The organism is Hyphomonas sp., from assembly GCF_022844445.1.
Classification (GTDB): domain Bacteria; phylum Pseudomonadota; class Alphaproteobacteria; order Caulobacterales; family Hyphomonadaceae; genus Hyphomonas.
In genome coordinates, this window is record NZ_JALHLS010000004.1 from 1 (window position 1) to 228593 (window position 228593).

The 228593-nt window shown below is 63.1% G+C and carries 209 protein-coding genes, 4 tRNA genes, 2 pseudogenes and 1 riboswitch (1 of these 216 running past the window's edge); of the genes and pseudogenes, 108 read left to right on the forward strand and 107 right to left on the reverse strand.

What is annotated here, in order from left to right; all coding sequences use genetic code 11:
- A partial coding sequence (locus Q0C17_RS05890; protein ID WP_291202791.1) for a heavy metal translocating P-type ATPase occupies positions 1-1536 on the forward strand: 1536 nt, incomplete at its 5' end.
- A gap of 327 nt (positions 1537-1863) precedes the next feature.
- A complete protein-coding gene (locus Q0C17_RS05895; RefSeq protein WP_291202794.1) occupies positions 1864-2277 on the forward strand; it encodes a DUF3703 domain-containing protein in 414 nt (137 codons plus the stop codon).
- Between the two features lie 379 nt (positions 2278-2656).
- Here Q0C17_RS05895 and Q0C17_RS05900 read toward each other — a convergent pair whose 3' ends face one another.
- Positions 2657-2932 carry a metal-sensitive transcriptional regulator gene (locus Q0C17_RS05900; protein WP_291202797.1) on the reverse strand — a complete coding sequence of 92 codons (276 nt, stop codon included), beginning with the start codon at positions 2930-2932 and terminating at the stop codon, positions 2657-2659.
- Positions 2933-3526: 594 nt separating this feature from the next.
- On the opposite strand from Q0C17_RS05900, the gene Q0C17_RS05905 reads away from it, so the two are divergent.
- The 9 genes from Q0C17_RS05905 to Q0C17_RS05945 all read left to right on the forward strand — a co-directional run bounded on the left by Q0C17_RS05905 (position 3527) and on the right by Q0C17_RS05945 (position 12828).
- Positions 3527-4177 carry a copper-binding protein gene (locus Q0C17_RS05905; RefSeq protein WP_291202800.1) on the forward strand — a complete coding sequence of 217 codons (651 nt, stop codon included), beginning with the start codon at positions 3527-3529 and terminating at the stop codon, positions 4175-4177.
- A 68-nt stretch (positions 4178-4245) separates the two neighbouring features.
- Positions 4246-6138, forward strand: coding sequence for a copper resistance system multicopper oxidase (locus Q0C17_RS05910; RefSeq protein ID WP_291202802.1), 1893 nt, complete (start codon positions 4246-4248; stop codon positions 6136-6138).
- Complete coding sequence (locus tag Q0C17_RS05915; RefSeq protein ID WP_291202804.1) at positions 6138-6935, forward strand: copper resistance protein B; 798 nt, start codon at positions 6138-6140, stop codon at positions 6933-6935. The genes Q0C17_RS05910 and Q0C17_RS05915 overlap by 1 nt, the downstream gene beginning before the upstream one ends.
- Positions 6936-6976: 41 nt before the next feature.
- Positions 6977-7330 carry a copper resistance CopC family protein gene (locus Q0C17_RS05920; protein ID WP_291202805.1) on the forward strand — a complete coding sequence of 118 codons (354 nt, stop codon included), beginning with the start codon at positions 6977-6979 and terminating at the stop codon, positions 7328-7330.
- 11 nt (positions 7331-7341) lie between these two features.
- A complete protein-coding gene (locus Q0C17_RS05925; protein ID WP_291202807.1) occupies positions 7342-8172 on the forward strand; it encodes a CopD family protein in 831 nt (276 codons plus the stop codon).
- 10 nt (positions 8173-8182) lie between these two features.
- Positions 8183-8662 carry a nuclear transport factor 2 family protein gene (locus Q0C17_RS05930; RefSeq protein WP_291202809.1) on the forward strand — a complete coding sequence of 160 codons (480 nt, stop codon included), beginning with the start codon at positions 8183-8185 and terminating at the stop codon, positions 8660-8662.
- Positions 8662-9399, forward strand: coding sequence for an AraC family transcriptional regulator (locus tag Q0C17_RS05935; protein ID WP_291202811.1), 738 nt, complete (start codon positions 8662-8664; stop codon positions 9397-9399). Before Q0C17_RS05930 ends, Q0C17_RS05935 begins: the two co-directional genes overlap by 1 nt.
- Positions 9400-9483: 84 nt before the next feature.
- Entirely contained in the window at positions 9484-10338 is an 855-nt protein-coding gene (locus Q0C17_RS05940) for a sterol desaturase family protein (protein ID WP_291202813.1), read from the forward strand.
- A gap of 99 nt (positions 10339-10437) precedes the next feature.
- Complete coding sequence (locus Q0C17_RS05945) at positions 10438-12828, forward strand: heavy metal translocating P-type ATPase (protein ID WP_291202815.1); 2391 nt, start codon at positions 10438-10440, stop codon at positions 12826-12828.
- 76 nt (positions 12829-12904) lie between these two features.
- On the opposite strand, the gene Q0C17_RS05950 is transcribed toward Q0C17_RS05945, so the two are convergent.
- The 10 genes from Q0C17_RS05950 to Q0C17_RS05995 form a co-directional block, all read right to left on the reverse strand.
- The gene (locus tag Q0C17_RS05950) at positions 12905-13324 is read right to left on the reverse strand and encodes a copper-binding protein (RefSeq protein ID WP_291202817.1); all 420 of its coding nucleotides are present in this window, start codon (positions 13322-13324) and stop codon (positions 12905-12907) included.
- Positions 13325-13372: 48 nt separating this feature from the next.
- Positions 13373-16528: a CusA/CzcA family heavy metal efflux RND transporter gene (locus tag Q0C17_RS05955; protein WP_291202819.1), complete on the reverse strand. Its 3156-nt coding sequence runs from the start codon at positions 16526-16528 to the stop codon at positions 13373-13375.
- Positions 16525-18324, reverse strand: coding sequence for an efflux RND transporter periplasmic adaptor subunit (locus Q0C17_RS05960; protein ID WP_291202821.1), 1800 nt, complete (start codon positions 18322-18324; stop codon positions 16525-16527). Before Q0C17_RS05960 ends, Q0C17_RS05955 begins: the two co-directional genes overlap by 4 nt.
- Complete coding sequence (locus tag Q0C17_RS05965; protein ID WP_291202823.1) at positions 18321-19550, reverse strand: TolC family protein; 1230 nt, start codon at positions 19548-19550, stop codon at positions 18321-18323. The genes Q0C17_RS05960 and Q0C17_RS05965 overlap by 4 nt, the downstream gene beginning before the upstream one ends.
- A 562-nt stretch (positions 19551-20112) precedes the next feature.
- Positions 20113-20748: a DUF1109 domain-containing protein gene (locus Q0C17_RS05970; RefSeq protein ID WP_291202825.1), complete on the reverse strand. Its 636-nt coding sequence runs from the start codon at positions 20746-20748 to the stop codon at positions 20113-20115.
- Positions 20745-21296 carry a sigma-70 family RNA polymerase sigma factor gene (locus tag Q0C17_RS05975; protein WP_291202827.1) on the reverse strand — a complete coding sequence of 184 codons (552 nt, stop codon included), beginning with the start codon at positions 21294-21296 and terminating at the stop codon, positions 20745-20747. The genes Q0C17_RS05970 and Q0C17_RS05975 overlap by 4 nt, the downstream gene beginning before the upstream one ends.
- Positions 21297-22586: 1290 nt before the next feature.
- Complete coding sequence (locus tag Q0C17_RS05980; protein WP_291202829.1) at positions 22587-22880, reverse strand: helix-turn-helix domain-containing protein; 294 nt, start codon at positions 22878-22880, stop codon at positions 22587-22589.
- A 537-nt stretch (positions 22881-23417) separates the two neighbouring features.
- Complete coding sequence (locus Q0C17_RS05985; RefSeq protein ID WP_291202831.1) at positions 23418-24461, reverse strand: NADP-dependent oxidoreductase; 1044 nt, start codon at positions 24459-24461, stop codon at positions 23418-23420.
- A gap of 137 nt (positions 24462-24598) precedes the next feature.
- Positions 24599-24674 (reverse strand) — tRNA-Asn (locus tag Q0C17_RS05990).
- Positions 24675-24987: 313 nt separating this feature from the next.
- Positions 24988-25061, reverse strand: a tRNA-Cys gene (locus tag Q0C17_RS05995).
- 151 nt (positions 25062-25212) lie between these two features.
- Here Q0C17_RS05995 and Q0C17_RS06000 point away from each other — a divergent pair.
- The 9 genes from Q0C17_RS06000 to Q0C17_RS06040 all read left to right on the forward strand — a co-directional run bounded on the left by Q0C17_RS06000 (position 25213) and on the right by Q0C17_RS06040 (position 36600).
- On the forward strand, positions 25213-25866 hold the full coding sequence (locus Q0C17_RS06000; protein WP_291202834.1) for a protein-L-isoaspartate O-methyltransferase: 654 nt from the start codon (positions 25213-25215) through the stop codon (positions 25864-25866).
- Positions 25867-25968: 102 nt separating this feature from the next.
- On the forward strand, positions 25969-27249 hold the full coding sequence (locus tag Q0C17_RS06005; RefSeq protein WP_291202837.1) for a TolC family outer membrane protein: 1281 nt from the start codon (positions 25969-25971) through the stop codon (positions 27247-27249).
- 112 nt (positions 27250-27361) lie between these two features.
- Positions 27362-27985 (forward strand): DUF2497 domain-containing protein, encoded by a 624-nt coding sequence (locus Q0C17_RS06010; RefSeq protein WP_291202840.1) that lies wholly within the window; start codon positions 27362-27364, stop codon positions 27983-27985.
- Between the two features lie 88 nt (positions 27986-28073).
- Positions 28074-30941 (forward strand): valine--tRNA ligase, encoded by a 2868-nt coding sequence (locus Q0C17_RS06015; protein WP_291202843.1) that lies wholly within the window; start codon positions 28074-28076, stop codon positions 30939-30941.
- A complete protein-coding gene (locus tag Q0C17_RS06020) occupies positions 30941-31945 on the forward strand; it encodes an isoaspartyl peptidase/L-asparaginase family protein (RefSeq protein WP_291202846.1) in 1005 nt (334 codons plus the stop codon). The genes Q0C17_RS06015 and Q0C17_RS06020 overlap by 1 nt, the downstream gene beginning before the upstream one ends.
- Before the next feature lie 74 nt (positions 31946-32019).
- Positions 32020-33252, forward strand: a complete 1233-nt coding sequence (locus Q0C17_RS06025) for an FAD-dependent oxidoreductase (protein ID WP_291202850.1) — start codon at positions 32020-32022, stop codon at positions 33250-33252.
- An 81-nt stretch (positions 33253-33333) separates the two neighbouring features.
- Complete coding sequence (gene ilvD, locus Q0C17_RS06030) at positions 33334-35061, forward strand: dihydroxy-acid dehydratase (protein ID WP_291202853.1); 1728 nt, start codon at positions 33334-33336, stop codon at positions 35059-35061.
- Between the two features lie 81 nt (positions 35062-35142).
- Positions 35143-36159 (forward strand): DUF3137 domain-containing protein, encoded by a 1017-nt coding sequence (locus Q0C17_RS06035; RefSeq protein ID WP_291202856.1) that lies wholly within the window; start codon positions 35143-35145, stop codon positions 36157-36159.
- A 63-nt stretch (positions 36160-36222) separates the two neighbouring features.
- Positions 36223-36600, forward strand: a complete 378-nt coding sequence (locus Q0C17_RS06040; RefSeq protein WP_291202859.1) for a hypothetical protein — start codon at positions 36223-36225, stop codon at positions 36598-36600.
- A 4-nt stretch (positions 36601-36604) separates the two neighbouring features.
- Here the strand turns inward: Q0C17_RS06040 and Q0C17_RS06045 are convergent, their stop codons facing one another.
- Positions 36605-38572 carry an alkyl sulfatase dimerization domain-containing protein gene (locus Q0C17_RS06045; protein ID WP_291202862.1) on the reverse strand — a complete coding sequence of 656 codons (1968 nt, stop codon included), beginning with the start codon at positions 38570-38572 and terminating at the stop codon, positions 36605-36607.
- A 165-nt stretch (positions 38573-38737) separates the two neighbouring features.
- Between Q0C17_RS06045 and Q0C17_RS06050 the strand changes: the two genes are divergently transcribed.
- Positions 38738-39604 carry an alpha/beta hydrolase gene (locus tag Q0C17_RS06050; RefSeq protein WP_366914772.1) on the forward strand — a complete coding sequence of 289 codons (867 nt, stop codon included), beginning with the start codon at positions 38738-38740 and terminating at the stop codon, positions 39602-39604.
- Between the two features lie 12 nt (positions 39605-39616).
- On the opposite strand, the gene Q0C17_RS06055 is transcribed toward Q0C17_RS06050, so the two are convergent.
- From Q0C17_RS06055 to Q0C17_RS06080, 6 genes are all read right to left on the reverse strand, one after another.
- The gene (locus tag Q0C17_RS06055; protein ID WP_291202868.1) at positions 39617-40837 is read right to left on the reverse strand and encodes an alpha/beta fold hydrolase; all 1221 of its coding nucleotides are present in this window, start codon (positions 40835-40837) and stop codon (positions 39617-39619) included.
- Between the two features lie 147 nt (positions 40838-40984).
- Positions 40985-41935: a C1 family peptidase gene (locus tag Q0C17_RS06060; protein ID WP_291202871.1), complete on the reverse strand. Its 951-nt coding sequence runs from the start codon at positions 41933-41935 to the stop codon at positions 40985-40987.
- Between the two features lie 94 nt (positions 41936-42029).
- Positions 42030-43487 (reverse strand): serine/threonine-protein kinase, encoded by a 1458-nt coding sequence (locus Q0C17_RS06065; protein ID WP_291202875.1) that lies wholly within the window; start codon positions 43485-43487, stop codon positions 42030-42032.
- A gap of 9 nt (positions 43488-43496) precedes the next feature.
- Positions 43497-44642, reverse strand: coding sequence for an FHA domain-containing protein (locus Q0C17_RS06070; protein WP_291202878.1), 1146 nt, complete (start codon positions 44640-44642; stop codon positions 43497-43499).
- 6 nt (positions 44643-44648) lie between these two features.
- Positions 44649-46304, reverse strand: a complete 1656-nt coding sequence (locus tag Q0C17_RS06075) for a hypothetical protein (RefSeq protein ID WP_291202883.1) — start codon at positions 46302-46304, stop codon at positions 44649-44651.
- 3 nt (positions 46305-46307) lie between these two features.
- Positions 46308-46847, reverse strand: coding sequence for a hypothetical protein (locus Q0C17_RS06080; protein ID WP_291202886.1), 540 nt, complete (start codon positions 46845-46847; stop codon positions 46308-46310).
- Between the two features lie 145 nt (positions 46848-46992).
- Here Q0C17_RS06080 and Q0C17_RS06085 point away from each other — a divergent pair, with 145 nt between their 5' ends.
- A complete protein-coding gene (locus tag Q0C17_RS06085) occupies positions 46993-47577 on the forward strand; it encodes a sigma-70 family RNA polymerase sigma factor (protein WP_291202889.1) in 585 nt (194 codons plus the stop codon).
- Positions 47558-49927, forward strand: coding sequence for a serine/threonine-protein kinase (locus Q0C17_RS06090; protein WP_291202892.1), 2370 nt, complete (start codon positions 47558-47560; stop codon positions 49925-49927). The genes Q0C17_RS06085 and Q0C17_RS06090 overlap by 20 nt, the downstream gene beginning before the upstream one ends.
- On the opposite strand, the gene Q0C17_RS06095 is transcribed toward Q0C17_RS06090, so the two are convergent.
- From Q0C17_RS06095 to Q0C17_RS06115, 5 genes are all read right to left on the reverse strand, one after another.
- Complete coding sequence (locus tag Q0C17_RS06095) at positions 49924-50346, reverse strand: hypothetical protein (protein WP_291202895.1); 423 nt, start codon at positions 50344-50346, stop codon at positions 49924-49926. The genes Q0C17_RS06090 and Q0C17_RS06095 overlap by 4 nt on opposite strands.
- Before the next feature lie 75 nt (positions 50347-50421).
- Positions 50422-50811, reverse strand: coding sequence for a response regulator (locus Q0C17_RS06100; RefSeq protein ID WP_291202898.1), 390 nt, complete (start codon positions 50809-50811; stop codon positions 50422-50424).
- Between the two features lie 70 nt (positions 50812-50881).
- Positions 50882-51508, reverse strand: a complete 627-nt coding sequence (locus Q0C17_RS06105) for a response regulator (RefSeq protein ID WP_291202901.1) — start codon at positions 51506-51508, stop codon at positions 50882-50884.
- Between the two features lie 5 nt (positions 51509-51513).
- On the reverse strand, positions 51514-52671 hold the full coding sequence (locus Q0C17_RS06110) for a PAS domain-containing sensor histidine kinase (RefSeq protein ID WP_291202904.1): 1158 nt from the start codon (positions 52669-52671) through the stop codon (positions 51514-51516).
- 84 nt (positions 52672-52755) lie between these two features.
- Positions 52756-53031, reverse strand: coding sequence for a hypothetical protein (locus tag Q0C17_RS06115; RefSeq protein WP_291202907.1), 276 nt, complete (start codon positions 53029-53031; stop codon positions 52756-52758).
- Positions 53032-53300: 269 nt separating this feature from the next.
- On the opposite strand from Q0C17_RS06115, the gene ccoN reads away from it, so the two are divergent.
- Genes ccoN through ccoS form a run of 8 tightly spaced genes read left to right on the forward strand, consistent with a single transcriptional unit; the run spans position 53301 to position 61047 of the window.
- Positions 53301-54851 (forward strand): cytochrome-c oxidase, cbb3-type subunit I, encoded by a 1551-nt coding sequence (gene ccoN / locus Q0C17_RS06120; protein ID WP_291202910.1) that lies wholly within the window; start codon positions 53301-53303, stop codon positions 54849-54851.
- A gap of 12 nt (positions 54852-54863) precedes the next feature.
- On the forward strand, positions 54864-55631 hold the full coding sequence (ccoO, locus tag Q0C17_RS06125) for a cytochrome-c oxidase, cbb3-type subunit II (protein WP_291202913.1): 768 nt from the start codon (positions 54864-54866) through the stop codon (positions 55629-55631).
- Positions 55632-55641: 10 nt separating this feature from the next.
- The gene (locus Q0C17_RS06130) at positions 55642-55803 is read left to right on the forward strand and encodes a cbb3-type cytochrome c oxidase subunit 3 (RefSeq protein ID WP_291202916.1); all 162 of its coding nucleotides are present in this window, start codon (positions 55642-55644) and stop codon (positions 55801-55803) included.
- Positions 55796-56686 (forward strand): cytochrome-c oxidase, cbb3-type subunit III, encoded by an 891-nt coding sequence (ccoP, locus tag Q0C17_RS06135; protein ID WP_291202919.1) that lies wholly within the window; start codon positions 55796-55798, stop codon positions 56684-56686. Before Q0C17_RS06130 ends, ccoP begins: the two co-directional genes overlap by 8 nt.
- A gap of 14 nt (positions 56687-56700) precedes the next feature.
- Positions 56701-58149, forward strand: coding sequence for a cytochrome c oxidase accessory protein CcoG (gene ccoG / locus Q0C17_RS06140; protein ID WP_366914773.1), 1449 nt, complete (start codon positions 56701-56703; stop codon positions 58147-58149).
- The gene (locus Q0C17_RS06145) at positions 58149-58673 is read left to right on the forward strand and encodes a FixH family protein (protein ID WP_291202925.1); all 525 of its coding nucleotides are present in this window, start codon (positions 58149-58151) and stop codon (positions 58671-58673) included. The genes ccoG and Q0C17_RS06145 overlap by 1 nt, the downstream gene beginning before the upstream one ends.
- Positions 58670-60886, forward strand: a complete 2217-nt coding sequence (locus Q0C17_RS06150; RefSeq protein WP_291202928.1) for a heavy metal translocating P-type ATPase — start codon at positions 58670-58672, stop codon at positions 60884-60886. Before Q0C17_RS06145 ends, Q0C17_RS06150 begins: the two co-directional genes overlap by 4 nt.
- Positions 60883-61047 (forward strand): cbb3-type cytochrome oxidase assembly protein CcoS, encoded by a 165-nt coding sequence (gene ccoS / locus Q0C17_RS06155; protein ID WP_291202931.1) that lies wholly within the window; start codon positions 60883-60885, stop codon positions 61045-61047. Before Q0C17_RS06150 ends, ccoS begins: the two co-directional genes overlap by 4 nt.
- A gap of 2 nt (positions 61048-61049) precedes the next feature.
- On the opposite strand, the gene Q0C17_RS06160 is transcribed toward ccoS, so the two are convergent.
- The 5 genes from Q0C17_RS06160 to katG form a co-directional block, all read right to left on the reverse strand.
- Positions 61050-62123 carry a sensor domain-containing diguanylate cyclase gene (locus Q0C17_RS06160; protein WP_291202933.1) on the reverse strand — a complete coding sequence of 358 codons (1074 nt, stop codon included), beginning with the start codon at positions 62121-62123 and terminating at the stop codon, positions 61050-61052.
- 131 nt (positions 62124-62254) lie between these two features.
- Positions 62255-63988: an AMP-binding protein gene (locus Q0C17_RS06165; protein ID WP_291202936.1), complete on the reverse strand. Its 1734-nt coding sequence runs from the start codon at positions 63986-63988 to the stop codon at positions 62255-62257.
- A gap of 342 nt (positions 63989-64330) precedes the next feature.
- Positions 64331-65116 (reverse strand): glutathione S-transferase family protein, encoded by a 786-nt coding sequence (locus Q0C17_RS06170; RefSeq protein WP_291202939.1) that lies wholly within the window; start codon positions 65114-65116, stop codon positions 64331-64333.
- Positions 65117-65658: 542 nt separating this feature from the next.
- Positions 65659-66384, reverse strand: a complete 726-nt coding sequence (locus Q0C17_RS06175) for an HAD family acid phosphatase (RefSeq protein WP_291202942.1) — start codon at positions 66382-66384, stop codon at positions 65659-65661.
- Positions 66385-66546: 162 nt separating this feature from the next.
- Positions 66547-68739: a catalase/peroxidase HPI gene (gene katG, locus Q0C17_RS06180; RefSeq protein ID WP_291202945.1), complete on the reverse strand. Its 2193-nt coding sequence runs from the start codon at positions 68737-68739 to the stop codon at positions 66547-66549.
- A 261-nt stretch (positions 68740-69000) separates the two neighbouring features.
- Between katG and Q0C17_RS06185 the strand changes: the two genes are divergently transcribed.
- The 5 genes from Q0C17_RS06185 to Q0C17_RS06205 all read left to right on the forward strand — a co-directional run bounded on the left by Q0C17_RS06185 (position 69001) and on the right by Q0C17_RS06205 (position 74723).
- Positions 69001-70314 (forward strand): lipopolysaccharide biosynthesis protein, encoded by a 1314-nt coding sequence (locus tag Q0C17_RS06185; RefSeq protein ID WP_291202948.1) that lies wholly within the window; start codon positions 69001-69003, stop codon positions 70312-70314.
- Positions 70315-70562: 248 nt separating this feature from the next.
- Positions 70563-72302, forward strand: a complete 1740-nt coding sequence (locus Q0C17_RS06190) for a fatty acyl-AMP ligase (RefSeq protein ID WP_291202951.1) — start codon at positions 70563-70565, stop codon at positions 72300-72302.
- Between the two features lie 18 nt (positions 72303-72320).
- Positions 72321-73289, forward strand: a complete 969-nt coding sequence (locus Q0C17_RS06195) for an NAD(P)-dependent oxidoreductase (RefSeq protein WP_291202954.1) — start codon at positions 72321-72323, stop codon at positions 73287-73289.
- On the forward strand, positions 73286-73534 hold the full coding sequence (locus Q0C17_RS06200; RefSeq protein WP_291202957.1) for an acyl carrier protein: 249 nt from the start codon (positions 73286-73288) through the stop codon (positions 73532-73534). The genes Q0C17_RS06195 and Q0C17_RS06200 overlap by 4 nt, the downstream gene beginning before the upstream one ends.
- On the forward strand, positions 73527-74723 hold the full coding sequence (locus tag Q0C17_RS06205; protein WP_291202960.1) for a pyridoxal phosphate-dependent aminotransferase family protein: 1197 nt from the start codon (positions 73527-73529) through the stop codon (positions 74721-74723). The genes Q0C17_RS06200 and Q0C17_RS06205 overlap by 8 nt, the downstream gene beginning before the upstream one ends.
- A gap of 12 nt (positions 74724-74735) precedes the next feature.
- Here Q0C17_RS06205 and Q0C17_RS06210 read toward each other — a convergent pair whose 3' ends face one another.
- The 4 genes from Q0C17_RS06210 to Q0C17_RS06225 are packed head-to-tail and all read right to left on the reverse strand — an operon-like array spanning position 74736 to position 78842.
- Positions 74736-75653: a hypothetical protein gene (locus Q0C17_RS06210; RefSeq protein WP_291202963.1), complete on the reverse strand. Its 918-nt coding sequence runs from the start codon at positions 75651-75653 to the stop codon at positions 74736-74738.
- Entirely contained in the window at positions 75650-76615 is a 966-nt protein-coding gene (locus Q0C17_RS06215) for a diacylglycerol kinase family protein (protein WP_291202966.1), read from the reverse strand. Before Q0C17_RS06215 ends, Q0C17_RS06210 begins: the two co-directional genes overlap by 4 nt.
- Positions 76612-77664 carry an LptF/LptG family permease gene (locus Q0C17_RS06220; protein WP_291202969.1) on the reverse strand — a complete coding sequence of 351 codons (1053 nt, stop codon included), beginning with the start codon at positions 77662-77664 and terminating at the stop codon, positions 76612-76614. The genes Q0C17_RS06215 and Q0C17_RS06220 overlap by 4 nt, the downstream gene beginning before the upstream one ends.
- Positions 77661-78842, reverse strand: coding sequence for an LptF/LptG family permease (locus tag Q0C17_RS06225; protein ID WP_291202972.1), 1182 nt, complete (start codon positions 78840-78842; stop codon positions 77661-77663). Before Q0C17_RS06225 ends, Q0C17_RS06220 begins: the two co-directional genes overlap by 4 nt.
- Before the next feature lie 180 nt (positions 78843-79022).
- On the opposite strand from Q0C17_RS06225, the gene Q0C17_RS06230 reads away from it, so the two are divergent.
- Genes Q0C17_RS06230 through Q0C17_RS06240 form a run of 3 tightly spaced genes read left to right on the forward strand, consistent with a single transcriptional unit; the run spans position 79023 to position 81441 of the window.
- Positions 79023-79475 carry a DUF2141 domain-containing protein gene (locus tag Q0C17_RS06230; protein ID WP_291202975.1) on the forward strand — a complete coding sequence of 151 codons (453 nt, stop codon included), beginning with the start codon at positions 79023-79025 and terminating at the stop codon, positions 79473-79475.
- The gene (locus tag Q0C17_RS06235; protein WP_291202977.1) at positions 79472-80650 is read left to right on the forward strand and encodes a hypothetical protein; all 1179 of its coding nucleotides are present in this window, start codon (positions 79472-79474) and stop codon (positions 80648-80650) included. The genes Q0C17_RS06230 and Q0C17_RS06235 overlap by 4 nt, the downstream gene beginning before the upstream one ends.
- A complete protein-coding gene (locus Q0C17_RS06240; RefSeq protein WP_291202980.1) occupies positions 80647-81441 on the forward strand; it encodes a nucleotidyltransferase family protein in 795 nt (264 codons plus the stop codon). Before Q0C17_RS06235 ends, Q0C17_RS06240 begins: the two co-directional genes overlap by 4 nt.
- A 17-nt stretch (positions 81442-81458) precedes the next feature.
- On the opposite strand, the gene Q0C17_RS06245 is transcribed toward Q0C17_RS06240, so the two are convergent.
- Positions 81459-81899 (reverse strand): HIT domain-containing protein, encoded by a 441-nt coding sequence (locus Q0C17_RS06245; RefSeq protein ID WP_291202983.1) that lies wholly within the window; start codon positions 81897-81899, stop codon positions 81459-81461.
- 62 nt (positions 81900-81961) lie between these two features.
- Between Q0C17_RS06245 and Q0C17_RS06250 the strand changes: the two genes are divergently transcribed.
- The 10 genes from Q0C17_RS06250 to Q0C17_RS06295 all read left to right on the forward strand — a co-directional run bounded on the left by Q0C17_RS06250 (position 81962) and on the right by Q0C17_RS06295 (position 91154).
- Positions 81962-83101 (forward strand): CDP-alcohol phosphatidyltransferase family protein, encoded by a 1140-nt coding sequence (locus Q0C17_RS06250; RefSeq protein WP_291202986.1) that lies wholly within the window; start codon positions 81962-81964, stop codon positions 83099-83101.
- Between the two features lie 5 nt (positions 83102-83106).
- Positions 83107-83796, forward strand: coding sequence for an HAD-IB family hydrolase (locus tag Q0C17_RS06255; RefSeq protein WP_291202989.1), 690 nt, complete (start codon positions 83107-83109; stop codon positions 83794-83796).
- Positions 83793-84512 carry a phosphocholine cytidylyltransferase family protein gene (locus tag Q0C17_RS06260; protein ID WP_291202992.1) on the forward strand — a complete coding sequence of 240 codons (720 nt, stop codon included), beginning with the start codon at positions 83793-83795 and terminating at the stop codon, positions 84510-84512. Before Q0C17_RS06255 ends, Q0C17_RS06260 begins: the two co-directional genes overlap by 4 nt.
- An 8-nt stretch (positions 84513-84520) precedes the next feature.
- Positions 84521-85618: a hypothetical protein gene (locus tag Q0C17_RS06265; RefSeq protein WP_291202995.1), complete on the forward strand. Its 1098-nt coding sequence runs from the start codon at positions 84521-84523 to the stop codon at positions 85616-85618.
- 145 nt (positions 85619-85763) lie between these two features.
- A complete protein-coding gene (locus Q0C17_RS06270) occupies positions 85764-86000 on the forward strand; it encodes a hypothetical protein (RefSeq protein ID WP_291202998.1) in 237 nt (78 codons plus the stop codon).
- A gap of 2 nt (positions 86001-86002) precedes the next feature.
- Positions 86003-86242: a hypothetical protein gene (locus Q0C17_RS06275; protein ID WP_291203000.1), complete on the forward strand. Its 240-nt coding sequence runs from the start codon at positions 86003-86005 to the stop codon at positions 86240-86242.
- Between the two features lie 29 nt (positions 86243-86271).
- A complete protein-coding gene (locus tag Q0C17_RS06280; protein ID WP_291203003.1) occupies positions 86272-87969 on the forward strand; it encodes an amidohydrolase family protein in 1698 nt (565 codons plus the stop codon).
- Entirely contained in the window at positions 87966-88925 is a 960-nt protein-coding gene (locus Q0C17_RS06285) for an alpha/beta hydrolase (RefSeq protein ID WP_291203006.1), read from the forward strand. The genes Q0C17_RS06280 and Q0C17_RS06285 overlap by 4 nt, the downstream gene beginning before the upstream one ends.
- 13 nt (positions 88926-88938) lie before the next feature.
- Positions 88939-90468, forward strand: coding sequence for an FAD-dependent oxidoreductase (locus tag Q0C17_RS06290; RefSeq protein ID WP_291203008.1), 1530 nt, complete (start codon positions 88939-88941; stop codon positions 90466-90468).
- 8 nt (positions 90469-90476) lie between these two features.
- Complete coding sequence (locus Q0C17_RS06295; RefSeq protein ID WP_291203011.1) at positions 90477-91154, forward strand: helix-turn-helix domain-containing protein; 678 nt, start codon at positions 90477-90479, stop codon at positions 91152-91154.
- A 202-nt stretch (positions 91155-91356) separates the two neighbouring features.
- Here the strand turns inward: Q0C17_RS06295 and Q0C17_RS06300 are convergent, their stop codons facing one another.
- From Q0C17_RS06300 to Q0C17_RS06310, 3 genes are read right to left on the reverse strand one after another with little or no spacing between them, the layout of a single operon-like run.
- Positions 91357-92670 (reverse strand): sensor histidine kinase, encoded by a 1314-nt coding sequence (locus Q0C17_RS06300; RefSeq protein WP_291203015.1) that lies wholly within the window; start codon positions 92668-92670, stop codon positions 91357-91359.
- A 6-nt stretch (positions 92671-92676) separates the two neighbouring features.
- On the reverse strand, positions 92677-93339 hold the full coding sequence (locus Q0C17_RS06305; RefSeq protein ID WP_291203018.1) for a response regulator transcription factor: 663 nt from the start codon (positions 93337-93339) through the stop codon (positions 92677-92679).
- On the reverse strand, positions 93339-93674 hold the full coding sequence (locus Q0C17_RS06310; RefSeq protein ID WP_291203021.1) for a PepSY domain-containing protein: 336 nt from the start codon (positions 93672-93674) through the stop codon (positions 93339-93341). The genes Q0C17_RS06305 and Q0C17_RS06310 overlap by 1 nt, the downstream gene beginning before the upstream one ends.
- Before the next feature lie 308 nt (positions 93675-93982).
- Here Q0C17_RS06310 and Q0C17_RS06315 point away from each other — a divergent pair, with 308 nt between their 5' ends.
- Together Q0C17_RS06315 and Q0C17_RS06320 are read left to right on the forward strand one after the other, a co-directional pair.
- Positions 93983-94348 (forward strand): c-type cytochrome, encoded by a 366-nt coding sequence (locus tag Q0C17_RS06315; protein ID WP_291203024.1) that lies wholly within the window; start codon positions 93983-93985, stop codon positions 94346-94348.
- 494 nt (positions 94349-94842) lie between these two features.
- Positions 94843-94995 carry an entericidin A/B family lipoprotein gene (locus Q0C17_RS06320; RefSeq protein WP_291203027.1) on the forward strand — a complete coding sequence of 51 codons (153 nt, stop codon included), beginning with the start codon at positions 94843-94845 and terminating at the stop codon, positions 94993-94995.
- A gap of 75 nt (positions 94996-95070) precedes the next feature.
- On the opposite strand, the gene Q0C17_RS06325 is transcribed toward Q0C17_RS06320, so the two are convergent.
- The 3 genes from Q0C17_RS06325 to Q0C17_RS06335 are packed head-to-tail and all read right to left on the reverse strand — an operon-like array spanning position 95071 to position 97558.
- Positions 95071-96756, reverse strand: a complete 1686-nt coding sequence (locus Q0C17_RS06325; protein WP_291203029.1) for a sensor histidine kinase — start codon at positions 96754-96756, stop codon at positions 95071-95073.
- Positions 96756-97358 carry a sigma-70 family RNA polymerase sigma factor gene (locus Q0C17_RS06330; protein WP_291203032.1) on the reverse strand — a complete coding sequence of 201 codons (603 nt, stop codon included), beginning with the start codon at positions 97356-97358 and terminating at the stop codon, positions 96756-96758. The genes Q0C17_RS06325 and Q0C17_RS06330 overlap by 1 nt, the downstream gene beginning before the upstream one ends.
- A complete protein-coding gene (locus tag Q0C17_RS06335) occupies positions 97355-97558 on the reverse strand; it encodes a NepR family anti-sigma factor (RefSeq protein ID WP_291203035.1) in 204 nt (67 codons plus the stop codon). Before Q0C17_RS06335 ends, Q0C17_RS06330 begins: the two co-directional genes overlap by 4 nt.
- Before the next feature lie 190 nt (positions 97559-97748).
- Between Q0C17_RS06335 and Q0C17_RS06340 the strand changes: the two genes are divergently transcribed.
- From Q0C17_RS06340 to Q0C17_RS06350, 3 genes are all read left to right on the forward strand, one after another.
- Positions 97749-98540 (forward strand): response regulator, encoded by a 792-nt coding sequence (locus Q0C17_RS06340; protein WP_291203038.1) that lies wholly within the window; start codon positions 97749-97751, stop codon positions 98538-98540.
- 66 nt (positions 98541-98606) lie between these two features.
- The gene (locus tag Q0C17_RS06345) at positions 98607-98927 is read left to right on the forward strand and encodes a hypothetical protein (protein WP_291203041.1); all 321 of its coding nucleotides are present in this window, start codon (positions 98607-98609) and stop codon (positions 98925-98927) included.
- A gap of 226 nt (positions 98928-99153) precedes the next feature.
- Positions 99154-99327 carry a DUF1328 domain-containing protein gene (locus Q0C17_RS06350; protein WP_291203044.1) on the forward strand — a complete coding sequence of 58 codons (174 nt, stop codon included), beginning with the start codon at positions 99154-99156 and terminating at the stop codon, positions 99325-99327.
- A gap of 706 nt (positions 99328-100033) precedes the next feature.
- Here Q0C17_RS06350 and Q0C17_RS06355 read toward each other — a convergent pair.
- The 3 genes from Q0C17_RS06355 to Q0C17_RS06365 all read right to left on the reverse strand — a co-directional run bounded on the left by Q0C17_RS06355 (position 100034) and on the right by Q0C17_RS06365 (position 103913).
- Positions 100034-101293, reverse strand: a complete 1260-nt coding sequence (locus tag Q0C17_RS06355) for an acyl-CoA dehydrogenase (protein ID WP_291203047.1) — start codon at positions 101291-101293, stop codon at positions 100034-100036.
- 14 nt (positions 101294-101307) lie between these two features.
- Positions 101308-102432, reverse strand: a complete 1125-nt coding sequence (locus tag Q0C17_RS06360; protein ID WP_291203050.1) for an acyl-CoA dehydrogenase family protein — start codon at positions 102430-102432, stop codon at positions 101308-101310.
- Positions 102433-102557: 125 nt separating this feature from the next.
- Positions 102558-103913: an amino acid permease gene (locus Q0C17_RS06365; protein ID WP_291203053.1), complete on the reverse strand. Its 1356-nt coding sequence runs from the start codon at positions 103911-103913 to the stop codon at positions 102558-102560.
- A 154-nt stretch (positions 103914-104067) separates the two neighbouring features.
- On the opposite strand from Q0C17_RS06365, the gene Q0C17_RS06370 reads away from it, so the two are divergent.
- Entirely contained in the window at positions 104068-105765 is a 1698-nt protein-coding gene (locus Q0C17_RS06370; protein ID WP_291203056.1) for a class I adenylate-forming enzyme family protein, read from the forward strand.
- A gap of 33 nt (positions 105766-105798) precedes the next feature.
- On the opposite strand, the gene Q0C17_RS06375 is transcribed toward Q0C17_RS06370, so the two are convergent.
- The 4 genes from Q0C17_RS06375 to Q0C17_RS06390 all read right to left on the reverse strand — a co-directional run bounded on the left by Q0C17_RS06375 (position 105799) and on the right by Q0C17_RS06390 (position 113779).
- Positions 105799-106872, reverse strand: a complete 1074-nt coding sequence (locus Q0C17_RS06375; RefSeq protein WP_291203059.1) for a GGDEF domain-containing protein — start codon at positions 106870-106872, stop codon at positions 105799-105801.
- Between the two features lie 268 nt (positions 106873-107140).
- The gene (locus tag Q0C17_RS06380) at positions 107141-108040 is read right to left on the reverse strand and encodes a transglutaminase family protein (protein WP_291203062.1); all 900 of its coding nucleotides are present in this window, start codon (positions 108038-108040) and stop codon (positions 107141-107143) included.
- 6 nt (positions 108041-108046) lie between these two features.
- Entirely contained in the window at positions 108047-110437 is a 2391-nt protein-coding gene (locus tag Q0C17_RS06385; RefSeq protein ID WP_291203065.1) for a circularly permuted type 2 ATP-grasp protein, read from the reverse strand.
- A 3-nt stretch (positions 110438-110440) separates the two neighbouring features.
- Positions 110441-113779 (reverse strand): DUF2126 domain-containing protein, encoded by a 3339-nt coding sequence (locus Q0C17_RS06390; RefSeq protein WP_291203068.1) that lies wholly within the window; start codon positions 113777-113779, stop codon positions 110441-110443.
- 525 nt (positions 113780-114304) lie between these two features.
- Here Q0C17_RS06390 and Q0C17_RS06395 point away from each other — a divergent pair.
- Positions 114305-116215, forward strand: coding sequence for an acetyl-CoA hydrolase/transferase C-terminal domain-containing protein (locus Q0C17_RS06395; protein WP_291203070.1), 1911 nt, complete (start codon positions 114305-114307; stop codon positions 116213-116215).
- Here the strand turns inward: Q0C17_RS06395 and pabB are convergent.
- The 7 genes from pabB to Q0C17_RS06430 all read right to left on the reverse strand — a co-directional run bounded on the left by pabB (position 116212) and on the right by Q0C17_RS06430 (position 125176).
- Positions 116212-118353 carry an aminodeoxychorismate synthase component I gene (pabB, locus tag Q0C17_RS06400; protein WP_291203072.1) on the reverse strand — a complete coding sequence of 714 codons (2142 nt, stop codon included), beginning with the start codon at positions 118351-118353 and terminating at the stop codon, positions 116212-116214. The two genes, Q0C17_RS06395 and pabB, sit on opposite strands and share 4 nt — an antisense overlap.
- 137 nt (positions 118354-118490) lie before the next feature.
- Entirely contained in the window at positions 118491-118754 is a 264-nt protein-coding gene (locus tag Q0C17_RS06405) for a hypothetical protein (RefSeq protein ID WP_291203074.1), read from the reverse strand.
- Between the two features lie 157 nt (positions 118755-118911).
- A complete protein-coding gene (locus Q0C17_RS06410; RefSeq protein WP_291203077.1) occupies positions 118912-120162 on the reverse strand; it encodes a glycoside hydrolase family 130 protein in 1251 nt (416 codons plus the stop codon).
- A gap of 26 nt (positions 120163-120188) precedes the next feature.
- Entirely contained in the window at positions 120189-122495 is a 2307-nt protein-coding gene (locus Q0C17_RS06415; RefSeq protein WP_291203080.1) for a glycosyltransferase family 4 protein, read from the reverse strand.
- Positions 122496-122837: 342 nt separating this feature from the next.
- A tRNA-Ser gene (locus Q0C17_RS06420) sits at positions 122838-122927 on the reverse strand.
- A gap of 90 nt (positions 122928-123017) precedes the next feature.
- Entirely contained in the window at positions 123018-123713 is a 696-nt protein-coding gene (locus Q0C17_RS06425) for a hypothetical protein (protein WP_291203083.1), read from the reverse strand.
- Positions 123714-123724: 11 nt separating this feature from the next.
- Entirely contained in the window at positions 123725-125176 is a 1452-nt protein-coding gene (locus Q0C17_RS06430) for a Wzz/FepE/Etk N-terminal domain-containing protein (RefSeq protein ID WP_291203086.1), read from the reverse strand.
- A gap of 130 nt (positions 125177-125306) precedes the next feature.
- On the opposite strand from Q0C17_RS06430, the gene Q0C17_RS06435 reads away from it, so the two are divergent.
- Positions 125307-126248: a 2-oxoglutarate and iron-dependent oxygenase domain-containing protein gene (locus Q0C17_RS06435; RefSeq protein ID WP_291203089.1), complete on the forward strand. Its 942-nt coding sequence runs from the start codon at positions 125307-125309 to the stop codon at positions 126246-126248.
- Between the two features lie 112 nt (positions 126249-126360).
- Entirely contained in the window at positions 126361-127497 is a 1137-nt protein-coding gene (locus tag Q0C17_RS06440; RefSeq protein WP_291203092.1) for an aminotransferase class I/II-fold pyridoxal phosphate-dependent enzyme, read from the forward strand.
- 16 nt (positions 127498-127513) lie between these two features.
- On the opposite strand, the gene Q0C17_RS06445 is transcribed toward Q0C17_RS06440, so the two are convergent.
- The 3 genes from Q0C17_RS06445 to thiS all read right to left on the reverse strand — a co-directional run bounded on the left by Q0C17_RS06445 (position 127514) and on the right by thiS (position 129292).
- A complete protein-coding gene (locus Q0C17_RS06445) occupies positions 127514-128155 on the reverse strand; it encodes an HAD hydrolase-like protein (protein ID WP_291203095.1) in 642 nt (213 codons plus the stop codon).
- An 8-nt stretch (positions 128156-128163) separates the two neighbouring features.
- Entirely contained in the window at positions 128164-128949 is a 786-nt protein-coding gene (locus Q0C17_RS06450; RefSeq protein ID WP_291203098.1) for a thiazole synthase, read from the reverse strand.
- A gap of 130 nt (positions 128950-129079) precedes the next feature.
- Positions 129080-129292 (reverse strand): sulfur carrier protein ThiS, encoded by a 213-nt coding sequence (gene thiS, locus Q0C17_RS06455; RefSeq protein WP_291203101.1) that lies wholly within the window; start codon positions 129290-129292, stop codon positions 129080-129082.
- 60 nt (positions 129293-129352) lie between these two features.
- On the opposite strand from thiS, the gene aroQ reads away from it, so the two are divergent.
- From aroQ to aat, 5 genes and pseudogenes are all read left to right on the forward strand, one after another.
- Complete coding sequence (gene aroQ, locus Q0C17_RS06460) at positions 129353-129805, forward strand: type II 3-dehydroquinate dehydratase (protein WP_291203104.1); 453 nt, start codon at positions 129353-129355, stop codon at positions 129803-129805.
- Positions 129802-130281 (forward strand): acetyl-CoA carboxylase biotin carboxyl carrier protein, encoded by a 480-nt coding sequence (gene accB, locus Q0C17_RS06465; RefSeq protein ID WP_291203107.1) that lies wholly within the window; start codon positions 129802-129804, stop codon positions 130279-130281. The genes aroQ and accB overlap by 4 nt, the downstream gene beginning before the upstream one ends.
- A gap of 4 nt (positions 130282-130285) precedes the next feature.
- Positions 130286-131674: an acetyl-CoA carboxylase biotin carboxylase subunit gene (gene accC / locus Q0C17_RS06470; protein ID WP_291203110.1), complete on the forward strand. Its 1389-nt coding sequence runs from the start codon at positions 130286-130288 to the stop codon at positions 131672-131674.
- A gap of 18 nt (positions 131675-131692) precedes the next feature.
- Positions 131693-132517 (forward strand): enoyl-CoA hydratase-related protein, encoded by an 825-nt coding sequence (locus Q0C17_RS06475; protein ID WP_291203113.1) that lies wholly within the window; start codon positions 131693-131695, stop codon positions 132515-132517.
- Between the two features lie 58 nt (positions 132518-132575).
- Positions 132576-133154: pseudogene (aat, locus tag Q0C17_RS06480) on the forward strand (leucyl/phenylalanyl-tRNA--protein transferase); the annotation flags it as partial.
- A 29-nt stretch (positions 133155-133183) separates the two neighbouring features.
- Here aat and Q0C17_RS18155 read toward each other — a convergent pair.
- The 3 genes from Q0C17_RS18155 to Q0C17_RS06495 are packed head-to-tail and all read right to left on the reverse strand — an operon-like array spanning position 133184 to position 134680.
- The gene (locus tag Q0C17_RS18155; protein WP_366914769.1) at positions 133184-133765 is read right to left on the reverse strand and encodes a DUF2155 domain-containing protein; all 582 of its coding nucleotides are present in this window, start codon (positions 133763-133765) and stop codon (positions 133184-133186) included.
- On the reverse strand, positions 133762-134295 hold the full coding sequence (locus Q0C17_RS06490; protein ID WP_291203119.1) for an outer membrane lipid asymmetry maintenance protein MlaD: 534 nt from the start codon (positions 134293-134295) through the stop codon (positions 133762-133764). Before Q0C17_RS06490 ends, Q0C17_RS18155 begins: the two co-directional genes overlap by 4 nt.
- Complete coding sequence (locus Q0C17_RS06495; protein WP_291203123.1) at positions 134288-134680, reverse strand: NADH:ubiquinone oxidoreductase subunit NDUFA12; 393 nt, start codon at positions 134678-134680, stop codon at positions 134288-134290. Before Q0C17_RS06495 ends, Q0C17_RS06490 begins: the two co-directional genes overlap by 8 nt.
- Before the next feature lie 167 nt (positions 134681-134847).
- On the opposite strand from Q0C17_RS06495, the gene Q0C17_RS06500 reads away from it, so the two are divergent.
- A complete protein-coding gene (locus Q0C17_RS06500; protein ID WP_291203126.1) occupies positions 134848-137091 on the forward strand; it encodes a hypothetical protein in 2244 nt (747 codons plus the stop codon).
- Between the two features lie 160 nt (positions 137092-137251).
- Positions 137252-138004, forward strand: coding sequence for a pentapeptide repeat-containing protein (locus Q0C17_RS06505; RefSeq protein ID WP_291203129.1), 753 nt, complete (start codon positions 137252-137254; stop codon positions 138002-138004).
- 348 nt (positions 138005-138352) lie between these two features.
- Here Q0C17_RS06505 and aspS read toward each other — a convergent pair whose 3' ends face one another.
- A complete protein-coding gene (gene aspS, locus Q0C17_RS06510; RefSeq protein WP_291203132.1) occupies positions 138353-140176 on the reverse strand; it encodes an aspartate--tRNA ligase in 1824 nt (607 codons plus the stop codon).
- A gap of 97 nt (positions 140177-140273) precedes the next feature.
- Here aspS and rnd point away from each other — a divergent pair, with 97 nt between their 5' ends.
- Positions 140274-141440: a ribonuclease D gene (gene rnd / locus Q0C17_RS06515; RefSeq protein WP_291203135.1), complete on the forward strand. Its 1167-nt coding sequence runs from the start codon at positions 140274-140276 to the stop codon at positions 141438-141440.
- 36 nt (positions 141441-141476) lie between these two features.
- Here the strand turns inward: rnd and Q0C17_RS06520 are convergent, their stop codons facing one another.
- From Q0C17_RS06520 to Q0C17_RS06535, 4 genes are read right to left on the reverse strand one after another with little or no spacing between them, the layout of a single operon-like run.
- Entirely contained in the window at positions 141477-142964 is a 1488-nt protein-coding gene (locus Q0C17_RS06520) for a Ppx/GppA family phosphatase (protein ID WP_291203138.1), read from the reverse strand.
- The gene (locus tag Q0C17_RS06525; RefSeq protein WP_291203141.1) at positions 142961-145129 is read right to left on the reverse strand and encodes an RNA degradosome polyphosphate kinase; all 2169 of its coding nucleotides are present in this window, start codon (positions 145127-145129) and stop codon (positions 142961-142963) included. Before Q0C17_RS06525 ends, Q0C17_RS06520 begins: the two co-directional genes overlap by 4 nt.
- Positions 145130-145135: 6 nt before the next feature.
- Entirely contained in the window at positions 145136-145867 is a 732-nt protein-coding gene (locus Q0C17_RS06530; RefSeq protein ID WP_291203144.1) for a chromosomal replication initiator DnaA, read from the reverse strand.
- Positions 145864-146877 (reverse strand): hypothetical protein, encoded by a 1014-nt coding sequence (locus tag Q0C17_RS06535; RefSeq protein WP_291203147.1) that lies wholly within the window; start codon positions 146875-146877, stop codon positions 145864-145866. The genes Q0C17_RS06530 and Q0C17_RS06535 overlap by 4 nt, the downstream gene beginning before the upstream one ends.
- Positions 146878-147026: 149 nt before the next feature.
- On the opposite strand from Q0C17_RS06535, the gene purM reads away from it, so the two are divergent.
- From purM to Q0C17_RS06550, 4 genes and pseudogenes are all read left to right on the forward strand, one after another.
- On the forward strand, positions 147027-148049 hold the full coding sequence (gene purM / locus Q0C17_RS06540) for a phosphoribosylformylglycinamidine cyclo-ligase (RefSeq protein WP_291203150.1): 1023 nt from the start codon (positions 147027-147029) through the stop codon (positions 148047-148049).
- The gene (gene purN / locus Q0C17_RS06545; protein ID WP_291203154.1) at positions 148046-148636 is read left to right on the forward strand and encodes a phosphoribosylglycinamide formyltransferase; all 591 of its coding nucleotides are present in this window, start codon (positions 148046-148048) and stop codon (positions 148634-148636) included. Before purM ends, purN begins: the two co-directional genes overlap by 4 nt.
- A 181-nt stretch (positions 148637-148817) precedes the next feature.
- Positions 148818-148892, forward strand: a pseudogene (locus tag Q0C17_RS18160) (hypothetical protein); the annotation flags it as partial.
- Between the two features lie 154 nt (positions 148893-149046).
- Positions 149047-150060: an NADP-dependent oxidoreductase gene (locus tag Q0C17_RS06550; protein ID WP_291203157.1), complete on the forward strand. Its 1014-nt coding sequence runs from the start codon at positions 149047-149049 to the stop codon at positions 150058-150060.
- Positions 150061-150145: 85 nt separating this feature from the next.
- Here Q0C17_RS06550 and ndk read toward each other — a convergent pair whose 3' ends face one another.
- On the reverse strand, positions 150146-150568 hold the full coding sequence (gene ndk / locus Q0C17_RS06555) for a nucleoside-diphosphate kinase (RefSeq protein WP_291203160.1): 423 nt from the start codon (positions 150566-150568) through the stop codon (positions 150146-150148).
- Between the two features lie 245 nt (positions 150569-150813).
- Here ndk and Q0C17_RS06560 point away from each other — a divergent pair, with 245 nt between their 5' ends.
- Positions 150814-153180 carry a TonB-dependent receptor gene (locus Q0C17_RS06560; RefSeq protein ID WP_291203164.1) on the forward strand — a complete coding sequence of 789 codons (2367 nt, stop codon included), beginning with the start codon at positions 150814-150816 and terminating at the stop codon, positions 153178-153180.
- Positions 153181-153296: 116 nt separating this feature from the next.
- Here the strand turns inward: Q0C17_RS06560 and Q0C17_RS06565 are convergent, their stop codons facing one another.
- Positions 153297-154103 carry a TetR/AcrR family transcriptional regulator gene (locus Q0C17_RS06565; RefSeq protein WP_291203167.1) on the reverse strand — a complete coding sequence of 269 codons (807 nt, stop codon included), beginning with the start codon at positions 154101-154103 and terminating at the stop codon, positions 153297-153299.
- A gap of 56 nt (positions 154104-154159) precedes the next feature.
- Between Q0C17_RS06565 and Q0C17_RS06570 the strand changes: the two genes are divergently transcribed.
- Genes Q0C17_RS06570 through Q0C17_RS06585 form a run of 4 tightly spaced genes read left to right on the forward strand, consistent with a single transcriptional unit; the run spans position 154160 to position 157126 of the window.
- Positions 154160-155035, forward strand: a complete 876-nt coding sequence (locus Q0C17_RS06570) for an alpha/beta hydrolase (RefSeq protein WP_291203170.1) — start codon at positions 154160-154162, stop codon at positions 155033-155035.
- Complete coding sequence (locus Q0C17_RS06575; RefSeq protein WP_291203173.1) at positions 155032-156318, forward strand: MFS transporter; 1287 nt, start codon at positions 155032-155034, stop codon at positions 156316-156318. The genes Q0C17_RS06570 and Q0C17_RS06575 overlap by 4 nt, the downstream gene beginning before the upstream one ends.
- Before the next feature lie 47 nt (positions 156319-156365).
- Entirely contained in the window at positions 156366-156800 is a 435-nt protein-coding gene (locus tag Q0C17_RS06580; RefSeq protein ID WP_291203176.1) for a PaaI family thioesterase, read from the forward strand.
- Positions 156797-157126 carry a zinc ribbon domain-containing protein YjdM gene (locus tag Q0C17_RS06585; RefSeq protein WP_291203179.1) on the forward strand — a complete coding sequence of 110 codons (330 nt, stop codon included), beginning with the start codon at positions 156797-156799 and terminating at the stop codon, positions 157124-157126. Before Q0C17_RS06580 ends, Q0C17_RS06585 begins: the two co-directional genes overlap by 4 nt.
- Before the next feature lie 141 nt (positions 157127-157267).
- Here Q0C17_RS06585 and Q0C17_RS06590 read toward each other — a convergent pair whose 3' ends face one another.
- Both Q0C17_RS06590 and Q0C17_RS06595 read right to left on the reverse strand, forming a co-directional pair.
- Positions 157268-157741: a DNA polymerase III subunit chi gene (locus Q0C17_RS06590; RefSeq protein ID WP_291203182.1), complete on the reverse strand. Its 474-nt coding sequence runs from the start codon at positions 157739-157741 to the stop codon at positions 157268-157270.
- Entirely contained in the window at positions 157734-159197 is a 1464-nt protein-coding gene (locus tag Q0C17_RS06595; protein WP_291203187.1) for a leucyl aminopeptidase, read from the reverse strand. The genes Q0C17_RS06590 and Q0C17_RS06595 overlap by 8 nt, the downstream gene beginning before the upstream one ends.
- A gap of 124 nt (positions 159198-159321) precedes the next feature.
- Between Q0C17_RS06595 and Q0C17_RS06600 the strand changes: the two genes are divergently transcribed.
- The 14 genes from Q0C17_RS06600 to rsmA all read left to right on the forward strand — a co-directional run bounded on the left by Q0C17_RS06600 (position 159322) and on the right by rsmA (position 174350).
- Positions 159322-160464, forward strand: a complete 1143-nt coding sequence (locus Q0C17_RS06600) for an LptF/LptG family permease (RefSeq protein ID WP_291203190.1) — start codon at positions 159322-159324, stop codon at positions 160462-160464.
- Entirely contained in the window at positions 160464-161576 is a 1113-nt protein-coding gene (locus Q0C17_RS06605; RefSeq protein ID WP_291203193.1) for an LptF/LptG family permease, read from the forward strand. The genes Q0C17_RS06600 and Q0C17_RS06605 overlap by 1 nt, the downstream gene beginning before the upstream one ends.
- Before the next feature lie 68 nt (positions 161577-161644).
- Positions 161645-164251 carry a type I DNA topoisomerase gene (gene topA / locus Q0C17_RS06610; protein ID WP_291203196.1) on the forward strand — a complete coding sequence of 869 codons (2607 nt, stop codon included), beginning with the start codon at positions 161645-161647 and terminating at the stop codon, positions 164249-164251.
- Positions 164252-164341: 90 nt separating this feature from the next.
- Positions 164342-165289 (forward strand): aspartate carbamoyltransferase catalytic subunit, encoded by a 948-nt coding sequence (locus tag Q0C17_RS06615; RefSeq protein ID WP_291203199.1) that lies wholly within the window; start codon positions 164342-164344, stop codon positions 165287-165289.
- Complete coding sequence (gene pyrC / locus Q0C17_RS06620; protein ID WP_291203202.1) at positions 165286-166566, forward strand: dihydroorotase; 1281 nt, start codon at positions 165286-165288, stop codon at positions 166564-166566. Before Q0C17_RS06615 ends, pyrC begins: the two co-directional genes overlap by 4 nt.
- A 28-nt stretch (positions 166567-166594) precedes the next feature.
- On the forward strand, positions 166595-166927 hold the full coding sequence (locus tag Q0C17_RS06625) for a hypothetical protein (RefSeq protein ID WP_291203205.1): 333 nt from the start codon (positions 166595-166597) through the stop codon (positions 166925-166927).
- Positions 166928-167017: 90 nt separating this feature from the next.
- On the forward strand, positions 167018-167638 hold the full coding sequence (gene plsY, locus Q0C17_RS06630; RefSeq protein ID WP_291203208.1) for a glycerol-3-phosphate 1-O-acyltransferase PlsY: 621 nt from the start codon (positions 167018-167020) through the stop codon (positions 167636-167638).
- Positions 167635-167904 carry a hypothetical protein gene (locus Q0C17_RS06635; protein WP_291203211.1) on the forward strand — a complete coding sequence of 90 codons (270 nt, stop codon included), beginning with the start codon at positions 167635-167637 and terminating at the stop codon, positions 167902-167904. The genes plsY and Q0C17_RS06635 overlap by 4 nt, the downstream gene beginning before the upstream one ends.
- A gap of 6 nt (positions 167905-167910) precedes the next feature.
- Positions 167911-168468, forward strand: a complete 558-nt coding sequence (locus tag Q0C17_RS06640) for a DNA-processing protein DprA (RefSeq protein ID WP_291203214.1) — start codon at positions 167911-167913, stop codon at positions 168466-168468.
- Positions 168449-168679, forward strand: coding sequence for a hypothetical protein (locus tag Q0C17_RS06645; protein WP_291203217.1), 231 nt, complete (start codon positions 168449-168451; stop codon positions 168677-168679). Before Q0C17_RS06640 ends, Q0C17_RS06645 begins: the two co-directional genes overlap by 20 nt.
- 216 nt (positions 168680-168895) lie before the next feature.
- Complete coding sequence (gene lptD / locus Q0C17_RS06650) at positions 168896-171085, forward strand: LPS assembly protein LptD (RefSeq protein ID WP_291203220.1); 2190 nt, start codon at positions 168896-168898, stop codon at positions 171083-171085.
- Positions 171086-171229: 144 nt separating this feature from the next.
- The gene (locus tag Q0C17_RS06655) at positions 171230-172468 is read left to right on the forward strand and encodes a peptidylprolyl isomerase (protein WP_291203223.1); all 1239 of its coding nucleotides are present in this window, start codon (positions 171230-171232) and stop codon (positions 172466-172468) included.
- 50 nt (positions 172469-172518) lie between these two features.
- Positions 172519-173523 carry a 4-hydroxythreonine-4-phosphate dehydrogenase PdxA gene (gene pdxA / locus Q0C17_RS06660; protein ID WP_291203226.1) on the forward strand — a complete coding sequence of 335 codons (1005 nt, stop codon included), beginning with the start codon at positions 172519-172521 and terminating at the stop codon, positions 173521-173523.
- Complete coding sequence (gene rsmA, locus Q0C17_RS06665; RefSeq protein WP_291203229.1) at positions 173520-174350, forward strand: 16S rRNA (adenine(1518)-N(6)/adenine(1519)-N(6))-dimethyltransferase RsmA; 831 nt, start codon at positions 173520-173522, stop codon at positions 174348-174350. The genes pdxA and rsmA overlap by 4 nt, the downstream gene beginning before the upstream one ends.
- Here rsmA and gmk read toward each other — a convergent pair.
- From gmk to fabD, 7 genes are all read right to left on the reverse strand, one after another.
- Complete coding sequence (gene gmk, locus Q0C17_RS06670) at positions 174347-175000, reverse strand: guanylate kinase (protein ID WP_291203232.1); 654 nt, start codon at positions 174998-175000, stop codon at positions 174347-174349. The two genes, rsmA and gmk, sit on opposite strands and share 4 nt — an antisense overlap.
- Positions 174990-175877: a YicC/YloC family endoribonuclease gene (locus tag Q0C17_RS06675; protein ID WP_291203234.1), complete on the reverse strand. Its 888-nt coding sequence runs from the start codon at positions 175875-175877 to the stop codon at positions 174990-174992. Before Q0C17_RS06675 ends, gmk begins: the two co-directional genes overlap by 11 nt.
- Positions 175877-176902, reverse strand: coding sequence for an endolytic transglycosylase MltG (mltG, locus tag Q0C17_RS06680; protein ID WP_291203237.1), 1026 nt, complete (start codon positions 176900-176902; stop codon positions 175877-175879). Before mltG ends, Q0C17_RS06675 begins: the two co-directional genes overlap by 1 nt.
- Positions 176903-176997: 95 nt before the next feature.
- Complete coding sequence (gene fabF, locus Q0C17_RS06685; protein WP_291203240.1) at positions 176998-178284, reverse strand: beta-ketoacyl-ACP synthase II; 1287 nt, start codon at positions 178282-178284, stop codon at positions 176998-177000.
- A gap of 14 nt (positions 178285-178298) precedes the next feature.
- Entirely contained in the window at positions 178299-178532 is a 234-nt protein-coding gene (locus Q0C17_RS06690) for an acyl carrier protein (protein ID WP_291042703.1), read from the reverse strand.
- Between the two features lie 112 nt (positions 178533-178644).
- Complete coding sequence (gene fabG / locus Q0C17_RS06695; protein ID WP_291203243.1) at positions 178645-179382, reverse strand: 3-oxoacyl-[acyl-carrier-protein] reductase; 738 nt, start codon at positions 179380-179382, stop codon at positions 178645-178647.
- Positions 179383-179387: 5 nt separating this feature from the next.
- Complete coding sequence (gene fabD / locus Q0C17_RS06700) at positions 179388-180335, reverse strand: ACP S-malonyltransferase (RefSeq protein WP_291203246.1); 948 nt, start codon at positions 180333-180335, stop codon at positions 179388-179390.
- A 213-nt stretch (positions 180336-180548) separates the two neighbouring features.
- On the opposite strand from fabD, the gene rpsF reads away from it, so the two are divergent.
- The 5 genes from rpsF (at position 180549) to Q0C17_RS06725 (ending at position 183907) form a co-directional block, all read left to right on the forward strand.
- Positions 180549-180890, forward strand: coding sequence for a 30S ribosomal protein S6 (gene rpsF / locus Q0C17_RS06705; protein ID WP_291203249.1), 342 nt, complete (start codon positions 180549-180551; stop codon positions 180888-180890).
- An 18-nt stretch (positions 180891-180908) separates the two neighbouring features.
- Entirely contained in the window at positions 180909-181163 is a 255-nt protein-coding gene (gene rpsR, locus Q0C17_RS06710) for a 30S ribosomal protein S18 (protein WP_291203252.1), read from the forward strand.
- A gap of 12 nt (positions 181164-181175) precedes the next feature.
- On the forward strand, positions 181176-181757 hold the full coding sequence (gene rplI / locus Q0C17_RS06715) for a 50S ribosomal protein L9 (RefSeq protein WP_291203255.1): 582 nt from the start codon (positions 181176-181178) through the stop codon (positions 181755-181757).
- Positions 181758-181884: 127 nt separating this feature from the next.
- A complete protein-coding gene (locus Q0C17_RS06720; protein ID WP_291203257.1) occupies positions 181885-183375 on the forward strand; it encodes a replicative DNA helicase in 1491 nt (496 codons plus the stop codon).
- A 7-nt stretch (positions 183376-183382) separates the two neighbouring features.
- Entirely contained in the window at positions 183383-183907 is a 525-nt protein-coding gene (locus Q0C17_RS06725) for an AAA family ATPase (protein ID WP_291203260.1), read from the forward strand.
- Here Q0C17_RS06725 and Q0C17_RS06730 read toward each other — a convergent pair.
- Positions 183904-184389 carry a CinA family protein gene (locus Q0C17_RS06730; protein ID WP_291203263.1) on the reverse strand — a complete coding sequence of 162 codons (486 nt, stop codon included), beginning with the start codon at positions 184387-184389 and terminating at the stop codon, positions 183904-183906. The genes Q0C17_RS06725 and Q0C17_RS06730 overlap by 4 nt on opposite strands.
- A gap of 4 nt (positions 184390-184393) precedes the next feature.
- Entirely contained in the window at positions 184394-185305 is a 912-nt protein-coding gene (locus Q0C17_RS06735; protein ID WP_291203266.1) for a crotonase/enoyl-CoA hydratase family protein, read from the reverse strand.
- Between the two features lie 122 nt (positions 185306-185427).
- Here Q0C17_RS06735 and Q0C17_RS06740 point away from each other — a divergent pair, with 122 nt between their 5' ends.
- From Q0C17_RS06740 to Q0C17_RS06770, 7 genes are all read left to right on the forward strand, one after another.
- A complete protein-coding gene (locus Q0C17_RS06740) occupies positions 185428-186357 on the forward strand; it encodes a sterol desaturase family protein (RefSeq protein ID WP_291203269.1) in 930 nt (309 codons plus the stop codon).
- The gene (locus Q0C17_RS06745) at positions 186354-186755 is read left to right on the forward strand and encodes a ketosteroid isomerase-related protein (protein ID WP_291203272.1); all 402 of its coding nucleotides are present in this window, start codon (positions 186354-186356) and stop codon (positions 186753-186755) included. Before Q0C17_RS06740 ends, Q0C17_RS06745 begins: the two co-directional genes overlap by 4 nt.
- Entirely contained in the window at positions 186752-187336 is a 585-nt protein-coding gene (locus Q0C17_RS06750; protein ID WP_291203274.1) for a GNAT family N-acetyltransferase, read from the forward strand. Before Q0C17_RS06745 ends, Q0C17_RS06750 begins: the two co-directional genes overlap by 4 nt.
- Before the next feature lie 94 nt (positions 187337-187430).
- On the forward strand, positions 187431-189074 hold the full coding sequence (locus tag Q0C17_RS06755) for a M28 family metallopeptidase (RefSeq protein WP_291203277.1): 1644 nt from the start codon (positions 187431-187433) through the stop codon (positions 189072-189074).
- Positions 189075-189104: 30 nt separating this feature from the next.
- The gene (locus tag Q0C17_RS06760) at positions 189105-190652 is read left to right on the forward strand and encodes an acyl-CoA synthetase (RefSeq protein WP_291203280.1); all 1548 of its coding nucleotides are present in this window, start codon (positions 189105-189107) and stop codon (positions 190650-190652) included.
- Positions 190653-190760: 108 nt separating this feature from the next.
- Positions 190761-192095, forward strand: a complete 1335-nt coding sequence (locus Q0C17_RS06765) for a GH1 family beta-glucosidase (protein WP_291203283.1) — start codon at positions 190761-190763, stop codon at positions 192093-192095.
- A complete protein-coding gene (locus Q0C17_RS06770; protein ID WP_291203286.1) occupies positions 192092-193234 on the forward strand; it encodes an aminotransferase class V-fold PLP-dependent enzyme in 1143 nt (380 codons plus the stop codon). The genes Q0C17_RS06765 and Q0C17_RS06770 overlap by 4 nt, the downstream gene beginning before the upstream one ends.
- Positions 193235-193238: 4 nt before the next feature.
- On the opposite strand, the gene Q0C17_RS06775 is transcribed toward Q0C17_RS06770, so the two are convergent.
- Complete coding sequence (locus tag Q0C17_RS06775; protein WP_291203289.1) at positions 193239-193595, reverse strand: hypothetical protein; 357 nt, start codon at positions 193593-193595, stop codon at positions 193239-193241.
- Between the two features lie 140 nt (positions 193596-193735).
- Here Q0C17_RS06775 and Q0C17_RS06780 point away from each other — a divergent pair, with 140 nt between their 5' ends.
- The 5 genes from Q0C17_RS06780 to Q0C17_RS06800 all read left to right on the forward strand — a co-directional run bounded on the left by Q0C17_RS06780 (position 193736) and on the right by Q0C17_RS06800 (position 197542).
- Positions 193736-194191 (forward strand): MaoC family dehydratase, encoded by a 456-nt coding sequence (locus Q0C17_RS06780; RefSeq protein WP_291203292.1) that lies wholly within the window; start codon positions 193736-193738, stop codon positions 194189-194191.
- A gap of 44 nt (positions 194192-194235) precedes the next feature.
- Complete coding sequence (gene msrB, locus Q0C17_RS06785) at positions 194236-194640, forward strand: peptide-methionine (R)-S-oxide reductase MsrB (RefSeq protein WP_291203295.1); 405 nt, start codon at positions 194236-194238, stop codon at positions 194638-194640.
- A gap of 124 nt (positions 194641-194764) precedes the next feature.
- Entirely contained in the window at positions 194765-196930 is a 2166-nt protein-coding gene (locus tag Q0C17_RS06790) for a S9 family peptidase (protein ID WP_291203298.1), read from the forward strand.
- Between the two features lie 5 nt (positions 196931-196935).
- Positions 196936-197382, forward strand: coding sequence for a hypothetical protein (locus Q0C17_RS06795; RefSeq protein ID WP_291203300.1), 447 nt, complete (start codon positions 196936-196938; stop codon positions 197380-197382).
- Between the two features lie 83 nt (positions 197383-197465).
- Positions 197466-197542: transfer RNA gene (locus Q0C17_RS06800), tRNA-Pro, on the forward strand.
- A gap of 20 nt (positions 197543-197562) precedes the next feature.
- On the opposite strand, the gene Q0C17_RS06805 is transcribed toward Q0C17_RS06800, so the two are convergent.
- The 5 genes from Q0C17_RS06805 to Q0C17_RS06825 all read right to left on the reverse strand — a co-directional run bounded on the left by Q0C17_RS06805 (position 197563) and on the right by Q0C17_RS06825 (position 201133).
- The gene (locus Q0C17_RS06805; RefSeq protein ID WP_291203304.1) at positions 197563-198024 is read right to left on the reverse strand and encodes a MerR family transcriptional regulator; all 462 of its coding nucleotides are present in this window, start codon (positions 198022-198024) and stop codon (positions 197563-197565) included.
- A gap of 16 nt (positions 198025-198040) precedes the next feature.
- Positions 198041-198334, reverse strand: a complete 294-nt coding sequence (locus Q0C17_RS06810; RefSeq protein WP_291203307.1) for an integration host factor subunit alpha — start codon at positions 198332-198334, stop codon at positions 198041-198043.
- Positions 198335-198423: 89 nt separating this feature from the next.
- The gene (locus Q0C17_RS06815; protein ID WP_291203310.1) at positions 198424-199395 is read right to left on the reverse strand and encodes a beta-ketoacyl-ACP synthase III; all 972 of its coding nucleotides are present in this window, start codon (positions 199393-199395) and stop codon (positions 198424-198426) included.
- Between the two features lie 35 nt (positions 199396-199430).
- Positions 199431-200483: a phosphate acyltransferase PlsX gene (gene plsX / locus Q0C17_RS06820; RefSeq protein WP_291203313.1), complete on the reverse strand. Its 1053-nt coding sequence runs from the start codon at positions 200481-200483 to the stop codon at positions 199431-199433.
- Between the two features lie 77 nt (positions 200484-200560).
- Positions 200561-201133: a ubiquinol-cytochrome C chaperone family protein gene (locus Q0C17_RS06825; protein WP_291203316.1), complete on the reverse strand. Its 573-nt coding sequence runs from the start codon at positions 201131-201133 to the stop codon at positions 200561-200563.
- Positions 201134-201208: 75 nt separating this feature from the next.
- Here Q0C17_RS06825 and bamE point away from each other — a divergent pair, with 75 nt between their 5' ends.
- The gene (gene bamE / locus Q0C17_RS06830; protein ID WP_291203319.1) at positions 201209-201688 is read left to right on the forward strand and encodes an outer membrane protein assembly factor BamE; all 480 of its coding nucleotides are present in this window, start codon (positions 201209-201211) and stop codon (positions 201686-201688) included.
- A gap of 83 nt (positions 201689-201771) precedes the next feature.
- Here bamE and Q0C17_RS06835 read toward each other — a convergent pair whose 3' ends face one another.
- From Q0C17_RS06835 to Q0C17_RS06945, 23 genes are all read right to left on the reverse strand, one after another.
- Positions 201772-203949, reverse strand: coding sequence for a sodium-translocating pyrophosphatase (locus Q0C17_RS06835; RefSeq protein ID WP_291203322.1), 2178 nt, complete (start codon positions 203947-203949; stop codon positions 201772-201774).
- Between the two features lie 118 nt (positions 203950-204067).
- Positions 204068-205027 carry a thiamine-phosphate kinase gene (gene thiL, locus Q0C17_RS06840; RefSeq protein ID WP_291203325.1) on the reverse strand — a complete coding sequence of 320 codons (960 nt, stop codon included), beginning with the start codon at positions 205025-205027 and terminating at the stop codon, positions 204068-204070.
- A 26-nt stretch (positions 205028-205053) separates the two neighbouring features.
- Positions 205054-206010, reverse strand: a complete 957-nt coding sequence (locus Q0C17_RS06845) for an acetyl-CoA carboxylase carboxyltransferase subunit alpha (RefSeq protein ID WP_291203328.1) — start codon at positions 206008-206010, stop codon at positions 205054-205056.
- Between the two features lie 40 nt (positions 206011-206050).
- Entirely contained in the window at positions 206051-206977 is a 927-nt protein-coding gene (locus tag Q0C17_RS06850) for a type II secretion system F family protein (protein ID WP_291203331.1), read from the reverse strand.
- A gap of 17 nt (positions 206978-206994) precedes the next feature.
- On the reverse strand, positions 206995-207978 hold the full coding sequence (locus tag Q0C17_RS06855) for a type II secretion system F family protein (RefSeq protein ID WP_291203334.1): 984 nt from the start codon (positions 207976-207978) through the stop codon (positions 206995-206997).
- Positions 207979-207990: 12 nt separating this feature from the next.
- Positions 207991-209370: a CpaF family protein gene (locus Q0C17_RS06860; RefSeq protein ID WP_291203337.1), complete on the reverse strand. Its 1380-nt coding sequence runs from the start codon at positions 209368-209370 to the stop codon at positions 207991-207993.
- Positions 209367-210578, reverse strand: coding sequence for a hypothetical protein (locus Q0C17_RS06865; RefSeq protein WP_291203340.1), 1212 nt, complete (start codon positions 210576-210578; stop codon positions 209367-209369). Before Q0C17_RS06865 ends, Q0C17_RS06860 begins: the two co-directional genes overlap by 4 nt.
- Entirely contained in the window at positions 210578-210838 is a 261-nt protein-coding gene (locus Q0C17_RS06870) for a hypothetical protein (RefSeq protein ID WP_291203343.1), read from the reverse strand. Before Q0C17_RS06870 ends, Q0C17_RS06865 begins: the two co-directional genes overlap by 1 nt.
- A 5-nt stretch (positions 210839-210843) precedes the next feature.
- The gene (locus Q0C17_RS06875) at positions 210844-212142 is read right to left on the reverse strand and encodes a type II and III secretion system protein family protein (protein WP_291203346.1); all 1299 of its coding nucleotides are present in this window, start codon (positions 212140-212142) and stop codon (positions 210844-210846) included.
- Positions 212142-213017 (reverse strand): Flp pilus assembly protein CpaB, encoded by an 876-nt coding sequence (cpaB, locus tag Q0C17_RS06880; protein ID WP_291203348.1) that lies wholly within the window; start codon positions 213015-213017, stop codon positions 212142-212144. The genes Q0C17_RS06875 and cpaB overlap by 1 nt, the downstream gene beginning before the upstream one ends.
- Before the next feature lie 205 nt (positions 213018-213222).
- Entirely contained in the window at positions 213223-213927 is a 705-nt protein-coding gene (locus tag Q0C17_RS06885; protein ID WP_291203351.1) for a metallophosphoesterase family protein, read from the reverse strand.
- Between the two features lie 43 nt (positions 213928-213970).
- On the reverse strand, positions 213971-214966 hold the full coding sequence (locus tag Q0C17_RS06890) for a threonine/serine dehydratase (protein WP_291203354.1): 996 nt from the start codon (positions 214964-214966) through the stop codon (positions 213971-213973).
- Positions 214967-215108: 142 nt separating this feature from the next.
- On the reverse strand, positions 215109-215444 hold the full coding sequence (locus Q0C17_RS06895) for a hypothetical protein (RefSeq protein WP_291203357.1): 336 nt from the start codon (positions 215442-215444) through the stop codon (positions 215109-215111).
- A 272-nt stretch (positions 215445-215716) separates the two neighbouring features.
- Positions 215717-216589: a UTP--glucose-1-phosphate uridylyltransferase GalU gene (galU, locus tag Q0C17_RS06900; RefSeq protein ID WP_291203360.1), complete on the reverse strand. Its 873-nt coding sequence runs from the start codon at positions 216587-216589 to the stop codon at positions 215717-215719.
- Positions 216590-216665: 76 nt separating this feature from the next.
- Positions 216666-216914: a hypothetical protein gene (locus Q0C17_RS06905; protein WP_291203363.1), complete on the reverse strand. Its 249-nt coding sequence runs from the start codon at positions 216912-216914 to the stop codon at positions 216666-216668.
- 57 nt (positions 216915-216971) lie between these two features.
- Complete coding sequence (locus Q0C17_RS06910) at positions 216972-217724, reverse strand: ABC transporter ATP-binding protein (RefSeq protein ID WP_291203366.1); 753 nt, start codon at positions 217722-217724, stop codon at positions 216972-216974.
- Positions 217721-218704, reverse strand: a complete 984-nt coding sequence (locus tag Q0C17_RS06915; protein ID WP_291203369.1) for an iron ABC transporter permease — start codon at positions 218702-218704, stop codon at positions 217721-217723. The genes Q0C17_RS06910 and Q0C17_RS06915 overlap by 4 nt, the downstream gene beginning before the upstream one ends.
- Positions 218701-219381: a hypothetical protein gene (locus tag Q0C17_RS06920; RefSeq protein ID WP_291203372.1), complete on the reverse strand. Its 681-nt coding sequence runs from the start codon at positions 219379-219381 to the stop codon at positions 218701-218703. The genes Q0C17_RS06915 and Q0C17_RS06920 overlap by 4 nt, the downstream gene beginning before the upstream one ends.
- Positions 219382-219485: 104 nt before the next feature.
- Entirely contained in the window at positions 219486-221333 is a 1848-nt protein-coding gene (locus Q0C17_RS06925; RefSeq protein ID WP_291203375.1) for a TonB-dependent receptor, read from the reverse strand.
- A 108-nt stretch (positions 221334-221441) separates the two neighbouring features.
- Positions 221442-221632, reverse strand: a riboswitch (cobalamin riboswitch).
- Positions 221633-221773: 141 nt separating this feature from the next.
- A complete protein-coding gene (locus tag Q0C17_RS06930; protein WP_291203378.1) occupies positions 221774-222547 on the reverse strand; it encodes a hypothetical protein in 774 nt (257 codons plus the stop codon).
- A gap of 3 nt (positions 222548-222550) precedes the next feature.
- Complete coding sequence (locus Q0C17_RS06935; protein WP_291203380.1) at positions 222551-224125, reverse strand: hypothetical protein; 1575 nt, start codon at positions 224123-224125, stop codon at positions 222551-222553.
- A 274-nt stretch (positions 224126-224399) separates the two neighbouring features.
- Positions 224400-225338 carry a hypothetical protein gene (locus tag Q0C17_RS06940; RefSeq protein WP_291203383.1) on the reverse strand — a complete coding sequence of 313 codons (939 nt, stop codon included), beginning with the start codon at positions 225336-225338 and terminating at the stop codon, positions 224400-224402.
- A gap of 92 nt (positions 225339-225430) precedes the next feature.
- A complete protein-coding gene (locus tag Q0C17_RS06945) occupies positions 225431-226387 on the reverse strand; it encodes a hypothetical protein (protein WP_291203386.1) in 957 nt (318 codons plus the stop codon).
- Between the two features lie 315 nt (positions 226388-226702).
- On the opposite strand from Q0C17_RS06945, the gene Q0C17_RS06950 reads away from it, so the two are divergent.
- The gene (locus tag Q0C17_RS06950; RefSeq protein ID WP_291203389.1) at positions 226703-227653 is read left to right on the forward strand and encodes an alpha/beta hydrolase; all 951 of its coding nucleotides are present in this window, start codon (positions 226703-226705) and stop codon (positions 227651-227653) included.
- Positions 227654-227665: 12 nt separating this feature from the next.
- Here the strand turns inward: Q0C17_RS06950 and Q0C17_RS06955 are convergent, their stop codons facing one another.
- A protein-coding gene (locus Q0C17_RS06955) for an amidohydrolase family protein (protein ID WP_291203393.1) crosses the window boundary here: on the reverse strand, positions 227666-228593 show its end. It continues 1136 nt past the right edge of the window; only the last 928 of its 2064 coding nucleotides appear in the window; its start codon lies off the right edge, out of view — the gene reads right to left on this strand; the stop codon is at positions 227666-227668.

The window sequence follows — 228593 nt, forward strand, 5'->3', positions numbered from 1 at the left end:
GAAAACATTCAGCTTGGCGACATCGTTGTCGTGCGGTCCAACGAGCGTCTGCCGGTGGACGGGGTCGTTACCGCCGGCGAAAGCAGCGTCAACCAGGCGCCGATTACCGGTGAAAGTGCTCCGGTCGACAAACGCCCCCTGCCCGGTACATCGGCGCCCGAGATCGAGGCAGCCGGGCCGGAACACAAGGTCTTCGCCGGATCAATCAACGGGAGCGGCAGTCTCGACATTTACGTTACGCGGCTCTCGTCAGAGTCTGCGCTCGCCCGCGTTGTCAAACTCGTTTCTGAAGCCGAAACACGACAGTCCCCGACACAGACGTTCATCAAGCGCTTCGAGAAGATCTTTGTGCCGCTGGTCATCGCGCTCGCGGTGCTCACGGGGTTTTCATGGCTTTTCCTGGACGAGGCACCCTCCGAAAGCTTCTATCGCGCGATGGCCGTTCTGGTTGCAGCAAGCCCCTGCGCGTTGGCTATTGCCACGCCGAGCGCGATCCTCAGCGGTATCGCCCGGGCAGCAAATGGCGGTGTACTGATCAAGGGCGGTGCGCCGCTGGAGGCGCTTGGCCGGTTGAACGCAATCGCGTTCGACAAGACCGGCACCTTGACCATTGGCGAGCCCAAAGTCGTCGATATCGTCGCCTTCGAAGGGACCGACGAGCGCGCGCTGCTGGCGACCGCCGCCGCTGTGGAGGCCTTCAGCGATCATCCCCTCGCGCGTGCTATCGTGGAGGCGGCACGCCAGAGGGATCTTCCGAAAGGTCCGGAAGCGGCAGAGTTCCAAAGCCTCACCGGCAAGGGCGTCAGCGCGATGGTCGGAGGCGAACTCGTCCTGATCGGCAAGCCTGCGATGTTCGACGGTGAAATCGGTCCTGTCATGCCCGAAACGCTCGCGCGGGAGGTAGACACGCTTTTCGACACGGGCCGCACGATGATGGTGGTCGCGCAGGGCGGCCGCTTCATGGGCGCCATCGGCTTGATGGACACGCCGCGTCCGGCCGCAAAACGCGTGATCGCGCAGATACGCAAGCTCGGCATCACGCGGATGATGATGATCTCCGGCGACAATCACCGTGTCGCCAACGCCATCGCCCGCGATCTCGGACTGGACGAGGCGTTCGGAGACCTGATGCCGGACGACAAGGTAGCAAAGATCAAGGAGCTGAGACAGCAAGGCGGCGTCGCGATGGTTGGCGACGGCGTCAACGATGCCCCGGCTATGGCGAACGCAAATGTCGGAATTGCAATGGGCGCGGCGGGCTCGGACGTCGCTCTGGAAACCGCCGACATCGCCCTGATGGCGGACAATCTCGACACCCTGCCCTTTGCCGTCGGCCTGAGCCGCGCGACGAGCCGGAACATTCGTCAGAACCTCTTCGTCAGCCTTGGTGTCGTGGCCGTACTTGTTCCGGCGACACTCTTCGGCCTGGGCATCGGCCCTGCCATTCTTCTGCACGAAGGTTCAACGCTGATCGTCGTTGGCAACGCCCTCAGACTGCTGGCCTATCGCGACGAACAGAGCCCTGCTCACGTATGATGGAGGCCGCTGAAATGACAACAACAGTGCTCATCAAATCTCTTCCGGAAGACGCGCAATGCATCGCCGGCCATATCGGATTTTCTAAGCAGAGGGTTTTTCAATGAAAGCAATCCTGTCGTCAGCGGCGCTCCTTGCGCTGAGCGCGTGCGCGACCACCACGATACCGCAGCAGCCTGAAACACACGCTCCGACCGTTGACGCGCAAGCCTCCTGCGGGCCCCGGCCTGCCGGCCGGATGAGGTCTCACCGTTCGGCTCGGCTCGTGCTTTACCGGGCTTGCAAGGCGCGTGAAAATGCAGCGCTCAGTGCAGAAGAGGACTCGCAATGAACTCCGAGCTTCGCGCCGCTTACACGCAAAATCTTAACGCGGCAAAGTCCAGCTACCGAGCCGGAAATCATGACGCCGCTTTCTCCCACCTTGAGATCGCGCACGTCCTTGGCCAGCAGTTTTTTCTGCCGCACATAACGGTTCACGCCTGGATGCTTCGTGTTGCCGCAAAAAGGCAGGATAGGCGCGAGATCCTGGGCCAGATCACGCGGCTGGCCGCCACTGTTCCCGGATTCATTGCGGGCTGGGTCCCCTTGGGCAATACTGGCGGCGCCAATGTATCGGCACTCAAACCCATGCCGGTTCCCACTTCGCTTTCACGTCTGGTTCCAAAGCCGGACATTATCCGTCAGCTGAGCTTTCGTCTGGGAGCGCTGATCAGCGTCATTGTGATTTCACGAGCTTTCTGATCCTGGCAAGCACCATTTTCTGCACTGGATACACACCGGCGTTCTCTGATTCCCTCGGACCTTTGTCCGAGCTCCGCCCAACGGCGATCTTGGGACCGACAACGGGCATTGCGCTCGCGACCCCACTGATCACGCTTGATCTCATAACCGAGTTCCGCCTGGCGGCTGAGCTACGTGGGCGTGTCGCGCGAAGCAGAATGGCCGGTGCTGTCATCATCGGTGTCTGGCTAGCGGGTTCGCTGGCGTTCGCCGTGTTGCTGCTGCGGCACACGCGTCGAACGGCTAAATGCCTAACGCAGATCGAGCAGCCTTGATGACTTAGCCGGTGTTTGACCGGCGCAGCGTCCGTAGAAAACACCGTGACGGGAGCATTGTGCGTTCAGTTGCGATACCTGCCGATCAGATCAACGAGCTCGGTAAACTTCTGCCGTTGGCTATCGGCGTCGCCGTCGCGAATAGCTTCTTCTACGCAATGTGCTGCATGGTTCTTCAGGAGTTCGTCTTCGACCTTGCCGAGCGCAGCCTTGATCGCCTGAACCTGTGTAAGGATATCAATGCAATAGCGGCCTTCCTCGACCATTCCGGACACGCCGCGTACCTGACCTTCAATTCTCCTCAGCCGGGTTAAAACTGATTTAGGGGGGGCGTGATGCATTTGACATATACCTCTTGGGGGTATACATAGCGATTAAATAAAGGCTGGTCAACGCATCATGGTCGATTCGATCCGTAGCGCGATTGTTGCCCTTACCCTGCTCGTGCTGGGGGGCGGCCACGCCGCGTGTGCGTGCGCTTCTGTCGCACAGGCGCTGACCGGGCCCGAAGGTGCAGTGGCCGAAACGACCGGGCACGCAGGTCACATGGTCACTGTTGAGGTGCCAGATGCTGAACACTGTGACCGAGGGTCCGAAAATCAGGGTCATGACTGCACCGGGTGCGAAGCAGTTGCCCTGCCGGCCGATTCCTTGTCCAAGGCGGTCAGCCCGTTTCCAGCCGACGTCGCTATCCTGCCCGCGAAGCCCGCCAATGATACCCGCGGAGTGTTCCAACTCGCTGACTTGAGGATTGCACCAGCCCGGGGCCCGCCTCGGCCGAGCCCTTCGCTCGTAACTCTGAAAATACGCCTGCAGAATTGATCCTGAGATGATCCCTGCGCCAGCCTCTGGTCGGCGCAGACTGGTCTCACTCAACTGAAGTGAGCGCTCTTGGCGCTCTCTGTTCAAGCTGATCAATCACAGGATGTTTACCCATGAAACTCTCTCATTCAATCCTCGCGCTTGCGATGGTATTTTCTGCCGCCCCTGCATTTGCTCTGGAAGGCGGCAGTTCCGCCGCATCAATGCAGCACGCGGATCATTGCGGCCTTCCAATGGGCGAAGGGACAGTGACCGCCCTCGATGTCAAAACCTCGAAAGCCAGAATTGACCACGGCCCCATCGCGCAGCTCGACTGGGACGCAATGACCATGGACTTCAAGGCCTCGAAAAGCGTTGACCTTGCGGCATTTGCGGCCGGCGACCAGGTTCACTTCCTTTTGGCGAAAGACGCAAAGTCAAAATCCTACCGGATCGAAGCGATGTGTTCGCTCGATGCCCCGAAGGGCCTGCACGACGCCTGCATGGGCAAGATGCATGAGACGGCCATGTCGGCCGCCGAAGCCAGCGGCAAGCCGTGCGCGATGGAAGGAATGGATCACAGCACAATGCCCGGCATGGAACACGGCAACATGGAAGGCATGGACCATAGCAATATGGACGGCATGCCCAAGGGCGAGGTGACGACCGCGGGCCCAGACGGCATGAAAGGCATGGACCACTCGCAGATGCCGGGCATGGCACCAGAACCTGCGCCCACCGCGACGGATGCCGCCAAGCCAGCCGCCGATCATTCACAGCACTAACTGGTGAAGTCCCTGCGCTGCTCCGGCCTGCGCAGGGACTCAGTTCCCCTTCGACAAGGCAAACTCAAATGCTCACACGACGACATCTCCTGCGCACAGCCGCCGCTGGCGGCGTGCTCGCCGCCTCCACGTCCCTCCTGCCCGCCTGGGCGCGCAGCGCCACTGCCGGCAACAAGGGCATCTTCGAAACACGCGGTAACGCGTTTGACCTGACCATTGGCCACAGCGCCGTAAAGATCGCAGGCCGCTCCGGCCATGCCATCACGATCAACGGAACACTTCCCGGGCCGCTTATCCGGTTCCGCGAGGGCGAGAAGGTGACCCTCAAGGTCAACAACACCCTCGACGAAGACACATCGATCCACTGGCACGGACTTCTGGTGCCGTTTCACATGGACGGGGTGCCCGGCGTCTCCTTCCCCGGCATCAAGCCGAAGTCGACCTTCACCTATGAATTCGCCGTCCCGCAGAGCGGCACCTACTGGTACCATTCCCATTCCGGGCTGCAGGAACAGATGGGTCACTACGGTCCGCTGATCATCGACCCTGCCGGACCTGACCCCGTGCAGGCTGACCGTGAATACGTCCTTGTCCTGTCGGATTGGAGCTTCGAACATCCGCACAAGGTCTTTGCCCGCCTGAAGAAGGATGCTGCCGTTTATAACTTCCAGCAGCGCACAGCGGGTGACTTCCTGAAGGACGCCCGTGAAAACGGGCTCGGCGCAACGCTTGCCGACCGCGCTTCCTGGGGCGCCATGCGCATGTCGCCGACAGACATTTCGGATGTCACATCCGCAGTGTACACTTTCCTTATCAATGGCCACGCAACGGAAGACAATTGGTCCGCGATCTTCAATACCGGTGAACGCATCCGCCTGCGGATCATCAACGCCTCGGCGATGACGATCTTCAATTTCCGGATCCCTGGCCTGCCTATGACGGTGGTCGCCGCTGACGGGCTAAATGTCCAACCCGTCGAGACGGACGAGTTCCAGATCGGGGTGGCGGAGACCTATGACGTGATCGTCAGCCCCACCCGCGCAAGGCCGTTTGCGCTCGTTGCAGAATCGATCGACCGGTCAGGTCAGGTGGTCGCGACACTGGCACCTAAAGCGGGCCTCGTTGCGACAGCGCCTCTGCTGCGCGAACGCCCGACACTCACCCACCGCGACATGGGTATGGACATGTCCTCGATGGATCACGGCTCCATGGCAGGGATGGACCACGGCGGCATGGGCGGCAGCGCAATGTCGGGGATGGACCACAGCGCCATGTCCGGCATGGATCACGGCGCCATGGCAATGCCCGCGTCGGTTCCGCAGGGCCATGACCACAGGATGGGCGTCGGAGTTGATAACGTCGCAATGGTTCAGGTGAGCCGGATTGATGAGCCGGGGCTAGGCCTCGAATCTGTCCCGCACCGGGCGCTCCGGTATTCACAGCTCCGGAGCCTCACACCAAACCCCGACACACGGGCGCCGGGCCGCGAGATGGAAATCCACCTAACCGGCAACATGGAACGCTACATGTGGTCCTTCGACGGGGTAAAGCTCAGTGAAGTGACAGGTCCGATCATGTTCCATGAAGGCGAACGCCTGCGCGTGACGCTCGTCAACGATACGATGATGACGCATCCCATCCACCTGCACGGCATGTTCTTCGATCTCGTCGTGGGCGACACCGACCACAAGCCTCGCAAGCACACGGTGATCGTCAAGCCGGCAGAGCGAATTTCGTTCGACGTCACCGCCGACCATGTGGGCGACTGGGCCTTCCACTGCCACCTCCTGTTCCACATGCACGCCGGCATGATGCAGGTCGTCTCAGTCGTGCCGCGAGGTGCGGCGGCTGGCGCAGATGATCCGTACAGGGATCACACGCCTTCGGCTACTCCGCCGACGGACGAGCCTCCGCCAAAAGAAGCCCCTATGTCGGGCATGAGCCACGAAGGACACCGTTAATGACCCGCGCTCAAATGATTGCGACGATTGTCCTGCTTTCACCGCTCGCAGCAGCGCCTGCCTTTGCTCAGGAGACGCCCGTACCTGGATCGCAGGCCGAAGCCTATTGGGACAAGGATGAGTTCAAGGCGTCTCAGGACGCGCTGAAGAGAGAACATGGCGGAGGGACAAATTACATGATCCTCGCCGACCGGTTGGAATACCAATCGGGCGAGGGCTCTCCCGCTCTTCTTCTGGAGGGTCAGGGGTGGTGGGGTACGGACGACAGCCGGCTCTGGATAAAATCCGAGATCGACTATGATCTGGATGCTGGCAGTTTTGAAGAAGCCGAACTGCAGGCGCTGTGGTCACGCCCCATCGCGCGGTATTTCGACTTGCAGGCAGGTGTGCGTCATGATTTCGAGCCGGGCCCTTCCCGCACTTACGCGGTAGCCGGAATCCAGGGGCTTGCCCCCTACTGGTTCGAAGTCGACGGCGCCGTTTTCTTAAGCGAAGAGGGTGATCTCTCAGCCCGCTTCGAAGCCGAGTATGAATTCCTTCTGACCCAGCGTCTCGTGCTTCAACCGCGCACGGAACTGAATTTCGCGGCGGAGGACGTGCCCGAACTTGAAACCGGCGCCGGACTATCGACAGCAGAACTTGGCCTGCGCCTTCGCTATGAGTTCGATCGTCAGTTCGCGCCCTATGTCGGGGTCAACTGGAAAGCCTCGACCGGCGAGACCGCAGACTTTGTCCGGGCCCGTGGAGAAGACACAGAAACCCTCTCCTTCGTCACCGGCATCAGGCTCTGGTTCTGAAGCGTATCTAATTGAAACTCTCGGTCCGGAAAGGACATCCCATGCACACGCCCAAATTAATCGCCGCAACAGTTCTGGCGCTCGCTCTCTCAGCTGCTCCCGCGCTTGCTCACATCAGTGTCAAATCGACGAGCATCGAGAATGCCGCCGTCATCGACTCCGCTCCTGCAGACTTCTCGTTCAGCTTCAGCCAGCCGGTCGGTCTGATATCATTCTCTATCCAGACACAGGCCGGAGAAAAGGTCGATCTAGGCTTCATGCCGCCAAAAGCACCGGCAGCCACATTCACGGTGCCGCTGCCGGAACTCGCGCCCGGTCTCTACACCGTCGAATGGCGTACGATGTCGAAGGATGGTCATCCGATGACCGGCAAATCGACTTTCGAACTGAAGTAGGCCGGACCGATATGCCCCTGCTGGACGCCGCCAATCTTGCAACCAAGATCCTGCTCTATGGCGTCAGCCTCGCAGCGATCGGGGCGGCGCTCCACGGGGCGCTCGGACTGCACACCAACCGTCGCGCCTATACATGGCTCGCCGCCCTGGTAGCGGCCTCCGCGCTGATGCGGCTGCTCATTCTCAACGCACAGATGGGCGGCAGCCTCGGCGCGGCGCTGTCCCTTGATCAGTTCGGGTGGACCTGGACCGGCGGCGGAAGACCTGCACTGGCTTTGTTCGCGGGCGCTGTCCTCCTCTTTGCGGCAAGCATGGCGAAAGGTCGTATCCTTCTTATGTTCGCCGCTATCAGCATCAGCGCAGGCTTTGGCCTCACGGGGCATACGGCAGGTCTTGAGGCGCCGGGGCTCGCCCCCTGGGTCGTTGCGGTCCATGTCCTGATCGCCGGCTTCTGGCTGGCGGCGCCCGTTACGCTCTGGCCTGCCCCTGCGCTGACTGACCGAGATGTTCTTGCCCGCGCGGAATCGTTCAGCCGTGTCGCCCGGTTCATCGTGCCGCTGCTGTTTGTATCCGGCGTCTACCTTTTCTGGCGGATCAATGGCGACCTGACATCGGCGCTCAACTCCGGATACGGACGGCTCCTTGCTGCTAAGTTTCTGGCCGCACTGCTGATCCTCGGACTTGGCGCGCTCAACATGACTCGTGTCACACACCAGCTCGCCACTGATGCCGTCAGCGGGCGGGCGAACCTTCGGGCGACGCTCCGGGTAGACGCGGTGCTCTTTGTGCTGATTCTCGGTATAATTGCCGCCGCGACAACAATTTCTGGCCCCGTTGAATAAGGAAACCCGAATGAAAACCTACATCATCGCCATCTTTGCCGCAGCTCTCCTGAGTGTTGCGGGACCTGCCTTTGCCCATGAAAGCGCCCACCCGGAAGCACCAGGGTCACCCGTCGGGATCGTCGATGCCTTTGCTGCAGCGCTTGATGCGGGCGATACCGGTGCCCTGTCCGCCTTGATGGCCCCTGACGTTCAGATCGCCGAGAGCGGCGGAATCGAGCGCTCTCTCGAAGAATACCGCTCTCATCATATGGGCGCAGATATCGAGTTCTCAAAAGCGGTTGAGACAAAGGTCCTCAGCCGCCACGTTTTTGAAGGCGAAGGCCTTGCAACAGTCATGACCGAAGCTGTGTCCACCGGCACGTTCCGGGGCAAGGCCGTCAACAGTCGTCTGATGGAGACGATGGTCCTCAAACAGACGGACGGAGACTGGCAGATTGTCCACATACACTGGTCGTCGGCCAAGATATCCGAGAGTGACAGTCATTGATGCAGGCTGGGCGCTGGCGTGGCTCGCTCACCATCGGAGACGGCTGGGCGATTCTGCAAGGTGTGGCGGGCGCCAACGCGCCCCATACCCATCTCGCTCACCAGCTGACTGCCGGGATCGATGGGCCACTTGAAATCGAGTGCTGCGGCAGACTCCAGATCATCCCGCCTCGGCAGTACGTGATCATACCGTCGGGATGTGCACATGCCATCGGTCCAATCGAGACAAGGTTGCGGAGCATCTACTTTGACCGCGCAAGGGCTGCCTCAGCGGGTTCGGGTCACGAACGCGGCTTCAGCCTTGCAGATTCGCGCCTGTCAGCCGCATTGGATGCGCTGAACGAAACCGGCTCGCCGGCTAACCTGATGGGTGCATTCGCGATTGGAGAACAATCCGCACAGCCAGAGAGATCGCTGACACAGCTGCTTGATGGCGCCCCGGTCTCCGCCACGCCAGGCTCGATTGCTCACGACCTTGGAGTGTCGCCCAGTCGCCTGCGCCAGATATCACATGCAACATTCGGGGCGCCCATCTCCCACGTTCTCCAATGGCGGCAGTTGCAGCGCGCAGCGCGCGCGCTTTCAGACAACGCAAGTCTGGCTCAGGCGGCTGAGGCCGGCGGCTTTTCCGATCAATCCCATTTCACGCGCCGCATGCGCCGCTGGTTCGGTGTCTCGCCCGGCGCAGGTCTTTCTGGCCTGGAAGTCCGGGTTGCCCCGAAGCGGCAAGGTTGTTGAATCGTTCAAGACAGCTGGGCTGCGCCCGTTACCCTGTGATCAGATGAGGCGACACTCGCCTGCTCGCAGTCAAACGGAACCCCCATGCCCATTCTAAAACAGATCTCCAAGTGGACCTATGCGCCGCTGATGCTGCTGACCTTCAATGGCGCTGCAATCGCACTTGTGCAGTCCGGTGCACCCAAAGCTGGTCTTGCCGTGCTCTTGCTCACGGCAATCGGGATGTCATTCCTTGCTGAGCGGTTTATTCCGTACCAGGAGGACTGGAACCGCCCAAAGGGCGATACTTTGAGAGATGGTCTCCACGCGCTGGTCAATGAAGGCTCGATTGCCGTGTCGGTACTTCTCATTCCGATGTTGGCTGCCATCGTACCCTTCCCCCCAATCTGGCCAGGCAGCTGGCCGCTATGGGCTCAGCTGCTGCTTGCAATACTTGTCGCCGACGCCGGGATCACCGTCATTCACTGGGCGAGCCATCACTACAAGTTTCTCTGGCGCTTCCATGCCGTGCATCACAGCGTTACGCGAATGTACGGCTTCAACGGCCTCATGAAGCACCCCGTCCATCAGGCGATCGAACTGATGGCAGGGACTGCGCCACTCCTTCTCGCAGGCATGCCGCTGGATGTCGCCGTGCTGCTTGCATTCGCGGTGGCGATTCAGCTGCTCCTCCAGCACTCGAACACCGACATGAAGATCGGCGCGCTTCGCCATGTGCTCGCACTTGCGCCCGTTCACAGGTTTCATCACCTCAAATCTTCGGCTGAGGGCAACGTCAACTTTGGTCTCTTCACGACATTCTGGGACAGGCTGCTCGGAACGGCCCACTTCGATGCGGATCGCCCCTTTTTCTCGGGCGACCTTGGGATCGAAAACGAAGCAGACTATCCCTCAACCTATACAGGTCAGCTCGTCCGGCCGTTCTTAAGCGATGGCTGAAGAGCGCCCGCAAGATCAAATATACCCCCACGGGGTAATTGACCGATACGGTATAGGGGTATATTTGAAGACATAGCAAAAAGCACGCAGGAGCTCGGCATGTCTTCAAGTGAAACCACAACTGCGGGTCCGCGACCGACGCGCGACCCGGTCTGCGGCATGACTCCGAAGGCAGACACCCCGCACCGCCTTATGCATGAGGGCGCCGAGGTCGTGTTCTGCAGCGCAGGTTGCAAATCGAAGTTTGAAGCAAATCCCGCCACCTACTTGGATGCCTTCACGGCGCATGAGGCGGATATGCATGACCACTCCGGCCACAGGGCTGGCGTCCACGGTCATGCTGGCGCCTCACGTGCGAAGATGGCAGCTGCAGGAAGTCAGTGGACCTGCCCGATGCACCCGGAGATCGTGCGGGACGGCCCTGGAGCCTGCCCGATCTGCGGCATGGCACTGGAGCCGATGACGCCAACCGCAGGCGATGGCCCCAATCCCGAGCTGCGCGACATGAAACGGCGCTTCCTGTTCGGCGTGGTGCTGTCATTGCCCCTGCTGGTCATAGAAATGGGTGGGCACGTCTTCGGAATTGACCGGTTCATTCCGCCCACGATCAATCCCTGGATCCAGATGGCTTTGGCAACGCCCGTGGTGCTCTGGGCAGGCTGGCCTTTCTTCGCGCGGGGAGCCGCGTCGGTCAGAAACCGCAGCCTGAACATGTTTTCGCTGATTGCGCTCGGCACAGGTGCGGCCTGGATCTACAGTATGGTCGCGGCAATTGCGCCGGGCCTGTTCCCGGCCGAACTGCGCTCGGCGCACGGCACGGTTCCGGTCTATTTTGAAGCTGCCGCCGTCATAATCACGTTGGTGCTGCTTGGGCAGGTGCTCGAACTCCAGGCGCGGGAAGCGACAGGAGGCGCCATTCGCGCGCTACTTGACCTTGCCCCGAAAACTGCCCGCCGGATCAATGCGGATGGCACAGAAGAAGATGTGCCGCTCGAGACAGTCGTTGCCGGTGACAGGCTGCGCGTGCGGCCCGGCGAAAAGATTCCGGCCGATGGCGTCGTCCTTGAAGGACGCTCCTCCATCGACGAGTCGATGGTGACTGGGGAATCCATGCCGGTCACCAAATCGGTCAATGACCGGGTTATCGGGGCAACGGTCAATCAGACTGGCAGCCTGATTGTCGAGGCGCAACGCGTCGGCAGCGAGACCATGCTCTCGCAGATCGTCCATCTCGTTGCAGAGGCGCAGCGCAGCCGCGCGCCCATCCAGCGCCTCGCGGACCTTGTATCCGGCTGGTTCGTTCCTGCCGTGATCGTTGTCGCCTTAGCAGCCTTCTTTGGCTGGCTGATCTTCGGGCCGGAGCCAGCCTTCTCCTATGGTCTCATAGCGGCCGTCTCGGTACTGATCATTGCCTGTCCGTGCGCGCTCGGCCTCGCCACGCCGATGTCGATCATGACAGGTGTCGGTGCGGGGGCGCGGGCCGGCGTGCTGATCCGGAATGCTGAAGCGCTCGAACGCATGGAAAAGGTTGATACCCTGCTCATCGACAAGACCGGCACACTGACAGAAGGCAAACCCGCACTTGTCGGGATGGATATGGCGCCGGGCGCGGATGAAACGGTCGCCCTCCGCCTTGCCGCAAGCCTGGAAAGTCAAAGCGAACATCCCCTGGCCACTGCGATCGTCGCTGCTGCGCGTGCAAAAGGTCTTGCGCTTTCCGAACCTTCAGACTTTGACTCGCCCACAGGAAAGGGCGTCGTAGGGATCGTCGAGGGACACAAGGTCGCGCTGGGCGCCGAGCGCTTCATGGACGAACTCGGCATCGACACAGCCGCGCTGCGGGCGCTCGCGGAACGCCGCCGGAAAGACGGTGCAACTGCCATCTACGCTGCAGTCGACGGCGCGGCAGTTGCGTTGTTCGCGATCGCCGATCCGGTAAAGGCATCGACGCCGGACGCGCTCAAAGCCCTTCGGGATGCCGGCCTGCACATCGTCATGGCGACCGGCGACAACCGCACGACCGCAGATGCAATCGCCCGGTCGCTCGGTATCGATGCCGTCGAGGCCGAAGTCCTGCCTGCCCAGAAGGCTGATATCGTGAAACGCCTGATCGCCGAGGGCCGGGTCGTTGCCATGGCGGGCGATGGCGTCAATGACGCCCCTGCCCTGGCGGCCGCGGATGTGGGCATCGCAATGGGCACCGGCACGGATGTCGCCATAGAAAGCGCCGGTGTCACACTGCTCAAGGGAGACCTTGGAGGCATTGTACGGGCACGGACTATTTCGCGGGCAACCATGAGGAACATCCGGCAGAACCTTTTCTTCGCTTTTGCCTACAACGCTGCCGGCATTCCCATTGCTGCAGGCGTCCTGTACCCCCTTACCGGCACCCTGCTCTCTCCCATGATCGCAGCCGCAGCGATGGCCCTGTCCTCCGTCTCCGTGATCGCCAATTCCCTGCGGCTGAACCAAAGCGCAAAGTCATCCTGAGCCGTAGAGCCCAGGATCGAACTGGATTGGCCTGAACATGGATCACCGCAGGCGCGAGGGCCTTGTTGGACATCCGTCACTTCACCGCTTCTTCGACAAGGCAATCGGAGCCGCTCTCAGTTGTTTTGCAGATGGAGATAATCCGGTAGACACCGTCCCTTCCGTGTTTGACGCTGAAGGCGACGGTGTCGCCCTCAGCAAGTCCTGCAATGTCCACATCGCTCACAAGCTCAAACCCCATGGTCATTGATCCCATGAGCCCCTCGATCGGTCCGTGGTCAATTGTCACAAAGTCCCCTTTGGTACCCAATGACGTGATCGTTCCAAAGCCGGATCCAGTGCGCTCCGGTTCAGTTGGGCTTTCGCCAGGAGTGGCAGCCTCCGCTAGACTGCCAGATTCCGAAGCCGGGTTCGCGGGCGCTGACTCTGCTCCGCCACAAGCAGAAAGCACTACTGCAAGAGCGCCAAGTATCAGGGTAGGTCTAACGAGCTTCATGATTGATCTCCTTTGTTGAGCTTTGATTCAGTAAACGTAGTGGCAGCACTATTCAGTGCTCGCCGGCAGGTTTCGTCCAACCCAGATATAGTAGATCACCGGGATGACGATCAGTGTCAGCACCAGCGTTGAAGCCATTCCTCCCACCATAGGCAAGGCGATCCGGCGCATGACATCTGCGCCGAGGCCGTCGGTGAAGAAGACAGGGGCAAGGCCTGCAAAGATCGTGGCAACCGTCATGAGCTTGGGCCTGACCCGCATCGCGGCCCCGCGGCTGACAGCGTCGAGAAGCTCCCGCCTGGACCCAGGCGGCGTCTCCCGGACCTGCGCATCCATGTAGAGCAGCATCACCACAGCGGTCTCAACGGCGATACCTGCCAGTGCAATGAAGCCGACAGCCACGGCGACTGAAAGATTGTAACCGGCGAGCCAGACAGCCCACATGCCGCCGATAAGCCCGAACGGCAGGCTGAGCATGACGATCAGTGTCCGGTCCAGCCGGCCGAAGTGCAGCATCAGCAGAAGAAAAATCAACGCTACGGCCGCCGGGATAGCAATGCGCAGACGTGCATTGGCTTCCTCGAACTGCTCATACTGACCGGAAAACGAGACGGCATAGCCAGGCGGCAACACCACACTGTCGGCGACCACCCTGCGCGCCTCCTCGACATAGCCACCGAGATCGCGGCCGGCGATATCAACGAAGACCCAACCTGTCAGACGGGCGTTCTCGGAGCGGATCATCGGCGGTCCTTCGACATAGGCAATGTCAGCCAGTTCGCCGAGCGGTATGTGGGCGCCGCTTGGCGCCGGAACGAGGATCCGCGCGATGTCGTCCGGCGTTTCGCGGAAGGCACGGTCATAGCGCATCATGATATCATAGCGCTCGCGCCCTTCGACCGATTGTCCGAGCGCGGCGCCGCCGAGCGCCGTCTGAACAACCATCTGGAATGCGCCCATGTCGATACCGCGCCGCGCCAGCTCCGCACGGTCCGGCGTGATTTCAAGGTATTTTCCGCCGAGCACACGGTCGGCAAAAGCCGAGCGTGTTCCCCTGACCGGGGCGATTACAGCCTCTATCTCGCGCGTCAGACGGTCGAGTTCGTCGAGATTGTCGCCCGTGACCTTTACACCGATCGGTGTGCGCACGCCGGTCGAAACCATGTCCATGCGTATCTTGATGGGGTACCCCCAGGAGCTGACCAGACCCGGCATCTGCAACTTGTCGTTCATCTCCGCTTGCAGCTGCTCAGGGGTCAATCCAGGACGCCATTGTGATTTTGGTTTCAGCCGCACCCAGGTCTCGATCATCGGGAGCGGCGCCGGGTCGGTCGCCGTCTCGGCCTGACCGGCCTTGCCGAACACCCGTTCGACTTCCGGCACGGTCATAAGGATCCGGTTCGTCTGACCCAGGATTTCCCGCATCTTGGTCGCCGATGCGCCCGGCAAGGTCACGGGCATGTAGAGCAGCTCGCCCTCGTAGAGCGCCGGCATGAACTCTGTCCCGAGGCGCGTGACCGGCAGGGCAACGCTGGCGGTTGCGATCAAGGCGAGCGCGATCGCAGCCCATTTGAACCGGAGCGCCAGATGCAGCACAGGCCGGTAGGCGCGCACGAAGAGCGCGTTCAGCGGATTGGCTTCTTCGCGCCTGAACTTCCCTCGCATCAGGTAGAGCATCAGAACCGGAACGAGAGTAACGGACAGGATGGCCGCAAAGGCCATTGCATAGGTCTTGGTGAAGGCGAGAGGCGAGAAGAGCCGGTAGCTTTCTCCCGTAAGCGCAAAGACCGGCAGGAATGAAACCGTGATGATCAACAGAGAAAAGAAGATCCCCGGCCCGACTTCCTGCGCCGCCCGCAGGATGATCTCGCGCCGAAGGCGCGGGTTGTGGCCCGTGTCTGTCTCCGAAAGTTTCCGGCTGGCATTTTCGACAAGCACGATCGACGCGTCCACCATGGCGCCAACTGCGATTGCGATCCCGCCAAGGCTCATGATGTTTGCTGTCACGCCCTGCCACGACATGATCAGGAAGGCGCCCAGCACGCCTAGCGGCAAGGTTATGATGGCCACAAGCGACGAGCGGACGTGCAGGAGAAAGACCAGAATGACCAACGCGACCGCCAGGCCTTCTTCGAGCAGTTTTTCTTCAAGGTAGCGGACAGCGCCTTCGATCAGAGGCGAGCGATCATACACCGTCACGATCTCGACGCCTTCCGGCAATCCTCGTTGCAGTTCGGCGAGTTTGGCCTTCACCCTGGCAATCACGTCCAGGGCGTTCTCGCCGTGGCGCATGACGATGATACCGGAAACTGTCTCGCCTTCTCCATTGAGTTCGACAACGCCCCGGCGAAGCGCCGGGCCTTCGACAACGCGCGCAACGTCGGAAAGCAGAACCGGTGTTCCGTCCTCGGAGAATACGACAACGGCCTCAAGGTCTGCCCGTTCATCGACATAGCCGGGCGAGCGGATGACAAACTCGGTTTCGGCCTGTTCAACAACGCGTCCGCCGACTTCGCTCGAAGCTGCGCGTATTGCTTCGGCAAGTCGCGGCAGCCCAACATCAAAGGCGCGAAGCCGGTTCGGATCGATCAGGACCTGGTACTCGCGGACAAATCCGCCAACCGACGCGACCTCGGCGACGCCTTCGATGCCCGCAAGTTCCAGTTTCAGGAACCAGTCCTGCAGCGACCTGAGTTCAGCCAGATCCGTGCGACCGGTCTTGTCGACCAGCGCATACTGATAGACCCAGCCAACTCCGGTCGCATCAGGCCCCATCTGCGGGACGGCGCCGGCCGGAAGTGTGCCGCCCAGCCTGGACAAGGCTTCAAGGACACGCGAGCGGGCCCAATAGAGATCAACGCCGTCTTCGAAGATCACGTAGACGAAGCTTGTCCCGAACATTGACGTTGCCCGGACGTCCTTTGTCCGGGGCAGACCGAGAAGATTGGTGGACAAGGGATAAGTCACCAGGTCTTCGACAATCTGCGGTGACTGGCCCGGAAAGTCCGTCCGTATGATGACCTGTGTATCGGTCAGGTCCGGAATCGCATCGAGCGGGGTGTTCTGGAGCGCAAGCCAACCGGAGACCGCAAGGGCGGCCGACAGAAAAAGCACGATCAGCTGGTTGGCAATCGACCAGCTGATCAGTCTCGCGATCAATGATTGTGAGGGATCGCGTCCGGCGAGGTTTTCCGGCGTCGTCATGGCTGCATCTCCGCCATCGGATCGGGCCAGGCGACGGCTTCTGACTTGCTACTCCCGAAGGGATTGAGCGGCGCGCCTGCCGTCTGAATCCAGAGGCGGTCACTGGTTGCCTCGCGGAAGAGCGCAAGGCCCGACTGCTTGTAATGGGCCGGCGCCCCGTTCAGCCACCAGGGCGCGAGCGCCGCCGAGAGCTCGGCCAATGCCGCGCGCTGCCCCTCATTATCAGGGGCCGCCTGCGCCGCCTTGAGTGCCTGCATCGCGCCGCCGAGCACGCCGCTGAGCCGCGTTCCGGTAAACCGCGAGGAGAGGCGCTCGCCAAGCAGCAGGGCCGGGGCAAAGAAGTCCGCCCTCGGTTCATATCCCTCGGTCAACGCTTCATGGAGATAAAGCGCAGCATCAGTGAAGTGATCAAGCTCGGCAAGCGTCGCCGCATCCACGGCAAGATCGGCGAACGGCGTAGACATATCCGCCGATGTGCCCTTCGGCGCCTGCATTTTAGCCAGCCCTTCCCTGAGGCTCGCCTCGCTGTCGAGCAGGAATTGTCCGCTTGCAACGACCAGCTCGCCTTCGTTCAGCCCGGAAATGATTTCGGTATGCCCGCCGGCCGAAGCCCCGGTTCGCACATCACGGCTTTCGAACCGCCCCTCGCCCAGCGCGATGACAACCCGGGCACCTGCTGAGTCCCTCAATACTGCCTCCGTCGGCACCGTGAGGCGCGGCTCGCCGCCGAGATCCATCCGGATGTCTGCGTAGGCTCCCGGACGCAGGAGGCCAGCGGCGTTCTCTACTTCGATACGGACGCGCGCTGTGCGGGTCCGCGAATCGATTTCAGGGTAGATGAACGCAATCTTGCCGTCTGAGGCGACGTCCGGAGCGCTTGGAAAGGAGAGCGTCACGGCAAGACCGGTCCTGACCAGAGGCAGATCGCCTTCGGGTATCTGCGCCATGATCCACACATCGGAATAGGATTGAAGACGAAGCACGGGTGAGCCCGCCGTGACGTAATCGCCTTCCCGGACGGTCAATTCGGTGACCAGTCCTCCGTCCTCGGCATAAACTGGAACGCGCTCGATGAGCGATCTGTTCTTTTCGATGCGCGCAATCACGCCGGGCTGCATTCCGAGTGACCTCAGCCGCTGGCGTACCGAGGCGATGCGTTTCGGGTTTCCGATCTCGAGGGAATTGAGGAAGTCCTTCTGGGCCGAGATCAGGTCCGGACTGTAGATGTCATAAAGCAGTGCCCCCGGCTCAACCGCGTCGCCTTCAGCCCGCACTCTCAGGTTTTCGATCCAGCCTTCAAGCCGCGACACAGAGACTGCTTCTAACCGTTCATTGGTCTCGACCGTACCGAACGCGCGAAGCGCGCGCCCGAGCGGGCGGCGCCTTGCGGCCTCTGTGCGCACGCCCATCGTCTGCAGCGTTTCCGGGGCAACGGAGAAACCGGGCCCGGAAGACGCCTCGGCATAGACCGGAATATAGTCCATACCCATCCAGTCCTTTTTCGGAACCGGCGAAGTGTCCGCCTGCCCCATCGGATTTTTATAGTAGAGCACCGCGCGTTCGCCGGTCGCCGTATCCTGCTGTGCAGACCCGGCAGCGGCGACAAGATCCATCCCGCAAATCGGACACGATCCATCTGGGTCTGTGGAGATGTAATGAGGGTGCATCGGGCAGGTGTAGGAGGCGCCCGGGCTTTCAGCCTCGGGCCTTCCGGTTTGTCCGGCGCCCGGCGCGGGGCTGCACGCTGGCAGGATCAGCGCCAGCGCCGACACGGAAAATATCAGTATACGTCTCATGGTGTCACCAGAATTGCGTTGATGCGGGCAATCGCCGATGCCGCGAGGGTCTCTTCCATGATGATTTCAGCACGCAACTTCAGGATTGCGATCTGGCCATCGAGCACCGGCGCGTAGTCTCCGCTGCCGGACTCATAAACGATCAGCTGGGACGCGACCGCGTCCTCGATGGCCTCGATGTTCGCCCGGAGGCTATCTTGGGAGCGGCCTGCCTGATCGCGCATTGCTTCAAGCCCGTCCAACTGGGCGACGGCGCTCCGAAGCGCTGCAGCCTCGCGGCTGCGCGCGGCCTCAAGCGCGGACTTGGCGGCCCTCGTTCGCGGGGCCTGGCTCTTTTCACCCCAGATCGGCAGGCTGAACGAGACCATCGCTCCCAAGACATCGTCACCTGCAAGGCTCTCGCCGAACGGGCCCCTCCGCTCGTCCCTCAGTTCGTAGGTCAGCTGCCCCCCCCAGTCCGGTTGCCAGTCGGCCCGGGCTTCATCGACGCCGGCACCGAATATCCCGACTTCGGCGCGCGCGGTGCGAACCGAATGAAACATCTGAGGGTCTCCCGTCCATTCACCGGCCATCTCGATGGGTGCGGCGGGTCTTTCGAGATCACCGATCAGTTCAGTCAACTTCGCCTCAACCTGGCGCGATCCCGCCTCAAGCGCGGCGCGGTCGCGGCCAAGTGCAGCGCGTTCACTCTCAATCTCGGCCAGCCTGAAAATCGCGGGCCGTCCCGCGTCGATCTCCGCCGACACCACATCTGTTAGTTCGGCGTACAGGCCCGCACGCTCGTCCAGAAGCGCGCGTTGCCTGTCGATCCGCGACCGCTCCAAAAGGAGCACGATGAGTTCGCCGCGCAGCGCGTCGAGGCGCGCGGCCCGCAATGTGTCAAAGCGCCGGGCCGACGCCAACTCACGCTCAGAGCGGGCGCGCCGCGAGGCGCGATTGGGAATGGCCTGTCGCACGCCGACTTCTGTGTTGACCGGCACGTAGCCATAGTATTGCGGGTCGTGGATGGGAAAATCATCGACGCCGACCGAAAACTCCGGATCCGGCAGCGCTGTTTCGGCCACCGCCAGATTGCGGGCGCCTTCAGCCTCGTACTCCAGCTCCAGAAGCGACGGATGAGACGCAAGTTGCCGTTCCAGATCTTCGAACGACTGGGCGGCCGCAGCGAATGGCAGGCCGGCGATAGACAGGACCACCGCAGCGAGCGGCGTCACACGGAATGGCATGGGAAGTCTCCTGAAGATGGACTGAGCAAAGCGGCGCGCAGCCCGGCAGGGCGCGCGGCAACTTTTCAGAACATCAAATCAGGAGGCGGTCGCGAAGGTGTACCGGCGTGAGAACACGGGGCGGTCCCTCGCGTGGAGGGCCAGTTTTCCGCTCCATTGCAGGCTCTTGAAAGCCTGGAAACTGGGCCAGAACAGGCATCAGCGCCGCGGGCTCTGATGGGTCGGCTTTCAGGGCGACTGAAGCGGTTTCGAGGGACGCAGCGGTTGCTGCGCAGTCAGGGCACCCGTCGCATCCGTTTTCATCGGGGGCCGTAGAACCGCCCATTCCGGGCATGTCCGCGCAGCTGAGTTCTTCCTCGGCGCCGTGCAGCATCGTCTCGGCGCGCGGTAACGGCTGGCAGCAGGCCAGCACTGGCCCAGCGACAGCGATCATCGCCAGTAAAACTACGAAGGAGCGCATCAATCGCATGCCAAAGGATAATCCGAGAAAATGACTAGGTCATTGATTAAACAGAGAGATCACGGGCGGTCGATCAAATAATTCCATCCCACCACCGGGTTGCTACCATTTCAGTGCCCTACTCAGAAGGATGGCGCCTGCACCCGCGCAAAGCAGTACGGACGCGAGATACCAACTTAAAACATAGAGAACCGAGTCAGCCGGGCAGCAACTGGCGTAGACGATTGCTGCAAGCGAGCCCGAGACCCCGCCGATCGCAGAGCCTGCAAGCGTCAGCCGAGTCGCGCCAAGCCCGCGAACGGCAAATGTCAAAGCCACCGCGATGGGAAGGGCGAGCAGCGGGATCCGGTAGAGGCATTCGGGGAACCGGTCACCCGTCCAGGCGTGCAGACGCACCTCTGGGGGAGTCGCGGCAAGGACAAGAAGGCCAATCAAGATGTTCAGGACCGCGAATACACCGATTGGCCAGAAACCGTGCCGGGCCGAAGTGCTTGGGCGGGATACTTCGAGCAGGAAGGGCGTCGCCGCCGCCGCAGCCGCAAGACCATAAAAGCCTTTTAGGACGATGTGGGCGCCCGCTTGCGAAAAATCCGCGCGCGTACCAAAGATCAGGAAAAGCAGGACGACAGATGCGACAAGACCTGCTGCCGCCGCTGCCGACAGCCTCAATCGTGGCCTCACCGGGCGAACTGCCGATACCCCGCGCGAGAGTTCTGAGACGAGATCATCAGTCTTCACGAGGACTTTTCCTTTGAAACGAGGGACATAAGTTTCTTGAGCCCGCGATGAATACTGACTTTTACATCGGCTTCAGAGATACTCAGTTTTACTGAAGCCTCGCGGATCGATAAGTGATCCAGCTTTACGAGCTGAATCGCACTGCCCTGCTTTTCCGGCAGTTGGGCCAGCAGGACCTCGATATCACGGCCGAAGTCTGTTTGATCCGCAGTTTCCTCTGAAAAAAGTCCTACGACATCGTCAACTGGAACGAACTCCCGGCCAGCCGGCTTGCGTCTGAAGTGATCCATCAGTTTGTAACGCGCTATGGCATATACCCAAGCCGTGAACGGACGACCGGGATCATACCTCCGCCGGTTCAAATGGATAGCCAGCAGCGTTTCCTGCACGAGGTCCTCAGCCGCCGCGTCATCACGACCGTACAACTTCTGACGGAAGAATCGCCGAAACAAGCCACTCAACTTCTGAAGGAGGGTACGATAGGCGGCTTCATCTCCGGAATTGCTCTTCAGCATCAACAAATGCAATTCCGGTTCATGTGGATTCATTGTCCCGCCAGCCTTGTGACACTGCATTTCCGAAGAGATCGGAGTCCTGTGAGTTTCGAAGGGTATGACGGGACTCGTTTGTCCTGGCATCCTAAGCGGAAGACAAAAACCAGAGTAATCACTTTCATGGGATAAGATCGCAACTATGCTCATGAGCCTTTATCGCCCGACATCATCATCAACTGGTGGTTCGTACGCCGCAGGGAAAAGGTTACAAAGTCCGAACAGCGCTTGTCTCCGCAATCTGCCGGACCCTCATGGATGCTCCGGTTCCGGAGCGCCTACAGGTTAAAGTTCGCACTGAAGACTTTTGTTTTTACGGATGTAACCAGCCGACGCCTGACAGCGAATTCAAAAACAGAGACCGGCATTCAAGCCTTTCTCGGCTTTTCATTCGCTGACATCAAAGGAACCACCAAATGCGCAAAGTATCCGCTGCCGCCGTCTTCACCATACTGACCTTGATGGTCCCCCTGCCCGCTCTTGCACACCATAAAGCCGGTCACCCCGACTTTCCGCCAATCCGTGCAGCTTCCGAAACACCCCCCAAGCAGCAAGCAACGAAGGATTGCTGCGCCGAAATGTCAAAATCGACTGACGAAACCAGAGCGAAGGGTGATGCGTGCGGCAAAGAGGCCGTAATGGATATGCCCGCAGACACACATCCCGCCGGCGGTGTCCAGACGCCAGCAAATCCGGGCTAACCTGGGGGACAACCAGTCGTCGCGTCCACCATTTCTTTCGGAGCACTATGCTCACTACGCAACGACCGAAATGAAGCGCGACGTCTGTATTGCATTTGCTCTGGCCACTTCAAACCAGTTCTATTGTGATTGAAGTATCCGGCGAAGGGCAATTTTGCGGGAAATCGGAAGGCTTCGGCTGGGCCTCCTATTGCGCAACGAACATTCGAAACGGAATATCTGGGCGAAGCTTATTCGCGACCGCGGGGCAGCTGTCACGCCGCCTGACGGGTGGGTAGCGAATTTTGTATTTGACCGGCTGGCGACCGGCCAGAAGCTCCGGGCACTGACGGTCATAGACGCTTGGTCCAAGAGCGCTCCAGAGATCGCCGCGCAGTGCGGCGATCTTTGCGCGGCCAATGGTCCCGGATACGCACCCAAGAAGGGACTCACATGATGATCAAGGTCGATCAGTGTTCCGGGTTCATTGCACGTGACGTCAATCTGCGTACTTACACGAACTGGCTCGGCTTGGACTTCTCAACGCCGGAAAACTCTATCCGCCAACAAATGAGATCTGGATCTCTGAGCAATCGGAAATCGCCGCCTAACTCCGCAGCTCGTCCTGCACGATCCATGGTCGTTTTTCGATGAGCGACGGCAATACCCGCGCCGGACCTTCGGGGCGCCTGCGCCCCTGCTCCCAGCCCCGAAGGGTCCCTACGGCGACGCCAATGCTGCGAGCAAATTCGGCCTGCGACAATCCTGAGCGCTCGCGGATTGCGGCCACATCAGGCTCCGGCACTTTTATATCTTGAACCCATGCGTCCGTCTTGTGACCTTTGGCGTGGGAGAGCGCCTCCTGGAGGCCTTTCTTGAGGCTTGCGGCGGCGTTGGTCATGTCACTTTCCATAAGTATCGGCGATGAGGCCTAAATGTTCGATCAGTTCGGCGCGCCGGTTGGCGAGATCAGCTGCGCTTCCTCTTCATTCATCATACCAGCCGAGCTTGATCGCCAAATGAACTCCGATGGTTCCACAACGTCAGCCTCAACGTCGCGCCATGCCGTAGTAAACGTCATTGACCCATATGTCAGTGACGTATCTCTAACCTCAATTCTCGCTCCACAGTTCATCGTTCGAGATGGATAGCCAACCTCGTCGATGAGGCCCTCTTGACCCGGCTCGTAGGGTCAGGGACTTCACCTTGTCGGATTTCCTGTGGAAATCGGAATCGAACCACTCTCCCATGCCAACAGCTACCGATTTGTTGGCAGATTGTTGGCATCCGACGATGCGCCACATTAATTTCTCAAAATAAAACAAAGCTGTAAGTGCGCTCGCGATTCCGCCCCCGGGCACCATACATCTCGCCGGCAATATTCGTGGCGGGTCAGCAAAATATATGAAAACAATGATTTACACTTGCCGCAGGTCGATCAGCGCGCAGGGTCGGGACTGATCTCTACGAGGGTCTTGCCGAAATTGTTGCCGGCCAACATGGCGCCGAATGCGGCCGGGGCCAAAGGCAGGCCCGACGATACATCCTCTCGGTAGTGAATGTGGCCGCTGCGCAGCCAGTCTGCCATTTCGGCGAGGAAGGTGTCCTGATAACCGGCGACGAAGTCGCCGACGAAAAGCGGGTTCACCTTCACACCAAGCCGGGAGAATACCGGCGCGCCGGTTTGCCGCCAGGCGTCCATGATGTCGCTGTCCATGACGCCATATTGTGATGCTAGACCGCAAAGCGTGATGCGGGACTTCGGGTTCAGTAGCGGGAGGACGGCTTCGTAGACGGCGCCGCCGACATTTTCGAAATAGACGTCAGCGCCGTCCGGACAGGCTGCACTTAGCTGTTCGCGAAAATCCGGCGCGAGATGTGAGACGCAGGCGTCGAAGCCCAGTTCGTCTTTCACAAAGGCGCACTTCTCGGCGCGCCCGGCGACGCCCACGACGCGGCAGCCCCGCAGCCTGGCAAGCTGTCCCACGATCTGCCCGACACCGCCCGACGCAGCGGAGACAATGACCGTCTCGCCGTGCGCCGGCTCGCTTTGCAGATAGAGCCCGGCATAGGCGGTGAGCCCGAGCATGCCGAGAACCCCGAGCGCGGTTGAGACCGGCGCGGCTGCCGGATCGAGCTTGCGGGGGAACATGTAGCCGAAATGAGTTACGCCCTCGCCCGTGATGCCGAAGGTCTGCCAGCCATTGGTGTTGAAGAGGTAGTCGCCTTCGCTGAAACCGGCGAGGCGGCTTTCCACGACTTGCGAGACCGTACGACCATGGCAGATATCTCCAGGCGCCTCGACGCCGCGGCGCCGACGGCCCCATTGGTAGGGGTCGAGCGAAAGATAGACCGTTCGGGTGAGCATCTGTCCGGAGCCAGGTGTTGGCGCCGGTGTTTCGCGCCAGGCAAAGTCATCCTCTACCGGCCAGGCGCCCGGCGGTTTGCGCGCCAGAACCCAGTGCGGATTGATCCGGCCCATGTCGATGCCTTGTTGCTTGCCTCTGCTGCCAAGAAGGGAGGCGGTTGCGGCATTGTCAATTCCGCAGCCGGTTTCCGCCTGCACCCGAAACGGCAACGCGCCACCCCGATCGGAGGCCGATTCTGATTTTCGGGAAGTGGCTCCGTGAGCAGGACTCGAACCTGCGACCGGGCGATTAACAGTCGCCTGCTCTACCAACTGAGCTATCACGGAATAGCCGGAGACGGGGGAATAGCAGACCGCGCTCCCCGTTCAAGTGCCAAACTGCGGCGTCTGCACAATTTCCGGGAGAGGTCAGGACCGCCGCCGCCACAGGAAAAAAGGGCGGGAGCGTGAGCTCCCGCCGAAGGCGTTGGGTGATGGTGGGTGTCTCCAAAGAAGACATGTACAAGGTCGCCCGATAAGGTTAATTCGGAGTTAACGGAATGAAATGAACCGGAGAAGCCATGTTTACGGTTGGGCCAAAGTACGGGTCCAGGCACCGGGGTGGCCGGGCGCGGTGTTTTCGGGGCCCGGGAGGGCTGCCTGGAGGTTCCACCCGGAATCGAACCGGGGTGCACGGATTTGCAATCCGCTGCGTCACCACTCCGCCATGGAACCTCGGGCAGTCGCGCCGTCCCTAGCAAGGCTCGCGGGGTGAGACAATCGGCGCGCGCAGGCTATTTTGATTGCGGCGCGCAGAAGATTGCACGCGCGGCCGGGCATGATACATGGCGGCAGGACTTCGCCTTCGCAGAGAGACGTGACTCGCATGGATTTCGACCTCGCCCGTGAAATCATGGTGGACAGCCAGATCCGCCCGAATGACGTCACCGATCCGCGGATTATCAGCGCCTTTCTGCGCACGCCGCGTGAGGTGTTCGTGCCGAATTCCCGCAAGGGCGTGGCGTATTCTGAGCTGGAGATCGAGACGTCGCCGGGCCGGGCGCTTTGGATTGCGCGCGATACGGCGAAGCTGATCAAGATGGCCGAGATCAAAGCGAGCGACGTTGTGCTGGTGATCGGCGCCGGCGCGGGCTATGAGGCAGCGCTGATCAGCCACCTCGCCGATACCGTGATCGCGCTGGACGAGACGGCGCAGCTTGTCGAATCTATGTCTCTGCGCTTTTCAGCAGTCGGCGTGGACCGCGCCGCGCCGGTGGAAGGGCCGCTGGCCAAGGGCCTGCCGGAACAGGCGCCGTTTGACGTCATTTATGTCGCCGGGATGGTGGAAACGCTTCCCGAAGCCTGGGCTGAGCAGCTGCGCGAGGGTGGCCGGATGGCCGTGGTGCTGGCGGATGCCGGCGGCATGGGCCGGGGAAAGGTCTTCACCAAAGCCGGCAGCTCGGTATCCGCGCGGGAGGGTTTTGACTGCTGCCCGCCACGTTTTACGGCCTTCGACCGGAAACCTACCTTTAGCTTCTGACTGCTAGTTACGCTGATGGGCTATTCTGCCGCGAGGTGAACCCTGTTCACGTCGCGCAGGGGGGCCTCTATATCTTCTGTATCCAGCAAAGGAACATTTGCTATGCGCCCCCATAAAATAACGCTCCTGCTCGGGGCCAGCCTCTACAGCCTGGTCCTCGGGGCGCCCGCACACGGCGAAACGCTTCAGGAAGCAGTGGCGGCGGCCTTCTCGACCAACCCGCAGCTGGAGATCGAGCGCTACCGGACAGACATCGCCCGCGAGACTCTCGACCTCGCGCGTTCGGCCGGCTTGCCGCAGCTCAGCGTCTCCGGAAGCGGCGGGTACGAGTATGTGGACACCAACTCGGTGATCAATTTCGGCACCGGCGACCGCCCGATTGCCAGCGCGCAGCTGCAGGCGATCCAGCCGATCTATTCCGGTGGCCGGATCGGCGCCGGAATCCGGCAGGCGAAGGCGGGGATCAGCTCGGCGGACCAGACCTTTGATGCGGCCCGGCAGGACCTGATCCTCGACGTGGTGACGGCCTATGTGGACGTGCGCCGGGACCGTGAGACGGTGGCGATCCGCAAGAACAATGTGGAAGTGACGGGCGAACAGGTCCGCGCGGCCGAAGACCGGTTCGAGGTGGGCGTGGTGACGCGCACCGACGTTGCGCAGGCGCAGGCGCGCCTTGAAGGCGCCCGTGCGGCACTGGCCGGGGCAGAAGCAGCTCTTCAGGGCAGCGAAGCCCTTTACGAGTTTCTGACGGGGCAGAAGCCGGGGGACCTTCCGGCGCCGCCGCCCTTCCCGCCCCTCCCGGTGGATGTGGAGACGGCCTTTGCCGACGCTGAAGCGAACAATCCCTCGATCCTCGCGGCCCGCGAAGACCTGAAAGCGGCCGGAGCCGGCGTCGACGTCGCCCGTGCGGACGGGCGCCCGCAGATCAGCGTGGTCGGCACGGCCGGCCTGCAGGAAACCTGGGGCGATGCCAGCCGCCGGGACACCAACGTATCTGCCGTGGCCCAAGGCCGGATCCCACTATTCACAGGCGGCGCCGTGAAGGCGCAGGTCAATTCCGCCAAACTGCAGCGCGAACAGGCTCGCCGCCGGGTGGACGCATTCGAGACGCAGGTGCGAGCGCAGGTGGCGCAGGCCTGGTACAGCTACAGCGCGGCAAACCGGGCCATCGAGGCCTCCCGTCGCCAGGTCGAGGCGGCCGAAATTGCCTATGAAGGCGCCAAGGAAGAACTGGCCGTCGGCGTACGCACCACGCTGGACGTGCTGGACCAGGAACAGCAGCTGTTCGAGGCGCGCCTTGCGCTCGTCGGCGCCGAGCGGGACGCCTATGTTGCGGCCCACCAGCTGTTGCGGGCAACCGGCGGTTTGGACACCATCGGCTGAGGCGCTGGCCTTCGGGGCCTTTACGCGTTAACTTTGTCAAAGGGTTGTTAACCGGATTCGGCCTACGCCTGAGGTCAGGTCTGGGAAACGATTCCAGTAACGAGGGGCTAAGATGGCCAACGAAGCGCACAAAGAACCGACGATGGAGGAAATCCTCGCGTCGATCCGCAAGATCATCTCGGATGATGAACCTGTTCCGGCACGCGCGCCTAGCGCTGCGTTGCGGGAGGTCGCGCCCGAACCGGTCAACGACTATGAAGACATCGAGGACGCTGTTGCCGGCGACATGCTCGATGAGACCGACTCTATGTTCGAGGCCGAGGAGGCGCCCGCGCCTGCGCCGGTATCGATGAAACTGACCGGGCCGGAATTCTCGTTCGAGGAAATGCTGGGCTCTGCCCGCCAGGCCGCCGGACAACCCGCCCCGCCACCGGTGGCCGCCGTGCCCCGCACTCCGCCTGCCCGCCCCACCTTCCCCGCCTCGGAGACCACCATGCAAACGAGCGCCCGCTACGCACAGACCGCCCTGACCGATGACCACACTGCCGACATCGCTGCCGGCGCCCTCGGCAAGCTGATCTCGAAGATGGAGATTGCCGGCGACAACACGATCGAGGGTCTCGTCAAGGAGATGCTCAAGCCGATGATCAAGGAATGGCTCGATGCCAACCTCGCGACCATCGTGGAAGAGAAGGTAGAAGCCGAAGTCCAGCGGATCGCCCGCATGGCGCGCTAGCCTCATTTCCCAAACTTGATATAGGGAACGGCGCGCCTTCACCGGCGCGCTTTTCTTTTGTGCCCTTACCCCGGACCCTGCCCCCACGATGCTTGACCAGAGATTTGACCCCGCAGAAGCCGAATCGCGGCTTTACAAGGCCTGGGAGGAAGCGGGCTGCTTCCGCCCGTCCGGCGACACCAGCGCACAGGCGTATTCCATCGTGATCCCGCCACCGAACGTAACCGGCGTGCTGCACATGGGCCATGCTTTGAACAATACGCTGCAGGACGTGCTGATCCGGTTCGAGCGGATGCGCGGCAAGAACGTGCTGTGGCAGCCGGGAACGGACCATGCAGGCATTGCAACGCAGATGGTGGTCGAGCGCCAGCTGGCGAAGGAAGGCAACCAAGATCGCCGCGCGATGGGGCGCGAGGCGTTCCTGAAACGCGTCTGGGCGTGGAAAGAAGAATCGGGCGGCTCGATCAAGGGGCAGCTGAAGCGGCTCGGCGCCTCGTGCGACTGGTCGGTCGAGCGCTTCACGATGGACGAGGGCCTGTCGAAGGCCGTGACGAAAGTGTTCGTCGATCTCTACGGCAAGAACCTGATCTACCGCGACAAGCGGCTGGTAAACTGGGACCCGCATTTCCAGACGGCGATCTCGGACCTTGAGGTTGAGACCAAGGAAGTGGCGGGCCATTACTGGCACCTGCGTTATCCGCTCGCGGACGGAGTGACTTATGATCATCCGCTCAAGGATGATGAGGGCAACGTCACCGGCACCGAGACGCGCGACTATATCGTCGTGGCAACCTCGCGGCCGGAAACGATGCTGGGCGATACCGGCGTGGCCGTGCATCCCGAGGACACGCGCTATACGGCGCTGGTCGGCACGTACGTGCTGTTGCCGATCGTTGACCGGCGCGTGCCGATCGTGGCGGACGAGTATGCCAATCCCGAGAAGGGCTCGGGCGCGGTGAAGATCACGCCGGCGCATGACTTCAACGACTTTGAAGTGGGCAAGCGGGCCGGGCATACACCGCTGAACATTCTCAACGCGGTGGCACAAATCGTGGAAGGCCCGGAAGCCAAAGCGGCGGGCATTCCGGCGGCTTACCGCGGATTGGACCGGTTCGAAGCGCGCAAGAAGGTCGTAGAGGCGTTCGAGGCGGCGGGACTGCTGGAGCGGATCGAGGATCTGAAGATCGAGCAGCCGTTTGGCGACCGTTCGGGCGTCGTGATCGAGCCATGGATGACGGACCAGTGGTATGTGGATGCGGCGACCCTAGCCAAGCCGGCGCGCGCGGCAGTCGAGGACGGGAGCACGCGCTTTGTTCCGGAGAACTGGACGAAGACATATTACAACTGGATGGACAACATCCAGCCCTGGTGCGTGAGCCGGCAGCTTTGGTGGGGACACCGGATCCCGGCCTGGTATGGACCGGCGATGACGACTGAACCTGATGGCAATGGCGGGCACCATGTGGCTGTCGACCATTCAGGAAATGCGCCGACCAGGTTCTTCGTCGCTGCCAGCGAGGCCGAGGCGCTGGCGCAGGCCGAAACCTTCTACCGGCGCCCGGTGAAGATAGCGGCGGACCGCGATGCGGCGCGCGCTGCCATGCTTGCAGGCGATCATGATACGGCAATCTACCTCTATCAGGACGAAGACGTACTCGACACCTGGTTCTCTTCCGCGCTGTGGCCTTTCTCGACACAGGGTTGGCCGGAAAACACCGAAGCGCTGAAGACATTCTATCCGACCGCGACGCTGGTGACGGCATTCGACATTATCTTTTTCTGGGTGGCCAGGATGATGATGATGGGGCTGGAGTTCACAAAGGAAGCTCCGTTCAAGGACGTTTACATTCACGCCCTCGTCCTCGACGAGAAGGGACAGAAAATGTCCAAGTCCAAGGGCAATGCCATGGACCCGCTCGAAATCGTTGACGAATTCGGCGCAGATGCGCTGCGCTTCACGCTCGGCCGGATGGCCGGTCAGGGTCGCAACATCCGCCTGTCGAAACAGGCCGTGGAAAGCAACCGAAATTTCGCGACCAAGCTGTGGAATGCGGCGCGGTTTGCAGAGATGAACGAGTGCGGCGCGCCAGGGGAGCTTGATCCGTGTTCAGCCGAATTGCCGGTGAACCAGTGGATCCTGAGCGAGCTGGCCGGCTGCGTGGCCGAGGTGACCAGGGGCATCGAGGAGTACCGGTTCAACGAGGCGGCCGGCGCGGTCTACAAGTTCATCTGGAACACATTGTGCGACTGGTACCTTGAATTGATCAAGCCGCTGCTGATGGGCATGGATGACGCTGCGAAGGCCGAAACGCGGACCGTGTGCGGCTATGTTCTCGACGAGTCGCTGAAGCTGCTTCATCCATTTATGCCATTCATCACGGAGGAGCTTTGGGAGCGACGGGCACCCGGTCGGGCGCACGAAACCGGCTTCCTGATGCTGCAGCAGTGGCCACAGCTGACCGAGTTCGGACATGCCGAGGCGACCGCGGAAATCGAATGGCTTGTCGAGATGATCTCGGAAATCCGTTCACTGCGGAATGACCTCGGCGTACCGGCAGGCGCGAAAGTGCCGCTGACGCTGGTCAATCCGTCCACGGTGGATGCGCAGCGCCTGCTGCGCCATGACGAAGTGCTGCGCCGCATGGCGCGGCTGGACGATACGGGCACGGGCGACACGATGCCGGCGGGATCGGTGTCGACGGTTGTCGGGACGACGGTGGCGGCCTTGAAGATCGGCAACCTGATCGACAGGGCCGAGGCGCAGAAGCGACTCGACAAGGAAATCGCGACCCTCGAGAAGGACATACTCTCGACCGAAAAGAAGCTGGCGAATGCGGACTTTGTTGCGCGCGCGCCAGAAGAGATCGTCGAGGAGAACCGCGAGCGCGTGAAGGACTGGACTGTGCGGCGCGACAAGCTGAAAGCGGCACGCGCGTCGCTGGCGGGGATAGCCTGATGCGGCGCGCGCCGGCTTTCCTCGCAGCGATTGCGGGCCTCGTGCTGACGGGATGTACCTCGGTGCCGGAGACAACAATGACTGACCCGGTGGAGTGGCGCCTCGTGATCCATGGCGGCGCGGGCGTGATCCTGCGTGAGAACATGACGCCGGAGCGCGAAGCAGCATTCGAGGCGGCGCTGAAACGGTCTATGGAAGCCGGCGCGGCGGTGCTGCGCGATGGCGGCGAAGCGATTGATGCGGTTCAGGCAGCCGTACTGGTGATGGAAGATGACCCTCTGTTCAATGCGGGCTATGGCGCCGTGTTCACGGCAGATGGCGGGCATGAACTGGACGCCGCGATTATGGATGGCCGCGAGCGCAATGCGGGCGCCGTCGCCGGGGTTAAGCGGGTGAAGAATCCAATCCTTGCCGCGCGGGCGGTAATGGACAAATCCGAGCATGTCATGTTTGCCGCTGAAGGCGCTGATGCGTTCGCCGAGGCGCAGGGCCTCGACATGGTGGATAACTCCTATTTCGACACCGACTGGCGGCGCGAGGCGCTGGAGCGCGTGCTGCAGGAGCGCGCCCGCACGGCGGCCGACAAGCATGGTACGGTCGGCGCAGTTGCCATAGACATGAACGGCAACCTTGCGGCAGCGACGACGACCGGCGGCATGACAGCGAAGGCCGCTGGCCGCGTCGGCGACACGCCGCTGATCGGCGCGGCGACGTATGCGGAGAACGGCGTATGCGCCGTGTCAGCGACCGGCCATGGCGAGTTCTTCATCCGCGTAGGCGTTGCCAAGACAATCTGCGACCGGGTGAAGCTACTGGGCGAGCCCATCGTGACGGCGGGAGATGCGGCGCTGGCGGAAGTGGCTGAACTTGGCGGCGATGGCGGCGTGATCCTGATCGACGGCGAAGGCAATCCGGGCTTCTCCTTCAACTCGGCGGGCATGTATCGCGGCGTGATCGACGCGAAGGGATCGATGGTCGCGATCTACGGCGACGAGAGCAATTGACCCGTTTGCGGGGCCGCTGGCCCTTCCCTGCCCCGGCCTTTTGAGTCAGGCTGCCTGCACGGGAGGGACGTGCGATGAAAGTCACAAAGAGGTTCGTGCTGGGCGGCATGGCGGCGCTGCCGGTGGCAGCGTCCTGCGCCACGACGGCAACGCCGCGGACGGCGGATACAGTGGTCGTCGGCGCGGGTGTGTTCGGGGCGTGGACGGCGGAAATGCTGCGGCGGACAGGGCGCAAGGTGGAGCTTGTGGATGCGTGGGGGCCGGCGCATGCGCGTGCGTCCTCCGGCGGCGAGTCGCGGCTGACGCGGGCCGGATATGGCACGAGCCGGCGGTATTCCGAGATGGCGGCTGGGTCACTGGAGGACTGGAAGCGGCTGTCGCGCGACCAGGACCTGCCGCTGTTCCACAACGTCGGGGTGCTGGCCTTCTATGACCAGGAAAACGAGTACGCGGCCGGCAGCCACGAGACGATGCTGGCGCTGAATCTGCGCTCGGAGCGCTACGAGGTGGAGCAACTGCGTACGCGGTGGCCGCAGATCGATTGGACGGGCGTGAAGTTCGGGCTGCTGGAGCCGGATTTCGGCGCGTTGATGGCGCGGCGCTCCGTGAGCACACTGGTGGAGCAGTTTGTTCGCAATGGCGGCACCTATCGCAAGGCCGCGATCCTGCCGCCGAAGGGCGGTGACCGGCTGGAGGCGCTGCAGACGGAGGACGGCGAGACGCTGCAGGCCGGGGAGTTCGTGTTCGCCTGCGGGCCGTGGCTGTCGAAGCTGTTCCCGGAAGTGATCGGCGCACGGCTGTTCGTGACGAAGCAGGAGATCTTCTTCTTTCGGCCGCCCGCAGGCGATGCTCGCTTCGGCATGCCGGCGATGCCGGGCTGGATCGATTTCTTCGGCGACAACGTAATGTACGGCTTCCCCGACCTTGAGAACCGGGGCTTCAAGGTCGCCAACGACAATCACGGGGACATCGTCGATCCGGACACCAATGACCGGCTCGTGGAGCCTGCCTCTCTGGCGCAGGTGCGCAACTATGTCGGCCGGCGATTTCCGGGGCTGAAGGATGCGCCGCTGTCGGAGACGCGGGTCTGCCAGTACGAGAACAGCTCCAATGGCGACCTGCTGATCGATCGGCACCCGCAATGGGCCAATACCGTGCTGGTGGGAATGGGGTCAGGTCATGGCTTCAAGCACGGGCCAGGCGTCGGCAAGGCGGCCGCGCGGCTGCTGGAAAGCCCGTCGGCGGCGCCGGAAGCGCTGTTTTCCCTAGCGACCAAGTCCGAGACGCAGGCCCGTTCGGTTCATTGAACCAAATGTGACCTTCCATAAGGGATGACAGGGGGCGAGCGGCGCGCTAACCGTCCGACGACGCAGAAGTGAGTAAGCCGCATGACCAAGACCTGGGACAAATCCCGCCTGCCCTCCCGCCACGTGACGGAAGGCCCCGAACGGGCGCCGCACCGCAGCTATTACTACGCGATGGGCCTCTCCACGAAGGACATCAAGAAGCCCTTCGTAGGCGTGGCGTCGTGCTGGAACGAGGCGGCGCCCTGCAACACGGCGCTCATGCGTCAGGCGCACGCTGCCAGCGAAGGCGTGAAGGCCGCCGATGGCACACCGCGCGAGTTCTGCACGATTACCGTGACCGATGGCATCGCGATGGGCCACGAAGGCATGCGCTCGTCGCTGGCGAGCCGTGACGCCATTGCGGACTCTGTGGAGCTGACGATCCGCGGTCATTCCTATGACGCGCTGGTTGGCGTTGCAGGCTGCGACAAGTCGCTCCCCGGAATGATGATGGCCATGCTGCGCCTGAACGTGCCGAGCGTGTTCATATACGGCGGCTCGATCATGCCGGGCCGGTTCGAGGGCAAGGATGTAACCGTGCTCGACGTTTTCGAGGCGGTCGGCGCGCACGCAGCCGGATCAGCCGATATGACGAGTGCGAAACTCGAAGCGCTGGAAAAGCTCGCCTGCCCGGGTGACGGGGCCTGCGGCGGCCAGTTTACAGCCAACACCATGGCGTGCGTTTCCGAAGCGATCGGACTTGCCCTGCCGCTCTCCTCGGCGCTGCCCGCGCCCTATCTCCAGCGCGACGAATACTGCGTCGAGAGCGGCAAGGCCGTGATGAACCTGATCGAGAAGAACATCCGTCCCCGGGATATCTGTACACGCAAGGCGTTCGAGAACGCCGCAGTGGTCGTGGCGGCTTCGGGCGGTTCGACCAATGCAGCGTTGCACCTGCCGGCGATGGCGCACGAGTGCGGCGTGCAGTTCTCGCTCAAGGACGTGGCCGAGATTTTCGCGAAGACGCCCTACATCGCGAGCCTGAAGCCGGGCGGCGATTATGTGGCCAAGGATTTCGGCGAGGCCGGCGGCGTGCCGATGCTGATGAAGACACTGTATGACGCGGGCTTCATCCACGGTGATTGCATGACGGTGACCGGCAAGACAGTGGCCGAGAACCTGAAAGACGTGGTGTGGAACCCGGACCAGAAAGTGATCCGCCCGGCCACCGATCCGATCACCGCGACGGGCGGCGTTGTGGGCCTCTGGGGCTCGCTGGCGCCGGATGGCGCGATCGTCAAGGTGGCAGGCCTCAAGAGCCTCAAGTTCGCTGGCCCGGCACGCGTGTTCGATGGCGAGGAAGCCTGCTTCGCGGCTGTGCGCGACCGGCAGTACAAGGAAGGCGACGTGCTGGTCATCCGGTATGAAGGCCCGAAGGGGGGGCCCGGCATGCGCGAGATGCTGTCGACGACAGCGGCGATCTACGGACAGGGCATGGGCGACAAAGTGGCGCTGATCACCGATGGCCGGTTCTCCGGCGCGACGCGCGGCTTCTGCATCGGCCATGTCGGCCCGGAGGCGCAGGAAGGCGGGATGATCGGCCTTGTGCGCGACGGTGACATCATCACGATCGACGCCGAAAAAGGCACCATCGATGTGCGCCTGACGCCAGCCGAGATCGAAGATCGCAGGCGCAGCTGGAAGCCGCGCAAGACGATGTACGGCTCTGGCGCACTTCAGAAGTTCGCCAAGCTGGTCGGCCCGGCCCATGAGGGCGCGGTGACGCATCCGGGCTTTGCGGGCGAACGCCACGTCTACGCGGATATCTGAAAAGGTGCTTCGGCTTTTGCCTTCCGGTCTGCCGAGGCGCAGCTTATGACGGGTCGTACCTAGGAACGGGGGACTTCGGGGATGAGCGAACGCGATCAAGGATCTTTGCCGGGGGCGCCCCTATCGCTTGGCAACTTGCCGGACGAGTTCAAGGGCTTTGACCGTATCTACGAACAGGAAATCCGCCCTGCACTGCTCGCTCGGGAAACTGAACGTGTGGCAGCGGCAAAGAAGGCCATCCAGACAAGGTGGATCGGCGGCGCCGTGATCGTGGGCGGCGCACTTCTGGGATTGGCTGTGCTGAAGATGCCGTTCGTGGCGATCATCATTGCCATCATCGGCTTCGGCGTCATCGGCTGGGGCAACATGGCGATCATGAAACTGGCGGGTGAGGCCAAGGCGTTGATCGTCGAGCCGATTGCAAGGCAGCTGAGCCTCGACTTCGTGCCGGCGCCGGGGACCTGCGAGTCGATCTACCGGCACAAGGAAGTGGGCGTCGTGCCAGGATGGGACCGGTCAAAGTTCGAAGACCTCGTCGCCGGCAAACGCGGCGTCGTGGATTTCGAGCTATTCGAAGCGCATCTTGAGGAGAAGCGGACGACGACCGATTCGAAAGGCCGTACACAGACGACCTGGGTGACAGTGTTCCGGGGCCAATGCCTGCGGCTGGACTTTCACAAGACATTCTATGGCCGCACACTGGTGACGCGCGATGCGGGCTTCTTCAACCGCTTCGGCGGCGGCAAGGGCATGCAACGCGCGGGGCTTGAAGATCCCCGTTTCGAGAAGATTTTCGAAGTTTACACGACCGATCAGGTGGAAAGCCGCTACTTGTTGACGCCGGACCTGATGCAGAAACTGGTGGACCTCGAAGACGTATTCCGGGGCGGCAAGCTGAAGGCGGCGTTCGACGGCGGCGAAATGCTCATCACCGTGCAGGGCGGGAACCTGTTCGAGCCGGGATCGATGTTCAGGCCGCTCGACAGCGCCGACCGTGTGCAGGAGTTGCTGAGGGACTTTGCCGCCGTGTTCGGAATCATCGATGCGGTGACCGCCGGACGCAGCCGGATGCCGCCGCCGACCGGGCCGCAAAGCTAAGCTGTTCAGCCAATCTTCAGGCGCCGCCGAATATTTGCCTCAGTGTTCGGAGAAACACTGGTTATGCTGCGTCACGCCTTCATTGCTGCCCTGCTCACTCTGTCGGTCACAAGCCCTGCGCTGGCAAATGGCAAGCCTGATCTGAAGGCCTGCAAGGCCATGCAGGCGACCCTTGCGCCGCGCGAGGCGGAAATTGCGGCGCTGACCGGCAAGCGGGATGCCTCGGCGCTGCTGGCGGAAGAGGTGGGCGTACGCTGGGAAGACGCGGAGATCCACCGCCTCGTGTCGGCTGCACATGCGGCAGCGGCTGACCGTGAACGGGCCGCCTACGAAACCGCCAAGAAGCAGTTCGCCCGCGACGAGTTCGCGCTGCAAAGCGCCGTGAAGCAGTTCAACACTGACGTTTCGATCTTCAACGCCCGCTGCGTGTCGCAGAAGTAAACCTTCAGGGTGTCACGATCGGGAACGGTTCCGGTGCGCCCGGTGGGTCAAGCACACCGAGCAAAGTCGCGGCGGCCGTCGGATCGCCTTCGATGGTGAGGGCGCCCTTCATCACCAGGTCAGCCGGCTTCTGGCCGCCGAAGATCATGCCGAGGAAAGCCGGCTTGGACATCCGAAGTGTGGCGGCGGCAGTTCTGCCAGCCCCATCTTCATGGATGAGGACCGAGTTTCGGAGGCTGACAAGGCGGGTTTCGCCAAGATCCGGGAAGTCGAAGGCGAGCGAGGCAGATTTTCCTTCCGCCAGCTGAGGATCGACTCGAATGGCCAGCATGTCGAACACCTGCTCGACCGAGATGGCAGAGACGACATCAGGCGAGAGTGTGGTCAGAGATGCAGCACCAGGTGCTTCGCGCGCTTCGGCTGCACCAGTGAGGTACATGTTGCGCCAGAGCGAGCTCTCGGCCTGGTAGCCCATCTGCTCGAAAGCCTGCGCGAGGACTTCGCGGGCGCTGGCGTTTGCGCCGTCCGAGAACACGACATGGCTCGCCACTTCGGCGGCCCAGCGGAAATCGCCTTCGGCATAGGCCGTCTGCGCGACCTTCAGCGCCTTCTCTGGTCCGCCCATCGCCGCGACGTAGCGCTTTGCGGCCTCTTCCGGGGGCCAGGGGTTCAGGTTGGCGGGATTGGCGTCGTACCAACCGAGGTATCGCTGATACACGGCCTTCGAATTGTGGGCCATCGTCCCGTAATAGCCGCGATTGTACCATTTGGAGGCGAGGCTGTCGGGCAGCGCGATGACTTCCGCGATCTCCTCAGCGGTGTAGCCCTTGTTCATCAGGCGGACGGACTGGTCGTGCAGGTACTTATAGGCGTCGCGGTGGTTGGCCATGAAGGCTGCGACCTCATCAGTGCCCCAGCGCGGCCAGCCGTGGGAGACGAACATCACGTCAGTGCGCTCGCCATAGAGATGGATCGACTCGGTGAGATAATCCGCCCAGGCCTTTGAGTCCCGCACGAGCGCGCCGCGCGGGGGCAGCACATTGTGCATGGTCGGGTTGGCATTCTCGGCGAGGCAGAGCGCCCTCAGGTGCGGCAGGTAGAAGTTCATCTCGGCAGGGGCTTCGGTGCCAGGCGTAATCTGGAACTCAATCTCGATGCCGTCGACGGTGAGTTTCTGGCCGGTTTCGGTGATCGTGATAGTCGGCGCGATCAGGCTGAACGAACCGCTCGGAACGCCCGTTCCGATGCCGGCGCCACCCTGCCCGGCGGGGCCAGGGGTGAGGCGGGTACCAAACTGATAGTTGGCGCGGCGGCTCATGGCGGGGCCGGCGATAAGGTTTTCGCTGACGGCGTGTTCCATGAAACCGTCTGGCGCAATGATCTGGACCTTGCCGGCGGCCACGTCCGCGTCGCTGACAATGCCTTTGACACCGCCAAAATGGTCGCCGTGGCTGTGCGTGTAGATGACGGCGACAATCGGTTTGTCACCGATATGCTCGCGCACGAGCGACATGGCGGCGGCGGCCGTTTCGGTAGCAGTAAGCGGGTCGACGATGATATAGCCGGTCTCGGATGCGATGACGCTCATCACCGAAATATCCAGACCGCGCACCTGCCAGAGTCCAGGAGTGACTTCAAACAGGCCATGATTGTTGAGAAGGCCGAGATGCCGCCAGAGACTGGCATTCATTGTGTCGGGGGCTTCACCTTCCGCAAAGTCATACGCGCTGGCATCAAACACGACCCGGCCATCGGCGGCCTTTATCTTGGAGTCGGCGAGCGTGGCGATGAAGCCTCGGCTGGCGAGGGCATTTTCGCTGGTATCGGTCCAGGGAAGGCCGGCGGAGAAGGCTTCGTTGGCCGCCAGCGTGGTGGGCGTCGCTTCACCGGTCGATCGCTTCACGGGCTCGGCCGTGTTGGTGCACGACGCACAGACAGCTGCAGCGAGCGCGATTAGGAAAGTCCGGTCCATGATTTCCTCCCCAGGAAATGCCGCTTCCGGCGCGTCACCGGGCGGCGTGTTGACTGAACCTACCTCGCTTCCCGGTGGACGCAACGGGTTCGCAGGAGGTTTCCCTGCGGCAGATGGCCGGGGTTGGGCTGGACGCTGGGGCGCGGCGCGGTCTATTTCAGGGGCATGATCACCGGACCGACATCACACAGCTACATTTCGCAGCGCCTTCGCCTGCATTATGTCGATTGGGGAAACCCGGACGCGCCTCCCCTCATCCTTCTGCATGGCGGACGGGACCATTGCCGCAGCTGGGACTGGGTGGCCGAGGAGTTGCGCAAGGATTGGCACGTTATTGCGCCGGACCTTCGCGGTCATGGCGACAGCGGCTGGTCCTCGGACGGCGACTATTCGGTGCGCTCCTGCGTGTATGATCTGGCGCAGCTAATCCACCAGAAGAAGCTCGCGCCGCTGACCATCGTCGCGCACTCTTATGGCGGCAATATTTCGCTACGCTACGCCGGTATCTATCCGGAGAACGTGCGCAAGGTGGTGGCGATCGAAGGGCTGGGGCCGTCGCCGAAGATGTTGAAAGAGCGCCTGGCAGAACCGATTGCCAAACGCATGCGCGGCTGGATCGATGCAAAACGCGCCGCCGCAGGGCGCAGCCCGAAGAAGTATGCGACACTGGAAGAAGCCTACCAGCGAATGAAGCAAGAGAACGGCTATCTCTCCGACGCACAGGCGCGCCACCTGACCATCCACGGCATTAGCCAGAACGAGGACAGCACCTATTCCTGGAAATTTGACAACCACTTCCGCGTGATGGTGCCCTACGACATGCCGCAGGAAGACGTGGACGCGCTGTGGCGCGAGATCACCTGCCCGACGCTGCTGCTCTACGGCCAGAACAGCTGGGCCTCGAACCCGGAAAAGGATGGACGGATCGCGAACTTCCGGAATGCCCAGGTGAAGGTCTACGAGAATGCCGGCCACTGGCTGCACCATGACCAGTTCGACCGGTTCATGGGCGAGCTGAAAGCCTTCCTCTGACGCCGCGCACGATCAGGTGAAGTGCAGGCGGCGGTATTTGCCGCGGAAATAGAGCAGCGGATCCCGGCGTGGATCGAAAGCGGCCCGCAGCACTTCGCCGACGAGGATGACGTGGTCGCCCGCGTCGTACATGGCATGGCGGCGGCATTCAAAGTTGGCCAGCGCGTTCGCCAGAAGCGGGGCATCATGGCGGCCGCGCTTCCAGGGCGTCTGCCTGAAACGATCTTCCCCCTGCTTGGCGAAGATGTTGGACGCCGGCTGCTGGCCAATGTGCAGCACGTTGACCGCGAAATGCGGCGATTGTTCCAACGCCTTGAGGCTGCTCGACGTCTTCGCGATGCAGACCAGCAACAAGGGCGGATCCAGAGAGACCGACGTGAAGGAATTGGCCGTGAGGCCAACGGGATCACCGTTTTCCTCAAAGGTGGTGATGACGGTCACACCTGTGGCGAAGCAGCCGAGCGCGTCCCGCAGCGTGCGGGCGTCGGAACCGGAGCGGTATTCAGGAACAAAACGAGGGATACGGCGCTCGAGGAAGTCGAGCAGGGTGGCGCTGAAGAGGTCCGCGCGGTCGGCCGCCACGACATGGCCGGCATCCCCGATCTCGACATACTCGGCGGCGGGAATCTGCCCGACGATGCGGCTGGCGGCGGCCGCGTCGGTGATGTCGCTGAGAGCGCCGCGCACGAAGAGGGCGGGCACGCGGATATTCGGTGCGGCAGCCTTGAAGCGCGTCAGGGCGTCCTCGAGTTGGAAGCGCTCGATCACGCGCGGGTCCCAACCGCCCTTGGCGGTTTCAGAGGCGGCGCGCAACGCGTCTGCTGCCTGCCGGATGTTCGTGAGGTCCAGATCAGGCGGGGCATCCACGAGGATGAGGCCGGAGGCAAGGTGGCCGCCCTCCTCCCCAACCGCCACGGCCGCGACCCAGCCGCCGAGCGAGGCACCCACGATGACCGGGCGGGAGGGCAATTGCGCAAGGATGGCGCGAAGGTCTTCGACATAGGCGCCGAATTCATAGCGCCCGTCGGCGGGCCATTCGCTTTCGCCGTGCCCGCGAAGGTCGATGGCAATGACCTGGCGGCCGGCCTTCACAAGTGCGGAGCCGGCTTCGTTCCAGATATCGCGCGTTTGCCCGCCGCCGTGCACCAGAAGCACCAGCGGATCATCAGGATCGCCGCGCATGTCGCCCCGGATGGCGACTCCGGCGAACCCTTTGAACTGCGATCTTGGCATGCGCGCTCCCTGATTCGCCGACTATGCCGCCTCCCCAGCTTCAAGGGAAATCGGCAATCGGCATCCAGAAGCCCGATCTAGCGCGAACAGGGGGCAATTGCGAGGTTGCGGGGCCAAGGGGTCGCAGTTGCCGCCTGGCGACGCGCTTCAGGATTTGTCGCGCAGGCGGCTGCGGAAGTCCCGCTTGGCGCTTTCAAGGTCGCTGGAGAGCTTGCTGCGCAGGCCGGAGCGGAGAGAATCAAGCCGCGCGGCGCGAGCTTCCAGAAGGTCGCTCGATACCCCGATGGCCTTCATAGAATCTCCGAGGCTCGGCCCCTTCAGGGCGAAGCCGGCAGCGTCTTCGATGGCGCCAACGGTCCAGAAATCCTCGTCGCGCGACCAGGCATCCATGGTTTCGAACGGAATCCAGCAATAGCCCTGCTCGGCCCAGCCAGCGCCCCAGCTGTTGCGGACGAGATAAGCGCGCTGTGTCATGTCGTAGCCGACGATGAGCATAGCGTGACCGGACGGCGGGCGCTGAGGCACAACCTGGTCGGGTTTCGGCATGCGGCCGGTCTGCGCGGCGACGTCGTAATACTCGCCGGGAACGAAGATGCCGAACACGATCGGAAGTCCTTGCGCCAGCGCAGTCATAGCCGGCACACCGCGCGGCGCGCGCGCATACTGGACCGCTTCGTACAGTGCGCCGTTCTGGTAGCAGTTTTCAGGCGGTGTCGCGAGGACCATCGCCTCCACAAAGGGCCAGAGGCTGGATTCGCAGGCCCCATAGGCGAGGATCGAGGCCATACCATGATGAATGAAGCTGCCTTCATCCTTCTGCGTCGAGTTCGAGAGGATACGCGCGTTGTAGTAGACGAAGAGCCGGGAAAAGTCCGTGAGCGGACGGCCCGCTCTCAGGTGATGGAACTCGAGAGCGCCGACAACCGCGTTTGCCACGCAGGAGTTCGTACGCAGCTGGTTCTCTACCGGCGAACAATGCACCCGCAGGTCAACCCGGTCCGGCAGGCGGATAGTCGGCGTCGAAAGGGTCGGCGCGGCCGACGGACGATTCTCGAAACGGCAACCGTTCAAGCTGAATGCGGACGATTTGACAGACATGGTTGATCCCCCTTCGGGACTGGTTTTCGATGCGTTCAACGGCGGCTGGGTGCGCCGCTGGTCTTGATGAGTTCGCCGGTAGTTCCTGACACAGTCACGGGCACGGACCTCCGGGCTCGTGATTTACGTGGAGGTTGCCCTGGTCGACGACGTTGCTCATGTCGTCGCGTGTCTGGAAGCTGACATGGCAGCCGTTGTCCCACTGCATGGTGCCCGAGAAAATCATGCCGGCTTCAGGGACCGAGAGTGTGTAGTTGGCTGTTGTTCCATTGAACTGACCGTCCATGCGAACATTGTAGCCGTATCCATTCCGGCCACCGCCGGTGAAGGCACCGTTTCCGTTCACCTGCATGTTGTAGACAGAACCGGCGCCGTCCTTCCACACACCGCTGAGCGCCTGCACGCCGGAGGCGCCTGACGCCCCTCCGCCCGGAAGGACAGAAGCGATTAGGACAATGGCGAGGAGGCCAGCGGCCGCGATGCCGCCCCATTTAAGGGCGCCAGGCGGTAGTGTCGGCGCATCCTTCTTCGGGCCGGTCTGATCAACCACACGCGTGGTTCGTCCGGGTCCGGATATGTTGACCGCATCAACGAGGGCGCGGCGATATTCCTTTGCTTCCTGGAACCGGTTTGCCGGGCGATTGGAGAGGCCGCGCTCAATGAGCGCGTCAATGGTCTGCGGCACATCCGACCGGCCGCCCGACGGAGGCTGCCAATGGCCTTGCGGCAGGACATCGACGAGAAGTTCATAGAAAATCACGGACAGAGAATAGAGATCAGCTGAAGGTCCGGCGGAGTCGGCATTTGTGACCTGTTCCGGCGCCATGTAGCGGGGCGTACCGAGCCCGGTTCCCGTGCCGCTTTCGACGTTCGATCCGGCGACGCGCGCGATCCCAAAGTCGAGAATCTTCAGAGGGGCGGCGGCCTCGGTCGGGCTGCCGATAAGGATGATGTTCTCGGGCTTGAGGTCGCGGTGGATGACCCCGGCAGCGTGGGCCGCGGCGAGGCCGTCGAGAATCTCGGCAATGATGCGCGCAGCGACGCGCAGCGGCACGTCCTGCCGCAGGCGGACCTTTTCACGGTGCCAGTCGCGCAGGGACTGGCCGTCTAGATACTCCATAGAGACGAAGGGTTGGCCTCCGGCTTCGCCGACATCATAGACCGCAACGATGTTCTGATGACGAATGTCGCGGGCAGTGAGCCCTTCCGAGATCAGGCGCTTGACCGCGCCCTGCCCACCGAGACGCTCGGCGCGGATGAGTTTGAGGGCGACTGATTTGTCTGCGAGCTTGTCTTTCGCACGGTAGACGACCCCCATGCCGCCCTTCCCGACGACACGCTCGATAATGTAGCGGCCCGCGAACTCCGTGCCTTCGGCAAGTTCGGCCTGTGTGTCACGGCTGGTGCCGCGGGTTTGCGACTGGTCCAGCGTCTCAAGACCGCCGACGGTCATCAGGCCCTCGAAATTCGCGGCTTGCTGATCGGCGCCGCATTCGGGGCAGAAGCGGTCGCCCGGTGCCAGTTTCGCGGAGCATTTGAAGCATTTCGACATCAGGGTCACCTATTTCGAAGCCTGCGCAAGGCGCTGGATATTGATGCTGCGAACACTTCCGTGGTCGGACTGGAAGGAGACCTTCAATACGAGGCTTTGCGGCAGGGAGATGATCGGCGCGATGGTATCGCCATCCGCGAGGCTGATGGTCTTGCCTTCGCCGTAGGCGTCGCCGTTGACGCGCACCCCGCCGCTGCCGTTGACGCGGAGCATCAGGCGGTCGGACTCGATGTAGAGTTCAAAGTGACGTCGGGAGATCATGCGGCTGATCTCTTCGTCGACAGCGCCGCCAGCAGCTTCGACGAGCAGGCGGACATCCCCCTCGCCGCCTTGGCTATGCGTGCGGACGCGGCCAACAGCCAGGACGCCGTCCGGCGTAAGGATCGGACCGTTGAGTGGCACGTCTCCCTTGGCAAAGCCCAGCCAGCGGATTTCAGCGCGGCGCGAAACCGAAAGGTTGGGGTTCACACCGCGCAACCCGAGACGGCGCTCGTCACGTTCGGCACGCACCATCTGGAGCCGAAGGGCTTCGGACGCCACTTCGCGCGCAGCTTTCTGCTCGCCCTTTCCGGAGATGTAGACCAGGTTGCCATGGCCGGCGCTCTGACCACCAATGTTCACCACAGGTGCTTTCTCCGAGGACGGATCTTCGACCATCAGGGTGACCTGCGCGGTGAACGCGAAATTCTCCTGGCGCCAGCGCCAGCGGCTTGCGATGCCTACCAGCACCTGAAGGCTGTGAGCCCCCGCCTTTTCGATCTCGTCGGCAACGATGGTGACCGGGCGCGTTTCTCCGGCGTCCAGGCGTTCCCAGCCGATGGTTTCTTCCTTCCAGGCCCCTGTTGCTTCTCGGCTCCACAGGCCGGTGACAAAGAGCGGACGTCCTACAGCTGAGAGGTTGGCGAGCGACATGGGCAGGGCGACGGCGCCGCCGACACGCGCAGCCGTCAAAGCGCCAGCATCAACCTGAAGGTAAGGCGCGACACAGACGGTGCAGAGGCCATTATCATCCAGCAGCCCGCCGCACTCCTCTGCCGCCATGCAGCGCACGAGCGGCTTGCCACAGTCGCCGCAGAAGGTGGCGTCCTTCTGCAAGGCCGATGTGTAGCAGCACTCCGTTTGCGTACGGGGTGGCAGTTGGGGTGCACGGGCCATCTGAAATCAGGTCCGCATCTTGTGGCCGCAGCCGGTGCAGAAGTTGGCCTTCGCGGGAAGCGTGCGCCCGCATTCAGGACAGTCGACCGTCGCCGGGTCCTGCCCCAGACCGTCCACCGCCGGCGTACCCGGCTTGCCGCCAGCGCCGTGCGCGACTCCCGTTGCACCGGTCATGCCGGCCTTCAGAATATCCAACTCATGCGCCCGGCTGACAGCGCGCTCGTCTGAAGCCCCCTTGATCAGCTCGCGCATGATCGACATCGAGTCGTTGTTTGCGTCCGCCCGCGCGCGCGCCTGCTCCTTGAGCACTTCGGCAACGTGCGGCGAGAGACCGGCATTGATTGCGAGGATCTGTTCCGGGGTCATCTTGGCACCGGCCATCAGCTGCGCGGTGCGAGCTTCGGCATCGGCGCGGATTCGGGCGATCTCGTTGTCGGTTTTTGACTTATCCGTCCGGATTCCCCGGTCGGCATCGCGGTCCGCCGTGGCGCCCTCGAGGCTCATCATTGTTTCGAGGTTCTTGGCCGCCTGCTCCTGCGCGATGCGGGCAATTTCGAGTTCCATCCGCTGGCGGCGCTCGTTCAACTCCAGATCGGTGAGCACACCCATTTTCTTGAGTTGCTGAACGTGCTGGCCGTCGAGGATTTCTATCTCACGCTCGGTCTTGCGCAGGCGGGCTGCTTCGCTGGTCAGGTCGATCAGATGCCCGGCATCCTGGATCTCGTTTTCCATCTTGGCCGCGCGCTCCGTGCGCAGCACTTCGATTTCATGGGCCAGCGCTTCCATCTCATGGCGGCGCGTAACCTCCTCACGTGCATCGAGGAAGCGCACTTCGCTCTGCAGGACCATGTGCGAGAGTTCATCCTCGCTGGCGTTCTGCAGCTTTGTCAGGTCGTTCGAGGATTCAATGCGCACCTGGGTCGACTCGGCCTGGCGTGCCACTTCGCGTTTCAAAAGCTCGAGTTGATAGTCGAGCCCTTCCTGCTGCCGCTCGATCTGTGCGCGCTCCAGCGCCTCGCGCTCGACGGCGTTCATCGCCCACTCGACGGAAGCAGATCGCACGAGCACGCCCAATTCCCCGCAGATCCGCTCGGCTTCGCGCATCATGTCGGCCTGGATCTTGTCTTGCAGGCCGGTCTGGCCGCGGATATCAGCTGCGTCCATCCGATTGATCACGGATTCGATAACGCGGTCTGCGAAGTGCGGCGCGATACGGTCGAGGACATCGATGCGCGACAACGCCTTGCGCCCCGGCAGTTCGCCTTCGTCGCTCTGAGCGCGCGAGACACCGCCCATCAGCCCGAGGATGTTCGAGGGCTTGTCGGGGTTGAGCTGGAGTTCCAGCGTGGCGAGACCAGCAATCTCGACATTGTCACGCGACAGGGCGCGGATCGGCAGCTGAACCTGGAAAGGTTTAAGGTCAGCCAGCATGATGGCGATATGCGTGGAGCCGCCGGCGATGCTCTTGATCGCGGTGGCGACACCACCGACCGAGAAGTGGGCACCTTTGAAGGTGTTGATCAGCTGGCCGTTGCGGAAGAGCAGCGCCGCGATATCCGGCGGCGTGGCGTAGCGTTTTTCGAAGAACGTCCTGAACTCGGACTCGCGGACAAATTCAGCCAGCAGGTTCGGGTCAGTCAGCACAAGCGGTTGAGAGGCCATGGATCAGCCCTCCTTTTCTGCGGGCGGAAAGAAATGGGTGTAGATGCGGGCGAGGATGATCAGCACGCACACGGTGAAAGCGATGGGGTGGCTTTCTATGATGGCGCGGGCGCGATCCCAGGCCGAGTATTCATTCGCGAGCGCGCCGACATGGCTGACCGTGAAGATGGAACTCGAGATAACCGAAAGGACTGTGAACACCGACATTATGAGGGCTGAGAGACCAGCCACTTTCTGGGCCGATTTTGCGGGCTTGAGGCGCGATGCAGCCTCGGCTGCATCGCGCCGATCGAGCACTTTATCGTACTTGTCCCCGCGCTCGATCGCCTCTTCCCGCGCTTTCTGGTCCACCTTCAGAAAGTCGGGTTGAGCCTTCCCGCTCCGTTCGGCGGCGTTGACCGGAGTGAGGTTTGACGCATGCCGGCGCCAGATGACGAATGCCGTGACCGCCAGCCAGATGCCGGCTGCGGCCATGGTGAGATTGAACAGCAGGTCGATGATCGGCCACGCCTCAGGCGGGATCTGTTCCAGAGTTTGTTCCATTACCGGCGCCTTCCCAATGTCGGTTCTGTAGAGGAAGGCGCGGGCCGGGCGGTTTTCGGGTCACCGGTTCAAGAAATATTTTTCCGGCCCGGCAACGTCTTGTCTAAGAACGGCTTTTGCGACAGGTTCACGTGCGGAGGCTGCAATGGCACAACCTGACGACGCGACCGCAAAGCAGCTCCTCGACGGCTGGAGGGCCGGAGACCTTGCCGCGCGTGACCGGCTGTTTACTCAGCTTTACTCGGAACTGCGGCAGATCTCGGCTGGCCTGATCCGGGCCGAACGCAACCTATCCCTCTCGACCAGCGACCTCGTGAATGAGGCTGTCATTCGCCTGATGCGTGTGGACCGGGTGGAGTGGGCCGACAAGGTGCACTTCCTGGCACTCGCCGCACGCGCGATGCGCCGTGTGCTGATCGACCATGCGCGCAAGAAGCGCTCGGACAAACGCCATCACCAGAAAGTCACGCTGGTTTCCCGTCTCTCAGACGGCAAGTCGGACCGGATGGACATGGATGTGCTGGAGAAGGCACTGATCCGCCTAAGTGTGATCGACGAAGACAAGGCCGAAATCGTGGAGCTGAGGTACTTCGGCGGCATGACGCTGGAAGAGATTGCCGAATTGCGCGGTGTCTCGGAAGCGACCGTAAAACGCAACTGGCGCGTCGCGCGGGCATGGCTCCTCGACTGCCTCAATGAAGCGAGACAGGATGACCACAGGATCGACTGAACGGGCCGCACTCGAACTGCTGTCGCGCGCGCTCGACGTGCCGTCTGATGAGCGGGCTGCCTGGGTGAAGGAGCACTGCGCCGGCGACGACGTGCTTGAGCGCCGCGTTCTGGCACTGCTGCATGCGGAGCAGGAATATCCCGGTGCACTGAAGACGGGCGGCGCGGGTCATGACGCGGCCGACGCCCCCATCCCGGAACGGATTGGGGCTTACCGCATCGTAGGAACCATCGGACAGGGCGGCATGGGCGCTGTCTACAAGGCCGAACGCGTATCCGGAAATTTCGACCAGACGGTTGCGATAAAGGTCATCCGGCCCGGCGTTTTGTCTGACGCGCTGATCGAGAGGTTCCAGCGCGAGCGGCAGATCCTTGCGGCGCTGAACCATCCCAATATCGCGCGGCTGTATGATGGCGGCGAAATGGAGGACGGCTCGCCCTTCATGATCATGGAGTTCGTGGACGGACTTCCTGTACTCGCCTGGGCCGAACAGACGGCCGCCTCTTACGATAAGCGACTCGACCTGTTTGCGCGGCTTTGCGACGCCGTACAGTTTGCGCACCAGAACCTGATTATCCACCGCGATATCACACCGTCAAACGTGCTGGTGAACCGCGAAGGCGAAGTAAAACTCATCGACTTCGGCATCTCGCGGCCGCCCGAGACGATCCGGGCCACACCAGTGGCTTCACCGGCGGGCAGCAAATCCCGCAGCCTCAGCTACACGCCGGGCTATGCGGCCCCCGAGCGGCTGAACGGCGCGTTCGCCACGACGCTTTCAGACATCTTCTCGCTGGGCAAGCTTCTTGAGGACCTTATCGCGCCGGAGCAGCGGTCAACCGAACTCAAGGCGATCATCGGCTGCGCCTGCACTGCTGATCCAGCAGGCCGCTATCCGTCCGTAGACGCACTGGAAGAAGACCTGCGCAACCTTCGCGCCGGCCGCCCGGTTTCGACCTTCAAGGGCGGCGCACACTACCGCTTCGGTAAGTTCCTGAGCCGGCACAAGATTGCGGCGTTGTCGGTGGCCGGCGTAATTCTCGGCCTGTCGGGCACGCTCGCAGCAACGGCCGTTCAGTATAACCGCGCCGAAGCGGCACTCGACGTTGCCAACCAGCGATTTGCGCAGGCGCGCGAACTGACCCGGACCCTCGTGTTCGACGTTTACGACAAAGCCGACAAGATTTCCGGATCGCTCGAGACCCGCGAAGCACTGGCAGGCGTGGTTCGCGATTACATCGCCAGCCTGGAGCTAGATTCTGCAGCACCCGATGATGTGCTCCTTGAAGTGGGCATCATCACATCGCGCCTGGCCGATCTTTATGGCGGTGTCGGGATTGCGAACCTCGGCGAGACCGAAGTCTCCCGCCAACTGTTCCTGGATGCAAAGGCGTCTCTGGACGAAGTGATCGTACGCAACCCCTCCGATACGGTCGCCATTGCCGAACTGATCATGGTCGAACGTATGCTGACGATGCAGTACGTCCATCACCTCCGGGACACGGAAACGGCACGGGTGCACAATCTGCGCGGCTTTGAACTCGCCGAAGCCGGGATCGCCCTGAAGGACGCAAACGAGCAGAAGATCCTGCGGCATAAATGGAGCCTGCGCACAGATCTGCTGCAGATCCTGGAGCGGGAGCGCAAGATGGACGAGGCGCTCACGCAGGTTAGTGCATGGCGCGCCGAGATGACGCCGGAAATGTCCGAAAGGATGGGCGGCGGCGAAGAAATGGCAGCCTATCTCGCCATGCAGCATGCCGGAATCCTGACCGGGTTGAACCGCGCTGCGGACGCGCTGGAACCCCTCGATTTTGCGATCGCCTTCCGGACGGGCGCGCTCAAGGAAACGCCGGACAACTATTATCACCTGACGCAGCTGATGGTGGCACATGCGGAGCGGTCATCCGCATCGCTCCTGTCGGGTGACCTGGCAGCAGGCGCCGAACATGCCGATCTGGCGGTGGAGGCTTCGCGCCGGATCATGGCCTCAAACCCGGTGGATGCAGGCGGACCGGAAGGGGTTGCGGCGATGCTACAGAAACGCGCAACGGCTCAGTCGGCCCTCGGCAATGCGGCTGCTGCGCGCGCAGCGCTCGATGAGGCGGCGGAATTGCTGGAAGGTCTTATCCGTCAGTTCCCGGATAATGCCTTTTATGAGGGAAACCTGCTCCACGTCGGATCCCATGCCGTCAGCGTGGATGCTGCGGTCGAGGCAAGTGACTGGTCCTGCGAACTTATCCGCGAGATCAGGGGCACGTTTGACGTGGACGCACGTCTTGCGGATCCGCAGTTCGTGCCGGACCGGACTGGCCTTGCGCCCCTGCTTGAAGCCGATTGTCCGAACTAAAGCTGTTCGCCTACGCCGAAATCGCGGCGCGCTGCTACGATACTGACAATAGGGCCGGCAACCACGTCGAGGATGCACATTATCGCGAGCAGGAAGAAAACAGAGGTACCAAAGCCCGGGACCACAAGAAAACTGATCACCGCAACAAGCAGAAGCAGCATCGAGAAAGAGTGATTGACGATTGCATCGCTCTTGGTGCGGGCGGCTTTCAGGATTTCAATAAACAAGGTGATCAGTCCGATCAGCAGAATAAAATCACCGATGGTGAAGATCCAGCGACCACCGGACATCATGGGCACACCGAAGATCGGAGATTTCAGGCTCGCGGCCGTTCCGGCATCCCCGGATGTCAGGGCGACAAGTCCGTAGATCAGGATCGGGACGAGCAATAGCGGCGCAGCAATCAGAATTCTAAACATGGCAAAGCTCCCTGCTCCCCTGATAAGCGTAAAACGGACAGAGAAAGGGTCAAACAGAATCTGAAGGGTGCACTATCACCCCTTGCCCAGCAATCGGCCGAGAACGTCGGCGAGAGAGATTTCCATCATTGGCTTGCGCACATGCGCCGCAAATCCGGTCTGCTTTGCCAAGCGTTCGAGCGAGTCGACTTCCCATCCGGACATCAGGACGGCTGGCTGGTTAAATCCCAGCTTGCGCAAGGCGGACAGCAGCTGTGTGCCATCGGCCCTGTCCAGCTTCAGGTCGATGACGAAGCAATCGTATCCTGCCGGGCCGACAGCAGCCAGGAGTTCGGGCCCGCCGGGATAAGCGTCGACGTCATAACCGCGCGAACCGAGCAGGACCATCAAGGACCGGCGAACCGCTTCGCTGTCATCCACGACAGCAATGCGCGGGTTGTGCGTGACGGGTAATGGAAGTGCCATGCCAGGTGCCGCGAATGACTGAGCCTGAAGACTATTTCGGAGCGGCAGGGTACGTCTTTAGGTACTTCTCCTAAAAGGCTGTGGAGCGGCCGAAGCCTGCTGCGAAAGCGATCCGGAGCACTGTTGACAGGCTGGGCGCGTCCATCTTTTCCATCAGATTAGCCCGGTGGATTTCCACGGTACGAGGCGAAATATCGAGCGTTTCGGCAATGATCTTGTTAGTCTGGCCTTCCACAAGCCCCGTAAGCACATCGCGCTCACGCGCTGTCAGGCGTTCGATCAGGCCGCGGGCTTCCTCGGCCAGGACATCTTCCTTGCGGCGGGCTTCCAGGCGTTCGAAGGCTCTCGTAAGGGCATCGACGAGGGATTGCTTGGCGTAGGGCTTTTCAACGAAATCGACAGCGCCGGCTTTCATGGCCCGCACGGCGACGGCGACATCCCCATGCCCGGTGAGCACAATCACCGGCATGGCCACGCCGCGCGCGTTCAAGGCTTCCTGCACTTCCAGCCCGTCCATACCGGGCATCTGGACGTCCAGAAGAATGCAGCCCCGCTCCGCGTCAGCGACCTGCTCGAGGAAGGCCACGCCGTCTGTGTAAGTTTTCACGCGGAAGCCCGCATGGCGCAGCATGAAGCTGGCGGAATGCCGTATGGCTTCGTCGTCATCTACGAGGTGGATCAGGCGCATGTCGGTCATGGTGTTTACTTACCCGTATCCTGGCGCAGTGTGAACTGGAAACAGGTTCCGCCCAGCGGCGCTGGCACGGCGCGTATTGTACCCCCGTGTGCCTCGACGATTGTCTGACAGATCGACAGGCCGAGACCCATGCCTTGGGCTTTCGTCGTAGCGAAAGGCTTGAAGATGGTCTCCTTGATTTCCGGAGAAAGACCGGGGCCGTTGTCGCAGACCGAAATTTCCACGAAACCGCGTTCTTCGGGGAGCAAGGCGCGGATCTCGATGCGCGCGTTCTCTCGCCCCGCCATGGCATCCATCGCGTTGCGGATCAGGTTGATAACGACCTGCTGGACCTGGATGGGGTCGGCGAGGACCTTGTCGACGGGATCCGCCAGCGTGATGATGACCGGGATGTCGGCGCGGTCGCGGGAGGTCTTGGTGAGGGCGACGGCGTCCAGCAGAAGCGGCCGCAGGCTGACGGGCCTTGTATCCACTTCGCCGCGCGAAACATAACTGCGCAGCTTGCGGACGATCTCCCCTGCCCGGACGGCCTGGGTCGCCGCTTCAGACAGGGCGCCCCGGAGGATTTCCCGCGTCTCCGGGTCGGGCGAATCGAGAAGGTCGCGGCTGGCCTCGAGATAGTTGGCGACCGCAGTGAGGGGCTGGTTAAGCTCATGGGCGAGCGCCGACGCCATCGTGCCGACAGCGCTGAGCCTTGAGAAGTGAACCAGCTCAGATTGCATCTCCTGCATTCGCAGCTCCGAGCGTTGCTGTTCTGTGAGGTCACGAATGAAGGCTGTGAACAGGCAGTGTTCGCCGATTTTGGCTTCGCCGATTTTCAGATCGATCGGAAACAGCGAGCCATCTGCGCGGGCGGCGATGACGACCCGGCCCTTGCCGATGATCTGGCGTTCCCCGGTGCGCATGTAGTTGTCGATATAGCTGCCGTGATTGGCCCGGTCCCGGCCTGCCATGAGACGGTTGACGGGCTGTCCGATCATGTCGGCAGCCGTATAGCCGAAGAGTTTCTCGGCCGCACGGCTGAAGGCGAGGATCGTGCCCGACTCGTCTGTCACCACCATTGCATCAGGCACCGAGTCCAGAATGGATTCGAAGTGCAACTGGTGCGCGGGCGCGTCCAGCTGGTTGAGCGGCAACTGAAATGTCTTTGGCGTCTCGCTCATCGCCCGGATTCCCTGACTTCCCAGTCTTCTCGGCTCCTCACTGCCTGCCGTGAAAGAAAGGCGCAAGTCCCGGGCATGCCGGGTTCAGTTTGCCCGCCAGCCGTCGAAGCGACGTTGAGCAAGCGTCATAATCAAGGCGACAACCAACATCGCGGCACCCGCGACCATGGCATAGCACCCCCAGCAATGCGCCCAGTTGAACAGGGTATGCCCTACAGAGCCGGCCAGCGACGCCTGATCCGACGGACCGCAGCGCAAAGCGAGATAGTCTTCCAAAGTCGGTGTGCGGTTGAGGTAAGCCGTGAACTTTACGGCGCCGGCGATCAGCAGGGCAGCGCCTGTTGCAGCGAGTTTCCACATGATCGAGCTCCTTCAGTTTGTGCGCCAGACCTATCTCCGGTGCGACAGGCGAGCCCATAGGTAAATCCCCCTATACAGCCCGCAGTGCCCCTCCGGCAGGTATCGGTCAACATCGCCGACATCGACTCGCCAGAGGGATTTCCATGAGCGCACACACAACTACCAGAGACCAATCCGGTTGGGGATTCAGCATAGGTACGGTCTGCGCCCTCGTCGCAGCCGCAGCTTTGGGCGCCCTGATCATTGCAGCTAATGCTGCAGACCCAATGATGGCCGCACACGCGTGGATCTTCTTCTTTCTGACGGTGAGCGGCCTTCTGGTAACCGGCTTGTGGGCCGGCGCGTTGAACGGTCGCAACCCGTTTGAGCCGACCGTGTATGAAGACACGATCGTCAAGTTCGGCGTGGCCGCGGCCATGTTCTGGGGCATCGCAGGTTTCTTGGTCGGCCTGATCATCGCCCTCCAGCTGACCTTCCCCAACATCTTCTACTTCCCCGACTTTGGATGGACCAATTTCGGGCGCCTGCGGCCCTTGCACACGTCAGCAGTCATCTTTGCCTTCGGGGGCAACGTGCTGATCGCGACAAGTTTCTATGTCGTGCAGCGCACCTGCCGTACTCGCCTCGGCGGCGGCATGTGGCCATGGTTTGTCTTCTGGGGCTACAACCTGTTCATCGTGATTGCGGGCACCGGATACCTACTGGGCGTTACCCAATCCAAAGAATATGCCGAGCCGGAATGGTATGCGGATCTCTGGCTGACCATCGTCTGGGTCGCCTACCTGTTCGTCTTCCTCGGCACTCTGTGGAAACGCAAAGAGCCGCACATCTATGTGGCGAACTGGTTCTACCTGTCCTTTATCGTCACCATTGCGATGCTTCACATCGTCAACAACCTGGCGATCCCTGTCAGCCTGACGGGCTCCAAGAGCTATCAGCTGTTCGCGGGCGTGCAGGACGCGCTGACGCAGTGGTGGTATGGCCACAACGCCGTCGGTTTCTTCCTGACGACCGGCTTCCTTGCCATCATGTACTACTTCATCCCGAAGCAGGTGAACCGTCCGGTCTATTCCTACCGGCTGTCGATCGTGCACTTCTGGTCACTGATCTTCATCTACATCTGGGCTGGCCCGCACCACCTGCACTACACCGCATTGCCGCAGTGGGCGCAAACGCTGGGTATGGTGTTCTCAATCATGCTCTGGATGCCCAGCTGGGGCGGGATGATCAACGGCGTGATGACCCTCTCGGGCGCGTGGGACAAGCTGCGCACGGACCCGGTCGTCCGTATGATGATCGTCGCGCTCGCGTTCTACGGAATGTCGACCTTCGAGGGTCCGCTGATGAGCGTGCGCGCGGTCAACTCCCTGTCGCATTATACCGAATGGGGTATCGCGCACGTCCACTCTGGTTCAATGGGCTGGGTGGGCTTCATCAGCTTCGGAGCGCTGTACTGCCTCACGCCCTGGCTCTGGAAACGCAAGGCGCTGTTCTCCAAGGCGCTCGTCGAATGGCACTTCTGGCTCGCGACACTTGGTATCGTCTTCTATATCGTCGCGATGTACGTCGCCGGGATCACGGAAGGCTTCATGTGGCGTGCCTATAACGAATTCGGCTTCCTCGAATACTCGTTCATCGAAACGGTTAAAGCCAAGCACATCATGTACATCATCCGGGTCGCAGGCGGCGCGCTATACCTGATCGGCGCCTTGCTGATGGCCTACAACCTCGTCCGAACGGCCCTCGGCCATGGCGAGGCGGGAGAAGCTGCGCCGGACGCCCGCCCCGCCAATGCGCCCGCTCTCCAGCCTGCCGAATAAGGAGTACTGAATATGTCCATGTTAAAAAATCACGGCAAGCTCGAACGCCACTCGCTGCTTCTGACTGTCGGCATCCTGATTGTCGTCTCCATCGGCGGCCTCGTCGAGATCGCGCCGCTCTTCTATCTCGAAAACACCATCGAGAAGGTGAAGGGCATGCGCCCCTACACACCCCTCGAGCTAAAGGGCCGCAACATCTACATCCGTGAGGGCTGCTACGTCTGCCATTCGCAGATGGTTCGTCCCCTGAGGGACGAAGTGGAACGTTACGGCCACTATTCTCTGGCTGCAGAGAGCATGTATGACCATCCGTTCCAGTGGGGTTCCAAACGGACCGGGCCAGACCTAGCCCGCGTCGGCGGCAAGTATTCGGACGAGTGGCACCTTGACCACCTGAAAGAGCCTAAATCGGTGGTTCCGGACTCTATCATGCCGCCCTATGCTTTCCTCGCGAAGAAGAAACTGCGCGTCGAAGGGATTGGAGATGACCTGAAGACGCTCCGGTTCGCCGGCGTTCCCTATACGGACGACATGATAGCCAATGCAGAGGCTGACCTCGTGGCACAGGCTTCGCCAAACCAGGACTATGACGCCGAAGACGCGCTGATCGCGCGTTATGAAGCCGCCGCAGAGCGCAAAGGCACGCTGAGGATCGCAGACTTCGACCGCAATCCGGCAGAGATTACCGAAATGGATGCGCTGATCGCCTACCTTCAAATGACAGGTACGCTGGTCGACTTCTCGACCTATGAGGCCGACGACCTGAGCAACCGGCGCTAGGAGAATGACCATGTACGAAACACTCTCGAGCTTTGCGCAGACCTGGGGGCTCGGCCTCTTTGTGGTGATGTTCCTGGTCGCGCTCACCTATGCACTTTGGCCCGCCAACAGCGAAACTTTCCGAAATGCGGCCCACCAACCTCTTGTCGACAAGGAACCGTCCGATGACTGAGCACAAACCGGACATTGACGAACTCTCGGGTGTCGAGACCACAGGTCATACCTGGGACGGTATCCAGGAGCTGAACAATCCGCTGCCTCGCTGGTGGTTATACGTATTCTACGGCACTATTGTGTGGGCTGTGATCTACATGATTTTCATGCCGGCGATCCCAGCCCTGCCGGGCACTGGCATGACCAATACGCCTGGCATCCGAAGCCACTCAGACCGCGCTCTTGTGGCTGAAGAAGTCGGCAAGCTGAATGCCGAGCGTGCGGCTGCGTCGTCGCAGCTCCTTGATGCCTCGCTGGAGGAAATCGAAACAGACATGAACCTGCAGCAGTTCGCTCTGGCAATGGGTGAAAGCGCCTTCGGTGACAATTGCGCCACTTGCCACGGCGCTGGCGGCCGCGGTGCCAAGGGTTATCCGATGCTCGCCGACGACATCTGGATCTGGGACGGCACGCTGGCCGGCATCGAAACTACGCTGCGCCACGGCATCAGGCATCTTGAAGATCCAGCCACACGCAACAGCGCAATGCCCGCTTTCGGTCGCGACGGCCTGCTGACAGCCAAAGAGATCGACGACCTCGTACAGTATGTGGTGAAGGTCTCCGGCGGCACTGCAGACATGTCAGCCGCGAACCGTGCAGCGCCGGTCTTTGCGCAGCAGTGTGTGAGCTGCCACGGCGCCGATGCCAAAGGTAACCGGTCGCTCGGGGCACCGAACCTCACGGATTCTGAATGGCTGTTCGGCGGCGAACCCCGCGACATCCAGCAGACCATCTACAACGCACGTAACGCGCACATGCCTGCCTGGCAGGGCCGCCTCGACGACGCCACGATCAAGGCGCTCGCCGTGTATGTCCACTCGCTGGGCGGAGGCGAAAAGTGACCAAAGTCACGCTCATCTCGTCGAAGGGTACGGGCGCTCCGAAGCCGGAGCGTCCGGACTCCCTCTACAAGAAGCGAAACCAGATCTATCCGAAGCTTGCCCATGGCAAGTACCGGATGGTGAAATGGCTGGTAATGGCTGCTACGCTGGGTGTGTACTACGTCGTTCCATGGATCCGCTGGACGCGCGGGGATGGCATTCCCGATCAGGCGGTCCTGGCGGATTTCGAAGGCGAGAAATTCTATTTCTTCTTTCTCGAAATCTGGCCTCAGGAAATCTACTTCCTCGGGGGGCTGCTGATCCTTGCCGCGCTGGCCCTCTTCCTGGTGACGTCCCTGTTTGGCCGCGTTTGGTGCGGTTACACCTGCCCTCAGACGGTCTGGACGGATCTTTACATCTGGGTGGAACGTGCGTTCGAGGGGGACCGCGCCGCCCGCATGCGGCTCGATCAAGCACCGATGAGTTTCAACAAGGTCTGGCGCAAGGGCGGCAAGCACGCTGTCTGGCTTCTGATCGCCTTCGTGACCGGCGGCGCCTTTATCCTCTATTGGCATGACGCCCCGACCATTGCCCGCACCTTCTTCACGGGCGAAGCACCACTGACGGCCTATTTCTTCGCCGGCGTCCTGACTTTTACGACGTATATGCTGGCCGGCACCATGCGCGAGCAGGTCTGCACCTACCTTTGTCCCTGGCCGCGTATCCAGGGCGCACTGACGGACGAGCATGCGCTTAACGTAACCTACAGGTTTGACCGCGGTGAACCCCGCTCACCGCACCGCAAGGATGAAAGCTGGGAAGGCCGCGGCGACTGTATTGACTGCAAGCAATGCGTGCAGGTCTGCCCCATGGGGATCGACATCCGCGACGGCGCCCAGCTGGAATGCATACACTGCGCCCTCTGCATCGACGCCTGCGATGACATCATGCGCAAAATTGGCCGCCCGACCGGTCTGATTGCCTATGATACGGACAAGGCAGTTAGCCTGCGGGCGAGCGGCGAGAAAGCTCAGTATAAGCTCATCAGAACAAGGACGGTTCTCTACACCGTCCTCATTGCACTCATCGGCACGCTTATGCTCTGGGGCTATACTTCCAAATCGACCTATGAGTTCAGCGTGCTCAAGGACCGCTCGCCGCCCTTCATCCGGCTGTCGGACGGACGGGTGCGCAACGGCTACACCCTGAAACTGGTCAACAAATCCACCACGACCCAAGCCGTGAACGTGTCGGTCGAAGGGCTCGGTGACGCCGAGTTCGAGATTATCGGGGTCGGCACCGCGCCCAGCGGGGGCAGCATCATACTGACGTCCGAGGCCTATGGCGTGGACCGTTACAGGATGCTCGTTACCGTTCCCGCGGGCGACGAAGCCGACCGCGACCATCTGATCGTTGAAATCGTGGACACAGACACTGGCGAAAAAGTTGCCGCCAGCGCGCCGTTCACAAGAGGAGAACACTGATGTCCGCAAATGCTGTACTGCCGACCGCCCGGACCGGAAAAGGCCAGTTGAAGGCCTGGCATGCCCTCGTCTGGTTTCTCGGATTTTTCGGCTTTATGTTTGTCGTGAACGGTATTTTCCTGTGGACGGCAATCACCACGTTTCCGGGAGAAGATGTTGAAAAATCCTACCTGACCGGCCTGGGCTACAATCAGGAGATCGCCCGGCGCGAGCGGCAGGCCGAAGAAGGCTGGAGCGCTGAAATCGGACTGGAAGGCCCGGCGACACATCAGGAAATCCGAATCCGGATGAGCAAGCGCGATGGCTCCGCCTTGTCTGCATCGGCCGCCTCTCTCCTGATGCGCCATCCGGCTGACCGGGCGCTCGACCGGATGTTGGAGCTTGCTCCCTTGGGCGGCGGAGAATTTTCTGCATCCGTAACGGATCTCGCACCCGGAACATGGACCGTCCAGTTTTCGGCAGATGTCGATCCGCAGACGGACGGAGACGATTTCAAAGCAATGCGGGAAGTGCGCCTGCCATGAACACCGTGACGCTTGATCCGGCCGGTTGCCCGAGCGGTCTGGCGCCGCCCAGTCAGTCCGAGGCGGCTGACCCTTCACCCTTCGTACGCCGAGTGGGCAGGGAAAACCGGCTCTCGCTCTCCGTACGCGGCGCCAAATGCGGCGCCTGCCTGGCGCGCATCGAAAACGCCGTGGCGGCCCTGCCCGGCGTGGCCAGCGCGCGGCTGAACCTGTCGTCCGGCAGGCTGGATGTCAGCTGGACCGGCGACATGCCCGCCATGCGCATTTCAGAAGCCATCAGCAACATCGGCTATGGCGTCGCGCCGCTTGACACAAACGCCGGCGATGCTGCGCACAAGAAAGAGGAGCAATCACTCCTTCTCGCGATGGGTGTTGCTGGGTTTGCGACGGCCAACATCATGCTGCTGTCGGTGTCGGTTTGGGGCGGGCATGACGAGATGGGTGAAGCGACGCGGCAAGGGCTGCATGCTGTCTCGGGCATCATTGCTCTACCGACCTTGATCTTCTCCGGGCGCCCGTTCTTTAGCTCAGCCTGGAACGTGCTAAAGCGCCGGCGCACGAACATGGACGTGCCGATCTCCCTGGCGCTCATTCTCGCTTTCAGCGTCAGCGTCGCCGAGACAATCCGCGGCGGCGAGCATGCCTATTTCGATGCTGCATGCATGCTGCTCTTCTTCCTGCTGATCGGGCGGTTTCTTGATGCCCGGGTGCGGCGTCGCGCCTACTCCGCCGCGCGAGATCTGGCGGCACTGGCCAGCCGGACGGTCACGCGCATCAGCGCAGGCGGCACCTACACGTCCGTGCGATCTGAAGACATTCGCCCCGGCGATCGCATCATGCTGGCCCCTGGCGAGCGCGCCGTGGTCGACATGGTCATCGAGACCGGCGAATCCGAAGTCGATGAAAGCCTTGTGACCGGCGAAAGCCTGCCACGCTTTTCTGCCCCCGGCATGGCGCTGATGGCAGGTTCGATCAACCTGTCCCAGCCGCTTGTCGGCAAGGCAACTGCGGCTTCATCCGACTCGCTGCTGTCTGACATCGGCCGCATGCTGGAGGCGGGTGAACAGAAGCGCTCCACCTATCGCCGGATCGCCGACCGGGCCGTCTCCCTCTATGTCCCGCTGGTTCATTCGACGGCGCTGCTGACATTTCTCGGCTGGTGGCTGTCGGGCCTGGGCCTGCGCGAGTCCATCCTGATTGCTGTATCGACCCTGATCATCACCTGCCCGTGCGCACTCGCGCTCGCCGCGCCCGTCGTGCAGGTTGTGGCGGCCGGGCGGCTGTTCCGCGGCGGCGCGTATCTCAAATCCGGAGATGCACTCGAACGTATCGCCGCTTGCGACCACATTATCTTTGACAAGACCGGAACACTAACCCTCGGCACACCCCGCCTGATTGCGGACGATTTGCCGGCAGGCCTTATACCAGCCGCGGCACAGCTCGCCCGGGCCAGCCGCCATCCGCTGTCGCGCGCACTCACCCTTGCCGCCGGCGCCGGACCGGTTGCTTCAATGGCCAAAGAATACCCGGGACTCGGCCTCGAAGGCGAAATCGACGGCGTGACCTGCCGCCTCGGTTCGGCGGACTGGACCGGCGCCAAGGCGACCGGACACAGCGGCGCGACCCTGTTCTTTGCCCGAGGCAGCGAGCCACCTATGGAACTGCGCTTCGAAGACAACATTCAGGCGGGCGCTGCCAGCACGATTGCACGGCTTCGCAAGCTGGGAATGGGAGTCGAGATCGTATCGGGCGATCGCGCGGAAGCCGTCGCAGAAGTCGCACATTCACTCGGCGTGCCACATTGGACTGCCGCAGCCAGCCCGAAGGAAAAAGTTCAGCGGCTTGAGCAGTTGCAGGCAGACGGCAGGCATGTACTAATGGTCGGCGACGGTCTCAACGACGCTGGCGCCTTGGCTCTGGCGCATGCGTCAGCAGCTCCGGGCGGCGCGCTGGATGTCAGCCAGTCTGCTTCGGATGCGGTCTATTCAGGCGGCCTCGGCGCCTTGCCGCTGCTCGTTCGCACGGCTCGAAAGGCACGCATCGTGATGCTGCAAAATTTCGGATTTGCAGCAGCGTACAACCTCGTCGCCGTGCCAATTGCCGTCCTCGGCTATGCAACACCGCTTGTGGCGGCAATTGCCATGTCCGGTTCATCCCTGATCGTGTGTCTCAACGCACTCAGGCTCAACATTGCTTCGGAGAAACTTGCATGAGCGGCCTCCTATTTCTCATCCCGATTGCTCTCGCGATGGGGTTCGCTGGCCTTGCCGCATTCATTTGGTCGGTAAGAACGGGGCAGTTTGAGGACCCTGACGGGGCTGCAAACCGGATCCTGATCTCGCCAGATCTTCCGCTGGCAGACAATCGCGACTGAGCTCAGGCGACAGCAAGGGTCGGGCCGCCGGACGTCAACGGCGCCAGTTCCACGCGGTTGCGGCCGTTCTGCTTGGCGCGGTAGAGAGCCGCGTCCGCGCGCTCCAGAGCCGGCTGTATATCGATATCGGCAAACCCGGGCTCGCTTATGCCGGCGCTGATCGTGATGCTGAACGGTCCGGTCTTGCCGGGAAAGGAAAGTTCTTTGATTGCGTCTCGCAGGCGGTTGGCAAGAATTGCAGCGCGCAGCGGTTCGGTTTCAGGCAGCACGAGCGCGAACTCTTCGCCGCCAAGACGCCCCAGGAGATCTTCATCCCGAATGTTCTTCAAGACGCACTGAACAAGACGCGTCAGCACCTCATCTCCGACACCATGGCCGTGCACGTCATTGACGCGCTTGAAATGATCGATGTCGAACATGATCGCGGTAAGCGGCTTTGCATGACGGCTGGCGCGCAGCACTTCCCGCTCTGCAAAGCGGAAGAAAGCCCGCCGGTTCAGCGCCTTGGTCAGCGGGTCGGTCATTGCCATATCGAAGAGATCGCACTTGTCGTGCTCTGCTTCGATCAGATCGCGCACCGCGTAGCGGGCCGCACTCCGTACACAGATATCCTGGCTGACGAGACCTGCGAAGCTTTCAAGCAGGCGCAGATCTGATTCTCCAAATTCTTTAGGCTGGTGGTCGATCAGACAGAGGCTGCCAAAACGTTTGCCATCCGGGTCGCGCAGCGGTGCGCCGGCGAAGAACACGATCGGTGGGTGCCCGCTCACCGCGGGGTCGGACGCGAAATGCGGATCTTCACGAACGTCACTCAGGGCGAATGCCGAATCGGAAAGGTTTGCGCGTGAGCTGAAAGCGTAGAACCGCTCAAGGTTGCCTTCGCCTGCGCCATGCGCGGCCTGATACCAGGTGCGGTAGCGCTCATTGAGAGAAGCGATGACGACCGGCACACCCAGCGCAAGGGCGGTGGTTTGGGCAATCTGACCCGCCACATGGACTTCCGACCCATTGAGGATTCGATAGCGCTGGAGCACCTCGCTCTTTTGCTGCTCGAACTGCGGCGGCGGATAAATCATTCAGGACCGTCTTCAGCGTGGAACTAAATCGTTCCCTCACGCATAGAGACAGCCGGTTTAGCATTCGTTAGCGACGACGATCCCGGCGCCACCAACTTTACATCCCTGTTTTTTATATCTTTATTTATGCTTCAGCGTGAGGCGACCGAAACACGGAGCTCGCGCCGAAGAATTTTTCCAATCGGAGATTTCGGCAGTTCATCCACAAAATGCACCGTCCGCGGACGCTTGTAGCCCGTAAGGTGCTGGCTGCAGTGCGCCATCACGTCCTGAACCGTCAGATTGCTATCCCGGCGTACAACGAAGGCATGCAGCTCCTCTTCGGAATCAGCAACCTTGATGCCGGCACTGGCCGCTTCCGCGATTCCCGGGCACGCGTTGAGAACTTCGTCCACTTCGTTCGGGAACACATTGAATCCGCCGACCAGAACCATGTCTTTGGCGCGGTCGACGATGGTCAGGTAGCCGTCCTTGTCGAGTATTCCGATATCACCGGTCCGCATCCATCCATCCGCGAAAGCGGCGGCGGTTTCGTCCGGGCGGTGGAGGTAGCCCGACATCAGTTGCGGTCCCTGGACAATGATTTCGCCCACGTCACCGGCAGCACCAAATCGTCCGTCCTCCATCAGGATGGCGACCTGCGTACCCGGCAGCGGAAGGCCTGCAGTGCCGGGACGTTCCCGGCCATCGGGCGGATTGATGGTAAGCAGCGTGGTGGCTTCGGTCATGCCGTAGCCCTCAATGATCCGTGTGGACGTCATCGTGCGCCAACGCTTACGGATGCCCGGATCCAGGGCGGCGGCTCCGGAGATGGTAAGTGCAAGCTTCGGCGGGTTCTGCTGGAACCAAGGCTCATCCATGAGCTTGGAGAACAGCGTATTGACGCCCGGGAAAATGGTCGGCTTGAACTTCTCGAAGCTCTTCTGGAGATTTGAGAGCGGCCGCGGGCTCGGCGCCAGCACAATATGAACGCCATAACGCAGAGCGATGACCGACGCGAAGAGGCCGAAGACGTGGTAGACCGGCAGCACCAGCAACATTGTGTGGCCCTGCATCGTTGCGAGTTCTGGCGAGAGGCTGACGAACTGGTCGATGTTCGTGATCAGGCCGGCCTCGGTGAGGCGCACGCCTTTCGACGTTCCGGTCGTGCCGCCTGAGTACTGGTAGATCGAATCCCGGCTTGGCGGCAGGACTTCCGTGTACGAACTTACCGGTGTTGCGTGCCGCGCGCCCTTCGCGATGGCGGTGCGGAGCGTCTCGTGCCGAGACTTCAGTGGTCGCTCCATGTGCTTCACATGGCGCAGCATCACGTTTAGGACTGCCCGCTTCGGCGCCGGGAAGAAATCCGCCAGAGACAACGACAGGACGTGCTTGACGTCTGTACCGATCACTGCAGCGTCAATGGCGTCGGCAAACAGCGCCGAGCCAATCAGCACTTCGGCCTTGCAATCGCGCAACTGGCGGCGCGTTTCTGTTTCCGTGTAGAGCGGATTGACGTTGGAGAGCACCAGCCCGGCGCGCAGGACTGCCAGAAGGCAGACTACGTAGCCGATACAGTTCGGCGACTGAACCGCAACGACCGCACCTGCTGGCAGTTTCAGTACTTCGCGGAAATAGCGCGCGAGATTTCCGGATTGGCGTTCGACTTCTGCGAAGCTCAGCGTGGCCGACAGACCATTCGGCAGAGAAGTCGTCAAAAACGGCTGGCGGGCGTACGCTTCGACCGATGCACTCATGAGCTCTTCAAGGCGCATCGGCGCGTAGGCCGGAAGGCCTGCGTGAAACTCCAGGGCTTCGGGATTGTAGGCCTTCAGGTGCGCAGGATCGGCGGCAGCGAAAGTCTTCTGGAAGTCTCGGGCAATCATTGGTGGCAACTGTCTCGTTGTTGGGAGCCTCCGTATCCCACAGTTTGGTTACTGCCCGTTTCAATCGAATGTCCGGCCTGACAGAGTTCAGCAACCTTCTGGAAAGATTTGTTGCTGCGAGCCCAGGACCCGCCCCAGACTAACTGCCATACAGAAAAGCGACGACTGCCAAACCGGCCGCGGCTGCCGCAAAAAATCCAATGACTTGCCTTTGGCTCTGCTTGCGGCGTGAGCGCCCGGGCTCTTGTCGCGGGCTTCCGTTTGGGCATGGGGCGCCGCCGCGCCGTGCTGTCCTGTTTCCAGACTGGCCTACCGAGCGTGAACCAGCCCCAATCAGGAAGCTCAGGGGCCGGTGAACCGGATCGTGCCCGCTTGCACGCCGTCCAGGACAATTTGAGTGCCGCCGGTTTTCAGCATCCACTCCAACCGATGGTCACGGTATTGCCGCTTGAACAATCCGGCCTTAACGGCCTTGTCCACCTGGGCCATGCCGCCGATTGAGGCTTCAGATTCCTTGCGTGCCTGCCGCACGCTGTCGCGCGCATTGGCCCGGGCGAACCAGTCCGCCAGCCGCGTGCCAGCCGCCGGTGCGATGCCAAATCCGGCCGCGCCGTTGAGAAACGGTACCACACTCAGGTCGCCCCAGCCGAACTGGTCTCCGTTGAACCATGTCGACGTGCCGAGCTGTGCTTCCAGCATGTCGAAGAATGCTGCGGCCTGCTTGGCAGCCCGCGCTTCCATCACGGCTTTCTGTTCACCCTCGGCGCGCTTGAAGAAATTCAGTTCGCCGAGCCCCCAGGTGATCGCTTCGAACTGGGTGTCCATCACATCCTCGATCATCCGCACCTTGGCGCGGAGCGCCGGCGTAGGCGGCAACATCGCCGGCGAAGGCCAAACATCTTCGATGTATTCAAGGATGATCGTGCTGTCGAAAACTGCCGTTTCGCCATGGAGCAGCGCGGGCACTTCGCCGCGCGGATTGGCGCTGGCAAAGCCGCCGCCGGTCGCGCCCGTACCGATGCCTTCCGGCAGGCGCACTTCAAACGCCAGGCCCTTTTCCCGCAGCGAGATCTTCACCTTCTGGGCATACGGCGAAAGCGGGTGCTCGTAGAGCAGCAGGTCAGGCATAGTTTCTCTCCACCAGGCGCCCTGGCGGCGCGCACATGAGCGGGGAACTTGCCATGCCTTTGCCGCTACACAAGCCGCAGTCCGGCTTGACCTCGCGTCCGGACGTTCTGGAACGCCCAGAAGATTGTACTTGCTGGCTGGCTGGGAGAGACGCCGAACGTGTCCTGGGACATCGCGCAGAACGCACTCGCGCTGTCATAACCGATGTCGAGTGCGACGCCCTTAAGGGCTTCCCGCTTGAATAACCGTGTGAATGCAGGCCGGCTCATCCCGGCGAGGCCTGTCCGCGGCTCGCGAACCTCGCGGGCTTCCCGCCGAACCACCCGTGCATCGCGGAATGCGACATCCTTTTCGGCGCAAACCGCGAGCACGCTAAACGCCGCGTCCGGGCCGGCGTCGACATCTCATCGACTCTCTACCCCGGCGCCACGCACAGCGTCCCTGAAGCCGTCAGCACTATCGACTGCCCAGGCTGCGCCCTGCAGGACGCGTCTGACTGGCCGTCACGGATCTTCGCAGCCCAGGCCTGCCGCAAGCTTCAGCTATTGGCCAGGACCCGGCACGGTCGCGCACGGAGCGCCGTACATTGCGCCCTGGTCGATGCAGAAGAACTCCCACGCGCCGGGCTCTTTCGGTTTGTCGCCGACATTGTCGCCAATGTAAGCCACGACCTCCACGCCTTCGAAGCCCTGTACGGCGAGCATAGCCGGTACGAGTTCGAAGCGCGCATCCTTTTCGCCCGGCGCCGCCGGGTACGCGCGCGTCAGCAGGACTCGGAAATCCTCGCCGCGCCGCAGGCCGATCGCCGCGAGGTTCTTTTCGGTGGCCAGCTGCTCGGTATCGGTCCGGTTGGTCACGAAGGCGACGTGCCCGCCCGCGGCATTGACGGCGGCGATGAACTCGTCCGTACCCGGAACAAGAGTCGCTCGCTCCTCCTGCGTCCACGCGTGCCAGCTTTCTGCCGTGAAGCCCTCGCCCAGGGCTTCGCGGGATATCTGGTAATCCACATTATTCAACACGGTTTCATCCAGATCCAGTACAACGGCCCAGCTCTTGTCCGGACGGCTGGTGGCCACGGTGCCGGCATATGCCGCGGCCTCAGCAAACACTTCTTTCGCCTCCTCGGCCCAGCCTTCGCCGGCAGCGACCCAAGCCACACCGGGGCTAAGCGTCAGCGGCACGGCGCCCGGCGCCAGCTCCGGAGACCCAGCAGGCACCGACGCGCACGCGCCGAGAAGCAGGGCAGCAATGAGAGCTGGAAAGCGCATGGCGGAATCCCGTGTCCGATGCCCGTCCGGGCGTTGACGCACGCTACCCGGCGACGACCTGCGCCTCAAGCCCCGACGACGCGCCGAGCCTCTGCCTCCCGCAAACCAAAAAAGGGCGGACCCGCAGGTCCGCCCTTCCAGATACTACAGTGTCAGAGGCGCTTAGCCGAGGTCGGTTCGACCCAGGTTCATCACTTTCGTCCAGGCCGCGACGAAGTCGTTGACGAACTTCGTTTGGCTGTCGTTCTGACCATACACTTCCGAAAGCGCACGCAGTTGCGAGTGCGAACCGAAGATGAGATCGACGCGCGTGGCCGTCCACTTCACCTGGCCCGACTTGCGGTCGCGGCCTTCGTAGACGCCTTCGGAAGCCGGAGCCCAGACGGTGCCCATGTCGAGCAGGTTGACGAAGAAATCGTTGGTCAACGTGCCCGGACGCGCGGTCAGTACACCGTGCTTCGACTTTCCGGTATTGGCGTCGAGGGCGCGCATGCCGCCGACCAGGACCGTCATTTCCGGCGCGGTGAGCGTCAGAAGCTGAGCGCGGTCGACCAGAAGTTCCTCGGCATTGCGCTGAATGCCCTTGCGAAGGTAGTTGCGGAAACCGTCATAGGTCGGCTCCAGAGGCGCAAACGAGTCCGCATCCGTTTGCTCAGCGGTCGCATCCGTGCGTCCAGGTTTGAAAGGCACCTTGACTTTCTGCGCAGCGGCGGCCGCTTCGATGCCAGCGTTGCCGCCGAGCACGATCAGGTCTGCGAGCGAGACCTTTTTCTTGCCGCCGGCGCCTGCGTTGAACTCTTTTTGAATGCCCTCGAGGGTCGAGAGCACCTTGGCGAGTTCGGCAGGCTGGTTGACGTCCCAATCCTTTTGCGGCGCAAGACGGATGCGGGCGCCATTGGTTCCGCCGCGCTTGTCGCCGCCGCGGAAGGTTGCCGCTGAGGCCCAGGCGGTGTTGACCAGTTGCGAGACCGACAGACCCGTACCGAGGATTTTCGCCTTCAGGACTTCGGCATCCGCGTCGGTGATCAGTTCATGATCCACCGCCGGAACCGGGTCCTGCCAGATGAGGTCTTCGCCCGGAACTTCCGGCCCGAGATAGAGAGCTTTCGGTCCCATGTCGCGGTGGGTGAGCTTGAACCAGGCGCGTGCAAACGCGTCAGCAAACTCCTGCGGGTTCTGGTGGAAGCGGCGCGAGATCTTTTCGTAGATCGGGTCGAAACGAAGCGACAGGTCGGCCGTTGTCATCATCGGCGCGTGCTTCTTGGACGGATCGTGTGCATCCGGGATCATGTCCTCCGGACGCACGTTCTTCGCTCGCCACTGGTGGGCGCCCGCCGGGCTCTTCACCAGTTCCCACTCATAGCGGAACAGGACGTCGAAATAGCCGTTGTCCCATTTCGTCGGGTTCGGCTTCCACGCGCCCTCGATGCCGCTCGTGATCGTGTCACCAGCCTTACCCGAGCCATGCTTGCTGAGCCAGCCGAAGCCCATGGTCTCGATCGGCGCGCCTTCCGGCTCCGGGCCGACCAGAGCGGCATCCCCGGCGCCGTGGGCCTTGCCGAAGGTGTGACCACCGGCGACGAGCGCAACGGTCTCTTCGTCATTCATGGCCATGCGGGCGAAGGTCTCACGCACGTCGCGACCGGACGCAACCGGATCGGGATTACCGTCCGGACCCTGCGGATTCACGTAGATGAGGCCCATCTGCACAGCGGCAAGCGGGTTAGCGAGGTCACGCTCACCCGAGTAGCGGCTGTTCGGCTTGTCGCTGGTGGCGAGCCATTCGGTTTCAGCGCCCCAGAACACGTCCTCTTCCGGCTCCCAGACATCCGCGCGGCCACCGCCGAATCCGAACGTCTTGAAGCCCATCGATTCGAGGGCGACGTTGCCGGTCAAAACGAACAGGTCGGCCCAGGAAATCTGGTTGCCGTACTTCTGCTTGATCGGCCACAGCAGGCGGCGCGCTTTGTCGAGGTTGCCATTGTCCGGCCAGCTGTTCAGCGGAGCGAAGCGTTGCTGGCCCGTGCCGGCGCCCCCACGGCCGTCGCCTACCCGGTAGGTGCCCGCAGCGTGCCAGGCCATGCGGATGAAGAGGCCGCCGTAATGGCCCCAGTCTGCCGGCCACCAGGCCTGGGAGTCCGTCATCAGCGCCTGCAGGTCTTTCTTCAGCGCCTGATAGTCGAGCTTCTTGAAGGCCTCGGCATATTCGAACGCCGGTCCCATCGGATTGGACAGAGCCGAGTTCTGGTGAAGGATTTTGAGGCTCAGCTGGTTCGGCCACCAGCCGGCATTGGTCGGCGCCGACGCGTTGGTCACACTGCCATGCATGACAGGGCACTTGGCTTCAGTACTCATGTGTTCTCCGATTTTGGTGAGATGGGGGGAATCTGTACCGTCAGCCTCGCCCCTGACGGACCATAGATCAAATAGATTTTTGGGCATCGAGCTATAGGATATACCACTAGCTTGTGACCTGAAGTGCGGTTGCCGCAGGGCCCGGCGTGTATGCGGCATTTTTCCCGAGCCGGGACACTTGCCCCGTTGCCACCCGGCAGGAGTTCAGGTGAATGACGAACAGTTCACCCGAACGCGGGCGAGCAGCAGGGAACCCGCCGATTGACCGAACAGCCCAGCCAACCCGAAGGGCCGATCAAGCGCGCCATTCGCAACGCGGGCTGGCTGCTGGCCGGCAAGGGCATCGGCGGCGTGTTCAGCCTGATCTATCTCGCGCTCGCTGCCCGCAGCCTTGGTGCTGAAAGTTTCGGCATTTTCGCGCTGATCCTTTCCTACGGTCAGGCAGTCGCTAATCTCGCGCAGTTCCAGTCCTGGCAGACCGTCGTGCGCTACGGTGCCATCCATGATGCGGGAAAGGCACATGACAAGCTTCGCCGGATCATCCTCTTCTCCGCCCTGCTCGACTTCGGCGCAGCCATTACCGGCGCGCTGCTGGCCGTGGCAGGTGTCTACCTTTTCGGCGCTCAGTTCGGCTGGTCGAAGGCGCAACAAGACATCGCCGTATTGTTCAGCCTTTCCCTGCTCTTCGGCCTTCGCGGCGCACCGACTGGCATCCTCCGTCTCTTTGATCGGTTCGACATCGCTGCCTATGCCGAGACGGTCCTGCCCGCGATGCGCCTGGTCGGCGCCGTAGCCGCCTGGCTGACCGGCGCCTCCATCGCGGGTTACCTCGCCGCATGGGCCGTCGCCGAACTGGTCACCACGATAGCTATGTGGTGGGCCAGCGCCCGCGAAATCCGCCGGCGCTACCGCGACCCGATCCCCGGCCCCTTCCTGCGCGGTGTCGTCGCCGAAAACGAAGGCCTGTGGAAATTCGCCTGGACAACCAACTTCACCACCTCCCTGAACCTCGTCTGGAAGCAGTTTCCCGTCCTCGCCGTCGGCTGGGCTGTAGATGCTGTCGCAGCCGGCGGCTTCCGGATCGCAACCCAGCTCACGGGCGCCCTCAACAAGCCCACCATTGCCCTGGCCCGCGCCGTTTATCCCGAGTTCGCCAAACTGGCGGTTACCGGCCATGCGGAGATCCGCCGGGCCGTCGGCCGGGCCTGCCTGATCGGAGGTCTCGCCGGTCTGGTCGCCCTTGCAGTAGTGGTTCTGCTTGGCAAACCGGCGCTGCAGCTCATCGGCGGAGACGCCTATCTCTTTGTCTATCCCGTACTACTCGTCCTTGCACTCGCCGCCGCTTTCGAATTGTCAGGCGTGGCGATCGAGCCGGCGCTGGTCGCCATCGGCCGTCCCGGTCAGGTCCTGCTCGTTCGCGCGGTCGTCGCCGCCCTCTACGTCGCAATCCTGATATGGCTGGTCCAGGCCGAAGGTTCGATGGGCGCCGCAATCGCGACGGCCGCCACATCGCTGCTTCTGGTCGCGCTGCTCTACGCGGTGTTCCGGAAAACTGTCAGTAAAACAGCAGATTAACAACGCGGGCCGCAACCGGGGAACCGACTAGGCGCAAGCGCTTCCATCAAAGCGAACCTGTGATTTCTGCAGTCGCCCTGGCGGAAACCCGCCCGACTGTAGTGATAACGACACCAAAGTGTCCAAAACGTAATCGTTATGCACGAGTTCACTTGACGATATGTGTCATTCGCGTGAATTCGTTGGTTCATGCTGGCCGAATGCGGCGTGTCGCCAGCTTTTTTGAGTGAGATCGGGGGCAGTACATTTTGGTACCAACCGTAACGACGGCCGGGACAAGTCCCCGCTTGGGATCATTCGAGTCAGCGTGTGACGCGCTGGATTACGCAGCCAAAGGGCTGACGGGCATCAATTTTTATGGCGCGGACGGCCGACTGGTCTCCAGCCTCCCCTACAAGGACCTGCGCAGCCGCGCGGTCACCATGGCAGGCCGGCTCGCCGCCGCTTTCCCGCGGCAATCCCGACTGGGCCTGGTCGCCGAAACGTCTCCCGACTTCCTTGTGGCCTTCATGGCCTGCCAGTATTCGGGCATCGTTCCGGCACCCCTGAGCCTCCCCGCTGCTTTCGGCGGGCGCCAGACCTACGAATGGCAGGTCAACAAGATGGTTCGCCGCGCCGGCCTTGCGGCTGTCCTTGCGCCTGCAGCCCTTCGCGACATCCTCATCTCAGCCGTCGCACCGGAAGGCATTCCGGTGCTGGACCTGTCCGGTTCGGACCTGCCCGCCGAGTCGGTGACAGCCATCCCCCATCAGGCAAACGAGGTGTCCTACATCCAGTTCTCTTCCGGCAGCACCAGTGAGCCCAAGGGTATTGTCGCCACGCAGGCGAGCCTCTCGGCCAACTGCCGCGCCATCATCCAGGAAGGCCTGCAGGTTCGCGAAGGCGACCGCGCCGTATCCTGGCTGCCGCTGTATCATGACATGGGCCTCGTCGGGTTCTTCATCGCCCCGATGTATTCGCAGTTGTCGATCGACCTGCTCTCGCCCACCGACTTTGCCCGCCGCCCGGGCACCTGGCTGAAACTGATCAGCGAGAACAAGGGCACGCTCTCCTACAGCCCCAGCTTTGGTTACGAACTCTGCGTGCGCCGCCATCGCGGTGAAGCGCTCGACCTGTCGAGCTGGCGCGCCGCCGGCATTGGCGGCGACATGGTTCGCAACGACGCCCTGAACGAGTTTTCCGAGACCTTTTCACCGTCTGGCTTCAACCCGTCTGCCTTCGTCCCGAGCTACGGTCTCGCCGAGTCGACCCTTGCCGTTGCGTTCGCGCCGCTCGACGCCGGCCTGCGCACCGACCGTATCGATCTCGGCAGGATGCAAAGCTCCGACCGCGCCGTGCCGGCTTCCGATCTGACGCGCGACGGCGGCGACCGCACCTTCGTCGCCTGCGGCCGCCCGCTTGCCTCGATGGAACTCAAGATTGCCGACGCGCATGGCCATGAACTCGAACATCGCCAGGTTGGCCGCATACTGGTTCGCGGCCCGTCGATCGCTGCCGGTTATTTCCGTGTCGGAGAACCGATCCAGCCACTGACGGATGCTGAAGGCTGGCTCGATACGGGCGACCTCGGCTACTGGCTCGAAGACGAAGTGGTCATCACGGGCCGCTCGAAGGACATGATCCTCTGGAACGGCCGGAACATCTGGCCGCAGGACATCGAATGGATTGCGCAGAAGGCCGGCGGCCGGTCCATCGCGCGCTCCGCCGCCTTTGAGACGCAGGACGATGCCGGCGCGCCCCGCATCGTCCTCCTCGCTGAATGCCGCGCCCGCGAACCGGAAATCCGCGAAGAACTGGTGCGCGATATTTCCGCCGCCGCCCGCGCCGCGACCGGTGTCCCGATCATGGTTGAATTGATCAGCATAAAGACATTGCCGGTCACCAGCTCCGGTAAACTCAGCCGCGCCGGCGCCCGGGCAGCTTACGTGTCCGGCGCCTGGTCAGACGATATGGGTGGCACCGCTGGTCTCGCCGCCATAGCGCCCTGACAAGAGCCATCTTACAGGATGGACGCCCGGCCCCGGATCGCGCTGACAGGAGCCACTGGATTCGTCGGGCAAGCCCTCTTGCCAATGCTGTTGGCTGAAGGCCACACCGTTCCCGCCCTTGCCCGCGCGCAGAAAAATCGTCAGCTCACTGAACAACCTGGACTCGACTGGATCAGCGGCAACCTGACAGACGCAGCCGCGCTGAAACAGCTCACGGAAGACGCCCGGGTCGTCATCCATCTCGCTGGCGTCACCAAGGCCCGGAACGCGGCCGAGTTCCACGCCGTCAATGCGCAACAGACGGCCGCGCTCGTCGCCATCGCGCGCGCCGCCGGTGTCAGCCACTTCGTCCACGTTTCGTCCCTGACCGCCTCGCGGCCGGACGTCTCCGCCTACGCCCGCTCCAAGGCGGACAGCGAGCGCCTCGCCCGCGATCAGGCGGGAGACATGCCGCTGACCATTGTCCGGGCGCCCGCGATCCTCGGTCCCGGCGATACCGCCACCCAGCCGGTCCTCTCGCTGCTCGCCGCAGGCCTCCTGCCAGTTCCGGGTGGGCGGCAGAGTGAGTTCCGCTTTTCCGTAATGGATGTGCTGGACCTTTCCCGTTACCTGCAAGCCCTCGCCGCCGCCCCCGCCGCCGGGTACCGCCTCCTCACGCCCGCCGGACACCTGAGCGTCAGCTGGAACGACCTTTCTGCCAGCGCGACCCGGGTGACGGGACGGCGCATCCGGAAAGTGCCTGTGGCGCCTTTCCTGATGCAGGGAGCGGGCTATCTCGCTGACTTCGCCGGACGGATCAGCGGCAACCCGCAGGTCTTTTCCAGCGGCAAGGTCAGGGAGCTGTTTTCAGGCGACTGGATCGCCGAAACCGGGATCGACTCCCCCCTGCCGCTGCATGAAACACTGGAACGGTGCCTTGCTCCGTTTCTGGCATCTGGTAGGCAGTCGCGAACCGGTGGCAGCGAAACGCACAGGAGTGAGACGTGAAACTGGATCAGGCATCCCTGTTTGAAGAGATTTCGAAGCTGCTGGCCGCCCATAGCAATACCGGCATCACGATTGTCCCGGAAACGCGCATCGGCGCCGATCTAGAGATCGATTCCGTCGAGATATTTGACATCGTGATGGAACTCGAAGACCTGTACGATATCAGTTTCCCGATCGAACAAGCCTCAAACATCGACACTGTCCGGGACCTTGTCGCAACCATCAGGCAGCTGGCCAATGTTTGACAGTGATTTGAAGAAAAAAGACATTTTCTCGAAGTTCGACAAGCTCGCCGAGCGTTTCCAGGCCGTCAAAGCGGCCGGAAAAACCCCTTTCGGCATGGTGTTCGAGGATATCCTCTCCCCCACCCGCGCGCTCGTCGGCGGCCGGGAAGTCATCCTTGCCGGCACCAACAACTATCTTGGCCTGACCTATTCCGAAGAGGTCAAGACCGCCGCCAAAAACGCCATAGACCAGCACGGCAGCGCCACGACCGGCAGCCGCCTCGCCAATGGCACCTTCTCGGAACATGTGCTGCTCGAAGAGGACCTGAAGGCTTATTTCGGCGCCCAGTCCGCCATCGTCTACACTACCGGCTACCAGGCCAACCTTGCAGCCATCAGCGCCCTTGTGGGGCGCGGCGATCACCTTTTGATCGACGCAGACAGCCATGCCTGCATCTATGATGGCTGCCGCCTTAGTGACGCTGAAACCATCCGCTTCCGCCACAATAGCCCCGAAGACCTCGCCAAGCGCCTCGCGCGACTGCCGGAAGAAGGTGCCCGCCTGGTTGTCGTCGAAGGTCTCTATTCAATGCTGGGCGATGTCGCCCCGATCGACGAGTTCGTGGCTGTCGCCCGCGAGCACGGCGCGCTGCTCTATGTCGATGAAGCGCACTCGGTTGGCTGCTACGGCGAACGCGGCCGCGGTATTGCGCAGGCGCAGGGGGTTCTGGATCAGGTTGACTTCCTTTCCGGCACCTTCTCCAAGAGCTTTGCCTCCATCGGCGGCTTCTGCGTCTCGCGCCATGTGGAGTTCGAATACACCCGCATCACGGCGCGGCCCTATCTTTTCACCGCATCTGGCTCGCCCTCGAACATGGCAGCGGCGCGCGCTGCGTTGAAACAGATCGAAACCGGTGTTGACCTTGGCAAGATCCTCTGGACCCGCGCGCACCAGCTGCATGCGGGCCTTATTGCTGCAGGCTTCATGCCTGCGTCAGGCCCAGGCCCGATCATCGCCATTCCGCGTCCGGACGAAATGACCGCCGTGCGCGAATGGAACCAGCTGATGGAAGCGGGCATCTACGTAAACCTCGCGGTTCCGCCCGCCACGCCACATGCAAAATCCTTGCTTCGTCTCAGCGTGTCTGCGGCCCACAGCGAGGACGAGATCAACCAGATCCTCGCCGCCTTCCGCAAGCTCAATAGCTGAAGCCTTCAGCGATCAGCGGAACGCGCCGGCCCGGTAGAGGCGCCAGGCGAGCATCGGCGCATTCAGCACCGGCCGCTTGCGTTCCTTCTCGGTGACTTCGAGCCGCACGCCGGAATGGCTCTCGATCTTCTCGAGAATATAGTCGAGCCCGGCATCGAAGGTCGCTGCGGCCTTCAGCACGCGCATCGCGCCCATCGGCTTGCCCACAATCTGCCGCGCTGTCCAACGTGCCCGCCCGAACATGCGGCTCAAACCCTCCGCCTCCGGAAGGGTTTCCGGAAACAGCAATGCAGACAGCCGCCGGTAGCGCGCTTCGAACCGTCCCACGATCTCCCGGGCCCTGGCGTCGGGCTTCTCGGGCCGCAATTCCGTCCGGTAGCTCGCCGCCAGTCCTCTGATCCATGGCTCCAGCGGGTCAAACGGGCGCTTTACCAGGGGGCGTGCTTCCTCACCGAGCTTCCGACACGCGAGCGCAAGCGTATCGATCAACGCCGTGTAAACCTCCGGATCGTCCGCGATAACCGTCGCGGGCTGCGCGAAACGCGCCCAGAGCATCGTCTCGAACGCGCCGCCGCGCGTGCGCCGGTGAAAGGCCTTCTCGGACACGATGGCATACTTGCTGCGCAGCCGGTTGCCCGCCTCGTCCTTGATCTCAAGAAAGTGGACACTCGGCGGAATCAGAAACGACGCCAGTTGCTTGAAGCCGGTCCCGTGAACGGCGCGGTAACTGCTGACGATGGCGTAGAAATCCAGCATCTTGTCCGACTGTTCGCCCTGCCGCAGCGCCGAGCCGTAGAACACAAGGCCGCGCACCGCGCCCGGATGGCGCGCGCGAATTGCGTCGGCCATCGCCATGGCCGCCTCGCTGACCGGCACCTGGTCATCGCGCACGATGGCGCGCAATCCGTCGATCACCACGTCGCGTGTCATCTGAGGAAACTGATCGGCTGGCTTACGCTGATCCTGATGCGTCCATCCGCCGGCGCGGGCAAGAGTTCGCCGTCCAGCACAACCGGGCCCGTATAGATCAGGTCCACACCATCGCTCCGGTGACTGGTCAAACCGTGCCGCACCATTTGCGGCCCCGTCCAGCCCGCCACGATCTTCAGGAAGGCGGCACGCAGCCCGCGTATCGGCCACTCTGCGTGGGTTACAGCGATCGGCGCATTGCCCTCACCCCAGAATGGCTTCAGCCGAAGGCTCAGCGACGGCAAGGTCGTCATCAGGCTCATCGCATGTTCGCCCTGCAGCCGGAATGACTTGCAGTTGGCCACCAGCGGACTGCCGCGCAGAAGCGGAAGACCGTCCTGGTCCAGATGGCTTTCCGGCGACAGGATAAACCGCATCGCCGCCTCACCGACTGCCCGCGAACCGCGGTCGCCCTCGCCCAGGATCTCACGCTGCGCGTACAGCATCACCCGCGCCAGGGATCCGGTCGACAGCAGCATCCCGATCGCCGACCTAGCCAGCGCCGCACTCTCGACCCGCAAGCCGGACTGGTAGACGCGCGCCACCGACGCGCTGTCATGGCGAAAGCGCGCGATGAACTCGACGATCTGTTCCGGCTCGTGCAGACGCAGCCCGCACACCTTGTAGGCGAGGTTGGTGCTGCCGCCCGGCAGGATGGCAAACTCAGGCAAGCCGTGGAACTTCGCCTGCAATGCAAAGCAGGCGGACAGCACCGCTTGCAACGTACCGTCGCCGCCCTCCACGAACACTGCCCGCACGCCGGCCTTCGCCAGCGCCGTCATCTGTTCATCCAGCCTGGAGAAGTCTTCCAGCCGAACCAGATGCGCGCCCGGGATCCCGGGCGCGGCCGCTTCGAGTACGGAGCCTTTGCGCTGGACGGTATGGCTATGGGGGTTGAAGACGAGCCCGGCAGGCGCGCTCATTTCCGTTCTTCCTTCTGCAGAGCCAGCCACACCCCAACCAGCATCAGTCCCACAGTCGGCAGCAATACGGCCGCCACCGCGCTGAAGTTCCCGTTCTCCGCCAACGTCTTCAGCACACCATCCACCACCATGAACGCAAAGCCTGCCGCCACACCGCTCGCCAGCGCCATGTCGCTGCTGTCACGGCGCCCATAAAGCTGCATGATTGGCACGGCGAGGATCAGGAATCCGAGACAGGTAAGCGGCAGCGACAACCGGTTCAGCGCCCACAGAAGATAGGCGCTCGACGGCCGGCTGCCTGAGCCGCGCATCTCATTGAACGTCAGAAGATCGGAGAATGACATGTCGCGCGGCTCGGTCAGCAGCTTGCCCAGGCTCGCCGGTGTTTGCGGGCTCGGCCAGAAATTGTCGGCCTGCATTTCCTGCCCGTCAAACCGTTGATGCCGCGCATCCGCCAATTGCCAGCCGCCCTTCACATGGCGGGCACTTTCCGCCGTCGTTATCGAAATCACGGCGCCGGTTTCATCGCGTTCGAAGATCGTGATCCCGGACAGCACGTCGTCCTGCAAACTCTGCAACTCTATCAGTCTCGGCCCGTCGGACAGCCATAGCCTTTCCGGCGTCTGGGTATCCTCCTGCATCGCCTCGCTACCCAGCCAGTTCTGTAACGCCGCGCTGGCTGGCGGGCTCGCCCGGTCAATCACCACCGCCGACACAACCCCCGCCAGGAATACGACCGGGATCAGCATGCGTATCTGCCCGAAGATCGACACACCTGCCGCCGAGATGATCACCAGTTCGTTGCGCCGGAACAGCGACGCATAGGTCAGCAGGACGGCCAGCAGCAGGGCAAACACGATCGTCCGGTCAAAGAGGATCGGCAGGCGCAGCCACATGTACCGCATCTGCCCGGCAAAGCCGGCGCCGTCTGGCAGCTTGTCGGCATTGCCAAGCGCATCGAGTACACCGAGCAGCGCCACCATCGCCAGTACCGCAATGACCAGCCGTTGCAGGAAGAGTATGGAGAGGTAGCGGTGAAGGTGTTTCATGACGACGCCGAAGCCCGTCCGCCTTCAGCCAGATAGGCCGCGCGCGTCTGCGCCCTGATCCGGGGGCCGCCGAACAACAACCGGCGGGTAGCAAGCCTCTGGAACAGGAGCAGCGCAGTGACCCCGACCATCCCGACAAATGGCCAGAACACGCTCCAGGCCGGTACGCCGCCTTCGCCGCTGATCGCCAGCAAGTATTCGAATACCTTCTGCACCCCGAGCAGGAACAGGATCCCCAGCACGACACCGCTCGACCTCGGAATGCGCCCGAGGTTAAGGCCGAGCACCACCGCGATCAGCGGCATCACCAGCAACAGCGCCGCCCGGCTTGTCCGGTCATGGAAGTCAGCTACTGCAACCTCCGGGCTGATGTTCGCGGCGCGCTCGCTTTGACCCACAGACAAAAGCTCGGGCAGAAACAACTCCCGCTCATCGCCGCCGCGCGGCCGGAAAGCCGTTTCGTCAGAGTTGATCGGCCAGGTCAGTTCGCCGAATTCCAGACGGTCGCCTTCGTCTATGGTGCCCTGTCGGCCAATGGTGCCGCCGGAACCCGCGTCGAGCGTGATGACCCATTTGCCGCGCTCCACTTCCGTGAGCCGGCCCGACCCGCCAGTCAGGAAAGTCCGCGAGCCATCCGGCCGGGTTTCGAGAATGAAGGTCTGCCCCAGCCGCCGGGTCGACGGCGCCACGCTGTCGGTCCAGACGATACGGCCATCGAACTGGACGAACTTGCTTTCCTGGAAGGCCGTGATGACCGACTCGTTCTGCATATTGTGCACGATCTGGCGGTAGCTGTAGCGCGACAGCGGCTGCAGAAAGCCGGAGATCAGCAACGACATCAGGGCCAGCATCGCCGCAAAGCCCACATAGGGCAGCACAATCCTGTAAAGCGACACGCCCGCTGCCATCAGGGCGACAATCTCGCCGGACCGGCTCAGCCGGTCGATCGTCACGATCATGGCAATCAGGAAGGCCCCGGGGATCGCAAGGTCCAGGTAATGGGGGATCAGGTTCGCCACCATGAGCGCGGCAGCCAATGCCGTGTTGGAGGAACCCGAGACGATTTCGATGATCCGTATCAGCCGTTCCAGCAGCAACAGGGCGATGGCCAGCACCGTCAGGCCCGCAAACAGGCCGACAAGGCTCCTGATCAGGTAACGATCCAGCTTGGCGATCATACCTGCTATTGCACCCCTTGGAACCAATCCGCCCCTGCTTTCAGCAGATCACGGCACCGAACGACTGAGCCCTTCCATTGATCCAGGCGCCGCCTTGGCATTACTGAGATGCAATCGTAAGCAATGTGTCACAATAGGAATATGTTGATGCGCGTTGGCAAGGCTCTGCTCATTTTATTTATGACACTGCCTGCAGCCAATCTGGCCGACGCACGGCCCAAACTGGACATCCGCCCCCATGAGGTTCCGGCCGTCTGTGGCAGCCAGTCCCCGCAGATCGAAGTCCTGGTCACCGGCGTCGAAGCCAAGGGGATTCTCACCGTAGAGTTGTATCGCCCCAGCAAGCACGATTTCCTGCGAAAGGCTTCTCGCGTCCAGCGGGTGCGCGTGCCGGCCGAGCACGAATCCCAGACAGTCTGCTTCAACCTCTCGGGTGCCGGGAAATACGCCCTCGCGGCCTACCATGACGTGAACGCAGACCGCGATCTCGCCCGCAAGTGGAACATGCTGCCGGCCGAGCCCTTTGCCCTCTCCAACAACAAGCCGCTCCGCCTGCGGATGCCGAGCTTCGAGGACGCCTCCTTCTCTGCCGGCGAAGACACGACCCGCGTCAGGCTGGAGCTCAAGCGATGAACGTACACGCCAGCCTGAACAAGCCATCAGACGCCGTGCTGTCGGTCCGTAAGGCCGGGTCGGCTGCAGACCGGAAGGCCTTCCTGGAAGTCCCGTACCGTGCCTACGGTCACCTCCCCGAATGGCGGGCGCCGCTGCGATTCGAACGCGCCGCGCAGATTGACCCCGCCCGTAACCCGGCCCTTGCCCGGATGACCTGCGAGATGATGCTCGCCCGGCGCGGTAACGAAGTCGTCGGCCGCATTGCCGCCTTCACAAACCCGGCGCACCTCACGCGGTACAATGACCAGACTGGCCATTTTGGTTTCCTGGATACTGTTTCGCCTGATCCCGAGGCCACCGCCGCCCTGATGCAGGCAGCAGAGGACTGGCTACGCGCGCGCGGCATGCAGAAGATCGCCGGCCCGTTCAATTTTTCGGTCAACGAGGAATGCGGGCTGCTGATCGAAGGCTTCGAGACGCCGCCCGTCATGATGATGCCCCATGGCCGGCCCGATTATGCGCCCACACTCGAAAGCCTCGGCTACGGGAAGGCGATGGACATGCACGCCTACAATATGCGCCTTGGCGAAGTCTACCAGGCACCCGAAGCACTCCGTAGGCTGACGAAAGCGTTTGCAAAGGATTCCACTCTCGAGATCCGAATGCTGAACACGCGCGATTACGAAAACGAGATCAAGCTGATCCTCGACATCTTCGACGATGCCTGGTCGCAGAACTGGGGCTTCGTTCCGTTCGGCAAGGACGAGATCACCCACCTGGCCAATGAACTGAAACCACTGATCCGGAAGGATGGCCTCTGGATCGGATCGATCGACGGCGAGCCCGCCTGCTTCACGCTTCTGCTGCCGAACCTGAATGAGGCCGTTGAAGGCCTCGACGGCCGCCTTCTCCCTTTCGGCTGGGCGCAGCTTCTGCACAGACTGAACATCAAGGGCACGCGTACGGCGCGACTGCCGCTGGCTGGCCTGCGCCGCAAATACCAGAAGACAAAACGCGGCCTTGTGACGATGGTTGCCGCCACCGACGCGGCGCTCGCCGCCCAGCATGCCCGCGGCGTGCGCGAAGTCGAAGCGTCCTGGATTCTCGAATCCAACCGGGATCTGGTTAACCTGATGTCGCTTTGGGATGCCCCGAAATACAAGACCTACCGCATCTACGGAAAATCCCTTTGAGCAAAGCTGTCGGCGCGCCAGCCGTGTCCGCGCTTGTGCTCGCGGGCGCACGTGCAAGCGGCGATCCGCTGTGTGCCGCCGAAGGCGTGGCGAGCAAGGCGCTGATCGACATACACGGCGAACCGATGCTCGCCCGTGTGCTCCGCGCCTTGAGTCACAGCCCTCTGGTGCGCCAGCCCGCCTTTGTCTCTGGCCTCGACGCACCGCTGCTGGAGCGGGCACGCGGCCACACTCCCGCCAGAACAGCAGCCTCGGTGGAAGGCGGCCCGGCTTCCAGCCTTCTCGGCGCACTTGAGCGGGACATCACCCTTCCCTTGCTCGTCACCACCTGCGACCACGCGCTCCTCACACCCGCCATGGTGGACCACTTTCTTGCCTCCGCCATTGCCGGCGGCGCAGACCTGACCATTGGCCTTGCAGGCCGCGACACGATCCATGCTGCCTATCCGGAAACGAAGCGCACCTACCTGAATTTCGGCGACGAGCCGCTTTCTGGCTGCAACCTGTTCTTCGTCGCGACACCTGCCGCCCTGAAGGTCATCGAGTTCTGGAAGTCCGCTGAGCAGGACCGAAAGAAGCCCTGGCGCATCGCCTGGCGCTTTGGCCTGCTCACGGGTCTGCGCATCCTGATCGGGCGCCCGGGCGTGCAGCGCGTGTTCGAACTCATTTCCGCCCGGATGCAAGCCCGTATCGGCGTCGTGAAGATGCCTTTCGCTGAAGCCGCCATCGACGTCGACTCGCCCGGCGACCTCGTGCTTGTCCGCAGCATCCTGTCAAAGCGGGCCGTCTGATGCGCGCTGCCGGGGCTTCAGTCGCGGGGCCGTGGCCAAGCTCGTCGCAACATGTCCGCCACCTTCGAGACGTCCGCCAACCGCTCCGAGGCCGCGAGGTTCGGCTGTCCGGGCCAACCCGGATCCGGATAGCTTTCGCCTTCGAAGACGGCGGGCGCCTTATAGCGCGGCAGAACATGGAAATGGACGTGCGGGTCCACCATCATCAGCATCAGGTAATTGATCTTGTCATTGCCGAAGGTCTTCACGGTCGTCGTCTCGACGTCCTCGACGACCTCGGCCAGCTCCGCGAATGCATTCGGCGGCAGCTCGGAAAAGGCGGTGGCCGGCCCATGCGCCAGAATCACCAGCGCGCCGAGCGTCGCCTGCTTGGGCCGCGCCTGGACACTCCAGTAGGAGTAGTCCGAAATCAGGGTCGCTGTCCCGCCAAAGGTTTCAAACGTTGCATTGCGTTGCATGACCTGCTTTCTCCCCGATCCATCAGTCCCGGTACAGTGACACTCTCAGGCTAATTTCCAGAATGACAACACCTTCCGTATCCGTCCGCCTTCTCGGGGACATTCCGTCCAAGCTATGGGGATTGGACCTCGCGGAGTGGCAGCGCAGGGCCTGGGTCAAGGCCAGTGCCGCCGGGGTCGACAATGCCAACGGCCGCTTGCTGCTGGGCACCGAATGGGTGCTCTCGCCTTCGCTCCAGCGCAACCTCCTCGCTCGCCCCGGCGCCGCTCTCCTCGCGCCCGCCACCGAAGGCAAGGGCGAACAGCTCGTCGCAGTCCATCTGCCAGAAGGCGCCGCCGCCGACGCGGTCCTCCCCCTCTTCGGCACGCCGCACGTTTTGCGCGCTGCCCTTGTCGACGCCGGCCTTGAGCCCGGCGACATGCACGACCTCGCCGACGCCTACAACAAGTCCCTCCGCAAGCGCGAAGTCCCTTACGCCCTCTCGATGCGTACCGAGCCTGCCATCGAGATCGAGCGCATCCTCTTCAAGGGCTCCTACAAGGGGGTCACCGACCTCGTCACCAAGTACGCCTGGCCGATCCCCGCCTTCCATGCGACCCGCTTCTGCGCCTGGCTGCGGATTTCACCGAACACAGTCACCACCGCCAGTCTCGGCTTCGTGATCCTCGCCTTCTGGCTTTTCTGGACCGGCCAATGGGCCGCCGGCATCGCCGCCGCCTGGATGATGACCTTCCTCGACACTGTCGACGGCAAGCTCGCCCGTACCACCATGACCTATTCCAGCTGGGGCAATATCTATGACCACGGCATCGACCTGATCCATCCGCCCTTCTGGTACTGGGCGATCTTCGTCGGCCTCGGCGTTACCGGCCCGCACAATGTCCCCCCGGAATGGCTGTCCGGTTCGCTCATCGTGATCCTCGCCGGATACGTTCTGAGCCGCATCGAGGAGGGCCTCTTCATACGCCTGTTCGGATTTCACATTCACGTCTGGCAGCCGGTAGACTCCTTTGTCCGCGAGATCACGGCGCGGCGAAACCCGAACATGGTGATCTTCATGCTCGCCGTAATCGCGGGCCAACCCGCCTGGGGCTTCGTCCTCGTGGCAGCCTGGACCGCCGCATGCCTGATCTTCCACGGCGTTCGCCTCCTGCAAGCCAAGATACAACCGGCAAAACCCGTTTCATGGCTCGAAGGCTGACACGGATGGCCGGCACCGCCATCTTCGACCTCGACCGCACGATCACCCGCGAGCCCACCTGGACGCGTTTCCTGATCTTCGTGAACAAGCGCCGCCTGGTCTTCTGGCTTGGCCTTCCGGTCCTTGCCCTCCACGGCCTGATCCACAAGCTAGGCCTGGCCAGCCGCGACTCGGTCAAGGTTCGCGCGCTCCGCTCGCTCACCTGGCTCAGCCGCGAACAGCTGAACGCCGCTGCCGACGCCTTCATCGCCCGGGACGTCGACACCGGACTCTTTCCCGGCGCTGTCGCCGCCATCCGCTGGCACGCCGCCCGGGGAGACCATATTGTCATCTGCACCGCGTCGGTAGACCTCTATGCCGACAAACTCGCCCGCGCCCTCGGTGTGCATCAGGTCATCGCCACCCGCCTCGACTGGACCGCTGATGCGCGCCACCCGCCGCCCCGCCTCTTCGGCGCCAACTGCTACGGCGCCGAAAAGCTGCGCCGGCTCGCCGAATTCAACTTCACCGGCCCCACCTACGCCTACAGCGACCATATCTCCGACCTCGGCATGCTGCTGCAGGCAGATCATGCGATTGCGGTTAACCCCTCGTCTGGTCTAAGACGCGCAGCGCAAATCCATTCTATCACCATTGCCGATTTCACATCGCCCGATGTCCGGTTCCTCGAAGTAAAAGGCCCGCGCCCTGCATGAAAGCCATCCTCCTGAGCGCAGGTCGGGGCTCCCGCCTTCTGCCCCTCACCGAGTCTATCCCGAAATGCCTGCTGCCTGTGCAGGGCACGACCCTGCTCGGCCACCAGCTGGACACGCTTGAGGCCGCCGGCATCCGCGAAGTCACCGTCGTCACCGGCTACATGCCCAGTCTGGTCGAAGCCGAACTTGCCCGCCGGACCGGCCCGCTGAAAGCTACACCCTTCTTCAACCCCTTCTTCCAGGTCTCCGACAATCTCGCCAGCTGCTGGATGGTCCGTGAACAGATGGACGGCGACTTTATGCTGATTAACGGTGACACGTTGTTCGAGCTGAATCTCCTGACTGCCGTGATCGACCACAGGGCCAGCCCCATCCAGGTGACCATCGACCAGAAAGACACCTACGACTCCGACGACATGAAGGTCACCCTCGACGGCACGAAGCTGCGCGCTATCGGAAAGACCCTGCCGCCCGACGTTACACATGCAGAATCCATAGGTATGCTGCGCTTCATGGGAGAAGGCGTCGGCCTCTTCCGCGGCAAGCTCGAACAGATGATGCGCACTCAGGACGGCGTCGCGTCCTGGTTCCTTAAGGCGATCGACGCCCTCGCCAACACAACCGAAGCGGTCGAGACTGTCCTCATCAAGGGCCATCGCTGGGCCGAAGTCGACACCGTCGGCGACTTTCACGCGCTGAAAGAGCACGGCTTTTGAGCGCGCCCATGACTGCAAAATCCCCCAGCGTTCTCGTCGCCGCGATTGGCGAGTCTCATCAGCTTCTTCATGTTCTTGGCCCGGCACGCGAGCTTCACAAGCTGGGTGTACGCACGCACCTCCTCGTCTCTACTCACTGGCATGAGCAGATCATCGCAGCCCATGCGCCCGAACTCTCCGGGCTGATCATCCGTACACCGCTCGTGTACACGGATCGGCCACTACACGTCTGCCCGCCGCGTGCACCAAATATATTCCTTTCACGAAACATCTTCGCCGCCTTCGATGGGGTCCTCACGCCTGAGCGCACGTCCACGATGCTGAAAACCCTGCTCGGCAAACGCTGTCCCAAGCTCATCCACATCCCTCACGGAACCGGAGACCGCGCCAAAAGCTTTGCCCGTCGGATCTCCGCCTTCGACCTGATCCTCACTGCAGGCGACAAGTATCGGGACGAATTCATTGCGCGCGGCATCGGGACACCCGAGAATTGCCACGTCGTCGGTTACACCAAGTTCGATGTCCTGGGAGATGCTCCACCCCGCTTCTTCGGCAACGACAATCCCATCGTCCTCTATAACCCACACTTCGACGATCCCCTGTCTTCCTGGCCGCTGATGGGCGAAGCGCTGGTGCGCGGCTTCGGCGAGCTCAGCGGATTCAACGTCATCATCGCGCCGCATGTCCGCATGCGCGGCAAGTCGCGCCGCCTGTTCGACCATCTCGCCGCAACCGCTGGGCGTCCGAACCTGCGCTTCGACGGTGGCAGCATCCACTCCATCAACATGGACTACACACGCGCCGCGGATATCTATGTCGGCGACATCAGCAGCCAGGTCTACGAGTTCCTCCAGACGCCCAAGCCGTGCGTGTTCGCCGATGCGCATGTCCGCGACTGGCACAACGATGTCCACTACAAGCACTGGTACTATGGCGAAGTCGGCCGCACGGCAGAGGAAGTAATCGCCTTCGTCAGAACGGCGATCGCGGACCACGCGCGGTTCCGTGGCGCCCAAACCGCCGGCTTCAACGCAACGATCTCCGGCGACCACCCGGAAGCCTCCGTCAACGCCGCCCGTCTGATTCGGGACTACCTCAACGCCTGATCCCCCGGCCCTGAGGCCGCACCGATTGCCGCTAGGTCATGCCCGGTCGGACGTTGCGTCATGCCCTTTTCAACCTTCGGAACCGCTTGTCGAAAATTTTGAAACGTGTTCTAATTTTACCTATAGACACGAGGAAACGCCGAAGATGCCCGCCGCAGAACTCTCGACCGTCCGCAAATCGATCCTGCCTCAGCGCGGCGACACCTGGGCGACCATTGCCGCCCGCTCCCTGCCCGGCACGCCGGAAGCCGAGGCGGTTTCTCAGCTGCAAAGCTGGAACTTGCACGTTTTCATGCGCGCTGCCGGCGTTGCAGGCGGCGTGCGCGGTACCAACCCCATACTGCCCAGCGACGTCATCTTCATCGAGGCGCCGCGCGCCTGACCATGAGCCACGCCACGATCAGCCATGTCCAGATCGCGGCCGCCCATGACGGCGAAGCCGAGCTGGTCGTGACGCTGTCGTTCGACAATGGCGGCCAGTCCCTCGTCGCACTCGACGAGTTTGCCGCCAGCACACTGCTCGCGTCCTGCGCCGCCGAGTCGGCCGATGGCCTGATTGGCGCAAGCTGGGAAAAAGTCCGCGACGCACTCGTCGCATCGTCCGGCCGATATGCCGGGACATGAATACATGAAATTTCTGGGAGAAACTTGAAATGTACGATCTGGTGATCAGGAACGGCCGCGTCGTCGACGGCTCCGGCATGCCCGCTTACAATGCCGATATTGCACTTAGTGGCAATCGCATCGCGAAGATCGGCCGCGTCTCGGAAAAGGGGCGCAAGGAAATCGACGCTGAAGGCAAGGTCGTCTCGCCCGGCTTCATTGATCCGCACACGCACTTTGACGCGCAACTTCTCTGGGATGGCTACGCAAAGCCTGCCCTCTCCCACGGCGTCACGACCATCGTGCCCGGCAATTGCTCCCTCTCCCTCGCGCCGCTGAAAACAGAGCACCGCATGAAGCTCGTGGGCATGTTCAACCAGATCGAAGAAATGCCCTACAAGGCCTTCAAGGAGGGCGTTGTCTGGGACTGGGAAACCTTCTCTGAGTACATTACACGCATCCGCAAGGGTCTCGCCATCAACGTCGCACCGCTCGTCGGCCACTCTGTCATCCGCCTCTGGGTAATGGGCGACGCCGCAATGGAGCGCACCGCAACGCCGGAAGAAATAGCCGCCATGCAGGGCGTCCTGCGTGAATGCCTCGATGCCGGCGCCATCGGCCTCTCTACCAGCTATGTGGACATGGACGAGAGGCTCCAGCCAGTCCCCAGCCGCTACGCCGATGCAGATGAAGTCGAAGCCTTCGCGAGCGTGCTGGGCGAGTATGGCCGCATCCTGCAAATCGTGCCGGAGTTCTACGACGCTGACCTCACCATCGCCCGTCTCGACCAGCTGGCCGAACTGTCGCTCAAGTACGCAATCCCGACCACCTTCTCGCCGCTCTTCGTGAACGCCGACAACGTCGACGCCGTCGACCGCGTCATGCGCCGCGTTGACGAACAGTTCGCCCGCGGCGCCCGCGTCTGGCCGCAGGTTCAGACGCGCCCCATCGACATCAGCTTCTGCTTTGCGGTGCCGAGCCTTCTCTTCATCCGCCTGCCGAGCTGGTACCGTATCATCCGCTTCGGCACGCCAGAGCAGATCGTCGCCGCCTTCAAGGACGCTGCGACCCGCGAGAAGCTCGTCGCCGAATCCGCCGTCTACGCCGCTCTCTGGCCGAACCTGCGCCTGCGCCTCGTGCAGACCGAAGCGAACAAGAAATATGTTGGCATGACCGTCGGCGAAATCGCCGCTGCACGCGCCACCACACCCATCGACGTGATGATCGACCTCTCCATTGAGGAAAATCTCGACGCCCACTTCCTGGCGGCCGACATGGGCCACAATTCTGACGAGCGCGTCGGCGCCCTCCTCAAGCACCCGCGCGTCCACATCGGCGCCAGTGACGGCGGCGCGCACATCCTGTCCTTCTCGACCTACGGCGACACGGGCTTCCTGTTTGCGCACTATGTCCGTGAGTTGAACTCGATGTCGATCGAATCCGCCGTCAAGAAGATCACCTCCGAAACTGCTGCCATCTGGGGCATTCCAGACCGCGGCCTCCTGCAGCAGGGCTACATCGCCGACATCGTGATCTTCGATCCGAAGACGATCAATCGCGGCGAAGAGAAGTATGTCCAGGACGTACCCGGCGATGGCAGTCGGTACATCCGCGACGCGATGGGCGTGGACACGGTCATCGTCGGCGGCGGCGTCGCCTGGACGGCGGTTGGCGGCTACAATGCCGAGACACGCGGCGCGATCCTGCCCGGCGAGACGCAAAGCACCCGCCCGCTGGTGGCCGCATGAGCTGGCCGGGCGTCACACAGCGCCGGGTTGCCACCAACGGAATCTCCCTGAACATCGCCGAGGCGGGCAAGGGCCCTCTTGTGCTGCTGCTGCATGGATTTCCAGAGTCATGGTATTCCTGGCGTCACCAGTTCGCGCCCCTCGCGGCGGCCGGCTACCACGTCGTCGCGCCCGACATGCGCGGCTATGGCAAGAGCGACAAGCCCGCCGAGATCGCGGCCTATTGCCAGTCCGAAGTCGTCAAGGACATCATCGAACTGATCCCGGCGCTCGGCTACGACAAGGCCATCGTCATCGGCCATGACTGGGGCGCGCCCACTGCCTGGGCCTGCGCGCTCAATCACCCGGACGTCGTTCGCGCCGTAGGCGGACTGTCGGTCCCCTTCATGCCCCGCTCGCCAGTACAGCCGATGCCGATGCTGCGCGAGATGTTCAAGGGCCAGTTCTTCTACCAGCTCTACTTCCAGGAACCCGGCGTCGCCGAAGCCGAGTTCGAGCGCGACATCCGCATGTGCCTGAAGAAATTCCTTGTGCTCGGCGGCGGCGAGACGGACCTCGCATCGCTTCCCGTAAAGGGGGAACACGACGATATGTTCTCGAACATGCCGGAACCGAAGAGCCTCCCAAAATGGCTGACCGAGGCAGACCTCGATTTTTTCGCCGGAGAGTTCTCCCGATCCGGCTTGCGCGGCCCGCTCAACTACTACCGCAACCACGACCTCTACTGGGAACTCACGAAAGACGCCCCGACCGAGATCCACCAGCCCGCCATGTACGTGGCCGGAACCAATGACGGCGTCGTGATGATGGCGGCTGCGGGCATCGAGATGATGCCGCACTTCGTGAAGGACTTGCGGCTTAACCGGATGATCCCCGGAATCGGGCACTGGACCCAGCAGGAAGCTCCCGAAGCCGTCAACGAAGCCATTCTGGAATTCCTCAAGCAGATCGATTGAACGGCCAAAGAACATGTCAAAGAGCGAAACAGTCATCGTCATTGGCGCCGGCATCGCCGGCCTCTGCACGGCCCTGATGCTGGCCCCAAGCGGGCGCGCGATCACGTTGCTCGAGCGTGACGGCCCCATCGAAAGCCAGGACCCGGACCAGCTATTCCGCGACTGGCGCCGCACCGGCGTTGGCCATGTCCGGCAGAGCCACGCCTTCCTCGCGCGCCTGCGCACCATCATGAAGGCCGAGCATCCGAAGCTCCTGGATCAGCTCAAGGCGCTTGGTGTCCGTGAACTGACATTCGACAACATGCTCACCCCGCCCCAGCAGGCACGCTACACCGCCCTGCCGCAGGACGAAGAACTGACCTTCATCACCAGCCGCCGCACGACGCTGGAGTTCGCCATGCGCCGCTATGTCGAAACGCTCGGCAACGTCACGCTGCGGTCCGGCTTCCTCGTCAAGCGCCTCGTTACCTCGAAAGCCGCTGACGGGGTCATCGACGTCTCCGGTGTCACCGGCGAACAGGACGGCGCCGAAGTCACGCTCACGGCGGACATCGTCGTCGACACCACCGGCAAGAGCGGCTTCACGTTCGACCAGCTGGTTGAGGAAGGCGCGAGTGTCCGCGAGGAAAAGGAGGATGCGGGCATCCTCTATTTCACCAAGCATTACCGCCTGAAACCCGGCCAGCCCGAACCCGACCGCAACGAGCACCCGCCCGCCAGCGGAGACCTCGGCTACCTGAAATACGGCGTCTTCCCGGGCGACAATGGCAACTTCTCCATCACCATCGCCCTGCCGGAAGTTGAACTCGAGCTGCGCAAGTCGATTCTCAATCCCGAGATCTTCCACCAGATCACGCTGAACCTGCCCGGCCTTCATCCTTGGACGAACGAGACCCGTTCCGAACCGACCAGCAAGGTCTTCGGCATGGGCGATCTTGTCAGCCGCTGGCGCGACATGGTGATCGACGGCAAGCCCGCCACGCGCGGCTACTTCGCCCTCGGCGACACGCTGATCCGCACCAATCCGCTCTATGGCCGCGGCTGCTCCTTCGCGGCCGTCGGGGCCCAGCAACTTCGCCGGACGCTCGATGAGACCGCCGACCCGACCCAGCGCGCCATCCTGCTACATCAGCGCCTCGCCGCCGAACTGCGCCCCTTCTATCTCACCCAGCGCCGGCAGGACCGCTCCGCCATCAAGCGCGCCCGCGAAACGCTCACGCCCGGATTCAAGCCGAAGTTCAAGGCCAGGCTGATGCAGAGCTTCGTCGATGACGGCATCCGCATCGCGGTGCGCTCCGATGTCCGCCTCCTGCGCGAGGCAATGCGCGGTTTCCACATGCTGGAACATCCCGACAAGTGGCTCGGGAAGCCAAACAATCTCGCCACAGTCCTTTACTACTGGGCACGCGGCAAGAAACTCAACGCCGCCGCCTATCCGCCGAGCGCCGGTCCTGAACGTCAAGAAATGATGCAGGCCCTGAAACTCGACTACAAGGCAGACCTGATCACCGCACCCGAAGAAGAAACCCGGCTCGCCGCATGACGGAGCCCATGACCCTCGCTGATGTCGGACGGCGCGAACAGGCGAAAGCCGATCGCCGTCAGAAGATCGTACGGGCCGCGCGCGACCTGATTCGTGAAACCGGCGACACGAACCTGTCCATGCGGATGATCGCCCAACGCGCCGAAGTCAGCGTCGCCACGCCCTACAATCTCTTCGGCTCGAAGCGCGCCGTCGTCATGGCAGTGCTGGAAGATGAGCGCGACTTCCTGCATCGCTTCAATTCGCTCAAAGTAGACAACGCCATCGACCGACTCTTCGAGGCCCACGCCCTCGGTGCCGGCTATTTCATTCAGGACCCGGACTTCTACCGCCCCCTCTGGAAAGCCCTGCTCGATACCAACGGAGAAGACAATACCGGTCTCGCCACGCCGGAGCGCCAGGAACAGACCCGCGCCGCCTGGCGCTGGCTGCTCACCTGCGCACAGGATGAAGGCCTCCTCGATCCCGGCATGCCGGTCGAAATCCTGGAGCGCACGCTGTCCCATCTCGGCAATGGCGTCATGCTGAGCTGGGCTATGGGCACGCTGCCGACCGAACACCTCCTGCCATCGGCCTCGCTCGGCTATGCCCTGATCCTGTCATCCGCGGCGACGCCCGCAGGCCGCCCCCTTCTCGACCGGCAGGTCAGCAAGCACCGTCTGGCCCTCGCCGCCGACGCTGGCTGAGCCGCCCAGGTCCCGAATAGATGCAGACCCGGCTGTAACCAACCAGATCACCGGCACCCGTCCCGCGTGCCAGAGCCACCTTGCCGGAGCGCGCATCCAGAATATCCAGGCCTTGGTGAACCAGAAGTCCGGTTCTATCCCTGCGGATCAGCGAAATGATCCAGCGCGCCTTCGATCTGCTCCGAACGGCGCCGCGCCGCCCCTACCAGCTGACCCGCACGCGCAGGCCCCCGAGATCAGACGTCTCCAGCTCCATAAGTCCGTCCGTAGCCTGAGCAAGGTCGTTGGCTATGGCGAGGCCAAGGCCGTGGCCGCCAGGGCGTTCGTCGGCGCGCTGGCCGCGCAGGATGACCTGATCACGTTCCGCCGTGCCGAGGCCGGGCCCGTCGTCCTCGATCACGAGCAGTCGACTGTCGGCGGTCACCCGTACCGTTGCGGCCGCGAAGCGGACGGCATTTTCGAGCACGGGGCCGGCGAGTTCGAGGAGCTGATCCCGCGAAATCGGCAACATGACGTCAGCCGGAACGACGAGATTGAAAGAGATGCGGCCGCCGCGTTCGGTGCGGCGCAGAACGCCGATCAGGGGCTCGAGCGCAGACCGGGCGAGGGTCGGCCCGCGGTCCTGACTGGCAGCGGTGCGGGCGCGCGAGAGTTCACGCTCAACTGTGTCGGTGGCGGCCTGGATGGAGCTTTCGAGGCCGTCGGCGAGATCTGTATTGCCGTCGCTGCGGACGCGGCGAGAGAGGGCGCGTAAGGCGGACAGAGGCGTTTTCAGTGCGTGTGCAAGGTTTGCCGCGCGTTCGGAAGCGGCGCGGAGATCACCTTCCCGGGCATCGGCGAGCTCGTTGATCTGTTCCGCGAGCGGACTGACTTCGGTGGCGAAGCGGCCGACATCAAGACGCGAGGCGGGGGAGTTCTTCAACTCACCGATCGAGCCTTCGATAACTTTGAGCGGGCTGAGACCGATGCGGACCTGGAGCCAGGCGGCGGCGCTGAGCGTGCCCCAGAGGAGTACCAGAAAGAGGCCGAGTTCGCGGGCAAACTCACTGCGCGCGTCAAGCAGGTCCTTCTCGTTGATCGCCACCTGCACGAGCGCAGGGGCGTCCTCGCCGTTTCGCTTCACCTTGCGGGAGATTTCAAGGACGCGCTGATCGAAAGGGCCATCGATGCGGCGACGGTGCCATTTGGTGCCATCGACTTCGAGCGGAAGCGCAAGCGAGTTATCCCACAGTGAACGCGACCGGACATAAACGTCGCCGCGCGTAACTTGCCAGTAGACGCCACTCGCCGGTTGATCGAAGCGCTGGTCACCGGAAGCTGCGGCATTCACGATCAGTCCGTCCGGCGTGAATGTCAGCTCACTGATCAGTTGCTGCCCGTGACGGATGAGATCGGCTTCTGTGTTTCGCTGGATGTGTCGCTCGAAGAGGAGGACCAGCGCAATCCAGCTAACGAAGAGCGCGACGGCAATCGCCGCAGCCGCGCCGAAGAGGAGCCGGAGCCGGAGCGAACGCACGGCCTGTCAGCCTTCCTTGCCGATGACGTATCCAAATCCGCGACGCGTTTCGATGACGCCCGGGCCGAGCTTGCGGCGAAGGCGCGAGATCATCGCCTCGATGGCGTTGGTGTCCGAGCTGCCATCGATGCCGTGCAGGTGTTCAGCGAGTTCGCCGGTAGAGACCGCTCGGTCACCATTATGGACAAGATAGTCCACCAGACGAAACTCGAGCGGCGTGACCTTCACGGGCTGGCCGGCGTTGAGGATGGTCATGCGGCGGGTGTCGACGACGAGGTCGCCGGCGCGCATCACCGGCTGGGCCATGCCGGCGGCGCGGCGGATGAGGGCGCGCAGGCGGGCGATGAGTTCGGGTACCTGGAAGGGCTTTGGAAGGTAGTCGTCTGCGCCGGCCTCGATTCCGTCGACCCGTTCCATCCAGCTTCCGCGCGCAGAAAGGATAAGCACGGGCGTGAGCTGCCCGGCGGCGCGCCAGCGCTTCAGGACAGAGAGACCGTCAAGGCGCGGGAGGCCGAGATCGAGCACGATGGCATCGTAGGGCTCGGTATCGCCGAGGAACCAGGCCGCTTCGCCATCGGCAGCGTAATCGACCACGAAGCCGGAATCGCGCAGGGCGCCGACGATGTCGTCTGCGATGATCTTGTCGTCTTCGACCAGGAGGACACGCATCAATCGTCTTCCTCAATGTCGAGGAGGCGTCCGGTATGCGCGTCAACTTCCAGTTCTAGCACGATGCCTCGCCGCGTCAGGATTTCGATCTCGTAGATGAGATAGTCATCATCATCGTCAAGGTCGATCTTCAGGATATCGCCCGGATAGGTACGCAGGAGGCCGGCGAGTATGGTCTCAAGGGGCAGGATCGTGCCGCGTTTGCGGGCTTCCCAGACCTTTTCCTGGTCGTCGTCATAGTCACGGCCACGCCCGCCCCGGTCGGCGGCGGCCGTCAGGGTAGCGGCTATAAGGAGGCCGACCACGAGGAGGATGCGGGCAAGGACAGCTAACACAGGACAGAAGACTCCAAGAAACCCTGCCCCATGCCGGAACTGACCTGACTGGAAGCTGACTGGCCGCCAGCAATCGCTGGTCAGGAGGATTGGGCCAGAACGGCGGCGGGGCCGCAAGAGGCGGCCCGCGCGAGCAAAGGATTGAACCGCTGGTTTCACTGTCCCATCTAATCAGCGCCGTCGCCGCAGCGGGACTTGCCGGAAGCTGACGCCCGGCCGGCGCACTCAGCGCCGGAACACGGACTTGTACGCATTGACAGGGCTTGCTGGAGACCGGAGGTTTGACGCTTCAGTTTGGAGTGGCCGCCATGTTCAATGACCTAAAAGCTGGATTGTTCGGGATCGCCTTCATAGCGAGCGCCGCAACTGCGTGTACCAGCGCCCCCGCGCAGGAGAGCAGCGCGGCGCGCTCTGCGCTGCCAGAACTCCCCGGGCAGACGATCGCAACCAACCTGTGTTCAGGGTGCCACGCGGTCGGACGGACCGGCGATAGCCCGCATCCGGATGCTTTGCCGTTCCGCAAGATATCGATGCGGTATCCAGTACGCGACCTTGAAGAAGCGCTCGGGGAAGGCATTTTTGTCGGGCATCCCGACATGCCGCCCTTCGTGTTCGCCCCCGAGGACATTGACGCCCTGCTCACCTATATCGAGGCGATCCAGGATCCGGCATGACGCGGCTGAGGCGAGCCGCGGCTCAGTTCGGCGGGACGGCCGGCGGCGTGGGTTCGATTCTGGCGTTGCTTCCGGAAGGATTACCTCAGGGACTGTCGTCACAGGATCGTTGCTCTTTCGGAATGCGCCGAGACCTGCGCTCATGTCGTCAAGATAGGGCGATGGGGTTTCACAAGCCCACGGCGTCTGTTCCTCGATCGGCTCGATAAAATGCCCGGGCTGCGGCGCGGGCATACCGGGTTCCGGAGTACAATCTTCGCAGGCAACGAGCGCACCGGCGCCGAGTAATGCAGCTGCAACAAGGCGCGGTTTCATGCGCCGTTGCCTTTCCGGGGATGGCGGGTTCCCAACGCAGGCCCCTGGAAAAGGTTCCGCATCGCGCGGAACAGGTTACGCACAAGTAAGGTTGCGACGAGGGAACCGGCTATCCTGTCACGCGTTTTTACGACAACTGCAGCTCTCAGACATTCTGCAGCTCACTGAAGGAGTGAAAAATGAAGGGTAAGATCGTATTTCCGGCAATGTTCCTGGCTGCCATGCTGCTGGCCGCATGCAACACGGTCGAAGGGGTGGGTGAGGACGTCCAAGCGGGCGGTGAAGCCATCGAGGACACCGCGCAGGATGTCGAAGACGACATCAACAAGTGATCCCGCATTATTGCTGAACTGGGCGCGCCCTCTGCGAGGGCGCGCCTTTTCTCTTTCGCCTCAGCCCGGTGTATCTTAACCGGGCAGCGCCAGAGGAAAGACCAGATCGATGCTAACATTTGCCGGATCATCATCCAGCTTCGTTACCGAACCATCGAGCTGCCTGGCAAACGCTGCGAGGAAGAAGTTGGCTTCCTGTTCCTGCAGAGTTTCTTCGCCCGGCGTGTCATCCCGGCCGCAGCAGAGACGCAGGCGCACATGGCCGTTTTCCCGCTTGAGCACCAGACGAAGATCGCGGGCAATCCAGCCGTTCGTCGATGGGGGACAGAGAATATCGAAGGCTTCCTGGATGAACATCGCCAGCGGTACGGCGAGGTCCGATGGAAGCGGAACCTCATCGACCTCACAGCGGATGTGACGGCTTTCCTCGCCCCACCCCTGCTGTTCATGGATCTGACTGCAGACAGCTTCAATAAGGTCTTCTGCGTCAACCGATTCCAGATGCGCCTCGTTCAGCAGGGCGTGGTGGACGGCAGCCATCATGGAGACGCGCTGGGCCGCAAGCCGCAAGGCACTCTGCGTTTCCGGCCGCTGTTCTCCGCGCCCCTGCAGCTTCAGCATACTGAGCATGACCTGGAGGTTGTTTTTCACGCGGTGATGCGTCTCACGGAAAGCGCCTTTCATCCGATCCAGCGCCTGGACGAGATCGGCCTCGTGAACAGTCACACGCTGGGTGAGATCATCGAATGCCCGGGCCAGCTGCTGCAATTCGGATGCGGCGCCGGCAAGGTCAGTGGCGAGCGGCGTGACTTCGTCATTGCGCCGCATGTCGGAGATACGAAGGCGAAGCCGCTCCAGCCAACGCAGGACAAGCACGTCGATAATCCACGTGGAGGCGAGCAAGGCCGCGAGATAGGCGAGCAGCGGAATCAACAGCACGATCAGCGTATCAATCCGCCTGACCTGCGGCGAAAAGGACGGCGTCAGCATAAACACGCCTTCTGCCCCAACCGGCGAGATCACGACATCAAGGCGGCCGCCTTGCGGCAGCAGCACTTCGCGCAGACGGCGTTCGAGGAGGGCTTCGCTGCTGAGCCATTCCACCGGCAGGCCGCCGATCAGGTCCGAACCGATGACGACGCCGTTGGCGGTGACCAGCGCTTGTTTGAGACCGGTCGAGGATTCTGTATCCGGAAAACGTTCTGCAAGCTTCTGGAGGCTGAGGGTGAAAGCCAGCGAGCCGGTGAAGTTGCCGGCGGCGTCGGTGGTGGTGCGCACCATCCAGATCACCGGTTCACCCAGCGCCATGCCGGGGAACGCCGAGGATTCAACCTGGCCCATGCCCTTGCGCAGGCGCTCGTTCCAATCGGGGTTCGGGATCGGCTCACCGATAAGGGCTTCACCGATGTAGCTGCAGGTCGCCTGACCGTCCGCATCGAAGCGCAGGACGTTCCGGACCGGAAGCTCCAGCGACACCATTGCATGGCCGATCTCAGTGCAGGAGGGATCGCGATCATCGCTGCTGACCATCCGCAAGGCGAGGCGCGATGCCTGGATGGCGGCGTTCACGGACGACATCCCCTCGCGCGACGCTTCGACGAGGTCAGGGTATCGTTGTTGGCGGATCGATTCCTGTTCGGCGAGGGCGCGAAGTCCGCCAAGGATGAGCAGCGGGCTGAGGGCAAGCGCCATCGCGATGATCACCTGCCTGCGCAGACTCATCTTCCGAATGGGCTGAACCCTCGCGGATTCCTCGGCCATCAGTTACCCCGGCTCAGCGCGGTGACCTGCTCCATGATGTTGTTGAAGGCCCCCTCCCCGGAATGGATTTCCGGCGCGCCGGGAACGCGCGCAGGCGCCATGTCCGCATCGAGCATCGCGGCGAGCGCCTTGCGGGCGCGGCTGACGCGGCTCTTGATGGTGCCGACGGCGCAGCCGACAATCTGCGCGGCTTCTTCATAAGCCATGCCGCCGGCGCCGACGAGAATGATCGCTTCGCGCTGGTCATCCGGGAGGTGGTCCAGAGCATTGCGCAGTTCGACCAGTTCTATGCCCTTGGCCGGATTGTCCGACGCAACGAGCGTGCGCTCGGCAATTTCGGGGGCGAGCTCGGTGGAGCGCCAAGAGCGACGCTTTTCCGAGTAGAAGACGTTGCGCAGGATTGTGAACGACCAGGCGCGGAAGCTGGTGTTGGCGGTATAGCTTTCACGGGCCTTCCAGGCGCGCAGCATCGTATCCTGCACAAGATCATCTGCGGCGACCGCGTCATTGCAAAGGCTGCGCGCGAAAGCCCGCAAGTGCGGGATGGATTCAAGCAGCGCCCGCTTGAAGTCCAAGGTCGAGAGGGCGGACTGAGCCGTCATGCCTCACCGCCAGTAGTGCCGTTGCCGGCGCGCTCCTTGGCTTCTGCTTCTTCCAGCAATTGCAGGAACTCGTCTGGCACGGATTCGTCGACCACACCTTTGTACATCTGCCTCAGCTGATCGCCGATCGCGCGGTTTCCCGGCCGGCGATGGCGCGGCGAGCCTTCAGACTTCTTGCCATGCTTTCCCGTTTCGCTCATTGTGATACCTCAAGCCCCGTCGATCGTGCACACATCTGAAAAACATCAGATTTGGCCACAGTGATGCCTTAAACGCGCAGTGGCTTTGATGGTTCCAGCAAAAACTGCGAAATCCAAGAAATGTTTCGCCCACGACGCAACCAAGTGCGCTTTGAGCCGTTTATACGCAGATATTTGCAGGAGGCTCCACATGTCGATGATCGCGCAGTTCAAGCCGCATCTCCCGTTTCTGAGACGCTACGCTAGGGCCCTGACGGGCGCCCAGCAGAGTGGTGACGCGTATATTCTGGCGAGCCTCGAGGCCCTGAAGGAAGATCCTAACCAGATCAAGACGGCATCGTCGGCGCGGGTCACGCTTTACAAGTTTTTCCACGCGATCTGGTCGACCACCGGCGCGCATCTGGAAAGCAGCCCGAAGTCCGGGGTCTCGGCGCCGGATTCTCGCCTTCGCAAGCTGGCTCCGATCGAGCGGCAGGCTTTCCTGCTGACGACACTTGAGGGGTTTACGCGCGCCGAAGCCTGTGAGGTTCTCGACCGAAATATCGCCGAGCTGGAAGCGCTTCTTGATGCAGCGCATCACGAAATCGAAAGGCAGCTGGCGACTTCGGTTCTGATCATCGAAGACGAGCCAATCATCGCGGCTGATCTTGCCCACATCGTCCAAGACCTCGGCCACAAGTTTGCAGGCGGCGCGACTACGCGCAGGCAGGCCGTCGAGATGGCGCGCCGCGTGAAGCCGGGTCTGATTCTGTGCGATGTTCAGCTGGCGGACAATTCCTCGGGTATCGATGCCGTGCAGGATATCCTGGCAGAAACGGATGTGCCGGTGATCTTCATCACCGCCTTCCCGGAACGCCTGCTGACGGGTGATCGGCCTGAGCCAACCTACCTGATCACCAAGCCGTTTCAGGACGATACCGTGAAAGCAGCGATCAGTCAGGCGCTGTTCTTCCGAACCGAGGCCGCCGTAGAGGAAACCTGAAGCAGGCTGAGGAACCTTTTTCCGGAGCACCCGTTGGTCTGGCGAAAGCAAGGATAGGTGATTCCCATGGCCAGCGCACAATCTGCAACAAGCACTTCGAAATGGGCAAACGGGAAAGATCACAAGTCCGCGGCCGAAGGCGCAGTTGAGCAGGACTTTCGCGATGCAAGAGAAACAGCTGCCAGATTCTCGCTGGCTGTCAGATCGTCAGCGACGCATTTCGGTGAACATGTTCAGCGGCGCATGGCCGCGCAGGCAGCGCGCGCGGCCCAGAAGGTCCACCGCGCACGCACAAAAGCCCAAGACAGGGTGCGCAAGCGGCCCTTATCTGCAATCGGCATTGCCGCCGCTGCCGGCATCCTGGTCGGAATCCTGACCCGCCGATAAGACCAAGCGAGATTCCTCAGGTGCGCGAGCACCGCGGGAATGGCGGCTGGCGCGCCCCTTGCGGGCTCGCCAGTTTTCCTTTGTGGAATTTTTCTATGTATACGGACTATATTTAGAACGGTTGCAAAAGCTGAACGTTCTAAGGCTTTTTGGAACCTTACACCAACGGAGCGCGTTGTGATTTCATGAACAGCCTGAATGGTCAGGCGTGATAATGGAGGTTACCATGCTCGGTTGGGCGCTCACATTCTTTGTGCTGGCTATTGTGGCCGCACTGCTTGGTTTTGGCGGCATCGCCGGCACCGCGGCAGGCATCGCCCAGTTCCTCTTTTTTGTCTTCCTCGTCCTGCTCGTCTTGACCTTCGTCATGCGGGCTATCCGCGGCCGAGGCGTCACCTGACGCCTGGAGACAGGTCCGGAATTCAAGGGGCGCAGTTCACTGCGCCCCTTTTGCTTTAAATTGAAATGCGGGCAGGAGCGCGGAACCATTCCGGTAGAGCAACGTTGATGTTTCGAAGCTGGGCAGTACCAGCCGCTCCCAGAAGGTGAAACGATCCACTCCTGCAAACATATTCCCAACGGCCACTGTCCCTCCCGACGCCGTTGAGAACAAGACGCTGGTCACGCTTCCCCCCCGCGCCTGAATGACCATGCGTCGGCCGCCACCCAGTCTTCTGGGTGGCGGTTTTCATTTGAACATTAGAGGGAAGCTGCCCGCCTCAATCACGAGCCACAACACGCAGCAGGGTGAAACGCACAGCCAGGCGCGACCTGGTCGCGTCGCGGTCAATCTCGCCGTCGCCGGACAAGACGGTACGTCTCCTCAAAGTGAGAGCGGTTCGGGTCGAGGTGCGATGCAAACACCGCGCTCATGACACTTGTTCCAACCAGCGGGGCTCGCGCACCTTCGGGAGGGCAGAGCATAACGTGCGAACCTCTCGTTCGCCCCGAAAAGTCATATCAGGATATTGCCCCCCTGACATGCGCGCCCGAGCAGGAGAGTCCCGGCATATCGGCAGTGCGCGCAGAGCGGGTGACCGCTTGACGTATGTGGGTTTTCTGCATGACGCGCGCCCCGGACAGGCTGTTGACAGTCTGAGAGCGCGCTACTTCTTCTTTCGCCCGCTGGTCGGGATATCCTTGAAAGCGACATCCTTGTCGACGCGGATATCGCCGGGCAGGCCGAGCACACGCTCGCCGATGATGTTGCGCAGGATCTCGTCCGAACCACCTTCAATTCGAGTGGCAGGCGAGCGCATGAGCATGGCCTGGAAGCGGCCTTGTTGCGGGCTGTCCTCGTCCCACACCGCGCCGGCCTCGCCCTGCAGGTCAAGCGCGAAGATCGCGAGGTCCTGCATGGCAGCGCCGGCGACGAGCTTGCCGATCGAGTTTTCCGGGCCGGGCGTCTCGCCTTTCGATAGTGCGGAGATGGCGCGCATGCCGGTGTACTTCAGGCCGCTCTGCTTGACGGCGAGTTGTGCAAGTTTCGAGCGCACTGCAGAATCCTCGACGGCGGGTCGGCCATCGATTTCAGCCTCCATGCAATACCGGAAAAGATCCGGAAAGCCGGTCGACATGCCGGAGCCGATGGAAAGCCGCTCGTTCATCAGCGTGGTGAGCGAGACTTCCCAGCCCTGCCCCACGTCACCCAGGCGCTGGCTGTCCGGGATGCGCACCTCGGTGAAGTAGACTTCGTTGAAGCTGGACTGGCCGTTCGCCTGTTTGATCGGGCGCACTTCAACACCGGGGCTCTTCATGTCGAGGAAGAACATGGTGAGGCCCTTGTGTTTGGGCACATCGGGGTTGGTGCGGGTGATCAGGAGCCCCCAATCGGAATACTGGGCGCCGCTGGTCCAGATCTTCTGGCCGTTGATGATCCAGTCGCCTGAGCCGTCATCGGCTTTCACGGCACGGGTGCGCAGGCCCGCGAGGTCGGAGCCGCTGGCGGGCTCAGAAAAGAGCTGGCACCAGATGTGCTCGCCGCTGGCGAGCGGCGGCAGGAGCTTACGCTTATGCTCGTCGCCCGCCCAGGCCATCACGGTCGGGCCGCACATGCCGTGGCCGATGGTGAAGACTCCGGTGAGCGCCGCATACGGACCTTCTTCCTGGCCCCAGATGACGCGCTCGATGGGCGTGCGGGCGCCGCCGCCATATTCCTTCGGCCAGTGGAGGCAGGCCCAACCAGACTCGGCTTTCTTCTTCTGCCAGGCCTTACCGGCAGCGATGGGGTCTTCACTGACAACGCCGTTCGAACCGAAGCTCGCGCGCTTCAGTTCTTCCTCAAGATGTTTCGGTGCATTCGCATCGATCCAGGCGCGGACCTGCGTGCGGAAGGCGGCTTCTTCGGCTGTATCTTCGAAATCCATTGTCTTTCTCCCTCTCAGGCTGCCGACTCAGCGTTGCCGGCACTCATGCGTTCAATCAGATGCGTCTCCCAGGTCGACAGCGAGCCAAGTGACACGGCGAGTGCGTTCGAGCGGCGATAGAAGAGGTGGCAGTCAAAGGCCCAGGTGAAACCCATGCCGCCGTGGACCTGAATATTGTTCTTCGCGCAATGCTGGAAGGCGGTGGTCGAAGAGACGCGCGCTGTTGCGGCTGCGACAGGAAGCTCGGCAGCACCAGAGACGAGAGCCCAGGCGCCATAATAGCAGTTGGAGCGGGCGAGCGTGGCGGAGACGTACATGTCCGCAAGGATATGTTTGATAGCCTGGAACGATCCGATCGGGCGGCCGAAGGCCATACGCTCCAGCGCATAGTCGCGCGCCATTTCCAGCGCGCGGTCTGCGCCGCCAAGCTGCTCGAACGCCATCAGAACGGCCGCGCGGTCGAGGACCTGAGAGGCGATGTGCCAGCCATCGCCTTTGGCGCCGAGGAGTTCGGCGGCGGCGCCGTCAAAGACAAGGCGGGCCTGGCTGCGTGTGGGATCAATCGTCTCCAGCGTTTCGCGGCGAACGCCGGCGCCAGACAGATCGACGAGGTAGAGCGAAAGAGCGCCTTTCTCATCACGCGCGGTGACGACAGCCACGTTGGCCACGTCGCCGTCCGTGGCGGGCCACTTCGTGCCGGTGAGTTTGCCGCCCTTGACCGAGGCGGTGACGCTGGCGGGCGTCGTGCGCCCCTGCCCTTCGCTGGAAGCGAAGGCGCCGATGGCTTCGCCGGACGCGAGCTGGGGCAGCCAGGTTTCTTTCTGCTTCCTCGTCCCGGCCAGGAGCAGGAATTCAGCGACGAGGTAGATGGAGGACGAGACCGGAACCGGCGCGATGGCCCGGCCGAGCTCTTCGGCGATCACGCACAGTTCGAGATGGGTCAGGCCCGAGCCGCCGTATTCTTCCGGGATGGCGGCGCCGAGAAGGCCAAGGTCAGCGAGGCCTTTGTAGAGCGCTTTGTCATAGCTTTCGGGGCCTTCAAGGATCGCCCTGACGTGGGCCGAGGTGCATTTCTCGGACAGGAAGCGGCGGACCTGATCGCGCAGCTGCTTCTGTTCGTCTGAAAAATCGAGGTTCACGGATAGTCCTCCCAGAGTTTCCTGCGCCATGCCCGGCCGGGCGCGTCCATGGCCTACTTGTTGGCGGCAACTTTTGAAGCGAGGCCTTGCAAGGTCAATCCATTCCGCGAAGGCAGGCCCCGGCGTCAGGGCCGGACGGGGGCGGCGCGGCATTCCAGCACAATCAGGGCCAAGGCGCCCAGAACCAGCACGCCCGCGGCAAATAAGGTGCCGGCGCCAACATAGAGGACTGCAGACACGAGCATGGCGGCGCTGACGAGTATGAACATCGCCGGCACAAAGGGGAAAAGTGGTACCCGGAACGGACGCGGCATGTCCGGTTCTGTCTGCCGCAGGCGAATAAGCGCGAGGCCGCTGGCAATGAGAAACATCCAGTAGATCGGGGCGGTGTAGTCCACGAGCGTCTCGAAGCCCTTGTAGGCGGCGCCTAGACCGACGAGCACCAGGGAGATGGCGCCCTGGACCAGGATGGCGTTACGCGGGCTTTGCGTTTGCGTGTTCCAGCGGCCGATCCATCCCAGCGCCGGAATGTCGCTGGCCGCAGCAAAAGTTGTCCGTGCGCCAACGATGATCGTGGCGTTGACCGAGGTGACGGCCGCGGCAACCACGCCGATGGCGAGGATGATCCCGGCGCCAGGACCAAAGGCACGGGCCATCAGGTCTGCGGCGGGAGCTGATGAGGCAGCGAGCCCGCCAAGGCCGAGGCCGCGCAGCATAGCCCAGGCGGTGAGCATGTAGAGCAGCGTGATGACGGTGATGGCGATGACAAGCCCGCGTACCATTCCGCGCTGGGGATCCTTCACTTCAGCCGAGAGGGTCGCTGATTCCGTCCAGCCTCCAAACGCCAGCAGGACGAAAACCATGCCATAGCCGAGCGCGCCCACACCCGGAGTGGAGGGTGTTCCGGGATCAAGCGGTGCAATCCCCTTGAAACCGAGCCAAAGCGCAGCGGCCGCAAGCGCGAGGAGGCCAGCGATCAGGACAACGACCATGAGGCTGTCTCCCACCTCGCCGGAGGGGCGCAGCTTGAATGCGGTGATGCCAAGGATACTGGCGAAAGCGTACATCGCCGGGCCTGACGGGCCGAGATCAACCACGCGGTTCATGTAGTCGCCGATCACGAAACCGAGCAGCGCAATGGCGCCGGTGTTGATGACCGCGAGCCGGGCCCAGGCGAACAGGAAGGCGAAGCGACGGCCCCAGGCGCGTTCGAGGAAATGATAATCCCCGCCCGGATGGGGAAAAGCGGCGGCGAGTTCGGAATAGCAGAGTGCCCCGGCGAGCGAGATGAGGCCGCCAAGCGCCCAGAGCATGTAGACCATGGTTTCGGAGCCAGCATTTGCGGCCACGAGCGCGGGCGATTTGAAGATACCCGCGCCGATGACCATGGCAATCGTGATGATGGCCACATAGCGGACGGACACGTGCCGGGCGACGCCGACGGGCACCTTGTCTGCGATCTGGCCCGGCGGCGTGGTCATGGCAGCTCCTGTTCGTGCGGCGGCCCAGCGATACCCCGCATCATGGCGGACCAAAAGGGCAGACGGCTGCAGCACCTTACGTCGCGCCATTGTTCCTTCGGGCGGCGTTGTGTGTATGATTTGGCAAAACACACAGGCAATCCCGGAGAGTGACATGCATTACAGTGAGTTGAAACAGGCACGGGCGGAGCTGACGGGTCCGGGCGGCCAGTTCGAGGTCATCGAAGCCGACGTGCTCGGGCAGCGGCTGCGCGTCTTCAAGAACGCCCCGCCCAGCATCCGGGAAGTCTGGCTCTCAACCATCCAGTTCGCCGAACGGCCCTACCTGATCTACGGCGATGAGCGGATCACCTATGGCGAGTCCCATACGCTGGTGAATTCAATCGCGGCCTGGCTGGCGGCGCAGGGCGTGAAGCCCGGCGACCGGGTCGCCGTGGCAATGCGCAACTTTCCGGAATGGATGCTGATCTATTGGGCGTGTGTGTCGACTGGAATTGCCGTGGTCGGGATGAACGCCTGGTGGACGGCTGAGGAGATGGCTTACGGCCTGTCGGATTCGGCGCCGAAAGTGCTGTTCCTGGACGAAGAGCGGCTTGCCCGCCTAAATGAGCGGCCGGAACTCACCGGGCAGATGAAACTCGTCGGCGTACGCATTCCGAACGCGCCAGCCAACATCACGCCCTGGAGCGAGGTGATCGGTCATGGCGGGGCAATGCCGGATGTGAAGGTCGATCCGGATTCGGATGCATGCATCTTCTACACGTCGGGCACGACCGGCTTTCCGAAAGGCGCGCAGCTGACGCAGCGCGGCTGCGTCGCCAACCTGATGAACATGATGTATGCGGGCGCCTCCACCGCACTGGCGACGCAGCGTGCGACCGGTGTCGCGCCGCCCGCAACGCCGCCGGTTCCGGTGACACTGATCACGACGCCGTTGTTCCATGTGACGGCCAACAATTGCGGCGCTTATGCTGCGACCGCCGCGGGAGGCGCGCTTGTGCTGATGTACCGCTGGGATGCGGGCGAAGCGCTACGCCTTATCGCGCGCGAGCGCGTGACCGGCATGAGCGGCGTGCCGGTGATGGCGCGCGAACTGATCAACCACCCGGATTTTTCCACGACCGATACGTCGAGCCTGACGGCGCTGGCAGGCGGCGGAGCGCAGGTTCCGCCGGACCTCGTCCAGAAGATCGACTCGCAAGTTGCAACTGCTCGGCCGAGCACCGGCTATGGCATGACGGAAACCTGCGGGATCATCACCTCGATCTCGGCCGACTTCTTCGTCGACAAGCCGGACAGTGCAGGCCCGGCTATGCCGAACTTCGAAGTGAAGTGCGTGGACGACAACGGCAAGACAGTCGCCCCCGGCGCTGTTGGCGAGCTTTGGGTGAAGGGCTCATCTGTCATCAAAGGCTACATCAACCGGCCTGAGGCGACCGCCTCCTCCATCACCGATGGTTGGCTGCATACGGGGGACATTGCGCGGCTCGACGAAGACGGCTTCATCTACATCGTCGACCGCAAGAAGGATATGGTGCTGCGCGGCGGCGAAAACGTTTACTGTGCAGAGGTTGAAGGCGTGATCTACCGCCACACGGCTGTTGCGGAATGTTGCGTGTTTGGCGTTCCGGACCAGCGCCTGGGCGAGGAAGTTGGCGTTGCCGTCGTGCTCAAGTCCGGAACTAGCCTGACCGATGCGGAGCTGCGCGAGCATTGCGCTGCGATCATGGCGAAGCACAAGATTCCGCGTTACATCTGGTTCCTCGACGAGGCCCTGCCCCGCAATGCGAGCGGCAAGTTCCTCAAGCGGGAACTGCGCGACCGGCTGAGTGGGGAAGTGGCGACTGCTTAGGCGGAGCTAAATGATTGTCCTTATACGGACATATCAGGCGATACCCTTGGCTTTTACCAGATTTCGGCCTGAACGCTTCGCGTCCTCGAGGTAGGAGCTGGCCTGCGCAATAAGTTCGCGCGCCGACATGCCTGGTTCGTAGCGAGCAATGCCGAAGGAAGCGGTGGCGCCGGAGACTGGCGCGCCGCTGTCGGGACGGGCATGTGCAGCTGCCTTGAACGCGTGCTTGATCTTCACGAGCAGATTGTAAGACGACATCAGGTCGCGGTCGTGCAGGATCATCGCGAAGCTTTCGCCGCCATGGCGAGCGACCATGTCCCGCTCATTGAGGCTGGCGGATGAGAGCGCGGCAAAGCCTTTCAGTACAGCGTCACCGGCGGGCGAACCGAGTGTCGAAAGCAGTTCCTTGAAACTGTCGATCTCGGCAAGGACGAGGCAGAACCCTTCATTGGTCTTGCCCGCCCAGCTGACCGCTTCGTCGAGGCGTTGATCGAAGGTGCGGCGATTGGGTATCGCGGTCAGCGTATCACGCATGGCCTGCGCCTGCGCTTCTTCAAGCTGTTCGTTGAGCGTCGTGATGAGACTTTGCGATTTTGAGAGGCCTTGATTGAGTTCCCGGGTGAGGCTGGCCATCCGCCGGTTCTCTTCGAGTAGACCTTCGACGACGCTGGCAAGCCCATCTTCCGCGATGGCTTGAGGCGCTTTCTCGGCAAACGTGTCGAGGGAACTCGTGAATTCGTCGCTTTGCTTGAGGCTTTTCTCGATGATCTCGAGGACTGTTCCGATCTCGTTACCGATAGCCTGACCGATACCCTGCGTCGCAAAGGTGCCGGCGTCTTCGGCGAGATACTCCTGATAGAGGGAATCGATGTCGTAGGGGCTGAGCTGATCTTTCAGGCGCAGGAGGTCGTTCACTTCTGCGACGAGTTCTTCGTCAGAGCCGGTAGTGTAGGCAAAAAGGACGGCGTAGGCGTTCGGGAACGGAGCCGTGTGGTACTTGTCCATCAGATTGAAGACGCGGATTGCCGCCTGGCAAACCTCGCGGAAGCTTCGCTGCGCCGAATAGCCGGGCGTTGCGACAGGTCTCTGGGGAGGCGGGGCTAACATAGGTCGAACCTGATCTGCACGCCAAGGGGCGCAAGTTGCGCATACGGTTGCAAGATAAGGTTTTATTGACGTTAACGGAGCGTTCCCGGCGCGATTGGCCGCCCCCTCATCCCTTTGGACCATCCGAAACCTGCAGCAGTTACTGCGGCGGCGGACTGGACGGTATATCAGGAGATGGCACGAAACTTTTGGCAGCCGACGGCCAATATTCTCCCGGGAGTAGTGCCATTGGCATGTTTTCGTTGCCGACCCCGGCCTGCGCCGCGACTCACGGTGCCGATGAGCCGGCGGAATCGGCTTCCACCAGATCGACAGACTGTGAGCTCTGCTGACCGCCAGCCAGCCTAAGGACGCCTTTAGCGGGCGAAACATCCGAATAGTCGCGCCCGTAGGCGACCACGATATGCTGATCGCCGACTTCGATGGCATTGGTGGGATCGAATTCGATCCAGCCGATATTAGCGCCGCACCAGGCGCGCACCCAGGCGTGCATGGCATCGGCGCCCGCGAGGCGTTCCTTTCCCGGCGGCGGAATCGTCCGCAGCACTCCGCTGACATAGCCCGCCGGGATCCCGACCCCGCGCAGGCAGGCGATCATGATGTGGCTGAAATCCTGGCAGACGCCGCCGCGGGCCGCGAAGGCCGCTTCGTGGGGCGTGTCCACATCGGTGGCGTTCACGTCATAGGTCATTTCGGTGTGGAGCGCTTCACCGATGCGCCGGACGGCTTCAACGACGCCGGCGCTTTCAGGAAGGACACCGAGCGCAAAGCCGGTAGTCTCCTGCCCCGGCCGCACGAGCCGCGAGCGCGCCCTGAAATGATGGGGCGAGTCCGGACCAAGATCTCGGTGGAGGCGGATGGCATCTTCGAGAGTTTCGATGCGCGGATCCGGCAGCGCCAACGGGGCGGACGCCTGCCGTTCGATCCTTGCACGGACGGATATCTCAAACCGGGAATGCTCTCCGCGAAGGAATACGTCCTGCGCTTCGTTGCCGAAGGAATCCCTGAACGCGCTTCGCTCGGCCGGGCGCGGCGAAATCTCGAGACTGGAAACGATGGTGCGCTGGCGTCCCGGAAGATCGCGCGGCGTCACCCGAATAACGTGACGGCTGGAGCCCGCCATGGCGGCATACTTGTAGGCAATCTTCAGGCGCAGATCGTACAGCATGGGTGCCTAGCTGAGGTAGGTTGCGGTAAGCTGGTCGGACAAGCTCGCCAGTTCGCGGCTGATGCTGAGGAGCGTTGCGGCATCAAGCGTCTGCGGCGTCTGGACGGCTACGGCCGTATGGATCTTCATGAAGGCGCGCATCAGGGGCGAGGCCATGCCATCGTGCGCCGCATTCGGCATGGCTTCCAGGTGGAGCTTCAACTGATCGAGCTGATGCAGGAGCGACCGGGGATTACGCCGATCGAGACAGAGCAGCGCGGTGACCGTGTCGCAGGACATGTCGAAACCGAAGCGGTGATGGTGCGCGAGCTTGCTGTCGGCGCAGTCGAGCGCGGCCTCCATCGCACCGGGCGGTGCGGAAGGTTCAACGAGACTGGCGACAAGCGAACAGGTCGAAAGCGCGCCTTCGAGCGCCTTGCCGGCTGAAAGGAAGCGCCAGCCAGAGCTGCGATACATGTATTCCCGCACGAGGCCGGAGAAGCCGATAGTCTGGCGTAGGATGTCGCCCATGTGGAGTGCGAGCGATACGCCGGCAGGGCGCGGCGCAATCATCTCGCTGAGCGCGGCGATCGCCACGAGGGCGTCGGGCGCCAGACGGTCGCGCAGGTGGCGTGAGCAGCGGGCGGCTGATCGCACGGATTGCGCAATCGCAGTGGGCGGGTTTTCGTCCGGCTCGACACCTAGGAAGCGCAGGTAGCCGGTCAGGTGTTCGAGGAGAGGCGGATTCGAACTGCGCAGCTCGGTCGTGCGGATGTCGAACACGCGGGTGAGACGGGTGAGGAACTCGGCGCGCTGGATGTAGCGGCCGAGCCAATAGAGGTTTTCGGCTGCGCGGCTGGGAAGCTCGGTTTCATCCCCGGCGATCTCGCGGGCATCGCCCAGGCCGGTCATGCGCTCCGGGACGATAGGCTGCTCCGATACGACCCAGACGTCCGCGCACGAACCACCGGCGTGCATGCTGAGACCGGTCACATCATTCGACCGCCCGATACGGGCATAGCCACCGGGCATCGCGGTCCAGCCATCGGCATGGCGCGCAAGGAACACACGCAGCGTCATGGGGCGCGGGCGCAAGGCACCGTCAACATAGGCGGGGCTTGTAGACAGCGTAATGGCTTCCTGGCCAACGAGATAGCCCGCTTCGGTATCGAGCAGCCCTTGCAGTGTCTGCACTGCCTGCGTGCGCAGCTTGCCGCCGATGGCGGAGGTGTCCTCCCGGTCAAACGGAAGGCGTGTCGACAGAGCTGGAGAGATCATCATGGCGTCAAGATGATCGCGCACATGCGCGCGCTCCTTCGACTGTCCGCACCACCAGGTCGCGATGTTCGAGAGACGCAATGGCTCGCCGGTCATGAGCCTGCAGATGCGGGGCAGAAACGCCATCAGTGCACGGATTTCGACCGCGCCGCTGCCGATGGCGTTGACCATGGTAACGCCTTGCTGCCGCATGGCGCCGACGAGGCCGGGCGTGCCGATCTGCGAGGCTTCGTCGAGCTCCAGCGGATCGGCAAAGGCGGAGTCGATGCGGCGCCAGAGAACATCAACCGGGCGAAGGCCGCTGATCGTGCGCACCATCGGGCGCCCCTTTTCCACTACAAGGTCTTCACCTTCGAGCAGGGCGAGACCGAGATAGCGAGCGGTGTAGGCGTGTTCGAAGTAGGTGTCGGCATGCGAGCCCGGGCTGAGGATGGCCGGCACGGTCGCGTCGGCGCCGCGCAGGGACAGAAGATGATCCCGGAAGGAGCGGAAGAACCCTTCGAGCCGCTTGACGTTGGAAGACTGAAAATAGTCAGAGAACATGCGTGTCGTCGCAACACGGTTCTCGAGGGCGAAGCCGGCACCGGAGGGGGCCTGCGTGCGATCGTTCAGCACCCACCATTTGCCGTTTGGAGACCGGCCGAGTTCAAACGAGAGGAAGTGCAGAAAGTGACCCGTCCTCGGCTGGACGCCGATCATCGGACGGATCCATTCCGGATTCTGCGCGAGCAGCATCGGCGGCAGCGAGCCCTCGGCCACGAGGCGGTTAGGTCCGTAGATATCGCGCATCACGAGTTCGAGGAGGTCGGCACGCTGCACTAGGCCGGCTTCGATTTCGGCCCATTCCCTCTCAGAGATCAGAACCGGCACGTGGCTTAGGGGCCAGGGCCGCTCCCGCGATGTGCCGCCGTCCACATGGCGGAAATAGACCCCGGAATCGGCTAGGTGCTGATCACCCAGCGCAAAGCGTGCGGCGATCTCGTCCGGCGACAGGCGGGAGAACAGATCAATGAACGCACGCCAGACCGGACGGATCTGTCCGTTTGGATCGATCAGCTCATCAGGGATGCCGGGCAGCGGCCTATAGGACGCGAGCGCCGCTTCGATGGCCGGTGGCAGGTTGGGCATCATCTGCGGCATGAACTACAATCCTGGCGCCCTCCTGAGATCGAGTGTGAGGGGGTAATACGCGTTGGGTGGCTCCACCGGGGGCGAATACCGGCCCGGAGTATGCCCGTTCGCGGCAAACCTCGCTAGTCGGCGCGCTTCGGCCTCGTTGGCATTTACCGGGAAGGTTTCGTAGTTGCGCCCGCCCGGATGGGCGACATGGTAGACCGCCCCGCCGAGCCCGCGGCCACTCCACGTGTCGTAGATGTCGAAGGTCAGGGGCACGTTGACCGGGAGGACGGGGTGGAGCGACTCGGCGGGCTTCCAGGCTTTGTACCGGACGCCGGCGACAGCTTCGCCCGCCTGCCCTGCCGGAACCAGAGGAACGCTGCGGCCGTTGCAGGCGACGGTGTAGCGCCCCGGCGCCGGCGACTTGAGTTTCACCTGCAGGCGCTCCACGGAACTGTCGGCGTAGCGCACGGTGCCGCCAATGCCCCCCATTTCGCCGAGCACGTGCCAAGGCTCCATTGCCTGCCGGATTTCCAGCGTTGCGTCCTCGTAGGTGACCTCGCCGCAGAAGGGGAATCGGAACTCGGCCTGAGCTTCGAACCAGGCAGGGTTTATCTTTATTCCGTGTGCCGACAGATCACCGAGAACCTCAAGGAAATCCTGCCAGACGAAATGCGGCAGCATGAACCGGTCATGCAGGCTGGTGCCCCAGCGGACGAAACCGCCATCGGCGGGCGCATCCCAGAACCGAGCGATCAAAGCACGCATCAGCAATTGCTGGGCGAGGCTCATCCTGGCATCCGGCGGCATCTCGAAGGCGCGGAATTCGACAAGGCCCAGGCGGCCGGTGGGACCATCGGGCGAATAGAGCTTGTCGATGCAGATTTCGGACCGGTGGGTATTGCCGGTCACGTCGATGAGGGAGTTTCTCAGCAGCCGGTCGATAAGCCAGGGTGCCACCTCTCCGCCACCCGGCTTCGGGATTTGTGCGAGGGCAATCTCGAGTTCGTACATTGTGTCATGGCGCGCCTCATCGATGCGCGGCGCCTGACTGGTAGGGCCGATGAACAGGCCGGAGAACAAGTAGGATAGGCTGGGGTGGCGCTGCCAGTGCAGGATCAGGCTTTTCAAGAGGTCCGGCCGGCGCAGGAACGGACTGTCCAGTGTCGTCGCGCCGCCGACAACGACATGGTTGCCACCACCGGTGCCGGCGTGTCGCCCATCGATCATGAACTTGTCAGTGCCGAGCCGGGTATGGCGCGCCTCTTCATAGAGAACGGTGGTATTGTTGACGCACTCTTCCCAGCTGGCGGCTGGATGGATGTTCACCTCAATCACCCCCGGATCGGGCGCGACGCGGATGACATTCAGCCGCGGATCAGGCGGCGGCGCGTAACCTTCGATGTGGACCGGCAATCCCATATCGGCGGCGGCGGCTTCGGCGGCGGCAACGAGTTCGAGATAATCTTCCACTGACTCCACCGGCGGCATGAACACGCAAAGCCTGCCACCGCGCGGCTCGACACTGATCGCGGTACGGACGATACCGGCTTCAGTGTCGAGATACTGTTCGACAACTTCCTGCCCGGCTTCAGCAGTGATCATGCTTGCAGTCGGAAGGGCGCGCGATTGCGGCGCTTCTCCGGCGACTTGCGCAAGCGTGACGTCCGGAAGCGGACCGCGCGGCGCGCTGGGATCGGTGATGTTGATATAAGGATACAGCGCCGGCGGGGCCCAGGGAAGCGAAGACAGTGGCAGGCGGAAGCCGACCGGGCTGTCGCCGGGCACGAGGAAGAGCTTGCCGCGCCGAAGCTTCCACTTCTCGGACCGCCAGCGCGCGCCTGATGCTTGAGACTGCCAGCGCTGAACCGGGAGCACAAAGCCGGACGGCTTGGTCAGTCCGCGCTCGAACACGGCCGCAATACGGGCACGCTCCTCGGGGTCTTCCAGTTTCGAATTGTCGGGCGTGACGTTGTCGGGAAGCCGCGCTTCCTTCAGCAGCCATTCCCCCGGATCTTCGTAAGCAGGCGCGACCATCTCGCCGCCGACGCCCAGAAGATCGGCGACCTTCGTCAGGAAGGATTCTGCTTCCGGAGGACCGGCGTGCGTATCGGCGCTTTCGGAGGCGATCAGATCGGCATTCTTCCAGATCGGTTTGCCGTCACGGCGCCAGTAGAGTGAAAACGTCCAGCGCGGCAGGCTTTCGCCCGGATACCATTTTCCCTGGCCGTAATGCAGAAAGCCGCTGGGCGCGAAACGCTCCCGCAGCCGCCGGATCAGTTTGTCGGCAAGATCGCGCTTGGTCGGGCCAGTCGCCGCCGTATTCCATTCGGCGGCCTCGAAATCGTCGATGGACACGAACGTCGGCTCACCGCCCATCGTGAGACGAACATCTCCGGCCGTCAGGCGCTGGTCGATCTGATGACCAAGGCTTACGATATCTGCCCAAGCTTCATCAGAGAACGGCCTGGTGATGCGCGGATGCTCGGCCAGGCGTTCGACCTTCATCTCGAACGCAAAGTCCACGCGAGGATTGCCGGCGACAGTTCCTGAAATCGGTGCCGCGTTACGATAGTGCGGCGTAGCGGCGAGGGGAATGTGGCTTTCGCCGGTCAGCAGGCCGGAGGTCGGATCAAGACCGATCCAGCCGGCACCCGGAAGATAGGCCTCGGCCCAGGCATGCAGGTCCGTGAAGTCATGATCCGTACCGGGAGGGCCATCAAGGGAGACCAGGTCCGGCTTTAGCTGGATCAGGTACCCCGACACGAAACGCGCCGCAATGCCCAGATGGCGCAGGATCTGGACCAGAAGCCAGGTTGAGTCCCGGCAGGAGCCGCGCATGAGGCGGAGCGTTTCTTCCGTAGACTGGACGCCGGGCTCCATGCGGATCACATAGGCGATCTGGCTTTGCAGCTGTGCGTTCAGCGCGACCAGCATGTCGACCGTGTTGCGCGGTTCGCGCGAGAAGCCAGCCAGCCAGTCCTTCAGCAGCTTGCCAGGCTTTTCCGGCTTCAGGTAAACTGCGAGGTCATCGGCGATCTCTTGAGGATAAGAGAAGGGCCAGGTTTCCGCAGTTTCTTCCACAAAGAAGTCGAACGGATTGTAGACGGTCATGTCGGCGACGAGATCAACCTCGATCTTCAACTCGCGCACCGGCTTCGGGAACACGAACCGGGCGAGCCAATTGCCGTAAGGATCCTGCTGGAAGTTCACGAAATGCTCGGCAGGAGACACCTTGAGCGAATGGGAGACTACACGCGTGCGCGAATGCGGGGCCGGGCGCAGGCGGATGACCTGCGGCCCGAGGGACACAGGCTGGTCGTATAGGTAGTGCGTCAGGTGCCTGACGCCCGCAATGATCGTCATTCTGCCCGCGCCCTGTTGCCCGCTCCCGAATTACCTAGGTTGCTTCTGCGGGTCCGGTCGCCGCACGCGCCCGAATTGACGTCGGGAAGAGGCCGGGCGGCCAGAACTTGGGCAGTTGCCGCCGCGTGTGATGATGTAATCGGCACCTGCCCACCATTCCTCTGTTTTGAAAGCGAGACAATCAAAACAATGGAGTCTTCCGATTTCTGGGTTTGCACGATCTCCCCTGACGTCAAAGCCGGGCGTGGTTCATGGATGGCTCCTGGTCGAGATCGCCGCGAGGCTCCGCGATTGCGGCCATCCGGCCTCTGAACAGGCACCAATGCTGCTGGTTTGAGGGACCAATGGCCCGGACCTGGCAAGTCAGCGTGAGCAAGCGGATAGCTCCCGACCTGCCCGGCCCGTTCTATATGCAGATCGTCCGGGCCACGCTCTCCTGACGGCCCTCAACCCAGCCTTTGCAACGCCTCCACCGTTTCTTTAAACAAAGGGGGCGGCCAGCTGGCCGGGATTCGCGAGGCGGGAATGAGCGGACACGACCAAGGGCCCGACAGCCTTGCCCCTCAAGCCTATGCGTCGGCAGACGCCTGCGCCGCAGCCGTCATTGACCGCGTGGGCAAGGACATCCGCCTGGCCTTGCCGCTTGGCCTCGGCAAGGCCAACCGGCTGGCCAATGCCCTTTACGAACACGCCAAGGCGGATCGTTCAATCCGGCTGACGATCTTTACAGCGCTCTCGCTTGTCCCTCCTAACCTGCCAGAAGGCCTGGCGGCGCGTTTCGGCGGGCCGGTGATTGCGCGGCTGTTCGGAAACTATCCGGACCTTGCCTATGCCGTCGACCGCGCCAGCGGCAGGCTTCCCGAAAACGTCGAAGTCGAAGAGTTTTTCCTGGCCACCGGCACCTTGCTTGGCAACGAATACGCCCAGCAACACTTCAGCAGCGTCAACTATACACACGCGATGCGCCGCATCGTCTCCGGCAAGGTGAATGTCATCGGGCAGATGATTGCACAGCGCGGTGATCGCTTCAGCCTGGCGTGCAATACCGATATCAGCCTCGACCTGATTCCGTTGATGCGGGAAAGGTCCGGCCGCAACAGCTTCATCGTTGTCGGCGAGGTCAACGACCGGCTTCCCTTCATGCCCAACGATGCCGACGTGCCTGCGGGCGCATTCGACATGCTCCTTGATGCAGGCGGATATGACCTCGCGGGCCTGCCCGCCCCGCGCGTTGACCTTGCCAGCCATGCAATAGGCCTCCGGGCGGCGCGGCTGGTAAAAGACGGTGGCACCTTGCAGATCGGCATCGGATCGCTCGGTGACGGCGCCGCACAATCCTTGCGCCTGCGCCATGAAGCGCCTGACGCTTTCAATACGGCGCTCAACGCCTTGCCGGGTCCGGCCGGCCCGATTGATGAAGGTGGCGCCGCGCCGTTCGTGAGCGGACTTTACGGCTGCACGGAGATGTTCACGCAAGGCATGTTTGAACTCCTGCGCAGCGGCGTCTTTACCCGGCGCCCGCGCGAAGGCAGCCGCGTGACCATTGATGGCGGCTTCTTCCTTGGACCTCAATCCTTCTATGAAGGCCTGCGAGGCGCGCCTGAGGCGCTGCTAGCTAAGGTCAATATGACGAGCGTGAACGACGTGAACGCTCTCTACGGAAACGAGATCGCGCGGCGCCGGGAACGTGTTGACGCTCGGTTCATCAACATTGCGATGAAAGCGACATGTCTTGGTGCGATCACATCGGATGCGCTAGAGGATGGCCGCGTGGTCAGCGGCGTCGGCGGCCAGTACAATTTCGTCGCACAAGCGCACGAACTCGAGAACGCTCGTTCGATCATCCTGCTCAAAGCGGTGCGCGAAAGCGGCGGCAAGGCAGAATCCAACATCGTCTGGTCCTATGGCCACACGACCGTGCCGCGTCATCTTCGCGATATCGTCATCACGGAATATGGCGTCGCCGATCTTAGAGGCCAGACAGACGAAGAATGTGTGCGCCGAATGCTGGCCATAACCGATGCACGTTTCCAGGAAGGACTGGTTCAGAAAGCCATTTCCGCCCGGAAGCTGCCGCGTGACTTTGTGGCGCCTGCCGCATGGCGAGACAATACACCAGAAGCCATCTCAAGGGCCCTTGCACCGCACCGGCCTGTCTTGCCGGACTACCCATTCGGGACGGAACTGACCGAAATCGAACAGCAACTCGGCGCAGCCCTGGATGATCTGAAAGCGCAGACAGCGGGCCGATGGCCACGCCTAGCTTTCATGTTGGCTGCGATCAGTGCACCGCCTCAATCTGCGCCGGGCTTATACGATTCCCACCTAAAGCGATTATCCCTCAACTCACCTGAGACCCTGAAGGAATGGATGTGGCAACGCCTGATCATTCAGAGCCTGAAGAGAACGCGCGGCCGGGATGCAGCGCGAGTTTAGAGAACGGGCGGACTGATCGTGACCGCGTGACCATCCAGTGTCTGGACGGGGCGCATCCCCCAGAGACTGTTCACACCGAAGAGGCTTGCGCCTCGCTCTCGCAGGTCCTGCGCCATCAATGGCCGCACCTGAGCGTCCATACCGGCAGCGGCGAGCCGATCCAGAACCAGCCCACGCATGTACCCTTCCCGCACGCCTTCAGACGCAGGCGGTGTGACCCAATGGCCCGCAGCCGTCCGTAGAAAGATGTTTCCCATGGCAAGGCATGCCGGGCGGCCGGCAAGGTTCAACAGGAGCGCTTCATCCGCGCCCATTTGCACCGCCGCGCGGCGGGCAGCGAGGTTATCGCCGTAACTGGTAGATTTTATCCTTGAGAGCGGGGACGTCTCGTTCCGGCGAATGGAGGATGTGACAATCCGCAAGGGCGGATAGGGCCGGTGCTCGGCAAGCGCACTGAGGCTCAGTACCGTCACGGCCGCAGCAGCAGACGCATCTGCGCCTCGGCCGCCAGCGCCGCGGCTGAGCGTAATCCGCACGGCTGCCTCGCCCGCGACGCTCTGCGCCAGCTTGTTCAGATCTCGTTCCAATTCCAGATCGCCGGGGAAACCCTCGATACCCAGCACACCCGCTGACTGCCGCAGAAGCGCGAGATGCTCCCGCATCCCTTCAATCTTTCCACCTGAAACGCGCAGCGTTTCAAAGCAGCCATCGCCAAGCAGGAACGCCCGGTCGCGTACAGAAACCGAATTTCCCGAACCGCGATCTTTGCCAACATACAAAATGTCTACGGAGCTGCTGAAAGACGTCTCTGTCAGTGCACGTATCATCGCAGATGCCTTGTCCAAAGTTTCCTGCCTTTCAAGCGCGGGCACAGAGTCGGCGACGATCCCGCCGCCAGCACGGAAATGCCCGGTCCATCTCCCGTCGCCCGCGTCTTCTAGCGCCGCGGTTCGGATAAGAATCGAGGAATCCATCCAGCCGTCCGGTGTTATCCAGACAAGCGACCCGCAATAGGGACCCCGCGCATCATCCTCCAGCTCAGATATGATCTGCATGGAACGGATCTTTGGCGCGCCCGTCACAGAGCCGCCAGGAAAGGCTGCCTCCAAAAGGGTCACCGCGTCGTGCTCGCTCCGAAGTTCGGCAACGACCGTCGAGACCAGGTGGTGAACGTTGGCATAGCTTTCGACGGTGAAAAGGGCTGGCACCTCAACAGACCCTGGACGCGATACCCGGGAGAGGTCGTTTCGCATCAGATCAACGATCATCAGGTTCTCGGCGCGGTCTTTCTCCGATGAGACAAGATCTACCGCCAGCTGAACATCTTCCGCTGGGCTTGTTCCGCGAGGCCGCGTGCCCTTGATAGGCCGCGTTGTCACCTGGTATCGACCGGACACACCGGCCCGCACCTCCAGGAACTGCTCCGGGGAATTTGACACCAGTGCCAGATCCGGAAGCCTGAAATAGGCGGAATATGGCGCCGCGCTGGCGCGCGTAAGTTCAAAGAACAGGTCGAAAGGATGCGCGTCCGCCGCCAGTTCAAAGTCGAACCGTTGCGAAAGATTGACCTGGAAGCAGTCTCCCGCACGCACATAGGCAACGGCCTTTGCGATCCTGTCATCGTACTCAGCGGCTGACAGTCTAGCAGCGGGTGGATCGGTGCTCAGCGGCAGTTTCGCCCGGACAGGCAGCAGTTCGCCAAGCCTGTCGATCAGGCTTTCTGCTCGTCCGCCGATCCAGTCCCAATGTTCAGCAGTCCGCTTCTCATGATCAAACACAACAAACGCGTCATAGAAGCCGAGAGCGATGTCAGGCCATTTCTCCCGTTGAGGGGCATCACCAAGATGAGGCAAGAGGGCGCGCCCGGACTCATAAGAGAGCAGACCGGCCCATCCTCCGCAAAAGGGGGGCGCGTCTTTCGGCCGCTTGAACTCACGCAGCCTTTCAGAATTGCGAAGGCGGCCCGTCCAGTCCGTCTCAGTCGCCCTACCGCTGCGCAGGATCTCCGTCGGTCCGGCGCAGATATAGCTCCAGCGCGAACCTGGCCCGTGGAGCAACAGCGCAAAGGCCTCATCTTTCAGCGGCGCGAACGCCGCCACCGGATCGCGCCATGAAATTTGCGTCCGTGTCAGCGGCATGAAAAGTTCTATTCCAAAGCAAGTTTATCCCGAACATCGAAAGAGGGCGCAGGCGGCATTCGTCAACTCCTTATATGACAATTCGTAAACTGAAACGTCGCCAGGCCCGGTCTGGCAGCCCTGCAAGTCGGTCGCTTTCAGCGTCCGGCGCCGGTCGTGCGCCCCGGCGCTTTGAGGATCAGCCAGCGATATACCCCGAGGAGGTTAATTACAGCCAGGACGCTGTTCTGGATGATGAGGGGCTGGTCATACCCGGAGAACGCAAAAGCGATCCAGATGAGAGACGACAGGAGAAGCACCGCAAAGCCATACCCGGTCACGCGCCGACTGACGTTTGCCGACACCATGATTGCCGCAATGATTCCGCAGCTCATTGCCACATAGCCGAGGATGTCCTTCACGTCTGCGACAGGCAGCGCAAGCCTCGAGACGTGTAGGCATGGGGTAATGAGCCTCGCGTCTTGTCCTGTCTGTGGGATCGACTGAATCGATACGTCTGACGAGGCTGCGGGCTCCCTGACACGGCACATCCCGGCACCCATCGCCGAAGAAGCCAGTTTAAGCCGCCTGAATGTTCCGGATCAGGTCATCTATCGACAACCATCCAAACGTGACGCTGCTATCCGATACCGCATACGGAATGAATAACCGCCGTCCAAGCGCCAGCGCGCCGCAAGTATAAACGACATTCGGGACATAGCCGTTCCGTGTATCATCTACGGGGCTGATAATCGGCTGCGCCGTGCGGCCGAGCACCATGGTCGGATCGTCCTTGTCCAGCAACATCGCCCCTATGGCGTACTGGCGAACCGCACCGACACCATGTGTCAGCAGCAGCCAACCTTCCTCGATCTCGATCGGCGAGCCGCAGTTGCCGATCTGCACCAGCTCCCAGGGCTCGACGGGCGAAGCAATGAGCGTGCCTTCTTCCCAGAGATCGATTTCCGGCGAGGTCAGGAAATAGAGGCTTTCATTGTCCTGCCGGCCAATCATGGCGTACTGGCCATGAATCTTGCGCGGAAACAATGCCATGCCCTTGTTGCGGGCAGCCGGCCCGCGCAATGGTCGAAGCTTGAACGACCGGAAATCGGCGGTCTCCAGCATCTGCGACGAGATCTCCTGACCCGAGTAAGCGGTGAAGGTGCCATAATACATGGCCTTGGCGCTGGGAGCGGTAAACTGTGTCATGCGTAAGTCTTCGAGACCGTTGCGCTGAGCAGGCGTCGCCGGAAAGAGGACCGTCGCCGAAAGCGGCGTGTCCTCGGACACGGTCATCAGAACGGTTTCTCCATCCACTACCGCCTTTGCGGCGATCGAGGAGTTGGGGATGTCACTAAGCTGTATCTCTGTACCCGGACCAAGCTCTGCTTCGCGAAACGCAATCGAAGATATATGTCCTTCGCCGACAGTCCGAAGAGACAACACAATGCGCGTATGACCGCGCTTGACGCCCTTCTGGTCGGGATGCACCACGACGCTCGGATTCATGACGGCTGCTGCGGCGTAGGCATATTCAAGGCTAAAGTATGCGCCGATCAGTTGCCGCCGAGCGGGAGACACGGCTTCGTTGAGCCGGAGCAATGCCATAATGGATTCACAGCGCGCCTCGAAGAAGGCGCGGGTTTCTGTGTGCCGCTCTGCGAAATCTTCGAGCACGAAGGCCAGCTCCATCGCCACCGACCGCTCCGGCATATCGAGCACCGCCCCGACGATGCGTTTCGCACGCGACAGCTGCACCGGATTTGAATCGCGCGGCTCTACTGCAATTTCGAAAGGACGGATGACGACCTTTGACGCGTCCGCCGTCAAGAGCAGGTCGCAATGGGTGATCGAACTCATACGAAAGCAGCCTGGCGGCTGTCACCCGGTACGTCTTTGCGTGGCGCTTTGTCCATCTCTTCGAGGAAAGCCTGATAGGTGCAAATAGACATCTGAAAGGCCAGAAGCGATTCAGCCCCGGCGTTCAGGTTCAAGCCCGACCTGTTGAGCCCATCATGGCAAAGGCCCGTTACCGGATCCACCAATGAAAGTTCGTGGCTGTTTTGCCCGTAGAACCAGGAAAACAAAGTCTTCGCCCGGCGCCACCATTTCGTATCACGCGTGACGAGAAACGCTTGATAACAGGCGTCCAGCATGGCCGCCGCTTCAATCGGCTGCTGATCGTTTGGCAGTGGCGGCAGTCTCAAGCGACCGAAAGACTCGGCCCCCACCGGCGCAAAGAATCCGTGATCGATCAGCTGAACGTCACAAAGCCATTCAAGGCTTGCGAGCGCTGCACGCACCATGATCCCGGATCCAGACAGGCGCCCCGCGACCAGCAACGCCTGCGGGATCCGTCCGTTATCATAACTCAGCGTGTCTTCCAGCCAGTGCCAGTCATCGGACCGGCACTGCTGGAGCTGGCGCAACAGTTCTTCAGAAAACCGCTGCATCAATCCGGCATACTGGTCGCTCTTGCTGTCGCTCTGCATGAGTTCGGCGCAGCCGAGAATGATGAAGGCCCGGGCACGCGGAGACGTAATCTCTCCCATGCGGTGAACGCACTGCTGCAACACCGTCGCCGCCCAACCCTTGTTTCCCGCATACTGCTCGGTTGCCGCAGCATGTCCATATGCCCAGAACGCCCGGCCCTGGCTGTCCTGCGACGAAGGTTTGGCCTCCCAGGTCCGGTCATAGCCCATGAAATTTCTGAACGTGCCGCTTGTTTCAGCGAAGGAATGCAGGACAAAGCCCGTATAGATGCCATGCAGACGCTCGATTTCCGCACCCATCATGCCGCTTCGAATGAGGTCGTTGACCAGGATCAGGGCGCGCGCGTTGTCATCCACACAGTAGCCGTGATTGCGATCCGGCGCTGAAAACCGGGAATGCTGAAAGATACCGCAATTGTCGGTCATCCGCTCAATTGCCTTGAGCGAGACGGCCGGAAATGCTGGACCATGACGCTCCGAGATATGCGAGATGCGGCTCCGAATCCTGGAGACGTCAGCGATCAGGACTGAAAAACGCGCGCCGAACTCCGGCCAACGTGTATGCTCCGCCCACTGATAGATGCCGTCCCGCGAAGCCTCCAAGGCAGCCCCGTCGCCGAACAGATTCAGCAATGCATTCCGGATTGCGCCCACGTCCGCCGGCGGCACCAGCGTTCCGGGGCAGTCTGCGAAGACTTCCTGAGCGTGCCAGTACGGTGTTGAGATGACGTGGCAGCCGAGTGCCAGTGCGTAGCTGAGCGTGCCGGAAGTTATCTGCGCTTCGTTCAGGTAAGGCGTCACGTATACATCGCTGGCCTGAAGATAGTCAAAAAGCTCCTCGTTCTCGACGAACCGGTTCACGAAGCGGATGCTGCCGACAACGCCCAGCTTCTCTGCAAGCGCCTCCAGCGACTGGCGGTAGGCTTCTCCCTCACGTGCGACGAGGTGAGGATGGGTCACGCCCAGGATCACATATATCGTCGAAGGATACTGCTGGAGCACTTCAGGCATCGACTGGATCACCGTCTCGATGCCCTTGTTCGGCGAAAGCAAACCAAACGTAGAGATCATCCGATCCGCCTCGATTCCTAGTTTGGCGCGCATTTCGCGCGGATCAACCTGCGGGCGGGTAGGTGCGCCGTGCGGGATTACGGCGATCCGGTCGAACGTTGCGCCGTAAACGTCGCGCAGCATGTCGGCGCCGCGCTGCGCCATGACGACGAGCCGGTTCGATCGGTGCAGCAGCCGGCGCATGACCCGAAGCTGGTTGTAATCGGGCCGCTCCAGAACGGTGTGGAAGATCGTGATGACCGGCACCTTCACCAGAGCCAACAACGTCAGAAGAAACTCGCCTGCCGGGCCGCCGAAGATGCCGAACTCATGCTGAATGATCAGGCAGTCGGGCTTCTGCGCGTTGATGATCGCCGCCGCATCGACATAAGCACCCAGGTCGTGCTGCTTGAGAGTGGCAATTACCGGATCTTCAAAGCGAATATCCTGAGATCCGTCGTCCATCGCGATGACCGACACGTTCAGATCGCACCCGACGGAGCGAATCGCTTCAACCGTATCTTGCGTGAACGTTGCTATTCCGCACCGGCGCGGCGGGAAGCAACCCAGCACGATCACCTTGGCCGTTCTAGCCGGGCCACCTTTCTGGATGTTGGTCATTTGCAATCCGCATGTCAGTGGTAACCTTTCGCAATGACGTGCAGCTGCCTGCAAGGTTCCATTCCACCGGCAGGCTCGACCTTTCGGTTGCGTCATCCCTGTCGCAGATGGCGCCGCACAGATCCGGAATGACGTGTCCTTCGACTTCAGGCGTCGCTGAGGCTTCCAACAAAATGGACTGGTGTTCGCGGCAAACAAGCGCTCTTCATCGGGGAACAGTCCTGCGGCCTCGGATTGCCGAAATCATCCGCCATCTGCGACCGCCCCGCTTACGCGTCGCGACTCCATCGCCATCGTGATATAAATATCTTATTTATACAAGGTATTGCACAGACAAGAACGTGGCGGAGAGGAAGGGATTCGAACCCTCGATGGAGTTACCCCCATACGCCCTTAGCAGGGGCGCGCCTTCGACCACTCGGCCACCTCTCCAGCGCGAAACAGGGGTCTATTGAAACCCCTCCTGCTTCGCAAGCCCTGCATGCCGTAGAAACCAAGAAAGCTGACCGGAGGCCCTTCAGGCTAGCTGAAGGTCTCGAACCGGCCTGCCATCAGGGCGTCCTCACGGATACGGTTCATCACGACGCCGATCACATTCCCGCCCTGAGCCTCCACATCCTGGCGCAGCGCCGAGACGTCCGAGGCCGATGTCGCGTCCGCCTTCACGACCAGCACGACCGCATCCGTCTGAGACACGAAGGAAAGACCGGCGCGGGTGCGCTCAAGGGCCGGCGCATCGATCACGACCCAATCCGCCGCCGCACGCAGCGCGCTCCACCAGGCCGGACCGGGCCGCAAGCGCACCCTTTGCCCGGCAGCAAGTCGGTCACTTCGAAACCGCGTCACCAGAAGCCGGTGACCATCGATCTGATGGGCGTTCAGCAGCTTTCCATAGGATATATCCGCCTCGTGGCCAGCCACGGTATAGATCTGCTCGGTGCCGAGCGAGGCATCCAGCGCGTGGCCCGGCCGACCGACATCCTTGAGGATGCCCTGCGCAAACGACGTGTACTGATAATTCCGCCGGATGTCGAGATCGACCAGCCATGCCGTCCGCACAGCACGGCTCGCCGCCATCAGTGCGAACGAGGCCGCCACGCTGCTCGTGCCTTCGCCCTTGTGCGCAGCGATGAACATCACGACACGCCCGCCCTTCGCCGGCGCAACGTGAGACGCGGCCCGCCAGAGGCCGGAGAGATCTTGCCGGAGGTCACGCATCCCGGGCACGCTCAGCGCTTTCCGATCACGGCGAGCACCGGCAGCCCCAGCGTCCGCTCCAGCGAGCCCGGTGTGGCAAAGCCCCGCTTCGATAGAGCCTGCATGAGCCCCGCTGCCAGCGCCGCCAGCGCCGCCAGCAACAGCGCGAGCAGAAATGCCGGCGCCTTCAGGCTTGTGCCTGCCACCGGCGGCGAGGCCGGCTCCAGTACCCGGATGGTATTGGCCCCGCGCAGCGTCAGCGCATTGCGCGTACGCACGTCGACTTCCTGCTCCGACAAGGCCTTGATCGACCGCTCGGCCACTTCCCGCCGGCGTTCAAGTTCTTTCAGGTCCGGTGCCAGTTCGACCAGACGCCGCTGGCGCACCTCAAAGCTCGTGATCTGCGTCTTAAGTTCCGCTGCCTGCTCCCTCAAGGCCTGGACTTCGGACTGCAGCGTCGCCATCGCCGCTTCGACTTGCTGATAGAGCGGATTGGGGCCACGGCGCACCAGACCGCCCGCGCCCGCTCCGGCGGCCATATAGGCTTCGGCCTGCGCAATCTGGTTGTCGAGCTCCCGCACCACCGGCGAATGCGCCCCATAGCGCGCGGCTTTCTCGTTGCGGTCGAGGCGCATCGTCATCAGCATCTGCTGGCGTGTGTCCTCGACATAGAGGTCCTGATCTTTCGGGATCGTCTCGATCTGACGGCGATAGTTCGCCAGCTGCGCTTCGGCCTGCCGCAGACGAGATTGCGTCTCCAGCAGGTCACCACTGGCCGCCTGGTAAAGCTGGCGCAGCGTATCGCGCTCGGCGGCAAGGTCGGTCAGGTTGTTCGTGAACAGATAATCCCGGATTGCCGCATCCAGTTCCGTCAGGTCTTCCTCGAACCGCTCGCGTTGTTCGCGGAAGCCGTCGCTCCGCGTGTCGGTGTAGACCTCTGCGCGGTATGCGAGGTAGGCCGTCACCACTGCGTTCAGCAGATCTGCGGAAACCACCGGATCAGCATGCGCAAAGCTCGCCGCAATGACCGGGCTGTCCGGCGCACTCTCCGCCACCAGCCCTTGCAGCACCGCTTCGGCGCCAAGCTGGGCACACAACTCCGGCTTGCAGCTGAGCGCAATTCCCGGATAGGCCCGCGCCAGCGTCACCTGCTTCACCGCCGCCTGCGCCACCACCGGGCTGCGCAGCAGCTCTGCCTCTGAGCGCACCAGCGCCCCCAGATCGGCAGGCGCCGCGCCTGCCGGAAAGGCATACCCGTCGCCGGTCGCAACCATCAGCCGCGAGGTCGCCGTATAGCTGCTCGGAAGCGAAAACGCTGCCGCTACACCGATCGCGGCCAGCGGCGAAAAGATTGCCAGCATCAGCCATTTCGCGCGCCACAGGTGGACGGCCAGATCTAGCCCGTTCAGCCGCGGGCGGAGGTGCCCGGACTGGCGCGCCGGTCTCGCCGCCGAACCTCGTTTGCCTGCGCCGGCTTGCGGCATTTTTTGTCCTGACCCGGATCGACTTTAAGCCTTAAGGCTTCGCATGGCCCCTTTGATATTTCCTTAATCATTAAGACCCGCGTCAGCTGGCCCCCTTTCTGGCGGCTCCGGCTTCTGGCAGACTACCCTCATGAACCAGTATTTCGAACCGATCCCCTATTCGCTCTGGCACTCCGACAAGGCCGCCTTCTCCGCTGCGCTCGGCCGCTCTTTCCGTGAAACCGGCTTTGCGGTGATCACCGGCCACCCGGTTTCGCAGAAAACCATCGACGACAACCTCGCCGCCACGAAGGCCTTCTTTGCACTGCCCGCAGATGCGAAGGAAAAATACCATGACGCTCCCGGCGGCCGCCAGCGTGGCTACACCCCCTTCGGCACCGAGAATGCCAAGGGCCAGGCGCAGGCCGACCTAAAAGAGTTCTGGCACACGGGGCGCGATCTGCCGCCCGCCTCCCCCTACCGCAACACGATGAAGGACACGCCTGCCGTGTCCGAAGTGGCGGATTTCGACCAGGCCACCCGCGCCCTTTACGCGGCGCTCGATTCCTTCGGCGCCGAGCTGCTTAAGGGCGTCGCCCTCCATCTGAACCTTCCGGAGAACTGGTTCGCCGACAAGGTCAACTTCGGCAACTCCATCCTCCGTCTGCTGCATTACCCGCCTCAGACAGAGCCGCCGCCGGAAGGCTCGGTCCGCGCCGGCGCGCATGAGGACATCAACGTCATCACGCTGCTTCTCGGCGCCGAGGAAGCCGGCCTTGAGGTGAAGCACCGCTCGGGCAAATGGCTCGGCGTGAACCCGCCGCCGGGCGCGCTCGTCATCAATTGCGGCGACATGCTGCAGCGCTACACCGGAGGGGTCCTGCCTTCGACCACCCACCGGGTCGTCAACCCGGCTCCGGAACGGTCGCGCTTCCCGCGCTACTCGACGCCTTTCTTCCTGCATTTCAACCAGGACTTCCCGATCGAAGCGCTGCCTGGTTGTCTCGCCGAAGGCGGCAAGGCCGAACCCCCGATAACGGCTCAGGACTTCCTTATGGAACGCCTGCGCGACATTGGGCTGGTAAAGGCCTGATCTGGCACAACCGGCGCCGCGTGCGCCGGTTTTTGCCTGTTCTGGCGGGCATTCCCACGGCACGATTCTTGAGTACCTGAACGGAGCCTGCGCCAGAAGGGGAGGCTCCACGATGCCAGCTATGGGGTTTTGTGAGTGGATCGCCGCCGGCCGCGCCATAGCAGAAGGCCAGCTCACCCGGTATGGCAACAAAGCTCACTTCACCGATGAGGTTGAGCAGGAGCTCTGCCAGCTCACCGGGGCAAAGCACACCCTCACGGTAACCTCCGGTACCAGCGCCCTGATCGCTGCGCTAGCGGCGGCCGGCATCGGCCCGGGCGATGAAGTGCTCGTTCCTGCCTATACCTGGATGGCCACCGCCGCCGCGCCAGTCATGGTCGGCGCCGTCCCGATTCTCGTGGATATCAACGAAACACTGACCATCGATCCGGAAGATATCGAACGCAAAATCACGCCCTACACGCGCGCGATCATTCCCGTGCATATGGGTAACGCGCCGTGCGACATGGACGCGATCATGGCGATCGCTCAGAAACACGGCCTCATTGTCATCGAAGATGCCTGCCAATCAGTCGGGGTGCGCTACAAGGACCACCACCTTGGCGCAATTGGCCACCTCGGCGCCTTCAGCTTCAACAAGATGAAGAACCTCAATATCGGCGAAGGCGGCGCAGTCCTCACCAGCGACGACCAATTCTACGCCCGCGCGCGGTCCTATCACGATCTCGGCGCGATGATCCGCGGCCATGAGGAACGCTACAATCAACCGGACTTTGTCGGCACCAACATGAAGGTCAATGAAATCCAGTCTGCCATGCTGCAGGTGCAGCTTCGCCGGGTTCAGCCGATGCTGGACCAGATGCAAAAGCGCCGCGCGATGATGGCCAGCATTTTAAGCCACAGCGACGACTTCGTGGTCACGCCGCACAATGATAACGACAATGCCGTCAGCCTCACAATCCTCGCGGCCACACGCGAAGCGGCCATCGAGCTGCAAGGGCAGCGCGGCGTCTGGAGTCGCCTGTACGACTGCTCCAGGCACATCTACACCAACTGGGAACCCATCCTCACTCAGCGCACGTTCCACCCGAAAATGAACCCGTGGAAGTGGGCGAAGCGCGACATCACCTATTCACCGGACATGTGCACCCGCACGCTGGATATTCTCCAGCGAACCTGCGTCGTGAACCTGGGGCTCAAGTATCCTTCTTTCGTGATGCAGAAAGTCGCCGAGCGGATCGCCGCGTGAAGCGCGCCCCGGCCGGTCAGGCCTTTCCGAGGAAAACCCTTAGCTCTTCCACAGTCTCGAAACAAAAGTCCGGCGCCGCCGCATCCAGCGCGGGCTTCATGCTGAAGCCCCACGCCACTGCCGCCGTCCTTAGGCCTACTTCGCGCGCCGCTTCAATGTCGCGGATTTCGTCGCCCACGGTCAGCGCCCGTCCTGGCGTCACTCTCAGTTTGCCCAGCACGTCGCGAAAATGCTTCGCCTTTCCGAACATGCCCGCGCCGCAGCTCCAGGCATGAACCCGCGCGCTCAGCTCCGGCCCTAACGCTCGGCGCACGTTCACCTCTGCATTGGACGAGACGACCGCTATCTTCACGCCCTTGGCTGAAAGAAGTTCCAGAATCTCCGGAATACCGTCGAACAATGGAAACGCAGCAGCCTTCGCGGCGCGCTTTCGCACATGCACGGCAATCAGAACCAGCTTCCAGCCGGGTATCTTCAGTATACGCATCACTTCGCGCGGCGGCTTGTGACGCAGGATCTCCAGTTCTTCCTCGTCCGGGCACCGGAACCCGAACCGCCGCGCCAGATCCGGCAGGATCGACCGGAACCACGCCGCGCTGTCGGCCAGCGTGCCGTCAAAGTCGAAGATCAGGAGATCGTAGGCGCGCGCGGTGTTCAAGGGCGGCCCTAAATCAATCCGGCGAGCGGTGAGCTCGGGTCTGCGTATTTCTTCTTCGGCATCCGGCCGGCGAGATAGGCCTCGCGCCCTGCGATCACTGCGTGTTTCATAGCGCGCGCCATGCGCACTGGATCTTTCGCAGCGGCAATAGCCGTATTCATCAGTACGCCATCACATCCCAGTTCCATCGCAATCGCGGCGTCTGAGGCCGTACCGACGCCCGCATCCACAATCACTGGCACTCTGGCGGCTTCCACGATCAGGCGGATGTTCACCGGGTTCATGATGCCGAGGCCTGAGCCGATCAACGAGCCGAGCGGCATGATCGCGCAGCAGCCCGCCTCTTCCAGCAGCCGCGCATAGACCGGATCGTCCGAGCAGTAGACCATGACCTCGAAGCCGTCCTTTATGAGGGCTTCGGCCGCCTTCAGCGTTTCCGGCATGTTCGGATACAGCGTCTTCTGGTCCGCCAGCACTTCCAGCTTCACGAGGTTCCAGCCGCCGGCCTCCCGCGCAAGACGCAGCGTGCGCACCGCTTCGTCGGCCGTGTAGCAGCCCGCTGTGTTCGGCAGATAGGTGAACTCGGTCGGCTTTACGAAGTCAGACAGGATTTCCTGGCTCTTGTCGGAGAGGTTCACCCGGCGCAGCGCCACGGTCACTATCTCGGCGCCCGCCGCGCGGGCCGCGTCGGCGTTCTGCTGATAGGAGGCATACTTCCCTGTGCCCACGATCAGGCGCGAGGCATACGCCTTGCCGGCGATGATGAGCGGGTCGTTTGATTGCGGTTCAGACATGCGGGCTGATCTGGCCGTCCCTGATGCAGGCGTCAACACACCCTGCGAGAAACGTCCCGGCCGGATCCGCCAGTGTCAAGCACTCCGGCCATTCGTGCAGACGGCTTCAGGGCGGGTCTGGCGCCCGTTTTCAGCCCCCGCCAACGAACTGGACCAGCTCCAGCTGGTCGCCCTCTTCGAGCACTGTGAGGGCATGTTCGGACTTTGGCACGATCTCCCGGTTGCGCTCCACGGCGATGCCGCGCGGGTCGCGGCCGGTCTCGCCTGACAGGCGAAGAACCAGCATCGCCACAGTGGTTCCGGGGGCAATTTCGAGCGCTTCGCCGTTGAGGATGATTTTCATGGCAGCCTGCCTTCTGTTGCCCTCTTGCAACACGCGGCGTTCCAGCGCAAACGGAGGCCCATGTCGAAACCGGTATATGTCCTCGGCGGCCCGAATCTCAATCTGCTCGGCACCCGCGAGCCCGAGATTTACGGCCGGGATACCCTGGAAGATATTCACGCCCGGCTGCGTTCGCAGGCGCAGGGCACTTCCCTCGTGCTGCGCCAGACCAATTCCGAAGGCGAACTCGTCACCTGGGTGCAGGAGGCCGGCCGCGAGGCCAGCGTCCTGATCCTCAACGCGGCCGCCTATACCCATACGTCCATCGCCCTTCATGACGCCTTGAAATCACTCAAGATTCCCGTCATTGAAGTCCATCTGTCCAATCCCTCGGCGCGCGAGGCCTTCCGGCACGTTAACTATGTTGCACCTGTTGCAACTGCTACGATTGCCGGGCTAGGTGCCTACGGATACGAACTCGCGCTGGGGGCCGCCATGCGGCTTTCCGGTCAGGGAGGAGCTGAAAAAAAATGAGTGCTGCCAAGAACAAGCTCGACACGGGCCTCATCCGCGAACTTGCCGCCATCCTCCGCGAGGGAGACCTCGGCGAGATCGAAATCGAACATGATGGTCTGAAACTCCGCGTTTCGCGCCAGTCGTCTCATGTCGTGCACGCCGCCGTTGCTACGCCAGCTCCGGCCTATGCCCCCGCGGCCCAAGCTGCCCTACCGGCTCCGACCGGCCCCGGCTCCGTTGCCGTCGCCTCTGCCGCCCCGGACAATGCCGTGAAATCCCCGATGGTCGGCACCGTCTACCTCTCGGCCGACCCCCAGTCGAAGCCCTACGTCAACATTGGCGACAAGGTGAAGAAGGGCGACACGCTGATGCTGGTCGAGGCGATGAAAACCTTCAACCCGGTCGAGGCTGACCGCGCCGGCACCGTCAAAGCCATCTACGTCCAGAATGCCCAACCCGTCGAATACGGCGAACCCCTCGTCCTGATCGAATAGTTCGATGCCCGAGCACCGCCCAATTCATAAGGTCCTGATCGCCAACCGCGGCGAGATTGCGCTGCGTATTCACCGTGCGTGCAAGGAAATGGGATTGATGACGGTCGTCGTCCATTCCGAGGCTGACCGCGATGCGATGGCCGTACGCCTGGCGGACGAAAGCGTTTGCATCGGCCCGGCGCCTTCGTCGGAAAGCTATTTGAAGAAGTCCCGGATACTCGCGGCCGCCGAAATCACCGGCGCCGACGCGATCCACCCCGGCTACGGCTTCCTGTCGGAGAACGCCCAGTTTGCCGAGATGGTGGAAGCCCACGGCCTCGCCTTCATTGGCCCGACGGCAGAACACATCCGAATCATGGGCGACAAGATCGCCGCCAAGCAAGCGATGATCGCCGCCGGCGTGCCCTGCGTGCCCGGCTCCGAAGGCGCGCTCGAATCGATTTCGGAGGCCAAGAAGGCCGCCAAGAAGATCGGCTACCCCGTGCTCGTCAAAGCCTCCGCTGGCGGCGGCGGCCGCGGCATGAAGCTCGCGATGACCGAGGCCGACCTCGAGAACGCGGTAAAAACCGCCAAGACCGAATCGAAAGCCGCCTTCGGTGACGACGCGGTCTATCTTGAGAAATACCTTCAGGGCCCGCGCCACATCGAGATCCAGGTGATCGCAGACACGCACGGCAACGTCGCCCATCTCTGGGAGCGCGATTGCTCTTTGCAGCGGCGCAACCAGAAAGTCTTCGAGGAAGCGCCCTCACCCGCGCTGAACCAGATCCAGCGCGAAGAGATCGGCATGATCTGCGCCCGCGCGATGCAGAAAATAGGCTATCGCGGCGCCGGCACGATCGAGTTCCTCTATGAGGATGGAAAGTTCTACTTCATCGAGATGAACACGCGTCTGCAGGTCGAGCATCCGGTCACCGAGATGATCACCGGCATCGACATCGTGCGCGAACAGATCCGCATTGCCGAAGGCAAGGCGCTTTCCTTCCGCCAGGAAGACGTGATGCTCGTCGGCCATGCCATCGAGTGCCGCATCAATGCCGAGCACCCGGAAACCTTCGTGCCCTCCCCTGGCCTCATCACCGAGTTTCATGCGCCGGGCGGCCCGGACGTGCGCCTCGATAGTGCGGCCTATGCCGGCTACCGCATTCCGCCGCACTACGATTCGTTGATCGGAAAACTGATCGTACACGGACGAACCCGCCGCGAATGCCTGATGCGCCTCAAGCGCTCGCTACAGGAAATGGTCGTCGGCGGCGTCCACACCACGCTCGACCTCCACCGCCGTCTCGTCGACAATGACGATGTCGTCGCCGGCCACTACAATATCCATTGGCTGGAAAAATTTCTGGCGGACGCTAAAGCCGCTGAAGCCGAGGCAGCGGGCAAGGGCTGACAGCGAAGGACCGGGGATATGGGCGATACCAGCAACCGCACCCCGGCGTCCCCGGCGCCTATTCTCCAGACGACCACGGACGGCGTTCTCACGATCACGCTGAACCGGCCCGATGCTCTGAACTCCTTGAACCGCGCCTTGATGGAGCAGTTCCGCGCCGCGCTCGCGGTCGCCTCTGCTGACGCATCCGTCCGGGCCCTGATCATCACCGGCGCCGGGCGCGGCTTCTGTGCCGGCGCAGACCTCGTCGAGCAATCCGACACGCCGCCGGTCTCGCGCGGCCAGGGCATCTCGGACGGGATGACCAGCCACTTCAACCCGCTGGCGCGCGATCTTGCGGCATTCCCCAAGCCGACTGTCGCAGCTGTAAACGGAGTGGCCGCGGGCGGCGGTGTGGGACTCGCGCTCGCCTGCGACATCGTTCTGGCCGCGAAGTCAGCAACTTTTATCCAGGTCTTTGCACCCCAGCTCGGCCTGGTGCCCGACATGGGTTGCTCCTGGCACCTGCCCCGGCTCGTCGGCGCCGCCCGTGCGCGCGGGCTCGCCCTGCTGGGTGACAGGCTGCCCGCCGAAACAGCCGCACAATGGGGCCTGATCTGGCAGGCGGTCGAAGACGGCTCCCTCCTCCCGCAAGCTGCCGCATTCGCCGCAAAACTTGCCGCCGGCCCGACCCTCGGCCTGGTCCGCACCCGCGAAGTCCTTGCCGAGGCCTTCGACAACGACCTCGCCGCCCAGCTCGAACTGGAACGACGCACGCAGTTCGAACTCGGCAACACAGATGATTTCGCCGAAGGCGTCCGTGCCTTCACCCAGAAGCGCCGGCCGAAATTTACCGGACAATAGCGCCGGCCCGTCCAATCGCCGCGTTTACACCGCTCGCGGCGCGACCCATATCTGCCGCATGTCCGCGCGTTTCTCTTCGGAAGACCTGCTCGCCTGCTACCGGCGGGGCGTCTTCCCCATGGCAGACTCGCGCGATGATCCGCGCCTGTTCCTTGTAGACCCTGAACAGCGCGGCCTCCTGCCGCTGGACGCTTTCCACATTCCGAAGCGCCTGAAGCGGCGCATCATCCAGGACCCGTTCCGGATTTCGGTCGACACAGCCTTCACGCGCGTCATCGAGGCCTGCGCCGAGCCGCACGACGCGCGCCCGAATACGTGGATCAATTCCGGCATCATCAACCTCTACAGCGCGCTGCACCGGCAGGGCCATGCGCACTCGGTCGAGTGCTGGGACGGCGATACGCTGGTGGGCGGGCTCTACGGCGTGGCGATCGGCGGGGCCTTTTTTGGCGAGAGCATGTTCTCGCGCGCCACCGACGCGTCAAAGATTGCCCTGGTTCATCTCGCCGCGCGCCTGATTGATCGCGGCTTCGTGCTGCTGGACGCGCAGTTCTACAATCCGCACCTAGACCAGTTCGGCCTCATCGAAGTCTCGCGCGAAGAGTTCCGTGCACGGCTGAAACGTGCGCTGAAGGTCAACGCCAGTTTCCACCCGCTTCCGGCAGATCAGTCGATCGGTTCAGGTTCGGCCGGAACTTCCTCAATCACCGGCGCTTCGTCCGTCTCGGCAACGCCGGCCGGCATGTCGTCCACCAGCGGCTCGTCGCCGAGTGGCACGATCACGCGGTCCGGCAACTTCACTGGCGCGGGCGCTGTGCAGCGGATAACCCAGATATCATAAACCGGGTGCTCGAGCGCGCTGAGGCCGGGCGAAGACGCATACATCCAGCCTGAGAACACGACCGGATTTTCGGCGGCTGCCAGCGTCGCGGCGGCTTCCTTGTCGCCGCCGGTTGCGGATTCAAGCTGCTCTTCGGCGACGGGGCGGGTGGAAGAAATACGCAGGAAGGCCGCGCTTTCCGGCACTTCTTCAGGCGGTGTCTGGAAACAGCTCTTCAGGTCGATACTGAGCGATCCGTACACAACCGGCTCGCCAACCTTAACCACGATGTCCGTCGAGCGGCCTGTGATCTTGTCGAGCGCGCGCAAGGTGGCGCGGTCCTGCTTGGCATAGGTCGCCGCCGCCGCAAGGCCGGCCAGTGACAGTCCCACCGCCGCAATGGCGGCGCCGCGAAGAAGCAATTTCATTCCACAGTCTCCAGCGGATCATCAAGGGCTTCAAGATCGTCAAGTGCAGGATCGTCCGTAGACGTATCGTTCGAGGAACCACTGCCGCCCGAAGCAAAGGAGGCAAACAGCGTCAGCAGGTCGACGCTGCCGCGTGTGTACTGGATCTGGCCGGTGCCATCCTGGGGGATGTTGTCAACGCCGCCGCCAGGCTCCAGCGCGATAAAGGCGCCGCCCAGCAGGCCATCGGTCGAGACGCGTGCGTCGGTATCGTCCGGCAGAACCCATTTGGTATCGAGGCTGAGCGTCAGTACGGCTTCAAAGCGTTCCGGGTCGCCCTCGATGGCTTTCACAACGCCGGCCTTAACGCCGGCAATGCGAACGTCCGAACCACGCGCCAGTCCTGACACGCTGTTGAAGCGCGCCGTAACTTCATACTGCGAAGAGCCGGTCGAAGCTTCCCCACCGCGCGCCAGCGCGAACCACAGGAAGAAGGCAGCCACGCCGACGACCAGCGCGCCGATCAGCGTTTCAAAGAAGGATTCACGCATCCGGTTTCCAGGCCTCGTAATCAGCGTCGGATTTCTGGCGGTTGTCGCCAGCTGCCATGCTGCCCTTCGGCTTGGTGGCGTAAGGCGTGCCGGTCATGTTTGGGGTATGGTCCGTTTCCCATTCTCGCCGGTCCAGCGGCATCTTGGTCGGCGGCGTATCCAGCGTGTGGTGCAGCCAGCCATGCCAGTCGGCGGGCACCTTCGACGGCTCGGCCAGACCATTGTACATGACGTAGCGGCGCCGGCGCCCTTCGGTCGAGGGCTTGCGCTCCTCATAGTAGCGGTTGCCATACTCGTCGGTGCCGATCTCGTTCGAGCGTCGCCCGATATCGAAGGCAGCCCCCACCGTATGACCGCTCCACCAGGTGAAAATGTGTTTCAGCATGGGGGTTTCCTGACCTCACTTGATGGCCGCAATATGGCCCTGCGGCGGCAGTTAATCCATCCACTGCCTGCAGGCAATCTACCCTGTGGGGCGCCCCTGCCCGGGCTTGCGGCAGGGGCGCCCGCAAGGCACCCTCAGCTGAACTGATTCGGCCGGGAACCCCATTGATGTCCGCGAAATCCCCCAGCGACCTTCTCGAAGCCGCCGAAGCCGACGGGCTTCTCTCTGCGGAAATGCGGCTGCGCGACGTGCTGCGCTCGGCCGGGCGCCCGGCCCAGCCGCTGAATGCAGCGGCGCTCCGAGATGTCCGCTCGGCCTGGTCGGCGGCCAACCTGCTGGGCGTCTCGCAGCTTGCGACAGCTGAAATGCTGGAACGCCTCGGCGACGCGCCTCGAAACGCCGAGCTGGCCGAAGCCCTCGCCGCCGGCCTGCCGCAGGATGTGCTGGAAGAAGCCCTTCGCCAGCCGGGCGGCATCCTCAAGACCGCGGCCTCGCTGCGCGCCGCTGCGGTCAGCACGCCCTCGCCCCGCCCCGGCGTGTTCGAGGCCGGCCATATTGATGCCGTTCTCTCTGAAGCCCTGCTCGCTGCGCTTGAAGAGGGCGCCGAGATTCACCTGATGCGCGCCGCCCTGCCGGAAGCCGGCACACTCTGCCGCGTGCTGGACGTGGCCCAGGCCGTTGGTCCCGCGGGCCTTGAAGCCGAATACCTTGTCGCGTCAGTCGATGCCGCTGCCCGCAGCCTCGGGGATGGCATGCTCGTCGTCGCGGGGCTTGGCGCTGCGGTCCTGTCGCTCGGGCTCGACTATGCGTCAGAAACGGGTGTCGCGGTCGGCGCCGCGCTTGCCGCGCTGGTCAAGTCCGCCGCCACCGGCGCGGCCTTCCCGGCCGCGCAGGGACGCTTGCTCGGCCTCGAGGGCCTGAAGGCGTCCGGCCGCCGCCCCTGCCAACTCGCGATTCTGCCGCTTCGAGACATGGCGGGCACGCTGCCTGAATGCGAAAGCGAAGGCGCCGCGCCGGTCCGCACTGTGCTGGCTTATGGCGAGGACGCACCAAGCCTCAGCCGGGCCGCCCGGCTCGGCCTCGCCCGCCGGGCGCCGGAACAGCTTCCGCAGCTGCTCGAACGTCTCGCCCAGGCCGGCGCTCACGACCTCGACTCCGCTCTCGGCCGAAACAAGCTGCGCGACCGCGGCTTCACAGACGAAGCCATCGAACGCGTCACCCGCGCCATCGGCGACGGCCTGCCGCTGAACGCCGCTTTCTCCCGCTGGGTGCTCGGCGACGAGATCATCATCCACGACCTGAAGCTTTCGCCGGAGCGTTTCGATTCCGACGGCAAGGCGCTCCTCTCGGCGGTCGGCTTCTCCAAGAAGGACATCGCGGCCGCCGAACTCGCCATCGATGGCGCGATTGAGGAGATCGCCGGCAAGGGCCTCGCGGCGGCCGGGCTGTCCCTGACCGTGAGTGCGGACGCCGAGATCCGGTTTACCGCTGCCGCCTCCAAGGTACTCGGCGGGATGGGCATGCTGCGCGCGCCTTCCGTCGAGGGATTGGAACTCGCCGAAGCAGCGATGGCTGCCGGGCTCTCTGCGTTGATGGCAGGCCACCGGGCCCCGCCCTCTGAGGATCTTCGGATGCGGATGGATCAGATCATCTCGCTTGCCGAGGAGATCGCCGAGGACGCCGAAGCGCTGCCGGACCTGCCCGCCCTCTCCGAGGAGCCGCCTGCCCGCGTGCGCCGCACCCGCCTGCCGGACCGGCGCAAGGGCTATATCCAGAAAGCGACTGTCGGCGGGCACAAGGTCTACCTCCACACCGGCGAGTTCGATGATGGCAGTCTCGGCGAAATCTTCATCGACATGCACAAGGAAGGCGCTGCCTTCCGCAGCTTGATGAACAATTTCGCGATCTCGGTCTCCCTCGGCCTGCAATATGGTGTGCCGCTGGAGGAGTATGCCGACGCGTTCGTCTTCACCCGGTTTGAGCCCGCCGGGGCTGTGACCGGCAATGACCGGATCACCAACGCCACCTCGATTCTGGACTACATTTTCCGGGAGCTTGCGGTGTCATATTTGGGCCGCGACGACCTCGCCGAAGCGGACGTCACCCATGACGGCCTCGGCCGGGGCGCCGGGGATGCGACGCGGGGCGAGCCGGCGCCGTTCACTTCCGAAGCGGCGCAGTTCATTTCGCGCGGCTTCTCGCGTGGGCAGCTGCCGGACAACATCGTCATCCTCGACAAGCGCCGCGCCGAGAAGGCCGCCGAAGAGCCGGAAGCAGCTGCAGGCGACCTCTCGCCGGCTTATGTCTCTCAGGCTTGCCCGGCCTGCGGGAGCTTCACGCTGTTCGAAGCGGGACAGGACGGCCACCTCGCCTGTGACACGTGCGGGGAAGAAAGCCGCGCCAGCCAGTAGCGTCTAGCGCGACTGAAGGGCGTTGCGGGATCGCCCTCCACGGGAAAAAACATGAAGATGCGGCAACACTTATTGCTTTCTGGCAACAGTCGTGCCGCATTTACAGTTCTTACAGTTTGTTCAGTTTAGACCGTATCCGGAAACAGCTATCCCGAGTCCCATGGACAACCTGAATCTGCGTCTCGTATCCCTTGCTGGTGCTTTCGCTGCCATCGCCGCCCCGGGCGTGATGGCTCAAGGTCAGCCCGTTGCCTGGTCTCCCAGCTATGTCGGCACCTGCGCCACCTGCGAATTGTCGGGCCGCAACCTGACGGGCTGGACGCTGGCCGGGGCGAACTATTCCGAAGCGAAACTCGACTATTCCGTGATGCGCGGCGTGCAGGCCGTGGCAGTGAACTTCGAGCGCGCGGACCTGACCGGCGCCGACATGAGGGGCGCCGTTCTTACCAATGCGAAGCTGGCCGATGCTATATTTGCCGGCACCCGGCTGCAGGAAGTCAGCGCCACCGGCGCGGATCTGCGCCGCGCGCTGATGCACGGCGCCAGCCTCCAGGACGCCGTAATGATCGGCGCCAATTTCGAGGACGCCGAACTGATCATCGCCCGTCTGGAGGGCGCGGACATGTCCGCCGGCAACTTCGAGGGCGCGATGCTGGACCGCGCGAATCTGCGGGGCACGGTCTTCAACGGCGCGAACTTCAAGAACGCGCGTTTTAATGGAGCCGACATCACCGGCGCCTCGTTCAAAGACGCCCGATTTGCCGGCGCCAACCTCGCCAGTGTGAAGGGCTTCGCCGAAGCCGATTTTGATGGCGCATGCGGCTCGCTTTCGACACGCCTGCCCGCCGAGGCCCGGCTGCCGCTGTGCACCACCACACAGCTCGCCTCACGCCTTGGCTCGGACTTGGACTAGTCCGGCCTGACGGGCTTTCATTTTCCGGGTACGGATGTTCTGGCTTTGGCCAGGTCTCATTGCTTCGCAACAACGCAGAAAGTGCGGCCGGACGCGCTCCAGGGGAGGGTCAGGTTCTGTCAGCTTGGTGGAACGAGCCCCTCAACTCTTATGCCTGCGCACTGCTCCGGAAGAGACAGAGGCGTCGCAGATTGCCTTGAAGGCGGGGCCTGCTGACAGGCCGGGGGGACGACACACTAAGGTCAGTTCTGGGGCGGGGAAGTTGGCGCGAGCCCGAACACATGCAACGCTTCCCGCCCTGCCCGACCGGCCTTTGCCGGAGGACAAGGCAAGAGCTTACAGAGAGCCTCAGGCCTTCACGGCCGGGGCGAGCCGGATGTTGAGTTCCTTGAGCTGGCGGTCTTCGACCGGGCTCGGGGCGCCCATCAGGAGGTCGCGGGCCTGCTGGTTCATCGGGAAGAGGATGACATCGCGCAGGTTATCGACTTCGGCCAGCAGCATCACGATGCGGTCCACACCGGGGGCGATGCCGCCATGTGGCGGAGCCCCGTAGCGGAAGGCGTTCAGCATGCCGCCGAACTTCTCTTCCACGACGTGAGGGCCTTTGCCGGCAATCTCGAAGGCCTTCAGCATGATGTCCGGGCGGTGGTTCCGGATGGCGCCTGAGGACAGCTCGATGCCGTTGCAGACGATGTCATACTGGTAAGCCTTGATGGCCAGCTGTTTCTCGGTCGTGTCGGCGGCCAGCAGCGCTTCCATGCCGCCCTGCGGCATTGAGAAGGGGTTGTGGCTGAAGTCCACGCACTTGTTGTCTTCGTCCCATTCGAACATCGGGAAGTCGACGATCCAGCAGAGCTTGAAGATGCTCTTGTCGATCAGACCGAGTTCTTCGCCGATGCGGGTGCGGGCGGCGCCGGCCAGCTTGACGGCGGCCGTCTTGTCGCCGGCCGAGAAGAACAGGGCGTCGCCGGCTTTGACACCTGCCTTGGCGGCGAGCGCGGCAAGGGCTTCCGGCGCGAAAAACTTGGCGATTGGGCCGGTACCCGACAGCTTGCCGGCTTCTTCGACGAAGCGGATGTAGCCGAGGCCGGGAGCCTGCATATCCTTCTTCGCCCAGGCGTCCATCTTGTCAAAGAAACTGCGCGGCTGCTCGGCGGTGCCCGGCGCCGGGATGGCGCGGACGATGCCTCCGCCGTCGACGATCTTCTTGAACACGCCGAGGGTCACGTCCTCGCGGGTTGCGATCTCCGAGACATCCGCGCAGATGATCGGATTGCGCAGATCCGGCTTGTCGGAGCCGTATTTCAGCATCGCCTCGGCATATGGCACATGCTCGAACGGACCTGGCACGACCGTGCGATTCTTGCCGTCCCATCTGGCGAATTCTTCGAAGATGCCGCGCATGACGGGCTCGACGGCGTTGAAGACGTCTTCCTGGGTGACGAAGCTCATCTCGATATCAAGCTGGTAGAACTCGCCCGGCGAGCGGTCGGCGCGGGCATCCTCGTCGCGGAAGCAAGGCGCAATCTGGAAATAGCGGTCAAAGCCCGAAACCATCAGCAGCTGCTTGAACTGCTGCGGCGCTTGCGGGAGGGCGTAGAACTCGCCGGGGTGCATGCGGCTCGGCACGAGGAAGTCGCGCGCGCCTTCCGGGCTGGAGGCAGTGAGGATCGGCGTCTGGTATTCGGTAAAGCCCTCGGCGACCATGCGGCGGCGCAGGCTTGCGATCACGTTGGAGCGCAGCACCATGTTCTTGTGCAGGGCCTCGCGGCGCAGGTCCAGGTAGCGGTGCTTGAGGCGGATCTCTTCCGGATACGAATGGTCGCCGAATACCGGCATAGGCAGCTCGGCGGCCTCGGACTGGACGGACACCGCCCCGCCGACGACCTCGATCTCGCCGGTGGCGAGGTTGGCGTTGACCAGCTCCCCGTCGCGGGCGACGACCTTGCCTTCAACCGTGAGGACGCTTTCGGCGCGCAGGCGCTCGACGGTGGCAAAGCCGGCGGAGCCCGGATTGAAGACGATCTGGGTCAGACCGTAATGGTCGCGCAGGTCAATGAACATGACCCCGCCATGGTCGCGCCGGCGGTGCAGCCAGCCCGAAAGCTTGACGGTTTCACCGACATGGGACTTGCGCAGCTCCCCGCAGGTGTGGGTGCGATAGGCGTGCATCGGACGAAAACTCCGGAAAATCGGTCCAACATAAAGAAGGCGGGTAGGGCACAGACCCCCTCGCCTTTGTCAAGCTGGTGCGATAAGCGCTCCGGCAATGACTGACAACACCCTGACGCCGATCACTGAGCAGTCCGCGCTGGAAGACCTGTGCGGGCGCCTCGCAGAGGCGGAATTCGTCTGCGTCGACACCGAGTTCCACCGGGAAACGACCTATTGGCCGGAACTTTGCCTGATTCAGGCCTCCGGGCCCGGCGTGGAAGGCTTGATCGACCCCCGGGCCGAGGACCTGGACATAAAGCCCTTCCTGGACCTGATCGCCTCCGACCGGCAGACCAAGGTGTTCCATGCCGCCCGGCAGGATATCGAGATTTTCAACCGGCTGATCGGCCACCCGCCCGGGCCGGTATTCGACACACAGGTCGCGGCGATGGCGCTGGGGTTCGGTGATTCGATTTCCTACGACAACCTCGTCCAGAGGGTGTTGAAGAAGCAGATCGACAAGTCCAGCCAGTTCACGGACTGGATGCGCCGGCCACTTAGCCAGAAGCAGCTGATCTACGCGCTGGGCGATGTGACCCACTTGCGGGACGCCTACCTGAAGATGCGCGACGAGCTGGAGCGGACGGACCGGATGGTCTGGGTGCGCGAGGAGATGGCAGAGCTGGAAGACCCTGCCACTTATGACACCGACCCGATGAACGCCTGGCAGCGCCTCAAACTGCGCATGCCGAAAAAGGACTATGCGGCCGTTGTCGTCTCGGTCGCCGCCTGGCGCGAGCGCGTGGCGCAGGAACTCGACAAGCCGCGCCGCCGCATCCTGAAGGATGACGCAATCCAGGAGATCGCCGCACAGAAGCCTCGGACGGAGGAAGATTTCGCTCAGCTGCGCGCGGTGCCGAGCGGGTTTATCCGCTCCAAGCATGGCCAGGGGCTGATCGAGGCCGTGCGCCAGGCAGTCGAAGCACCGGACACATTTGCCCCGGAGATGTCGCGCCCCGTGCAGAATGCCCAGATCCCGGCCGGCGCGCCGGAGCTGCTGAAGGTGCTGCTGAAGCATGTCTCTGACGAGCATGACGTGGTGCCGCGCCTGATCGCCAACTCCGCCGACATCGACCGCATCGCCCGCGGCGAGACGAGCGAGGACATCCCCGCGATGACGGGCTGGCGCCGCGAGATGTTCGGCAAGAAGGCGATTGCGCTTCTGTCTGGCAAGCTCGCTGTGTCGTTTGCTGGCGGCCAGGTCAGATTGTTCGACGTCTGACATTCCTGGACGCGGGATTTTGGCCCGCCCAGCGAGTTACCGCACGCTCGTGCGCCATTTCAGTTTGAGCTGGCTTGCGGCCTGTGACAGGCGGCGCTCAACCGTCTCAGAAATCATGTTCGCGTCCTTGCGGTCGACTTCCAGTTCGAGAGCATCGCCCACGCGGCGCAGGGCGGCGCGTTTGAGGATGGGACCGGAGCGTCCGGAGAAGACGGCGCCGAGGCGCATCAGAAGGCCGACTTGGCGGGCGCGGTCCGTCTGCGCGTCCGTCGTGAGGCCGGCATGTTCCGGCGGGCGCTTGAAATCCTTCTCGTACCGGCAGCCGATGGCATAGGCGATCATCGCGCGCTCGGGATGGGAGACGCCCAGATAGGGTGCGCGGAGGGCCTGATCGTAAGCCATTTCGGCGCGGTGATCCGGATGGTAGCGGCCAGCGCTGTCGGCCATCATGCAGGCGGCTTTCTCGATGCGGATGTCTGCGGCAGGCGAGCCGAAGAGATCCGGCTGGGGGATCAGCGCGGGCGCGATAAAATCATGCAGCGCGCGGCCGAAGGCGATCTGGTTCTGGTCAAGGCGCGCATAGGCGATGATGCCGTCCGTCAGCGGGTCATCAAGGTTCATCTTCAGGAGTTCGTGCAGAACGCCTTCACGCACGCCTGTGGCGGAGATGGTGACGCCTTCCAGCGCACTTTGCGTCAGCACTTCTTCCATCAGGATGGCCGCCATCGGGAAGTATTTCGCGCGGCGCTTGTCCAGCGCTTCAATCTGCTGACGAGCCGCGGCGTTGGTAAGCGAGTCCACACAGAGCTTGGCGGCGCGGGCCACTTGCCCTTCATTGATCTGGTAGCCCTGCAGGACGTGCAGCGGGTAGCGTTCCAGCTCCATCACAAGGCGTCCGAAAGCGCGCCAGGCGCCGCCGACGGCGTAGAAGCGGCCTTTCGCGTCTTTGAGGACTTCGCACGCCTTCAGCGCGTCACGCACGCGTTTGCGCAACTCCTTCGGTTCACTGACGATATCGCCGAGCGCCAGCGGGCCGAGCATCAGGCTTTCGCCCATTTTTGGCCCGTTAGACAAGCCGATGCGTTTCAGCTCGAGGCTGGAGCCGCCGAGATCGCCGATCACGCCGACAGGATTGTGGATCGAAAGATCAACCCCGCGCGCGGAAAGGTGCGCTTCGTCCTCGCCGCTCAGAAGGCGAACGGGGCGGTTGAGGATCTTGCCGGCCTGCTTCAGGAAATCGGGACCGTCCTGGGCCATGCGTACGGCGGCCGTGGCGACGGCTTCGTAGGTGTCGACATTCAGCGCTTTGAGGATCGCGCGGTACCGGCTCAGCGCTTTCAGCGCGGCTTCCACGCCCTGCGGCGACAGATGGCCCGTCTTCGTAAGGCCCTCGCCCAGCCCCGCCATGACTTTCTCGTTGAAGCTCTGCAGGATGGACGCGCCCAGCACATCGCAGATCACAAGGCGAACGGAGTTCGATCCGATATCTATGATACCGGCCTGGCGCGGTTGCTGGATGGTCATTTAGGCCTCTCAGGGAGCGTCAGGCGCGGCGGCAGGCTGACTTCCAGCGCGCTGCCTCGGCCGGAGAGGCTGGGATTGGACATGAAATATCCGTGTGCGGAGAATGCGCTCGACGGATCCTTCGGCTCGAGGCGCTCATAGGCCCCATCCGGATGCATCAGCCAGGTCTGTTGCTCGTCGTTGAGATTGGCCACCATGATCTGGCTCATCACCTGCCGATGCACGGTGGGGTTCTGGATTGGCACGAGCACCTCAACGCGCCGCATCAGGTTGCGAGGCATCCAGTCCGCCGAGGAAATGAACACTTTTGCATTCGCCGACGGTAGCGCTTCACCATTCGCGAAACAGAGAATGCGCGAATGTTCAAGGAAGCGGCCAACGATGCTTTTCACCGTGATGTTCTCAGAGAGACCCGCAATGCCGGGGCGCAGGCAGCAGATGCCGCGCACCACCAGAGCGATTGGCACGCCGGCCTGGCTTGCCTTGTAGAGCGCGTCAATCACGTCGCCGTCGACCAGCGAGTTCATCTTCGCCCAGATGCCGCTTGGCTTGTGCTTCTTCGCAGCCAGCACCTCCTGCTCGATCATCGACAGCAGGTTCTGCTTCAGGCTCACCGGCGCCATGCTGATCGTCTCGAAATCGGGCGCCACTTCTGGTGGCTCCCGGTTTGCGGTGACGTAGTTGAACAGGCGGTTGGCATCGCGCCCCAGTGCGGGATCGGCGGTGAACAGCGAGAGGTCGGTATAGATTCGCGCATTGATCGGGTGGTAGTTACCCGTGCCGTAGTGCGTGTACGTGCGCAGCTCAGTGCCTTCACGGCGCACGACGAGCGAGACCTTCGCGTGCGTCTTGTATTCGATGAAGCCATAGACAACCTGCACGCCGGCGCGTTCAAGATCGCGGGCGAGGCGAAGGTTGGCCTCCTCATCGAAGCGGGCCTTGATCTCAACCAGCGCCGTCACCGTTTTACCGGCTTCGGCGGCCTCGATCAGGGCACCGACAATCGGGGAGTTTATGGTCGTGCGATAGAGCGTCTGCTTGATGGCGACGACTTGAGGATCGGCCGCCGCCTGGCGGACGAATTCGACCACTACGTCGAAACTCTCGAACGGGTGATGGACCAAGATATCCTTGGCACGGATGGCGGCCAGGATGTCGCCGCCCATTTCGCGGATACGTTCCGGATAGCGCGGCTCGTAAGGCGAGAAGAGAAGGTCCGGTCGGTCATCGACGATCAGTTCGGCGAGGCGCGCCATGCCGAGGATGCCGTCATACAGCACGATGTCGGATGGCTCGGCGCCGATCTCACGCATGATGAAGGCGCGCAGCGTTTCCGGCGCGCTGGCCTGCATCCGCAGGCGCACGATACGGCCACGGCGGCGCTGTTTGAGCAGCACCTCGAACTCGCGGATCAGGTCTTCGGACTCTTCCTCGATCTCGATATCGCTGTCGCGCACGATGCGGAAAAGGCAACGGCCTGCTTCCCTGAAGCCGGGAAACAGGGATGTGAGGAACAGGCCGATCACATCTTCCAGCGCAATGAAGCGGATACCCGGCTTCTGCCCCGCCGGCAGGCGGATAAAGCGGCGCACGAAGGTGGGCATCGGCACGATCCCGACCTGCCCCTCTCCGCCACTCTCCGGCTCAAGATCGAAGGCGATCGTGAAGCCGAGGTTCGGGATGAAGGGAAACGGGTGGGCCGGGTCAATCGAGAGCGGGGTCAGGATCGGGAAGATGTTGGAATTGAAGTAGGCCTCGATATCGGCCCGCTCGCGCTTGGTCAGATCCTGCGCGCCGAGAACGAATATGCCTTCCTTCTCCATGTCGGCTTTCAGCTGGCGCCACTGCTGCTGCTGGCTGGCGATCAGGTCGAGCGCCGCGGCCTCGATCTCGGCCACCTGCTGCACGGGAGTCAGGCCGTCCTGGCTGACCTTGGTAACGCCGGCACGCACCTGCTCACGCAGGCCGGCATAGCGCACCATGTCGAACTCATCGAGGTTGCTCGCCGAGATCGAAAGGAAGCGCAGACGCTCGAGCAAGGGATGGGCCGGATTGTCGGCCTCCTCCAGCACACGTTGATTGAACTCAAGCCAGGACAACTCGCGGTTCAGGAACCGCTGAGGCGAACTCATCAGCTGTTTGTTCAAACGCTGGCTGTCCGCCATCCTGCCTCACCCTTCCGCCTCGTCCTCGTCGGCCGCCTCGCCCATCTGCTCCAGAACCCGGCGGGCCAGCGGCAAGCTGGGCGCCCGGTCGTTGTCGCTGACGGCCTCGCTGAGCCTGTCCATGAAGTTCTCAACGGCGTCATAGGCAAGTTCAAGCCGGGGCACCAGATAGTTGAGCGTCTCAGGCCCCAGTCGCAGAAAATGGCGGGCGGCGGCGATCTCGAGCCGGGCGCGGACCACGGCGTCATCCGGCTGGCCGATCTCCCCGACGGGGAGTGCGTTGAGGCGGGACTTGAGGTCCGCTGATCCGGTGCGCCACTGCGAGGCAGGCCGGTGCGCCGTCAACAACAGGCGCCCCCCCCCGCCGGCAACGAGGTTTATCAACGAAAGCAGCGCTTCATCATGCTTTCCGGCGGCGATGTCGGCATCGTCGACGGCGACGTGGCGGCCCGCCAGGGCGTCGAGGCCCCGCCGGCCAGCCTTCGCCAGCTCCGCTGCGGTCAGCGAGACGCCGCCGAAGCGGTTCGCCCAGGCTTCGGCAAGGAAGCTGAGACCGCACTTTGCCGGGCCGGTGACGCAAAGCACAGGCGTCGCCCAGCCTTCTGGATGGCCGACAATGCGCAAGGCTGCAGCATTGTGGACGCCGCGCAGCAGGTCGTCCCACTGCGCCACCGGCGCCGGGAAGCCGAACATCGGCTGCTGCGGTGACCCGTCCTGTTCGGCGTCACCTGAGCTCACTGGACCGACGTCGAAACCGCCGAGCGAAGGGTGAGTTCGTTGTTTTCGCGGGCGAGTGTCACGCCGCGCTGGACGAGATCGTTACGCAGGCGGTTCTCGTCGCCGGCATAGGAGAAAGTCACAAGCGCGCCTTCCCGCGCGACGGCGGTGGTACGGAAATCCGAGACCAGCGGCGAACGGGCCAGCGCGCCGCGCAGCGTGTTCCACTCGACCAGCGAGGTGAAGAGGACCGAGGCGGTAACTTTTGTGCGGTTGCTGTCACGGATGATCGAGGACTGTTTCCAGGATTCGTCGAGCAGGTTGGTGACGGCATCGACAGCGGCTTGCAGGGTCGGGGCCGGCGGCGTGGCGCCGACCGGCTCATTGCCGGTAGCGGTGACGGTCGACACGACGACGCGCCAGGCGCCATCGCGGCCTTGCAGTTCGGCGATGATGCCCCGCTTGGCATTCTTGGGTGTGGCTTCCGGTGAAATGTCGGACCATGAGCTGAAAGCGGTGTAGCCGGACGACGTTGCGGTGACTGAGGGCACGAGAGCGCCGCGGTTGCGCTCGCCGAAAGCCTCGGACCAGGCAGCCTGGAGGCCGGAACCGGCGACGGGCACCATCAGTGCGAGCGGCGCCTGCTGGTCCATGTAGGGCACTTTTAGCGAATCAAGATGGGCCCGCACAGTCTGCGGGTTCAACACGACGGCCAGCTTGCCGCGATACCGGCCGGCGCCGGCGGTTTCTTCCTCGACGTCCACGGCCGCCGTGAAGCGGGAGGCAAGAGATCCGTCGACCGGTACGCCGCCGGCCGCGTTGCGGTCAGACGCGAGGGTGATCTTGTTGATCAGCTGGCGCGCGGCCGAGGCGCGCGCTGCGGCCATCGCCTTCTCGCGCGCCTCAATGACGCTGGGCGCCGTCTCATCCACGGAAATGTTGCGGATCGTGTAGACGTCTTTCGTGTCGGCATAGACGTACCCGGTCCCGATGAGAGACATGAGCATGGCGGCCAGAACCAGTCGAATCATGGAAGGCGAACTCCTTAGCTGAGGCTCTTCTAACAGGCGCATTCTGAACCGGAAACCGCGAGCTTCACTTCCGAAGCTTCACTGGAACTTGTCCCCACCTCATGCTAACGCGCCGGTTCGGGCAAGCAGCGGGGCCAGATCCGATGAACATGACATCCAAACCGCCCCTGTCGTACCGCGACGCCGGTGTCGATATTGAGGCAGGCGAACGGCTGGTTGATGCCATTTCACCGATGGCGAAGGCGACATCCCGCGCCGGCGTAATGGGCGGGCTCGGCGGGTTCGGCGCGCTGTTCGACCTGAAGGCCGCCGGCTACAACGATCCGGTACTGGTTTCGGGCACGGACGGTGTCGGCACGAAGCTGATGCTCGCCTTCGAGACCGGCATCCACAGCACGGTGGGCATCGACCTTGTGGCCATGTGCGCCAACGATGTGCTCGCCCAGGGCGCAGAGCCCCTGTTTTTCCTCGACTATTTCGCCACGGGCAAACTGGAGAGTGGGATCGCCGAAGCGGTTATCGCGGGCATCGCGGAGGGCTGTCGCCTGTCGGGCTGCGCACTGGTGGGCGGCGAGACAGCCGAAATGCCCGGCATGTACCCGCCGGGACATTACGATCTGGCAGGGTTCGTTGTTGGCGCGGTGGACCGCGACAAAGTGCTGCCGCGCGTGGGCGAGATGAAAGCCGGCGATGTGCTGATCGGTATTGCCTCCTCCGGACCACATTCCAACGGCTATTCGCTGGTCCGTCGCATTGTCGCCCGGGAGGGCCTGTTTTATGGCGGCCCCTCACCCTTCTCCGATGCGCAGACGCTGGGCGAAGCGCTGCTGACGCCGACGCGCCTTTATGCACCGCTCGTGCTGCCGCTGATCCGCTCCGGCCGCGTGAAGGGCCTCGCCCATATTACCGGCGGCGGCCTCACCGAGAATACACCGCGCATGTGCCCGGACAGCCTGGTGCCGAGGATCGACCGCACCAGCTGGACGCCCTCGCCGGTGTTCCAGTGGCTGCAGGAGGCCGGCAGCGTTGATACCGACGAGATGCACCGCACGTTCAACATGGGGATCGGCATGGTGTTGGCCGTCAGCCCAGCTGAGGCAGCCAGCGTGATCGCGGACCTGAAATCAGCCGGCGAAGATCCGCGCGTAGTGGGCGAGCTCTCCCCGGCATGAGGCGCCTGAAGCTTGCGATCCTGATCTCGGGCCGCGGCTCGAACATGGAAGCCCTGCTGAAGGCGATTGCCGCTGATCCGGACTATCCTGCCGTTGCGGTTCTGGTAGCCTCCAACAGGCCGGACGCGGCCGGACTGAAGATTGCCGAAGCCGCCGACGTGCCGACTGTGGCCATCGACCACCGCGCCTATGGCAAGGACCGCGTTGCTTTCGAAAAGGAACTTGACGACGAACTGCGCCGGTCCGGCGCCGAGATCATCGCGCTGGCCGGCTTCATGCGCGTTTTGACGCCCTGGTTCGTGACGCGCTGGGAAGGCCGGATGATCAACATCCACCCGTCCCTCCTGCCGAAATACAAGGGCCTCGACACCCAGCAGCGCGCCATTGATGCGGGCGACAATGAAGCCGGTTGCACAGTCCACTGGGTGACATCCGGTGTCGACGAAGGCGAGATCATCGCGCAGGCGCGTGTGCCGATCCTTCCTGGGGACACCGCTGACACGCTCGCCGCGCGCACGCTGCCCACCGAGCACAAGCTCTACCCCGAGGCTTTGAAGATCGCCTGCGCGAAGATCCTTCAGACCTAGGCGCTGCGCCGTCGTGGACAGCGGCGGACGAAGGGGTAAGGTGCGCTGCAAAGTCAGGGCAGACTCATGAGCGATATCGTCATCACACGCCTAGACGGCCCGCCTTGCGGGCTTCGACGCGGAAGGCGAGATCACCGGCTCACACAAGGGCCCCGGCGTGATCAGAGCCGACCCTGCCGGCGTGCCGGAACCGGTGGCCGGCCGCGGCGTTACGCAGGCGCTGCTCGACATGATGCTGGACGATACGCGCTCCAACGGCTTCCGGATCGTCCCGGTCTGCCCCGATGTATGGGGCCGATATGCCAAGCATCCGGAGGGGCCGGCCTGTTCACGACGAAGCGCGGCGGAACACCTTGAGACGCACCTGACCAGACAACCCACGACAACCAAAACAAAAGGACACCGGACACGTGCAACAGATCGTTCTGAAACAGTATTGCAACGGTGCGCCGCAACCGGGCGATTTCCAGTTGGAGACGCTGCCGCTTCCGGAGCCGAAAGACGGACAATTTCGTGTACGGCATGTCTGGTGCTCGGTAGATCCCGGCACGCGCTCGCGCCTCTCCGGCGGAGACAGCTACGCAGCCGCCCTGCCCCTCGGCAAGCCGATTGACGGGTTCAGCGTCGGCGTGATCGACGCCAGCAACAATCCCGACTGGCCGGTCGGTACCAAAGTGTTCTGCGCGGGCGGCTGGAAAACCCATTCTCTGCAATCCGGCAAGGGCTTCATCGGCAAGGTAATGGACGTGCCGGGCGTGCCGCTGTCGGCCTGGATCGGCGTGCTCGGCGTACCGGGCCTCACGGCCTGGTTCGGCACCAAGGATGTCGCGCGCTTCAAGCAAGGCGACGCGGTGCTGGTTACATCCGCGGCCGGTCCGGTGGGCGCGACCGCCGGCCAGTTGGCGAAAGCGTGGGGCGCCTCCAAGGTCGTCGGCGTCGCCGGTTCGAAAGCGAAGTGCGACTGGCTGCGGAGCGAAGCGGGCTTCGATGTGGCCATAAATTACAAGGAAACTGATGACCTCACCGCCGCCATCGCGGCCGAGTTTCCCAAAGGGGTCGACGTGCTCTTCGACAATGTCGGCAATGCCATGGTCAATCGCGTATTGCCCCTGATGGCACTGAACGGACGCATATGCATCTCGGGCCAGGTCGCCGATTACAATCTGACCCCGGAGCAAACGCCGGGCATCGTAAACACGAAGCCTTTCATCACCCATCGCGTCAACATGCAGGGGCTCGTCGTGTTCGACTTCGCGCGCGGCTTCCCGGAAGCGCTTGGCACAATGGCGAAGATGATCGCGGGCGGACAATTAAAAATCCAGGAAGAACGCTTCGAGGGCATCGCTTCGATGCCGGAAGCCTTCTGCGGACTTTTCCGGGGCGAGAATTCCGGGCGCCGGGTGGTGAAGGTCGGGGCAGATTAGGCACGAATCTGAACCGCCATCGCCGCACGGCAAAGAAAAAGCCGGCGAGGCATCCCTCGCCGGCCTCTTTTTCTGAACCGCGGGCTCAGCCGGCGATGTCGGCTTCCGAGAAGAACTGCGCGATCTCGATCGCGGCATTCTCAGCCGAGTCCGAGCCGTGCACGGAGTTTTCGCCGATCGACTTGGCGAAGAGTTTTCGGATGGTGCCGTCAGCCGCCTGGGCCGGGTTAGTGGCGCCCATCACATCGCGGTATTTTGCGATCGCGTCTGCACCTTCGAGGACCTGAACGACCACCGGGCCCGAGATCATAAAGTCGACCAGTTCACCGAAGAAGGGGCGCTCGCGGTGAACGCCGTAGAAACGCTCGGCCTGGGCGCGGGTCATCTGGATGCGACGCTGGCCGATAATCCGCAGGCCGGCCTTCTCGATGACGGCGTTGATGGCGCCGGTGAGGTTGCGCTCGGTGGCGTCCGGCTTGATGATGGAGAAGGTGCGCTGCACGGCCATTGGGGGGCTTCCTGAATCTGTGAGTTGTGGATTTGCGCGGCCTATAGCGGCCCTGCTGCGCCGCGGCAACAGGCGTGAGGCGGCCCGCCTGTCGCCGGAAAGTCACGTGCCTCGGCCGTTAACCTTATCCCACCCCCGCTTGCGATTGACAGCCTGCGCGACCTGTGCATTTTCAACGCCTGTTGAAAAATTTCAACACATGTTGAGAAACGACACGCTCACGCCTGAGCTTCCGGGAGGACAAGATGGCATCGACAATGAACAGACTTATGCTGGCTGCACTCGCCGCAACCGCGCTGACGCCGGTAGCGGCCTATGCGCAGGAAGATGCCGCAACGGCACCCGAGGTCTCGGAAGAGCGCCGTTTCGGCCCGGTGGTCGTGACCGCCCAGCGCCGCGAGGAAAACCTCCTGGACGTGCCGCTTTCGGTGTCTGCCTTCCAGGGCGATGTGCTCGCTCAACTCGGCGTCCAGACACTCGATGAAGTCGCCAAACTCTCGCCGAACGTGACGCTCGAAGTCTCGCGCGGCACCAATAACACGCTCTCCGCTTTCATCCGCGGCGTCGGCCAGCAGGACCCGGTCTCGGGCTTCGAATCCGGCGTGGGCATCTATATCGACGATGTCTACCTGAACCGCCCGCAAGGCGCCGTGCTCGAGGTCTATGATGTCGAGCGCATCGAGGTCCTGCGCGGCCCGCAAGGCACGCTGTACGGCCGCAACACGATCGGCGGCGCCGTGAAATACGTCACCAAAGGCCTCGCGGATGAGCCGACCTTCAAGGCACGCGGCGCCTATGGCTCGTATGCCCAGGCTGACATTGTTGCGTCCGGCTCGCTGCCGATCACCGAGACGCTCCGCGTGGGCGGCGGCCTCGCGTTCTTCACGCGCGACGGTTTCGGCGAAAACATCATCAACGGCGAAGAAAACTACAACAAGGACGTGGCCGCCTACCGCCTCTCGGCCGAATGGGATGTCACCGACGCGTTCCAGATCCGCGTTGCAGGTGACTATATGAACGACGAGTCGAACGCGCGCCAGGGCCACCGTCTCATTCCCGACCTCGCGCCGCCCTTCACCTATCCGGTGCTGGACAACGAGTTCGACACGCGCGCCGGCCTCGATACCGTGAAGCAGGAAGTCGAAGTGAAAGGTGGCTCGATCGTCGCCGAGTACACGGTCAATGACCAAGTCACGCTGAAGAACATCCTCGCCTACCGCGAAGATGAAGGCACTTCGCCCATCGATTTCGACTCATTGCCGGAAGCCGATGTGGACGTGCCCGCGATCTACACCAATGATCAGCTGTCGAACGAATTCCAGATCGCGTATTCGGGCGAGCGACTGAACGGTATTGTCGGCGCCTACTATCTGGATGCGAACTCCGACACGGTGTTCGACGTCGGCCTGTTCACCACCGGCCAGCTGCTGAATATCATCAACAGCACCACCGCGTTCACCGGCTTCAACGCGCAGACCTTCGGAGAAGTGGGCACGGAAACCTGGTCGCTCTTCGCCGACTTCACCTACGACCTAACCGATAATCTCTCGGTCGCCCTAGGCGGCCGTTACACCGAAGACGAGCGCACCTCGACCGTAATCCGCCGCAACTATGTCGGCGGCTTCTCGGAATTCTTCGGCGGCAATGGTGTGCCGATTGCCACCACCTCCAACTTCAACGGCTCGGAAAAGTTTGACGACTTCAGCCCGCGTGCCTCGCTGACCTGGAAACCGGTGGACGACCACACACTCTATGCAACCTATGCACAGGGCTTCAAGGGTGGCTCCTTCGACCCGCGCGGCCAGTCGACGCTGGCGCCGGACTTCGATCAGAGCGGTTCGGTGACGCCGGACGAGGTGAAAGCCTTCATGCTGTTCGAGCCGGAAGAAGTCGACAGCTACGAGATCGGGTGGAAGTCGAACATGTTCGACCGGCGCCTGCAATCGAGCCTTGCCGTCTTCTACATGGATTATAAGGACGTGCAGATCCCCGGCTCTGTCGGCGTGGACGCCAATGGCGACGGCATCTTCGAAACCTTCGCAGGGGTAACCACCAACGCAGGCGCGGCCACGCTCTGGGGTGTGGAGTATGAGGGTACGGCGCTACTGGGCGAGGAGATCTTCAACGACTCCGACGCGTTCACGGCCAGCACCAGCATCGGTTACATCAACGCCGAGTATGACGAGTTCATCACCATCATTGGCGGTGTGCCGACTGATCTCGCCGAACAGCGCGTGGTGCAGAACACGCCGGAATGGACCGGCAGCCTGCGTCTCTCCTATGACACGCCGTTCAACATCCTGATGAAAGAAGGCCGCCTGACGATCAATCAGCTCACATCCTATCGCGGCGACTCGAGCCAGTTCGAGATCCCCAGCGCAATCGATCAGGAGGCCTACACACTGGTCGACCTGAGCCTGCGCTGGAAGGAAAATGGCAGCGCCTGGGGTTTCTCGCTCTCCGGCAAGAACCTCACCGATGAACGCTACCGTGTCTCCGGCTACAACTTCCTGAACGCTGTCGGCGGGGCGGCCCTGGGCCGGGAAGGCATCCTGACGGGCTTCTACGGCGACCCGCGCACAATCTCGTTCGGGGTAGATTACAACTTCTAGGGAAACGAAGGCCCCGGCGCGTTTCCTCCCAAACGCCCGCCGCGCAAGCGGCGGGTCAGCCGGGAGCCTCACCTGGGCGGTGCCTCACGGCGCCGCCCTTTTTCTTGTGAATAATGTCAGTGCGCGGAGCTCTTTACGCGGGTAGGCCGCGCTTTGGCCGCCGGCGCCGCGCGGCGGGCCGCCTCGAAGCCGCCGGTGATGAAGGGCACCATATGCTCGCAGGCGTCGGCCAGATCATTCGAGTGTACCAGCCCGTTCGACAGCGTGTCGATACGTCCCGTCTGGGCAAGACCGAGCGTCAAAGCGCCAGAGAAACAGTGGTAACCCCAGAACAAGTCGCGCTCATTCATGCCGGGCAATGCAAGACGTAGCGCGTCGAGAAACTTGCGGATCAGCGGGTCAAAATGCTCCGTCATCAGACGGCCACCCCAGCCCGGCGTGTTGTTCACATACGCCACAAGCGCATAATAGCTGTTCCAGCCCGGCTCCTTCAGGTGCGGTCCCTTGAATAGCGGCTCCACATAGGCGCGGATGATCGCCTCCACGGTCGGCGCCTCAGGCCTTGCCGCGGCGATGGCATCGATCAGGGCCGTCTCGCGCAGGTCGTTCAGCACTTTTGCGCGCCGGTCGAACACCGCAACAAACAGGTTTTCCTTCGAGCCGAAATAGTAGTGCGGGAGCGCGACATCGACCTCGGCCCGCTTGGCGATGGTGCGCAGCGTTACGCCGTCAAAGCCATGCGCGCTGAACTCTACCTCGGCCGCATCTAGAATCGCGGTGCGGCGGTCGGTCTTCAGCGGCGGAGATTTCTTGCGAGCGCTCAGCGGCGTATCCTCAGCATGGGGCGAACCGTGATTATGGACCGGTCCGGCCTCCGGAGTCAAAGCCGCCGGCAGCGCAATCCTTTCCAGCCGCTTGCGCATCCAGCGCTTTCCGGCTTACATTTCAACAGATGTTGAAACAGGAGGCAGCGCAGTCCATGACACCAGCCGGGGAAGATATCGCCTGGACGTCTGCTGACGGCCTGGCGCTCTACGCGAAATCCTATGGGCCTGCGGGCGCGCCGCTGTCAGTGCTCTGTATTCACGGCCTGACGCGCAATCACAAGGACTTCGAGCCGATGATCGCCGCCCTGCCCGCGCGCTACCGCTTCATCGCGGTGGACGTGCGCGGGCGCGGCCGCTCGGCGCACGACCCCGAACACAAGAACTACAATCCTGCTATCTACGCGAAGGACATGGGCCTGCTGCTCGACAAGCTCGGTGTCGAGCGCGTCGCCCTGATCGGCACCTCGATGGGCGGGCTCATCTCGCTGTTGATGACGCGCCGCATGCCGAAGCGCATTGCCGGCGTCGTGCTCAACGATGTCGGCCCCGTGGTCGAGAAAACCGGCATCGCCCGCATCGCGGCATATGCCGGCAAGGTGCGCCCGGTCACGGACTGGGCGAGCGCAGCCGAAGCGGTGAAAGCCATCCAGGAGGCCGCCTTCCCGGACATGCCGGATGAGCGCTGGATGGACTTTGCCCGGCGCACCTACAAGGAACTCCCGGGCGGCGAAGTCGTGCTCGACTACGATCCGAACATCGCCCGCTCGCTCGGCAAGGTGAAACCGGGCGCGCTGACGAATTTCGTGCTCTGGCGCCTGTTCGGCGGCCTGAAGAAGGCACCGCTGCTCGTCGTGCGCGGCGCGGCCTCGGACCTGCTGTCCGACAGCACCGCGCAGGAAATGGTCCGCCGCCATCCGGATGCGCGTCTCGCAACTGTTCCAGGCGTCGGACATGCGCCGATCCTCGATGAGCCCGAAGCCGTCTACGCCATTTCCGGTTTCCTCGCGCACCTGGAGAGCAAGGCATGACATCCTCCCCGCTACCGCTGGCCGCCCCGAAAATCTCCGGCCGCGCCTGGGTCCTGGCTGTCCTGACACTGACATATACATTCAACCATGTGGACCGGCAGATCCTCGTGATCCTGCTGGAGCCGATCAAGGCCGAGTTCAACCTGACGGACGCACACGTCGGCTGGCTCACCGGTCTCGTCTTCGCCGCCTTCTATGCCACCATCGGCATCCCCGTGGCGATGTGGGCAGACCGCGGCAACCGGCGCAACATCATCTCGCTCGCCCTCGGCATCTGGTCCGCGATGACCGCGCTGTCGGGCCTCGCACAGAACTTCTGGCACCTGCTCCTCGCCCGCATGGGCGTCGGCATCGGCGAGGCCGGCGGGACGCCGCCTGCCACCTCGATGATCGCCGACCTTTACCCTCCGCAGGAGCGCGCCATGGCGCTCGGAATCTACACCAGCGGCATCGGCCTCGGCATCATGGCGGGCTTTGCCCTCGGCGGCTACGTCTACGAACTTTATGGCTGGCGCGTCGCCTTCTTCGTCGCCGGCGTGCCGGGATTGATCCTTGCCCTGATCGTCCGCTTCGCCATTCCAGAGCCCGTGCGCGGCCTGGCTGACCAGCGCAAGGATGACGGCGCCGCCCCCTCCATCGGCGAGACGCTGAAATTCATCAGCGGCCAATCCTCCTATCTCTGGCTCCTCGCCGGCTGCCTGCTGATCTGCATCTCGGCCAATGCCTTCCTCGTCTTCACCTCCAGCCACCTGCAACGCAGCTATGGCCTCACGCCCGGCCAGGTCTCGCTGCCGCTCGGCCTCCTGATCGGCGGCGTCGGCAGCGTCGGCGCTGTCGTCCTTGGCCGCGTCTGCGACGTGATGTCGAAGCGCGACCTGCGCTGGCGCCCGCTGATCATCGCGCTCTGCGCCGGCCTCGCCCTGCCCTTCGCCTGGATGTTCCTGCGCGCGCCCACGGCGGAGATAGCCTATGCCTGGAATATCGTGCCAAGCTTCATCGGCCTGATCTATGCCAGCGTCGCCTACACCGCCTCGCAGGAGCTGGTGAAGATCCGTATGCGGTCATTTGCCTCCGCATTCATGCTGTTCTGCCTCACGCTCGTGGGCATCGGCTGCGGCCCGCTGATAGCCGGCCTCCTCTCGGACCACTTCGCCGCGCAGGGCGCTGCTCAACCCCTCGCCCGGGCGCTGGAGCTCATCCTCGTCTTCAACGCCGCCAGCATCGCCTGCCTGCTCATGGCCACCCGCAACTACCGCCGCGACGCCGAACGCGCCGCCGCTTGAACACAGGCGCGGGCCGCATTAGGTTCCGAAAAAGAACGGAGTCTGCCATGAGCTACACGCTACCCGACGAGATGATTACGCCGGAGGCCTACAACCAGCGCGCCCGGGGCAAGCTGCCGGACCATATCGGCATGGTCGTCACCCGCACTGACCGTGACCGGTTCGAAGCCTATTTCGACATCCGCCAGCACCATCACGCGCCCAACGGCTTCCTCCATGCGGGCAGCCTCGTCACGCTGGCGGACTCCCTCTGCGGCTACGCTACGGTCGCCAACATCCGCGACGGCGCCACCGGCTTCACCACGATCGAGCTGAAATCGAACTTCTTTGCCACCGCGCTCGAAGGCCGCGTCTTCGCCGTCGCCACGCCCATCCACATTGGCGGCTCCACGCAGGTCTGGGACTGCGAACTCACCAGCGACAAAGGCAAGCGCCTCGCGCTCTTTCGCTGCTCGCAGTTGGTGCTAAGACCCAAGGCATGAAAGACCTTCCCGCCTGCCCCGAATGCGAATCCGTTCTGACCTATGAAGACGGCGCCATGCTGATCTGCCCCGAGTGCGGGCATGAATGGACAGAAGCGGCGCCAGCAGGCGCGAAGGTGATCAGGGATTCCGTGGGCAATCCGCTCACGGATGGTGACTCCGTCACGGTGATCAAGGACCTGAAGGTGAAGGGCTCGTCTCTTGTCGTTAAGCGCGGCACCAAGGTCAAGGGCATCCGCCTCGTGGACGGCGATCACGACATCGACTGCAAGATCGACGGCATCGGCGCAATGGGGCTGAAGTCGGAGTTCGTGAAGAAGGTTTGACGACCTCCTCAAGCTCAGCTCGTTTGGCTCATCCTCAGGCTTCGCTCAGGATGAGCCAAATCGCTTAAATATCCCGCGATAGCCAAGAAGCCAACTCCTCCGGCGCGAAGCCGAAGGATGGGCCACACAGAGCCGAAGCCCCTAAACCCCCGCCTCTTTCCATCCGCCTGCTGACGTTTGCTGAAAATAGCGCGTCACCAGCCCGGACTCCTTCGCCGCCTTGAACTGCTCGCGCGCCCGCGCGCGGCTGTCCTTGTCGCCGTCCTCGAAAATCACCATGCAACGGCGGAACGGCGCCTCCACCGGCGCATCGGTGCCGTCCATCAGCACCAGCGCGTCCGCATTGTTGGCATTCTTTAGCTTCGCCGAGAGCAGCACCGGCTGGCGCGCGGCATCAAGGCCGGGCGCTTCGGCCTGGCCGTGCGGCAGGAAGGAGGCGTCGTCAAAGGTCCACAGCGCGGCGTCGAGCGTCGCCAGCCGCTCCATATCCGGCGAGACGGCGAGTACGCGCCATCCCGCCTCCAGACATTTCTGCATCAGCGGCGGCGCCGCCACCTCAAGCGCCGTGCGCGAGAGGTGGTAGAACCACCATTCCGGCCGGATGGCCTCACTCATAGTTATCCGCGATCCAGCGGCTGAGCAGGCGCGGACCGTAACCCGAGGCCCAGCTCGGATCGGTCGGGGCTTTCTCGCCTTCAACCCAGGCGACGCCCGCGATGTCGAGGTGAGCCCATTTCACGCCGTCCTTGACGAAGCGCTTCAGGAATTGCGCCGCTGTGATCGAGCCGGCAGCCGGTCCGCCTATGTTACGCATGTCAGCGAACTTCGACTTGATCTGCACGTCATACTCGGCGCCGAGCGGCAGGCGCCACACGCGCTCACCTTCGGCGAGACCGGCCTTCGTCAGCTCGGCTGCAAGTTCGTCAGAGTCGGTGAACATGCCAGCGTGGTGGTGGCCGAGAGAGATGATGATCGCGCCCGTGAGGGTCGCAAGGTCAACGATAGCCTTCGGCTTGAAGTGTTCCTGCGCGTACCAGAGCACGTCGCAGAGTACGAGGCGGCCTTCAGCGTCAGTATTCTGCACTTCGATCGTCTGGCCGGAGGCGGAGTGAAGAATGTCGCCGGGGCGGATGGCGTTGCCGTCCGGCATGTTTTCGACGAGGCCGATCAGACCGACGACGTTCACTTTCGCCTTGCGCTGGGCGAGCGCGCGCATCGTGCCGGTCACAGCGGCTGCGCCGCCCATGTCGCCGCGCATGTTCTCCATGTTCGGGCCGGGCTTCAGCGAGATGCCGCCGGTATCGAAGCAGACGCCCTTGCCGACGAGGATGACCGGATCTTCGCCCGGCTTGCCGCCGTTCCAGCGGATGATGCCAAGCTGGCTTTCCTTCACCGATCCCTGGCCGACGCCGAGCAGCGCGCCCATGCCGAGCTTGGCCATCTGCTTTTCGCCGAGGACTTCCACCTCGAGGCCGAGGGGGCTCAGTTCCTTGACCTTCGCCGCAAAGGATTCCGGATACAGGTCATTGGGTGGCAGGTTGACCAGGTCGCGTGCGAGATAGGTGCCGTCCGTGGCTGCATCGAGCGGCCCGTAGGCTGCCTTGGCGGCCTTCGGGTCGGACGAAATAACGGTGAGTCCCGAGAGGCTTGGCTTCTGGTCCGGCTTCAGTTTCGTGAAATAGGTATCAAAACGATAGGCAGCCAGTTTGGCGCCCACGGCGATCCGAGCCGCTGATTCGGGGTCCTCAGCCGAGATTGCAGCCGTCTTGAAGCCGCTGGAGCCGACCGCCTTGAAGAAGTGCGCACCGATATTCTCGAGCGCCCGCGCATCGCGCTTCTTCGGCTTGCCGCCGCCGACCAGAACGGCCCGGCGCGCGTCGAGGCCCTTGGGCAGCACGACCGTGGCCAGCTGGGCGGTCTTGCCGTCGAAGCGGCCGCCTTCCATGGCTTCGGTCAGCAGGCCGCCGCTGGCCTTGTCGAGCGCTGCAGCGCCCGCCGGCAGCCGACCGTCCTCATCAATAACAAAGGCCGCGATGTCCGCCTTGGCGCTTTCTGCGAATGTGATCTTCATGTGTGGAAACTCCGTTGTCAGCGGAAACTAAGCATCGACGCGCCAAGCGCAACTCGTTAGCAAGGGAAAAGACAGCCCCTAACCGCCTGTTTTTAGCAAGATAGAGCGTCGCACCCCGCCAGACATGACGAAAATCCAGGCCCATCTGTTCCGTCAGATCCTGCAGGCGGTGATCATCATCGTCGGCGGGCTCGTGATGATGGCCCTTCTGGCCCAGGGACTTTCGCGCACCGACCTGATCCTCGAGAACCGCCAGTCGGCGCTCACCTATTTCTACATCGTCATGCTCGGCTCGCCGCAGGTGATCGCATTGCTTACGCCGCTCGCCATCTTTGTCGGTACGGTCTGGTCGCTGAACCGCATCCACAAAGACTCCGAGATCGTGGTGGCCCAAGCGGCCGGCATGACGCGCTGGCAGGTTGCTTCGCCGGTGCTCCGGCTCGCCACGCTCTGCCTTGTTCTGCACCTCGGCGTGAACCTCTGGGGCCAGCCGGCCTCGCAGCGCGCTATGCGCGAAGCTGTCGCGGTTGCGCGGGCGGACCTTGCTGCCGCACTGATCCGCCCGGGCCAGTTTACCACCAACGGCGACCGTCTCACCTTCTACGCCCGTGACCAGGTCAATGGCGAACTACGCGGCGTGATGATCTCGGACATGACCGACCCGGACTTTCCGACCGACATTCTCGCCCGTTCTGCCGCGCTGGTCTCGGTCGATGGCCGTCCGACCCTGCTCCTGCGCGATGCACTCAGTCAGCAGCTCGATACCAACCAACAACTGTCGATCCTTGAGTTCGACCAGTACATGTTCGACCTGACGGATTTCATGAAGGAAGACTCCGAGCTGATCCTGAAGGCCTCGGACAAGTTCCTGCACGAACTGATCTTCGTGGACCGGAAGGACTACTTCCAGAACAAGCAAGCCCACGACTTCTTGTCGGAGGCGAATGCGCGCCTGACGACGCCGCTCCTGAACATCGTGATGGCGCTGCTCGCCATCGTTGCCGTGCTGGGGGGGGATTTCAACCGGCAGGGCTATGGCCGGCGTATCGGCATCGCGTCGGCCTGTGCCACTGTCGTGCTGGTCGTGCAGCTGGCACTGCAATCGGCGGCCGCGGAAGACCCTTCGATGAACGTCGTCCAGTGGGTCGTGCCGATCCTCCTGATCGTCACCTTGTGCTGGGTCTATTTCGGCCGCGGCCGGCATATCGGCAAACGCGCGCCGCCGACGAGCGGCCTGCTGATCCCGCGGCATAAGGCAACGGCCTGATGTCGCGTATCCAGACATACATATTGAAGGAGTGCCTTTCGGGCCTTGCGCTGGTGCTTGGGCTGCTGGTGCTGGCGATCCTGCTGATCGACGTGGTGGAGCAGCTGCGCACGGTCGGCGGCGATGTCAGCCTCAGCCTTCTGAGCGCTTTGCGCTTGTCGCTGATGAAGCTGCCGCTGCTGATCGAGCAGACCCTGCCCTTCGCGCTTCTTGCCGCCTGCATGCTGGCCTTCACGCGGCTCAACCGGCGCTCCGAACTCTCGATCATCCGCGCCAGCGGCCTTTCCGCCTGGCGCTTCCTCACGCCTGTGATCGTGCTGGCGACCGGTGTTGGCCTCTTTTCGTCGCTTATCCTCAATCCGTTCGCCGCCCGGCTCACACAGTCGTTCGAGTATGAGCGCTCGCGCCTGCTGCAGATCGGGCAGGAAACCCTTGCTGTCGCCGATACAGGCATCTGGCTGCGCCAGGGCGACGATACCAGCCAGATCGTGATCCATGCCCGCCAGGTGGAGAATTCGGGGCGCACGCTGCTGGACGTGAAACTCATCGAGGAGCAGCGCCTCTATGACGGCCGCCGGCCCACCAGCGACTTTGCCTTCGTGCGCCGTATCGATGCCGAGCGCGCCGTGCTCAACGATGGCTTCTGGCAGCTCGAGAACCTTGTCGAAAACCTGCCGAACCAGTTGCCGGAACGCCGCGAGAGGCTCGCCATCCCAACCTCGCTGAACGCCGTTACCTTGCTCGACAAGTTCGCCTCGCCAAACTCCATCGGCTTCTGGGACCTGCCCGGCTTCATCCACGAGACACGCGCGGCCGGGCTTGATGCGTCGCGCTATACGATGCGCTGGTATTCGCTGACCGCCACCCCCGTTCTGTTCGTCGCGATGGCCCTGATCGGGGCTCTTGCCTGCCTCAGATTGCAGCGCCTCGGCGGCACGTCGCGCCTTCTGGCCACGGGTGTCCTGGCCGCCGTGGGGCTCTATTTCTTCACCCAGTTCTCTGCCAGCCTTGGGGCTACAGGCGCGGCGCCACCGCCTGTAGCGGCCTGGTCGCCGCCCCTGTTTTTCCTCTTTGTGAGCCTTGCCTTCATCGCCTATCGCGAAGACGGCTAACGCGGCTCCGGCCTTGACACGGCCCTACCCCCCGGACCATCTCTGCCGCCCTTAAAGAGGGAAAGCGCATGAAACTTGTCGTCGTCGAGTCGCCCGCCAAGGCCAAAACGATCAACAAGTACCTGGGAAAGGACTATAAAGTCCTCGCCTCCTACGGCCATATCCGCGACCTTCCCTCCAAGAACGGCTCCGTCGATCCGGACAATGATTTCGAGATGGTCTGGGAAGCCGACGCCAAATCGGCAAAGCGCATTTCCGACATCGCCAACGCCTTGAAAGACGCCGACACCCTCATCCTCGCGACCGACCCTGACCGCGAAGGCGAGGCGATTTCCTGGCACATTGTCGAGGCCCTCAAGAAGCGGCGCGCCCTGAAGAAGGACATCCTTGTCGAGCGCGTGGTGTTCAACGCGATCACCAAGAACGCCGTCACGACCGCGATGGAACATCCCCGCGCCATCGACGCCGAACTGGTGGACGCCTACCTTGCGCGCCGCGCGCTGGACTATCTCGTCGGCTTCAACCTATCGCCCGTGCTCTGGCGCAAGCTGCCAGGCTCGCGGTCGGCGGGCCGCGTGCAGTCGGTGGCACTTCGCATCGTTTGTGACCGCGAGAACGAGATCGAACTCTTTCGCCCGCAGGAATACTGGAACATCGCCGCAGACCTGCGCGCGCCCGACGGCACCGCCTTCGAGGCGCGCCTGCATGCCCTCGACGGCGAGACGCTGAAGAAGTTCACCCTCGGCAACAAGGGCGATGCGGACCGCGCGCTGGCGATCGTCAAGGTTGGCGGCTATTCTGTCGCCAGCGTCGAAGCCAAGCCGGTTAAGCGCAACCCGCCGCCGCCCTTCATCACATCCACATTGCAGCAGGAAGCCAGCCGCAAGCTCGGCTTCAACGCAAAGCGCACCATGCAGGCCGCGCAGAAGCTCTATGAGGAAGGCCGCATCACCTACATGCGGACCGACGGCGTCAACATGGCCGAAGAGGCCTACTCCGCCGCCAGAAGCATGATCCAGTCGAATTATGGCGCGCGCTACCTGCCGGAAAACACCCGCCGCTATTCCTCCAAGGCCAAGAACGCCCAGGAGGCCCACGAGGCGGTGCGCCCGACCGACTTCCACCTGCGCCCGGAAGACTATCACGGCGACGGCGACCTGAAGAAACTCTACACCCTCGTCTGGCGCCGCGCGGTCGCCTCGCAGATGGAAGCGGCGCTGTTTGAGCGCACAACCATCGACCTCGCCTCCAAGGACAAGCGAGCGACTCTGCGCGCAACCGGCCAGGTCGTCGTATTCGATGGCTACATCAAGCTCTACACCGAAGGCCATGACGCCGGCGAGGATGACGATGATGCTGAAGGTCGCCTGCCGAAAATGTCGGAAGGCCAGCATGCGGATCTTCTGAAGGCCGAGGCCAACCAGTCCTTCACGACGCCGCCACCGCGCTATACAGAAGCCTCGCTGGTCAAGCGCCTTGAGGAACTTGGAATCGGCCGCCCGTCAACCTACGCCTCCACCATGTCGACGCTGGAAGACCGCGGTTATGTCCGTGTCGAAGGCAAGGCGTTGGTGCCTGAGGACAAAGGCCGCCTCGTTACCGCTTTCCTAGAGAACTTCTTCGCACGTTATGTGGAATATGATTTCACTGCAGGCCTTGAAGAGAAACTCGACGTCATCTCAGACGGCAAACTCGACTGGAAAGCCTTCCTGCGTGATTTCTGGACGCAGTTCGCGGTCGACATCGACGGCACGAAAGACCTGCGCGTTACGCATGTCCTTGACGCCCTTAACGAGACACTGGGCGCTTATGTCTTCCCGCGCCAGGACGCCGACGGCAATCCTATCGACAACCCGCGCCTCTGCCCGCTCTGCAAAGAGGGCGAGTTGTCGATGAAGCTTGGCAAGTTCGGCGCCTTTGTCGGCTGCTCCCGCCACCCAGAGTGCAAGTATACCCGCCAATTCTCCGCCGAAGGCGGCGAAGGCACGATCAATCCGGACGGCAACGAGATCGGCATCCACCCCGAGAAGGGCGAGATGATCCTGCTGAAATCCGGCCGCTTCGGCCCTTATGTCGAGATGGCGAACGGCGAGAAGCCAAAACGCGCGAGCCTCGCCAAGGCCGACAGCCCGGACACGCTGACCCTGTCACGCGCCGTGGAGCTTCTAAGCCTGCCGCGCGAAATTGGTCCGCACCCGGAAGATGGAGAAATGATCCTCGCCAATTTCGGCCGCTTTGGTCCGTACGTGCAACACGGCAAGACCTATGCGAACCTCAAGGACCCTGCGGACGTCTTTTCCATCGGCATCAACCGCGCTGTAGACCTGATCGCCGACAAACGCGCCAAGGCCGCTGCCGGCGGCGGCGGACGCGGCGGCGTAGCCGCCCTCAAGTTGCTCGGCGAGCATCCCGATGGCGGCCCGGTCGAAGTCTTCGCCGGCAAGTACGGCCCCTATGTGAAATGGGGCAAGGTAAACGCCACACTTCCGAAGGACATGGCCCCGGAGACGGTCACCCTCGAAGCCGCGCTGGAACTGGTGAACGCGAAAGCAGGCAGCAGCGGCGGCGGCAAGAAGAAAGCCGCGCCAAAGAAGGCCGCCGCCAAGAAACCGGCCGCGAAAAAGCCGGCAGCCAAGAAAGCGCCCGCGAAAACAAAGAAAGCCGCTGACGAATAATTTGGGCCTGTCATTGGGTGATTGAGGGCGGCTGAAGGCTTGCCCGGCAGCGGATTCGCGCCTAAACCGCCGCAAATCGAAGGGGCCTTCATGGCTGAAGCGCGACAAGACTATACCTTCCAGCACGACCATCTGCTGGGAATCGAAGGCCTTCACCCCCTTGATATTGCTCACATATTGGACTTGGCGGACACGTACGCCGAGACTACGCGCGCAGGCCGCCGGCCCGATCCGGTGCTGACCGGCAAGACAGTGGTTAACCTCTTCTTCGAGAACTCGACGCGCACGCTGTCGAGCTTTGAGATTGCAGCGCGCCGTCTTGGCGCGGATGTCGTCTCGATGCCGGTGGCGAACTCGTCGGTGAAGAAGGGCGAGACGCTGATCGACACCGCGATGACGCTTAACGCGATGAAGCCGGACGCACTGGTCGTCCGCCATTCGGCGTCGGGCGGCGCGAAGCTCTTGTCGCGCAAGGTCGACTGCACGGTAATCAATGCCGGCGACGGCACGCACGAGCATCCAACGCAGGCGCTGCTTGACCTGCTCACCATCCGCCGCGTCAAAGGCCGCATCGAGGGCCTGAAGGTCGTCATCTGCGGCGACATCGCGCATAGCCGAGTGGCGCGCTCGACAACGATGGCGTTGCACCTGATGGGCGCGCGAGTGCACGTGTGCGGGCCGCGCACGCTGATCCCTCCGGGTACGGAAACCTGGGGTGCAGAAAGTGCGGGCACGGATTTTGACCGCGCGCTGCCCGGAGCAGATGTTGTGATGATGCTGCGCCTGCAACTGGAGCGGATGAATGGCAGCCTGTTGCCGAGCCAGCGCGAGTATTTCCGCTATTTCGGCCTGACGGCGGACCGGCTGGCGCTGGCCAAAGACGATGCCATCGTGATGCACCCCGGGCCGATGAACCGCGGCGTGGAGATTGAAAGTTCCATAGCCGATGGCGAGCGGTCGGTGATAACGCAGCAGGTGGAGATGGGCGTCGCAGTGCGCGAAGCGGTGCTGCACCTTCTGGCAGGAGCGCGCTCATGAGCTTCGAGATTGTCAACGCGCGCCTCATTGACCCTGCGACCGGAACGGACGCGCCAGGCGGTGTGTTCATCGACAGGGGCGTGATCAAGGAGTTCCGTACAGGGACGGGTGTATCCTTCAAGGATGCGAAGGAAACGATAGATGCGGGCGGGCTTTGCCTCGCACCCGGCCTGATCGACCTGCGCGCCAAGACCGGCGAGCCGGGCGAGGAGCACAAGGAAACGCTGGCAACGGCCTCGCGCGCGGCGCTGAGCGGCGGGATTACGAGCCTTGTGGTGATGCCGGATACGCGGCCGGTGATTGATGATGTCGCGCTGGTGCAGTTCATTGCCGAGCGCGGGCGCGAGACGGCGTTTGCGCGGGTTTATCCGGCGGGCGGGCTGACGGTCGGCCTTGCGGGCGAGGCGATGTCCGAGATCGGCCTGATGGCGGAAGCGGGCGCGGTGTTGTTCACGAATGGTGACTGGCCGGTGGCGAGCGCGCAGGTGATGAAGCGGGCGATGACCTATGCCGCCTCGCGCGGGGCCATCGTGATGTCGCGGCCCGATGACCGCACGCTCGCGGGCGGCGGCGTGATGAATGCGGGCGAGTTTGCGGCGCGCAACGGGCTTTCGGGCATTCCCCTCGAGGCAGAATGGCTGGGCGCGATGCGCGATGTGACGCTGGCCGAGCAGACAGGTTGCACGCTGATCCTGGATCAGGTGACCTCGCAGCGCACGCTGGATGTGGTGGACATAGCGCGGGGCCGCGGCGCGAAAGTGTTTACGACGGTGGCGGCGCATTCGCTGTTCTTCAATGAGCTGGATATCGGCGACTACCTTACCTATTGCAAGGTGAACCCGCCTTTCCGGACCGAACGGATGCGAAAGACGCTGGTGCATGCGCTGAAGGAAGGCGCGATTGACGCAGTTGTCTCCGCGCATGATCCTCAGCCCCCGGAGGAAAAGCGCCTGCCGTTCGGCGAGGCGGCGTTCGGCGCGGCGGGGCTGGAGACAGTGCTGCCTTGCCTGCTGACGCTGGTGGCGGAGGAGGAACTGACGCTGCTGGAGGCGTTGACGCCGGTCACATTCGGCCCCGCCTCGATCCTCGGCCTGCCGCAGGGCCGCATCGCCAAGGGCGCGCCGGCGGACCTCATCCTCTTCGATCCCGGCAAGCCCTGGCTCTGCGACCGCGACCACCTGCTCTCGCGCTCCAAGAACTCGCCCTTTGACGGGCGGCGTTTGCAGGGCCGCGTGATGCGCACGTTTGTCGGCGGGAAGACGGCGTTCGAGCGGTAGGATGTTACGTCAGCCGGTTTCAGATGAGATGATTGAACGCGATATTCGCGAGGTACTCAGCTGGTGGCCAACGCCCAGCTTTCTCGCAGACTTTGCCACACGCCGGGTCGGGTTCGGGCACGAGGGCTATGGCATGAATTTTCCGGAGGGCATCGACGACCATGACCGGGAAGTCATGGGCATCCATGTTCCCACGGGGCATGTCGACATCTACGGATTCTACGGCAACCCGGAGGGCGGATTCGAGCACATCGTTCCGGAGACAATGTATCTGGGCGTGCTGGCCCAGTTTCTTCGGGAACTGAAACGAACCGCGGAAGCCGAAGCCGTCGAGCGGCTGATACCCCAGCGGCGGCTATAGTCCCGGGGCTCGCAGAATCCGGGCCTTGCCCCGTCCGCCCTGCCCCCCTAAACCTTCACGCATCAGGGACGGACGGGGAACGAACCACACATGCCGCAAGAGGCGCTTTACGCATTGGCCGTGGCGGTTGGCTATCTGGCGGGGTCGATACCCTTCGGGCTGGTGCTGGTTAAGGCGGCGGGGCTTGGCGATATCCGCGAGATCGGATCGAAAAGCATCGGCGCGACGAACGTGCTGCGCACCGGGCGCAAGGACCTCGCGTTGGCGACGCTGCTGCTGGACAGCCTGAAGGCGGGCATTGTGGCGCTGGGCTTTACCTGGTTCGGCGGGCGCGAAGCCGGCATGGTTGCGGGCGCGGCGGCGTTCCTCGGGCATTGCTACCCGATCTGGCTGGGCTTCAAGGGCGGCAAAGGCGTGGCAACCTATGTGGGCCTGCTCGCCTGCATCACGCCGCTGAAAGGGCTGCTGGTGGGCGGACCAATCTGGCTGGGCATCTTCGCGCTGACGCGGATTTCATCGCTCTCGGCACTTGTGGCGGCGGTGGCTGTGCCGCCCGGTGCCTACCTGCTGGGTGAACGCAATCCAGTTGTGCTGGGCGGGCTGGTTCTGCTATCGGTTCTGGTGTTCTGGACGCACCGGGCAAATATCGGACGGCTGCTGAACGGCACCGAGCCCGCCTTCGGCTCGCCGAAAGCCAAGCCGGAAGATTGACCCTGCGGCGGCTGACCAACGCTGAGCGCCGCGACCGGCTTCGTCTCGTCCGTACACCGAATATTGGCCCGCTGACCTTTGCCCGCCCGATCGAGCGGTATGGCAATGCGGGCGATGCGATGGCCGCCTTGCCCGAGATTGCCAGCCTCATGGCGAGGGGGCGCAAGATCACCCTGCCCCCGGTTAGCGCCATCGAGGACGAGATGGCCGCCACCGCCAGGTGCGGCGCGCGGATCATTGCGAGTTGCGAGCCGGATTTCCCGTAGCTGCTTGTGTCGCTGGACCCGCCGCCTCCGGTGCTGACGGTGATCGGCAATCTGGCACTGGCGCGCCAAGATGCTGTGGCGATTGTGGGCGCGCGCAATGCCTCGGCGGCGGGGCGCAAGATTGCCCGTGACATGGCAGCGGATCTTGGCTGCGCGGGGCTGTCAGTCGTCTCCGGCCTCGCGTTGGGCATTGACGGCGAGGCGCATGCGGCGAGTCTGAAGACCGGAACGGTCGCCGTGCTGGGCGGCGGCGTGGATCATGTCTATCCGCCACAGCATGAGCGGCTCTACCGCGAGGTTGCCGAACAGGGCCTGATCGTTTCTGAAAACCCGGCGGGCTACAAGGCGCGGGCGCAGGACCTTCCCCGCCGCAACCGCATCATCACCGGTCTTGCCCGGGGCACGATCGTGGTTGAGGCGGCGGAGCGTTCCAGCTCGCTGATCTCGGTGCGCATGGCCGGCAGAGGTGATGGCCGTCCCCGGCTCGCCGCTCGACCCGCGCGCGGCGGGCACCAATGGCCTGATCCGGCAAGGCGCGGCGCTGGTGCGCCATGCCGCCGATGAGCTGGACGCGATGGCGGGGCTGCCGCCGCTGCATGAGGCCGCGCCGCCCGCGCCGGCCTTCACGCCGGAGTTCCTTGACGGGCCGCCGCCGCAGGACCAGCTGGCACGGGTTCGCCAGGCGCTGAGCCCGCATCCTATGCCGATCGACGAGATCGCCCGGGCGGCCGGGCTCAATTCTGTGCAATGCCAGGCCGTGCAGATGGAACTTTAACTCGCGGGGGAAGCCCGGCCATATCCCGCGTGATCCGGTGGCCCCGTTGTCCGCCCCCTGTGGCTTGCATGCACCGGCCCCACCGTCAAAAGCAGGGCTTGGCGCCCGGATGGCTGGACGGCCCGCTGGATCAACTCTAAGCCTCTCGAAACGCCGCATGGTCCTGCAGGGGATGGCAGGTTCGCGCTGACCGGCGGCACAGTGAGGGTGAACCGTTTGGCTTTCTGGTCCCAATACGCGCTGCTCGCCGGGTTCTCGGCCGTGTTGCCGCTCGCCGCACAGGCGCAGGACGCCTCTGCCGTTGCGGCCGCCCCCACGGCAGAAACCTCTGACGAACGCGTGGTTCTTGAGGCCGATACGGTCTACGAAATCGCTGCCGAGAACAGCATCGTTGCCGAAGGCAATGTTGAAGCCCTCTATCAGGGGCGCATCCTGCGCGCCGACAAGCTGATCTATAACCGCACAACTGAAAAAGTGCGCGCCATCGGCAATGTTGTGATCATCGACGTGGATGGCGCGCAGCAGTTCTCCGATGAAGCAGAAGTCGGCTCGAACCTGTCGGATGGCTACGCCATCGGCTTCTCCGCCCGCCTTGCGCAGGGCGCCACCGTCACCGCCAATTCGGCCATTCGCAGTTCGGGCGGGTTCAACGCACTCGACCAGGTCGTCTACACGGCCTGCGAGATCTGTGAAGAAGACAAGACACCGACCTGGACGATCCGCGCCCGGCGCGCCGTTCTGGATCAGGAAAGCCAGATGATCTCCTACCGGGATGCGGTGGTCGAGATTGCCGGTGTTCCGGTCTTCTACCTGCCCTATCTCGCCCACCCCGATCCGACCTCGGACCGCCGCTCCGGCCTGCTGATCCCGGATGCCGGCCGCTCGTCGATGCTGGGCCTTTACTACAAGCAACCTTACTACTGGGCGATCTCCGATTACTCGGACGTCACGATCTCCCCGATGTTCTCTTCCAACGTCAATCCGGTGGTCAATCTCGACTATCGCAAGCGTTTTTACTCCGGCGAAGTGCAGGTCAACACCAGCTTCACCCAGGAGCAGGACTTCGACAGCAGTGGCAACAAGTTCGGCGAGGACCTGCTGCGCGGGCACATCTACGCCAACGGAGCCTTCGCGATCAGTCCGCAATGGAAATGGGGCTTTGCCGTCGAGCGCCAGTCGGATGACCTGTACGACCGCCGCTACAACATTGACGGCCAGAACGCCAAGCGCGGCCTCTATTCCAACCAGCCTCGCCGCCTGCTCTCGCAGCTGTTCGCGGTCGGCCAGGGCGAAGACTACTACGCCGACGTGGCGCTGCTGAACTTCCAGGGCCTGCGCGGCGTGGACGATGCTAACCAGCTGCCGGTCGTCTCACCCCTGCTCTACGCCGAACAGAACTGGGATCTCGGCAGCTATGGCTTTGCCAACGCGAAGGTCTCCTCCGCCATCCTGACCCGCGATGTAGGCGCCGACAGCCACCGGGTCAGCGCGGGCGGCGAATGGCGCAACTTCAACCTGCTGCCCGGCGGGGCGACCTTCGAACCGTTCGTGGAACTGCGCGGCGATTTCTATTCCCTCGACGAAGCCGTCAGCGGCAAGGACCAGGTGTCCCGCGCGGTCGGCAATGCCGGTGCGAAGCTCGCCTATCCGATGGTGCGTCCGGGCAAGACCGTGGACGTGATGCTGGAGCCAGCAGTGATGGCTGCCTGGGGCTTCTCCAACGCCAACGATCCGGCCATCCCGGTCGAGGACAGCCAGCTCTACGAGTTTGACGAGTCGTCCCTGTTTGAGGCCAACGGCTTCGGCAATTACGACCTCTATGAAGGCGACGGCAAACTGTCGGCCGGCCTCACGGCCCGCGCCCTTTGGAAGAACGGCACCGAGCTCAGCACCACCGTTGGCCGACGCTGGCGGTCGCGCGCCGATGACACGTTCGATGTGGCCTCCAACCTCGACGGCAAGAAATCGGACTGGGTAGCCTCGGCCTCGCTGGACCTTGGCCGCAACCTGAACCTGTCGAGCCGCCTGCGCCTCGACGACAAGGACTTCGCCCTCAACCGCCTCGACCTTAGAGCCTCGACGTCATTCGACCGGTTCCGGGCCGTGGCGCAGTACTACAAGATCGATTCGCGGATCAGCCCCCTCGGCACCGCGGACGAAGGCATCTACATCCAGGGCGAAGTTCAGGTCTCCGACTCGTATTCGATCATCTTCGGCCAGCTGCGCGACATCAGCCAGGCCCTTGATGCGCGCCGCGACATCGGCATTGCCTATTCCGACGACTGTTCGCGCTTCGAGCTGCTCTACAGCCGCAGCGAGCTGAGCGACCGTACCCTGGGGCCAACCGAGAACTTCCAGTTCCGCTTTACCTTGAAATCGCTCGGCAACTTCGGAAGCGGGCAATAGAATTGACGCAAACGTCAATCCGGCCTGAAAACTGCAAGAATTCATCGCCTACTGTGCTGCCGCGTTGCGCGGCAGGCCGGGATTTGTATGGTCTGGGCGAAGCATTATAGGGGTCTGCGCTGCAGCATCCCGCGGAGGAATTGTATGGTTCGTGCAGTCTTGATGGCAGCCCTCGTGGCCCTGAGCGCCCCCTCTGCCCTGGCTCAGGCAGCGGCAGAAGACAACCGTCTCCAGCTGGAAGGCATTGCCGCCATCGTTAACGACAAGCCGATTTCCTACTCCGACGTGCGCCAGCGCGCCCGCCTCCTGCTGCTGACGCTGGGCCGGGGCGAGCCATCGCCCGAGCAGATCCAGCAGATCACCGGCCAGGCGCTGGAACAGCTGATCGACGAACGCCTGCAGCTTGACCGTGTGGCGGAATATGAAGTGGAAGTTGATCCGCGTGAAATCGACGCCGAACTCAGCGACATGGCCGCCGAAAGCGGCATTGGCGCGGACGGCCTGCGCCAGCAACTGCTCACCGCCGGGGTGAACCCGGTGAGCCTGGAAGAACAGATCCGCGCCGATATTGCATGGAACCGCTTGATGAGTGGCCTGTTCGGCTCGCGCATCCGGATTTCCGACAACCAGGTCGAAGACCAGCTGAGCCGCATGCGCGCTGCCATGAAGACCACGCAGTACCGCGTCGCCGAAATCTTCCTCTACGCCCCCGACGCAGCGACCCGTCCGGAGGCCCTGAAAGCCGCCGAGTCGATCATCCAGCAGCTGCAGCAGGGTGCGGACTTCCGCATTGCCGCGCAACGCATCTCGTCAGCGCCGACGGCGGCGACCGGCGGCGACATGGGCTGGGTGTCGGCGGATGACCTCTCCCCGGCGCTCTCCGCAGCCGTGACCGGCGCAACCGTTCCGTCCCTGTTGCCACCCGTCCAGGTCGAGAATGGCATCTACATCCTTAACGTCACGGCCAAGCGCGAGCCGAGCCAGCCGACCACCAAGGTCGACCTGAAGCGCCTCGTCGCCACCGACGCCAAAGAAGCCACGCTCACCGAAGCCATGGGCCGCATCAAATCGTGCGACGATGTCCAGTCGGTCGCCAACTCCAAAAGCGAGCTGCGCGCGCAGGACCTTTTGGATATCGACGTTGTCGAACTCGGCGAAGAAGGCCGCGGCCTTGTGCTCGGCACCGCGGTCGGCTCGCCCACCGAAATCTTCGCTGTCGGCGGCGGGCTCGCCGTGATGTACGTCTGCCGGCGTCAGGACGGGGCCGAGGCCCTGCCTTCGAAGGAAGACATGAAAGGCTCGATCAAGGCGCGCGAGCTGAACATGATTTCGGAGCGCGAGCTACGCAACTCCCGCCGCGACGCCACCATCATTTACCGTTAACGGCAACGAACGCGCTTGCCTGACGGGCCAATTGGCGCGACATCGCGGGCGTGAGCAGACCTGCCCTTCCCCCTCTGGCCCTGACGATGGGCGATCCCGCCGGCTGCGGCCCTGCGATCTCGGCGGCCGCCTGGGCGGCCCTGCGCCATGATCCGGCCCTTGCCTTTTACCTGATTGGCGCCCCGCATCTGATTTCCGGCGTGCCGACGCGGACGATCTCATCGCCCGCGGATGCCGCAGACGTGTTTCCCGAGGCCCTGCCCATCCTCAGGCTAGACGACGTTCCATCGGTTGCGCCCGGCAAACCGGACAAGGCAGCCGCCCCCGGCATCGTGCGCGCCATCGAACTTGCCGTCGCCGATGCGCTGGCCGGCCGCGCCTCCGGTGTCGTGACCAACCCGATCAACAAGGCGCTGCTCTATTCGACAGGCTTCCGCTTTCCGGGTCATACGGAATTTGTGGCGCACCTGTGTGAGGCAGCGGGCCAGGCCGCAAACCCCGTGATGATGCTCACCGGCGGTGGCCTGCGCGTTGCGCTCGCCACCATCCACATGCCGCTGCGCGACGTACCCGGCGTTCTGGGCGACGGGCGGCTCGAGCGCATCGCGCGCGTCGTGCACAACTCGCTCGTCCACGAGTTTGGCATCGCCGCTCCCCGCATTGCCTTCACTGGCCTCAACCCCCATGCAGGCGAAGGCGGCAGCATCGGGCGCGAGGAAATCGAGATCATCAATCCGGCCTCGGATCGTCTGCAGGCGGAGGGTATTTTCGTCTCGCATGCCCGCCCCGGCGATACCGTGTTCGCCGAAGCGCTGTCCGGCGCGTGGGACGCCGTGATTGCAATGACCCACGACCAAGGCCTCATTCCGGTCAAGACGCTCGATATGTGGGGCGGCGTGAATTCCACGCTCGGCCTGCCCATTGTGCGCACCAGCCCCGACCATGGCACCGCCTATGACGCAGCCGCCGCTGCTACCTGCAAGCCTGACAGCCTGATCGCCGCCCTCCGCCTCGCGGCGACCTTCGCCGCCAACCGCCAGAAAGCCGCCGCATGAGCGACGATCATATCCCGCTGACCGACGCCCCCGCCCGCAAGTCTCTGGGCCAGCATTTCCTGTTCGATCCCTCGATCCTGAAACGCGCCGCCAATGCTGCGGGCTCGCCCAGAGGCCGCACTGTTATCGAAGTCGGCCCCGGCCCCGGCGGACTGACCCGCGCCATCCTCAACGAAGACCCGGCAAAACTGATCGTGGTCGAAACCGATCCACGCTTTTCCGAAGCGCTGCTCGATTGGCCAGAAGCAAAAAGCGGCCAGATGGTCGTGATCGCCAAGGATGCCCGCAAGGTGCGTTGGGAAAAGGTATTGGACGAGGCTGGCGCCGCCGGCCCGGCCATGATCATCGCCAACCTTCCGTATAATGTCGGCACGCCCCTGCTGGTCGACTGGCTGAAAGCGGGCGACTGGCGCGGCGAGATGGCGCTTATGTTCCAGAAGGAAGTCGCTGAGCGGATCTGCGCTAAGGCCGACACGGACGCCTACGGACGCCTGGCCGTGCTCGCGCAGGCCGTCACCCGGCCCTACATTTCCTTCACCCTGCCGCCGGGCGCCTTCCGTCCGCCGCCGAAGGTTGACAGCGCGGTCGCCGTGTTCGATCCGCTGCCGCCGGAGAAGCGCTTCGCGCATATCGAACTGCTCGAACAGATCGCCGGCGCAGCCTTCGGCCAGCGCCGCAAGATGCTACGGGCCGCGCTGAAGCCCTTCGCGAAGAAGCGCGGCATGAAGGCGGAGGATTGGCTGGCTGACTGCGGCATCGATCCGACCGCGCGGGCAGAAACGCTGACGCAGGCCGAATTCCGCAAGCTGGCAGAAAGCCTCGCCTAGCCCTCGCCGAGCAGCATACGGACATGGTCCTCGAGGTCCAGCTGGCGCAACCGCTTCAGCCGTTCGACGAGCAGGATGCGCTTAAGGCGCTGGTAGGCGGCCTTCAACTCATCATTCACGACGACATAGTCATACCGGCGCCAATGCATGATCTCGCGCTTGGCATCTTCCATCCGGCGCGCGACCAGTTGATCCGTAGACCCCGCCCGGCCCGCAAGACGCGCCTTCAGCGCGTCGATGCTCGGCGGGAGAATAAACACCGAGACGACATCGTTCGGCATCTGGTCATGAAGCGCGTCGGCGCCCTGCCAGTCGACATCGAACAACACGTCCTCGCCCGCCTCGAGCCGCGCGACCGTGTCGGCCTTCGGCGTTCCGTAATACTTGTCGAACACGAAGGCCCATTCAAGGAACTCGCCGCGTGCGATCATGTCCTTGAACTGGTCCGGTGTGCGGAAATGGTAATCCTTGCCGTCAGTCTCGCCCGGCCGTGGCGGGCGGGTGGTGGCCGAGACTGACAGTTTAACGTCGGTGAACTCTTCCAGCAGCATCTTCGACAGCGTTGTCTTGCCGGCGCCCGACGGGCTCGACAGCACCAGCATCAGCCCGCGCCGGCGGCCATGGTCCTTCGGGTGTCCGCTATTCGACATTGGCCGCCTGCTCCTTGAACTGGTCGATCACTCCTTTGAGGCTGAGTCCCGCATTCGTCAAATCAAGGCTCGCCGACTTCGAGCAGAGTGTGTTCGCCTCGCGGTTTAGCTCCTGCGCCAGGAAGTCGATCTTTCGCCCTGCAGGCGATCCGGCCTTCAGCAGGTCGCGGCCGGATTTCACATGCGCGCCCAGCCGGTCGAGTTCTTCACGCACATCCGCGCGGGCTGCCGACAGCGCCGCCTCAGCCGCAAAGCGCTCGGCATCAACCCGGCCTTCGCGGTCGAGGTCTTCCAGCTGCTTCACCAGTTTCGCCTTGATCAGACCGGGCTGCGTCTCCGCAACCTTCGCAGCGACAGCGGAGAGTCTTTCGATTTCATCGAGATGGCCGGACAGCACCGCCAGCAGCGTCGCGCCTTCCGCCCGGCGGCCTTCTGCCAGCTGTTCCATCGCCCGTTTCGCGCCCGCGCTCAGCACCGCCATGGCCGCCGCGTCCGAGCCAAGGTCGCGCAGCGAGGAACTGCCCGTCTCCACCACGCCCTTCAGCGTCATCAGCGTCGCCACCGCTTCCGGAGTCAGATCGGTGCCGAGCGCCTTGCGGGCAGCATCCGCCAAGGTGGCGAGCAGCGTATGGTCGATCACCACGCCGCCGGTACCGCTCGCCAGGTCGATCCTCAGACTGACCTGCAGCGACCCACGATTGAACCGCTCCGTCGCCATTGCCTTTACTTCGCGCTCCAGCGCATCAAAACCCGGCGGGTAGTTGACGCGCACGTCCAGCGAACGGCCGTTGACGCTCTTGGCCTCCCAGGCCCAGGCGCCCCAGCTTTCCTCCCCCGTGACCCGCGCGAAGCCGGTCATCCCCGAAAGTGTTCCCATCAGTTGGCCCGCTCACGCGCAATTTCCTGGCGCTCGTAGGCGCGGTAGGCGGCCACATTGCGCTCGTGTTCCGCATTGGTCTTCGCGAACAGGTGGCCGCCCTTACCGTCGGCCACAAAGAAAACATACTCCGTCTCCGGAGGATCGAGCACGGCGCGGATGGCGTCGGCGCCCGGATTGCAGATCGGCGTCTTTGGCAGGCCGTCGACCTGGTAGGTGTTCCATTCTGTATGTCGGTCGATCTCTGACCGGTAGAGCGTGCGGCGCTGGCCGGCCTTGTTGTAGAGTGGCTCGCCCTTCGAGATGCCGTAGATGATCGTCGGATCACTCTGCAGACGCATGCCGCGCTTGAGACGCGTCGTGAACAGCGCAGCGATCTCAGGGCGCTCGTCAGCGCGCCCGGTTTCCTTCTCCACCACAGAGGCGAGGATCACCGCCTCATACGGCGTCTCGATGGGCAGGCCCTCCTGCCGCGTCGGCCAGAGTTCAGCGAGCAGGTCCGCCTGCGCCTTCTCCATTTTTTCAATCAATTGGATGCGCGTCATGCCGCGGTGGAACATGTAGGTATCCGGCAACAGCGTGCCTTCTTCGGGCAGCACCTCCGGCATGTCGCCTTCAAGCAGCTTGTCTTTCTCGATAATGCGCAGGAGCTGCGCCGTAGTACGCCCCTCCGGCAGCGTGATCTTGTGCAGAAGAGAGCGGCCTTCGATCAGTATGCTGAGCACCTGATTGACGCTTGCGCCCTTGTCGATGATGTACTCGCCGGTCTTGATGTCAAGTTCGGTGCCGTCGATCCGGGACTTGAGGCGCATCAGCCGCGCGTCCTTGATCACGCCGTCCGCCTCCAGCCGCGCCGCCACCGAAGCGAGCGATTCTCCCGGAGCGACCTCGATGACGGTTTCCTCCGTGAGCGGACCCGGCGCCGTCAATTCGTTATTGTACCATACCCAACCGGCACCCGCGCCAGCTGCCGCCAGGAAGGCGAGCATCAACATCCAGACAAACAGGGTTTTCAGGAATCGCATGAGGGCCTCATTCGACGGACACTATGTCTCTAATACCGTGCCCGCCCCGGCCCGGAAATCAATTGTCACAGTGTAGCCTGGCAGCGCAGCGCCCGTCAGGTGACTTCGCGGAGAATCAACGACGCGTTGGTGCCGCCGAAGCCGAAGCTGTTCGACATCGCCGCGCGCACCCGGCCCTTCTTGGCCTTGTGCGGGATGAGATCGATCACTGTCTCGAAACTCGGATTGTCGAGGTTCAGGGTCGGCGGCATGATCTGGTCACGGATGGCCAGGGCGCAGAACGCCGCCTCAATCGCGCCGGCCGCGCCGAGCAGGTGCCCGACAGCCGATTTGGTCGAGGACATCGACAGGTTCTTTGCATGCTCGCCGAACGCGCGCTCGACCGCACCGGCCTCGCCTTCGTCGCCCTTCGGCGTCGAGGTGCCGTGAGCGTTGACGTAATCGATCTCGGCCGGGTCCATGCCCGAATTCTTCAAGGCCATCTTCATGGCACGGAAGCCGCCCTCGGCGCCTTCAGCCGGCGCGGTAATGTGGTAGGCATCGCCCGTCAGGCCGTAGCCCGCCACTTCGGCGTAGATCTTCGCGCCGCGCTTCTTTGCGTGCTCGTATTCTTCGAGCACCAGCACGGCCGCGCCTTCGCCCATGACGAAACCGTCACGGTCTTTATCGTATGGACGCGAGGCTTTCTGCGGCGTGTCATTGAAGCTCGTCGACATGGCCTTGGCCGCGCAGAACCCTGCGATGCCCAGCTTGCCGATCACCGCTTCCGCGCCGCCGGCCACCATCACGTCGGCATCGCCGTACTTGATCAGCCGTGCCGAGTCGCCGATCGCGTGCGCGCCGGTGGCGCAGGCGGTGACGACCGAATGGTTCGGCCCCTTCAGTCCATGACGGATCGAGACCTGGCCAGAGGCGAGGTTGATCAGCGATGCGGGAATGAAGAACGGGCTGACCTTACGGGGGCCCTGTTCGTGCAGGATGATTGAGGTCTCGTAGATGGTCTCGAGGCCGCCGATACCTGAGCCGATCAGGACGCCTGTACGTTCCTGGTCTTCATCCGTTTCCGGTTTCCAGCTGGCATCCTCGAGGGCTTCTTCGGCCGCCGCCATCGCGTACACGACGAACTCATCGGTTCGCCGCCGCTCTTTGGCTGACATGTACTTCTCGGGATCGAAGGCATGGGCATCGCCCGTGCCGCCGCCGCGTCCGGAGACATACGGCACCTGGAAAGCAATTTTGCAGGGAAGGTCCGACGCATCGAAATTGTCGATGGGGCCTGCACCAGACTTGCCGGCAATAAGGCGTTCCCAAGTGGCTTCGCGTCCCATCGCAAGAGGGGACACGATACCAATACCAGTGATGACGACGCGGCGTTCAGACATCGCGGACAAGGCGCCTAGATATGCGCCTTGATGTGCGTCACGGCGTCGCCGACCGAGCGGATCGACTCCTGGACATCATCAGGGATCTCGATGTTGAATTCTTCTTCGAAGGCCATGACCAGCTCGACGAGGTCGAGCGAGTCAGCGCCGAGGTCGTCGATGAAGCTTGCGCCCTCAACCACTTTGTCCGCTTCGACGTCGAGGTTTTCGACAACGATTTTCTTCACGCGTTCAAGAACGTCAGACATGGATACCTCTCTAGATATGCCTGAATACCGGCTCGTTTCCGAACCATTGTGTTGCGCCTAGCACACACTCCATTGCAGCGCCAAGCCCTTGTCTCAATAGGGGGCCTGCCCCTCAGATCATCGCCATGCCGCCGTTTACGTGCAGGGTCTGGCCCGTAACGTAGGCGGCTTCACTGGAGGCAAGATACACGGCTGCTGCTGCAATGTCGCCGCCCTGGCCGAGCCGCCCGGAGGGAATCTGGCCGAGGAGCGCCGTTTTCTGGGCTTCCGGCAGCACATCGGTCATCGGCGATTCGATGAAGCCCGGGGCGATCGTGTTGGCGGTGATTCCCCGGCTGGCGACTTCCTGCGCGAGCGATTTGGTGAAGCCGATCATACCGGCCTTGGAGGCGCAGTAATTCGCCTGTCCGGGGTTTCCGGTGACCCCCACGATGGAGGTAATGCCGATGATGCGGCCATGGCGGCGCTTCATCATGCCCCGCACGGCCGTCTTGGTTAGGCGGAAATAAGAGCCGAGGTTGACGTTGATGACGTCGTTCCAGTCCTCGTCCTTCATCTGGATCAGCAGCTTGTCCTTCGTGATGCCGGCATTGGCCACGAGGATATCGAGCGGGCCAATGGCGGCTTCGGCCTGCCCGACGAGCGCATCGACGGCGGCGGGGTCGGAGAGGTTGCACGGCACGATGGCGCTTTCACCTTTCAGGGTCGCGGCGACTTCCTGCAGCACCGCTTCGCGCGTACCCGACAGGGCAACCTTGGCGCCGGCTTCCGAGAGGGCCTGCGCAATGGCGCGGCCAATGCCGCCGGAAGCGCCGGTAACGAGGGCCGTGCGGCCAGTGAGGTCGAACATGTCTCTTATCCTTTGATGGCTTTGGCGAAGGCTTCGAGGTCTTCGGGATTGCCGAGGGTGAAGCCGTTCAGGGATTTCTCGATGCGCCGCTGCATCACGGTGAGCACCTTGCCGTTGCCCGTCTCGGCGGTCGTCGTGACGCCCTGCGCGACCATGAACTGCACGGACTCAGTCCAGCGCACGCGGGCTGTGACCTGCTTGACGAGGTTCACGCGGATGGCTTCCGGATCGGTGACGGCACCGGCGGTGACGTTGGCGACCAGCGGAACGGCCGGGGCGTTGATCGTGGTCGTCGCAAGCGCTTCGGCCATTGCATCGGCGGCCGGCTGCATCAGCGCGCAATGGAAGGGGGCGGAGACGTTCAGCGCCATCGCCTTCTTGACGCCGTTCGCCTGCGACCAGGCGACCGCCACATCGATGGCCGCCTTGGAACCGGAGATGACCAGCTGGCCGGGCGCGTTGTCATTGGCGATGTCGCAGGCGCCGCCAGTGGCGCGGCCGGCGGCGCAGGCTGCTTCGGCTTGGCTGTAATCCGCGCCGAGCAGCGCCGCCATGGCGCCCTCACCCGGCTTCACCGCCGACTGCATGGCATTGCCACGGATGCGCAGAAGGCGCGCGGTGTCCGCGAGGCTGATCGAGCCCCCTGCGGCCAGCGCTGAGTATTCGCCCAGCGAATGGCCGGCCACGAAGGCAGCGTCCCGCGCGCTGATCCCGAAGTTCGCCTCAAGCGCGCGGTAGGCCGCGACCGAGTGGGCCATCAGGGCCGGCTGGGCATTGGAGGTGAGCGTCAGTTCGGCGAGTTCCCCGCCCCACATCAGCCCGGACAGGTCCTGCCCGAGGGCCGCGTTGACCTCCTCGAATACGGCGCGCGCAGCCGGGAAGGCCTCCGCCAGCGCCTTGCCCATGCCGATTTCCTGGCTGCCCTGCCCCGGAAAGATGAATGCCAACGTCATATGGTTACCGGGCCTCCCGTTGTTTTGGCCGTGCTAAAGCGCCCCCTTCCGGCATGCAAGCGCTTGAAATCTGCGGCCAGATGGGCTTTAGACCGCCCTTCGCAGCAAGGTGCGGTCCTCAAGTCCCCGGAATGAGCCGGAAAAAGAGGGGCCATCGCTGGCAAGGGTCTCCCGCCCTCCAGCGCCGCATCTTCGAATTTCGGGAATGAAAACATGGCACTATACGAGCACGTCGTAATCACGCGACCTGATATCTCGCCGGCCCAGGTCGAAACCTTCGTCGAAGAGATGAGCGCTTTCCTCAAGGACAAAGGCGCAACTGTTGGCCGGACCGAATACTGGGGCCTTCGCAGCCTCGCCTATCCGATCAAGAAGCAGCGCAAGGGTCACTACTCCTGCATCAACATCGATGGACCGCCTGCCGCGATCCACGAACTCGAACGCCGCCAGCGCATCTCTGAAGACGTGATGCGTTACCTGACCGTCCGCGTCGAAACGCTGTCCGATGAGCCCTCCGTGGTTCTGTCGCGCAAAGAACGCCGTCCGCGCGATTAAGGGTAAGGAACAGATCCAATGGCACAGAAAATCAACATCACGAACATTCCTGCCCGCCGTCCGTTCGGACGCCGCCGCAAGGTCGACCCGTTCACGGGCGAGCACGCACAGGAAATCGACTACAAAGACGTGAAGCTGCTGCAGCGCTACATCTCTGAAAAAGGGAAAATCGTGCCGAGCCGCATCACCGCCGTGAACCTGAAAAACCAGCGCAAGCTGGCTCAGGCGATCAAGCGCGCCCGCATGCTGGCGCTCATTCCGTTCGCAGTCTGAGGAGAGAGAGCCATGCAAGTCATTCTCCTTGAGCGCATCGAACGCCTCGGCAAGATCGGCGACGAAGTCCGCGTCAAAAACGGTTTCGGCCGCAACTTCCTGATCCCCCAAGGCAAGGCCCTCGTCGCTAACGACCGGAACCGCAAACGGTTCGAAATCGAGCGTGAGGCCATCGAGGCCCGCAACGCCGCTGCCCGCGACGCTGCGAAAACAGACGCCGAAAAGCTCGAAGGCGCTATCTTCGTTCTGATCCGTCAGGCTGGCGAAACCGGCCAGCTGTACGGGTCGGTCTCGGCGCGCGACGTCGCTGAGGCCGCCGAAGTGTCAGGCCACAAGGTCCCGCGCAATGGCGTTCGTCTCGACAAGCCGATCAAGGCTATCGGCATGTACGACGTCTCGATCCGCCTCCACGCCGAAGTTGCCGTGAAGGTCCAGGTCAACGTTGCCCGGTCGAACGAAGAAGCCGAACGTCAGGCCAAGGGCGAGAATATCGCCGAGGCCCTGCAGGCTGCCAACGCCGCTTTCGCCGCCGAACAGGCCGGTGAACTGGCCGAAGCGGCCGCCGAGCGCGGCCCGGCCGGCGACGACGAATAGTCTTCGTCCAGACGGACCCCTACAAGAGCCGCGGCTGGAAACAGCCGCGGCTTTTTTCTTGTGATTCGTTCCTCAAAAGTGAGCCTCACCCCGCGCGCGGCGGGGCGGGTTGGGTTAATATCTGCGCATGAACCAGCAAACGACCTCGCAGACGCCCGTTGTCTCGCCGCACAACCTCGCCGCTGAAGCCGCCGTGCTGGGCGCGATCCTTTTTGACAACAACGTCTACCAGTATATCGCGGACATCCTGCGCCCGATCGACTTCTACGCCCCGGCCCACAGCCTGTTGTATGAAGTTGCCTCCAACATGATCCAGACTGGCCGCGTGGCGGATGGCGTCACGCTGCGCGAGCATTTCGAGCAGAAGGAAAAGCTGACCGAGATCGGCGGCGGCAAATACCTTGTCGACCTTTTGGACGCCGCCGCCTTCGGGCCGGAGGTAAAGGACTATGCGCGCATCATCCGCGACCTCGCGATCCGGCGCGAACTGATCCGTGTCGGCGCAAGCATCCAGTCGCAATCGCTGGTCCCGGAAGACGAAGACACCGGCTCGACGCTGATCAACAAGGCCGAACGTGCGCTGTTCGAACTCGCCGAGCGCGGCAGTTCGGAGCGTGGCTTCTCAAGTTTTGCCGAAGCACTCGCCGAGTCGCTGATCACCGCCGAGGCGGCCTTCAAGCGCGGCGGCAAGATCGCCGGCATCCCGACGGCGCTGCGCGATCTCGACGAACAGCTCGGCGGCTTCCACCGCTCCGATCTTCTTATCCTCGCCGGCCGCCCTTCGATGGGAAAAACGTCGCTCGCCACCAACATCGCGTACAACGTGGCGAAAGCCTACAAGTACGAAACCCTCGAAGACGGCTCGCACAAGACGATCGATGGCGGCATCGTCGCCTTCTTCTCCCTGGAGATGTCGAGCGAGCAGCTGGCGACGCGAATTCTGGCCGAACGCACGGAGATCAGCTCTCACGACATCCGTCAGGGCAAGCTCTCGAAGGCGGACTTCGAGCGTCTCTCCGAAGCGACCGCCGAAATGCAGAATCTGCCGCTCTATATCGACGACACCGGCGGCATTTCCATCGGTGAACTGACGGCCCGCGCGCGGCGACTGCGCCGGTCGGTTGGACTTGACCTCATCGTGATCGACTACCTGCAGCTGATCACGGCGTCCTCGTCCGGATCGAACGTGAACCGCGTGCAGGAAGTGACGCAGATCACCACAGCGCTGAAGGCGCTGGCTAAGGATCTGAACGTGCCCGTGATGGCGCTGTCGCAGCTGTCTCGCGCGGTGGAACAGCGCGATGACAAGCGCCCGCAACTTTCGGACCTTCGGGAATCGGGCTCGATCGAGCAGGACGCTGATATCGTGATGTTCGTTTTCCGCGAGGAATACTACCTCGCGCGGACCGAGCCGCCGGCAGACCCGAATGATCCGTCCTCGAACGACAAGTGGAAAGCCTGGCGCACCCGCATGGACCAGGTGTTCGGCACAGCGGAAGTGATCGTCTCCAAGCAGCGCCACGGCCCCATCGGCACCGTGAAGCTCGCCTTCGACGCGCGCGTCACCCGTTTCGGCAACCTCGAATACGACGCGTCCAAGGCCGACCCGTTCGAATAGGCGCGCGATGAAACTCATCTTCGTCTACGGCCCGCCGGCAGCCGGCAAGTACACGGTATCGCGGCGCGTGGCGGAGCTCACCGGGCTGGCGCTGTTCCACAACCATCTGGTGGTCGACACGGTGTCCGCTGTGTTTCCGTTCGGCTCGCCGTCTTTCGTGCGCTTGCGCGAGCAGTTCTGGATGGACGTGTTCAAGGCCGCTGTGGCGGAGGATCGCTCGCTGATATTCACCTTCCAGCCGGAAGGCTCTGTATCACCGGACTTTGCGCAGCGCGTGGCAGACCTCGTGCGCGGCGGGGGTGGCGAAGCGCTGCTGGTGCATCTCAAACTCTCCGCAGACGGACAGATGGCGCGCATCGCCAATGCAGACCGGGCGGCGTTCGGCAAGCTGCGGGACCGCGAACTGCTGGCGAAACTGCAAGCCGAGTTCGAGGCCAGCGAGCGGGCGATGCCGGCAGCTGACCTTGTGATCGACACGGAAACCGTGGCCGCGGAAGCGGCGGCGGCGCTGATTGTGGCGCAGCTCGCCTAGTCGAGCGCGGCGCGCAGGAGTTCCAGGGCTTCCATCGCGAAGAGGCGCATGTTCTCCGGGCGATCCGAAAGCCCCGTCTCCAGCGTGCGGCTGACCTCGAACTTGCCGGGGCCCGCAAGTGCAACGCAGGTGTGGCCGGCGGCGTCGCCGTAGCCGTTGCCGGTGGGCCCGGAGGCGCCGGTTTCGCAGAGGCCCCAATGGGCATCCAGCTTGCCGGCGATAGTGCGCGCGAGGAGGCGGGCATAGGGCTCCGTGGACGAGCGCATGTCGCCGAGGTCTTCGCGGCGAAGGCCGAGCAGGCCGCGAAAGGCCTGCGGCGTATAGATGACACCGCCGCCGCGATACCAGACCGACGCACCGGGCGCGGCGAGGATCGCGGCGGAGATCAGTCCGCCTGCGGAGGATTCCGAGATGGCCACGGTTTCGCCGCGCGCTTTCAGGCGCGCGCCGATATCCGCCGCAAGAGGGAGGAGCGACTGCACAGGATCAGTCTTTTCCGCCGATCCACTCGAACTCCCGCTCTTCCCACCAGGGGAAGAATTTGGGCATGCCGTCCGAGACCTTCACCGGATAGACCGGCGTGCGCTTTTCGAGGAAGCTCATCACGCCCTCTTTCGCGTCCGGCGTCTTGCCGCGCGAGTAAATGGCGGCGGAGTCGACGATATGGGCGTCCATCGGGTGCGAGGCCCCGAGCATCCGCCACATCATCTGGCGGGTGAGCGCGTTGGAGACAGGCGCCGTGTTGTCACCGATTTCCTTGGCGAGGGCGCGGGCCACATTCATCAGCTCCGCCTGCGGAACAACCCGGCTGACGAGGCGGCCGGCGAGGGCTTCCGAGGCGGGGAAGACGCGGCCCGTATAGCACCATTCCAGCGCCTGCTGGATGCCGACGAGGCGCGGCAGGAACCAGCTGGAGGCAGCTTCGGGGTTGATGCCGCGCTTGTTGAACACGAAACCGAAGCGGGCGTTGTCGGAGGCGATGCGGATGTCCATCGGCAGCTGCATCGTCACGCCGATGCCGACAGCGGCGCCGTTGATGGCGCCGATGACCGGCTTCAGGCTTTCGAAGATCCGCAGGGTGAGGCGGCCGCCGCCATCGCGCTGGATGTCGATGTTTTCCGTGCGGCCCTTTTCGCCATCTCCCGCGCGGGCGTCATAGTCGAAGGTCTTGGCGCCGGCCGACAGGTCAGCGCCGGCGCAGAAGGCTTTCTCGCCGTGTCCGGTGACGATGACCGCCTTTACGCTGTCATCCTTGTCGGTGATGTCGAAGGCTTCCATCATCTCGTACATCATCACGCCGGTGAAGGCGTTCATGTTGTTCGGGCGATAGATCGTCAGCGTAGCGACGCCGTCTTCGATGTCGAGAATGATTTCCTTGAACTCTTTCGGGCGAGCCATGCGTAGTCCTCCTTGAATTGACCCTTCGACAAGGGACCCCTTCCCCAACGTCCGTCAAGCGCTGCCCGGGCCGGCAGGAAACGGGGGTGACGGGGCCGTCATTTTTCGCTAGCGCTGGAGACATGGACCCGACGCCCCTGCCCGAAGTGACAACCCTGGCCGCGCCGTTTTTCGTGCTGTCGGTCGCCCTCGAATGGTGGGCGGTGAAGACTGGCCGGGCAAGCGGGCGGTACGAGACGAAAGACGCGCTCGCCTCGATGGCGATGGGGATCGGCAATCTCACCGTGAATACGGTGACGGCAGCGATCTTCGTTTGGATGATGGCGTTGCTCTGGCCCTACCGGATCGCGACGCTGCCGTTCACCTGGTGGACATTCGCGCTGGCCTTCGTGCTGTATGATTTTGTCTATTACTGGAAGCACCGTTTTGCCCACCGGATGCGCTGGTTCTGGATGGAGCATGTGACGCACCATTCTTCCGAGCACTACAATCTGACGACCGCTCTCCGGCAGCCTTGGTTTGGGCCTTTCACGGGGCTGATCCTGCTGGGCCTGCCGATGGTCTGGATCGGGTTTCATCCGTATGTGATCGCCTTCGTTGGCGGACTGAACCTGCTCTACCAGTTCTGGATTCACACCGAGGCGGTGAACAGAATGCCGAAATGGTTCGAGGCGGTGATGAATACGCCGAGCCACCACCGGGTGCACCATGCGACGAACCCGCGATATCTCGATGCGAACTATGCAGGCGTGTTCATCATCTGGGACAGGATGTTTGGGAGCTTCGTGCCGGAGCTGGAGCGCGAGAAGCCGATCTATGGGATCGTGAAGCCGGTCGGAACCTATAATCCGTTCGTGATTGCGTTCCATGAGCTGGGCGGGTTGCTGAGAGACTGCGTGCGCGATGGCCTGCGGCCCTGGCGCTGGGTAGGCCGGGCGTTGAACGCGCCGGGCTGGAGCCCTGACGGGGCGCACAACCGGTCCGCCGAGTTGAAGCGCGCCTATGTGACAGCCCATCCCGATCAGGCGGGACAACCCGGATTGCCGAAATGACGACGACCACCGATCTCATTCACCGCTACTATGCCGCTTTCAATGCGAAGAACTGGACAGGCATGGCGGCGTGTGTGTCGGAGGACCTCAACCACTACGTCAATGAGGGCGACAAGCGCGGCGGACGCAAGGCCTTCGCTGAATTCCTGGCGCATATGGACGACTGCTATGATGAGCTGCTGACCGACATCGTGGTGATGCCGTCGGCGGATGGCACGCGCGCGGCGGCGGAGTTCATTGTCAACGGCAGTTACAACAAGACCGATCCCGGCCTGCCTCAAGCACGCGGGCAAAAGTATCGCTTGCCGGCGGGGGCTTTCTTCGACGTGAAGAGCGGCGAGATCCAGCGGGTGACGACCTATTACAACCTCAAGGAATGGATACGGCAGGTCTCGTGAAAACGCGGACACTAACCGGAGAGGACCTCGAGCGCGCCCTGCCTGCACTGGCGGCGCTGCGCATCGAGGTATTTCGGGCGTTTCCGTATCTCTATGCCGGATCGGCAAGCTATGAGGTGCGTTACCTGCGCGACTTTGCGGCGGCCAAGGACAGCTTCATCGTGGCGGCAGAAACGGACGCGGGCGAGATTGCCGGTTGCGCGACAGGATCGGCGCTGACAGGGCACCATGCGGAGTTTTCCGGGCCGCTGGTTCAGTCGGGCTTTCCATTGAGTTCGACGTTCTATTTTGGCGAGTCGGTGCTGCTTCCCGCGTTTCGCGGCCAGGGGCTTGGCCATGCCTTTTTCGATGCCCGCGAGGCGCATGCCAGGGCGCGCGGCTACAAGCGGGTGTGTTTCTGCGCGGTGGAGCGCACCAAGGACCATCCGGCTCGGCCAGAAGATTATTCGCCGCTTGACGGTTTCTGGACGAAGCGCGGCTACCGGAAGCTGGACGGGCTGGCGACGGAATTCGCCTGGCCCGTGGACCCCGGCGGACCAAACCTGATGCACCCGATGGGGTACTGGATGCGGGAGCTTTGACGCGCCTCCATCCTTCCCCCAGCGTAAGTCGTGGACAGCAGGCAGCGGGGCGCTAGAGATAACGAAATCCCGCCAACTGCCCGGAGCCTCGCCGATGCGCGCCCTTAGCCATGTCCTGCTGGCCCTAACAGCCGCTGCACTGGCCGCCTGCGCCCCCGAGACGCCCGCTGCCGCACCTGCCGAGCTACCGGCCGCCGATGCGGCGGCGATCGAGGCGCATATGGCATACCTCGCCTCGGACGACCTCGAAGGCCGGGAGACCGGCACGCCGGGCTATGACCTGGCGGCGGACTATGTGGCGGCAGAATTCGCCAGGATCGGCCTCGCGCCGGCGGGCGATGGCGGCACCTATTTCCAGGAGATCACTTTCAAGCGCGCCGTGCGGGCGCCGGAGGGGCGGGCGTTTCAGGTGACGGATGCGGCGGGCAATGCGCTGCCCTTCACCGAGGGTCAGAACGCGGTGGTCTACAATGCGCTCAAGGCCCCGGAGGCGACGATTGAAGCGCCGGCCGTGTTCGTCGGCTTCGGGATCGTCGCGCCGGAACTCGGCCGGGACGATTTGGCGGGGCTGGACCTGACCGGCAAAGTGGCCGTGATGCTGAGCGGGACGCCCAAGGGCATCCAGAGCGAAGAGCGCGCCTTCTACGGCAACCGCAAGACCAAGAACATTTCGGATCGCGGCGCGGTGGCGGTCGTCTCGGTGGAAACGCCGACTTCGAAAGGGGTCTATCCGTTCCAGCGCCTGCTGGCCGAAGGCCGACTCGAGACCGCAAGCATGGCCTGGATTCAGGCCGACGGGACGCCCTACAGCACCTCCCCGAACATCGCTGCCGCAGCGGGTGTCTCGCTTGAGAGCGCGCCCGCGCTTTTCACCGGCGCCGCAATCAGCTGGGACGAGGTGATCACGGCAGCGGAGGCCGAGGGCGGCACCGTGCAAAGCTTTGACCTGCCGCTGACGATCTCGATCACACAGCGCTCGACGCATGATTCTGTCACGTCTGCGAACGTCGTCGGAATGATCGAGGGGACCGATCCGGTCCTCAAGGACGAAGTGATCATCATCAGCGCTCACCTCGATCATATCGGTATATCGAAGACGATCGAGGAAGACACGATCAACAATGGCGCGCTCGACAACGCGAGCGGCATTGCGACGATGCTGGACGCGGCGCGGATGATGAAGGCGGGTCCGCCCCTGAAGCGAACCGTTGTATTCGTGGCGCTGACGGCAGAAGAAAAAGGACTTCTCGGCGCACAGTACTTTGCGATGAATCCGCCCATAGCTGGCGCAATCGTGGCAAACGTCAACCTGGACATGCCGATCCTGACCTATGACTTTACGGACATCATCGTTTACGGCGCGCTGCGCTCGAACATCGCGGCGACGGTCGAGACGGCCGCTTCCGGCATGGGCATCACTTTGAGCCCCGACCCGACGCCCGAGCAGGGCATCTTCACCCGGTCCGATCATTTCCGCTTTGTCGAAGCGGGCATACCGTCCGTCTACCTCAAGCCTGGCTTCCAGAATGGCGGGGATGTAGCTTTCGCGGAGCACCAGGCAAAGAACTATCATCGCCCGTCGGACGACATGTCCAACAACCTGGATTTCAACGCCGCCGCCCGCTTTGCCGAACTCAACGCCCGCATTGCGCTGGCGCTGGCCAATCAGGATGTCCGCCCGCTGTGGAAGAAGGACGACTTTTTTGCCCGCCAGTTTAACGGGCCGATGGAACCCTGAGCCCAATTCATAAAATTCCCGGAGGAAACCATGCACCCTTGTCACCACGCCAAGTCGAGACCTGACGCGCCCGCCATCATCATGTCCGGGTCCGGCGAGGTCATCACATTCAAGCAGCTGAATGACCGCTCCAACCAGATCGCACATGCGCTTCGCGCTGCAGGCTGCGCGCCGGGCGATACCATCGCCATCTTTGCGGAGAACTCGCCGCGCTACTTCGAGATCTGCTGGGCCGCGCAACGCGCCGGTCTCTACTATGTGGCCGTCTCCTCGCGCCTCACGACGCCGGAAGTGACCTACATCATCGAGGACTCGGGCGCGAAACTGCTGATCGCGAGTGCCTCAAAGGGCGCCATCGCGAAGGAAGTGAAGGCCGCCACCAGCCTGAAGCACAACTGGTCCATCGACGGGGAAATTGACGGATTCGCCGCGATGGAAGCCCATGTCGCGGCCTTTCCGGTGACGCCGATTGCCGACGAGATGGCTGGCACGGACATGCTCTATTCTTCCGGCACCACCGGGCGCCCGAAAGGCATCCGCCCGCCTCTGGAGCGCGGACTGCCGATCGACGCGGACAACGCGCTGATCCAGATCGCGCGCGTGATGTCGGGCGCAACGGATCAGTCGGTATACCTGTCTCCGGCGCCGCTCTACCATGCCGCGCCGCTGCGCTGGTGCATGGCATTCACGCGCATCGGTGCGACGCTGATCATCATGGAGAAGTTCGATCCGGAGGACTACCTGCGCCTCGTCGAGAAATACAAGGTCACGCACTCGCAGCTTGTGCCGACGATGTTCGTGAAGATGCTGAAGCTGCCGGAAGATGTACGCAAGACGTACGATGTGTCGAGCATCAAGTTCGCGATCCATGCGGCGGCGCCCTGCCCCGTGCCGGTCAAGGAACAGATGATCGCCTGGTGGGGCCCGGTGATCGACGAGTACTATGCCGGCTCGGAAGGCAATGGCATGACCTGGGTGAAGAGCCCCGACTGGATGACCCACAAGGGCACGGTCGGCCGCCCGGTTCTGGGCGAGCTGCACATCTGCAACGAGGACGGCGATGAAGTGCCGGTCGGCGAGGAAGGCCAAGTCTACTTCGGTGGCACCACGCCGCCAAACTATCACAACGCACCGGAGAAGAACAAAGCTGCGCTGAACCCCAAACACCCCGACTGGTCCTCGCTCGGCGATGTCGGCAAGGTGGATGCAGACGGCTTTCTCTACCTCACCGACCGCAAGGCGTTCATGATCATCTCGGGCGGCGTGAACATCTATCCTCAGGAATGCGAGAACATCCTGATCACCCACCCGAAGGTCGCCGACTGCGCGGTGATCGGCGTGCCCGATGAGGATTTCGGCGAAGCGGTGAAGGCGGTGGTGCAGCCGATGCCGGGCATTGCCCCGTCCGAGGAACTGGCGGCCGAACTGATGGCGCACTGCCTGGCGAACCTGTCGAAGATCAAATGCCCGAAAAGCATCGACTTCGATCCGGAACTGCCGCGTCACCCGACCGGCAAGCTGTATAAGCGCCTGATCCGCGACCGCTACTGGGGCAACAAGGACAGCCGGATCGTCTGATCTGGCCGAGGCCCCCGCTGCAAATGGAGCGGGCAATATCGCTTGCTGAGGCGGCCTTGCGATCCGAAGGCAGGCAGCGCATCCTTCCGGGAAACCTGGGAGGAATGCATGGTCAGCCGCAGCGATTTTCCGAAGGACTTTGTCTGGGGCGCGTCTACGGCGTCCTACCAGATTGAAGGCGCGCACGATCTGGACGGCCGCGGCCCGAGCATTTGGGATGCGTTCAGTGCAGAGCCCGGCCGGGTGAAGAACGGTGACACCGGGAATGTCGCCTGCGACCACTACCATCGGTACAAGGAAGATGTAGCGCTTATGAAGGCGGCGAACTTTGGCGCCTACCGGTTCTCTGTGTCGTGGAGCCGCGTGCTGCCGGAGGGGCGCGGGGCGCCGAATGAGGCAGGTTTGGACTTTTATGACCGGCTGGTGGACGAACTTTTGCAGAGCGGCGTGGCTCCCTGGCTCTGCCTCTATCACTGGGACCTGCCGCTGGCGCTACACAAGTCCGGGCTCGGCTGGACGAGCCGGGAGATTGTTCCGCTGTTTGCGGACTATGCAGGACTGTTGGCCAAGCGGCTGGGCGACCGGGTCTCGCACTGGGCGACGTTCAATGAGCCGAACATGTTCACGATGCTGGGTTATGGCGCCGGTGTGCATGCGCCGGGTATCCGCGACCGCGAGGCCTGGCTCGACGCCGTGCATCATGTGAACCTGTCGCACGGCGCGGCAGTACGGCGGCTGCGCGGGGAGCTGCCAGCGGGTGCGCAGATCGGCTCGGTGCCGAACCTGCAGCCGGCGCTGCCTGCAGCAAACACTGAGGATGACCGCGCGGCGGCGGCGAAGATGGATTCGGCGATGAACCGCGGCACGGCCGACCCGGTTTTCCTGGGCAAGTATGATCCGATCATGCGGGAGTGGATGGGTGCGCGGATCAAGCCCGGCGATGAGGAAGCGATCTATACTCCGCTCGACTGGCTGGGGCTGAACCACTACTCGCCGACCTATGCGCAGGCGCGCGTCAATGCGTTTGGCTTCCGCAATGCGAGCCCGCCTGAGGGCGCGGAGACGACGCTGATGGGCTGGCATGTGGCGCCGGGCGCCTTCCGCGACATGCTGGTGGAGACGTCGAAGCGCTACGGCCTACCGGTCTATGTGACCGAGAACGGCATGGCGGATGATGTCGAGGCGGATACAGCAGGGCGCGTCGAGGACACCGCGCGCGTGTCTTACTTGAATCGGTATCTCGGTGCAGTGCTGGAGGCGCGGGCGGCAGGGGCCGACGTGCGCGGCTATCTGGTCTGGTCGATGCTCGACAATTTCGAATGGGCGATGGGGTACGGCCCGCGCTTTGGCGTGGTACATGTCGATTACAGGACGCTCCGGCGCACGCCGAAGGCGTCTTACCACTTCCTGGCCGAACTGGCTGGCGCGAAGGCTTCAATGTGAGCCTGATCCCGAACCAACGCCATCTCTTCGACATTCCGGAAGACGTGGCCTACCTGAACGTCGCGACCATGGGGCCGCTCCCCCTTGCCGCTTCGGCGGCGGGGCAGCGGGGCATCTCTCGCAAGCTGCGGCCTTGGACCATTCCGGATTCGGATTTTTTCACAGATACGCGCGCGCTGCGTCCGTTGCTGGCGAAGCTGATCGGCGCGGACGAGGCAGGCATCGCGTTCGTTCCGTCAGCGAGCTACGGCCTCGCCACGGCAGCACGCAACCTGCCACTGGCGAGGGGGCAGAAAATCCTGCTTCTCGCGGACCAGTTTCCCTCCAACGTCTACACCTGGCGCGAACATGCGCGGGCAACCGGCGCGGTGATTGAAACGGTTGCGGCGGCGGGCAACGTCTCCCTGTCGGAGGCGCTGCTGAACGCGATCACACCGGACACTGGGCTCGTCGCCTGCGCGCAGGTGCGCTGGACGGACGGGGCGCGGATTGACCTGAAGGCGGTCGGTGCGCGGTGTCGCGAAGTGGGCGCGGCGCTGGTGCTGGACCTGACACAGAGCTGCGGCGCGATGGTATTCGATGTGGCCGAGGTGCAGCCCGACTTCGTGGTCACTGCTGGCTACAAATGGCTGCTCGGGCCGTATGCGACGGGCTTCCTCTACGCGGCGCCGCACAGGCGAGACGGCATACCGCTGGAACAGAACTGGATCACGCGCGAGGGCGCCGCTGATTTCTCGCGCCTGATCGACTATACCGACGCCTATGCTCCGGGCGCGGAGCGTTATGACATGGGCGAGCGGTCGAACTTCGCGCTGCTGCCGGCGCTGCACGCCGCAGTGCAGCAGATCCTCGACTGGGGCGTTGCGAACATCGAGATGACGCTGGGCCAGCAGAGCCGGACACTTGCGCAGGCATTGGAAAAACGAGGACTGACGACGGGCCCGGAAAGCGGGCGCGGGCCGCACTATCTCGGCGCGCTGTTGCCGGACACGGCGCCGGATGATCTGACGGCGCGACTTCGGTCAGAGAACATCTACGTCTCCAAGCGCGGGAGCCGCCTCAGGATCACGCCGCACCTGTTCACGAGCGAAAGCGATATCGCGCGCTTCCTTGGCGCACTGGACCGGCATCTCGGCTGAAAGGTCAGAGCAGCCAGCTGGCAGGGTTGTCTGCCGGCCGGTTTGCGGCGAGGGCCTGCAGGCCCCGCGCGTTGCGCAGGACGTACCAGATGATGGCGGCCATGATGACCAGGACGCCGACGAGGAAATACGTCAGGATGAGACCGATGCCGACGTAAACCACGCTCTTGGCAAAGATGTGCAGCTGGTTGCGCGTGTGGCTCTCGATCACAGCGTCGCCTTGCCCGCGGTTGAAGTAAGCCATCGCCGCCGCCACGACGTTGAGCCCAGGCACCAGGAGACCTGCAAGCAGACCGGCATAGATCAGCCGCGCATGGCCCGGCGTGCCCTTCCGGAGCGAAAAGAGGGTAGCGAGGGTCATGAGGCGCAGGTCTCCGGCGGAAGCTCTACCTTGAGCCCGCGCGCCCCGCAGTCAAGCGGGCCACAATTGACGCGCCGTTACCCTTGCGGAAGCGCCGGGGCCGCGCCAGAACAGGCAAAACCGCATCAAGGAGGACACCGATGGCCAACCCCCGTAAAATTTCCTACGCAGATCTCGAATCCCTTGCCGGGCAGGAAGTCGGCGTGTCCGACTGGCACACGATCGACCAGGACCGGGTCAACAAGTTTGCTGAGGCAACCGGCGACCATCAGTGGATCCACGTCGATGTGGCGCGCGCGACCAAGGAAATCGGCGGCCCGATCGCCCATGGCTTCCTGACACTGTCGCTGCTGCCGATGCTGGGCGCTGAAGTCCTCCGGGTAGAAGGCACTACGCGCGGCATCAACTACGGCTCTGACAAGGTGCGCTTCACCAACATGGTCCCCGTGGGCTCGAAAGTACGCCTGCGCCAGAAATGCCTGTCGGTTGAATCCAAGGCCGGCGGCAAGACGATGAAGATGGAAGCGACCGTCGAAATCGAGGGCAAGGACCGCCCGGCGCTCGTCGCTGAGTCGATTACCGTTCTCTACGGCTGACCGAACACCTATATTGGGGGCGAACCACTGATGGAGCGCCCCCGATGACCAAGACAAAGATCAACCGCACGGACGCCGAATGGCGTGAGATCCTTGATCCCGAGGCCTACCGGGTCGGCGTGAAGGAAGGCACCGAGCGCGCTTTTACTCCCGGCAACTTCCAGGACGAAAAGCGCGCCGGCGTCTACCATTGCAAGGGTTGTGGCACGCCGCTCTGGTCTTCGGAACACAAGTTCGAGTCCGGCACTGGCTGGCCAAGCTACTGGAAGCCGGTCGATCCGGCCGCCGTGGCTACCAAGACCGACTTCAAGATGGTCTACCCCCGCACCGAATGCCACTGCGCCACCTGCGGCCTGCATCAGGGACATGTGTTCCGCGACGGCCCGCCGCCGACCGGCGAGCGCTGGTGCATCAACGGCGCGGTGCTGGATTTCCGGCCCTCCGAATAAGGGCTGGACAGGCCCCTGCGGCACAGGCCAGTGTCGCGTTTATCGATAAGCGGAGCCTTCAATGCGCCTTGTTGCTCAATTCGCCGGCCTGGTGGCCGCAACCGCCCTGTTCTCGGGATGCACGATGACCAAAGACACTGTGGAACCTGTAACCCTGACCAGCGCCGAGGCGGCCCTGCCCCAGCCACCTGTGGCCGCCCGGGTTGATCATGAAATCACCCAGCTCGGCCGTACGCGGAATGATCCTTACAACTGGCTCAAGGATGACAACTGGCAGGAAGTGATGCGCGATCCGTCGCAGCTGAAGCCGGAAATCCGCGGCTACCTCGAAGCCGAGAACGCCTACACCAAGGTGCGTCTCGAAGACCCGACGACCGCGCTGCGCGACGAACTGTTCAACGAGATGCGCGGCCGCATCAAGGAAGATGACAGCTCCGTGCCAGCCGTCGATGGTGACTGGGCCTATTATACCCGCTTTCGTGAAGGTGGAGAGTATATGGTCTATGCCCGCCGTCCAGCCGCGCAGGCCTTTGACACATCAGCGCCGGAAACAATCCTTCTGGACGGGGACGCGCTCGGCGAAGGCCAGGACTATTTTGCTTTCAATGACATCGAAGTCTCGCCCGACCACAAGTACGTAGCCTACGCGACGGACATCAAAGGCAGCGAATTCTATACCATCCGTGTGAAGAACATCGAGACAGGCGAGCTGACCTCGACCGTCATCGACAACGCCTATGGCTCCTTCGAATGGAGCAGGACAGGCAAGGCGCTCTTCTGGGTCCACCGCGATGCCAACAGCCGCCCGGATGCGGTCTACCAGCGCAATCTCGAGACCGGCGAAGACACGCTGATCTACGAGGAAAAGGATCCCGGCTTCTTTGTGGGCCTGGAAACCAGCGAGAGCGAAGACGTGATCTTCGTCTCGGCCGGCGGTCACACAACCTCGGAAGTCTACTGGTTCCCTGCTGATGAACTAAACCCCACGCTCCGCCTCGTCGCACCGCGCGTGATTGATGAGGAATACTCCGTCACCCATTGGGACGGCGCATTCTACATCGTCACCAATGCCGGAGGCGCCGTGGACTTCAAGATGGTGAAGGCGCCGATGGCGTCTACATCGCGCGAAGCGTGGACCGATGTGATCCCGCACCGCCCAGGAACATTGCTGCTCGGCGTCAGTGCGCAGAAGGACTATCTCGCCATCATGGAGCGCGAGAACGCGCTGCCGCGCATCGTGATCCGTTCGCGCGCTGATGGCAGCTCGCATTCCATCAGCTTCGATGAAGCCGCCTACAGTGTCGGCCTGGAAGGCGGGCACAACTTCGATGTGCCCGTCCTGCGCTTCGACTATGCTTCGCCGACCACGCCGGACCAGGTTTACGACTATGACCTGAATACGCGCGAGAAAGTGCTGCGCAAGACGCGCGAAGTGCCCTCGGGCCACAATCCGGCAGACTATGTCGCCGAACGGATCATGGCGCCGTCATGGGACGGCGCGCTCGTTCCGGTGACGCTGCTGCGCCACAAGGATACGCGAGTGGACGGCACCGCGCCGGTTCTGCTCTACGGTTACGGCTCTTACGGAATCTCGATGCCAGCGGACTTCCGCACCGGCCGCCTCAGCCTCGTGGATCGCGGCTTCATCTACGCAATCGTGCACATGCGCGGCGGCATGGAGAAGGGCTACCAGTGGTACCTGGACGGCAAGCTCGACAAGAAGACCAACACGTTCAAGGACTATATCGCGGCTGGCCAGTACCTGGTCGACAAAGGCTACACGCAGCGCGGCAAGCTGGTCGCGCATGGCGGATCGGCAGGCGGCCTGCTGGTCGGCGCGGCGGTCAACATGGACCCGACACTGTTCGCCGGCGTAATTGCGGCCGTCCCGTTCGTGGACGTACTCAACACGATGTCTGACGAGAGCCTGCCGCTGACACCGCCGGAATGGCCCGAATGGGGCAATCCGCTTACGGACGAAAAGGCCTATGACACGATCCTCGCCTACAGCCCGTATGATCAGGTCACGAAGCTCGACTATCCGGCAATGCTGATCACCGGGGGCGTGACCGATCCGCGCGTCACATATTGGGAGCCGGCAAAGTGGGCGGCGAAGCTGCGCCATGAAGCGCCGGAGGCCGGTCCCTACTTCCTGCGTATCAACATGGATGCAGGCCATGGCGGCGCCTCGGGCCGGTTCGAAGGCCTCAAGGAAGTCGCCACCGAATATGCCTTCGCGCTGGGCGCTGTGGGCAAGACGGACTCGCTTGATCTTGCAAAGGGGAAATAGGGCCGTTGCTCTATTTCCTCGACTGCGAATTCAACGGCTTCGGCGGCGAGCTCATCAGTCTGGCCCTTTCGGGCGAGACGAGTGAACTCTACCTCGTCCGGCCGGAGGCCGAGCTGGACCTTCTTGTGCCCCATCCCTGGGTCGAGGAGCATGTGCTGCCTTTCCTCTCACTGAGCGACGCGCGCCCGGACGTGCAGCCACTGGCGAAGTTCGGGCGCGTCATCCAGGCGTTCCTGGCAGGCGATGCGGCGCCGGAGATCGTCGCCGACTGGCCAGAGGACCTGATGCACCTGATGCAATGCCTGATCATCGGGCCGGGCCAGATGGTGCGGATCCCGGAACTATCGCTGCGCCTTCTGCACGCCTCCGCCTATCCGAGCGAAATCATGGATGCTGTCCAGCACAACGCCCTGTGGGATGCACGGGCGCTGCGCCAGGCGGTTTTGGGGTAGTTTCCGGTTACCGTGAGTTACTGTCTGGACGGGATTATCCCGGTTGCAGCGGGGCAGGCCTTTGCCTATACAGCGCGTTCGGTCGGAGCGTAGCGCAGCCCGGTAGCGCACTAGTCTGGGGGACTAGGGGTCGGAGGTTCGAATCCTCTCGTTCCGACCAAAAAATCCAAAAGCTGGAGTTCAGGCGGCGCGGCGGGCGCGGGCGGCGTCGATGCGGCCCTTGATGTCCGTGAGTTCCCGCAGGGCTTCCTCCAGGCGGGCCTTGCGATCAGGCGGGGCGAACGCGAGGGCGACGCTGGCCTGCAGTTCGCGCGCGGGGCTTGGCACCGGCTCGAGGGCGGCGGAGAGCGTGGCAGTGCCGCCGAGCACGGCCTCGATACCCTGCTCCGCGAGGATCGTTTTCGCGCCCTTCAGCGTCATCCCGCGCTCATGCACGAGGATGCGGATAGCGCGCAGTGCGTCCATGTCCTGCGGCCGGAACAGGCGCCGGCCATCCTCGCGCTTGATCGGGCGGATGTCCCTGGGAAAACGGGTTTCCCAATAGCGCAGCACATGCGTTTCAAGGCCCAGTTCGCTTGCCGCTTCACCAATCGAGCGGAAGGCAGACGAAGACTTCTCGATCCGGGACTTGAGTGCGGTCATGCGGGGGCCTGCGGTGTCAGTCTCGTCCGACGAGGGACTTGAGCATCGGCGACGGACGGAACGTGACGACGCGGCGGGCCGCGATGGGAGCCTCTTCACCGGTCTTGGGGTTGCGTCCCTCTCGGGCGGATTTGGCGCGCACGACGAAGTTGCCGAAGCGGGCGAGCTTCACTTCTTCTTCGTGCTCGAGAGCGGCGCCGATGAGTTCCAGCGTACGGTCAAGAAGGTCTGCGGATTCCTGCCGGGTCACGCCTACTTCGCGGACAATCGCGTCAGTGACTTCAGCACGGGTAACGGTCTCGCTGCTCATTTGCCCATTCGCCTTTCGCAAAAGCCTAAGCCCGGTATCTTAACGAATTCCTAGCGTACGCGTTAGTGAAATCTGGAACAGGCCGACGATCAGAGGCGGAACAGGCTCGCCCCCCATGAGAAACCGCCGCCCATTGCCTCGGAGAGAATGAGGTCGCCGGACTTGGCGCGGCCGGTCCGTACGGCATGGTCGAGCGCGAGCGGAATCGAGGCAGCCGACGTGTTGGCATGCTGGTCGACCGTGATGACAACCTTCTCTTCGGGGATGCTCAGCTTCTTTGCGACGCCGTCGAGAATGCGCTTGTTGGCCTGGTGCGGCACGAACCAGTCGATGTCCGCTGAGGTCAGGCCGGTTTCTGCCAGCACTGCTTCGATCGCGGCGGAAATGTTGGCAACGGCGTGCTTGAACACGCGATTGCCTTCCATCCGGACATGACCGATCGTGCCGGTGGAGCTGACGCCGCCATCAACATAGAGCAGGTCGGACTTGGTGCCGTCGGTGCGGATATGGTGCGTGATCACACCCTCGTCGGCGGCGAACTCGCCTTCGCGTGCTTCCAGCACGACCGCGCCGCCGCCATCGCCGAACAGCACGCAGGTACCCCGGTCCGACCAGTCGATGATGCGTGTAAAGGTCTCCGCGCCGATCACCAGCGCGCGGTTGAACAGGCCTTGCTTCAGCATCGAATCGGCAGTGGCGAGCGCAAACAGGAAGCCTGAGCAGACAGCCTGCACGTCAAACGCGGCGCCGCCGGAGATGCCGAGCTTGGCCTGCACGGCGGTCGCGGTGGCGGGAAAGGTGCGGTCCGGCGTGGTGGTCGCCAGCACGATCAGATCGATCTCCGAAGCGTCTATGCCGGCCGCGGCCAGGGCGCGCCGGGCAGCGGCGGTCGCAATGTCAGAGGTCAACTCACCATCGGCGGCGATGTGGCGCTGGCGGATGCCGGTCCGTTCCTGGATCCATTCGTCGGAGGTCTCGACCATCCCGGCGAGTTCCGCATTCGAGAGCACACGCTCGGGAAGGTAGCTTCCGGTTCCGCGGATGAAACTGCGTCGCGCCATGCTGGCTCTTCCTTTCGACTGGCCGCGCGCTGCCCTCAGGCAGCCACACCACCGGTTCCGATCTTAGCGAGGTTGGCGGCGATTTCGCCCTGGAAATCGCTGGCGGCAAGGTCTGCCGCCATTTCACACGCACGGGCAAAGCCGCGGGCGTCGGCGCTGCCGTGGCTCTTGACCGAGATACCGCCGAGTCCGAGCAGGACGCCGCCATTGACGTTACTTGGGTCCATCAACGACTTCAGCCGCTTGAGCCCGTTCATGGCCAGCACGGCGCCGGCTTTTGACATCAGGCTTTCGGTGAAGGCATCGCGCATATGGCTAGCCAGCATCCGGGCCACGCCCTCGCCGGTCTTCAGCGCCACGTTGCCCGTGAAACCGTCGGTGACAACAACATCGACTGCGCCGGAGGAAATGTCGTCCCCCTCGATGAAGCCGCGATAGTCCAGATCGAGCCCCGCCGCGCGCAGCCATTCGTGAGCCTCGCGCACTTCCTCATGGCCCTTCATTTCTTCAGAGCCGATGTTGAGCAGGCCCACGGTCGGACGCGCGATGCCGAGCGTGGCGCGCGCGAAAGCCTCGCCCATGATGGCGAAGGTGACGAGCTGCTGAGCATCCGCCTCAACATTGGCGCCGACATCCAGGACCACGGTGCGTCCCCGCAGCGTCGGCCAAACGGCCGTCATCGCCGGGCGGTGGACGCCGTCCATCTTGCGCAGGATCAGCATCGAAATCGCCATCAGCGCTCCGGTATTGCCGGCCGAGACCGAAGCGCCTGCCCGCCCCTCGCGGATCGCCTCGACGGCGTTCCACATAGACGTGCCCTTGCCTCGCCGCAGCGCCTGGCTGGGCTTCATGTCGCTGGTGATCTTGTCCGTGACAGCATGGACGATCGTGGCACGTGACTGCAGCACCGGACGGGCGGCCACCAGCGGGGCGAGTTTCACCTCATCGCCATGCAGCAGGGCCCGCATTGCCGGCCGGCTTTCGAGGAAGCTGGCCACGCCGTCGATCACAATGCCCGGGGCATCGTCTCCGCCCATGGCGTCTATCGAAATCGTCTGCGCGGGGTTCATCCGGTCCTGTGCCTGCATGAGTGGCCAGATTCTAGGTATTTTCGCGTGGTTTAAGCGTCGCCGGGAGGCAAGGCAACGGGCCAGATGCGGCAGGTTCAGTGCTGAAAGGCGGGCCCGCCCGCCGCCGCGGCGATCCAGTCGAACCGGCCATGCAGGATTTCTTCATCCGGCTGGCCGGCGAGATGCGCCTGCAGCGCCAGCAGCTGAGCGGCCAGCGCGGCGGCACGGCCAGGCGCCACGGCCCCGTTCCGGCGCAGGATCTCGGCCAACTCGACGGCTTGCCCCGGCCCAGCAGGCGCCGTGAACGCCGTGAACGTCGCCCTGCCGACGCCGGCATGCACCTCAGCCAGCCTGCGCACCTTGCGGGCAATGGAGGCATCCCCGACACCCTTTTCCCGGAACGCAGCATCGAACCCGTCCAGCACAAGGTCATTGAGCCGCGCCGTCACAGGCGCCGAATCCGGCCCCTCGATGCGGCTCAGGCGGACGATGGCGAGGCTGGTAAGGAGGGTGACCATGCCGGCGCGACCGTCGAACGTGTCCGGCACCCCGCCTTCCAGATACCAGAACGGCTCCAGCGCGTGGCGCAAAAGCCGGCGATAGGCCTCACGGGCGGCTTTCCGCCGCGCGCCGCGACGCTGGAACCAGTTGCCCGAAAATGCCGTCAAGGGTGCACTCCCATGCTTGCCAAGCCCGGTTACCTGCCGCTAGTTCGTTGGTCAAAGCCCATCTGGAGTGACTCCATGCGTAAAAGTGCCATCCTGGCGGCCAGCCTGCTCGTGCTGCCCCTGACGGCGTGCCTTACGCCCGCACGCGATTTCCACGGCTATATCCCGGACGAGATCCAGCCATACGACATCAAGCCGGGCGAAGACACCCGCTCGTCGGTCTCGGCCCAACTCGGTTCGCCCTCGACCGAAGGCCTTTTCGACACCAATACCTGGTTCTACATTTCCGACGTGCAGGAGCGCTTCGCGTTCTACAAGCCCAAGGTCGCCGACCGAAGCATCACCGCCATCCGCTTCGGCGAAGATGACAAGGTCGACGAAGTGCTGCGCTACACTGCAGCCGATGGCCAGGTGATCAGCTACTCCGCCCGCGAGACGGCAACCCGCGGCCGCGAACTGGGTCTTTGGGAGCAGATCTTCGGCACCGTCGGCGCCGTGCGCCTGCCGAACACCGACGAGGCAACGCCCGACAATCCGACCGGCCGCCAGCAGTAGGCCTTCCGGTCTCTCCGCCCTGCAGACATGAAAAAGCCCCGGAACCGAAGTTCCGGGGCTTTCGTTTGATCTGTATCCGGACCTTAGTGGCCGGCCAGCACGGCGAGCATCAGCAGCGCCACGATGTTGGTGATCTTGATCATCGGGTTCACGGCCGGGCCGGAGGTGTCCTTGTAGGGGTCACCCACGGTGTCACCGGTCACGGCAGCCTTGTGGGCTTCCGAGCCCTTGCCGCCATGGTGGCCGTCTTCGATGTATTTCTTGGCGTTGTCCCATGCACCGCCGCCCGAGGTCATCGAAATGGCCACGAACAGGCCGGTCACGATCACGCCGAGGAGCATGGCGCCGACGGCTGCAAGGGCTGCGCCGGAACCGGCGATCAGCCAGATGGCGACGAACAGCACGATCGGTGAGAGCACCGGCAGCAGCGACGGAACAATCATTTCCTTGATCGCCGCCTGGGTCAGCAGGTCCACGGCGCGGCCGTAGTCCGGCTTTTCGGTACCCAGCATAATGCCCGGCTTTTCGCGGAACTGGCGGCGGACTTCCTCCACCACCGACTGTGCGGCGCGGCCCACGGCCATCATCGACATACCGCCGAAAAGGAACGGCAGAAGGCCGCCGAACAGCAGGCCGACCACGACGTAGGGGTTGGCAATCGAGAAGTCGACGGTGACATTGTAGAAGAACGAGCCTTCAACGGCGCGGGCCGAGAAGTACTTGAGATCTTCCGCATACGCCGCAAACAGCACGAGCGCGCCGAGACCGGCAGAGCCGATCGCGTAGCCTTTCGTGACAGCCTTGGTGGTGTTGCCAACCGCATCGAGAGCGTCGGTCGTCTTGCGGACTTCCGACGGCAGCTCGGCCATTTCGGCAATGCCGCCGGCATTGTCCGTCACCGGGCCGAAGGCATCAAGCGCCACGATGATACCGGCAAGCGCCAGCATGGTCGTCGTGGCAATCGCGATGCCGTAGAGGCCGGCGAGGTTATAGGTCAGCAGGATGCCGCCGATGATCGTCAGAGCCGGAAGCGCGGTGGCCTCCAGCGAGACGGCGAGGCCCTGGATGACGTTCGTGCCGTGGCCCGACTCGGAGGCTTTCGCCACCGAACGCACCGGGCGGTACTTGGTTTCCGTATAGTAGGCCGTGATCACGACGATCAGCAGGGTGACGAAGAGACCCGCCACGCCGCAGGCAAACAGCTTCCAGCCCGTGATGTCGGCCGCCTGGCCGGTAACCGGATCGATCAGGCCCAGGAGGGCGCCAGCGCCTTCCATCGTGCCGCCGAGACCGCCGGGAAGGACCGTTTCGATGGCAATCGCGAGACCGCCGATCGACAGGACGCCGGTGACGATGAGTGACTTATAGAGCGCGCCCATGACATCGGTGGAGCCTTTCGAGAGGCTGGCGAAGAAGGTGCCGATAATCGAGGTGACGATACACACCGCGCCGATGGCGAGGGGCAGCATCATGATCTCGCCGATATAGGGTGTGGCGGCGAAGTAGATGCCGCCGAGAACCATCGTGGCGACGAGCGTCACCGCATAGGTCTCGAACAGATCGGCTGCCATACCGGCGCAGTCCCCGACGTTGTCGCCGACGTTGTCTGCAATGGTGGCAGGGTTGCGCGGATCATCTTCCGGGATGCCGGCTTCAACCTTGCCGACCATGTCGCCGCCGACGTCCGCACCTTTGGTGAAGATGCCGCCGCCGAGACGGGCGAAGATCGAGATCAGCGAAGCGCCGAAACCGAGCGAGACGAGCGCGTCGATGATCTCACGCTTCTGGTCTTCGTTGCCGAGGGCAAGGCCCAGCGGGCCGGTGAGGAGGCCATAATAGCCAACGATGCCGAGCAGCGCCAGGCCAACCACGAGCATGCCGGTGACGGCGCCCGATTTGAAGGCCATCTGCAGGCCTTCGTTGAGGCCTTTGCGCGAGGCTTCCGTGGTGCGCACGTTGGCGCGGACGGAGACGAGCATGCCGATGAAACCGGCAAGGCCCGAGAGAACGGCGCCGATCAGGAAGCCCAGCGTGGCTTTCCAGCCGAGCAAGAAAAACAGGAGAACCGCGACAGCCGCGCCGACCATTCCGATGGTGCGGTATTGGCGGCTCAGGTAGGCGTTGGCGCCTTCCTGGATAGCCTGAGAAATTTCGATCATCCGCGCGTTGCCCGCGGGAGCCTTCATGATGGAATTGATCTGCCAGTAGCCATAGGCGACCGACAGGAACCCTGCACCGAGTGCAAGCAAGTACCAAGTCATTGGTGAATCCTTCCTTTAACCCCTTATGCCGTTCAGCCCTGCAAATGCAGGGGCTGCGGCGCCTTGTATCGACGGTTCTGCCTGCCAGCCGGCCCCCTGGGGTGCAACCTGCCTCGCTTTAGGGGCGAGTGGCAGACATTCCGATTCTGCCATGCTCGAAGGCGACAGTTTCCGGGAGGTTAACGGGGCCGGTTTCCGATGAAACAAGCAGGCCCGGCTGCGACCGGATTCGCCCGATACGGGAAAGCCGGATGCCCTGCTGCGCGGCCTCCCGCAGCAGCAGCTCCCCCGCTGCCGGGGGGGCCGTGAAGAGAAGCTGGTAGTCATCGCCCCAGATCGACAGGTCGAGGCGTTCAGGCGCTTCTGCGGGCCCGCCGGCGAAGGGCACTGATTCGAAGTCTATCTCGACGCCTGTCCCGGACGCCTCGGCCAGCGAGCGGGCGTCACCGAGCAGGCCATCGGATACATCCATCGCCGCTGTAGCATGCCGGGCAACCAGTCCGGCGGCCGCCAGCGGCGGCAGGTCCGGCACCTGCAGGACCTCTATCCAGGGGCTCGCCTCACCCGCAGCCCGCGCGAGAAAGCCCCGCCGGGCGCCGCCGATCTCGCCCGTCACCCAGAGTTCATCCCCCGCCCCTGCACCGCCGCGCCGCACCGGCCCAGCGCCGAGGCAGCGCCCGGTCAGCGTAAGCGACAGGAACAGGCCAGCCGGGCTGGAGACGGTATCCCCCCCGATCAGCACGGCGCCCCAAGCCGAGAGCTCCTCGCCCAGCGCCGAGGCAAAGGCCGCAAGCTCAGCTTCTGGCCGCCCTTCCGGCCAGCCGAGCGTCAGCAGCGCCTCCGCGGGCTCTGCACCGCTCGCCAGGATATCGGAAACGTTCACGCGCACGAGCTTCCGCGCAAGGCTCGCGATGGGATCACCGGCGAGGAAATGCACGCCTTCAACCATCGCATCCGTGGTGATGACCACCGGACCATTGGCGGCGGCCAGCTGGGCGGTATCGTCCGTCAAACCAGCAGCGCCGGGCGCAGACGCCAGCGGGGCGAAGTATCGCCGGATCCAGTCGCGTTCAGCCATGCCGGCGCACCGGAACCGGAAGGGCCCTACAGCCCCTCACGGCCAATCGCGTAGAACCGGTCACGCCGCTGACGGCGCAGTTCGGCCGGGGTTAGGCCTTCCAGGTCGCGCAGCGCCGCATCAAGCGCCTTTGCCGCCGAGGCCATCGCGCGCTGCGGATCGCGGTGCGCGCCGCCGACTGGCTCTTTCACGATGCCGTCGACGATCTTGTGTTTCAGCAGGTCAGGTCCCGTGATCGCCATCGACTGCGCCGCTTCGCTCGCCTTCGACGAGTCGCGGTAGAGGATCGAGGCGCAGCCTTCCGGAGAGATCACCGAATAGATCGCGTATTCCATCATCAGCACGCGGTTGGCTGCGGCGATGCCAATGGCGCCGCCCGACATGCCTTCGCCGATCACCAGCGTCACGAATGGAACCCCGAGCGAGAGACCGCGCTGCGTACCGCGCGCAATCGCCTCGGCCTGACCGCGCTCTTCGCCGCCCTTGCCGGGATAGGCGCCAGCAGTATCCGGGAACGAGAGGACGGGCATGCTGAACTTCTCGGCGAGGTCCATCAGGCGCACAGCCTTCCGGTAGCCTTCCGGGTGCGCCATGCCGAAATTGTGCTTCAGGCGCTTCTCGGTGGTGCGCCCTTTCTCGTGGCCCATGATGACGACCGAGCGCCCCCGGAACCGGGCGAGCCCGCCGATGATCGCTTCGTCATTGCCGAAGTGCCGGTCGCCGGCGAGTTCCTCAAACTCCTCGAATATCGAGCCGATGAAGTCAGAGAAATGCGGCCGGTCTGGATGGCGCGCCACCTGAGTGATGCGCCAGGCGTCAAGATCGGAATAGATCTGCTTCAGCTGCTTGGCAGACTTGGTCTTCAGTTTGGTCAGCTCGTCAGTGATCGACGGCCCATCCTTGCGCGCAGCAAGGGCTTCCAGCTCGGCGATCTTGGAATCGAGTTCGGCGATCGGTTTTTCAAATTCGAGATAGGTCGGCATGAGCGATCCCTAGCAATCTGCCGGCACTTCGCCTAGCCCGTCATGACGGAAGGGCCCTGCCAAGCATCACGACAGCCGGCAATGTCAGCACCCCCAAAAGGACCGGAAACACGAAGAAAATCAAGGGCAATGTCAGCTTCGCGGGCAAAGCCATGGCCTTTTCCTCGGCATAGAGGATGCGCCGCTGGCGCATGTCTGCCGAGAAAACCCGCAAGGTCTGACCAAGGCTGGTGCCCATTTCCTCAGCCTGGCGCAGCATCGTTGCGAGTGATCCGGCCTCTTCCAGACCCAGCCGGTCGGCGAAGGCTCGCCAGGCCTTCTTGCGTGCACGGCCTGCGCGAAGTTCGAGCGACAGAGTGCGCATGTGACCGGCAATGATCGGGTGGCGCAGCTCAAGTTCCTCACCGACGCGCTGCACCGCGGCGTCGAGGCTGAGGCCAGCTTCGACGCAGGCAACCAGCAGGTCCATCATGTCCGGAAACCCGAGCGAGGCGGCCTGCTTGCGCTGCGCGATGCGCATGTCGAGATATTTCCCCGGCGCGCCGAGCCCCAGCACAACGAGGAGCAGCGACGCCCCGATCGGTGCATATTTCGGCAGGTCGGCAAAGTAAGGCAGCGAAAAGAACAGCGCCACCTGCGGGATCACCACGCAGACGAACCGGGCTGCGAAGTATCGCGACACCGCATTCTTCTGTGTGAAGCCCGCCATGTTCAGCTTCCCGCGCACGGCGTTGACTTCTTCGCCTTCGGTGGGCGCCGCATTGTCGGCAAAACCCAATACTGCCTGCGCAATGACATTGCCACGGCGCGGCTGATCGATGGCATCCGGATTGCGGCGCACCAGGCGGCGGCTGACATCCTCGTCTGCCTTGCGGCTACGCAGGAACGAGATGATGCCCGGGATCGCGGCAAGCATCGCGAGAAAGAACAGCAGCGCCGGAATGGCGGGCTCCGAGAGGAAGGTCATGCTCATCGCCCCCGGCATCACATCTTGAAATTGATCATCTTGTTCATGACCAGGTTGCCGATCACCATCCACACGAACAGGCCGGCAAACCCGTACTGGATCAGCGGATCGCCGATCACGTTGCCGTAGAATTCAGGACGCAGCATGTGGATGGCGGCCATCACCATGAACGGCGCCGAGGTCAGGATCATCGCCGATGTGCGGCCTTCTGACGACGCCGCGCGTACCTTGAGGCGCATGGTCTGGCGTCCACGGATGGTATCGGTGTTGGACTTCAGAAGCTCGGTCAGATTGCCTCCGGTCTTCTCCTGCAGGCGCACGGTGGCCGCGAAGAGCTCCACATCCGGATCACCTGCCCGCTCCGCCATCCGCTGAACGGCATTGGTCAGCGACATGCCGTAGGATACCTCGTCGGCCGCCATGCCAAACTCGGTGCCGATGGGATCCGGCATCTCGCGCGCGACCAGCGATACGGCGGTGGCCACCGGGTGGCCAGCCTCCAGGCTGCGGCAGACGATCTGCAGCGCATCCGGCAGCTGGCTCGCCATTTTCTTGGCGCGCTGACCGGCGAGATGCTTTATCACGACCAATGGCGCGACCAGCAGGAATACGACATAGACCGGCACTGCGACCCAGATGCCGCCCGCATACACGAAGGCAAGCCCTGCCGGCACCAGCGATCCCGCCGCCGACATCGCGGCCCATTTGACCGGTTCGAACTTCAGGCCCGAGCGCACGATCAGCTGGTTCAGCCAGAGCAGCGACATCGCGAGGTTACCCTCACGGTCGAGACCGCGGCTCTTGCGCAGCTCCACCATCGCCTCATTGTGCGTCGCGAACCGCTCCTTGAACTGCAGGCGCCTATTGACGATTCGCTTGGTCTGCGCGTTCGACACCAGTCCGAGTACGGACTGGATCGCCATGAACACGGCGCCCATAGCCATCACCGCAGGGATGATGAGCGCAGGGTCGAAACTCGTCGGGTCAGGCAGGCCGAACACGTGCGCTCCTGATCAGAACCGGCTGGAGGGATCGAACATTCCGGCGGGCATGAAAACGCCTTTGCGCTCCATCTCGTCGAGGAATTTCGGGCGAAGACCGGTGGCCATAAAGTGCCCCTGCACCTTGCCATTCTCAGCCGTTCCCGTGCGTTCGAACTTGAAGATTTCCTGAAGCTGCACGACCGAGCCCTCCATCCCGGTGATCTCGGCGATCGAAACTACCTTGCGCGAGCCATCCGACAGGCGCGTAGCCTGCACGATAAAATTCACGGCCGAAGCGATCTGTCCGCGGATAGCTTCTTCGGAAATCTTCATTCCGCCCATCATAACCATCTGCTCAAGACGCGTCAGCGCATCGCGCGGGTTGTTGGCATGGATCGTGGCCATCGAGCCTTCGTGACCGGTGTTCATCGCCTGCAACATGTCGAAGGCTTCTTCCGAGCGTACCTCTCCGAGGATCACCCGGTCAGGCCGCATGCGCAGCGCGTTCTTGACGAGCTCGCGCTGGCGAATCTCTCCCTTGCCTTCAATGTTCGGCGGACGCGTTTCCATGCGCGCAACGTGCGGCTGTTGCAGCTGAAGCTCTGCGGCATCTTCTATGGTGATCAGACGCTCATCGGGACTGATGGCGGATGACAACGCGTTCAGCAACGTCGTCTTGCCCGAGCCTGTACCGCCCGAAATCACGGTCGAGGCGCGGCATTTCACGGCACCCAGGATAAAGTCTGCCACAGGGCGCGGAATCGCACCGAAATCAACCAGCTTGTCCATCGTCAATGGCGACTTGGAGAACTTCCGGATCGAGACCAGCGGACCATCAATCGCAATCGGCATTACCGCTGCGTTCACGCGGCTGCCATCGAGCAGGCGCGCATCGACCAGCGGCTGGCTCTCATCCACGCGCCGGCCCACGGCGGCCACGATCCGCTGCACGATGCGCAAGAGGTGATCATTGTCAGCGAAGCGCACAGGTGCGAGCTGCAGCTTGCCGCCGCGCTCGATGTAGACCTGGTTGCAGCCGTTGATCAGGATATCCGCGATGGAATCGTCCTTGAGCAGAGGTTCGATGGGACCGAGACCCGTCATCTCGTCCATCACTGCATCGGCGAACGAAGATTCCTCGGCCGAGGACAGCGCCATCTCCTCCTTGCGGATGATCTCGCCGATGATGCCGCGCACGCGCCGTCGCATCGTCTCGTCATCCATCTTGTCGAGCGCAGACAAGTCCAACTCGTCAATCAGCTTGGCATGTACACGCAGCTTGGCTTCCAGCATGTCGAACCCAGCCGGCTCAGGCTTGCCGCGTGCAGCTGGCGCCGCCGCTGCAGAGGCTAGCGCAGCTAAGGCGGGCTCATCCTTCTTGATGGCAGGCGAAAATCCGAAACGGCTCATGCTCTGGCCTTCTTCGCTGTCCGAGTGGTCTGGGAGTTCTCGATCATGCCTTCGGGCGCAAACTTGCGGACCATGTTGTCCACATCCATTACCAGGGCGCTCTTCGGCTTCACGTTTGCAACCGGCTTGCCGAGGTTGACCGCCGTGCGGGCGGCGTCCCAGTCGGACGTCACCGTCACGTCGATCTTTCGCTCGATCGCCTTCTCGGCCTGGTCGACCGGGAACCCGGCGCGGAACTGCTTCTTCTGGAACATCCGGTTCAGAACCAGGCGCGCCTTGCTACCTTCGCCGCGAAGGGCGTCAATGTCCCGGCACATGTCGGCAGCGGCGTGCAGGCTCGGTACAGTCAGCTCACTGACGATCACCGCCTGATCGACCGCCGACAGGACCGACTTCGTCCACGGCATCATATGGCGCGGCATGTCGAGGATCACATAGGGAAAAGCGGCGCACGTCACGTCCAGCAAGCGCAGCACCGCCGCTTCGCTGGCCATCAGGTCGGCTTCCGGGTTGCGCGGCGAGGCGATGATCGACACGCCGTCCTCATGCTGCCAGCACCAGGCCGCCAGAAGCCGCGCATCGAGGCGCTCGGGCGCGCTCGACAGCGCCGGAAGGTCCAGCTTCGGCACAGCCTCGAGGAACGAGGCCGTCATGCCATCGGCAAGATTCAGGTCCACCAGGCACACCTTACCGGGGCCAACAAGCCGCGCCAGCGCGAACGAGCTTTCAATCGCCAGCGTCGAGACGCCAGCCCCGCCCACAGCGCCCCGGAAGGCCCAGCAGACAGAGGTCGCCGCGCCGCCCTTGGTCTCGGTGCGCGCGTCGCTGAGGCGCGCAGCCGTCTCCAGCAGGTCGCCAGCACTGGCGGAAACCGCCAGCACATCCCAGGCTTCGAGTTTCATCAGCGCACGCACCATGTGCGCCGGCAGCTGGTCAGAGACCACCACCACCGCCGTCGACGGGCGCTCCACCGCCAGCATCAGCAGCAGCTGGTCCCAGCCCGGCAGACCCTGCTCGATCAGCAACAGCCCGCCGCCGTGGCGCTGCACCACGTCCGCCGGCTGCACCTGGGACAGGTCCTGCACATCCGGGCACAGGGTCTTCAATTCCGCAACGCGCTCCTGCGTCGCCAGAACGGCCATCGATGGCATGCTCCGCCCGGCAGTCGCCGGGGCGGGCACGCCCTGCAGTTTGACAGCCGCCGACATTACTCCGCACCTCCGGTGCCGGTATTCGCCAATTCCTTGGTCTGACCATCATTCAGCGCCTTCACGGCCTTCACCGCCCGCACGCCGGATGTGGATTCCACCTTTTTCGAATTCGGCAGGTCCACATTGCGTTCGGCCTGTGCGGCAATGTTTGCCTTGTTGGCTTCGCCGAGCAGGAACCGGTCCTGCGCGTCGACAGAGGCACAGGCCGCGAGCAGGCCAAAAGGCAGAACGAGCAGGATAGTCTTGAAGTTCTTCATGTTGATCAGTTCCCTGTAATCTCTGCCGCGGCGCCCACGGTTCTGCCCATCAGGAAGAGCTCGCTCTCGGAGGGCTCCGCAAAGGCATCTAGCGGCGAAGCTACCTGATCCGGATGCGCCATCGGCTGCACCAGGCGCGGCGTCACTATGATGACGAGTTCGCTCTCGTTGCGCTGGAAACGTTTGGAGGAAAACAGTGAGCCGAGGATCGGCACATTGCCGAGCCAGGGCGTCTGGCGCACGTCATTGGAATAGTTGTTCTGGAGGAGGCCCGCGACCGCGAAGGCCTGCCCGTCATGCAATTCCACCGTCGTATCCGCCCGGCGCACGGAGATTCCGGGGATTTCGATGTTCGAGGCGCGGATGCCATTGGCACGGTCCAGCGCCGAAACCTCTGGCCGCACACGGAGGTTTACCAGACCGTCGCCAAGCACCGTCGGCGTGAAGTCGAGGCTCACGCCGAACTTCTTGAACTCGATCGTGATCTCGTTGTCCTTGTTGCCCACGGGAATTGGAAACTCGCCGCCCGCCAGGAAGCTTGCCGTGTCGCCCGACAGCGCCACAAGGTTCGGCTCCGCCAGCGTGCGAATGACGCCCTTCTCCTCAAGCGCGCGAATCTGAACGTCGATGTTCTCTCCGCCGACATTGGTGAAAAGAGCGACCGTCTTAGAGGCGAGGCCCGACACCGTTCCGCCTTCTGTCGAGGACTGGAAATCATTTGCATCGATGGAATTGCCGAAACCAATCTCGCGCACCGCACTGCGGCTGGCCTCAAGGAAACGCACCTCCAGCATTACCTGCTGACTCTGCCCCACGGATAATCCGTTCGCGACGCCGCCCGGAACATAGCGCTCTGCCACCTGAAGCGCCATTTCTGCCGCGCCGGCTGTCGTTACGCGCCCGTCAAGAAACACACCGTCGTGCACCGGATAAACATCAATCGGTTCGCCCGGCAGCAGGCGCTTCAAGTCCGCGCGCAACTCCTCAAGACCGAGTTTGACCTCCACCTCGATCAGCTCTGCAATCGCGCCGGCCGAATTGTAGATCAGCACGGTCGTCGAGCCCGGCTTCTTGCCGCGCAGGAAGAAGGAGCGGTTCGAGGTCGCCATCGCTTCAGCAATCTCGGGGTCTGCCACCACGATCGTTGCAAATGCCGCATCGGCCTCTACAACGGCCGACTTTCCGCGCCGCAGCTCCAGCCGCTCCGCGCCGTCTGCTGCCGAACGCTCGGTCCAACCGTATACGGAAGGTGCAATGGCGAAGCAGGCAAGAGCCACCGCCGAGATCAGTCGTGCAGCACGCATCAGCGTTTCTCCCCTGCTTCGGTTCCGGTCCGCGCAATCGGCGCCGACACTTCCACATCGCTCTCGCCATTGATCACGCGTACGGTTGTGTTGACCGGCGCGCGGCGGACAGTGGCCGGCTGCACGACGCGTTTAACATCTACCGGCTTCGGGGGCGTGATGGCAGCCACCATCGCTTCCTCGTCGCGGCTGATCAGCGCCAGCCCCAGCGATGCCCGCTGGCTCGCCGCGCCCAGCAACAGCGCATCGTCCGGCGTCACCTCCAGGGTCACCGTCTGCGACGGTTTGGCCCCCTCAAGGTTCGCGTCGAAACTCTGGTCCACTGCCAGTACTTTCACATGCCGAAGCACCGGCCGCGCCAGGATGTTTGCCGAAACGCGCGAGCCTTCCGGGCGCCCGCCGGCATCCTCCAGCTCCATGAACTCATTCACGTCCACCCGGTCGCCCGGCAGCACGAAGCCGGACACGCCGGTATCGTTGCGTACGACGATTGAAACCGCCCGCATGCCGGGCGTTATCGCCGCCGCAAGCGTCAGCACGGAGCCTGTCGTGTCGATCTTCGGCAGCAGCAGCGGCTCGCCGGGCACCATCAGGCCGCGGGAATAGGCCTTCGGGCCCAGTTCGCTGACATTCTTCAGCGCGCCTTCCGGTACGGCCCGCTCCGGCCATTCCACTTCCTTGACGAATTGCGGATCGATGATTGCGCCCGGTTCCACGGTCGATGTCATCACCAGCACTTTCGTCATCGCAATGGCAGGGGTGGCATTCGCCTGTGCATCCGGCGTCTCGCCGGACAGGAATGCCCTTCCGAAAAAGATAGCGCCGGCGCCAAGTGCGACAGAGACGCCGAGACTGATCAGCGGTGCAGCTTTCATTCTGGTTGCCCTCGTGCGGACAGCATTCGGCTGTCTTCAGCATTCAGGCTTAACGCGCGGGTGATAAAGCGGCTTGAAAGAAGGCAGGCGAATCTCGTCCGGGGACGGAACATGCCGTTAACCAAACAGAAAGGCGGGCTTTCGGCATGGTTTATATTGTCTTTCGAATCCCTCCGCCCTGCTGGCGCTACCGCAGGTCCGGCGATCAGGCATGAAAGAACAGATCCGGCTCCCCCGCTCTCAGCAGCACGGCGGTCATTCGCCCGCCGTAAACAGCACCGGTATCAATGTTAAGCCTTCGCCCGCCCTCGTCCGTCTCCGGGAAGCTGTCGCGCGTTGGTGTATGCCCGTGAACAACGCGCCGGCGCTCCAGCGCAGGCGCGGTCCAGCAGCGCGGATCAAGGAACTCTCGCCGCCGCGTCCACATGTGCACTTTTTCTCCGCAGGCCGGAAACCTGTCAGGGTCAATACCGGCATGCACAAACACCAGCCCCGCCGCGTCTGCCTCGTGCAGCGTCGGCAGCGATCTCAGCCAGGCGAGGTGTCGTTCCAGCACGCGCAGCGGCTTGCCGTCATAGCTCGCCAGCGTTTCCTCGCCGCCATTGCCCACCCACTGGAGCCAGGCAGAGGAGCCCGCATCGAACGCGTCATGCGCCTCGATCATCATCTGCTCGTGGTTCCCGCGCAGCGTCACCGGCTGCAGAGAGCGCCCCGCCTCAAACTCCATCAGGTAGTCCACCACGCCGCAGGAGTCCGGCCCCCGGTCGATCAGGTCGCCCAGGTGCACGAACTGCACGGGCCGCTTCGGAAACACGTCGCGCACATAGCCCAGCACCTGCCTGTGCAGATCCTTCAGCCGCTCCAGTTCGCCGTGAATGTCGCCAATGGCGCAGTAAATCATGTCGTTCATCTCACTTGTCTATAGCGTGAAGCGGGCCTTTTTCGGGCCAGGCTCAACTGCGATGCGTGATGATCTTCGCAAAATCCGCCGGGTCGACATTGCCGCCAGTCACCAGCACGCCCACGCGCTTGCCCTTCAAGGCCTCCGGCAACCGGGCTACAGCCGCTGCCAACGCCGCTGCCCCGCCGGGCTCGGATACGATCCTCAGCCGGTCGAACGCCAGCCGCACCGCGCCGCGCACATCGTCATCGCTGACGCGCAGCCCGCCCGCAAACAGGCGCTTGCCAATCGCGAAGGTCAGCTGGCCCGGCTGCGGCGTCAGGATCGCATCGCAGATCGAGCGGGTACCCGGCGCATTGGCCTGGATCGTCCCGGCCTCCAGCGAACGCGCCCAGTCGTCATGTGCCTCTGGCTCCGCTGTCCATATCTGCGTCGCTGGCGACAACTTCTCGAAGGCCAATGCCACCCCGGAAATCAGCCCGCCGCCGCCCGTGCAGCAGATCAGCGCGTCCAGCGTCTCGCCCGCCGCCTCCATCTGCCTTGCAAACTCCAGCCCCGCCGTGCCCTGCCCGGCAATAATGTGCGGATCGTCATAGCTCGGCACCACCACCGCGCTACGCTCCGTCGCCAGCCGGTTGCTGATCTCCTCGCGGCTCTCCGTGTCGCGGTTGAACAGCACCACTTCGCCGCCATCCGCCTTCACGCCTGCAATCTTCACCAGCGGCGCATCTGCGGGCATCACGATCACCGCCGGCATGCCCATTAGACGCGCCGCCCGGGCCACGCCCTGCGCATGGTTGCCGGACGAAAACGCCACTACGCCCGTCTTGCGCTGCTCAGCCGTCAGCTGCGCCAGCCGGTTCGTCGCCCCGCGCATCTTGAAGCTGCCCGTCACCTGCAGGCATTCCGCCTTCACGAAGATCCGAGCGCCTGCCGCTGCATCAATCACGTCATGGGTCAGTACCGGCGTCTCGCGCACGTATCCGCGAACGCGCCCGGCAGCGGCGAGCACATCCTCAAATCCGGGAAGGGAAATCGTCTTGGTCATCCGGGCCAGTTACTCCCGCCGGCCCGGCGGCACAATCGCAAAAAAGCCCCGGCCGCCAGCGCGCCGCGGCCAAAAGAAAAGCGGCCACCCTTTCGGGCAGCCGCAGACATCAGGTCTTGTTATATGGAGGAAAAAGCCCGGATCAGGCGGCTTCGCTCAGGCCGTCTTCCGACGACTCGTAAAGCTCGCCATGGACCACTTCGCCCGGCTCAGCCGCGAGGCGGGCGATGATGCTCTTGGCTTCTGCTTCGCCTTCGGCATCTTCCCATTCCATCTGCGAGGCTTCGCAGAGCCACTCGACGTCGGCAATTGCATAACCCTGCTCTTCGAAGTCGGCTTCGATTTTCGCCATTGCGTCATCGTCGCTGGCGGCGTTCACGCCTACGATCATGAAGGCGCGCTCCATGCCGGCCAAGGCGCCATCGCTGCCTTCACCGCAGAGGATTTCGCAAGAAACGAGGTAAGCAGTTTGCGACATGATCTTTCTCCATAGATGTTCGCGGGGAGCTGACCCTCTGCGCGGATCCCGGCGGGAACCTGCCAGCGGGCAAGCGGTAACTTTCACAGGAAGCGCAATAGCTTGGGCGAACTGGCTCGACGTCCCCGTCAGGCCACTCGTTTGCGTGCGCTACAAGCTTCTTGCTCACCGCAAAATTCGCAGGAGAAACTTAACGAGCCGCTAACCGTTTGGGCCAGGCTACAGGAAATACGGCCCATCCGAGCGGAAAAGTCTTAACATCGCCCGCCGGGTCAGAGTTTTCCGGCCGCCTGTTTCACGAGGTCGCGCGCGAAGTCTGCCGTGTCCGGATTGTCGAGCGCGTGGGCGAGCACGGCCTCGAAATACCCGGTCTTGTTGCCGCAATCATGGACGGAGCCTTCGAACTCGTAGGCATAGAAGTCCTGCAGCTCCATCAGGCGCGCCATGGCGTCTGTCAGCTGGATCTCGCCGCCGGCGCCAGCGCCCTGCTTTGCGAGGAGTTCGAAGATTTCCGGCTGCAGAATATAGCGTCCAGTGATCGCCAGGTTCGAAGGCGCGCTCTCGCGCGGCGGCTTCTCGACCATGCCGGACATCGCAATCAGGCGGCCATCGCGCGACTTCGGCGCAATCACGCCATAGGACGACACGCGCTCAACCGGCACGGGATCGACCGCGATGATGTTGCCGCCGACCTTGTCAAACGCATCGACCATCTGTTTCAGGCTCGAAGGCTTGCCCTTCACGATCACGTCCGGAAGCAGCACCGCGAACGGCTCGTTGCCGATCACGTCGCGCGCGCACCAGACCGCATGGCCAAGGCCTAACGGGGCCTGCTGGCGAACGAAGCTGGCTGAGCCCGCCGGGAGGCGCGAGGCCTCGACCGCGGCCAGGATGTCCGCCTTGTTCTTGGCTTTCAGCTGCGCTTCAAGCTCATAGGCATGGTCGAAATAGTCCTCGATTGCGCCCTTGCCTCGGCCAGTCACGAAGATGATGTGCTCGATGCCGGCCTCCAGGGCTTCGTCGACCACATACTGGATCACCGGCCGGTCCACGACTGGCAGCAGCTCCTTCGGGATGGCCTTGGTTGCCGGCAAGACCCGTGTGCCAAGTCCGGCCACAGGCAAGACGGCTTTCCTGATACGCATAAAACAGCTCCTGAAACGGAATGGCCCGCGGGAGGCCTGTTAACGCTAAAGCAAACGGCAAGCCAGTCCGGCGCGCTCAGATGCCCGCGTTCAGTATCAGCCCGGCCAGCCAAAGCGACAGGATCGCGGTCAGCACGAGGCCGGCCGAGTGCCAGACCCACCGGCGGGCAGCCGGACGCGACAGCTCGCGCACCAGACGGCCCTGAAGTGCCCGTGCCGGCGATGGGTACGCCGGGGCCGAGGCCGGCGCTTCCGCCACGCCAGGCTCAGCCGCAGGGCGCTCGGCGCTGGGTTGGGTTTCGGTATGTTTCGGATTGGCCTGCATGTGCGGGAAAACCTTGTGATCAGGCCCATCCTTAGCCCAACCATTCCTAAACCTTGACTAACGCGGCTTGCGAATAAGCGCCCCGCCTGTCCCGCGCTGCACCCCGAAGACCCGGCCAAGCACGTCCGCCGAAAGCGCCGCCTCGGGCGCCCCGTCGGCGACCAGCCGGCCGGCCTCCAAAACGATCACCCGGCGGCAATACCGAGCCGCCAGCTCCAGGTCATGCAGCACCACCAGCACTGTCCGCCCCGCCGCCGCCTCCGCCGCCAGCGTCTCCATCAGGGAGAGCTGGTGCGCGATATCCAGCGCCGCGCAGGGCTCATCCAGCAGCAGTACAGGCGCCGGGCTCGCCAGCAGCCGCGCCAAGTGCACACGCGCCTGTTCCCCGCCCGACAGCGCCTGAAAAGGCCGACCTGCCAGATGCGCGGCATCTGCCTTCCCCAGCGCCGCATCCACCGCCCCGCGGCCCTCGGCCCCCATCCGGTCATAGGCCTCCGGCGCTTCGGCAAACCGGCCGAGCGCGACGACATCCTCGACCCGCAGGTTCCATGCAACGGGCCGCGCCTGCGCCAGCCAGGCGAGCCGCCGCGCCCGCGCCGGTGCGCTCAGCGCGCCTGCGTCCTCGCCGCCGATCCGGACGTTGCCCGCCTCGACCGGCGCCACGCCTGCCATAGCCTTCAGCGCCGTGCTCTTGCCCGCGCCGTTCGGTCCGGTCAGCGCTGCAAACGCGCCCGCCTCCAGCGCGAAGGATACCTCCTCAACCACCCGCCGCCCGGCCAGAGAGACCGACAGTCCGTCCACGGAGATCATGATGATGATCTCCCGAGCCGCGCCGCAATCCAGATAAAAACCGGCCCACCCGCCAGCGCCGCCGCCACACCCAGCCTAAGTTCCTGCTGGAACGGCAGCACGCGGATCGCAATGTCGGCCGCCAGCAGGATGATGCCCGCAAACAGCGCCGACGGCACGAGTAGCCGCTGAGGATCATGCTGCACCAGCGGGCGCATCACGTGCGGCGCCACGATGCCGACGAACCCGATCGCACCGGCCGTCGCGACGCCCGCCCCCGCCAGCAGCGACGTGCCGCCGATTACCAGCAGGCGCGTCCGCTTCGGGTCCGCCCCGAGGCTCGCCGCCGTCTCCTCGCCGAGGCTCAGCGCCCTCAGGCCCGGCCCCGCCACCAGCACAAGCGCCGCGCCGACCATCAGCGCCGGCGCTGTCAGCACAAGATCCGCCCAAGAACGGTTCGCCACCGAACCCATCATCCAGTTGACGAGATCCGACAGGCTGTAAGGGTTCGGCGCCATGTTCAGCGCCAGCGACATCAGCGCGCCGGCAAAGCTCGACAGGCCGATGCCGATCAGCAGCAGCGTCACACTGCCCGCCCCGCGCATCGCCGCGAAGGCCAGCAACACGGTCGCCACGGCCGCGCCGAGGATCGCGGCCGCCGGTACCGCAAAGCTGCTCACCGCGGCAAAGCCGAAGAAGATCGCAATCACCGCGCCAAGCGCCGAAAAGGCAGAAACACCCAGCACGCCAGGCTCCGCCAGCGGGTTCTGCAGCAGGCCCTGCAGTCCTGCCCCCGCCAACCCCAGCGCCGCGCCCACGGCGAACGCCGCTGCCGCGCGCGGCAGTCGGATTTCCCAGAGGATCGTTCGCGTTGCCGCATCGCCCTGCCCGGCAAGCGCTGTCAGACTGTCCGCCAGAGAGATCGGCGCGGTGCCTACCAGCGCAGAGCCCGCAAGCAGCGCGACTGCTGTCAACACAAGGATGACCGTCAGCCGGCTCATTTCAGCGCCCGCGCCAAATCGCCCGCCTCGTCCGCCACCAGCCAGGCGGGGCAGGACACGCGCGACTCGTCCAACGCGATCACCTCCGCCCCAGCCATCAGTCGCTGCATCACCGGATGGCGCGACACCGACCAGCGGTCCGTCGCGTCATCGTCAAATCCGAAGAACGCGGTCAGCATCAGCGACGGCGGCGCCAGCACCAGCTGCTCCAGCGGCAGGTCCGTCCAGCCCTCGTGCGGATTGGCATTTGCAAGGCCCGCGCGCTGCATGATCGACTCGATCATTGTGCCCTTGCCTGCGCTCACGCCGCCCGGCGTCACATAGAGCGCTGCACGCCCCGTCTTCGGCGCCGGCTCCGGCCTCGCAGCAATCAGCGCCTCGGCCCGCGCGCCTTGCCCGAGCGCCGCCGCCACGCTGCGCAGTATTTCCGCCGTACCCTGAACATCATCGGCGTAGCCGATCTGCACGGTGCCGATCCCGAACCGCTCGTAGAAAGCCAGCGCCCGCGAGTCCCCGCCAAAGCTGCGCACCACAAGGTCGGGCTTTAGCGCGATCACATCCTCGGCCGCCGCACGCACCTTCGGAATGCCCGCCGCCTTTCCCCGCAGATGACTGAACCGGCGCTCGGCATCCTTTGAAACGGCAAGGATCTGTTCCCGGTCGGCCAGGGCCAGCACGAACTGATCCGCGCAAAAATCAAGAGAAACAATCGAAGGCCGGACCGGCTCCGCTTGCGCGAAACCGGCCACTACCAGCAGGCAAAAGGCGGAAAGCCCCGTCTTCACTTCAGTTTCAACCCCACAAATACGCCCGCACCCGGCCCATTGTAGCCGAACACGTCAGTCGCCGTCTCGTCCAGAAGGTTCTCGCCGCGCAGGGTCACCGCAATACGGTCCGTGAGCGGATATTCCGCGGTGAGGGCGGCCAGCGTATAGGCTTCCAGCGAGACGAGACGCGAAGGGAACGGACCGAAGTCGAAGTCGCCCTGCTCTCCCACATGGTCGAGCGCGAGGCTGAGCCGCAGGCCGTCTTTCCGCACCTGCCAGTCCGCCGACAGCGACGCCGTCATCTCCGGCACACGGATCTCGTCATCCCCCGCATCGTTCTTCGAATCGAAGACTGTCGCTTGTCCAGCCAGCGAAAGGCTCGCCAGCGCCTGCCAGCGGCCTGCCAGCTCCACGCCGCTCCGGTCACTTTTGCCCGCGCGATTCAGCGCCGTCGAGGTAAAGCCCACGAAAGCGGTGTAAATCTCGTTCTCGAGATTGGCGTCGAAGTAGGTCGCCGACCAGCTGATATCGCCCAGTTCCTGTTCCCAGCCGATATCCCAACTCTCGGACTCCTCCGGCTTCAGGTCCGGATTTCCGATGAAGCTGCCGGTGAAGAAGCCGTAAAGCTCCGTGAACGTCGGGTTCTTGATACCGGTCCCGATCGAGCCGCGAAGGCGTCCGCCCACGCTGTCCACCGCATAGCCCGCGCCGAGGCGCCAGGTCGTCGCGTTATCGAAGCGGCCCTTATTGTCGTCATGACGCACCGAAGCCGCGAGGTCGAGCGACCCGGCCGCCAGCCGGTACTCGCCCGCATAGGATAGCGACTCGAACGCCTCGTCCGCATCCGTCGCCCCGCCATATTGCACGTCCGAGCGGTCATATGTCTCGCGCTCATAGTCCACGAGGCCGGTCAGTTTGTGCCCACCCGCCGTATAGTTCGGTGACCAGCTCGCCTTCGTGCGCTGCCCCTTCGCTGTGTCGGTGATCGCGCCATCCGCGAAATTGTCCCGGTCCACTTCGTTGAAGCTCGCGCGCAACACATGGTCCAGTGGACCGAGCGTTCCGGTCAGCGCCGCGCCGACAAGGCGCTGACCGGCTTGCGTGCGCCGGTCCTCATCGTTCAGCAGGCCGTCGAAGTCGGTATCGGAATCGAACTCCGAATCCGCCTTGCGGGCAAGGCCGACGAGCCAGAGCGACCAGTCCGCACCCAGAGCAAACTCGCCGGTCACCAGTCCGTTCAGCGCTTCCGATCCGTCCTTCTCCCCGCCCGTACCGGCGGCGTCCACGCCGGCCGTCGACAGGCCGGAAATTGCCGCACCGAATGTCTCGCCGCTCCAGCCCAGCGCGCCCTGCGCCGTGCCGAAACTGCCGCCCTCGGCAAAACCGGTGAAACCCGCCCCGCGCGCCGCCGACAGCGACACCACGCCGCCGACCGCGTCCGATCCGTGGATCGAGGACGCCGCGCCGCGCAGTACTTCGATCCGCCCCACGGGCAGCGCCGACAGCAGGCCGAAATCCGTTTCACCGTTCACCGGGTCCGACACCTCGATGCCTTCAAACAGAACCAGCGTATGGTTCGCCTCTGCGCCGCGCAGGCGCACCTGCGTCAGGCCGCCAAGGCTGCCCGAGCGCGACACCGCCGCACCGGGTACCGCGCGCAGCTGGTCCGCCGGGTTCGGCGAAAGACGCACGGCCAGGTCCTCTTCCGTCAGTACAGAGACGGATGTCGTCGCGCGGTCCGGCTCCACGGCGCGCAGCCCGGTCACTTCGACCGGGTCCAGCACGCGCGCTTCTTCCGCGAGGGCAAGGGATGTGTTGAAGGCCAGCGCCGAAACGCTGACCAAGGTCAGTCTGAGGATCATGTCCACAGCTCCTTCAAATGCCGGAAGCACACGCTCCGCGGCGGGTTCATGACATGTCGCATGAACGGAAGGTCGCCTTCCGCAGCCCAACGCCTGGTCCCGGGCGGGGAGCTCACGACGGCGAGAGGCAGGTCTCCTGGCTAAGCGGATCGAGGCTTTCAGAGCTGCCTTCCCGGTTTCCCAGTGGCGCCGCGCTCAGAAAACTCCCCGCTGACAGTTACGGGCATAGCGCCGGATTCCCACCGGCTTCCCTTTTCACCCGGGCTTTTGACCCGGACACCTTTCGCGTGACGCTCGTTTAGGGAATATTTTGTACTGCGGCAAGCAGGCTGTTGGTGGACAGATCCAGACCCCGGCTTGCGGCGGCGCGGGCGAACAAGGAAAGCGCCCGCCAACAAAGCTGGCCGGGCAGGCCCGTGTCCGGCCAGAAGTGCTGCGCGCTACGTCACCGACCCATAGTCTGCGCCCGCCGCACCGAACCAGTCGCGCCAGAACGCCTTCACATCCCCGAGGGGCAGCGCATATTCCTGACGCGGAACGATCCGCGCGACCACCTCGACGCCCTCCAGCCCCGCCCGCATGTCGGCCAGTGATGAGCCCGCCCAGGCGTCCACATCCGCCCCGCTCTTGTACATCGAGAAGCCCGGCGAATGCTGCATCAGGTCTGACACGAGGATCAGCCGCCGCACCGGCACCTGCGCCTGGAAATCCGGCCGGTCGGCGAGCGTGTACATCGCCTCCATCAGCGGCGAGCTTGGCGCCACCGTGTCGCGCAGGGACTCGTCCGCCTGCACCATCAGCGGCGCATGGAACTTCCGCTCCCAGGCCGCTGCGATCATCTTCGGGTTCTGGAAGATCGGGTTCGATTCGGCCGCGCTCCCCGGCGAGCAGCCGGTGAACACCTGCGCCGGATCATAGGGCGAGGCCGAGTTCGGCACGACCAGCGTCAGGCGCCCGTGCCGCGGCAGGCTGCGTGCCTCCCCGTCCAGCAGTGTGCGAACCCATTCAAGGTCGGTCGCGTTGAACGGATCCGACTGGTCGACCAGCACGATCGTGTGCACCGGGTCTTGCCGGTCCAACCGGCATCCCGTCTCCGGGTCCGTCGCCGGAGGCTGGTGGATCGCTGCTGCGGCAAACAGTCCAAACACGGAGGTCAGCATCAGGGCAATCGCGCCGCGCCAGAACCAGGGACCTTTTTCTCGGCGTCTTGGCATGACCTATCCCGCCTTCTTGGCATCGCCGGAGGACTTTACCTCCCGTACACGGCCGATTTCTTCGGCCACCTTTTTCTCGATCGAGGACAGGCCCTGCTGTACCTGCTGGATATGCGTCTCCAGCCATTCGCGCGTCAGGTTCAGCGCTGTGATGTTCTGATCGATCACCTTGATCGCCGCATTCGCCTGCGCGCGTTCCTTGGCATACTCGAAGGGCGGCAGTTGCGGCGTCAGGATCTCGTCGAAATAGGCCGGGCACGCTGCCTGCTCGCCGAGCTTGTCGCGCAAGCTGTTGCGCATTCGGCGGTGCGCTTGCCGGTAGGCTACCTTCAGGCCGCGTTCCTGGTCCGCCGCCTTGGCCGCAATCGCGACAGCAATGTCACGCCGCGATTCCAGCAGGTTCATTGCCTTTTCAATCTCGCGCTTGGCCGCCGCATGACGTGAAAGCTGCGTCTCGAACCACATGCGGCTATTGGAAAAATAGGCCGACAGGTCACCGCGCAGGTCCTCTCGCAGCTGCTGGCGGTGCTCGTAGGCTTTGCGTTCCTTGCGCCACACACGGCCATAACCGGGATAGGGATCGGAAATGCGGTCATAACCTTCGTAAACGGCGAGCGCAAAAACCGTCAGCCCTAGGATCAGCAGCGCGAGAGCCACGAAGCTGTCGAAGCCAATGATGTTCGGGAACATCGAGCGCACGACCATGCCGGGCAGGATCTGGAACATCGAGAATTCCGCCAGCGTGCCGGCCGCCTCTGCCGCAACGAGCCCATGCTCCACGGCGTCACGGAAATGCGCGATGAAGAAGTTGAGGAAAATGCCGAACAGGATGCAGACGCCGGCAATCACACCGCCCGCAATCTTCGCCGCCAGGGCCGGATGGTTTAGATAGCGTAGCCCGAAGAAGCCGGCGGTGACACCGAACAGTACGTTAACAGCAGACACGCCAAACGCCACGAGCAGTCCGCCCAGGAGGCCCGCGCTCTGCGCGTCCTTGAACAGCAGCGCGTTGAATGCGCCCTCCACCAGCATGATAAAGACCAGGATGGCGATGGCCTGCTCCACGTTCTTCTTGATGTCCGGTGTGCGCTGCCCAATGCCCGGTCCGTGGCGCTCCTTGAAGGATTGCAGCTCGATGATGGCCGCCGAATGGCGGTCCTTCGCGTCATTGGAATCGTCAGTCTCATAATGGCGGTATTCGTGCTCTTCCGCCTTTATTGCCTCGCGCAGCTGGTCAGGATGAATGTCCGCCGGCGCGGTGTCGTGGATATAGTTGCGCACGCCCGCCGCCGTGGTCGACATCCAGGTTGTCAGCCCCCGGCGCACTTCCTCGGCGCGTTCGGCAATCAGCTGCTCGCGCTCGCTCCACTGGTCCTGCGTTATCGCCTCGGATGCCGGAATGGCATCTGCCGCATCTCGCTGAGCCTCCTTGCGCGTCCGGCCACGGCTGAGGCCCAGCTCGCCCTTGGCGCGCTTTCCCTTCAGTCCGTGTTCTGACAAATCATTGCGGCCCTCAAGCGGATCTATCCGCTTCGGGCATCCGATGTCCGTGCCCCAGCGCACAGTCTTCTTCATCATGTCCGTCCTTCGTGCCGTAGATCATTGGCCTCCCATCAGGCCTTTTACGGAGGGTGTGACCCGACACTTGACAGAGTCTGAACGTAAACGCCGTCTACCAAATTCGTAATGTTTGTTAACGGAGCAATTCTTGCCGCAAGTTCATGCGGCGCAATCCGTTCAATTTCATGGGCTTAACCCCTGCCTGTATCCATGAGGACACAGGGCGCGCACTTTTTGCCGCCTTCAGATTTCGCTAACGCCTGCGGCCAAAGGAAGATTTGGCGCCGCCTGCTCACGCACACTCGCGTAAAAGGTCCAGCAGCATGTTGCCGGATTGGTAGGCTGCAAACAGGTCACCACTTGGCAGGTAGCCGTAAGGAATGCCGACCCTCCGGGCTTCCGCCTCAAAGCCAGCCCGCCAGGTTTCGGTTGTCTCGGCGCCAGACAGCGCAATGCCCCTGACGCGCGACAAGACCCCGTCGGTGAGGAACGGATCGTCATTGAGTGAGTAACGTATCTCGTCCCGGAATGTGTCTGACTGGATGGCCGAGCCGATCTGCCAGGCCGCTTCGATATCGTCGGCATAGGCGCTGATGAATTCCACGTCGCCAGGGCTCTTCTGGCCGCAGGTCTCGTAGAACCACTTGGCGCCGAACTGGCCCGCAATCTGGCGCAGCGCTGCCAGCGACACGCGCGCACCGGCCGGGTTCTGGACCGCCTGCGCAAAGATCGGCCCCAGCCATTGCGGCCGGAACTCGGCCAAGATTTCCCGGTTGAAAACGCAGTTCACATATACCGAATAAGTCACCCGCGGCGAGGCCACCGCTACCCGGTAGCCCACAGGGCAGGCTGAACCGACAGACACGAGAATGGCATTCTCGAGCCCTGCTTCTTCAAGGAAATGGTCGATGAGCAGGGCCTGCTCCTTCGCGCCGTTCACCCGGTCTGAATTTCCGAAACCCGGCCGGCGAATCGCAAATATGCCAAAGCCCGCCTGGGCCGCGTCCACACAGAAGCCCCAGCCCGGACAATTCGGATACTCGATAGAATGAAGGAAAACGACCGGCCGCAACTCGTCCGCGCCGAACTGCATGTATTCCAATCGCCGTGTCGAGGGGCCGACGCGCGCAGTCTGCCAGACGCGAAGGACGCGCTTCTTGTCACCGACCTGGTCGAGGCGATTGCCGCGCGGTGAGAACGCCGGCTCAGGAAGGTTCAGGCGAGGTATCATCAGCGCAAGCTTGGAGGCCCCCTAGACCAGTTGCAGATTCCGGCAATCTCACAAATTCGTGCAAGTCGCATCCTGAACCATAGGGCGCAGCGTCAGCACCGCTCGGCAATGGTCTGGAAGAGCGCCTTTGGATTCTGATAAAGGGTAAACAGCGCGCCGGACGGTAGCAAGTGCGTATCAATGCCGAGGCTTGCTGATTTTTCTTCGAAGCCATTGCGCCAGATTGCCGGTGTATCAGCGCCGATCACCGCGAGGCCGCGCAGCCCTTCCAGCGCGCCAGGCGTCAGCGCCGGGTCCGGCTCGAGCGCCTTCATCTCGCGCCGGAAAGTTTCAGTCTTGATGGAGCGCAAGCAGTCCCACGCTTCGGCGAGATCGCGGCCATTGTTGCGGATATAATGGCTGTCGCTCTCCTGTTTGAGGAAATTCTCGTAGAGCCACTGATAGCCGGATGTGCGGCCAAGCTGCGTGATCGCGGCAAACGAAAACGCCGCGCCGGCGCGCGTCTGCATGGTCTGCAGAATTAGGTCGCGGAACCAGGGATCAATGTCACCGAACCCCTCAGCCACATAGGCTGGGCGCGCAAGGACCGTGAAGGTAATGCGCGGGCTCGATTGCGCGAGCCGCAGGCCCACCGGCCGGGACGTGCCCTCAACGATCATTACCGCGTTCTCGAACTCGGCCTCATCGAGGAAGGCCGTCAGGATGCGGGTTTCTTCGTCGAGGTCAGTCGCCGTGCTGGACTGGCCGAAGCCCGGCCGGCGCACAGAGACGATGCTGAAGCCGGCATCGGCTGCATCGACGCACAGCCCCCAGGGGGGGGACATCGGATACTCGACCGAGTGCAGCCAGATCAGCGGGCGCAGTCCGTCCGCCCCGAACTGCATGAACTCGACCTGCTTGCCGACCCGCGAGAGATAGGCGTTCTGCCAGATTCTCAGGATACGCTTACGGGATCCAACCTGGTCCAGCTGGTTCGCATACGGATCAATATTGCCAGGTCCCGGCGATGAGCCGCTGGCCTCTCTCCTGTCCTTTCGCGCTTTCAGCATAAATCTGTCCCCTTGGACCCAAGCTACGAGATGGCGGACTATACGCGATCAACCGATTCGCGGCGAGTGCTTCATTCATTCATGAAGAGGCTCAGGCACCAGGCCGCCGCCGGCGCAAGCACCGCACTGACCGGGGCCAAACCTGTCCTGCGGTCATCGCGGTCCCCAACCCGCAAGCCCCCGCCCTCTTGGGCGCTGTATGGCCGGCCCCTCTGCGGCAGGTTATGCCGCCAATCGATGAAGTTTGGCTTGCATGCCCCGGCGGTATAGCGTCAGCTTGGACGCGAGAAACCAGCCCCCCCGGAGCGAAACCCCATGCCTGATCCGAACATCCTGAAGCGCCTCAATCCGCAGTTCGAGCCGCTGCTGGCGCAGTTCGCCGTGGTGCCCGAAACTCCGCCGACGATCCCCGAGACACGCGCGATGTACCGCGCGTTGCAACCCACCGCGCCGCAACTGAAAGTGGGCGAGGTCCGCGACGCTACGTTCCCGGGGCCAGCCGGCCCGGTGAAGATCCGGCACTATATCCCGGACGGCAAAGGCCCCTTCCCGGTGATCGTGCATTTTCATGGCGGCGGCTTCATCATGGGCGATCTCGAAACGCATGACGCGCAATGCCGCCTGCTCTGCCGAGAGACCGGCTGCATTATTACGGCGGTGGATTATCGTCTGGGGCCGGAACATCCCTATCCGGCCGGGCATGAGGACTGCTTCGCAGCCCTGCGCTGGGCCGGCTCGAACGCCACCACGTTTGGCGGCGACGCCAGCCGGCTGGGCGTTGCCGGCGACAGCGCGGGCGGGCACCTCGCCCTCTACTGCGCCCTGCGTGCCAAGAAGAGCGGCGGGCCGTCGATCAAGGCCCTGCTCGCCATCGTACCCGGTGTCGTGATGGGCCCGCCGCTGACGGACGAAATCGCCGCCGGCCGCGAGACGCGCAACAATACGCTGCTCAGTACGGACGGCATGGACAATTTCGTCGCCGCCTACTTCCAGGATCCGGCCGACGCGGCAGATCCGGCGCTGAACTTCCTCGGCGCAGATGTCTCGGGCCTGCCGCCCTCGATTATTGCACCCGCGGAGATCGATGTGCTGCATGACGAAGGCGTGCTGATGGCAAAACACCTGTCGGATGCAGGCGTGCCCACTCAGCTGATGGTCGCCGAAGGCATGGTGCACATCTATTTCTCCGTGACGGAAGTGTTTCCGTCCGCGAAGCCGTATGCGGTGAAGGCCGCGCAGGCGATGGGAAAGCTGATGCGGTCGTAGCGGCCCCCCGCACTATTTCCCCGCCGGCGCCGACACTGCCGGAATGTCCGTGAACGGCTTGATTCCGAAGTAGGGATAGATCTCGCTCGGAAAATAGACCGTGTCGCCTTTCGAGACGAGGCGGATGGTCTTGATCGCTTTCAGGTCGTCCACCGGATTGCCGGGCACGAGGAAAAAATCTGCCTGCTTGCCGGGCTCGATGGAGCCCAGTTCAGCGCCAAGGCCCATATAGTCCGCCGCCTCGAAGGTCGAGCGGGCGAGGATTTCGGCGGGCGTGAACCCCGCTTTCTGGTAGAGTTCCAGTTCGCGGTGCAGCGTCAGCGCGCCGCCGAGGTCCGTGCCGAAGACGATGAAGATGCCGCGATCCTTCATGCGCCGTATTGTACCTGTCATCTGCTCGAAGGCGGCCTTATAGGCGGCGTCCTCTTCCGGGCTGCTGATCGCGGACCATGCGGCTTTTGCCTCGCGCTGAACGGCGACGGGCATATTCGCCACATAGTCCGCCATACCCGCCTGTGTCTCGCCATTGCGCGCGAGCAGCAGCGCCTCGTGGATCGCGATGGTCGGATCGATGGCGACATTGTTCCGGGCCATCAGGTCGAGCGTATGGGTAACCGCCGCGCTGTCGAGGTCCACTTTCGGCAAGCGCTGAAGCGCGGTGAGGCGCAGCAGCGTGCGGGTGTCTTCTTCGGGCGAGAGCACCCAGCCGAGCATCAGCTGGTTGATGTGGGTAATCTCGTCATAACCGGCCTCGATCATCGCGTTTGCATTTGTGAAGGCGGGCACGTGGCCAGAGACGCGCAGGCCGCGTTCCTTTGCGCGTTCGATAATGGCAGGCACCCATTCCGGGTTCATCGAATTGTAGATCTTGATCTGCCAGAAATCGCCCTGGTCGGCATACCAGTCGACGGCGGCGACGGCTTCTTCTTCGGTGCTGACG

Excerpts from the sequence above, each read along its gene's own strand:
- galU (WP_291203360.1), bottom strand. The coding sequence starts at position 216,589 with ATGCGTATCAGGAAAGCCGTCTTGCCTGTGGCCGGACTTGGCACACGG.
- plsY (WP_291203208.1), top strand. The coding sequence starts at position 167,018 with ATGCCGCAAGAGGCGCTTTACGCATTGGCCGTGGCGGTTGGCTATCTG.
- Q0C17_RS06220 (WP_291202969.1), bottom strand. The coding sequence starts at position 77,664 with ATGAAACACCTTCACCGCTACCTCTCCATACTCTTCCTGCAACGGCTG.
- Q0C17_RS06170 (WP_291202939.1), bottom strand. The coding sequence starts at position 65,116 with ATGCCTGACCTGCTGCTCTACGAGCACCCGCTTTCGCCGTATGCCCAG.
- Q0C17_RS06040 (WP_291202859.1), top strand. The coding sequence starts at position 36,223 with ATGCTGCGTCACGCCTTCATTGCTGCCCTGCTCACTCTGTCGGTCACA.
- Q0C17_RS06725 (WP_291203260.1), top strand. The coding sequence starts at position 183,383 with ATGAAACTCATCTTCGTCTACGGCCCGCCGGCAGCCGGCAAGTACACG.
- Q0C17_RS05895 (WP_291202794.1), top strand. The coding sequence starts at position 1,864 with ATGAACTCCGAGCTTCGCGCCGCTTACACGCAAAATCTTAACGCGGCA.
- Q0C17_RS06790 (WP_291203298.1), top strand. The coding sequence starts at position 194,765 with ATGACCAAAGACACTGTGGAACCTGTAACCCTGACCAGCGCCGAGGCG.
- Q0C17_RS06335 (WP_291203035.1), bottom strand. The coding sequence starts at position 97,558 with ATGAGCGAAACGGGAAAGCATGGCAAGAAGTCTGAAGGCTCGCCGCGC.
- Q0C17_RS06005 (WP_291202837.1), top strand. The coding sequence starts at position 25,969 with ATGCGCCCCCATAAAATAACGCTCCTGCTCGGGGCCAGCCTCTACAGC.
- rsmA (WP_291203229.1), top strand. The coding sequence starts at position 173,520 with ATGAGCGACGATCATATCCCGCTGACCGACGCCCCCGCCCGCAAGTCT.
- Q0C17_RS06090 (WP_291202892.1), top strand. The coding sequence starts at position 47,558 with ATGACCACAGGATCGACTGAACGGGCCGCACTCGAACTGCTGTCGCGC.
- Q0C17_RS06025 (WP_291202850.1), top strand. The coding sequence starts at position 32,020 with ATGAAAGTCACAAAGAGGTTCGTGCTGGGCGGCATGGCGGCGCTGCCG.
- Q0C17_RS06215 (WP_291202966.1), bottom strand. The coding sequence starts at position 76,615 with ATGAGCGCGCCTGCCGGGCTCGTCTTCAACCCCCATAGCCATACCGTC.
- Q0C17_RS06080 (WP_291202886.1), bottom strand. The coding sequence starts at position 46,847 with ATGGAACAAACTCTGGAACAGATCCCGCCTGAGGCGTGGCCGATCATC.
- Q0C17_RS05935 (WP_291202811.1), top strand. The coding sequence starts at position 8,662 with ATGCAGGCTGGGCGCTGGCGTGGCTCGCTCACCATCGGAGACGGCTGG.
- Q0C17_RS06235 (WP_291202977.1), top strand. The coding sequence starts at position 79,472 with ATGAACGTACACGCCAGCCTGAACAAGCCATCAGACGCCGTGCTGTCG.
- Q0C17_RS06250 (WP_291202986.1), top strand. The coding sequence starts at position 81,962 with ATGACAACACCTTCCGTATCCGTCCGCCTTCTCGGGGACATTCCGTCC.
- Q0C17_RS06160 (WP_291202933.1), bottom strand. The coding sequence starts at position 62,123 with ATGATTTATCCGCCGCCGCAGTTCGAGCAGCAAAAGAGCGAGGTGCTC.
- Q0C17_RS06735 (WP_291203266.1), bottom strand. The coding sequence starts at position 185,305 with ATGGCTCGCCCGAAAGAGTTCAAGGAAATCATTCTCGACATCGAAGAC.
- Q0C17_RS05960 (WP_291202821.1), bottom strand. The coding sequence starts at position 18,324 with ATGAGACGTATACTGATATTTTCCGTGTCGGCGCTGGCGCTGATCCTG.
- Q0C17_RS06010 (WP_291202840.1), top strand. The coding sequence starts at position 27,362 with ATGGCCAACGAAGCGCACAAAGAACCGACGATGGAGGAAATCCTCGCG.
- Q0C17_RS06415 (WP_291203080.1), bottom strand. The coding sequence starts at position 122,495 with ATGACCAACATCCAGAAAGGTGGCCCGGCTAGAACGGCCAAGGTGATC.
- Q0C17_RS06500 (WP_291203126.1), top strand. The coding sequence starts at position 134,848 with ATGTCCGCGAAATCCCCCAGCGACCTTCTCGAAGCCGCCGAAGCCGAC.
- Q0C17_RS06325 (WP_291203029.1), bottom strand. The coding sequence starts at position 96,756 with ATGGCCGAGGAATCCGCGAGGGTTCAGCCCATTCGGAAGATGAGTCTG.
- Q0C17_RS05915 (WP_291202804.1), top strand. The coding sequence starts at position 6,138 with ATGACCCGCGCTCAAATGATTGCGACGATTGTCCTGCTTTCACCGCTC.
- Q0C17_RS06255 (WP_291202989.1), top strand. The coding sequence starts at position 83,107 with ATGGCCGGCACCGCCATCTTCGACCTCGACCGCACGATCACCCGCGAG.
- rnd (WP_291203135.1), top strand. The coding sequence starts at position 140,274 with ATGACTGACAACACCCTGACGCCGATCACTGAGCAGTCCGCGCTGGAA.
- pabB (WP_291203072.1), bottom strand. The coding sequence starts at position 118,353 with ATGCCGCTGACACGGACGCAAATTTCATGGCGCGATCCGGTGGCGGCG.
- Q0C17_RS05945 (WP_291202815.1), top strand. The coding sequence starts at position 10,438 with ATGTCTTCAAGTGAAACCACAACTGCGGGTCCGCGACCGACGCGCGAC.
- bamE (WP_291203319.1), top strand. The coding sequence starts at position 201,209 with ATGCGTAAAAGTGCCATCCTGGCGGCCAGCCTGCTCGTGCTGCCCCTG.
- Q0C17_RS06940 (WP_291203383.1), bottom strand. The coding sequence starts at position 225,338 with ATGATACCTCGCCTGAACCTTCCTGAGCCGGCGTTCTCACCGCGCGGC.
- Q0C17_RS06925 (WP_291203375.1), bottom strand. The coding sequence starts at position 221,333 with ATGATCCTCAGACTGACCTTGGTCAGCGTTTCGGCGCTGGCCTTCAAC.
- Q0C17_RS06145 (WP_291202925.1), top strand. The coding sequence starts at position 58,149 with ATGTCCGCAAATGCTGTACTGCCGACCGCCCGGACCGGAAAAGGCCAG.
- Q0C17_RS05920 (WP_291202805.1), top strand. The coding sequence starts at position 6,977 with ATGCACACGCCCAAATTAATCGCCGCAACAGTTCTGGCGCTCGCTCTC.
- Q0C17_RS06070 (WP_291202878.1), bottom strand. The coding sequence starts at position 44,642 with ATGGCCCGTGCACCCCAACTGCCACCCCGTACGCAAACGGAGTGCTGC.
- Q0C17_RS06000 (WP_291202834.1), top strand. The coding sequence starts at position 25,213 with ATGGATTTCGACCTCGCCCGTGAAATCATGGTGGACAGCCAGATCCGC.
- Q0C17_RS06690 (WP_291042703.1), bottom strand. The coding sequence starts at position 178,532 with ATGTCTGACGTTCTTGAACGCGTGAAGAAAATCGTTGTCGAAAACCTC.
- Q0C17_RS06260 (WP_291202992.1), top strand. The coding sequence starts at position 83,793 with ATGAAAGCCATCCTCCTGAGCGCAGGTCGGGGCTCCCGCCTTCTGCCC.
- Q0C17_RS06315 (WP_291203024.1), top strand. The coding sequence starts at position 93,983 with ATGTTCAATGACCTAAAAGCTGGATTGTTCGGGATCGCCTTCATAGCG.
- Q0C17_RS05930 (WP_291202809.1), top strand. The coding sequence starts at position 8,183 with ATGAAAACCTACATCATCGCCATCTTTGCCGCAGCTCTCCTGAGTGTT.
- Q0C17_RS05985 (WP_291202831.1), bottom strand. The coding sequence starts at position 24,461 with ATGGGCCGGATCAATCCGCACTGGGTTCTGGCGCGCAAACCGCCGGGC.
- Q0C17_RS06395 (WP_291203070.1), top strand. The coding sequence starts at position 114,305 with ATGAGCGGACACGACCAAGGGCCCGACAGCCTTGCCCCTCAAGCCTAT.
- Q0C17_RS06655 (WP_291203223.1), top strand. The coding sequence starts at position 171,230 with ATGGTTCGTGCAGTCTTGATGGCAGCCCTCGTGGCCCTGAGCGCCCCC.
- Q0C17_RS06055 (WP_291202868.1), bottom strand. The coding sequence starts at position 40,837 with ATGCCAAGATCGCAGTTCAAAGGGTTCGCCGGAGTCGCCATCCGGGGC.
- Q0C17_RS05965 (WP_291202823.1), bottom strand. The coding sequence starts at position 19,550 with ATGCCATTCCGTGTGACGCCGCTCGCTGCGGTGGTCCTGTCTATCGCC.
- Q0C17_RS06205 (WP_291202960.1), top strand. The coding sequence starts at position 73,527 with ATGTTTGACAGTGATTTGAAGAAAAAAGACATTTTCTCGAAGTTCGAC.
- Q0C17_RS06870 (WP_291203343.1), bottom strand. The coding sequence starts at position 210,838 with ATGAAGAACTTCAAGACTATCCTGCTCGTTCTGCCTTTTGGCCTGCTC.
- accC (WP_291203110.1), top strand. The coding sequence starts at position 130,286 with ATGCCCGAGCACCGCCCAATTCATAAGGTCCTGATCGCCAACCGCGGC.
- Q0C17_RS06575 (WP_291203173.1), top strand. The coding sequence starts at position 155,032 with ATGACATCCTCCCCGCTACCGCTGGCCGCCCCGAAAATCTCCGGCCGC.
- Q0C17_RS06850 (WP_291203331.1), bottom strand. The coding sequence starts at position 206,977 with ATGACCTTCCTCTCGGAGCCCGCCATTCCGGCGCTGCTGTTCTTTCTC.
- ndk (WP_291203160.1), bottom strand. The coding sequence starts at position 150,568 with ATGGCCGTGCAGCGCACCTTCTCCATCATCAAGCCGGACGCCACCGAG.
- Q0C17_RS06295 (WP_291203011.1), top strand. The coding sequence starts at position 90,477 with ATGACCCTCGCTGATGTCGGACGGCGCGAACAGGCGAAAGCCGATCGC.
- fabD (WP_291203246.1), bottom strand. The coding sequence starts at position 180,335 with ATGACGTTGGCATTCATCTTTCCGGGGCAGGGCAGCCAGGAAATCGGC.
- Q0C17_RS06385 (WP_291203065.1), bottom strand. The coding sequence starts at position 110,437 with ATGCCGCAGATGATGCCCAACCTGCCACCGGCCATCGAAGCGGCGCTC.
- Q0C17_RS06815 (WP_291203310.1), bottom strand. The coding sequence starts at position 199,395 with ATGGCGCGACGCAGTTTCATCCGCGGAACCGGAAGCTACCTTCCCGAG.
- topA (WP_291203196.1), top strand. The coding sequence starts at position 161,645 with ATGAAACTTGTCGTCGTCGAGTCGCCCGCCAAGGCCAAAACGATCAAC.
- Q0C17_RS06345 (WP_291203041.1), top strand. The coding sequence starts at position 98,607 with ATGGCCAGCGCACAATCTGCAACAAGCACTTCGAAATGGGCAAACGGG.
- Q0C17_RS06440 (WP_291203092.1), top strand. The coding sequence starts at position 126,361 with ATGCCAGCTATGGGGTTTTGTGAGTGGATCGCCGCCGGCCGCGCCATA.
- Q0C17_RS05950 (WP_291202817.1), bottom strand. The coding sequence starts at position 13,324 with ATGAAGCTCGTTAGACCTACCCTGATACTTGGCGCTCTTGCAGTAGTG.
- Q0C17_RS06915 (WP_291203369.1), bottom strand. The coding sequence starts at position 218,704 with ATGAGCCGGCTGACGGTCATCCTTGTGTTGACAGCAGTCGCGCTGCTT.
- Q0C17_RS06890 (WP_291203354.1), bottom strand. The coding sequence starts at position 214,966 with ATGACCAAGACGATTTCCCTTCCCGGATTTGAGGATGTGCTCGCCGCT.
- Q0C17_RS06625 (WP_291203205.1), top strand. The coding sequence starts at position 166,595 with ATGATTGAACGCGATATTCGCGAGGTACTCAGCTGGTGGCCAACGCCC.
- Q0C17_RS06275 (WP_291203000.1), top strand. The coding sequence starts at position 86,003 with ATGAGCCACGCCACGATCAGCCATGTCCAGATCGCGGCCGCCCATGAC.
- Q0C17_RS06290 (WP_291203008.1), top strand. The coding sequence starts at position 88,939 with ATGTCAAAGAGCGAAACAGTCATCGTCATTGGCGCCGGCATCGCCGGC.
- mltG (WP_291203237.1), bottom strand. The coding sequence starts at position 176,902 with ATGCGATTCCTGAAAACCCTGTTTGTCTGGATGTTGATGCTCGCCTTC.
- Q0C17_RS06740 (WP_291203269.1), top strand. The coding sequence starts at position 185,428 with ATGGACCCGACGCCCCTGCCCGAAGTGACAACCCTGGCCGCGCCGTTT.
- msrB (WP_291203295.1), top strand. The coding sequence starts at position 194,236 with ATGACCAAGACAAAGATCAACCGCACGGACGCCGAATGGCGTGAGATC.
- Q0C17_RS06845 (WP_291203328.1), bottom strand. The coding sequence starts at position 206,010 with ATGCCGACCTATCTCGAATTTGAAAAACCGATCGCCGAACTCGATTCC.
- Q0C17_RS06595 (WP_291203187.1), bottom strand. The coding sequence starts at position 159,197 with ATGAAGATCACATTCGCAGAAAGCGCCAAGGCGGACATCGCGGCCTTT.
- Q0C17_RS06755 (WP_291203277.1), top strand. The coding sequence starts at position 187,431 with ATGCGCGCCCTTAGCCATGTCCTGCTGGCCCTAACAGCCGCTGCACTG.
- Q0C17_RS05980 (WP_291202829.1), bottom strand. The coding sequence starts at position 22,880 with ATGACCAACGCCGCCGCAAGCCTCAAGAAAGGCCTCCAGGAGGCGCTC.
- Q0C17_RS06565 (WP_291203167.1), bottom strand. The coding sequence starts at position 154,103 with ATGCGCAAGCGGCTGGAAAGGATTGCGCTGCCGGCGGCTTTGACTCCG.
- Q0C17_RS06195 (WP_291202954.1), top strand. The coding sequence starts at position 72,321 with ATGGACGCCCGGCCCCGGATCGCGCTGACAGGAGCCACTGGATTCGTC.
- Q0C17_RS06720 (WP_291203257.1), top strand. The coding sequence starts at position 181,885 with ATGAACCAGCAAACGACCTCGCAGACGCCCGTTGTCTCGCCGCACAAC.
- Q0C17_RS06150 (WP_291202928.1), top strand. The coding sequence starts at position 58,670 with ATGAACACCGTGACGCTTGATCCGGCCGGTTGCCCGAGCGGTCTGGCG.
- cpaB (WP_291203348.1), bottom strand. The coding sequence starts at position 213,017 with ATGAAAGCTGCACCGCTGATCAGTCTCGGCGTCTCTGTCGCACTTGGC.
- Q0C17_RS06045 (WP_291202862.1), bottom strand. The coding sequence starts at position 38,572 with ATGGACCGGACTTTCCTAATCGCGCTCGCTGCAGCTGTCTGTGCGTCG.
- Q0C17_RS06020 (WP_291202846.1), top strand. The coding sequence starts at position 30,941 with ATGCGGCGCGCGCCGGCTTTCCTCGCAGCGATTGCGGGCCTCGTGCTG.
- Q0C17_RS06605 (WP_291203193.1), top strand. The coding sequence starts at position 160,464 with ATGTCGCGTATCCAGACATACATATTGAAGGAGTGCCTTTCGGGCCTT.
- rpsR (WP_291203252.1), top strand. The coding sequence starts at position 180,909 with ATGGCACAGAAAATCAACATCACGAACATTCCTGCCCGCCGTCCGTTC.
- Q0C17_RS06380 (WP_291203062.1), bottom strand. The coding sequence starts at position 108,040 with ATGCTGTACGATCTGCGCCTGAAGATTGCCTACAAGTATGCCGCCATG.
- Q0C17_RS06675 (WP_291203234.1), bottom strand. The coding sequence starts at position 175,877 with ATGGGAACACTTTCGGGGATGACCGGCTTCGCGCGGGTCACGGGGGAG.
- Q0C17_RS06905 (WP_291203363.1), bottom strand. The coding sequence starts at position 216,914 with ATGCAGGCCAATCCGAAACATACCGAAACCCAACCCAGCGCCGAGCGC.
- Q0C17_RS06450 (WP_291203098.1), bottom strand. The coding sequence starts at position 128,949 with ATGTCTGAACCGCAATCAAACGACCCGCTCATCATCGCCGGCAAGGCG.
- Q0C17_RS06600 (WP_291203190.1), top strand. The coding sequence starts at position 159,322 with ATGACGAAAATCCAGGCCCATCTGTTCCGTCAGATCCTGCAGGCGGTG.
- Q0C17_RS06885 (WP_291203351.1), bottom strand. The coding sequence starts at position 213,927 with ATGAACGACATGATTTACTGCGCCATTGGCGACATTCACGGCGAACTG.
- Q0C17_RS06615 (WP_291203199.1), top strand. The coding sequence starts at position 164,342 with ATGGCTGAAGCGCGACAAGACTATACCTTCCAGCACGACCATCTGCTG.
- Q0C17_RS06810 (WP_291203307.1), bottom strand. The coding sequence starts at position 198,334 with ATGAGCAGCGAGACCGTTACCCGTGCTGAAGTCACTGACGCGATTGTC.
- Q0C17_RS06570 (WP_291203170.1), top strand. The coding sequence starts at position 154,160 with ATGACACCAGCCGGGGAAGATATCGCCTGGACGTCTGCTGACGGCCTG.
- Q0C17_RS06245 (WP_291202983.1), bottom strand. The coding sequence starts at position 81,899 with ATGCAACGCAATGCAACGTTTGAAACCTTTGGCGGGACAGCGACCCTG.
- Q0C17_RS06865 (WP_291203340.1), bottom strand. The coding sequence starts at position 210,578 with ATGTCGGCGGCTGTCAAACTGCAGGGCGTGCCCGCCCCGGCGACTGCC.
- Q0C17_RS06765 (WP_291203283.1), top strand. The coding sequence starts at position 190,761 with ATGGTCAGCCGCAGCGATTTTCCGAAGGACTTTGTCTGGGGCGCGTCT.
- Q0C17_RS06535 (WP_291203147.1), bottom strand. The coding sequence starts at position 146,877 with ATGATTCGACTGGTTCTGGCCGCCATGCTCATGTCTCTCATCGGGACC.
- ccoN (WP_291202910.1), top strand. The coding sequence starts at position 53,301 with ATGGCCGCACACGCGTGGATCTTCTTCTTTCTGACGGTGAGCGGCCTT.
- aroQ (WP_291203104.1), top strand. The coding sequence starts at position 129,353 with ATGTCGAAACCGGTATATGTCCTCGGCGGCCCGAATCTCAATCTGCTC.
- Q0C17_RS06060 (WP_291202871.1), bottom strand. The coding sequence starts at position 41,935 with ATGTCTGTCAAATCGTCCGCATTCAGCTTGAACGGTTGCCGTTTCGAG.
- pyrC (WP_291203202.1), top strand. The coding sequence starts at position 165,286 with ATGAGCTTCGAGATTGTCAACGCGCGCCTCATTGACCCTGCGACCGGA.
- Q0C17_RS06370 (WP_291203056.1), top strand. The coding sequence starts at position 104,068 with ATGCATTACAGTGAGTTGAAACAGGCACGGGCGGAGCTGACGGGTCCG.
- Q0C17_RS05900 (WP_291202797.1), bottom strand. The coding sequence starts at position 2,932 with ATGCATCACGCCCCCCCTAAATCAGTTTTAACCCGGCTGAGGAGAATT.
- Q0C17_RS06760 (WP_291203280.1), top strand. The coding sequence starts at position 189,105 with ATGCACCCTTGTCACCACGCCAAGTCGAGACCTGACGCGCCCGCCATC.
- Q0C17_RS18155 (WP_366914769.1), bottom strand. The coding sequence starts at position 133,765 with ATGAAATTGCTTCTTCGCGGCGCCGCCATTGCGGCGGTGGGACTGTCA.
- Q0C17_RS06065 (WP_291202875.1), bottom strand. The coding sequence starts at position 43,487 with ATGTCGAAATGCTTCAAATGCTCCGCGAAACTGGCACCGGGCGACCGC.
- Q0C17_RS06860 (WP_291203337.1), bottom strand. The coding sequence starts at position 209,370 with ATGAGCCGTTTCGGATTTTCGCCTGCCATCAAGAAGGATGAGCCCGCC.
- Q0C17_RS06430 (WP_291203086.1), bottom strand. The coding sequence starts at position 125,176 with ATGCCGCAAGCCGGCGCAGGCAAACGAGGTTCGGCGGCGAGACCGGCG.
- Q0C17_RS06525 (WP_291203141.1), bottom strand. The coding sequence starts at position 145,129 with ATGGCGGACAGCCAGCGTTTGAACAAACAGCTGATGAGTTCGCCTCAG.
- Q0C17_RS06270 (WP_291202998.1), top strand. The coding sequence starts at position 85,764 with ATGCCCGCCGCAGAACTCTCGACCGTCCGCAAATCGATCCTGCCTCAG.
- Q0C17_RS06230 (WP_291202975.1), top strand. The coding sequence starts at position 79,023 with ATGACACTGCCTGCAGCCAATCTGGCCGACGCACGGCCCAAACTGGAC.
- Q0C17_RS06375 (WP_291203059.1), bottom strand. The coding sequence starts at position 106,872 with ATGTTAGCCCCGCCTCCCCAGAGACCTGTCGCAACGCCCGGCTATTCG.
- Q0C17_RS06355 (WP_291203047.1), bottom strand. The coding sequence starts at position 101,293 with ATGGATTTCGAAGATACAGCCGAAGAAGCCGCCTTCCGCACGCAGGTC.
- Q0C17_RS06560 (WP_291203164.1), top strand. The coding sequence starts at position 150,814 with ATGGCATCGACAATGAACAGACTTATGCTGGCTGCACTCGCCGCAACC.
- Q0C17_RS06340 (WP_291203038.1), top strand. The coding sequence starts at position 97,749 with ATGTCGATGATCGCGCAGTTCAAGCCGCATCTCCCGTTTCTGAGACGC.
- ccoP (WP_291202919.1), top strand. The coding sequence starts at position 55,796 with ATGACTGAGCACAAACCGGACATTGACGAACTCTCGGGTGTCGAGACC.
- fabF (WP_291203240.1), bottom strand. The coding sequence starts at position 178,284 with ATGTCTGAACGCCGCGTCGTCATCACTGGTATTGGTATCGTGTCCCCT.
- Q0C17_RS06100 (WP_291202898.1), bottom strand. The coding sequence starts at position 50,811 with ATGGCACTTCCATTACCCGTCACGCACAACCCGCGCATTGCTGTCGTG.
- Q0C17_RS06490 (WP_291203119.1), bottom strand. The coding sequence starts at position 134,295 with ATGCGTGAATCCTTCTTTGAAACGCTGATCGGCGCGCTGGTCGTCGGC.
- Q0C17_RS06780 (WP_291203292.1), top strand. The coding sequence starts at position 193,736 with ATGGCCAACCCCCGTAAAATTTCCTACGCAGATCTCGAATCCCTTGCC.
- Q0C17_RS06585 (WP_291203179.1), top strand. The coding sequence starts at position 156,797 with ATGAAAGACCTTCCCGCCTGCCCCGAATGCGAATCCGTTCTGACCTAT.
- Q0C17_RS05975 (WP_291202827.1), bottom strand. The coding sequence starts at position 21,296 with ATGAATCCACATGAACCGGAATTGCATTTGTTGATGCTGAAGAGCAAT.
- katG (WP_291202945.1), bottom strand. The coding sequence starts at position 68,739 with ATGAGTACTGAAGCCAAGTGCCCTGTCATGCATGGCAGTGTGACCAAC.
- Q0C17_RS06745 (WP_291203272.1), top strand. The coding sequence starts at position 186,354 with ATGACGACGACCACCGATCTCATTCACCGCTACTATGCCGCTTTCAAT.
- Q0C17_RS06910 (WP_291203366.1), bottom strand. The coding sequence starts at position 217,724 with ATGATCTCCGTGGACGGACTGTCGGTCTCTCTGGCCGGGCGGCGGGTG.
- Q0C17_RS06935 (WP_291203380.1), bottom strand. The coding sequence starts at position 224,125 with ATGATGAAGAAGACTGTGCGCTGGGGCACGGACATCGGATGCCCGAAG.
- Q0C17_RS06775 (WP_291203289.1), bottom strand. The coding sequence starts at position 193,595 with ATGACCCTCGCTACCCTCTTTTCGCTCCGGAAGGGCACGCCGGGCCAT.
- Q0C17_RS06165 (WP_291202936.1), bottom strand. The coding sequence starts at position 63,988 with ATGATTGCCCGAGACTTCCAGAAGACTTTCGCTGCCGCCGATCCTGCG.
- Q0C17_RS06130 (WP_291202916.1), top strand. The coding sequence starts at position 55,642 with ATGTACGAAACACTCTCGAGCTTTGCGCAGACCTGGGGGCTCGGCCTC.
- Q0C17_RS05955 (WP_291202819.1), bottom strand. The coding sequence starts at position 16,528 with ATGACGACGCCGGAAAACCTCGCCGGACGCGATCCCTCACAATCATTG.
- Q0C17_RS06035 (WP_291202856.1), top strand. The coding sequence starts at position 35,143 with ATGAGCGAACGCGATCAAGGATCTTTGCCGGGGGCGCCCCTATCGCTT.
- Q0C17_RS05910 (WP_291202802.1), top strand. The coding sequence starts at position 4,246 with ATGCTCACACGACGACATCTCCTGCGCACAGCCGCCGCTGGCGGCGTG.
- Q0C17_RS06115 (WP_291202907.1), bottom strand. The coding sequence starts at position 53,031 with ATGTGGAAACTCGCTGCAACAGGCGCTGCCCTGCTGATCGCCGGCGCC.
- rpsF (WP_291203249.1), top strand. The coding sequence starts at position 180,549 with ATGGCACTATACGAGCACGTCGTAATCACGCGACCTGATATCTCGCCG.
- rplI (WP_291203255.1), top strand. The coding sequence starts at position 181,176 with ATGCAAGTCATTCTCCTTGAGCGCATCGAACGCCTCGGCAAGATCGGC.
- Q0C17_RS06305 (WP_291203018.1), bottom strand. The coding sequence starts at position 93,339 with ATGCGTGTCCTCCTGGTCGAAGACGACAAGATCATCGCAGACGACATC.
- Q0C17_RS06095 (WP_291202895.1), bottom strand. The coding sequence starts at position 50,346 with ATGTTTAGAATTCTGATTGCTGCGCCGCTATTGCTCGTCCCGATCCTG.
- Q0C17_RS06590 (WP_291203182.1), bottom strand. The coding sequence starts at position 157,741 with ATGAGTGAGGCCATCCGGCCGGAATGGTGGTTCTACCACCTCTCGCGC.
- Q0C17_RS06475 (WP_291203113.1), top strand. The coding sequence starts at position 131,693 with ATGGGCGATACCAGCAACCGCACCCCGGCGTCCCCGGCGCCTATTCTC.
- accB (WP_291203107.1), top strand. The coding sequence starts at position 129,802 with ATGAGTGCTGCCAAGAACAAGCTCGACACGGGCCTCATCCGCGAACTT.
- ilvD (WP_291202853.1), top strand. The coding sequence starts at position 33,334 with ATGACCAAGACCTGGGACAAATCCCGCCTGCCCTCCCGCCACGTGACG.
- Q0C17_RS06505 (WP_291203129.1), top strand. The coding sequence starts at position 137,252 with ATGGACAACCTGAATCTGCGTCTCGTATCCCTTGCTGGTGCTTTCGCT.
- Q0C17_RS06085 (WP_291202889.1), top strand. The coding sequence starts at position 46,993 with ATGGCACAACCTGACGACGCGACCGCAAAGCAGCTCCTCGACGGCTGG.
- ccoO (WP_291202913.1), top strand. The coding sequence starts at position 54,864 with ATGTCCATGTTAAAAAATCACGGCAAGCTCGAACGCCACTCGCTGCTT.
- Q0C17_RS06175 (WP_291202942.1), bottom strand. The coding sequence starts at position 66,384 with ATGCGCTTTCCAGCTCTCATTGCTGCCCTGCTTCTCGGCGCGTGCGCG.
- Q0C17_RS06835 (WP_291203322.1), bottom strand. The coding sequence starts at position 203,949 with ATGACTTGGTACTTGCTTGCACTCGGTGCAGGGTTCCTGTCGGTCGCC.
- Q0C17_RS06365 (WP_291203053.1), bottom strand. The coding sequence starts at position 103,913 with ATGACCACGCCGCCGGGCCAGATCGCAGACAAGGTGCCCGTCGGCGTC.
- plsX (WP_291203313.1), bottom strand. The coding sequence starts at position 200,483 with ATGCAGGCACAGGACCGGATGAACCCCGCGCAGACGATTTCGATAGAC.
- Q0C17_RS06805 (WP_291203304.1), bottom strand. The coding sequence starts at position 198,024 with ATGACCGCACTCAAGTCCCGGATCGAGAAGTCTTCGTCTGCCTTCCGC.
- ccoS (WP_291202931.1), top strand. The coding sequence starts at position 60,883 with ATGAGCGGCCTCCTATTTCTCATCCCGATTGCTCTCGCGATGGGGTTC.
- thiL (WP_291203325.1), bottom strand. The coding sequence starts at position 205,027 with ATGGCTGAACGCGACTGGATCCGGCGATACTTCGCCCCGCTGGCGTCT.
- Q0C17_RS06520 (WP_291203138.1), bottom strand. The coding sequence starts at position 142,964 with ATGACCATCCAGCAACCGCGCCAGGCCGGTATCATAGATATCGGATCG.
- Q0C17_RS06350 (WP_291203044.1), top strand. The coding sequence starts at position 99,154 with ATGCTCGGTTGGGCGCTCACATTCTTTGTGCTGGCTATTGTGGCCGCA.
- Q0C17_RS06895 (WP_291203357.1), bottom strand. The coding sequence starts at position 215,444 with ATGTCGCAAACTGCTTACCTCGTTTCTTGCGAAATCCTCTGCGGTGAA.
- Q0C17_RS06950 (WP_291203389.1), top strand. The coding sequence starts at position 226,703 with ATGCCTGATCCGAACATCCTGAAGCGCCTCAATCCGCAGTTCGAGCCG.
- aspS (WP_291203132.1), bottom strand. The coding sequence starts at position 140,176 with ATGCACGCCTATCGCACCCACACCTGCGGGGAGCTGCGCAAGTCCCAT.
- Q0C17_RS06075 (WP_291202883.1), bottom strand. The coding sequence starts at position 46,304 with ATGGCCTCTCAACCGCTTGTGCTGACTGACCCGAACCTGCTGGCTGAA.
- Q0C17_RS05925 (WP_291202807.1), top strand. The coding sequence starts at position 7,342 with ATGCCCCTGCTGGACGCCGCCAATCTTGCAACCAAGATCCTGCTCTAT.
- Q0C17_RS06015 (WP_291202843.1), top strand. The coding sequence starts at position 28,074 with ATGCTTGACCAGAGATTTGACCCCGCAGAAGCCGAATCGCGGCTTTAC.
- Q0C17_RS05905 (WP_291202800.1), top strand. The coding sequence starts at position 3,527 with ATGAAACTCTCTCATTCAATCCTCGCGCTTGCGATGGTATTTTCTGCC.
- Q0C17_RS06265 (WP_291202995.1), top strand. The coding sequence starts at position 84,521 with ATGACTGCAAAATCCCCCAGCGTTCTCGTCGCCGCGATTGGCGAGTCT.
- Q0C17_RS06945 (WP_291203386.1), bottom strand. The coding sequence starts at position 226,387 with ATGCTGAAAGCGCGAAAGGACAGGAGAGAGGCCAGCGGCTCATCGCCG.
- Q0C17_RS06875 (WP_291203346.1), bottom strand. The coding sequence starts at position 212,142 with ATGCGTGCTGCACGACTGATCTCGGCGGTGGCTCTTGCCTGCTTCGCC.
- Q0C17_RS06050 (WP_366914772.1), top strand. The coding sequence starts at position 38,738 with ATGATCACCGGACCGACATCACACAGCTACATTTCGCAGCGCCTTCGC.
- Q0C17_RS06105 (WP_291202901.1), bottom strand. The coding sequence starts at position 51,508 with ATGACCGACATGCGCCTGATCCACCTCGTAGATGACGACGAAGCCATA.
- Q0C17_RS06110 (WP_291202904.1), bottom strand. The coding sequence starts at position 52,671 with ATGAGCGAGACGCCAAAGACATTTCAGTTGCCGCTCAACCAGCTGGAC.
- Q0C17_RS05940 (WP_291202813.1), top strand. The coding sequence starts at position 9,484 with ATGCCCATTCTAAAACAGATCTCCAAGTGGACCTATGCGCCGCTGATG.
- Q0C17_RS06390 (WP_291203068.1), bottom strand. The coding sequence starts at position 113,779 with ATGACGATCATTGCGGGCGTCAGGCACCTGACGCACTACCTATACGAC.
- thiS (WP_291203101.1), bottom strand. The coding sequence starts at position 129,292 with ATGAAAATCATCCTCAACGGCGAAGCGCTCGAAATTGCCCCCGGAACC.
- Q0C17_RS06930 (WP_291203378.1), bottom strand. The coding sequence starts at position 222,547 with ATGCCAAGACGCCGAGAAAAAGGTCCCTGGTTCTGGCGCGGCGCGATT.
- gmk (WP_291203232.1), bottom strand. The coding sequence starts at position 175,000 with ATGTCGAATAGCGGACACCCGAAGGACCATGGCCGCCGGCGCGGGCTG.
- purM (WP_291203150.1), top strand. The coding sequence starts at position 147,027 with ATGACATCCAAACCGCCCCTGTCGTACCGCGACGCCGGTGTCGATATT.
- Q0C17_RS06580 (WP_291203176.1), top strand. The coding sequence starts at position 156,366 with ATGAGCTACACGCTACCCGACGAGATGATTACGCCGGAGGCCTACAAC.
- Q0C17_RS06425 (WP_291203083.1), bottom strand. The coding sequence starts at position 123,713 with ATGCGTGACCTCCGGCAAGATCTCTCCGGCCTCTGGCGGGCCGCGTCT.
- Q0C17_RS06285 (WP_291203006.1), top strand. The coding sequence starts at position 87,966 with ATGAGCTGGCCGGGCGTCACACAGCGCCGGGTTGCCACCAACGGAATC.
- Q0C17_RS06210 (WP_291202963.1), bottom strand. The coding sequence starts at position 75,653 with ATGACACGCGACGTGGTGATCGACGGATTGCGCGCCATCGTGCGCGAT.
- Q0C17_RS06495 (WP_291203123.1), bottom strand. The coding sequence starts at position 134,680 with ATGCTGAAACACATTTTCACCTGGTGGAGCGGTCATACGGTGGGGGCT.
- purN (WP_291203154.1), top strand. The coding sequence starts at position 148,046 with ATGAGGCGCCTGAAGCTTGCGATCCTGATCTCGGGCCGCGGCTCGAAC.
- Q0C17_RS06280 (WP_291203003.1), top strand. The coding sequence starts at position 86,272 with ATGTACGATCTGGTGATCAGGAACGGCCGCGTCGTCGACGGCTCCGGC.
- Q0C17_RS06330 (WP_291203032.1), bottom strand. The coding sequence starts at position 97,358 with ATGACGGCTCAGTCCGCCCTCTCGACCTTGGACTTCAAGCGGGCGCTG.
- Q0C17_RS06320 (WP_291203027.1), top strand. The coding sequence starts at position 94,843 with ATGAAGGGTAAGATCGTATTTCCGGCAATGTTCCTGGCTGCCATGCTG.
- fabG (WP_291203243.1), bottom strand. The coding sequence starts at position 179,382 with ATGTTCGACCTCACTGGCCGCACGGCCCTCGTTACCGGCGCTTCCGGC.
- Q0C17_RS06225 (WP_291202972.1), bottom strand. The coding sequence starts at position 78,842 with ATGATCGCCAAGCTGGATCGTTACCTGATCAGGAGCCTTGTCGGCCTG.
- Q0C17_RS06435 (WP_291203089.1), top strand. The coding sequence starts at position 125,307 with ATGAACCAGTATTTCGAACCGATCCCCTATTCGCTCTGGCACTCCGAC.